Below are 167706 nucleotides of genomic sequence, written 5' to 3'. Positions count from 1 at the left end.
CCCCGACGTGGGGCATCTACTCCGGCTACGAGCTGTGTGAGAACACCCCGCTGAAGGAGGGCGGCGAGGAGTACCTGGACTCGGAGAAGTACCAGCTCAGGCACCGCGACTGGGCAGCGGCCGAACGTGAGGGCCGCACCATCACCCCGCTGCTCACCAGGCTCAACACCGTCCGGCGCGAGCACCCCGCGCTGCACCAGCTCAGGAACCTCCGCTTCCACCGGACCGACAACGACGCGCTCATCGCGTACAGCAAGCGCAGCGGATCCGATGTCGTCCTGGTGATCGCCAACCTCGACCCGCATCACGCCCAGGAGGCCACGGTCTCGCTGGACATGCCGCAACTCGGCCTGGACTGGCACGAGTCGGTGCCGGTGCGCGACGAGCTCACCGGCGAGACCTACCACTGGAGCAGGACCAACTACGTGCGTCTGGAGCCGGGGCGGGCTCCCGCGCACGTCCTTCACGTCCAGTCCCCGCCCGCCGCGCGTGCGAACGGAGGGGCAAGAGCGTCATGACCGTGAACGAGCCCGTGCTGGACACCTTCGAGGACACTCCCGCCAGGGACCGTGACCCGGATTGGTTCAAGCGCGCCGTCTTCTACGAGGTACTCGTCCGCTCGTTCCAGGACAGCAACGGCGACGGCGTGGGCGACCTCAAGGGCCTCACCTCCAAGCTCGACTACCTCCAGTGGCTCGGCGTCGACTGCCTGTGGCTGCCGCCGTTCTTCAAGTCCCCCCTGCGCGACGGCGGCTACGACGTCTCCGACTACACCGCCGTACTGCCGGAGTTCGGCGACCTGGCCGACTTCGTGGAGTTCGCCGACGCCGCCCACCAGCGCGGCATGCGCGTGATCATCGACTTCGTCATGAACCACACCAGCGACCAGCACCCGTGGTTCCAGGAGTCGCGCAAGGACCCCGACGGACCCTACGGCGATTACTACGTGTGGGCCGACGACGACAAGGGCTATCCGGACGCGCGAATCATCTTCGTCGACACCGAGGCGTCGAACTGGACGTTCGACCCGGTGCGCGGCCAGTACTACTTCCACCGCTTCTTCTCCCACCAGCCGGACCTCAACTACGAGAACCCGCGGGTCCAGGAGGAGATCCTGGCCGCGCTGAAGTTCTGGCTGGACCTGGGCATCGACGGATTCCGGCTGGACGCGGTGCCCTACCTGTACGCGTCCGAGGACACCAACTGCGAGAACCTGCCCGCCACGCACGCGTTCCTCAAGCGCGTCCGCCGCGAGATCGACGCGCAGTACCCGGACACGGTGCTGCTGGCGGAGGCCAACCAGTGGCCCGAGGACGTCGTCGACTACTTCGGCGACTACGCGAACGGTGGCGACGAGTGCCACATGGCCTTCCACTTCCCGGTCATGCCGCGCATCTTCATGGCCGTACGCCGCGAGTCCCGCTACCCGGTCTCCGAAATCCTGGCCAAGACCCCGGCCATCCCCTCGGGCTGCCAGTGGGGGATGTTCCTGCGCAACCATGACGAGCTGACGCTCGAGATGGTCACCGACGAAGAGCGCGACTACATGTGGGCCGAGTACGCCAAGGACCCCCGCATGCGCGCCAACATCGGCATCCGCAGGCGCCTTGCTCCCCTGCTGGACAACGACCGGCACACCATCGAACTGTTCACCGCGCTGCTGCTGGCCCTCCCGGGCTCGCCGATCCTCTACTACGGCGACGAGATCGGCATGGGCGACAACATCTGGCTCGGCGACCGGGACGCGGTCCGCACGCCGATGCAGTGGACCCCGGACCGCAACGCCGGCTTCTCCACCTGCGACCCGGGCCGCCTCTGCCTTCCGGCGATCATGGACCCGGTCTACGGCCACCAGGTGACCAACGTCGAGGCGTCGATGTCATCGCCGTCGTCGCTGCTGCACTGGACCCGCCGCATGATCGAGATCCGCAAGCAGAACCCCGCCTTCGGACTCGGCTCGTACACCGAACTGCCCTCCTCCAACCCCGCGGTGCTGGCCTTCCTGCGGGAGTACGAGGACGACCTGGTCCTGTGCGTCAACAACTTCGCGCGGTTCGCGCAGCCCACCGAGCTCGACCTGCGCGAGTTCGCGGGGCGGCACCCGGTGGAGCTGTTCGGCGGGGTCCGCTTCCCGGCCATCGGCGAGCTGCCGTATCTGCTGACCCTCGGGGGCCACGGCTTCTACTGGTTCAGGCTCACCCGAGTCGCATCCCGCATCGGCCGGCGACTGTGAGCCTGCGCCGACGAAAGGAGGCGTGACCATGCCGAAGACCGCATCCCTCGGCCCGGACCTCCCGCGCCTGGGCGAGCCCATGGAGTCGCTCGGCGGGCTGCTGCGCGAATGGCTGCCCCGGCAGCGCTGGTTCGCGGGCAAGGACCGGCCCGTCACGGAACTCGGTCTGCTGTCGATGACCGAGCTCTTCCCGGGCTGTCTGCATCTGCTGGTCCACGCCGGTCACGCCGGCCACACGGGCGTGCCCTCGCCCGGCGGGGCTCCCCCGGCCGGCGACTGTTACCAGCTGCTGCTCGGCGTGCGGGAGCAGCCGTCGCCGCGGCTCGGGCGGGCGCTCATCGGGCGGGTGCAGGACGGGCCGCTGGCCGGACTGACGGTCTACGACGCGCTGCACGACCCCCGTTCGGCCCAGCTGCTGCTGGACCGGCTGCGGCACCCGGGCACCGCGGGCCCCCTGCGCTTCGACTGCGACCCGGACCAGCAGGTGCCCGCCGGGCTGGTGCCGCGGCTGCTGGACGCCGAGCAGTCCAACTCCTCGCTGGTGTACGGCGACGAGTACATCCTGAAGGTCTTCCGGCGCATCCAGCCGGGCGTCAACCCGGATCTGGAGGTGCCGGGCGCACTGGCTCGCCAGGGCTGTCACCGCGTGCCCGCTCCCGTCGCCTGGTTCCAGACGAACCACCCTTTCAAGGCCACCCTCGGCGTGCTCCAGCCGTATCTGCGGGACGCCTCCGACGGCTGGACGCTGGGGCTGCACGCGCTGGCCGCCGGGGACGACTTCACGGTCCAGGCCCGGGCGCTGGGCGCGGCCACGGCGGAGGTGCACCTCGCGCTGGCGTCGGCGTTCCCCGTCGGCGGGCCCGGGGAGAACGGGCAGACGGCCGCCGCGATGATCGAGCGGCTGGACGCCGCCGCGCACTGCGTGCCCGCGCTTCAGCCGTTCGTGCCGGGACTGCGGACCGCGTTCGCCGCCCTCACCAGCTGCGACCCCGGGCCGCCCGCCCAGCGCATCCACGGCGATCTGCACCTGGGCCAGGTACTGCGGGCCGGGCGCGAGTGGTTCGTCATCGACTTCGAGGGCGAGCCCTCCCGGCCGCTCTCCGAACGGCGCAGCGCCCACTCCCCCGTGCGGGACATCGCCGGGATGCTGCGTTCCTTCGACTACGCCGCCCGGCAGCGCCGCCCCTGGCGCCCGGAGTGGGCCCGCCGCTGCCGCGAGGCCTACTGCGCGGGCTACGCCGCCCGCGCCGGCTGGGACCCGCGCAAGAAACACGGACTGCTCCGCGCCTATGAGACGGACCGGGCCGTGTACGAGGTGCTGTACGAGGCACGGCACCGCCCCGACTGGCTGCCTGTACCGATGGCGGCGATCGAGCGCCTCGCTGTGAGAGGAGACTGAGCCGTGGCCCTGCGAGACACCTCAATCCCGGAGCCGTCAGGTCCGGTCCCGAGCACGACCGCGCCCGCACTGAGTCCGGAGGACCGCGGACGTCTGCTGGCGGGTGCCCATTACGATCCGCACGGGCTGCTGGGCGCCCACCCGGTGCCCGGCGGGGTCGTGTTCCGGGCCCTGCGCCCCTTCGCCCGCGCCGTGAGCGTGGTGATCGGCGGCAGGCGCACGGCCCTCGTCTCGGAGGGGGACGGCCTCTTCTCGGGCGTGCTGCCGCTGGACGCGATCCCCGAGTACACCCTGCACGTGGCGTACGAGGACGGCCAGCAGGAGACGCACGACCCGTACCGCTTCCTGCCCGCGCTCGGCGAGCTCGACCTGCACCTCATCCGCGAGGGCCGGCACGAGGAGCTGTGGACGGCGCTCGGTGCGCAGCCCATGACCCACGAGGGCGTCACCGGCACCCGGTTCACCGTGTGGGCGCCGAACGCGCAGGGCGTGCGGGTCGCCACGGACTTCACCCACTGGGACGGGACGCAGTTCCCGATGCGGTCCCTGGGCGCCTCCGGCGTGTGGGAGCTGTTCCTGCCGGGCGTCGGCGAGGGCACCGCGTACAAGTTCGAGATCCACTCGCGATACGGCCAGCGCTTCCTCAAGGCCGACCCGATGGCCCGTCGCTGCGAGGAGCCGCCCAACACGGCGTCGATCGTGACGGCCTCGCACTACCAGTGGGGCGACACCGAGTGGATGGCGCACCGCGCGGACACGCCGGTGCACGAGGCGCCCATGTCGGTGTACGAGGTGCACCTTGCCTCCTGGCGGCCGGGGCTGACCTACCGGCAGCTCGCCGAGGAACTCCCGGCGTACGTGAAGGACATGGGCTTCACGCACGTCGAGCTGATGCCGGTCGCCGAGCATCCCTTCCACGGGTCCTGGGGTTACCAGGTCACGGGGTTCTACGCTCCGACGGCCCGGCTCGGGACTCCGGACGACTTCCGGTTCTTCGTCGACGCCTGCCACCGGGCCGGCCTCGGCGTGATCATGGACTGGGTGCCGGCGCACTTCCCGAAGGACGACTGGGCGCTGGCCCGGTTCGACGGGGAACCGCTGTACGAGCCCGGGGACGACCGGCGTGCGGAGCACCCGGACTGGGGCACGTACGAGTTCGACTTCGGCCGCACCGAGGTGCGCAACTTCCTCGTCGCGAACGCCGTGTACTGGTGCGAGGAGTTCCACATCGACGGGCTGCGGGTCGACGCGGTCGCCTCGATGCTCTACCTGGACTACTCGCGCGAGGACGGCCAGTGGGAGCCCAACGCCTACGGCGGCCGGGAGGACCTGGCGGCCATGGGGTTCCTGCAGGAGATGAACGCGACCGTGTACCGGCGGGCTCCGGGCGTGGTCACGATCGCGGAGGAGTCCACGGCCTGGGGCGGGGTGACCCGGCCGACCGACACCGGCGGGCTCGGCTTCGGGCTGAAGTGGAACATGGGCTGGATGCACGACTCGCTGGAGTACATCGCCCACGAGCCGGTGCACCGCAAGTACCACCACCACGAGTTGACGTTCTCGATGGTGTACGCCTACAGCGAGAACTACGTCCTGCCGATCTCCCACGACGAGGTCGTGCACGGCAAGCAGGCGCTGGTGTCGAAGATGCCCGGCGACTGGTGGCAGCGGCGCGCCACGCACCGGGCCTACCTCGGCTTCATGTGGGGCCACCCGGGCAAGCAGCTGCTGTTCATGGGGCAGGAGTTCGCGCAGGGCGCCGAATGGTCGGTGGAGCAGGGGCCGGAGTGGTGGCTGCTCGACGACGGCTACCACTCGGCGGGCGACCACCGGGGCGTGCGCGACCTGGTCCGCGACCTGAACACCGCGTACCGGGCGACGCCGTCGCTGTGGCAGTGCGACACCCGCCCGGAGGGCTTCAGGTGGGTCGCGGTGGACTCGGCCGACGACAACGTCTTCGCGTTCCTCCGCTACGACGCCGAGGGCAATCCGCTGCTGGCGGTGTCGAACTTCTCCCCCGTCGTGCGGCAGGACTACGGCCTGTGGGTGCCGGGTGACGTCGTCGCCTGGGAGGAACGGCTCAACACCGACGACACGCGCTACGGCGGCAGCGGCGTCACCAACCCGGACCCGGTCAAACCGGAGGAAGGCCGTGTCCACATCACGCTGCCCCCGCTCGCCACGGTGTGGCTGACGCCGTTCGCCGTGTGAAGTCCTGCCGCCCCAACAGGTGTCCCACCCGCCTGTGAGGGGCACTGGGGGTCGTACCACCGGGTGCCCCCGGTGGTACGACGCGGCAGGGCACAGAAGGGCGGGCATCAGGTGCGCACCGTGGGAGTGGAGGAGGAACTCCTCCTGGTCGATCCGGAGACCGGTGAACCGCGGGCGCTGTCCGCAGCGGTGCTCGCCCGGGCGGAGAAGGACGACGCGGATCAGGACGTCTTCGAGAAGGAACTCCATGAGCAGATGCTGGAGTTCGCCACCCATCCGCAGTCGTCCATGGAGAGCCTGCGCGCGGAGATCGCCCGCTGCCGCAAGGAGGCCGCCCGGCACGCGGGGGAGATCGGCTGCACCGTGGCGGCGCTCGCCACCTCGCCGCTGCCGGTCAGTCCGGCCATCGGAGTCAACCAGCGTTACCAGTGGATGGCGGAGCAGTACGGCATCGCCACCCGGGAGCAGCTCGTCATGGGCTGCCATGTGCACGTGTCGGTCGAGTCCGACGAGGAGGGCGTCGCGGTCGTCGACCGGCTGCGGCCGTGGCTGCCGGTGCTGCGGGCGCTGAGCGCGAACTCGCCGTTCTGGCAGGGCAAGGACACGGGGTACAGCAGCTACCGCAGCAGGGTGTGGGGGCGCTGGCCGTCGGCCGGTCCTGTCGAGATCTTCGGCTCGGCCGAGCGGTACCACCGTGTGATCTCGGACATGGTGGCGACCGGCGTCATCCTCGACGACGGGATGATCTACTTCGACGCGCGGCTGTCCCAGCAGTACCCGACGGTGGAGATCCGGGTCTCGGACGTCTGCTTGCACTCCGGCACGGCCGCGCTGATCGCCACCCTCGTCCGCGGGCTGGTCGAGACGGCCGCGCGGGAGTGGCAGGCCGGCCGGGAGCCGCTCGGCCACGGCGTCAGTCTGCTGCGGCTGGCCGACTGGCAGGCCGCCCGATCCGGCCTTTCGGACGAGTTGCTGCACCCCGAGACCATGCGGCGCATGCCCGCCGAGGCCGTGGTCCGTGCCCTGCTGGACCATGTCCAGGAGGCCCTCGCGGGCACCGGTGACCTGGAGCGGGCCCGGGCCGCCTGCGACGAACTGCTGAGGAGGGGCAACGGCGCTCGGGTGCAGCGCGCGCTGATGGAGCGCACGGGGAGTCTGCGGGACGTCGTCACCGAGTGCGTCCGCCACACGCAGGCGTGAGGCGTCCCGTCTGTTCCGGGCAGGGGCTCAGAGGATCAGGACCAGGGCGTAGGCCAGGAAGAACGCCGCGATCAGCACCACCACGAGGATGATCACGGTCAGCGGGGCCCTGGCCCAGCCCTTGGTCGGGTTGTGTGTCTCCCGGGGCAGCGTTTCGGGCATGCTGCTCTCCGCGGGTGGGGTCTCGCCCGGTGGTACACCACCGCCGGGTTCCAGACCGGGGGTGCGTTCGGGTTCGGGATCGGGGCTGATGTGAGTCATGCCGTCCGTGTCCCCCGGTCACCCCGAGATCATCAGGGGATTCCACTTCCGTATTTTCCGACCCCGAAGGGTCTCCACTCGACTACATTCGAGCACCGCCGATGACGGTACCCGTCGGCAACGTCACACCCCGTACATGTCAGGAGCAGTGCATGCGCGACCTCGCCCTCGCTCCCCCGACCGTGGCGCCCCTGACCGGCGGGCTCGCCGACAGCGTCTTCGAGACGGCGGACCGCGAACCGACCCGCCCGATGCTCGCCCGCCGCGCCGACCCGGCCTCCGCGACCTGGGAGGAGGTGACGGCGATCGAGCTGCGCGACGAGGTGGTGGACGTGGCCAAGGGGCTGATCGCCTCGGGGATCGCGCCGGGCCACCGCGTGGCGATCATGGCGCGCACCCGGTTCGAGTGGACGGTCCTGTGCCACGCGCTGTGGGCCGTGGGCGCCGAGGTCGTCCCGGTCTATCCGACGTCGTCACGCGACCAGGTGGAGTGGATCCTGCGGGACGCCGGCTGCGTGGCCGTGGTGGTCGAGGACGAGCAGGGGGTCATGACCGTCGGCTCGGTGTGCGCGTCGCTGCCGCTGCTGCGCCACGTCTGGCAGCTGGACGCGGGCGCCCTGGAGGACCTGACGGTGCGCGGGGAGTTCATCCCGATCGCCACGGTCGACTCGATGCGCCGCATCGTGCTGCCGGACTCCACGGCCGTCATCGCCTACACCTCCGGCACCTCCGGCCATGCCATGGGCTGCGCGCTCAGCCACCGCAACCTGGCCGGCCCCTGCGACACGCTGCTGGCGGGCTGGGGGCACACGGCCGCGCGGCGCGGGGAGCAGGGCTCCGTGCTCGCCTTCCTGCCCTTCTCCCATGTGTACGGGCTGATGATCCAGGGGCTGTGCGTGCGCGGCGGGCTGCTGATGGGGCACCAGGGGGATCTGAGCGGGGAGGCGCTGTCGGCGGCGCTGCGCTCGTTCCGGCCGACCTACCTCTACGCGGTCCCGTCGATCCTCGAGAAGATCTACAAGAACTTCCTGCGCACGGCTCAGCAGAGGGGTCACGGCGGACTGTTCGAGCGGGCCGCCGAGACGGCCCGGGACTTCGCCGCGGCCCTGGAGCGCCAGCGGCTGGGCCGCGGCCGGGGCCCCGGCTTCGACCTGCGGCTCCAGCACGCCCTGTACGAGCGCACGGTGTACCGCAGGCTGCGGGCGGCGCTGGGCGGACGGGTGCAGCGGGCGACGTCCGGCGGCTCCCCCCTCAGCCGCGATCTGTCCCTCTTCTACGAGGGCATCGGCATCTACGTGCACGACGGGTACGGCCTGACGGAGACCGCCGGCGGGGTGACGATGCAGCCGCTGGGCCGGGAGAAGTCCGGGACGGTCGGGCGAGCCCTGCCGGGCATGGAGATCCAGGTGGCCGAGGACGGGGAGATCCTGGTGCGCGGCCCGTCGGTGTTCCAGGGGTATGTGGGCGACCAGGCCGCCACCCGGGCCGCGCTGCGCGGCGGGTGGCTCGCCACCGGGGACCTCGGGCGGCTGGACTCGGAGGGCTATCTCACGATCACCGGCCGCAAGAAGGACATCATCATCACCAGCAGCGGCAAGAGCGTCGCCCCGCTCGCCCTGGAGCAGCGGCTGCGGATGCACCCGCTCATCCACCAGGCGGTGGTCGTGGGGGACAACCGGCCCTGCGTCGGCGCCCTGATCACGCTGGATCCGGAGTTCCTGGCGCACTGGCGGGCGGCGCTGGCGCTGCAGGGCGAGATGCGGGAGGCACGGGAGGAGAACGCGCTGCGGGAGGAGGTCGCGCGGGCCGTGGCCGCGGCCAACAGCGCCGTGTCGCCGTCGGAGTCGATCCGGGTGTTCCGGGTCCTGCCGGAGCCGTTCGACGTGGCCAACGGGCTGCTGACGCCGTCGATGAAGCTGCGCCGGGACGAGATCGTGCGGCACTACGCTTCCGAGATCGACGCGATGTACCAGTCACGCAGGCGTCCCGGGCGGCCGAGCACCCCGGACGAACCGCCAAACTGGGATGATTCGGACAATGTGTTCCGCTGAGCGTGCAACCGGACGACTAGGCCTCGCCCCCTCGGGAACACGCAACAGTGGCGACGCAAGAGAAAGGACGACAGCCCTGACGACAGCCCTTGCTGACGCCCGGGCCGGAAAGGCGATATGTCAACCGAGCCGCGTGGGGACGACGCCCTGACCTCCGAGGAGATCCCGAGCCGCACGAACAGCTTCGTGGGCGAGCCGCATGACGTGACAGGTGCGCGGCTGGCCGCGGAGGAGTTCTTGCGTGATCTGGCACGCTCCGCCCCGCCCTCTGCCCCCGAGTACTGGGACGACATCCTGCTGGTGGTGACGGAACTGGCCGCCAACGCGGTCCAGTACGCCCCCGGTCCGTTCGCGCTGCGGATGCGCCGGACGTTCGACGGTGTGCATGTGGTTCTGCGCGACACCAGCACCACGGAGCCCGCCCCTCGCCCCTTCGACCCGCGCAGCGGCGGCGGGGGCATCGGCTGGCACCTGATCCACACGCTGTGCGACCAGGTCAGCGTGGTGGCCGACGGCCGGGGCAAGGACGTGCACGTGTTCATGCCCTGGTGAGCCGGGAAGCGTCACGGGCGCGAGGCGCCCGTGACCGGCTCAGACCGAGGCCGTCTCGCGCGGCGGCAGCCGGTCGTAGTAGTCACCCACGGCCCGCAGGTACTCCTGGTCCCTCGTCTCGCTGTCGGTCTGGAACCGGGGCGCCGCCTTGGCGTCCGCCCTGCTGCAGGCCAGTGTGACCTTCCTCCCCTCCGTGTCGATGCCGGTGACGACTCCGGCCGGCACCAGGACGCTGCGGCCGAACACCCAGACACCGGTGTCGACGACCAGATGCCGCATCCCGTGCGGCGCGGCCTCCCGGTCCACGTGCCCGATCGTGCCGTCGGTCGCGGCGACGGCGAAACCGGTCAGGTCCTGCCCCTCGATGTGACCGCTGTCCGGCGCGTACGACCAGATCCTGTCGATGGCCACGCTGCTCCATCCTCCCTGGCGATGTGCGGATCGCAATGCCTCCGGCGGACACCTCGCGCCCACCGCGTTCCACAGCAGCAACTACCCTCCTGCCGCAAGCGCATTCGGCGCACACACCTGCTACCGCGGGCGACTTCCGGCGGCCGGTCCCGGCGATGTCGGACCGCGGGTGCATGGAGGACGGTTTCCGGGGTAATCGCGGGGGCGCGGTGACATCCGAAGCCCGTCCACGAAGGGAGGCGCATGAGAAACGGCATTCGAGTCCGGAGAACGACCGGGATCCCCTCGCACCGCGGTCATCCCCAGAGGTGACCAGCCCAGGCCGTAGCACTTGTTGGAGGTATCCGTGCCCCTCGCCCAGAACCCGCTGTCCGTGGAAGTCGAACTGCCCCGGGAGGACGTGGCCCTGATCACGGTCGACGGCTACCTGGACGTCGACACCGCGACCGAGTTCCAGGCCCATCTGGCCAACCAACTCCACCACGGCCGACGACACTTCCTGCTCGACCTCTCGTCCGTCCCCTTCATGGACTCGTCCGGGATGAACATCATTCTGCGGGTGTACCAGGAGACCCGTAAGACCGAGGGCAGCGTGCACGTCATCAGCCCGACGCCGGCTGTGCGGCGCATCCTCGATCTGACCGGCGTCAGCATCACGGTGCCGATATCGGAGAGTGTCGACGAGGCTCTGACCCGTGTCGACGAAGGGCCGCATCTCCCCGAGGAGCCGAGCGTCTGACGGTCAGGGTGCCCCCTCGGGCCCGGCGCCGGCGAAGTCGGCGGGCCGGTGCCCTCGCTCCGCCCTGCCCGGACGACGGCTCGCCCGCCCTTCGCACGCCGATCGCGGCGGCGCCAACCGCCGTTCTCCTGGACCGGATCGCTTGCACCGGAGCAGGTGTCGTACGAGGTCGGCGCATGGTTAGAGTTGTCGCCCGGCAAGTGTCACATCGCCGTCTCGTTCCCAGAAGCGGGCTCGGTCGACGCAACGCGGATGAGGAGAGAACCAGGTGCCGGAGCACGAAGCGGACGGACAGCTCGCCACGCCCTCCCACGAGGTCAGGGACTTCCTGCACCGCCGGCGTGAGCAGATCGCCCAGCGGTGGGCGGACGAGCCCTTGTTCCGCACCGTGTTCACCGTCTCGCGCGACGAGGCGGTGGAGGCGGGCAAGGCCGTCGTGGACGCCCTGGCCCAAGTGGCCGACTCGGACCAGGTGGAGGACCCGGACGCCGCGGGATTCAGCGGGGTGCGCGAGCAGCTGGCCCGGATGGGCGTGGCCCGCTCCCGAGCCGGGCTGTCCAACACCCAGGTCTCCAGCGAGCTGGCCGCCCTGCGGCCGCCCGTGGAGAACCTGCTGGCCGCCGATCTCGAGCAGGCGCCCCCCGAACACCTGCGGGCCTGTTCGACCGCGATGACGGTGCTGATGGGCACCCTGCGGCTGGTGGCCATGCAGACGGCACTGAGCGAGTGGCAGGCACTCAGCGACCGGCAGCGGCTGCAGCTGATGGAGGTGGCCACGCCCGTCATCCGGCTGTGGGACGGCGTCGTGGCCGTGCCGCTCATCGGGACGCTCGACAGCGCCCGCAGCCAGATCGTGATGGAGACCCTGCTGAACGCCGTCGTCGAACAGCACGCACGGTTCGCGATCCTCGACATCACCGGGGTGCCGACGGTCGACTCGCTGGTGGCCCAGCACCTGATGAAGACGGTCGCCGCGGCGCGTCTCATGGGCGCCCAGTGCATCGTCTCGGGCATCCGCCCCGCCATCGCGCAGACGATCGTGCATCTCGGTCTGGACCTGGACGTGATCACCCGTGCGAGCCTCGCCGACGCGCTGGGGTACGCGCTGCACCAGCTCGGCACGGACATCGTGAACCCGGGTGCGGGTCAGCGGTGAACGACGCGTACCCAGGTCCCGTGACCGGCCATGTGCCGGTGCTCCGGCTCGGCGACGTCCTGCTTGTCACGCTCCAGGGGGACCTGCACGACAGCACGGCGCAGCAGCTCCAGCAGGACCTCGCCGAGACCATCTCCCGTACCGGGGTTCGCGGGGTCCTCATCGACATCTCCGGTGTGGAGATCGTCGACTCCTTCCTCGGCCGGGTGCTGGCCGAGATCGCCGCGCAGGCCAAGCTGCTGGCCGCGCGCACCGTGGTGGCCGGGATGCGCCCGGCGGTCGCCATCACCCTGGTCGAACTGGGTCTGACGCTGCCGGGGCTGAGCACCGCGCTCAGTACCGAGGCGGGTATGGAGCTCCTCGCGCAGCAGGCCCCGGTGACCCGCCCCGGCAGCCCGCGTCAGGAGAGTCCGTGATGCACACTGCCGCGGGCGTGGAGGCCTGCTTGCCCATCCGGTCGGACATGGACCTGGTGTGGGTGCGACAGCACGTACGGCAGGCCGCCGCCCGGCTCGGCTTCGGCCTGGTGGACCAGACCAAGCTCGTCACCGCGGCCAGCGAGCTGGCCCGCAACACCCTGGTGCACGGCCGTGGCGGACAGATGGAGGCCACGCAGGTCAGCAGGGCGGGTGCGCAGGGGCTGCGGCTGGCCTTCACCGACGAGGGGCCGGGCATCGCCGACCTGGAGCAGGCGCTGAGCGACGGCTACACCTCCGGCGGCGGTCTGGGGATGGGGCTGAGCGGTGCGCGGCGCCTGGTGCACGACTTCGGCATCGACACCACGCCGGGCTCGGGCACCACGGTGCGGGTGACGTGCTGGGTGGGCCGGCCGCCGCGTCCGCGCGAGGAGGTCTGATGCCGCGCGTGTGGGATGTGCCGGTGCGCGACTCGACCCGGGTGCGCGATGCGCGGGTCGCGGCGGAGGACGCCGCCGCGCGTGCCGGGCTGGACGAGCGGCGTACCGCGGCGGCCGCGCTGGTCGCGACGGAGCTCGCCACGAATCTGCTGAAGCATGCCGGGGGTGGTCAGGTGCTCATCGACGTCGTCGCCCCTCCGGTGCTGCGGGAGGGCCGGGCGGAGTCCCGGGTGGTGCAGATCGCCGCGATCGACCACGGACCGGGCATGGACGACGTGCCCGCGGCCCTGCGCGACGGTTTCTCCACGACCCGCTCGCTCGGCGCCGGCCTCGGCACGTGCCGGCGCCTCTCCGACGACTTCGCCCTGCACAGCGTCCCCGGCCGCGGCACGGTCGCGGTGGCCCGCGTGAGCGCGACGCCCCGGGCCGGCGAGGCGCCGGTGCGCTCCGAGGCCGGGGTCTCCGTCGGCGGACAGTGGCCGGGCGGCGAGCCGCCGTTCGGCGGGGTGGCATGCGGCGGTCTGACGGGCCACGCGGCGGCGTCCGGCGGTGCGCCGGGCGCCGCGGAACAGGCCCGGGGGGCTGCGGGCGGTCCCGCGTCCGCGGGGCTGTACGGAACGCCGAGCCACCCCAACCGCAACAATGCCCAGGCAGCGCCGGGCCACGACCACGCAGGCGCCGACACCCCGGGGGCCGACTCGGCCTCCCGGACGGCACCGGGCCACGACCCGGCAGACGCCGGGGTCACGGGCTCGGGACCGCGGACGGGCGAGTCGGACTGGCCCGTGGCGCCGGTCCACGGTCTCGCGGGCACCGCGGCCGCGGGCAGCGGGCCGAGGACGAGGACGCCGGAGCACCGCGCGGCACCGGCCCGCAGCCTCCCGGATCCCGGGGCCGCCGCGCACAACCGTTCCTTGCCGGTGGCCGGTGTGCGGGCCGGTGGGGTGAACCTCCCCTACGGGGGAGCCGAGTACTCGGGGGACGCCTGGGCGTGGGTCCGGGCCGGGGACCGGGTGACGTTGATGCTGGCGGACGGGCTGGGGCACGGGCCGGAGGCCGCGCGGGCCTCGTCCGCCGCGGTCGCGGCGCTGCACCGCTGGGCCCACGTCTCCCCCGCCGAGGCGCTGCGGCGGCTGCACGACGCGCTGAAGGGCACGCGGGGCGCGGCCGTCGCCCTGGCCCAGCTCGACCTGTCGACCGGGCGGCTGCGGTTCACCGGCATCGGGAACGTGGGGGCGCGGCTGCGCACCGACGGCACCTGGCGCCATCTGCTGTCACGGCCCGGCATCGTCGGAGTCCACCGGCCCACCACCCTCCGCGAGGAGGAGGCCGGCTGGGCGGACGACCCGCTGCTGATCCTGCACACCGACGGCCTGCCCAGCCGCTGGACGCCGCCCTCGGACCCCGCTCTGCCCGCGGCCGACCCGGCCGTGACGGCCGCCGTGACGATACGTGACGCCAGCAGTCCCGCCCGGCCGGTGCGGGACGACACCGCCGTGGCCGTGCTGACCTCGACCCCGCCGGAACGCCCATGATGCGCACTTGGCAGATCGCCACCGTCACCGACGCGGCCCGCGCCCGCATCTCGCTCGCGCGCCTGGCCGCCGCGTACGGTGTGCCCACCGTCGAACGGACCCGGCTGGCCGCCGACCTCAGCGCCCACCTGCGGCAGTGCCTCACCAAGGGCGGCACCTGGCGGCTCACCATGGACCTGGCGGGCTCCCCCGCCGAGGAGGGGCTGCTGCACGTCGTGGTGACCCCGTCGCCGGAGGCGTGCGCCGCCGGGGAGCCGCTCTGGGAGGTCACGGTCACCTGTCCCGAGACGGCCGAGGCCGCCGAGGACGGCACCGTCGCCGACGACCCCGCCGCCCTGTCGGAGGCGCTGCTCGGCGCCGACGAGGACACGGCCGTGGTGCTGGACAAGCTCACCGAGCAGGAGGACCTGGTCTCCTTCCACCGCGAGGAGCTGCACCAGACCAACCAGGGCGTGCTGGCACTGCACGCCGAGCTGGACGCGGCCGGGCGGGCCCAGCGCGAGGCCTTCGCCGCCGAGCGCAGCGCCCGCAACGAGGCGGAGAGCGCCCGGCGCAGACTGACGTTCCTCGCGGACGCGAGCGCGGTGCTGACGGCGTCGCTGAACCACGAGGAGATCGTGCGCCGGCTGCCGGACCTGCTGGTGCCCGAATACGCGCGCAGCGTCGACATCTGGCTGTTCGACCACGAGGAGGACAAGCACCGCTCGACGCCGCATCCGGCCGCCGCCGTGGTCGCGGCCCGAACCGGGCGGCCCCAGTACGCCGCCGACCACCCCGGCAACCTGCCCGGCGTCGACGACCACCCGCCGTCGGCGCTGGAGCCCGGGCGGCCGCTGCTGTGTGTGCCGCTGCCGACGCGGCGAGCCCCGCTGGGGATCCTGACGCTGTCGCCGCCCGGTGCGCGCTGGGACCCGGACGACGCGGTGATGCTGATCGAGCTCACCCGCCGGGCCAGCATCGCCATCGACAACGCCCGGCGCTTCGAGCACAACCGCGACATCGCCGAGACGCTGCAGCGCGCCCTGCTGACGGATCTGCCGGCCACGCCCGGCCTCAGCCTGGCCGCGCGGTACCTTCCGGCCACGCACGGGCTGAACATCGGCGGCGACTGGTACGACGCGTTCCCCCAGCGGGACGGCGGCCTCATCACCGTCATCGGCGACGTGACCGGACACGGTCTGCACGCGGCGGTCATGATGAGCCAGCTGCGCACCGCACTGCGGGCGTACGCCGTCGACGGCGACAGCCCCGGCCGGCTGCTGACCCGGCTGCACCGGTTCCTGCACCATCTCCAGCCGGACCTGTACGCCACCGCCGTCATCGCCCGGTTCCACCCGGACGAGCCCACGCTGACCTGGGCCGCCGCGGGGCATCCGCCGCCGGTGCTGCGGCTGCCCGACGGCACCGTACGCACGCTCGACGCCAAGCCCGGCGCGATGCTCGGCATCCCGCTCACCCAGGAGATCGCCGACCACACGGAGCAGCTGGCGCCCGGTTCGACCCTCGCGCTGTACACGGACGGGCTGGTGGAGCGCCGTGCGCAGGGCATAGACCCGGGCATCGAGCGGCTGGCCTCGGCGCTCGGCGGGTTCCGTTCAGCGGAGCTGGACGCGGACCTGGAGGGCTCGGCGGACCGGATTCTGCATCCGCTGCTGAGCGATTCCGAGCGGGACGACGACGTGTGTCTGTTGCTGTGTCATTTCCAGGGCGGCGCCCGCTCCTGACGGCGGGTCCGGCGGGCCGGGTGTGCACGCGTTCTTCACTCCCGCCTGGTGCTTTTCGGCCACGGTGCGGGCATGGTGGTGATCGACGCATTCGTCTGCCTGCCGCGTCCCGCTGGCGTACCGGCCGGACACACGGTGGGATCGAAAGGGTGCGAACCGGCGATCCAGGGGCAGTCGGAAGGCGTTCGAGGCAGACCGCCTGGAGCCGCAGAAAGGGATGAACACCGTGACACGACCCAGGATCCTGGTGGTTGGCGCAGGCTTCGCCGGCGTGGAGTGCGTCCGCCGTCTGGAACGGAAACTCTCCCCGGACGAGGCCGACGTCACGCTGGTGACGCCGTTCGCCTACCAGCTCTACCTGCCGCTGCTCCCCCAGGTCGCCTCCGGCGTGCTGACGCCGCAGTCGATCGCCGTCTCCCTGCGCCGCAGCAAGAAGTACCGCACGCGGATCATTCCGGGCGGCGCCATCGGCGTGGACCTGAAGTCGAAGATCTGCGTCATCCGCACCATCACCGACGAGATCGTCAACGAGCCGTACGACTACATCGTGCTGGCGCCCGGCAGCATCACCCGCACCTTCGACATCCCGGGGCTGACGGACCACGCGTTCGGGATGAAGACGCTCGCCGAGGCTGCGTACATCCGTGACCACGTCATCTCGCAGCTTGACCTGGCCGACGCGAGCCAGGACCCCGTGGAGCGGGCCTCGCGGCTGCAGTTCGTGGTGGTCGGCGGCGGCTACGCGGGCACCGAGACCGCGGCCTGCCTGCAGCGGCTGACGCACGCGGCGGTCAAGCGCTACCCGCGGCTGGACCCGGGTCTGATCAAGTGGCATCTGATCGACATCGCGCCGAAGCTGATGCCGGAACTGGGCGACAAGCTCGGCAGCAGCGCGCAGGAGATCCTGCGCCGGCGCGGTATCGACATCTCCCTGGGCACCTCCATCGCCAAGGCGGGCCCCGAGGAGGTCACCTTCACCGACGGGCGGGTGGTCCCGACCCGCACGCTCATCTGGACCGCCGGGGTCGTCGCCAGCCCACTCATCGCCACGCTCGGCGCGGAGACCGTCAAGGGGCGGCTCGCGGTCGCCTCCGAGATGAACCTGCCGGGCAACGACGGGGTGTTCGCGCTCGGCGACTCGGCCGCCGTGCCCGACCTGGCCAAGGGGGACGGGGCCATGTGCCCGCCCACCGCGCAGCACGCCCTGCGGCAGGGCAGGCACGTCGCCGACAACGTCATCGCGTCACTGCGGGGCCAGGCGATGAAGCCGTACGTCCACAAGGACCTCGGGCTCGTCGTCGACCTCGGCGGCACCGACGCGGTCTCCAAGCCGCTGGGCATCGAACTGCGCGGGCTGCCCGCCCAGGCCGTGGCCCGCGGCTACCACTGGTCGGCGCTGCGCACCAACGTGGCCAAGACGCGGGTGATGACGAACTGGCTGCTCAACGCGGTCGCCGGTGACGATTTCGTACGGACCGGGTTCCAGGCCCGCAGGGCGGCGCGGCTGAAGGACTTCGAGTACACCGACGCCTATCTGACGCCGGAACAGGTGCGGGCGCAGATCGAGGGGTCGCCCGGGCCGGAGTAGGCCGGGCCGGTCGGGGGCTCCCGCCGGTGGCATGTCATGCTGAGATACGGATCTTGGTGTGAGTCGGGAGAGAGTGCGGCGGCGTGAGGGCAGCGGGACGCGCGGTGCGGGCACGACTGCGGGACCGGATCGCGGCGTCCGACCCCGGACTGCTGCGTCTGACGGCCGGGTTGCGGACGGTCGGCGCGATCGCCCTGACCGTGGCCGTGCTCTCCCTGCTGGGCGCCGATGTGCACCTGCTGGTGGCGGGGGCCATGGCGGCGATGGTCGCCACCTTCGCCATCCGGGAGAAGCAGCCGGCCGCGCAGGCCGTGACGCTGGCGCTGGGGCTGCCGGTGGCTCTGGCATCGGTGTCCCTCGGCGCGGTGCTCAATGCGCGTCTCGTCGTCGGTGACGTCTTCTTCGTCGTCCTGATCTTCTGCGCGGTCTACGGCCGCCGGTTCGGTGACCGGGGCACCGCGCTCGGGCTGATCGGCTTCCAGGTCTACTTCCTGTCCCTGTTCGTCGGCGCCACCGTCTCCAGGCTGCCCGCGCTGTGCGGTGCGATCGCCCTGGCGTTCGCCTCCAGCGCCCTACTGCGCTTCGCGATCGTGCCCGCGACGCCCACGGGTGTGCTGCTGCGGATGCGGCTGGCCTTCCGCGCGCGGCTGGCGCAGCTGGTGTCCGCGCAGCTCGAACTCCTCGACGCCCCCGCGGACGAGATGGACAAGGCGCTGGAGGCCGTGCGCGAGGGCACCGCGCGGCTCCACGAGACGGCGATGATGATCCAGGACCGGCTGGAGGAGGGCACCCCGGACGAGTCGGCGGCGCGGCTGGTGCAGCGCAGGATCGCGGACGCCGAGATCGCCGCCGAGCGGCTCGGCCTGCTGCTGCTGTCCGCCCGTAGCGCCGAGCGGGCCGACACCCTCACCCTGCACCTGCCGGGCGCGCCCGCCCCGTCGGTGGCCGGGCCGGCCGTGCCGGACGAGACGGGTGCCACGCTCCGCCGCGATCTGCAGGCGCTGCACGCCTTGGTGCTGCGGACGGGCACCGGCGACACGGGCACCGGGCTGGCCCATGTGCGCAACCGTCTCCTCGGCTACCGGGACGAGGAGAACCTGCCGCCGGCGTCGGCCGCCGCCCAGGACGTCTTCCGCGGCATCGGCGAGTCGGCCCGTGCGGTGCTCGGGCTGCGGATCGCGCTGGACGGCCCGCAGGACGAGTCGGACGACACCCCCGCGACGGCCCGCTCCCGTGAGGAGCTGGACGCCGAGGACGCCGCGATCGACGGCGGCGAGGAACCGGAGCAGGAGGAGCAGACGGGACTGCGGCGGCCCACCACGCGTGCCGCCGTACAGGTCGCCGTCGGGTCATCGCTGGCCATCGTGGGCGGCGAGCTGCTGTCCACGCAGCGCTGGTACTGGGCGGTGCTGACGTGCTGGATCGTTTTCCTCAACACCGCGTCGACGGGCGAGATCCTGGTCAAGGGGTACCGGCGGCTGCTGGGCACGGTGTTCGGCGTGGTGGCCGGCATCGTCCTGGCGGGGCTGGTCGGCAACCACACCTGGACGGCGTTCGCCCTGGTCCTGGTGCTGATCTTCGCGATGTTCTACACGGCGCCGCTGTCGTACACCCTGATGTCGTTCTTCGTCACCGCGATGCTGGGGCTGCTGTACACGCTGCTGCACACCTACAGCCTCGAGGTGCTCGTGCTGCGGATCGAGGAGACGGCGATCGGCGTGGTCTGCGGGGTGGTCGCGGCGGCGCTGGTCCTGCCGGTGCAGACGGATCGCCGTACCAACGAGCTGCTCGTCACCGTGCTGGAGCGGCTGGCCGAGGTCACGGAGGCCGCGGTCGGCCAGCTCAGCGGCGGACCGGCGGACGAGCTGCTGGACAAGGCGCGCGACCTGGACCAGGCGCTGGCCGATCTGCGGGGCGCGACCCAGCCGCTGATCCACCCGGTCACACCGCTGCGGACCCGGCGTCACACGGCCCGGTACGTGGTGGCGCTGCTGGAGACGTGCGCGTACCACGCGCGGACGCTGGCGGCGACCGCCGAGCTGCTGCCGACGCATCCCTCGATCGCGGCGGACCCGCGACTTCGCGGAGCCGCCGGGCGCACGGTGCGCAACATCGAGACCATCGCGGCCCGGGTCGCCGACGAGCACGCGGACGTGCAGGCCGAAACCGGGCCGAGCATCGCCTCCCTGCTGGGATCGGACGCCGGCACACCGCGCTACGGCCGCATCACCGACCGCGTGCTGCGGCATCTGGAGCGGCTGGACGAGGCCGTGGTGGGTCTCGCGCGGCCGCTGGGCGTGCCGGTGGCGGCGCCCAAGGGGTGAGAGCCGCCCCGGGAGTGAGAGGCGCTGCCCGTCAGAAGTCCGTGGGCAGGCCGCTCACCTCGGCGATGCCCCGCAGTTCCTCGGTCTGCTTGTGCCGGTCCCGGATGTAGTCGGCTATCTCGCCGAGGCGGATCGGGTCGGACGCGGTGGTGGCGTCCGTGACGATCCTGACCGGGCCGGTGTCGTCGACGTCGAGTTCGACCACTTCGTTGTCCAGGCGGCCGGTGACGGCGGTGGCGATGACGAGGGCCACCTCGTCACGGACCTCTTGGGGCAGTTCGTCGTTGGCGCCGGAGTCGAGCGCGAAGTCGAGGCTGGACAGGCGTTCCTCGTCGATCGCCTCGAGGACCGGTTCCACCGCGCGCATCAGAAGGCGGTAGTCCTCCGTGTCCATCCGGATGCGCAGGAGGTCCAGGTACACGTCCACGGGCCGGCCGTCGCCATGCGGAATCTCGGAATCGCTCATTGGCTTCGTGTTCCCCGCAGAACGCGGCTCAGACGCGTCGCCACCGGGCCATGGCGAAGGAGAACATTCCGAAGAGCACCAGCCCGGCCGCCACGCAGACCAGCAGCCAGGGGCCGAGCGGGGTGTCGGCGAAGGAGCGCAGGGTGTCGTCCAGGCCCTTGGCCCGGTCGGGCTCGTAGTCGACTGCGGCGCGGACGGCGAAGACACCGGCCACCGCGAACACCAGCCCGCGGGCCGCGCCGCCGACCACGCCGGTGACGTCCACCAGCTGCCGCGTCCGGCGGCTCATCTGCCCCAGCCGGAGCTTGTCGTGGTACTTGCGCAGCACCGCGCGTACGGCGATCCAGCCGCCCGCCGCGACGATCGCGATCCCGGCGGCACCGACCAGCCACTGGCCGGCGGGTATCTCCAGGGCCCTGGCCGTGGCGTCCCGGGACTGCTGGTCGCTGGATCCGCTCTGGTGGCGGCTGGCCGCGAACGACAGCACCGAGTAGGCGACGAAGACGTAGAAGGCGAAGCGGACCGTCGCCATCAGCCGCTTGCGTGCGCTGCGGCCGTCCTTGCCGATCGAGCCGAAGAGCGCTTCGGACAGCCGCCACAGGGCCATGCCGACGAGCCCGATGCCCAGCGCCCACAGCAGCACCGCGCCGAACGGCTTCTGTGCCAGTTCCTGCAGGGCTCCCCCGCGGTCGGCCTGCCGGCCCGTGTCACCGAAGGCGATCTGCAGAGCCAGCGCTCCGACGAGCAGATAGATCACGCCCCGGGCGGTGAAGCCCGCCCGTGCCGCCCCCTCGGTCACCGAACCCCGCGCCATTCGGCGGGCCCGGAACCGACCGCCCTGTGCCATCGCAGTCGTGTTCATGTCGACCTCCCGGCAGTCCGGATGCCCCGGGTCGGCGCCCACACACCCGGCGCAGCCTCCGGACCAGGGGATTCCGGTTCCAGGCCGGGTCCCGTCCTCCACAGCGACACGGCGGCGCCACTTCCGTAACGGGCTCAGGACCGCCGGAGCCTCGATCCGTGGCCGGCGCGGCCGAGGGCGTGCAGGTGCTCCAGGGCGTCCAGGACCACCGTGCGGTCGTGCCAGGCGAGCCAGCGTCCGGCCTGGCCGCCCACGGTGTCGAGGGCCTTGGTCTGGGCCGCCGTCAGTCCGCTCAGGGGCCGGTCCAGGTGGGCCGAGACCATGCCGACGCACATCCCGGACGCGGTCGTCAGCGGGACGCTGTGGCAGGCCCTGCTGCCCGCCGCGAGGATGGCCCGCCGGGCCGGTTCGGTGAACACCGGGTCGCTCTCCACGTCGTGCACGGTGACCTGGGCGATGTCCCGGGCGGCCCGGGCGCAGGAGGTGCCGTCCTCGCCGACGTGGGCGAAGAAGTCGACGAAGTCGGCCGTGAGGCCGGTGTGCTGCTCGATGCGCAGACCTCCCCGCGCAGGGTCGGTGAGCTGCACGTTGCCCATGTCGGTGCCGACCACCGCCAGGGTGGAACTCAGCACGGCCTTCAGGACGGCACTGCGGCTGCCGGACCCGGACCGGTGCGCCTGGGTGAACGTCAGGTCGGGTTCCGGCCCGCGGACGCGCCGCGGGAACCACAGCGTGTCCCGCCCGCCGGGGCGCGGTGCGGTCACCAGGACGCCGGCCAGCGTGCGCAGCTTGACGTTGTACCGCTGGGAGGCCCGCTGCAGCAGAGCGAAGGCGCTCTCCCCGTCGGGCAGCGCGTAGCGCTCCTGCAGAATGCCCTGGGCCTGCGAGATCAGCGGGTGGACGCGGGCCCGGGCCCGCAGGTCGCGCACCTCGGCACGCAGGCGCTCCACCTCGCCGTCGTCTTCGGCCGCTGCCCGCCCGGCTGTGTACATGGGACTCCTGAGATGTCGATGGCATGACGCGAACGGGCCCGGCCGCGGCTTCCGCCGTCGGCCGGGCCCTCGTCCCGTCTCGCCTTCCCCGTCGTGTCAGTGGCACACGCGCATCAGGCGGGCTCCGGGGCCGGCATGCGCTGTCCGGTCGTCGGCGCAGCGGGTTCGCGGACCGGTGCGGGTGCGGCCGCGAGCCACTGGTGGGCGGCTTCCAGGGCGCGCTTGACGTCCCTGGTGCCGGTGGACACGCACAACGTGTACGCCAGGTCGCGTGCCCTGGGATTCAGCTCCGCCGGTCCGCGGGCGGCCCCGGCGGCAGCCAGGGCCTCGTACTCGTCGACGAGTCGGCGCAGCACGGCGGGGTGGGGCCTCAGCATGGTCGTTCGCTCCTCGTGGGGTCGGATGGTCATGCCGTGGTGGAGGTGCCGTCGCTCCCCCGGGTGCCCGTCCGCTGTCCCAGGACCTCGTCGCGCACGCGGGCGCAGCTGCGGCTGATGAGGCGGGAGACGTGCATCTGGGAGATGCCGAGGTGGTCGGCGATACGGCTCTGGGTCATGTCCTCGAAGAAGCGCATGTAGAGGATGGCCCGTTCGCGTTCCGGCAGGCGGCGCAGGCCTTCCTTGGCGGACTCGCGGTCCACGACGACGTCGTAGGACGAGTCGGCCGCGCCGAGGGTGTCCGCGAGGCTGTAGCCGTCGTCGTCGGCCGAGAGCTCGGCGTCCAGCGACAGGGTGCTGAAGCTGTCCAGGGCCTCGAGCCCGGCGTTGACCTCTTCCTCGGTCAGGCCGGTGTGGCTGGCGAGGTCCGCCACGGAAGGCTCGGGGCTGCCCGGGTTCTGGGTGAGTTCGCGGCGTGCCACCCGCACCTTGTTGCGCAGCTCCTGCACACGGCGGGGGACCCGCAGGGCCCACATGCGGTCCCTGAAGTGGCGCTTGACCTCGCCGGTGATGGTGGGGACGGCGTAACTCTCGAAGGCACCCCGGCTCGGGTCGAACCGGTCGACGGCCTTGACCAGGCCCAGTGCGGCGACCTGCCGGAGATCCTCGATCGACTCTCCGCGGTCGCGGAAGCGGCCGGCGATGCGGTGGGCCATGGGCAGCCACAGGGCGACCAGTTCGTCGCGGACGGCCTCCCGCTCGGGCCCCTCTTCCAGCTCCGCCATCCGGGCGAAGAGGGCGGCGGTGTCGGGGGCGTCGTCGTGCCGCCGCCGGGGAGCGGTGGTCACCGTTTCGGGCGTGCCGGGACGATGGGTGGGCGTTTCGATGAGCATGCGGATTCGCTCCTGAACGGTGGTATCAGGGACTGACCGCGGGAAGGCTGATGCCCGGATCGCCTGGAGGGCCTCCGGGGCAGTCATACCGCTCCCGCTGGCGCGCCTCCGGTCCGAAGCACGAAATTGCGTCTGCCCTGCCCCCGGTGGAACAAACTCCGCTTTGCTGTGCAATCTGTGGAGTACCGGCTCACGGGGTTCAGGACAGAGGTACGACGGCGGTGATGCACTTGCCCCCAGCGGGCAGGTCCGACACGCGGACGTCGCGGGCGAGCCGGCAGACTATGGGCCAGCCGTGGCCGCCGTGCCGAAGCCGTCCGTGCAGATCGGTGCGTGGCATGACCACGGGCAGCGCGTCACTGCCGTCGCTCACCGACACTCGCACGCCGGGGCCGTCGACGTCCACCTGGAAGTCGGTGACACCGCCGCCGTGCAGGATCGCGTTGGTGGTCAGCTCCGAGACGACGAGCAGCGCGTCGGACAGGGCGTCCGTGTCGCACGGGGTGTGGGTGGCCCGGCAGCGTTCGGCCACGGCTCGCTCCACCGCCCGGCGCGCCTCGGCAGGTTTGCACGGCCGGGCCCGGTGAACGCCGGGCGGCTCGAATACGGATTCGATCATGTGCTCGTCGCACATTCTGCAGCTCCCTGTCGGCACGGACGAACCGGGTCCTGACCGCTTTTCCGTGGCCGCCCGCACGGGCCTGCCCGGGGCCCGCGGACCCGCTGCTTGCTTCGACCTGGCGCGGCGTTCGGGGCGCGCACCGTGAGCGCCGCGGTCTTACTCTTCGGCTCACCTTTCGCCGCACCTGCAAACCTCCGGTCCGGCCGGAAGACCCGAAAACACCTCGAACGGCCGTGCCCCGGTGCCATCTCCGGGCCTTGGGCGGGTAGGCGGTGTGCATGACCGATGTGGTGGATTCGGACGAGCTGCTGCGGCGCATCCGGCGCGCGAGGGACTGCGCGGTGCAGGAGGAGCGGACGTGGCGGACCAGGAGCGAGGAGCTGGACGCGACCGACCCGCAGGGGGCCCGTGACGCGACCGTGCGGCGGATGTCCTACGAGGCGGTGCTGCGGGTGCTGGACGAGATCGTGACTCCGGGCAGACACGTCCCGGAGGGCTGACCGGGCGGAGGCCGGTGGCCTGTTCGGACGGGGCCCGCGAGGGCACCGCCTGGAACCCGGCGCGCATGACGGTCGACCACCCATAGGCACCGGTTCGGGAAGCCCTGGGCGAGTACCGGCGCAAGGGGCATCTGTCTCCGAGCACACGTTCTTCGGCACCTGCGGGAGTTCCCTTCGGTGAAGGCCGCGATGCTGTCGGTCGCGGGGCTCGGGATCACGGGCTACCGGGCGGCGGACTGGCTGCGCGAGCACCGGCACATCGACGCGCATCCGGTGGATCACCGGCGCATGGGCTCCCCAGATCACCCATGGCGACGACCGGGAGACCACCAGGCCGTCGCTGGAGGCGCTGCGGGACCTCGCGCGGGCCACGCCCGGCCTGCCCAGGGCGCCGCGGCGGAGGTTCCGTCGCCCACGGAGCTGCGGAGCAGGCGGTGCCGCCCCCGGGACGCGTTCTTCGGCACGGCCTCGGCCGGGCCGGTGCCGGCGTACCTGCGGACAGGGCTGGACGCGGGCATGCACCTGCCCGGCCCCGAGGCCCCGGAGCTGGAGACGGTCCGGGTGCTCGTGCGGTGACCCGGACGTGAAACAGGTCACGCAACCCGGCCTCGGGGACGCACACAGGGCCCAGATGGTTTATTGTTCATCCATACGTGGTGCCGGAGTCGACCCCTCGTCCTCCGCGCATCACCGCTTACGGCCCTGGCTGGTCTCCCCCGTCCAGCCAGGGCTTTTTCATGCCCGGACGGCCTGCAGGAAGAAGTCTCGTACGCCGAGGTGCCCAGGGCCCCGCCAGCGGCTGAAATGGGCTAAGGGACAGCACCGCAGTCGACCTCCCGGCGAGGAGCTCCGCGTCATGACCAAAGCGATCAAACTCCTGACCGCCCTGCCTCCGCCCCAGCGGCAGCGTCTGATGACGCTCGCCCGGGAGGTGTCCTTTCCCGAGGACGCCCGGATCTTCGAGGCGGACGGCACGGCCGACCGCTTCTGGATCATCCGCTCCGGCGCCGTCTCCCTGGACCAGCAGGTGAACTCGCTGCAGCGGGTGACCGTGGCCAGCCTCGGCGCGGGCGACCTGCTCGGCTGGTCGTGGCTGTTCCCTCCGTACACCTGGGACTTCGGCGCGGTGGCGTTCAGCCCGGTGCGGGCCTACGAGTTCGACGCCGGGTCCGTACTGGCGCTGTGCGAGGAGGACCCGGAGCTCGGGCTGATGCTGGTACGGAACGTCGCCGAGGTGCTCGCGCACCGGCTGGAGATGACCCGGGGCAAGCTGATGGAGCAGTACACGCTGCACCGGCGCGGAGCCCTGTGAGGCGTCAGACGCGGTAGCGCCGCAGCGCCGGTACGGCGGCGGCCAGCACCAGCATCACCGCGACGACCAGCAGTCCGCCGCCGCAACGGCGGTGCGGGGGCCGAAGGCGGAGCCCGCGGTGCCGTGCAGCACGCCGGCGAGGCGCGGGCCGCCCGCCACGACGACGGTGAAGACGCCCCGCATGCGCCCGCGCGTCTCGTCGGTGGCGCGGACAGCAGGATCGCACCGCGGCCGAGGTGTCAGCTTCCGATGACGAGCACGGCACCGAGCACGATCATGGTGGCGGCGACCAGGCCGTCCAGAACACGCCAGGCCGCGGGCTTGGCGAGGAAGCGGCCGAGCATCCGGGCGCCGAAGCCCAGAGCCGTGAACCAGCACAGGCTGGCCAGCACGGCGCCGAGGCCGAAGGTCCAGCGCAGCGCACCCTGGTCGGCGGCGACAGAGCCCAGCAGGAACACGGTGTCGAGGTAGACGTGCGGGTTGAGCCAGGTCATCGCCAGGCAGGTGAGCACGGCCCGGCGTACCGATCCGGCCGCCTCCCCCTCCGTCCGCAGTGCACCGCCGTCCGGCCGGAACACCCGGCGGGCGGCCAGGGCGCCGTAGCCCAGCAGGAACGCGCCGCCGATCCAGCCGACCACCGTCAGCGCGCCCGGCCACTTCACCACCACCGCGCCGACCCCGCCGACCCCGAGCGCGATGAGCGCGGCGTCGGACAGGGCGCAGATCCCGACGACGGCGAGGACGGCCTGGCGGCGGATCCCCTGGCGCAGGACGAAGGCGTTCTGGGCGCCGATGGCGACGATGAGGGACAGTCCGGTGCCGAAACCGGCGGCGCCGGCGGTGAAGGTGCTGGTCATGACGTCGACGCTACGGACGCGCCCGACCAAGGTCCAGCTAAGGATTCTTACGTATCATTAGCATGCGTGATGATGACGGATCTCCCGCTGGACCAGGTGCGGACCCTGCTCGCCGTAGTGGACGAGGGAACGTTCGACGCGGCGGCGGCCGCGCTGCATGTGACGCCGTCGGCGATCAGCCAGCGCGTGAAGGCGCTGGAGCAGCGCACGGGGCGGGTCCTGCTGCTGCGGACCAAGCCGGTGCGGCCGACCGAGTCGGGCGAGGTGCTGGTGCGGCTGGCCCGCCAGGTGGCGCGGCTGGAGCACGACGCGCACGCGGAGCTCGGGCTGAGCGGCACCGGGGAGCCGACGCGGGTGTCGGTGGCGGTGAACGCGGACTCGCTGGCCACCTGGTTCCTGCCCGTCCTCACCCGTGTGCCGCAGGAGCCGCGGCTCTGCTTCGAGCTGCGCCGCGAGGACGAGGACCACACGGCGGCCCTGCTGCGGGAGGGCGTGGTGATGGCCGCGGTGACCTCGTCGCCGGACCCCGTGCCGGGCTGCTCCGTGCGGTCGCTCGGACGGATGCGCTACCTCCCCGTGGCCGCCCCGGACTTCGCCGCGCGCCACCTCGGCGGGCCCCTGGCCCAGGCGCTGACGGAGGTGCCCGTGATGGTCTTCGACCAGCGTGACGACTTCCAGGACGGCTTCGTCCGCGGGCTCACCCGGGGGCGGAGCGGCGCGAGCGCGCTGCGGCACTATGTGCCGACCTCGGAGGGCTTCGTCGAGGCCGTCGCCGCCGGGCTGGGCTGGGGCCTGGTGCCGGAGCCCCAGGCGGATCCCCTGCTGCGCGACGGCCGGCTCGTCCGCATCGCCCCGGGCCGCACGGTCGACGTGCCGCTGTACTGGCAGCAGTGGAAGCTCGACTCACCGGCGCTGGCGCAGGTGGCGGAGGCGGTGACGGCCACCGCCGCGGAGGCGCTGCGCGCCTGACGCCTCAGTCCCGGATGCTTTCCAGCCGGGCCGCCGCGCTGTCCAGCAGCATCTCCAGGGCCGTCGGGTAGGCGCTGGTGAGCATGCGGGTGGCGAGCAGGGGCGCCGCCTCGGCGATGCGGGGATGGGTCGTGGCGGGCAGGCGGCCGTACGTCGAGCGCCACATGTCCTCGTCGGCGTGCAGCGAGTCGCTGGGCAGGGCGAGCGAGGCGGCGTCCAGCGCGGCGAAGGCCAGTGTCTGGTCGATGAAGGCGTGGTAGATGCGCACGGTGTCGGGCAGCGGGAATCCGGCCGTGCGCAGGAGGCCCAGGACGGCCTCGTCGGCGGCCAGCTCATGGGCCCGGCCCGTGACGCGGTTCGTGGTCAGCAGGGCGGCCTGGGGGTGGGCGAGGTACGCGGCGTGAACACGCAGCCCGAAGGACCGCAGGTCCGCCCGCCACTCCCCCGTGGGCCGCCAGCCCTCCAGCGCCTGGCCGATGAGCGCGTCGCCGATGGCGAGGGTCAGGTCGTCCATGCCCCGGAAGTACCGGTAGAGCGTGCTCGGGTCGGCGTCCAGGGCGAGGCCCAGCCGGCGGGCGGTCAGTCCCGCGCTGCCGTGTTCGCGCAGCATGCGCAGCGCGGTCTCGACGATCAGCTCCTCGGACAGCACGGTGCCGCTCTTGGTGGGCCTGCGCCGACGGCGTTTCTCCTCCGGCACCACGGGCTTGGGCACGACGCCTCCCTCCTTATGCCAACGCCATTGACCTTATGACACGGCACGGCGTTTCATCTCTGCAAGGGCGCGTCACGTTCTTCGCAAAAAGGGAGTTTCTGTCATGCGTGTACTGCTCGTGGGTGCCGGTGGTGTGGGCGGGGCGATCACCCGGATCGCGGCCCGTCGGCCGTTCTTCGAGGCGATGGTGGTGGCGGACTACGACCCGGACCGGGCCGAGGCGGCGGTCGCGGCCCTGGGCGGTGACCCGCGGTTCACCGCCGAGCAGGTGGACGCGGGCGACGAGGCGGCCGTGACACGCCTGCTCGGCTGGCACCGCTGCGACGTCCTGCTCAACGCCACCGACCCCCGCTTCGTGATGCCCCTGTTCCGCGCGGCCCGCGCCGCGGGCGCCACCTATCTCGACATGGCGATGTCGCTGTCCCGCCCGCACGCCGAGCGGCCCTACGAGGAGTGCGGGGTCAAGCTCGGCGACGAGCAGTTCGCGCAGGCCGCCGACTGGGAGAAGGAGGGACTGCTGGCCCTCGTCGGCATGGGTGTGGAGCCGGGCATGTCGGACGTCTTCGCGCGCTTCGCCGCCGACGAACTCTTCGACGAGATCGAGGAGATCGGCATCCGCGACGGCGCGAACCTGACCGTCGACGGCTACGACTTCGCACCCTCCTTCAGCATCTGGACCACCATCGAGGAGTGCCTCAACCCGCCGGTCGTCTACGAGACCGGCAAGGGCTGGTTCACCACCGAACCCTTCAGCGAGCCCGAGGTCTTCGACTTCCCCGAGGGCATCGGCCCGGTCGAGTGCGTGAACGTGGAGCACGAGGAGGTGCTGCTCGTCCCGCGCTGGGTCGACGCCCGCCGGGTGACCTTCAAGTACGGCCTGGGCCGGGAGTTCGTCGAGACGTTGAAGACGTTGCATCTGCTGGGCCTGGACCGCACCGACCCGGTGACCGTGCCCGGGCCGGACGGCCCGGTGCAGGTCTCGCCCCGGGACGTGGTCGCCGCGTGCCTGCCCGACCCGGCGACGCTGGGCGAGCGCATGCACGGCAAAACGTGTGCGGGCACCTGGGTGCGGGGTGTGAAGGACGGCGAGCCGCGCGAGGTGTACCTGTACCACGTGGTCGACAACCAGTGGTCCATGACGGAGTACGGCTCCCAGGCGGTGGTGTGGCAGACCGCGATCAACCCCGTCGTCGCGCTCGAACTCCTCGCGACGGGCGCCTGGTCCGGGGCGGGCGTGCTCGGCCCGGAGGCCTTCCCGGCCCGGCCGTTCCTGGACCTGCTGACGGACTACGGCTCCCCCTGGGGCATGCGGGAGCAGTGAACGGCTGCCGGGGAACGCCCTGTTTCAGCGCGCATCGACAGGTCACCCGAAGAGGAGTAAGCATCCGAGAGAGCACGTTTCTACTGCGATGCAGGTGACTTCGATGGACAACTGGCGAGACCACGCTGCCTGTCGGCACGAGGACCCCGAGCTCTTCTTCCCGATCGGCACCTCCGGCCCGGCTCTGTTGCAGACGGAGCAGGCCAAGGCGGTGTGCCGACGGCGCTGCCCGGTGCAGGAGCAGTGTCTGCAATGGGCCCTGGACACCGGCCAGTCCATCGGCGTGTGGGGCGGGACGAGCGAGAACGAACGGCGTGCGCTGAAGCGCCGCACGGCCGCCCGCCGCCGCTCCGGCTGATACCGGCCCGCACCCCTGGGAACCCTGGATGTACCGCAGCGGTCCCCGGGGGTGCGGGCGTCCGGCCGGGGTTAGGCTCGCGGCAGGTATCCGTGTCGCCGCGGAGAGGAGCCGCTCATGAGCGTGCGCGTGCGCCGCGTCTACGATCCGGCCGAGCCGGACGACGGGGTGCGGGTCCTGGTCGACCGGCTGTGGCCGCGCGGAGTGGCGAAGGACGCGGCACGGGTGGACGAGTGGCCGAAGGCGATCACCCCGTCGACGGAGCTGCGCCGCTGGTACCACGCGGGCGAGGGCTCGTACGAGGAGTTCGCCGAGCGGTACGAGGCGGAGCTCGCCGCCGACGAGGCCGCAGAGGCCCTCGACCGGGTGCGTGACCTGGTGAGCAAGGGCGATGTGACGCTGCTGACCGCGTCCAGGACGCCGGAGCAGAGTCACGCCACGGTGCTGGCCCGCCTCCTCCGGTCGTGAGGCGACGGGCCGTTCCGTACGGTCAGGCGGTCTGCTTGGCCGCGGCCCGTCCCGCCGCCCGGCCCGAGAAGAGGCAGCCGCCGAGGAAGGTGCCCTCCAGGGCGTTGTAGCCGTGGACGCCGCCGCCGCCGAATCCGGCGACCTCGCCGGCCGCGTACAGTCCCTCGACCGGCTTGCCGTCGGTCCCTAGGGCGCGGGAGTCCAGGTCGGTCTGGATGCCGCCGAGGGTCTTGCGGGTGAGGATGTGCAGCTTGACGCCGATCAGCGGGCCGGCCGCCGGGTCGAGGATCCGGTGCGGGGTGGCGACCCGGCCGAGGCGGTCACCGATGTAGCGGCGGGCGTTGCGGATGCCCTGCACCTGGGCGTCCTTGGCGTAGGGGTTGGCGATCTGCAGGTCGCGGGCCTCGATCTGGCGCTTGACGGCGGCCGCGTCGAGGAGCGGCTTGTCGGTGAGTTCGTTCATCTTCGCGACGAGTTGTTCGACGCCGGCCGCGGTCACGAAGTCGGCGCCCTTGCGCAGGAACGCGTCGACCGGTCCGGGCGCGCCCTTGCCGAGGATGCGTTCCTTGAGGAATCCGACCCGGTCCTTGGCGGTGATGTCGGGGTTCTGCTCGGAGCCCGAGAGTGCGAACTCCTTCTCGATGATCTTCTGGGTGAGGATGAACCAGGAGTGGTCGTACCCGGCGATGTCCTCGGTGGTGCGCAGGTGCTTCAGGGTGCCGAGGGTGTCGTAGCCGGGCAGGTACGGCCCGGGCAGGCGGCGGCCGAGGGCGTCGAACCACATCGAGGACGGTCCGGGCAGGATGCGGATGCCGTGGCCGGGCCAGATCGGGTCCCAGTTCTGCAGGCCCTCGGTGTAGTGCCACATGCGGTCGCGGTTGACCAGCCGTACACCCGCCTCGGCGCTGATGTCGAGCATCCGCCCGTCGACGTAGGCGGGGACGCCGGTGACCATCTCCTGCGGCGGGGTGCCGAGGCGCTCGGGCCAGTAGCGGCGGACGATGTCGTGGTTCGCGCCGATGCCGCCGCTGGTGACGATGACGGCCTGGGCGGTGAGTTCGAACTCGCCGATCGCGTCGCGGCTGGAGGCGACGCCGCGGGGTGAGGCGTCCTCGGCCAGGACCGTGCCGCGTACGCCCCGGGCGGTGCCGTCCTCGACGACGAGGGCGTCGACGCGGTGGCGGTGGTGGAAGGTGAGCAGGCCGTCGCGGGCGGCCTGCTTGGCATACCGCACGAACGGTTCGACGACGCCGGTGCCGGTGCCCCAGGCGACGTGGAAGCGGGGCACGGAGTTGCCGTGCCCGTGCGCGGTGAGGTCGCCCCGCTCGGCCCAGCCGACGGTGGGCAGGAACGTGATGCCGTGTCCGTCCAGCCAGGACCGCTTCTCCCCCGCGGCGAACTCGACGTAGGCGCGGGCCCAGCGCACCGCCCAGGAGTCCTCGTCCTCCAGCCGGTCGAAGCCCGCGCTGCCCCGCCAGTCGCTCCAGGCGAGGTCGAAGGAGTCCTTGATGCCCAGGCGCCGCTGCTCGGGCGAGTCGACGAGGAACAGCCCGCCGAAGGACCAGAAGGCCTGGCCGCCGAGGTTGCCCGCGTTCTCCTGGTCGACGAGGGCGACCCGTCGGCCCTTGCTGGTCAGTTCGTGCGCCGCGACCAGGCCGGCGAGGCCCGCTCCGACGACGATGACATCGGCATCCATGGCGACCGTTCCCTTCCTCAGTTCTTCGTGTGGGCGAGGGTGCCGCTGCCGTCGGTCAGCAGGGCCGTGAGCAGTTGCTTCAGCCAGGCCCGTGCGTGGTCGAGGTCCCGGTCCAGCAGCAGTTGCGTGGTGACGCCGTCGTACGCGGCGACCACGGCGTGGGCGGCGCCGTCGGTGTCGCCCAGGACGGCGGGCAGTGCGGTGTGCCCGCGGGCCCGGCCGAGCCGGTCGGCGATGGCCTGCCGCAGCCGCGCGCGGTGTTCGAGCAGGCTCCGCGCCACCTCCGGGTCGCGGGCGGCGTGCACGAGGAAGTCCGTCTTCACCAGGAGCCAGTCGCGGTCGAGGAGCAGCACGCCGGTGACGCGGTCCACGGCGGCGGGTACGTCGAGGTCGGGTTCGTCGAGGGCCAGGGCGCCGGACACCTGCTCGGCGATCAGGTCGGCCCGCTCCCGGTAGAGGGCGAAGAACAGCTCGTCGAGGCTGGAGAAGTTGGAGTAGAAGGCGCCCCTGCTGTAGCCGGCGGCCTCGCAGACCTCCTCGATCGAGACGTGCCCGAAGCCTTTGGCCGCGAACACGGAGAAGGCCGCCTCGAGGAGGTTGGCGCGGGTGTGGACACGGCGCCTGGTCACGCGCCCGGTGGTTCCTTCGACAGCCATGCCCGGCCCTCCTTTCGATACAGGACTGTATTGGATACACCGGCGTATCGAAAGACCGGGTTCTCCCTGGAACACATATTCGATTCAGGGGTACGCTGGCCGCATGCACCTCCAGGGCTCCCTCTTCGACCAGGCCGACGAGCTGCGCCTCGGCTCTCTGGACGGGATCAGCCGTACCCACCTCGGCTTCGGCGCCTGGCTCGACGTCCTGCCCGGGTGGCTGAGCGGCTCGGACGAACTGTTCGAGCAGCTGGTCGCCGGGGTTCCGTGGCGTGCGGAGCGGCGCAAGATGTACGACAACGTGGTCGACGTCCCCCGCCTGCTCGCGTTCTACGGGGCGGACGATCAGCTGCCGCACCCGGTGCTGGCCGAGGCGCGGAGCGCGCTGAGCGCCCACTACGGCGAGGACCTGGGCGAGCCGTTCACCACGGCCGGGCTGTGCTACTACCGCGACGGCCGGGACAGCGTGGCCTGGCACGGCGACCGGATCGGGCGCGGGGCGCGCGAGGACACGATGGTCGCGATCCTGTCGGTCGGAGCGCCCCGGGACCTGCTGCTGCGCCCGCTGCGGGGCGACCGGGACACCGTGCGCCGCCCGCTGGGCCATGGCGACCTCCTCGTGATGGGCGGCTCCTGCCAGCGCACCTGGGAACACGCGATCCCCAAGAGCACGCGCGCGGCGGGGCCGCGCATCAGCATCCAGTTCCGCCCGCACGGCGTGCTCTGAGACGCATCGAACGCCCCTCCCCCACCACTCCGTTGAGCCGGACCCGGTGATTCCGCCTGCCGCGGGAGCTGCTTCTCTTCTCCCGACGGGCCGGAACCGGGACCACACGAGGCGGGCGATCATGCGGGCGGACGTACACCACGTCGCGGACGGCACCTACCTGGTGCACGGTTCCCACACCAACTGGGTGATCCTCACGGAGGGGGACGCCGTCACGCTGGTCGACACCGGCTACCCCGGTGACCGGGAGCGGCTCCTCGCCTCGCTCGCCCAGGTCGGCAGCTCCCCGGAGGCGGTCGCGGCCGTGCTGATCACGCACGCGCACAACGACCACCTGGGCAACGCGGAGCACCTGCGCGCCGCGTACGGCACCCCTGTCCACCTGCACGAGGCCGAAGTGCCACACGCGCGACGGGAGTTCCTGCACCAGGTGTCCGTCGGGACGGTGCTGAGGAACGGCTGGCGGCCGGGGGTCCTGCCGTGGGCGGTGCACGCGCTGCGCTCGGGCGGCACGGCCCACGTCCCCGTGGCCGCTCCGCTGGCGTTCCCGGCCACGGGCGCCCTTGATCTGCCCGGGCGGCCGGTACCGGTACACACCCCGGGCCACACCGACGGGCACTGCGCCTACCACCTGCCCGGCGCAGGGGTACTGATCTCCGGGGACGCCCTGGTCAGCGGGCATCCCACCTCGCGGGTGGAGGGACCCCAGCTGCTGCCGGACATGTTCCACCACCAGCGGCCGCGTGCCCTGGCCTCCCTGGACGTCCTGGCGGAGCTGGAGGGCGAGCTGCTGCTCCCCGGGCACGGCCCGGCGCACCGCGGGCGGGTGCGGGACGCCGCTCTGCGGGCCCGGGAACGCGCACTCTAGAGTGAGGCGACGATCGGCGGCGAGACAAGGACACCCGGCGCATGGCTCTGCAGATCAGCGCGACGAACCCCGAGCACCCCGCGCTCTTGCTGGAACTGCCGTGGCACCTGCCCCTGGAGAACTGGCCGGAGGAGTACCTCGTCCCGCTGCCGCGCGGCATCTCCCGGCACGTGGTGCGCTACTCCCGCGCCGGCGACGAGGTGATCGCCGTCAAGGAGCTGGCCGAGCGGCCCGCGCTGCGCGAGTACGAGCTGCTGCGCGACCTCGACCGGATCGGCATCCCGGCGGTGGACCCGCTGGCCGTGGTCACCGGACGCACCGACGCGAGCGGCGGCCCGCTGGAGAGCGTCCTGGTCACCCGGCATCTGGGCGGCTCGATGCCGTACCGCTCGATGTTCGAGACGACCATGCGCCCGGCCACCATGCACCGGCTGATGGACGCGCTCGCCGTGCTCCTGGTGCGCCTGCACCTGGCCGGGTTCGCCTGGGGCGACTGCTCGCTGTCCAACACCCTCTTCCGGCGCGACGCCGGCGCCTACGCCGCCTACCTGGTCGACGCCGAGACCGGTGACCTGCATCCGCAGCTCAGCGCGGGGCAGCGGGACTACGACCTCGATCTCGCCCGGGTGAACATCAGCGGGGAGCTGCTGGACCTGGAGGCGTCGGGGGCACTGCACCCCTCCGTGGATCCGATCGAGTTCGGCACGGAGATCTGCGCCCGCTACCGCGGCCTGTGGGAAGAGCTGACCCGGGCCTCCGTCTACCCGGCCGGCAAGTACCACTACATCGAACGCCGGATCCGCCGCCTGAACGACCTCGGCTTCGACGTCGCCGAGATGCAGATCGAGCACGCCTCGAACGGCGACACCGTCAGCTTCGTGCCCAAGGTCGTCGACGCGGGCCACCACCAGCGGCAGTTGCTGCGCCTGACCGGGCTGGACACGGAGGAGAACCAGGCCCGGCGGCTGCTGAACGACCTGGAGAGCTGGATGGCGACCCAGGACGACTACGCGCCGGGCGACCCCCTCGGAGCCCGCCCCGAGGTGCTGGCCCACCGCTGGGTGCGCGAGGTCTTCCGCCCGACCGTGCGGGCCGTGCCGCTCGAACTGCGCGGTGCGATGGACCCGGCGGAGATCTACCACCAGCTCCTCGAACACCGCTGGTACATGTCCGAGCGGGCCCAGCACGACATCGGCATCGAGACCGCGGTCGAGGACTACATCGAGAACATCCTGCCCAAGGCGAGCAAGACGCTGCAGCCGCCGACGTCGGAGTGAGCGACCGGCGCCGTCACCCGTGCGGCACCACCGCCACCGGGCAGTCCGCGTGGTGCAGCATCCCGTGGGCCACCGAGCCGATGCGGGCCCCGACGGCCGTGCGGTGGGCCCGGCGGCCGACGACCATCAGCTGCGCCGTCCCGGCCACCGACAGCAGCACCTGACTCGCGCTGCCCATCTCCACGTGCTCCTCGACCGGCACATCGGGGAAACGCTCCCGGAAGGGCCGGACGGCGGCGGCCAGGCCCTTCTTCTCGTACGGCTCCAGTCCCCCGGCCTCGTCCAGGAGCTTCAGCGAGCCCGGGCTGTAGGCGAAGACGGGCGGCAGGTTCCAGGCCCGCACGACCCGCACGGTCGCCCCGCGCGCGGCGGCCGTCTCGAAGGCGAAGCGCAGCGCGGCGGCGCTGTCCTCCGGGTCGCCCTGCTGGCCCACGACGATCTCGCGCCCGGCGGCCTCGGACGAGGGCTGGTCGCCGGCCCGGACGAGCACCACGGGCCGGGTGGCCGAGGCGATCACCTGCTGGCCGACCGAGCCGAGCAGGAATCCGACGAGGCGACCGTGCCCGCGCGAGCCGAGCACCAGCAACTCGGCGTCGGCCGCGGCGGCGGCCAGGGTGTCGGCCACCGCGCCCTCGATGACATCGGTGGTCACCGCGAGCTCCGGATGCTGTTCGGTGACGGTCCCGACGGCCTCGGTCACCGCGCTGTGCACCCACTCGGCCTGGCTGTCCGCGTCCCCCTCGATCCCCGCTCCGAGCGCCTGCTGCGGCTGGAACCGCCAGGCGTGCACCACCCGCAGCGGCCGGTCGCGCCGCACCGCCTCCCGCGCCGCCCAGGCGAGGGCCGCGAGGCTCTCCTGCGATCCGTCGACCCCTGCGGTGATCGGACGTGTCATCCGGCTGCCTCCCATGTCGAAATCACTATGTGCCGGTGATCAGTCTTCACTACGTCGCCCGCATGTCCCCCTCGGGCAACGAGTTCTGCGTGCCGGGGGCCTCGCGGAGCCGATCCTCGTGTCCGGGCACTCCGCTGCGATCGAACATATGATGGGCGGAGGTCGGCGCGGTGCCCCGGGACGCCGTGCCGTGGGTCGACCGCCCAGTGGGGGGGGACGTATGGCACAGGCCGCCGATACGGCGCGGACCGTCATCATGACCGTGGACGACGACCCGGGTGTCTCGCGGGCCGTGGCCCGGGACCTGAGGCGGCGGTACGGCGCGTCGTACCGGATCGTGCGGGCGGAGTCCGGCGCGTCCGCGCTGGACGCGTTGCGGGAACTGAAGCTGCGCGGCGATCTCGTGGCCGTGATCCTGGCCGATTTCCGGATGCCGCAGATGAACGGCATCGAGTTCCTCGAACAGGCCCTGGACGTCTACCCGGGCGCGCGGCGCGTGCTGCTGACCGCGTACGCGGACACGAACGCCGCGATCGACGCGATCAACGTCGTCGACCTCGACCACTATCTCCTCAAGCCCTGGGACCCGCCCGAGGAGAAGCTGTACCCGGTCCTCGACGATCTGCTCCAGGCCTGGCGGAACAGTGACTTCCGGCCCGTGCCCAGCACCAAGGTCGTGGGCCACCGGTGGTCGTCACGCTCCTCGGAGGTACGGGAGTTCCTGGCCCGCAACCAGGTGCCGTACCGCTGGTACTCCTCCGACGAGCCGGAGGGGCGGCGGCGGTCTCGACGTGGACTGGCTGGACCAGGTCGCGGCGGCGGTGGACGAGGACATCCTGCCCAGCGCGATCGGGTGGCTCAACTACACGGTCGAGACCGAACTGCTGATGGACGAGATCAACGACTCGACCACCCGCATCTCGCACCTCGTGGACGCGGCGAAGCAGTACTCGCAGCTCGACCGGGCGCCCTTCCGAGCCGTCGACGTGCACGAACTCCTCGACTCCACCCTGCTGATGCTGTCGGGCAAGATCGGCAAGCGGATCAAGGTCGTCAAGGACTACGACCGTACGCTGCCGAAGATCCCCGCTTACCCCGCCGAGCTCAACCAGGTGTGGACGAACCTCATCGACAACGCGGCCGCGGCGATGAACAGTGCGGGCGGGGAGGGGACGTTGACCGTGCGGACGGCTGCGGACCACGACCGGCTGGTGGTGGAGTTCCGGGACACCGGCGTCGGCATCCCGGCGGAGGACCGGGAGCGGATCTTCGATCCCTTCTTCACCACCAAGCCGGTGGGTGAGGGGACCGGGCTCGGGCTCGACATCTCCTGGCGGATCGTGGTCAACAAGCACCACGGGAGCATCCAGGTCGAGTCGGAGCCGGGCGACACGCGGTTCCAGGTACTGCTTCCGCTGACAGCGGTCGAGGAGGAGTCGGCATGAGTGGCGAGAACGGGATCGACCCGAGTGTGCCGCCGAGCGGCAGCGGGTGTGCGGAGTGCGACGCGGCCGGGGGGTGGTGGTTCCACCTCCGGCGGTGTGCGCGGTGCGGGCATGTGGGGTGCTGTGACAGTTCGCCGGCGAAGCACGCGACGGGGCACTTTCGCGACACCGGGCATCGCCTGGTGCAGAGCTTCGAGCCGGGCGAGGACTGGTACTGGGACTACGGGACGAACGAGCTGTACGAGTCGGGGCCCGAGTTGGCCCCGCCGGTGAGTCATCCCGCGGAGCAGCCGACACCGGGCCCCGCGGGGCGGGTGCCGGCTGACTGGGCGAAGGTTCTGCGGGCCTAGGCGCCCGGGACTCGTAAGAAGAAAGTTGGATCTGTGCAGCAGGCTTCATCGGTCACGCCCGTCGTCGGACGGGATGCCGAACTCTCGCGACTCTCCGGTGTGCTGGAGCGTGCGCGTGCTGGTGAGGCCCGGGCCGTGTTGATCGCCGGGGACGCCGGCGTCGGCAAGACCCGGGTGCTCGACGAGGTCGGGGGGCAGGCTGCCGCAGCGGGCATGACCGTGGTCACCGGGCACTGCGTGGATCTCGGGGACGTCGGGCTGCCCTATCTGCCGTTCACCGAGATCCTGGGGGTGCTGGCCGCCGATGAGCGGTTCGCCGGCGCTCTCGCCGCTCATCCCGTGGTCGAGCGGCTGCTGGGGGCCGGGACCGATTCCGTGCGGGACGTGGACGGGCGGCTGCGGCTGTTCGAGGGGATGGCGGGGCTGCTGGCCGAAGTCGCCCAGGTCGCGCCGCTGTTGCTCGTGCTGGAGGATCTGCACTGGGCGGATCAGTCGTCGCGGGATCTGCTGCGGTTCCTGCTCGGCCGGGGCGTGCTCCGGCACCGGCTGACGGTGCTCGCCTCGTACCGGGCCGACGACCTGCACCGCCGGCATCCGCTGCGGCCGCTGCTTGCGGAGCTGATACGGCTGCCCGTGGTCGAGCGTCTGGACCTGCGGCCGCTGGCCGATTCCGATGTGGACCGGCTGGTGCGGGCCCTGGAACCCAGGCCGCTGCCGGACGCCACGGTGCGGCGGATCGTGGAGCGTGCCGAGGGGAACGCCTTCTACGCGGAGGAGTTGCTCGCCGCCACCGACACGGAGTCCGGTGGCGTGCCCAGCGGGCTCGCCGATGTGCTGCTGATCCGTTTCGAGCAGCTTTCCGAGACCGCGCAGCAGGTGCTGCGGACCGCCGCCGTGGCCGGGCGCCGGGTGGAGCACGATCTGCTGCGGGAGGCGGTCGGGCTGCCGGAGGCGGAGCTGGAGTCGGCGCTGCGTGAGGCGGTGGGGCGGCAACTGCTGGTCGCCGGGGGCGACGACACGTACTCCTTCCGGCACGCCCTCGCCCGCGAGGCCGTCTACGCCGATCTGCTGCCCGGTGAGCGGGCGAGACTGCACGGCGCGTTCGCGCGGCTGCTCGCCGGGCGCGGGCACAAGGCCGAGAGTGCCGCCGAGCGCGCCCACCACTACCGGGAGAGCCACGACCTCGCCGAGGCGCTGACCGCGTCCCTGGAGGCCGCCGATCACGCCCAGCGGGTCGGGGCGCCGGCCGAGGAGCAGCGGCATCTCGAAGCGGCCCTGGACCTGTGGCCGGCGGTCGGTCCCGAGGCCCGGCCTTCGGGCGTGGGTGCCGACCGGGTCACGCTGACGCTGCGGGCTTCGGCGGCGGCCGCGCACGCCGGGGAGCTGCACCGCGCGGTCTCGCTCAGCCGGTCCGCGCTCGGGGAGCTCGGCCAGGACTCCGACTCCGAACTCGCCGCACGGGTCCGCTACACCCTCGCCGGGAACCTCATGAGCGTGGACAGCCTGACGGCCGCGTTCGCCTACAGCAGCGAGGCTCTGGCGATGATCCCGGAGAATCCTCCGTCGCGTACGTGGGTGTGGGCGGCTGCCACGCATGTCATGGCCGCCCGCTACATCGGGGAGAACGACACCGCGCTGAAGGTCGCCCGCCGGGCCCTGGACGTGTCCGAGCAGCTCCGGGCGACCGACGCCCAGGCGGACCTGCTGATATCCCTGGCCGGGTTCGACGGCGGCGGGCGGCGCAGCCCCGAGGGGCGTGAGCGGCTGCTGAAGGCCCGGGAACTGGCGGCGCGTTCGGGCAACGCGGCCGTGGAGCTGCGGGCCCTGTTCAACCTCGCCATGGGCTGCTACGAGAGCGGGGAGCTGGAGGAGTGCCTGCCCTGGCTGACGGAGGGCCTGGACCGGGCCCGGCGCGCCGGGCTGCTGTCGTCGCCGTATCCGCTGGAGATGCGCTACCTGCGGCTGCTGGTGTTGCAGGTGCTGGGCCGCTGGGACGAGTGTGTGCGCGCGGCGGCGGCCGATGCCGAGGTGCTGCCGGCCGCCGGCGGGTTCACCGTCGGTCCCGCGCTGTACGTGGCGCTCGCGAGGGGTGACTTCGCCGCCGCCGACCGGGCGCGTGCCCTGCTGGAGGGCCCGTTCGACTGGATGGCCACCCTGGTCTCGGGCATCGTGCTCACCGACGCCGCGGCGCTGCGCGGGGATCCCGAGGACGCGGTGCGGTGGATGCGGTCTACGGTCACGGCCCTCACCGACGAGGCGGGCACCCGCCCGTACGCCACGGTCCGGCTCGCCGCGCTGGCGTTGTCGGCGGTGGCCGACGCGGCCGCCGGGCTACGGCCGACCGGCGACGAGGCCGGGGCCCGCTCCTGGACGGACACCGCAACCGAACTGGTGGAACTGGCGCGGACCATGGCCACCCACGGCGCGCACGGCACGCCACAGGGGCCCGAGGGGCAGGCATGGCTGGCCCGGGCCGAGGCGGAGTGGGTCAGGGCCGCGTCGGGGCCCGAGGCGGTGGCCGCCTGGGCGAAGGCGGTGACGGCGTTCGGCTACGGCGACGTCTACGAGCGGGCGCGGTGCCGTCTGCGGTACGCCGAGGCCCTGGTGGCGGCCGGACATCGTGAGGAGGCCGCGGCCGAGGCCCGGGCGGTCCGGGAGACCGCGGACCTCCTGGGCGCCTCGCCGCTGCGGGAGCAGGTCGACACCCTGATCCGTCGCGGCCGGCTGTCGGACCGGCCGGGCAGCGACGCCGGGGCCGCCGTGCTCACCGCGCGCGAGCAGGACGTGCTGCGGCTGCTCGCCCTCGGCCACAGCAACCGCCGGATCGGCGAGGAACTGTTCATCAGCGGCAAGACCGCGAGCGTCCACGTCTCCAACATCCTCGCCAAGCTGGGCGCGTCGAGCCGCGGCGAGGCCGTGGCGATCGCCTACCGCGAGGGCCTGATCGCCCCGGAGCCCACGACGTCCGGCTGACCGGCCGGCGTGCCGGGGGTCCGGCACGCCCACTTGGGCCACCGAGGCGCCGAACCGCCCGAACGTCCGCTTCCGGAGCATGGTGACCGTCGCCCTGGGCGGCACGGGGACCATCCGGCATGTCGTCGACGACCGTGGCGGCCTGTCCGACCCGGCGACGAACGTGGTCGGCCTGGTCGCATATCCCTGACCGGGCATCAGCCGGTCCCGCAGTCGAGGCTCTCCAGATCGACGGCGTCGGCCATCGCCCGCATCCCCTTGTCGTTGGGGTGCAGATGGTCGCCGCCGTCGAAGACGGGGAGCATCCGCTCGGGGTCGCGGGGGCTGCGCAGGACGCGGTCGAAGTCGGCGACCCCGTCGAACTCGCCGCTGTTGCGGATGAAGGCGTTCACCTGCTGCCGCACCGCTTCCCCGGCGGGGTCCCACTCCTGCCAGCCCTTGAAGGGGGCGATCGTGGCGCCGACGACGCACTTCCCGGCCGCGTGGGCCCGGTCGATCAGCCTGCGGTACCCGGCGATCAGTCCGGCGCCCGTGGCCGCGGGCTCGGCCTTGATGTCGTTGACGCCCTGGAAGAGGAACACCGTGCGCACGCCCGGCAGCGAGAGGGCGTCCCGCTGCAGGCGGTTCAGGGCGCTCTGCCCGGGGCCGTCGAGAAGGACCTTGTTCCCGGCGATGCCCGCGTTGGCCACGCCCTTGACCGTGGTGCCGGCGGACTCGCCCAGCCGGCGGGCCAGGTAGTCGGGCCAGCGGCGGTCGAGGTCGGTCGTGGACTGCCAGCCGTCGGTGATGGAGTCGCCGACGGCGGCCACGGCGCCCGTCCCCTTGCGGGGCCGTACGGTGACGGCGTCCAGGTAGAACCAGGAGCCGGTCCGCTGCTTCCAGTGGGCCGCGCCCTCCTCCGCGGTGTGGTCGCCGTCGGTGGTGTACGACGTCTGCATCGCCAGCCAGTGCCCGGTGAGCGCGCCGCCCGCGCGGGGGACGTACAGGCTGACGGCGAGGGTGCGCCCGGCGGGGACGTGGCCGGGCAGCGGGTCGCTGTAGACGATGCCGCCGGCGGGGACGGTGGCGGAGCGGGCGCCGCCGAAGGTCAGGCGCCTGTTGCTGCCGGGGACGAGTGCGGCGCCGTCCCGTTGCAGGCCGGCGTGGACATTGCCGAACGTCACCGGCCGGTCGCCGAAGGCGTTGGACAGCCGCACCCTGAGGCCGCTGCCGCCGACGCTGGTGTGCACCATCAGCCGGTAGCCGCGGTCGTCGGCCGCCTCGCCGACGCGGCCGGCGGAGGAGGCCCAGGTGACCACCCCGCGCCCGGCCGCCGTCGGGGCGCTGGACGGCGGGCTCGGCTGGTCCCCCTGAGGCACCGTGCCCGTCCCGCAGCCCAGCGCGACGCAGGAGGAGAGAGCGGCCAGGGCGGCACGGCGGCGGGGGCGTGCGGTGCGGGACATCGTCGGCGCTCCTTCGGCCGGTCGGTGGCGTACAGACGGTTTCATGGGCGAGGTTCCGCAGGGTCACGGAGCCTCCGGGCCTGAGGCGGATCCTTGGGGCGTCCCGGCGTACGACACCGTAGTGGTGCGGCCGCCGACGCTGTGCAGGGTGGTCTCGACGGGTGTGCCGTGCCGCCGGCGCAGGTCGAGGACGAAGCCGCCGCGGGCAGGGCCGGCAGCAGCTCCACGTGTCCCGGCCGGGACTGGACGAGCGTCTCGATCATCGGCGCGGGGTACCCAGGTCGGCGTCGATCTGAACGATGCCGCGGCTCTCCACCTCGTAGAAGCCGAAGAGGTCGAAGGCGGCGCCGTTGCCGCCGCCGGCGTACGGGCTCGGTCTGCGGCGGCGTGAACCGCCTTGCGGCGTGTCGGTGTACGGCCGCACCGGTGCCGTCCAGGGCCACTACACCTACGCGTTCGCGTCCCGCGTGGGCCCGGGCCGAGGAGGGAACCCCTGTGCCCCGGCGGCCGTTGTCCGGGCAACCGAATCCCTCGCGGGGAGGGGCAGGGCGGCGTGATGAGCGAGTTGGTTCCCGGAGGCAATCTGGCGCTCCCGGGCGGTGCGGTGACCGTCCGGGTGCCCGGGCCGTTCGACGTGTCCGCGCTCGTGACCGACGACGGCGGAAAAGTCCGGGACGACGGCGACTTCGTCTTCTACAACCAGCCGGCCGCGCCGGGAGCCGTCCTGCGGGGCGACACGCTCACGGTGGACCCGCCCGGGCTGCGCACCGGCGCGGCCCGGGTCACCGTCGTCGTCAGCCCCGCCGAGCCCGGAACCGTCCTCGGCAGCCTGCCCTCCCCCACCCTCCACGTCACCGACTCAGGCGGCCGCCCCCTCGCCCGCTTCACCCCGCCGCGCCCCCGCCAGGAGACGGTGCTGCTGCTCGCCGAGATCTACCGGCGCGGCGACAACTGGAAGCTGCGGGCCCTGGGCCAGGGGTACGCCGACGGGCTGGCGGGACTCGCACGGGACTTCGGTGTCGACGTCGTGGACGACACACCCTCCGGCCCTCCCACGAGCGCCTCCGCCGCCCCTGATCCCGACGGCTTCCTGCCCCTGGTCAACTCCGCCCGGGCCACGGCCGGTTCACCGCCGCTCTCGCTGGACGCCCGTCTCATGTCGGCGGCCCGGGAGCACGCCGCCGCCATGGCCGCCGCCGGGCGTCTCGGCGTCGAGACGCGCGACGGCGTCTCCGTCTACCAGCGCGTCATCGGCTCCGGGTTCGCGTACCTCACCGTCGGTGAGCACCTGGTGTCCGGACCGCGCACGGCCGCCGAGTTCGTCGCGTACTGCCTGCGCACGAACGGGCCCCGGCGCACCCTGCACGACCCGGCGTTCACCCACGCCGGACTCGCCCACGTGCACGACGGCCCCTCCGATGACACCTACTGGACAGCGCTGTGGGCCAGGCCGTTCACGCCGGACGGGCTGGCCGGCACGGCGGCGGCCATGATCGACCTCACCAACCGGGAGCGCGCCCGGGCCGGGCTCCCGCCCCTGTCCGCCGACCCGTTGCTCACCACGGCCGCGCAGGCGCACAGCGCGGACATGGTGGCCCGCGCCTTCTACGCGCACACCGCACCCGACGGCGGTCAGCCCTGGGACCGGGCCGCCGCGGCGGGTTCCACCCGGCGGTCCATCGGCGAGAACATAGCCTGCGGCCAGCGCTCCCCCGCCGACGTCGTGGAGGGCTGGATGAACAGCCCCGGCCACCGGGCCAACATCCTCACACCCGGCTTCACCCACATCGGCATCGGCTTCGCCGGCGGCGGCCGGGCGGGGATGTACTGGACGCAGCTCTTCGGTGGTTGACCCCGGCGACCGCGCTTCACGAACGGGCCTGCTGCGTGATCTTGGCGGAGGGAGAGGCTCCGGGCGAGGATGCCGGTATGAAGGGTGACCTCTTTTCCAGTGAGCACATGGTGCAGCCCGCCGTAGCGCCGGGCATGACCGTCGAGAACGCCAAGTGCATCCGATACACGGTGAACGGAGAGATGCTCGCCCGGCAGGGCGCGATGATCTCCTACCGCGGCAACCTCCAGTTCGAGCGCAAGGGCCAGGGCGTGGGCGGCATGCTCAAGCGCGCGGTCACCGGGGAGGGACTGCCGCTGATGGCGGTGCGCGGGCAGGGCGAGGCCTGGTTCGCGCACGAGGCACAGAACTGTTTCGTCGTCGACGTCGAGCCCGGCGACGAGTTCACGGTCAACGGCCGCAACGTCCTGTGTTTCGACGCCACGTTGTCGTACCGCATCGCCACCGTGAAGGGCGCCGGCATCACCGGGGGCGGCCTGTTCAACAGCGTCTTCACCGGGCACGGCAAGCTGGGCCTGGTGTGCGACGGCAGTCCGCTCGTCATCCCGGTCTCGCCGCAGTACCCGGTGTACGTCGACACGGACGCGATCGTCGGCTGGACCGCGGGCCTGCAGACCTCGCTGCACCGCTCCCAGTCCATCGGGTCGATGCTGCGCGGCGGCTCCGGCGAGGCCGTGCAACTGCTGCTCCAGGGTGAGGGGTACGTCGTCGTCAGGCCGAGTGAGGCGACACCGCACAAGGCCGGTCAGCACTGAATGCCCGTCGGGTGATCTGCGCCTCAGAGGCAACCCGGTCCGTTCCGCCGTCGTCTTGATCGGCAACAGGTGATGCCCTGGCCCTTGTGGCCAGGGCAGGCTTCCACCCTTCTATACACCCCATGTATACGCTCTATGTATACGCATTGAATATACCTGGGGTGTATACGGACCGAAAGGCATCGATGTACGGCAAGGCATTCGCCCCGGAGTACCAGGGCGCGCTCACCACCCTGTCCGTCAACTCCTCACTGACCGACGTCCTGGCCGCCGGTACCGAGCAGTTGAGGGCGGCGGAGCGCGCCGGACAGCCCGGGGAGGCGGCGCGTTCCGGACTCGCGGTGGCCGAGGCGCACCGTCGGCTGGGCCGGGTCGAGGACGCGGACCGGGCCTGGAAGGCGAGCTACCGCGCGGCCCGGCAGGCCGGGGACGTCGGCGCCATGGCCTGGGCGCTGTGGAGCGGCGGCACGCTGGCCCGGCAGCGCGGCGCGCTCCCGCTGGCCCGCAGGCTGCTCCGGCTGGCGGCCGACCTCGGCGAACGGGGCGGGGACATCGTCGTGCGCGGCTACTCGCTGGCCGGCCTGGCCGAGACCGGCCGCATCCAGGGCGACTACGAGGCCGTGGGCCGGCTGCACGAGCAGTTGCTCGCCGAGGCCCGGCGGCGCGGGGAGGCGCGGCACACGGTGTGGGCGCTGGAGGGCATCGCGCAGATGCACCGCAACACCGGGCGCTACGACAGCGCGTACGCCCTGTTCGAGGAAGCCGCCGAAATCGCCGCTCGTGCCGACGACCGGCGCGGCCACGCCTGGGCGCTGCGCGGGCTGGCCGATGTGGTGTCGGTGCGCGACGGGGACACCGAGCGGGCCCTGGAGCTGCTGAGCGAGGCGGAGACGACGTGCCGTGCGATGCGGCTGTCCAGCGCGCTGGCCTACAACCACAAGATGCGCGGCAACGTCCTGTACCGGGCGGGGCGTTACGGGCGGGCGCGGGAGCTGTACGAGCAGGCGCTCGAGGAGTTCCGCGAGATGAGCGAGCCGCGCGGGGAGGCTTTGTCGCGCCTGGGGCTCGCCAAGGCCCTGGCCCGACTGGGTCGCGACCGTGACGAGACGGCGGCCGAACTGGCCGATCTCGAGGGCATGCTGGAGCGCATCGGTCTGCAGCACGCCCGCCGGATGGTGGCCCGGGCCCACGAGGAACTCGGCATACCGACGGCCGAGCGGGCGACGGAGGCGGCACTGTGACGGCGCTGCCGACGACGGTGAAGGCAGCGCGGCGGAGCAATGGGGCGGCATCGCCCCCGGCCACGCAGGCGCCGCCGTCCCGCGGAGCCGGACCGGCGGCAGCGGCACGCCAGGGCCCGGCGGCTCCGGTCCCGGCAACCGCCAGGCCGCCGCGGCAGGACGCGGTGTCCGAGGCGCCCGCCACGGCACGGACAGCACGGCAGGGCGAGCCGCACGATCTCCGGGCCGGCACCTGCGACGCCCCACGGGTCCTCGACCGCTGCCGCGCCCTGGTCCGGCCCGCCCTGGAAGAAGCGGTCGGCCGGCTGCACCCCTGGGTCGGCGAGATGGCCGCCTACTCCTTCGGCTGGTGCGAGGTCGGCGGTGCGCCGGCCGTCGCCTCCGGCGGCAAGGGCGTACGGCAGGCGCTCGCGGTGCTCGGGGCCGAGGCGGCCGGTGCGCCGGAGCGGGCCGGGGTGGCGGCGGCCGTCGCGGTGGAACTGGTGCACACGTTCTCCCTGCTGCACGACGACATCATGGACGGCGACGCGGACCGGCGCCGCCGCCCGACCGTGTGGAAGGCCTACGGCACGGGGCCCGCGGTACTCGCGGGCGACGCGCTGTTCGCCCTGGCCGTCGAGACGCTGGCCGCGCAGCCGGGCGGCGCCGGGGCCGTGCGGACACTGTCCGTGGCGCTGGGCGACCTGGTGCGCGGGCAGGCGGACGACCTGCTGTTCGCCGACCGTCCGTGGACGGGGACGGAGCGGGTACGGCCGGACGAGTACCGGGCGATGGCGGAGCACAAGACGGGAGCGCTGCTGGGCTGCGCGGCGGCGCTGGGTGCCGTGCTCGGGGGCGCCGGCCCCGAGACGGTCGGCGCGCTCGACCGGGCGGGCCGGCATCTGGGGGTCGCGTTCCAGATCGTCGACGACGTGCTGGGGGTATGGGGCGATCCCCGTGTCACCGGCAAGCCGGTCCACGGTGATCTGCGCGAGCGGAAGAAGACGTTCCCGGTGCTGGTGGCGCTCGATTCCCCGAGGGGCGACCGGATCGCGGCACTCCTGGAGTCCGGCGACGCGCCCGAGACGGCGGCGGCGCTGATCGAGGAGGCGGGCGGCCGTTCGGCGGCGATGGCGGAGGCCCGACGCCACATCACCGCTGTCGAGAGGGCACTCGCCGACGTGCCGTTGGCCGCAGCACCCGCCGCCGAACTGCGCTCGCTCCTCGCCCACCTGGCGCGACGAGACGCCTGAACGCGGGCGGGCAGGGGCACTCCGCGCGGGCGCCCCTTGATGCCGTCGACCGCAGGGCCCGCCCGCGAACGTCGCTCGCTCCTCGCCCACCTGGCGCGACACGACGCCTAAACGCCGGCAGGCAGGGGGCACGCCGCGCGGCCATGGCAACCGGCGGGGGACGAGCACCACGGCACACCCCTGGGTGCCATCGGCCGCGGGCCTCGCCGTCGAACTGCGCTCGCTCCTCGCCCACCTGGCGCGGCGCGGCGCCTGAAGGCGGGCGGGCAGGGGATCTCCGCACGGCCGCCATGGCAACCTGCGGACCGTCGGCCGCAGGGCCCGCCGGCGGACTGTGATCGCTGCCCTCCCACCTGATCCGGCGCGAGGCATGACCGACACCAACAGCCGGCGCGCGGGCGGGGGCACACCGCCACAACAACCCGCGCGGGACGGCACCACGGCGCCCTCCGGGTGCCGTCGGCCGCAGGACCGCCGGAGAACTGCGCGCGCTCCTCACCTGCCTCACGTGGCCCGACGCCGGAACGTCGGGAGGCAAGGTCGCTCCATGGCCCTAGCCACCGGCGAGGGAAGGGCGATCGGCACGGCTGGAGCGACCCCCGCGGCCGCGCAGCCGCGCCGAGCGCCTGCCCTCGCACCGCCCCGGTACCGCGTTGACCTCGGCCCCCTGCGCGCGTCAGGGTTCGACACGGCGCGTTTCGCGACCCCGCGCCGGAAGGATGGCTGCCATGATCGGCATCTCGGAGATCGAAGCCGCGGCCGGGCGGATCGCCGGGCACGTCGTGCGGACCCCGACCGTGGACAGCCCTGGGCTGTCCGCACTGCTCGGTGCCCCGGTCACCGCGAAGCTCGAACTGCTGCAGCGCACCGGCTCGTTCAAGGCGCGCGGGGCCACGGCGAAGCTGCTGTCGCTTGGCGAGGCCGAACGGGCCGCCGGGGTGGTGGCGGTCAGCGGCGGCAACCACGGGATCGCCCTCGCGGTCATGGCCGCGGCCCTCGATGTGAAGGCCACGGTGGTGATGCCGCGCACGGCACCCGCCCGTGCCGTGGAGGTCGCGGAGGCGGCCGGCGCGTCGGTGCGGCTGACCGACGACATGGACGGGGCGTTCGCGCTCATGACGCGGCTCCAGCAGGAGGGGATGACCCTGGTCCACCCCTTCGACGACCCGGTGGTGATCGCCGGACAGGGCACGGTCGGGCTGGAGTTCGCCGCCGACGCCGGCGAGCTCACCGACGTACTGGTCAGCATCGGGGGCGGCGGCCTGATCGCCGGTGTCGCCGCCGCGCTGCGGGCGTGCCGGCCCGGGGTGCGGGTGTGGGGCGTGGAGACCGAGGGCGCGCAGGCCATGTCCGAGGCGCTGACGGCGGGCGGCCCGCGGCCGGTCGCCCTGTCGTCGATCGTCTCCACCCTCAGCGCCCCGTCCGTGTCACAGCTGACGTACGACCACGTCTCCGCCCTGGTCACCGAGGTTCTGGTGGTTCCCGACCGGGAGGCCGTGCAGGGCTCGCTGGACCTGGCCGACCACGCCAAGGTGTGGGCCGAACCGGCGGCCGGCTGTCTGCTGCCCGCGGCCCGGCAGGTCCTGGAGCGGGTCGGCGACGGGACCCGGCTCGGCCTGGTGGTGTGCGGGGGCAACGCGACGACGGGCGACCTGTTCGCCTGGGCGCGTCGCTTCGGTCTGCGCTGACGTTCCGGCCCTCTCCGGGAATCCGTCGCGGAATTCATCGGAGGGCTCCGAGTTCAGACGTTGTACACCTCCGCATTTACCGGCGGTTACCACCAGGCCGGGCAAGAATTTGCGAATCCGCGGGCGGCGGCGGGCGAATTCCCCCCGCGCCCGCGGAGCCTCGGGGCGGCCGAGGTGAACCGCGCCGGAGCCCGCGAAAGACCGTGTTTCCTCGCACACTTGCTCCCATCTCTTGAACAAAAGGCAAGAATGAAGACGGAGTTGCGATCCGATTGAACGCAGGCCGCCTCACTCTCCGTACCTCTGGAAAAGGTGAGAGCCAGGTTTCCAGCGAGGGATGGCCATGGGCAGGGCGCACGTCTCCACACACCAGTTGGTCGCCGGCCGGTACCGGCTGCTCGAGATCATCCAGCGCGAGACCAACCGCATCTGCTGGTATGCCGAGGACACCGGGGCCGGCGAGATCTCCCGACCGTGCCTCGTGACCCAGATCGGGCTTCCGGACGACCCGCGCGGAGCCGAGCGCCGGGCCGCCGCCCGCCTGCTGCGCACGACCGAGAGCATGGCGCTGCTCTGCCCCGGCCGGATCGCCGCGGTCGTCGACGCCGTCGACGAGGCCGGCGCCCTGTGGACCGTCAACGAGTGGATCGACGGCACCCCGCTCGGCGAACTCCTCTCGGAGCAGGGCACGTTCAACTACGTGCGGGCGGCCCGGATCGGCCTGGAGCTGCTCGACGTGCTGGACGCCGCGCACGCCGAGGGCATCACGCACGGCGAACTCAGCCCCGGCCAGGTGTTCGTACGGGAGGACCACTCGGTCGTCGTCACCGGCTTCGGCCTGGCCGGCGCGACCTTCGCGCCCCGTCTCACGGCCCCCGCGTACGCCTCCCCGGAGCAGGCCCGTGACCAGCGCATCGGTCCCGCGGCCGACCTGTGGGCGCTGGGCGCGATCCTGTACACCATGGTCGAGGGGCGCCCGCCCTTCCGGGACCGGGGACGCCCGGAGAACACCCTCAAGGGCGTGGACCGGCTGCCGCTGCGCACCCCGGTGCGCGCCGGGCCGCTCACCCGGGTCGTGCAGGGGCTGCTCCGCAAGGACTCCCGGGAGCGGCTGACCCGCCCGGTGGTGCGTGAGGCGCTGACCCGCGCGCTCAGCGAGGACCCCGAGGCCGCCCTGGCCGCGGCGCCGGGCCCGCGGCTGCGCGGCGCCTACACCGCGGTGCGGACGGGGAGCCCCGCGTGGAGCAGACGGACCATGGTGGTGGGAACGGCCCTGGCCGTCGTCACCGTAGCGGTCGCCGTGCTCGCCTCGACCCAGGGGCTGCCCGGCACTGACAGCGCCAGCGACGCGGCCGAATCACCGGCCCGGCCGCCGGCCTCCGCCGCCACGCCGGGCGAGGGCACCGGCGGCGACACCCCCGAACCCTCCGGGGCGCCCAGCCCTCCCAAGTCCCCCTCGCCCACGCCCACTCCCTCGTCCCCGTCCCCCACTCCCACTCCCACACCGTCCGCCCCGGCCACGGCCCTGCCGGCCGGTTTCCAGCGCTACCGGGCGGCGGAGGGTTTCTCCGTCGCGCTCCCCGAGGGCTGGAAGCGGGTGGACACCGACCGCCAGGGCGATCTGAGGTACCGGGTCGTCTTCGGTGCCGAGGGTGACGACCGCACGCTGGCCGTCACCTACAGCGAGCGGGTGGGCCCGGACCCCGTGGCCGTGTGGCGGGACGAAGTCGAGCCGAACCTCAAGGAGGAGGCCGACGACTACGAGCGGATCGGAGCGATCCGCGCGACGACGTACCAGGGACGCGAGGCCGCCGACATGGAATGGACCGCGGATGCCGACGGCACCCGGGTCCACACCTTCGGCCGGGGGTTCCTGCTGGGTGAGGGCCGGAGCTTCTCGCTGCGCTGGACGACCCCGGACGCCGACTGGGAGGACGCCGCGAACCAGGAGGCGTTGCGCACCATCCTCAAGACCTTCCGGCCGGGCTCAGCCTGAGCCGCGCGGGGCGCGCAGGGAGACGAGCCTACCGCCGTGCAGCGGCTGGGTGCGCCAGCACGCGGTGAGCGTCCGGTCCGCGAGGGAGCAGGTCAGCGCCAGGCGGTGCGGGGTCTCCAGGAACAGCACCTCCACGGCCAGCGTGCCGGCATCGGTCCAGCCGCCGCTCACCGCGGTCGGGACGGGTTCCTCGGCGACCGTCCAGCCCTTCCCGGCGAGGCGCAGGGCGAACCGGTCCGGGTGGTCCGGCCGGTCCCCCTCTCCAGTGAGCGTGAGCATCCAGCCGTCCGTGTCCCGGGCGAGCCCGGCCGACCGGACCGGTCCGGTCCCCGCGGAGGGCGCGAACGCGGCGGCGGCCCAGTCCCGGTCCCGCTCCGGGGGTGCGGGCCGGCCCGGCGCGGGCGGCAGCGCGAGCAGGCCGAGGCGCTCCCGCAGCTCCGTGTCGGCGGCCTCGCGGCCGGTCAGCGGCTCGGGGCCGAAGGCGGGCAGCAGATGCTCCCAGACCAGGTTCAGGTACTCCTGCATCCCCTCGGTCGCCGCGGTCGCCGCGATCACCGCGGCGTGCTCCGGCAGCACCAGGCAGAACTGGCCGTACGCGCCGTCGCCCCGGTAGCCGTGCCGGGACGTCCAGAACTGATAGCCGTAGCCCTGGTCCCAGTCCTGCCGCTGCGCGTCTCCCATGGCTCCGGCGGTGGGAATGCGGGGTTGCGAGGCCCGGGCCGTCCATCCCCTCGGCAGCAGCCGCTGACCCTCCCAGAGCCCGTCGTTCAGATACAGCAGGCCGAGCCGGGCGACCGCGTCGGTGGTGGCGTGCAGGCCGCTGAAGCCGAGCTCTCGGCCGGCGCGGTCCCGCCGCCAGGCCACGTCACCGATGCCCAGCGGATCCAGCAGCCGGGGCCGCAGATACGCGGTGAGCGGCTGCCCGGTCACCCGCTGGACGATCGCGGCGAGCGTGTAGGTGGCGGGCTGGTTGTAGGCGAAGACGGTGCCCGGGTCGCCGTCCGGCGGCAGCAGCAGGAATCCCCGGACGGGCTCGGCGGGGTCCCGCCCGAAGGCCTCGTCGACGGTGTCCCGCCGATGGCCGCTCGCCATGGACGCCACGTGCCGCACGAGCATGGCCCGGCTGCGCGGGTCGGTGATGTCGGCCTCGAACTCCGGGAAGTACGAGATCACGGGCGCGTCGAAGTCGAGCAGCCCGTCGGCCTCGGCCAGGGCGGCGGCGGTCCCGGTGAAGCTCTTGCTGAGCGAGTACAGCAGATGGGGGCGTTCGGCGGTGTACGGCGCCCACCAGCCGGAGGCGACCAGATGCCCGTGCCGCATGATCATCAGGCTGTGCGGCTCGATCCCGGGGGCGGCTTCGAGGGCGTCGAGGAAGGCGTGGACACCGCGGGGGTCGACCCCCTGGGCGGCGGGGCCGGAGGACGGCAGGGCGGAAGCGCTCATGGATGCATCCTGCACCCGTCCGTGACCTTGATCGAGCCGTTTCCGGCCCTTCTGTCAGGGGACTCGCGGGTTATGGTGCAAATCGGATACACGATGATGACCGAGCAGGCCGGCCCCCGAGAGCTCGTCGACCACGTGGTACGGGCCGAGGAGGCGGGCTTCGACTTTTCGGTGACCTCGGACCACTACTTCCCGTGGCTGCGCTCGCAGGGCCATTCGCCGTACGCGTGGGCCGTGCTCGGCGCGGCCGCCCAGGCCACGTCACGTATCCCGCTGATGACGTATGTGACGTGCCCGACGTTCCGCTACCACCCGGCGGTGGTGGCGCAGAAGGCGGCGACGCTGCAGTTGCTGTCCGAGGGCCGGTTCCGGCTGGGGCTGGGCTCGGGCGAGAACCTCAACGAGCACGTGGTGGGCGGCGGCTGGCCGTCCGTCGACGTGCGGCACGAGATGTTCGAGGAGGCCGTGGAGATCATCCGCGCCCTCTTCGAGGGCGGCCACGTCAACCATCGCGGCACGCACTTCGACGTCGAGTCGGCCCGGCTGTGGGACCTGCCCGACGAGGCCCCGCCCATCGGCATCGCCGTCTCCGGGAAACGGTCGTGCGAACTCGCGGGCCGGCTCGGCGACCTGGTGATCGCCACGGAGCCCAAGGCCGGGCTGCTGGAGGCCTTCGACCGGCACGGCGGCCAGGGCAAGCCCCGCGTCGGCCAGCTGCCGGTCTGCTACGACCCCGACCGGGACACGGCCGTCGAGCGGGCACACTCCCAGTTCCGCTGGTTCGGCAGCGGCTGGAAGGTCAACTCGGAGCTGCCGCACCCGGATTCCTTCGAGGCGGCGACCCAGTTCGTCCGGCAGGACGACGTCGCCGCATCCATCCCGTGCGGTGACGACCCGGACGCGTTCGTCGAGGCCGTCCGCCCGTACGCCGAGGCCGGGTTCACCGAGATCGCCCTCGTCCAGATCGGCGGTGAGTCACAGCCGGCGTATCTGGACTGGTCGGAGAAGACCCTGCTGCCCGCGCTGCGGGACGCGTTCGGCTGAAGTCCTCGGCCAGCGCCTCCACGGCCCGTTCGGCCAGTTGAGCCCTCCGTCCCGGGGGGCTCTTCTTCACGAGTGCGCTGAACCGCTGGGCTTCCTCGGTCGTGGGCAGGAACCCGGCCAGCAGGAGGGGCAGCAGCAGGCGACGGACGAGCACTTCGCTCTCCGAGGTGACCTGGGGCCTGCGCACCACCGAGACGTTGACCCGGATCGCGTGCTCGTTGCCGGGCGGGACGCCCGGCCGGTCCGTCTCGGTCGCGGCGTAGCGGAAGCCGTGCGCCCGGTCGCAGCCCGGGCAGCCGGCCGGGCCGCGGGCGGGCCGGTCACCGCAGTCGGGGCACACCAGCCGGTCGAGGGCGGCGTCCACCGGCCGCCAGTCGTGCCGGTCGGGTTCGGCGGCGACCATCCCGGCCAGTTCCCGCTCCTGGTCGCCGCCCGCGGCGGTGTCCCACTGCCGCAGGAAGGCGGCCCACTCCCCCTCGACGATGCCGTCCACGAGGTCGCGGCACACGGAACAGCCGGGGGCACCGCCGTACGCGTAGCCGCCGCACTCCGCGCAGCGGCGCAGCACGGCGTCCGCGTCCCGTCTCGTCATGCGGAGCATCGTCGCGCACCCGTGCCCGGTCGGGACAACGGTTTTCGGACGGGTCGTGCGGGCGGGTGAACAGCGAGGTCAGCAGGTGCCGCTAGGCTTCCGTGCGCACCTCGTGCAGTCCGATCTGCCCCGCCTCAGGAGAGTCGTCCGTGACCGTAGCCATGACCCCGCCCGAGACGTCCCCCGCTGCCCCGGCGCCCGTCTCCGACCTGGTCGCGCGGGACGCGCGGGAGTTCGGGGTGTACGCCCGGACCGGAGGGTGGGCCTTCGGGCTGAAGGTGGCGCGCAGTGTGCGGCCCGGCGGGCAGGGCGCGGACGAGACGCCGAAGGTGTCCGCGAAGGAGTTCGCGGAACTCGCCGGCTGCTCCCCGGAGCGGGTCATGCGCTACTACAAGGCGTGGGACCGGGCGGCCGACGACGGGATGGTCCCGCACTTCGAGGCGCTGACGCCGGGCCAGGAGGTGGACCTGCCGGACGCCGACGTGTGGCTGAGCTACTACGTCTCCCGCAACAGCGCGACCTCCGAGCGCGGCACCGCCATCACCGAGGCCGCCGAAGCGGAGGGCATCCGGCCCACGAAGGCCCTGGAGGTCGCGGAGAACCCCACGGCCCTGCGCGCCGCGATCCTCGCCGACCCCTCCACCGCCCGGGCGGCCCGCCAGGCCCTGCTGGACCGGGTCCGCGAGGACCCTGACCTCCAGTCGGAGCTGGCCCGTGACGTCGTGCGCACCGACGAGCTGAAGAAGGCCGTCGCCGGTGAGAGCAAGGCGGCCGACCGGATCGGATACGTGCGCCAGATCGCCGAGTCGGGGCAGATCAAGACGCCCGCCGGGCAGACCGTCGACGCACCCGCCGACCTGCGGCAGGAGGCCGAGCGGCACCTGTCGCTCATCGACGAGCTGGACGAGGACGAGAACGCCGGCGAGTGGGCCGCCGAGGCGTACGACACGATGAAGTCCCTCGTCGTGGAGGTCGTGGAGGCCGACCCGGGGCTGCGGGTGCGGGAGCGCCGCACGAAGTTCTACAGCAGCCTGCAGAAGGCGACCAAGGTGTTCGAGGAGCTGACCTTCGACGACGCCGGGGAGTTCTACGAGGACGACATGGTGCAGCGTCTGGAGGAGCTCCAGCGGGCCGTCGCCGTGTGCATCGAGTCGCTGCGCGGTGCTCGCGGGAATCACCCGGTCGGCTGAGCATTCCGGCTGGATCGGGGGTACTAGAGGGCTCTACGTCGGTACTTCCCGGAGGCCCCCTCGTGAACTCGTTCGTCCACAAGACCCTGGTGGTGCAGCTCCAGGCGGGTGACACGGACCGTTTCTCCGTGCTCGCCCACCTGAGCTACGACGCCGCGGACCCGTTCGCCGTCACCGTGGTCTTCAGCCACGACGGCCGGGTCCTGGCCCGGTGGCAGCTGGACCGGGAGATGCTCGGTGACGCGCTGCGGCGTCCGGTCGGGGTGGGCGACGTGCGGATGCGCCCGGAGTCGCGGGGGATGTGGCAGGAGCTGCGCATGGAGTTCTTCGGCGACGCCCGCCCCGACGGCGGTCGGCACCACGCGGTGGTGTTCGCGTGGGCGCCGGGGTTCGCGGCGTTCCTGCGCGAGACCCACGAGGTGGTTCCGCCGGGGTGCGAGGAAGTCCATGTCGACGACTTCCTCGCGAACGTCATCGCCGGGAGCTGAATCGCGGCCGGCATGAGTAGGCGTACTCATGCCGGGGTCCCACCCCCGCGAGGACGATGGGCTGCCCCGAGAGGAGCCCGCCGTGTCCGCTGTGTCCGACGTGAGTTCCGGTCGCCGTCCGTCCCTGCCCGCCACCCTCGCCTGGGGCGTTCTCGCGGTGCTGGCCCTGTCCGGATGGAACCCGCACGACCGCACGATTTGGTTCCTGGAGGTCGTGTGGGTCGTGGTGGGCCTGCCGCTCCTGGTGCTGACCCGGCGGCGCTTCCCGCTCACCGGCCTGCTGTGCTGCCTGCTGGCCGCCCACGCCGTGGTGCTCATGGTGGGCGGCCACTACACGTACGCCGAGGTGCCGGTCGGCGACCGGGTCCGGGACGCCTTCGGCTGGGACCGCAATCCCTACGACCGGTTCGGCCATCTGATGCAAGGCTTCGTCCCGGCGGTGCTGGTGCGCGAACTGCTGGTGCGCACCTCGCCGCTGCGCGACAGCCGCTGGCTCGCTCCGCTCACCGTGTGCGTCTGTCTGGCCTTCAGCGCCGTCTTCGAGATGCTCGAGTGGGCGGCCGCCGTGGCCGGCGGACACGCGGCGGACGCCTTCCTGGCCACCCAGGGCGATGTCTGGGACACGCAGTGGGACATGTTCTGCGCGCTGATCGGGGCGACCGCGTCGCTGCTGCTGCTCAGCCGGGTGCACGACCGGCAGCTGGTCGCGGTGGCGTCACCTCGACGTGTAACGGCGCCGGGTCCACAGCGGCAGGACGAACCAGCACAGCAGATACCAGCAGACCACACCGGCGACCAGGTAGGGCACGAAACCGTCGTGCGTCGCCACGCGCAGGATCAGCAGCAGTGAGGAGGTCGTCGTGGCGAGCAGCAGCACGAGCCCGAGCAGGGTGAGCCGCGAGGCCAGCTGCACCGCCTGGGGTTTGACGCGCCGCCCGGAGACGAGGCGGTGCAGGGACACCGGGCCTATGAGCGCCCCGGTCGCGCAGGCGCCGAGGACGACCGTCACGAGATAGATCGTCTGGTCGGCGGAGGAGAGGTCGTCGTACTTCTCGGTGAACACCACCGTGAGCAGAAAGCCGAACAGGATCTGCACGCCCATCTGCGCCACGCGGACTTCCTGGATGAGCTCCTGCCACATCCGGTCCGCTCTCTCCTCCTCCGTCTCGTTGCGCCCCCGGCGCATGACCCCGCCCTCTGCCGCGTCCGCCGCCACTGTTCCTCCCGGTGTGAGTCCGAGCCCTCCTCTTTCCCAGGTTCCCCGGAACGAGTCGTCGTCCCGGGGCTCGCGGCGGTTTGAGAGATCAGCGGACGGTTACACGGACGGCGCGAATGACGCAGAGCACGAGGAGGTCGTGGACGCATGTCCGGTACGCAGCTCACCGTGACGCTCAGCGGCGGGGGTGCCGACGACGCGCGAACCGTCGTCCGGGCCCTGGAAGGCACGTTCGGGTCGCCGGACGAGCTTCCCGCCGACGAGAAGGCGACGGTGCACACGGCGACCTTCGACGGGGAGACGGATGCGGGTTCCGGCGGTGGCGGAGAGGGTCCCGGGCGGCTTTCCGCGCCCGTGACCGTCACCGTGCAGGGCAGCCCGGAGGCCGTGCGGCGGGCGAGCGACACGCTCACCCGGACCTTCACGGCCCGCGACGACGGCGTTGCCTCCGGCGACCAGGAGCAGGAGAGGGAGCTGCTCCTGGAGCCGTGAGAACCGGCCTCACCAGCGGGATTCGACCTGGCCCTTGATGCGCCGGTCGTACAGGTCGCGGATCGCCGCCGGCGTCTCGCCGGGCAGCTCCGGGAGGCGGGCGGCGGCCGCGTTGGCCCGGGCCTGCTCGGGTGAGCGCGCGCCGGGGATCACGGTCGTGACGCCGGGCTGCTCGACGATCCAGCGCAGGGCCAGCTGGGCCGGGGTGTAACCCTCGGGGGCGAGCGCCGCGAACTCGGCGGCTGCCTCCACACCGGTGGCGTAGTCGACGCCGGAGAAGGTCTCGCCCACGTCGAAGGACTCGCCGTGCCGGTTGTAGGTGCGGTGGTCGTTCTCCGGGAAGACGGTGTCCCGGGTGTACTTTCCCGACAGCAGGCCCGAGGCCAGCGGTACGCGGGCGATGATGCCGACGCCCGCCTCACGGGCGGCCGGGAGCACCTCGCGCAGGGGTTTCATGCGGAACGGGTTGAGGATGATCTGCACGCTCGCCACGTTCGGCCGGGCGATCGCGGTCAGCGCCTCCTCGCAGGTCTCGACGCTGACGCCGTAGGCGGCGACCCGCTCCTCCTCGACCAGGGTGTCGAGGGCGTCGAACACCTCGTCCGTGGAGTAGACGGGCGTCGGCGGGCAGTGCAGCTGCACCAGGTCGATCCGGTCGACGCCGAGGTTGCGCCGGGAGCGGTCGTTCCAGGCGCGGAAGTTGTCGAGCACGTAGTTCCCGGGGATCTGGTCGACCCGGCGGCCCATCTTCGTGGCGACCATGACGTGCAGGTCCGGGCGGCCGCTGAGGAACGCGGCGATGGTCTGCTCGCTGCGGCCGTCGCCGTACACGTCGGCGGTGTCGAAGAAGGTCACCCCGGCCTCGGCCGCCGTCTCCAGTACCGTGAGGGCTTCCTTGTCGTCGACGTCTCCCCAGTCGGCACCCAGCTGCCAGGTGCCCAGACCGATGACGGAGGCGTGCTGACCCGACCTGTCGAATGTGCGCTCGTCCATGGGTGTCAGTCTGTCATCCGTCACCGCACGGCGCGGAACGTATCGGTCCGGTCTGCCGAGCCTGCTCGATTCACTCACACGAGTGAATAGGTGCGACAGGAACGCATCACCTGTCAACCAGCCCCTAGCGTGACTCCACGTGACCACTGGTTCAGCGAACAACTACCCGTCGGACGCGTCGTCCTGGACGCGCCGGGGCTTCCTCCTGACCTCCGCCGCGCTGGCCGCCGTGCCCGGTCTGCCGGCGGATCCGGCGGCCGCAGCGGCGGAGTTGCCGGACTTCCCCGCGGACGTCGCGCTGTACCGCTCGGCGTACCGGAACTGGGTCGGCGAGATCACCGCCGACGGTCTGTGGGCCTGTGCGCCGGACAGCCCGGGCCAGGTCGTCGCCGTCGTCAACTGGGCGTGGCGGCAGGGGTGGCGGGTGCGCGCCCGGGGCGCCTCGCACGGCTGGTCGCCCCTGACGGTCACGGAGGGGACACCGTCCGGTGCGCCGGTCCTCCTCGTCGATACCGCGCCCCACCTCACCGGCCTCGCGCTGGACTCCCCCACCGCCGTGCGGGCCGGGACCGGCGTGACCATGGAGGCCCTGCTGACCTTCCTGGAGGAGCACGGCCTCGGCGTCACGGCCGCCCCCGCTCCCGGCGTGCTGACCCTGGGCGGCGCCCTCGCCGTCGACGCGCACGGCACCGCCGTACCCGCGCGGGGCGAGCCACGGCGGGCCGGGCACACGTACGGCTCGCTCAGCAATCTGATCCTGTCGCTGACGGCGGTCGTGTGGGACTCCCGGGCCGGCGCCTACGTGCTGCGCACGTTCCACCGCGACGAGGCGGACTGCGCCGCGCTGCTGACCCACCTGGGGCGGTCCCTGGTGACCGAGGTGGTGCTGCGGGTCGGCGCGAACACCGACCTCAGGTGCGTGAGCCGCACGGACATCCCGGCCGGGGAACTGTTCGCCGCGCCCGGCTCGGGCGACGGGCGGACCCTCGCGCGTTTCCTGGACGAGGCGGGGCGGGTCGAGGCGATCTGGTTCGCCTTCACCGACTACCCCTGGCTGAAGGTGTGGAGCGTCTCGCCCACCCGGCCGCTGACCTCGCGGAAGGTGAACCGGCCGTACAACTACCCGTTCTCGGACAACATCCCGGCGCCGGTGGCGGAACTGGTCGGGCGGATGACGTCGGAGGCGGCCTGGTACCTGGCGCCGGTGCTCGGCACCGCACAGTACGAGGCCGCCGCGCTCGGGCTGGTGACGACGCTGTCCGCGGACCTCTGGGGGCCGTCCAAGAACACGCTGCTGTATCTGAAACCGACCACGCTACAGGTGCACGCCAACGGCTACGCGGTCCTCACCTCGCGGGACCGGGTGCAGCGGGTCGTCTCCGAGTTCGCCGCCTTCTACCGCGAGCGGCTGACGGCGTACGCCGCCCGGGGCAGCTTCCCGGTCAACGGCTCGGTGGAGATCCGGGTGACCGGCCTGGACGACCCGGGCGACGCCGACGTGGCGGGGGCCCGTCCGCCGCTGCTGTCGGCGCTGCGGCCGCCCGAGGACCACCCCGAGTGGGACACGGCCGTGTGGCTGGACGTCCTGACGCTGCCGGGCACACCGGACGCGGAGGCGTTCCTGCGCGAGATCGAGCGGTTCCTGCTGCGCACGTTCGACGGCGGGTTCGCGCTCACCCGGGTGGAGTGGTCCAAGGGGTGGGCGTACACGGACGACGGGGTGTGGAGCGACGAGGAGATGCTGGGCAGCGTCGTTCCGGCGGCGGTCGGCCCGGCCGAGTGGGCGGCGGCGGACGCGGTGCTGGACCGGCTGGATCCGCACCGGGTGTACGGCAACACCTTCCTGGAGCGGCTGTTCGGCTAGGGGGTTCGACCAGGGGGTGAGGTACGCAAGCCGTCCAGGCCGATCGTGCGCATCAGGACGTTGACGCCGTTGACGGAGGCGGTCTGCCCGGGTGGCACGGCCCGCAGAATGAGGGTGGGCGGCGCCGAGCGAGGCGCGGGTGGATTGCTGTTCACCCCAATCAGTGAACAGCAATCCACCCAGGATTCCGGAGGCTATTCGCGGGACGCCAGCGCCCGTGCGTGTACGGTCCGCGCGACCTTCGGACCCAGCCAGCGCTTGAACCGGCGCAGCGGCTCCAGCTGCCCTGCCGCCCGGTCGAGCCGGTAGTACAGCTGGGGCGGAACGTAGGGCAGCAGGGGCGAGTGGCGCTGGCCGAGCAGGGCGAACATGCGCTCCGGGGGCAGCTGCATGTAGCGCGGCAGGTTCTCGTACCACTGGGCGCTGTAGCGGGCCGCGCTCTGTACGGGCAGCAGGGCCGCCTTGCGTTCCCGCTCGTAGCGGGCGAGGGCCTGCGGCAGCTCCGGGTGCTCGCGCAGCGCGGCGGCCAGGGCGATCGCGTCCTCCAGGGCGAGGGTGGTGCCGGCGCCGACGGAGTAGTGCGTGGTGTGGGCGGCGTCGCCGAGCAGGACGAGGTTGCCGTGGTGCCAGGTGTCGTTCGTGAGGGTGCGGAAGGTCTGCCACGGGGTGCCGCCGGGGCGGCCCAGCAGGGGGTTCCCGTCGAGGACGCCGGCGAAGAGCTTCTCCAGCAGGGCCCGCCCGTCGGCCTCGCTCGCCCGGTCCAGTCCGAGCCCGGTCCAGGTCTCGGGTGCGCACTCGACGACACAGGTGCTGCGGTCGGGGCCGTAGCCGTAGCCGTAGCACCAGATCCAGCCGTGGGCGGTCTCCACGAAGGCGAAGGTGAAGGCGTCGAAGACCTTGGGGGTGCCGAGCCAGACGTAGTGATTGCGCCCGGGCGTGAGCTGTGTGCCGAAGTGGGCGGAGTGGCGGGTGCGCAGGGCGCTGCGGACCCCGTCGGCCGCCACGATCAGGTCGGCGCCGGACGGCAGGCCGCCGGCGGTGATCTCGCGCTCGTACTCCAGACGCACGCCGAGGTCGCGGGCCCGGGCGGTGAGGATCTCCAGAAGCCGGTGGCGGCCGATGCCGTGCCCCTGGTCGCCGCTGTGCCGGGTCGTCAGGTCCCGGACGTGGGCGACGCCGTCGCTCCACCGGACGGAACCGGCGTCGAGGGCGCCCGCCGACTCGGGGTCCTGCTCGTGGAGTTGGTCGAGCAGTCCGCGCCAGTACGTCACGCCCCAGCCGTAGGTCGAACCCTCCGGATCACGTTCGTAGACGGTGATGTCGTGGGACGGGTCCTGCCGTTTGAGCAGGATCGAGAGATACAGACCGGCGGGCCCGCCGCCGACACAGGCGACCTTCACGCACACCCCTGAGAATTACCGAGAGCTGTCGATTGCCGACGCAGAGTAGCAGCACGCGGGCACCGTCGGCCGGACCGCCGGATCGCGCCAGTTTCGCGGCGTGACGCGTACCACGGACAGCGGACCGCACAGGCAGAAACATCCGCCACAGCACCCCCCACCGGTGGAATTTCCCCTTCCGCACGCGTACGCAGACACCTCGCGACAAGATCATCTTGGTTCAACCTTGCACCACATAAGGGGAATTGCCCGGATCACAGCCAACCGGCTCGCGTGGATTTCTCCCGGTAGCGGGCGTGCCGATAGGCATGCGGGGTCATCAGCCGAACCCACCCAGGAGGTCCGTATGCCGGAACTCAGCCGCCGCAGCGCGCTCACCGCCGCTGCCGTTCTCGCCACGAGCGCGGGGACGTTGTCAGCCATCCCCCCGGCCTCGGCCGCCGGGCACCACGACTCCCCCGGAACCTTCGACGAGGTCTACAAGGGCCGCCGGATACAGGGCCGGCCGGCCGGCGGGTCCGGTCACCACCACCACGGCGCGGGAATCGCGGTGTTCGTCGACGGGGTGGAGCTGCACGTGATGCGCAACGCCGACGGCAGCTGGATCAGCGTCGTCAGCCACTACGACCCGGTGGCCACCCCGCGCGCCGCCGCCCGCGCCGCGGTGGACGAGCTGCAGGGCGCGGCCCTGCTGCCCTTCCCCGCCAACTGAACCGCATCGCAAGGCATCTGGAGCACCCGCACATGGCTGTCCGCAAGAACCAGTCCACCCTGACCGCCGACGAGAAGCGGCGTTTCGTCGCCGCGCTGCTGGAGCTGAAGCGCAGCGGCCGCTACGACGAGTTCGTCACGACGCACAACTCGTTCATCGTCTCCGACACCGACAACGGCGAGCGGACCGGGCACCGTTCACCGTCCTTCCTGCCCTGGCACCGAAGATTCCTCCTGGAGTTCGAGCGGGCGCTGCAGTCGGTGGACGCGTCGGTGTCACTGCCGTACTGGGACTGGACCGTCGACCGTACGCCGCGCGCCTCGCTGTGGGCGCCCGACTTCCTCGGGGGCACCGGGCGGGAGCGGGACGGCAGGGTGCCGGACGGGCCGTTCTCCTCGTCCGGCGGCAACTGGCCGATCAACGTGCGCGTCGACGGCCGCACGTTCCTGCGGCGCTCCCTCGGTTCCGGGGTACGCGAGCTGCCGACGCGGTCCGAGGTCGAGTCGGTGCTGTCGATGTCCACGTACGACATGGCGCCCTGGAACAGCGGCTCGGACGGCTTCCGCAACCACCTCGAGGGGTGGCGGGGGGTCAATCTGCACAACCGCGTCCACGTCTGGGTCGGCGGGCACATGGCCACCGGGGCCTCCCCCAACGACCCGGTGTTCTGGCTGCACCACGCCTACATAGACAAGCTGTGGGCCGACTGGCAGCGCCGGCACCCCGGCTCCGGCTATCTGCCCACCGCGGGCACGCCGAACGTGATCGACCTCAACGAGACGATGCGGCCGTGGCACGACATGAGCCCGGCGGATCTGCTGGACCACACACCGCACTACACGTTCGACGTCTGATCAGACGGTCGCGCCCGTGCGGCAGTCCGGGTGGCCCCAGCCGCTGTCGTTCTTGGCGATGGGCTCGCCGGCGGCGTAGGAGCGGCCGCACTGGCAGCGGCCGGGGAACTTCGCCTTGATCGTGCGCGCGGCGCCCTTTCCTCCCGCGGTCTTGGCGGTGCGGGCCGCGCCGCCGCGCGGGCGGGACCGCGGGGCCTTGGCCGGGGTGTCGGGGGCGGGCGGCGGCTCGGGAGAGCCGAAGCCGCTGCCCGCGGGCTCCTGGACGGTGGCGGCCTGGCTGGCGGCGCGGTCGGCGAAGTCGTTGAGCCGGTCGCCGTCGACCTGGTGGGCGGGGACGTAGCGGAACTCGACCGAGCGGCCGTCCAGGAGCTCGTCGATGCGCACGACGAGGTCCTGGTTGGCGACCGGCTTGCCGGCGGAGGTCTTCCAGCCGTTGCGCTTCCAGCCGGGCAGCCAGGTGGTGACGGCCTTCATCGCGTACTGCGAGTCCATCCGGATCTCCAGCGGCACATCCGGGTCGGTCGCCGTCAGCAGGCGCTCCAGCGCGGTGAGTTCGGCGACGTTGTTGGTGGCCTTGCCGAGCGGCCCCGCCTCCCACCGCTCCGGCGTCTCGGAAGCGTCGGCGACGACCCAGGCCCAGCCCGCGGGTCCGGGATTTCCCTTCGAAGCCCCGTCACACGCGGCCACAACACGTTCACGCATGCGCTCGATCATGCCATGGCCGCGGAAGCGGTCCGGCCGGGAGGTCCGGGTGCCTACGCCACGTCGGTCAGCTTCGGCATCTCGCCTTCGGTCTTCGTGATGTCGATCACCGAGAAGCTCGCGCCCTGCGGGTCGCTGATCGCCGCGAACCGGCCGAAGGGAGTGTCCATCGGGCCGAACCGCAGCACGCCGCCGAGCTTGGTGGCCTTCGCCACGGCCTCGTCGCAGTCCTCGACGGTGAAGTAGACGTTGATGTACGGCTGCACCTCGGGCGGGAACTCCTCCGTCATCTGCATCCGGCCCAGCACGGTGTGCTCGCCGAGGTCGTAGACCCGGAAGTCCACCTGCTCGTCCTCCATGTCCCGCTGCCGGTACGAGAAGACGGCGGGGAAGAAGGCGTCGGACTTCCCGGGCTCGCGGGTGAAGATCTCCGCCCAGGTGTAGGCGCCGGGCTCGCCCATCACCTGGAAGCCCTCGTGGGTGCCCGCCTGCCACACGCCGAAGACGACGCCGCCGGGGTCGCGGGCCAGGCACATGGTGCCGAAGTCGGCGACCCGCATCGGCTCCATCAGGATCTCGCCGCCGTGGTCACGGATCCGGGCGGCGGTGGCGGCGGCGTCCTGGGACGCGAAGTAGAGGCACCACTGCGACGGGCCCTCCTGGCCGGGCATGGGCGGGACGACGGCGGCGACCGCCTTGCCGTTCGCATAGGCCTCCGTGTAGTTGCCGAACTCCGCCGACGCCTCGGCGAACGTCCAGCCGAGGACGTCCCCGTAGAAGCTCTTGGCCCCTTCGAGGTCGCTGAACATCGCGTCGGCCCAGCAAGGGGTTCCTTCAGGTTGTACCGCCATGGCTACGGCCCTCTCCGAATGAGTGGAATCGTCCGCTTCCTCACGCTAGTCACCCGGGGGCCGGCCCGCGCGTCGAGCGGGCGTGCACCGAGCGCGCCGGGCTGCTCAGCCTCCGATCGCGGACCGGGCCGAGCCATCGCGTCCGGCGTATGTCTTCCCCCCGGCGCCCGGCTGTGCTTGCCTGGGTGCCGTTTCGGTGGCCGGGGCGGGAGTTGCCGTATGCGCAAGCCGTGGGTCGTGGGGTTACTGCTGGCCGGGGTGCTGCTCGGCGGGTGCGGGGATCCCGCGTCCGCGCCCGAGGCCCCGGCACCGGCCGCACCGCGCGCGTCGGCCACCACCCACCAGCGCGCACCCGCCTCCCCCGGCCGGGAACCGGAGAAGGCACCCAGGGTGCTGTACCTCGGCGACTCGCTGGCGATGGAGGGCCAGAAGGTCCTGGGCCAGGAGTTGCGCAGGGACCTGAAGGCGGAGTACACCGGCGCCCCGTACTCCGGCACCACCCTGTGCGACTACCTGGAGGGCACGGCGGACCGGTCCCTGGTGCCGGCCGCCGACAAGGCCGCCGCGCTGGTGCGCAGGCTGCGGCCCGACTTCGTGGTCCTGCAGTTCTGGGGGAACTCCTGGGGCTACACGCCGTGCATGGACGGCATCACCTACGACAAGTCCCCGGCCCGGTACTTCAGCCGCTACGACGCCGACGCCCGCCGGCTCACCGAGCAGATCGCCACGGCCGGGGGCGGCAGCCGCCCGAGGATCGTCTGGGTGTCACAGGGCCCGGATCCGATCACTCCCGACCGGGTCCGGCGCGTCAACGCGCTCTACGAGAAGCGGGCCGCCGCCTCGGGCGACTTCGTGGCGGACGCAGGGAAGGCGGTGAGCCCGGCCACCGGCCGCTACACCTGGACGCAGTACCTGCCGTGCACGGCCCACGAGCGTGCCCACCCCGGCCTCTGCACCCAGCCCGGCCGCGACCGCACGGCCCTGCACCGCGACGACGACTATCTGCACTTCTGCCTGGCCCCCACGACGTCCAAGCCGAAGCCCTGCCCGGTCCGCTCCCCCGGGATCCTTCGCATCGCCCGGGAGGTCACCAAAACCGTTCGACAGGCGGCCCGTTGACCGCTCCAATGAGCGCCATGTGCGCTGCGCGAATGCATGAGGACGAGCTGGACATCGACGACTCGCTCGTCGGCCGGCTGATCGCGGGGCAGTTCCCGCAGTGGGCGGGACTGCCCCTGCGGCGCCTGGAGTCCTCCGGCACGGAGAACGCCATGTTCCGCCTCGGCGCGGACAAGGTCGTACGGCTCCCCCGGCATCCGCGGGCCGTGGAGGCCATCGCGCACGAACTGCGCTGGCTGCCCCGGCTGGGCCCGGCGCTGCCCGCCGCCTCCCCCGAGCCCCTGGGCCGGGGTGAGCCCGGCGACGGGTTCCCGTGGCCCTGGTCGGTCTACACCTGGCTGGACGGCCGCAACCCCGTGCCCGGCAGGCTCGAGGAGCCCCGACTGCTCGCCGAGGACCTGGCGGCGTACCTCACGGCCCTGCGCGGCATCGACGCGTCGGAGGGCCCTCCGGGTTGCCGGGGAGTGCCGCCGGCGGCCCGGGATCCCTTCCTGCGCGAGGCGCTCGCGCAACTCGCGGGGCGGGTCGACACCGCCGCGGTGACGAAGGTGTGGGAAGAGGCCCTGCGGGCTCCGGAGCACACCGGGCCGCCGGTCTGGGCGCACGGCGACCTCATGGCCGGGAACCTCCTGGTCACGGGCGGACGGCTGAGCGCCGTGATCGACTTCGGCACGGTGGGGGTCGGTGATCCCGCCGTCGACCTCATCGGCGCCTGGTGCCTGCTGCCGGCCGAGGCCCGCGGCTTCTTCCGCGAGGCCGTGGGCGCCGGCGACGCCGAGTGGGCACGGGCCCGGGGCTGGGCCCTGTCGATCGCGGTCGTGGCGCTGCCGTACTACTGGGAGACCAACCCGCCGGTCGCGGAGAACTCCCGGTACGTCATCGGGGAGATCCTGACCGAGGGCGTGTAGGGGCAGGGCGGCTTCCCCGCAAGCCACGGCCCTGCCCCAAACCGCGGCGCGTCACCCGCCCGCGTACGCCTTCTCCAGGGCGGCGATGTCGAACTTGCCCATCGCCATGAACGCCTGGGTCACCCGGGCGGCCTTCGCGGGATCCGGGTCGGTGATCATCGCGTCGAGCCGGTCCGGGACGACCTGCCAGGACACGCCGAACCTGTCCTTGAGCCAGCCGCAGGGGCCGGGCTCGCCGCCGTTCTCGGTGAGCCTGGTCCAGTAGTAGTCGATCTCCTCCTGGTTCTCGCAGAAGATCATGAAGGAAGTGGCCTCGGTGAACTTGAACTGAGGGCCGCCGTTGAGCCCGAGGAACCGGTGCCCGTTGGCCGTGAACTCGACGGTCATCACGCTGCCGGCGGCCTGGAGCGCCCCCTCCGGGTAGCGCGCGATCTTGCCGATGCTGGAGTTCTTGAAGATCGAGACGTAGTGGTGCGCGGCCTCCTCGGCCTCGCCGTCGAACCAGAGGCATGTGGTGAAACCGTCGGTGGCCATGAGTCCTCCTGGAGGCGTGGAACGCTGTCACCACTGTCGACCGGCGCTCGCTTGGGAACTCATCGGTCGGAGGGCCGGCAAAATCAGGTGGCCACTACACCGTTCACATCTAGCATCGCGGTCATGACGTCCACGCCCGCCGACAGCGGCATCCGTCCCTTCCGTATCGACGTACCGCAGAGCGACCTCGACGATCTCCACGAGCGCCTCGACCGGACCCGGTGGCCCGAGGAGCTGCCCGGCGTGGGCTGGACGTACGGCGTTCCGTCGGGCTACCTGCGCGAGCTGGTGCGGTACTGGCGGCACGAGTACGACTGGCGGGCCGCGGAGGCGCGGCTGAACACGTGGCCGCAGTTCATCACCGAGATCGACGGCGCGCGGGTGCACTTCGCGCACATCCGCTCCCCCGAGCCCGACGCCACCCCGCTTCTCGTCACGCACGGGTGGCCGGGGTCGATCGTCGAATTCGCCGACATCGTGGGACCGCTGACGGACCCGGCCGCCCACGGCGGGGATCCGGCCGACGCCTTCCACGTCGTGCTGCCGAGCATTCCCGGCTTCGGGTTCTCCGGCCCCACCCGGGAGACCGGCTGGGAGGCGCGCCGGATCGCCGACGCGTGGACCGAGCTGATGACACGCCTCGGCTACGAGCGGTTCGGCGCCCAGGGCGGCGACTGGGGTGCGGCCATCTCCCGCGAACTGGGCCGCGCCCACCCGGGCCGGGTCGTCGGCGTCCACCTCAATCTGCTGCCCGGGGCACAGGCGGCCGTCGAGCCGACCGCCGAGGAGCTGGAGGCGCTGAGCCCTGCGGAGCGGGAGCGCACGCTCACCTCGTGGCGGCGGTGGGCGGAGTGGTCCCGCGACGGCACGGGCTACTTCCACGTGCAGTCCACCCGGCCGCAGACCCTGTCCTACGCGCTGACGGACTCCCCGGTGGGGCAACTCGCCTGGATCGTGGAGAAGTTCCAGGAGTGGACGGACTCGGAGGAGCTGCCCGAGGAGGCCGTCGACCGGGACCTGATGCTCACGAACGTGATGCTGTACTGGCTGACGGGCACGGCCGGTTCGTCGGCCCGGGTCTACTACGAGCGCGCCCACGCCCGGGGCGAGAGGATCGCGGCCCCGCAGGAGCCCTCCACCGCGCCGACCGCCGTGGCGTCCTTCTTCGGCGACCCCCAGATCCCGCTGCGCCACAAGGCGGAGCGGACGGAGAACATCGTCCGCTGGACGGAGTTCGGGCGCGGCGGGCACTTCGCGGCGATGGAGGAGCCGGAGCTGCTGGTCGGTGATGTGCGGGCGTTCTTCCGCCAGTTGCGCGAGAGGGGCTGAGCCTTCGGGCTCTGCCGGTAGCGGATCTGCCGAGGGCAGAGAAACCGTTCGCCGGCATCGTCCGAGGTCAAGAGTGGAGTCGACGGCACATCCCCGACCTGTCCGCGGCCCCGTCGCCGCGACGAGGAGGAACCGATGACTCCACTCACGACACTCGCCCCGCGGGCGGAGGAGGGCGACACCCCTCCGACCCGGTTCGACGACCATCTGGCCGCCCAGCTGCTCGCGCAGCGCATCGTGCTGCTGGGCACCCAGGTCGACGAGGTCTCCGCGAACCGGGTCTGCTCCCAGTTGCTCATCCTGTCCGCGGAGGACGCGCACACCGACATCAGCCTGTACATCAACAGCCCGGGCGGGGCGGTGCACGCGGGCCTCGCCATCTACGACACGATGCGCCTCATCCCGAACGACGTCTCCACGCTGGCCATGGGCTTCGCGGCCAGCATGGGCCAGTTCCTGCTGAGCGTCGGCGCGCCGGGCAAGCGCTACGCCCTGCCGAACGCGCGGATCATGATGCACCAGCCGTCGGCGGGGATCGGCGGCACCACCGCCGACATCGAGATCCAGGCCGAGAACCTGGAGTTCACCAAGCGGACCATCGAGCGGATCACCGCCGAGCACACCGGCCAGAGCCAGGAGACCATCTCCCGGGACGGTGACCGCGACCGCTGGTTCACGGCCGAGGAGGCCAGGGAGTACGGCATGGTGGACCGGGTCGTGGAGTCCCTCGCGGACGTCCGCCCGGCGGCCACCCGGCGCAGGATGGGGCTGCAGTGATGGGTACGTACACGATTCCGAACGTCGTCGAGCGCACCCCGCAGGGCGAGCGGTCCTACGACGTGTTCAGCCGGCTGCTGTCCGAGCGGATCATCTTCCTCGGCACCGAGATCGACGACGGCGTCGCCAACGTCGTCATCGCCCAGCTCCTCCACCTGGAGTCGTCGTCCCCGGAGAGCGAGATCGCGATCTATCTCAACTCCCCCGGCGGCTCGTTCACTTCGCTCATGGCCATCTACGACACCATGACGTTCGTGCAGGCGCCGATCTCCACGTTCTGCGTCGGGCAGGCGGCCTCCACGGCGGCCGTGCTGCTGGCCGGCGGGGATCCCGGGCGGCGGTTCGTGCTGGAGCACTCGCGGGTGCTGCTCGGACAGCCGGCCGCGGGCGGGCAGCGCGGCATGGTGTCCGACCTTGCGCTCCAGGCCAAGGAGATGGTGCGGATCCGCTCCCAGGTGGAGGAGGTGCTGGCGCGGCACACCCACCACGACGTGGCGGCCCTGCGGGCCGACATGGACCGCGACAAGGTGTTCACCGCGCAGGAGGCGGTGGGCTACGGGCTGGCCGACGAGGTGCTCGGCCGGCGCCTCGTGAGGGTCTGAGGCGCCGGCCGGCCGATACGGTTCAGGCGGCCAGGCACATTCCGTCGTGCGACGAGGTGGACAGCCCGCGGCGGCTGCCGCCCGCGTGACGTGACGTGACGCGGGTCAGTTCGCCCTGTGCCCTCGCCAGCAGGTCGCCGAGGTTCAGTCCGAGGGCGTGGGCGGCGGCCGCGAGGACCTCCGAGGAGGCCTCCTTGCGGCCGCGCTCCACCTCCGAGAGGTAGGGCATGGAGATCCGTGCCTCGTCGGCGACGTCCTTCAACGTGCGCTCCTGCGCGAGGCGTTCGCGGCGCAGGACGTCACCCACGAGGTCCCGCCACAGCGGCTCCTTCGCGGGGGCCGGCGGCGCCTGGCGCGGCGGTGCGCCGGCGGGACGCGCACGGTGCCGGCGCAGAGGGATGACTCGGGCTTCGTTCGGCAGGTGGTTGCTCACTCGTCCAGCCTAGGAATCCCGGCCGCGGGCGGAAGGGTCCGACGTTCAGCCCTGGGTGGAATAACCGCGCCCACGAGGAAGGAGGGCGGCATACTGCCCGATTTCACCCAGGGGGAAATCGGAGGGCATGGTGCGCGTCGACCCGGGTACCCGCAACTCGGGAGTACCTATGCAGATGTCCGCCGCGACGTTCGGGAGAGGTAATGGAGACCGCCGTGATCCGGTCGAAGGCACAGGTCGTCGAAGAGAACGCCGAGGCCAGCGCGGGTGACGGAGCACTGCCGGGCGTCGTGGACCCTCGGTCCGTCGCCCCGCGGGACGCCAGGGAGCTGTCCCGCCAGTTCTTCCAGCGCCTGACGGAACTCGAAGAGGGCACGCACGAGTACCAGTACGCGCGCAACACCCTGATCGAGATGAACATGTCGCTCGTACGCTTCGCGGCCGGCCGCTTCCGGGGCCGCGGCGACGACATGGAGGACATCGTCCAGACCGGCATGATCGGCCTGATCAAGGCCATCGACCGGTTCGAGCTTTCGCGCGAGGTCGAGTTCACCTCCTTCGCGCTGCCGTACATCGTCGGCGAGATCAAGCGGTTCTTCCGGGACACGACGTGGGCCGTGCACGTGCCGCGTCGGCTGCAGGAGCTGCGCGTGGAGCTGGCCAAGGCCCGTGAGGAGCTCGCCAGCCGACTGGACCGCGAGCCGACGGTCGCCGAGCTGGCCACGCTGATGAACATCTCCGAGCGTCAGGTCGTCGAGGGACAGATCGCGGCGAACGGGTACAACTCGTCGTCGCTGGATGCCGCACTCACCGGCGACGGCCCGGAGGGCGGCGAGGCGGTCCTGGCCGACTTCATCGGTGTGGAGGAGGACGGGCTCCGGCTCGTCGAGGACTTCCACTCGCTCGCCCCGCTCATGGCGGAGCTGAGCGAGCGCGACCGGCAGATCCTCCACATGCGGTTCGTGGAGGAGGCCACCCAGGCGGAGATCGGTGAGCGGCTCGGCTGCTCGCAGATGCACGTCTCCCGCCTGATCAAGCGGATCATCACGCGACTGCGCGAGGGCATGCTGGGCGAGCTGGGCTGCGCCTGACACCGTCGTCCGACCAGCGGGTGCCGTCCCCCATGCGGGAGTGGGGCGGCACCCGCTGGTGTGTTCGGCAACGCCGGCATGTTCGGCTCCACACGACAGGCGCCGAACCGCCACGGCCCGACGTGTGCACGGAATGACGCGCTTCGTCCGGGTGACGCATCTCACCCGGACGACTTACCTCTCGGTTCCCTCGGAGAGCGGCAGAACGGCGCGCACGCGCTTGCCCACCGGCACCCGTTCCACGCTGACCTGCTCCGCGAGCGCGTGGACGATCTCCAGGCCGTGCCAGCCGATGCGCTCGGGGTCGCGGGGGAAGATGCGGGGCAGCGCGGAGCTGCTGTCGTAGACCGACACCGTGACCGCGGCGTCGGTGCCGACGAGCTCCAGGATGTACGGCCCGTTGCTGTGCCGGTCGGCATTGGTGACCAGCTCGCTCACCACCAGCAGCACGGCGCCGTCGACACGCTCGTCGATGCGCGCGCACCACTCGGTCCTGAGCTGGTCGAGAAAGAGCGCGGCGAAGGACCGCGCCTCGGCGATGCATCCCTGCTCGCCGGTGTAGTGTGCCGCCCGCCTCAGCGGTTCCACGGGCACGTCGAAACCAGTCGGTATCACTGCCCCGTCCAGGTGGTCGATCATTCTTTTCTCTCTGGGAAGCCGGACTGGCCGGACGCTCTGCACCAGTCCTCGTACCCCGAGCCGGGCTTCGCAGTCCTGACAGATGCTCGCCCGTCCGGCGCCGCGGGCATTGTCCCCCGTTCGTGGGGCACCCGGAAAGAATCAGGGCCGGCCGAGGGCGGCCGGGCCGGATCGCCGGAGGTGCGCGGTGGCCTGGTGGACATGGCTGATCTTGGTGATCGCGGCGCTCGCCGCCGTCGCGGTGGTGACGCTCGCCGTGCAGGCGGGCCGGCGGTCGGGCACCGTCATCGCGGTCCGGCGACGGCCCGGCGGAAAGGGCCTGCGATGAACGAGCTGCTGGCTGCCCGGAGTCTGACGACGCTGCCCGTGGTCACCCTGGGCGGTGACGCCGTCGCGCAGGTCAAGGACACCGTCTTCGACGCCGCCGCCGGGCGGATCACCGGCTTCACGCTCAGCGGCCGGGGCCTGTTGTCGGGCCCGCTGAAACAGAGCCTGCCCTGGTCGGGGGTGTACGCCCTGGGTCCGCACGCGGTCATGATCCGCGACACCCTCGCCCTGCAGGACACCTCCGTCGTGGTGGCCCGCCGCGAGGCCCAGCAGGGCCGGGTGCTGCACGCGAAGGTGCTGACCGACGAGGGCGCCGAGGTCGGCACGGTGCTCGACGTGATCGTCGAAGGCGGAGCCGTCGGCCGGGTCGTGGGATTCCGGATCGCCGCGGGCAAGGCCCTGGTCCAGGGCTCCAGACGCCGTCGGCACCGGGTGTACGTGCCGCGCGGCGAGACGCTCGCGGTCTCCGGCCGTGCCCTGGTCATCCCGGCGGACGCCACCCGCTACGTCGCCGACGACCTGCCGACCTTCGCCGCCCGGGTCGGCGCCTTCCGGGCCGGGCGCGAGGGGACGGCGTCATGATGCTGTTCTCCGAGGCGCAGGGCCTGCCGGTGCTGACGTTGAACGAGGCGGAAGAGGTCGGCTCCCTGAGGTCGCTGACGGTCGACGCCGTGTCCGGTGTGGTCACCCATGTCCGGGTGCGGGGCCGGCACTCCCGCAAGGAGACCGCGCTGGCCTGGGGTGCCCTGCACGCCATCGGCCCGGACGCGGTGCTGGTCCGCACGACCGGCGAACCGTCCGAGGTGCCGCCGCACCACGAGCTGACGGGCCTCAGGATCCTCACCGAGACGGGCGACACGCTCGGCACGGTCCAGGACGTCGCGTTCGAACCGGAGACGGGCCGGGTCGAGGCGATCGTCACCGCCCACGGCGACCTGCCGGCCGATCGGCTGCTCGGGCTCGGCGACTACGCCCTGGTGGTCCGTGCCGCGTGAACCGGCCGGATCAGGAGGCCGGGGCCTGGTCCGTCGTCGTGACGCCGCCGGTGTCGCTCCCGGTGTTGGCGTCGGGCGGAGGCTCCTGCGTGTCGGCCGAGGGCGGCTCGTCCGTCGTCGGCCCCGACGTGTCCGTGTCCGAGGTCGGCGGTTCGCTCGGGGGCGGTTGCGACGACGTCGAGTCGGACGGAGCCGTCGGTGTGGTGACGCTCGCCGACGGGGAGGGCTTGTCCGGCTTCTTGGTCTTCTCGTCCTTCTTGCCGGTGTCGCCCGTGTGGCGCTCGAACCACTCGCCGTCGGGTTCACACATCACGAAGACGTCGACCGGCTCCGGTGCGGGCGTCACCGTGACGACGTTCGACGACTTGTACCCCGGCCACGCGTCGCCGGTCGTCTTCGGCGCGCTCTGCTGGGCGACCGGCGGGGACAGCGGGTTGCCGCACGCGCAGCGCACCCGGGGGACGCCGCGGTCGTTGACGAGGACGGCCGTGCCTGCCTGGAGGACGGCCTGGTAGCTGGTGGGGGCGCCGTTCTTGTAGCCGTGATTGGTGACGCGGGTGTCCATGCGGAGCTGCACGGGGGTGAGCGAGCGCAGGTAGGAGGGGACCTCGGACGACTGGACCCCGATGACCGAGGCGAACGCGCGCTGCTTGTCCGGGGCGTCCTCGAAGTACCGGATCTGCTTCTCCACGTCACAGCTGGCGACGTTGCGGGTGCCGCCGTACAGGCCGGGCGCGTCGCCCTTCACACCGCGGAGCGCGTTCTGCGGCGCCGACTCGGTGGCCCCCGAGGGCGTGACCGGCGAGGCGGAGCTCTTCTCCTCGGTCGTCGACTCGGTGAACGCGTCCGGGCCCGTGTCGGCCGCGGGCTGGAGGAAGACCTCGCCGCTGGACGTGCTGGTACCGCCGTCGGACGCACCCGAGCCGCCGTTGTCGGGCCGGGAGAGCACCACGGCCAGGATCACGGCGGCCACCACGGCGGTGGCGATGATCGCGACACGGGGCACGGACCCCCACCACGGCCGGCGGGGCTCCGGCTCCTTGCCGCCTCCGCCGCTCGGCGGCTCCGAGGGCGGGCCGCCGCCCGAGGGCGGCTGGGAGGGACCCGACAGCGGGCCCGAGGGAGGTCCTGTGGGGCGGCCGGACGACGGCGGATCGACGCTCACGAGCTCTTCTTCCCGCGTGGGTTCTCTGCGGCCTTCACACCACCGGGGTGATTGGTCCCGGTCTATGCCGCTTTTTCCACTACGACCTTATTGTGTGCCCTTGCCCCGTAGGCCTCGCAAGCCGACGCGGACGGACCTCTCCGGCGGGCGTCCGGCGCGGGGCCTGCTTAGCGTGGCAGCGTGAGTTCGCGCACCCCCTCCGGCCAGGCACGCACCTCCGGCGAGCGGGCCGTCGCCCGCCACGGCTGGGCGCATGCCCTCGTCACGGTGCTCGGTGGGCTGCTCGCCATGGCGGTGGTGGCCGCCCTGGGCCTGTGGGCGGCCGGGGCCTCGGACCTTCCGGACGGTGCCTTCGTCCCCGTCGTCGCCGCCACCGTGGTCACCGCCGTCGGCGGCACGGTGAGGCTCGCCGGGAGCGCCGGCGACCTCGCCGACACCCAGGCGGGCCTGACGGTGATTCCGCTGTCCGTCACGCTGACCGGAGCGCTGGTGATCGCCTGGGGGTTCCTGCGTCCGCTGCGGCACCGGGCGGTCGCCGGTGCCGCGGAGCTGGCCGGCTGGGCCGGCCGGGTGGCGGCCCTGTGGCTGCTCGCGCTGATCGGCGTGACGCTCGCCGCACGCCACACCTTCGACATCTCCCTCGGGGACGACACGCTCGGTGAACTGGGCGACCTGTTCGGCGCATCACCGAAGATCGGATTCACCACCGACGTTCCGCTGTCCGTGTTCGTCGGTGTGGTGTGGCTGGCCGGTGTGCTGGTGCTGGCGCTGCTGGTGTCGCGCGGGGCCCCGCTGCCCGCGGGGCTGCTGCGCTTTCAGACGTCGGTGCGGCCGGCCGCGTACGCGATGGTCGCGCTGCTGCTGGCCTGCGTCGTCATCGGCGTGGTCGTCGCCCTGATCGTCGCGGCGACCAAGGGACACGTGCGGGAGACGTTCGCGGTGATCCTGCTCGGCTTGCCCAACCTGGTGTGGCTGGCACTGACGATCGGGCTCGGCGCCACCTGGAACGGCCGGGTGGAGGGACCGTTCGGGCTGCCGATGCCGCATGTGCTCGACGAGGTGCTGCGCACGCCGGACGTCTCCGAGCTGAACCTGCGGACCCTCTCCGAGCACGACGGCCGGGTGTGGTGGCTGCTGGTCATCGACGTCGTGCTGCTGCTGGCCGCCGCGTTCGTGATGGCGGCCCGGTCACCGGCCCGGCTGCGGGCCTGGCAGCACGCCGTGCACATGGCGGTCGCCCTGATGCTCACGGTGTTCATGATCTGCCTGCTCGGACGCCTCTCCGCGCACTTCGGCCTGTCCGTGCTCGGCATCGGCGATCTGGGCGGAGGTCTCGGGGGCGAGCTGTTCCTGAGACCTAAGTTGTGGGGTGCCGTCGGCCTGGCCGTCCCGTGGGGGCTGGTGACCGGGTTCGCCGGGGCGCTGCTCGCGCGGCACGTGCGGCGGCGCGGCGAGGTGCGCTCCGACAGCGAGGGCTGACGCAGGGCCCTACGTCCGCTGTACGAAGACCGGTTCGGCCCAGCGTGGCGGCGGCTTGGGCCGCTCCTCCCCCGCGCCCGGCAGCTGCCGGTCCGCCCGCGTGGGCGCCCTGGTGGCCCCGGCCCCGCCGCCGGTTGCCGCGGCGCGCAGTGCGGCGACGAAGGCGAGGCAGGACGGGTACCGGTCATCGGGGCTCTTGGCGAGGGCCCGGGCGAAGACGGGGTCGACCCGCGGGTCGAGGTCGGGACGGTCCTCGGTCAGCGGCGGCGGTTCGTCGTACTGGTGGGCCCAGAGCAGGGCCATGTCGTCGTCGCGGAGGAAGGGCGGATGGCCCGCGAGGGTCTCGAAGACGACGCAGGCGAAGCCGTACACGTCGCAGCGGGCGTCGACCGGTTTGCCGGAGATCTGCTCGGGGGCGACGTAGTCGAGGGTGCCGACGAACTGGCCGACCGTGGTGAAGCCGGTCAGCGACAGCGACTTCTTCGTCAGGCCGAAGTCGGTGAGGTAGACGTGCTCGGGGTGGTCGCTGTCGGTGCCGCGGGACACCAGGATGTTGCCGGGCTTGACGTCCCGGTGGACCAGTCCGTTGTCGTGGGCCGCGTCGAGCGCGGAGGCGAGCTGGGCGGCGACGCGCAGGGCGGTGACGGGCGGCATCGGGCCCTCACGGTCGAGGACGTGCCGCAGGTCGCTGCCGGCGACGTACCGCATGGCGATGTACAGCACGCCGTCCGTCTCGCCGGCCTCGAACACCGGCACGATGTGGGGGTGGTCGATCGCTGCGGCGGCCCGGGACTCGTGGGTGAAGCGGCGGCGGAAGGTGTCGTTGCGGGCGAGCTCCGGGGCGAGCAGCTTCAGGGCGACGGTGCGTTCCAGGCGCAGGTCGCGGGCCCGGTAGACGACGGCCATGCCGCCGCGCCCGATCTCCTGCTCGATCCGGTACCCGGCGATCTGCTGCCCGACCAGCTCGGAGGGCCGCCCCGAGAACAGGCTCGTCTCGCGGTTCACCGGCCGTCTCCCTCGGGTGAGGCGACCCGGGTGGGCTCATGCCCCACGACCCGCGTGGGCGGCGGCGCCACGACCGGCCGATCGTCCTCGCCCTCGTCCTCACGGTCCTCGGGGGACACGAGGCGCGTGGGTTCGGGTGTGTCAGCGGATACGGCCCTCGTGGGCTCCGGAGCGTCGGTGGATACGGCCCTCGTCGGCTCGGGGGCGTCGGGGGCCACGACTCGTGTGGGCTCGGGGGCGTCGGAAGCCACCACCCGCGTGGGCTCGGGTGCGTCCGGCGCCACCACGCGGGTCGGCTCTGCAGCCTCGGCAGGCACAGCCCCCTTCCGCTCGGGCGTATCCGAAGACGCCACCCGAGTCGGCTCCGGAGGCGCGGCACGCACACCCCCCGACGGCCCGGGGGCGTCCGGTGCCACCACCCGGGTCGGCTCAGCCGCATCCGGAGCCACCACCCGCGTCGGCTCCGGAGGCTCGGCACGCACAGCCCCCCTCCGCTCAGGCGTATCCGAAGCCACCACCCGCGTCGGCTCCGGAGGCTCGGCACGCACAGCCCGCTTCCGCGCCCCGGCAGGCGAGGCCCCCTTCGGCTCCGGGGCCTCGGGCGGAACCAGCCCGGACGGACCGGGTGCCTCAGGCGGGACCACGCGCGTCGGTCCGGCGGGTGCGCTCTGGGCGGGTGGAGGCGGGTCGGCAGGGCGAGCCGCCTGCTCGGCGCGGGGCGGCTCGATGGGGCCCTCGGGCGGCACGACCCGCGTAGGGGGATGCACGGGCGCTTCGGCCGGGCGGGACTCCGGTTCGGCCGCGGGCGTCTCGTCCGTCGCGTACGTGGTCATCCGGGTGCCGTCGGCGTACACCCAATGCCCGTGGGCGGAGTCGTAGAGCCACACGGACTCGCCGTCGATGACGACGCCGATCCGCATGCCGTGGGTACGGGTGCGGAACGACTCCCGGTCGAGGCCGCCCGCGAGGTCCTCCACCGCGGAGCGGTAGCGCGCCAGGGCTGCCTGCGCCCGGCCCAGCAGGGGCCGCGGATCGGCGGCGCGGGTGAGGGGCCCGTCCGCGGCGGGCGGATCCAGCGGTACGGCGACCAGGCGGCGGCCGTCGACCCAGGCCGACCAGCCGTTGAAGCACAGCACGTGCCCCCAGTCGCCCTGCCGCTCCAGGAGCTGCACCGGCAGCAGCGGGTCGAGGTCCACGGTGGGCCGGGCCGGGTCGGGGGCCTCCCAGGCGGGCATCCCGTGCTGCGGGACGACGTGCGTGGGCCGGAAGCCGGGGGACGTCATCGGCGCTCCCTACTTCCGCATGACGGCCGGTTCGTGCCGGCGCAGCATCCGGGACACGAGGAAGCCGAAGAGCACCGACAGGACGACCAGCATCCCGACGTCGAGCAGCCACGTGCCCGCCGAGTGCTCGAAGAGCGGGTCCTTCGTCAGGTCATCGGGCACGATCCGGCCCAGCCCGACGGTGCCGGCCATCGCGGCCAGTGCCCAGCGCGCCGGCACCAGCCAGCCCAGCTGCTCGAGCCCGGGGGTGTCGGCCAGCTTCAGCAAGGCGCCGCAGAAGACGACCTGGACGATGGCGATGAGCACGAGCAGCGGCATCGTCACCTCTTCCTTGCGCACCAGCGCCGAGACGAGCAGGCCGAGCATCATCGCCGTGAAGGCCAGCAGGGCGACGGCGACCGTGATCTCCACCAGGGGCGGCATCAGCACGCCTTCGCCGCCCGGTGCGTTGAGGTCGACGCCGAGCAGGGCGACCAGGGTCAGCACCACCGCCTGGAGCACGGTGATGACACCCAGGACGATGACCTTGGACATCAGGTACGCCGATCTGGAGAGCCCCACCGCCCGTTCCCGCTGGTAGATCACGCGTTCCTTGACGAGTTCGCGCACGGCGTTGGCCGCCCCGGTCAGCACCGCGCCGACGCACAGGATGAGCAGCGCGTTCATCGCCGTGTCGAGCGTCAGCTTGCCGCCCGCGAGGGCGCGCGCCATCGCGCCCATGACGAACGGCAGCGCGATCATGATGATCAGGAAGGTGCGGTCGGCGCTCAGCGCGGCCGCGTACCGGCGCACCAGCGTGCCGAGTTGGGCGCTCCGGCTCCGCGGCCGGGGCGGGGCGGTGATGACGACGGGCTCGGACCGGGGCTGCTGGGGCTGCGCCGAGGCGTCGGCCACGTACCGGCCGTGGAACGGCGAGACGAGGTACTCCCCCGCCCAGTCCCGGTCCGCGTCCCGGTCGAAGGCCTCGAAGGCCTCCGGCCACTCCTCGAAGCCGAAGAAGGACAGGGCGTCCTCGGGCGGCCCGTAGTAGGCGATCTTTCCGCCGGGCGCGAGCACGAGGAGCCGGTCGCACACGTCCAGGCTGAGCACGCTGTGGGTGACGACGATGACGGTCCGGCCGTCGTCGGCGAGGCCGCGCAGCATGTGCATCACCGACCGGTCCATGCCGGGATCGAGGCCGGAGGTCGGCTCGTCGAGGAACAGCAGCGAGGGCTTGGTCAGCAGCTCCAGGGCCACGCTGACGCGCTTGCGCTGACCGCCGGACAGGCTGTGCACGTGCTGGTCGGCGCGCTGTTCCAGGCCCAGTTCGCGGATGACCTCGTCGACCCGGGCGCGCCGCTCGGCCTTGGCGGTGTCCTGCGGGAAGCGCAGCTCGGCGGCGTAGGAGAGGGCTTTGCGGACGGTCAGCTGGGCGTGCAGGATGTCGTCCTGCGGGACCAGGCCGATGCGCTGGCGCAGCTCGGCGTAGTCGCGGTAGAGGTCGCGGCCGTCGTAGAGGACGGTGCCGTGGTTGGCGGGCCGCTGGCCGGTGAGGGCGTTGAGGAGGGTGGACTTGCCGGCGCCGCTCGGGCCGACGACGGCGAGCAGGCACTTCTCCCCGACCGGGAACGACACGTGGTCGAGGAGTGTCTTGCGGCCCCGGTCGACGGTGACCGCGAGATCCTGCACGTCGAGGGAGACCTCACCGGTGTCGACGTACTCCTGGAGCTGGTCGCCGACGAGGCAGAACGCCGAGTGGCCGATGCCGACGATGTCGCCCTGGCCGACCGGGGCGCTGGTGACGCGGCTGCCGTTGAGGTACGTGCCGTTGTGGCTGCCCACGTCGGTGATCTCGTAGGTTCCGTCGGCCAGGGCGCGCAGTTCGGCGTGCCGGCGGGAGACCAACAGGTCGTCGATGACCAGGTCGTTGTCGGGGGCGCGGCCGATGCGGACGGTGCGGGAGGGCAGCGGGCGTACGGTCGTGGGCTGCCGGTAGGTGCTGGTGTGGGCCGGCATGGAGACGGCGGAGGGGCGTTCCGGGGCGGGTGCGGCGGGAGCGGGGCGGCCCGTGAGGGTCATGCGCGGTCCGTCGGCCGGATTGCCGAAGCGGATGACGCTGCCGGGCCCGACGTCCCACTCGTGGATGCGCCGGCCGTCGGCATAGGTGCCGTTGGTGCTGTCCTCGTCCTCGATCGTCCAGTGACCGTCCTCGGGACGCAGCACCGCATGGTGCCAGGAGACCCGGTCGTCGTCGATGACGACGTCGCACAACGGATCGCGCCCCACGTGGTAGTCGCGGCCCGGGATCATCACGGTGGTGCTCGTCTCTGTCTCCAGGACGAGTTCTGGTGCTACCGAGGGTTGCGCCATGGTCAAGATTCTACCGATTTGCCATGTTATGCGCCTGGGCGAGAGCGGGGTGAGCAGCGGGGTCAGCCGACCGTGATGCCGACGAAGGGAGCCGTGCGCTGCATCCGCAGGGTGTCCACGGACTCGGCGAGCAGTTCGTATTCGGTGGTGTCGTCGCTGGTGGCGATGCGCACCAGCCGTCCGGCCGCCAACTCCTCGGCGATCCGCTCCTGCTGGGCGGGATCGGCGCACCAGGCGCGCAGCAGCCCGGGCACGTCGGGCACGGTGTGGGCGACCGGCACGAGCGCGCCCGGCGGTAAGTGCTCGGCGTCGGGCTGGGGGTCGAGGCGCTGGGCGATCCAGGAAGCGCGGTCGCGCAGCCACCACAGGGCGAGGGCGAGGGTGGGCGCGCGGTAGGTACCGAGGGGCACTCCGATACGGCGGCCGTCGCAGACTCCGTACGCCGTGACGTGGCACAGAAACTCGTCGTGCACGTGACCCTCCCCCGTTGCCCTGCCCGCCTGCCGGCCCGGCCTCGCATCCCTGCGGCTCGCGTGCTGTGCGTGAGGTCGCCGTCGCTCGATGTGAAAAGCGCTCTCGCAGGTCAGTATGTTCACTACTGAATCACTGTCACCACGACTTTCCGGCCACTCTCCTGGCATATTCACCCCCCGAGTTGGCTGGAATCCGGCGAGCTGTCGCGGGGGCCCACGACTCCGGAGGCAGCTGCACCGGCCCTCTGGCCGACGTCGGCGGGCACGAGGGCATCGCCGCGGTGATCGCGGCGGCCCACGAGCAGTTCCCGGGGTTCGGGTTCCGGCTCACCGGCGCCGTCGACGGGCATCACGACACCGCCCGGTTCTCGTGGGAGCTGGTGAGCGCGGCCGACGGCTCGGCGGCGGTCGCCGGGTCGGATGTGATCACGCCGGACGGGCAGGGCCGGATCAGGGCCGTGCTCGGGTTCCTGGACCGGGTACCCGCCGGGGAGTGAGACGACCGGCGATGAGTTCTCCGGTGTCCGGCGGTCTGTACGGGGAAGAGGCCGCCCAGCACCGGAGGACGTCATGGCCGTCACGGGAGAACTGGACGCGGAGTTCACCGCCGTCCTGCGCAGAAGCCCCGCCGAGGGCGGCTGGACCTATCTGGTCTGGCCCCGGTCCGTCGAGTTCTTCGGCACCCGCGGCCTGGTCAAGGTCCGCGGGACGATCGACGGGCACCCGTTCCGCAGCTCGTTCATGGCCCTGGGGGACGGCACGCACAAGCTGCCCGTGAAGGCCGGCATCCGCAAGGCCATCGGCAAGGAGGAGGGCGACACGGTGACGGTGCGCCTCGAGGAGCGGATCAGCGCGTAGCCGGCGCGCCCGCGGGCGGCCGCCCCCGGGCGGGCGGACCTGCTACTGCTTGACGATGGCGTCGATCCGGGCCAGCTCGTCCGCGTCGAAGTCCAGGTTGCGGGTGGCGCCGACGCTGTCCTCGATCTGCTGCGCGCTGCTCGCGCCGACCAGCGCGGAGGTGACCCGGCCACCGCGCAGCACCCAGGCCAGCGCCATCTGGGCCAGGGTCTGGCCGCGCGACTTCGCGATGTCGTTCAGGTCGCGCAGCCGGCCCACCAGGTCCTCGGTGAGCGCGTCCGAGTTCAGGAAGGGGCTGTCGCTCGCGGCCCGGGAACCCTCAGGGATGCCGTCGAGGTAGCGGGCGGAGAGCACGCCCTGCTCCAGCGGCGAGAAGACGATGGAGCCGACCTGGAGCTCGTCGAGGGCGTCGAGCAGGCCCTCGTCCTCGGGGCGGCGGTCCAGCATCGAGTAGCGCGGCTGGTGGATGAGGAGCGGCGTGCCCAGTTCGCCCAGGATGCGGGCCGCCTCGCGGGTCTGCTCCGCGGAGTAGTTGGAGACACCGACGTACAGCGCCTTGCCCTGCTGCACCGCCGAGTGCAGGGCACCCATCGTCTCCTCGAGCGGGGTGTCCGGGTCGGGGCGGTGCGAGTAGAAGATGTCGACGTAGTCCAGGCCCATCCGCTTCAGGCTCTGGTCCAGTGAGGACAGCACGTACTTGCGCGAGCCCCACTCGCCGTACGGGCCCGGCCACATCAGGTAGCCGGCCTTGGTGGAGATGACCAGCTCGTCGCGGTACGGCGCGAAGTCCGCCTTCAGGAACTCGCCCAGCGCGGACTCGGCGGCGCCGGGCGGCGGGCCGTAGTTGTTCGCGAGGTCGAAGTGGGTGACGCCGAGGTCGAAGGCGCGGCGCAGGATGGCGCGCTGCGTCTCGACGGGCCGGTCCGGGCCGAAGTTGTGCCACAGGCCGAGCGAGAGCGCGGGGAGCTGCAGGCCGCTGCGTCCGGTGCGCCGGTAGGGCATGTCCGCGTAGCGGTCGGGGTGTGCGGTGTACAACGCGACTCCAGAGGGGTTGGCACGGTCGGGATGAAACCGGTCTCCACTCTGGCGTGACCTGCGCCCATGCGTCCAACAGAAGAATCCGATGGAATTCAGCGGCTACGCTTCTCAGTCATGGAACTGCGCCACTTGCAGCACTTCGTCGCGGTCGCCGAGGACCAGCACTTCACCCGGGCGGCGGAGCGGCTCCTGGTGTCCCAGTCGGGCCTGTCGGCGTCCATCCGGGCCCTTGAGCGGGAGCTGCAGACGCCGCTGTTCGTGCGCACGACCCGCCGGGTGACGCTGACCCCGGCCGGGCGGGCGCTGCTCGGTGAGGCGGAGCGGATCCTCGCGCAGGTCCGCTCGGCCCACGAGGCGGTGGCGGCGGTGCAGGGCGTGCTGCGCGGCATGCTCACACTGGGCAGCGAGCAGTGCATCGCGGGGGTGCACGTGGCGGGGCTGCTCGCCGCCTTCCGGCACCGTCATCCGGACGTGGAGATCTGTCTGCGGCAGGCCGGGTCGGGCGCGCTCGCGGAGGACGTCGAGGCGGGGCGGCTCGACCTGGCGTTCGCGGTGCGGACGCAGGCGGACAGCGACCAGCTGCGATCGGTGCCGCTGACCAGCGAGCCGATGACGCTGCTGTGCCACTCCAGCCACCGGCTCGCCGCCGCCCGCGCGGCGGTCACACCGCAGGAGCTGGGCGGCGAGGTGTTCGTCGACTTCCAGCCGGACTGGGGTCCGCGCCGCACCACCGACACGGTGTTCGCGGCCGCCGGCGTACGGAGATCGGTGGCCCTGGAGGTGAACGACGTACACACGCTGCTCGACCTGGTCGACGAGAACCTCGGCGTCGCCGTCGTGCCGCGCCACTTCGCACACAAACGCGCCACCCTGACCGCACTGCCCGTGAAGGGCACCGGCGAGGCCGTCTACGAGACGGTGGCCCTGCTGCCGCCCGAGCAGGCGACCAGCCCGGCGGCCCGGGCCCTGATGGCCCTGCTGGAAACCGGGGGTCTGGCACCACCCCGGGAGATTGTCCACCCCTCCTGACCCGATCCGTGCCACGCAACGGACTCGTGACCGTTGAGGCCATGTTCGTGCCGTCCGACCCGTGCGACGGGAGGGCTGCGGAGGACGACGGGTACACGATCGCGCCCGGGCCCGGGTGCCGTTGGGCTTCCACGGGAGCTGGATCCCCGGCCCGTGATTCCCCGCGGTGATCCCCGGCGCGTGATTCCCGGCGATGCGCGATGGTGGACCTATGCATGCGAAGGACATCCTCATCGACGGTTTCAACCGCATCCGCGAAGAAGTCCACGCCACCGTCGAGGGTCTCGGGCCCGACGAGCTGAGCGCCCGCCCCTCCCCCGACACCAACTCGATCGCCTGGCTGGTCTGGCATCTCACCCGCGTCCAGGACGACCACCTGGCCGACGCCTTCGGCCTCGACCAGGTGTGGCTGACCCAGGACTGGGAGAAGCGCTTCGGTCTTGACCTGCCCCGCCGCGACACGGGCTACGGCCACAGCCCCGCCAAGGTCGCCAGGGTCCGGGTCGACTCGGGCGAGCTGCTGACCGGCTACTACGACGCCGTGCACGACCAGAGCCTGGACGCCCTGCGGGGACTCGCCGCCAAGGACCTGGAACGCGTCATCGACGAGCGCTGGGACCCACCCGTCACCCTGGGCGTCCGGCTGGTCAGCGTCCTGTCCGACGATCTCCAGCACATCGGACAGGCCGCCTACCTCCGGGGGCTGCTTCAGAGCGCCGCGGCGTAACCGGGCAGCACCACGTCCCGGATGAGCGCGTTCCGCTCGTCGAACGGCAGGAACGCGCTCTTCAGAGCGTTGACGGTCACCGTGCGCAGATCCTCGACGGTCCAGCCCGCCTGCTCGGTCAGCAGGGACATCTCGCGGGTCATCGTGGTGCCCGAGACCAGCCGGTTGTCGGTGTTGAGGGTGACGCGGAAGCCGAGGTCCTTCAGCGCGGTGATCGGGTGCTCGGCGATCGAAGTGGCGGCGCCCGTCTGGAGGTTGGACGTCGGGCACATCTCCAGCGCGATGCGCCGGTCGCGGACCCAGCTCGCGAGCCGGCCGAGCTTGCCCGCCGCGAGGTCCGGGATGTCGTCGGTGATCCGCACACCGTGCCCGATGCGCTGGGCGCCGCACACCTGGAGGGCCTGGTGGATGCTGGGCAGCCCGTGCGCCTCCCCGGCGTGGATGGTGAACGGCACGTTCTCGCGGCGCAGGTGCTCGAAGGCCGCGAGGTGGTCGGCGGGCGGGAAGCCGTCCTCGGCACCGGCGATGTCGAAGCCGACGACCCCGGCGTCACGGAACGCCACGGCCAGGTCGGCCGCCTCGCCCACCCGGTCGAACATCCGCATCCCGCACAGCAGGGTGCCGACCCGCACCGGCGTGCCCGCGGCAGCAGCCTTGGCCATGCCCGCCGCGAGACCCTCCTGGACGGTCTCCACGACCTCGGCCATGGTCAGCTCGCCCCTGGTGTTCAGCTCGGGGGCGTAGCGCACCTCGCCGTAGACGACGCCGTCGGCGGCCAGGTCCAGGACGTACTCCTCGGCCGTGCGCAGCAGGCCCTCGCGGGTCTGCATCACGGCGAGGGTGTGCTCGAAGGTGGCTATGTAGCGCACCAGGTCGCCGGAGTTGGCGGCCTCGTAGTACCAGGCGGCCAGCTCGTCCGGGTCGGTGGTGGGCAGGGTGTGGCCGACCGCTTCCGCCAGCTCCACCACGGTGGCGGGGCGCAGGCCGCCGTCGAGGTGGTCGTGCAGCACGGCCTTGGGGAGGCGGCGGATCAGGTCGGCGTCTACGCGCGTAGCAGTCATGGCGGGGTCTTTCCTCGGGCGGGTGGTTCGAAGCGGCGGGAAGCGGTCAGCCGGCGGGCTGGAGCAGGTCCCAGCGGTTGCCGTACAGGTCCTGGAAGACGGCGACGGTCCCGTACGGCTCGCGCCGCGGGTCCTCCAGGAAGGTCACGCCCGCCTCGGTCATCCGGGCGTGGTCGCGGGCGAAGTCGTCGGTGTGCAGGAAGAACCCGACCCGTCCGCCGGTCTGGTCCCCGACCCGGCCTGCCTGGGCCTCGCCCTTGGCGCGGGCCAGCAGCAGGCCGGTGCCGGCTCCCGGGGTGCCGGGTTCGACGACGACCCAGCGCGATCCGTCGGGCCGGGGCATGTCCTCGGCGAGCCGGAATCCGAGGGCGTCGGTGTAGAAGCGGATCGCCTCGTCGTAGTCGTCGACGACGAGGGTGACCAGGGCGATACGTCTCATCGGTGCCTCTCGGAGCGGGCGGTTGACCGGAGAGGTTATACGTAAAACCTCGGGGATGCCAACTACCCGGTGGACCCCTTCGACCTCTACTGTAACTACTAGTATGTACACTATTGCCGTCCACAACGCCCTGACCGAGGCGATCGGCATCCCGCCCGACGACCGGTTCCAGGTCCCGGTGGACCACGACGGCACGAGCGGCACCCTGCGCTTCGACGACTACCTCGGCGTGCACCGCGACAAGGGCATCGTCTACGTCGCGATCACACTGCGCTCTCCGGTCGCACGCCCGCGCAGAAGCAGGCGCTGTACCGCAGGATCGCCGACCTCGCCCACGCCGGCACCGAGCCGCGGAACGTGTTCGTCGTCCTGACCGAGAACGCGTCGGCCGACTGGTCACTGGGCGAGGGCGTGGGGCAGTACCTCGGGAGTCCTAGGTCGTGTCCGCAAAGTCCCGTCGTCCGCCCGCGGGGCAGGGGGGACTTTGCGGACACGGCCTCGGGCCCCGGGCCTAGGGCCGGGGCCCGAGGCGCCCCGGCCCCTCCGCCCGCTAGCGTCCCGTCCATGAAGATCACCGAGCCGTCCCGCACCCCCGAGCTGCGCAAGGCGGACCTGCTGGGCCGTCTGGAGCGCGAGATCGACATCTGGGTGGGGACGGCGGATGCCGAAGGGGTTCCCTGTCTGGTGCCGCTGTCGTTCGTGTGGCACGACGAGGCCGTGTGGCTGTGCACCCGGCTGAGCAACCCCACCGGCCGCAATCTGCGGGACGGCGGACGGACCCGGCTGGCCTTCGGTGACACCCGGGACGTCGTGCTCGTCGACGGTGAGGTGCGGACCTACCCGATGCGGGAGGTGCCGTCGGCGGCGGCCGAGGCGTTCCGCGCGAAGACCGGGTGGGATCCGCGCGAGGACGACGGGTCGTACGCGTTCTTCCGGGTGCGGCCGCGCGCGGTACAGGCGTGGTGCGAGCAGCACGAGATGCCGCGCAGGCATCTCATGCGGGAGGGTGTCTGGGCCGTGTAGTCGTCGCTCAACCGGCCTTGCGGCGCGGCAGATCGAGCCGGTCCAGTTCCTCGTCGGTGAGGCGGATCGCGCCCGCCGCCACGTTCTCCGTGAGGTGGCCGGGGTTGCCGGTGCCGGGGATGGCGAGGACGTGGGGGCCCTGGTGCAGGGTCCAGGCGATGCGAATCTGGGCGGGGCTCGCGCCATGGGCCCGGGCCACGGCGCGGACCTCCTGGTCATGGGCGGTGACGGCACCGTGCTCACCGGCTTCGCCGGCGACGGCGTAGAACGGCACGAAGGCGATGCCCTGTTCGCCGCAGATGCGGAGCAGTTCGTCGGTCTCGGGGTCGGGGCGGTCGAGGGCGTACCGGTTCTGGACGCAGACCACGGGTGCGATGGCCTGCGCCTCGGCCAGATGGCGCGGCTCGACGTTGGAGATGCCGAGGTGCCGTATCAGGCCGGCCTCGCGCAGTTCCGCGAGGGCACCGAAGTGCTCGGCGACGGAGTCGTTCTTCGGCATCCGGCGCAGGTTGACCACGTCCAGGTGGTCGCGGCCGAGCTGGCGCAGGTTCTCCTCCACGTGGCCGCGCAGGTCCTCGGGGCGGGCCGCGGTGCCCCAGGCGCCGTCGTGGGTCCGGTAGGGGCCCACCTTGGTGACGATGACCAGGTCGTCTGGGTACGGCGCCAGCGCGCTGTTGATGAGTTCGTTGGCGGAGCGCAGCGACGAGAAGTAGAAGGCCGCTGTGTCGATGTGGTTGATCCCGAGGTCGATCGCCTTGCGCAGGACGGCGATCGACCGGCCGCGGTCACTCGGTGTGCCGTGGTGGAAGGCGGCGCTGCCCGTCAGCCGCATCGCGCCGAAGCCGAGGCGGTGGACGGGCAGGTCGCCGAGTTTCCAGGTGCCTGCGGCGTCCGCGGTGATCAGCTGTGAGCTCATCGGCGGAGTCTCACACACGACGCGCGGACCGGCGAACCCGGTTTACGGATACGTGTACGAGTTGAGGGTGCTGACGGCGGATGCCGGGTTGCCGCGGTCGTAGTGGTCCACGGCGAGGAAGGTGGGCTTCTTGCGCGCGGCCGGCTGGCAGAACCTCCGGGCGCGGTCGGCGAGTTTGGTGTTGTCGGTGCCGGCCGTGCCGGTGATCGGGACGTCACGGAAGTGGTTCATGACGAACAGCGGACGGAATCCGGTCTCGGTGCGGGTCAGTGGGATGTTGGTGTCGGCGCCGTACCAGCGGCTGTAGCAGGACCAGTCGGAGGTGCCGACGCCCGAGCCCATGGACCAGTAGTTCTCGACGGTCCACTCGCGCTGGTACATGACGCCGAAGCTGTCCCGGGTCAGGCCCGCGGCCTGGTCGGCGGAGCGGCTGTGATCGGTGAAGATCAGCAGCCGGTCGCCGGCGGCGGCCAGCTCCGCCATCGTCGGCCAGCCGTTCTGCCGTACGCCGGTGAGGTCGGGCCGGTAGAGCACGTCCGACAGGCCGTTGACCCGGGCGAGTTCGGCGCGCAGGACGGCCGGGTCGACGTAGTCCTCCAGGAAGACGGTGACGAACTGGTCGGGGTGGGTTGTCAGGAAGTCGACCATGCGCTGGAGGTCGACCCACAGGGCGACGGGCCTGCTGACGAGGGTGCAGCTGTTGTGGCAGAGGATCGCACCGTCGGGGGTCTGGTGGATGTCCAGCATGAATCCCCGGACGCCGTCGGCGAGTTGGCGTTCGATGCCGCGGGTCTGGTTCGGCACGAGGTTGACGAAGGGCGGGGCGAAGCCGCCGTCGACGCCGTTGGCGTACGCGTTGTGCGTGGTGAGGAACGTGACCTGGTCCAGGGTGCGTCGCTCCTGCGGCGGCATGGGGCCGGTGGCGGGGTCGACCGGGGTGAGGTACCAGGCGGCGAGGTCGCCGGAGCCGCCGAGGGCGAGCCGGGCGGGGTAGGTGGCGCCGGGCGGCTTGGGCGCCACCGTGAGGTGGCGCGTGGTCCCCGGGGCCTTGAGCGTGTGGCGGTCGGCGCCGAGAGGACTGATCTCCCACCCGGCGTCGGCGCCGGCGCAGGCGACGGTCGCGGCCTGGTCGCCGCTGCGGCCGAGGCAGCTGCCGGGCGCGTCGGTGCTCTCCAGGAGATGCGAGGAGCCGCTCGGCTTCAGCCGCCACTGCTGGCGGTCCTCGTTGCCGCGGGGTCTGTGCTGCTCGACCGCTCCGCCGTTGTCGGCCGCGTTGAGCCCGGTCGTGGCGCTCTGGACGTAGTACGTACCCGGAGCCGGAACGGCGGCGGCAGCGGGCTGGGGGGCCACGACCGCGGCGGCGAGCGCCGCGGTCGTGGCGAGCAGGGCGTGGGGGGTGCGTAGGCGCATGAGGGATGCCCTTCGGTCAACCAGTCAGGTTCATGACATCCCGCATGACACCACGCCACGCGGTCCGGCGTCAGCAGTACAGGTTGCCGCCGGGTGCGGTCCCGAGGATCTGCGTGAACCGCTGGTAGTTGTTCACACGGCTCTGCACCTGCGCCGGGTTCTTGCCGTCGCACTCCAGGGAGCCGTTGATGCTGCGGATCGTCTGTCCGAACCCGGCGCCGTTCACCATGGCGTTGTGCGGGGTCATGCTGCCGGGGCCGGTCTGGGTGTTCCAGTACCACAGGGCTGTCTTCCAGGCGACGGCCGAGTCGTTCTGCACCAGCCAGGGGTTGTTCAGCAGGTCGATGCCGAGCGCGTCGCCCGCGGCCTTGTAGTTGAAGTTCCAGCTCAGCTGGATCGGGCCGCGCCCGTAGTAGGAGGCCTGTCCGGCCGGACAGCCGTAGGGCCGGCTCCAGTCGCAGTAGTGCGGGTAGTTGGCGGTGTTCTGCTCCACCACGTGCACCAGGCCGCCGGTCTCGTGGCTGACGTTGGCGAGGAAGGCGGCGGCCTCCTGCTTCTTCACCGTGTCGCCGCCGGTGTTGGCGAAGCCGGGGTAGGCGCTGAGGGCCGCGGTGAGGCCGCTGTAGCTGTAGAAGGAATTGCGGTTCGGGAACATCTGGTGGAACTGGGCCTCGGTCACCACGAAGCGCGTGTCGGGCGTGCCGGGGCCGTTGTCGCAGGCGTACGGCTCCCAGTACCAGGTGCTGATGATGGGGTCGTAGCCCGGGTTGGCGTGCTCGGCGATGTACGCCTTGCCGTCGGTGTAGCGCACGATGTCGCCGGCGGCGTACGACTTCCCCGCCGTCCAGTTCGGGTAGCTGGAGCACGCGGCGGCCGAGGCGTTCGAGGCGGGCAGGAGCACCGGCGCGGTGCCGGCGAGGGCGAGGGTGGCCAGGACTGCGGAGATGCGGCGTCTCGACACGGGTTCAACTCCTTTGCGGAGCACGGCCGCACCCCGACAAGGGCAGGGCGGGGCAGGCCCTTGACCGCACGCACCGGTGGTCCGGTCACGGCGTGGGGGCGGCCGTGGTGGGGGCTGTGGAGGCACACTCAACCGCGTTGGTCTGTACCAGTCAAGGGTGTAGACCAGTCAGGTATAGACCTGTCGTATGCGCGCTGGGTGACGGCCCGTCATTCCCTTGCCAGGGGCTCACACGTGCGCCGCGTCCTCCAGCGTCGCGGCCAACCGGTCCAGCAGGGCCCGCAGCAGGTCGTCGTCGCCGTCGCCGAGCGAGGGCCGGCCGGCGCGGACCGCGCGGTCGACGCGCTGCCAGTACTCCTGGCCGCGCGGGGTGAGGTGAGCGAGGATGCGGCGGCGGTCGAACGGATCGACCCTGCGGTGCACGAGGTTCTGGTCGACGAGCTGGTCGACCAGCTTGGTCAGCGTCGGAGGCGGCAGGAAGGCGGCCTCCGCGAGCCCCGTCATGTGATGCCCCTCGCCGTCGGACAGCGAGGCCAGCACCCGCCAGGCGTCGAGCGAGCAGCCCTCCGCCCCCAGAACGCCCTGCAACCGCCGCGCCGCGAGCCGTTCGGCCCGCGTCAGCAACTGCACGAGGTCGTCGGGCCGACGCCGGGTGGGGCTGGGCATCCCTGCTCCTAGGTCACGAGGGGTGTCCATCGTAGGAGACGCACTGGAGTTCGTCCGGTGGAGCCGGAATCATGACGCCATGTTCCGGCACGACCTTTCCGGGCCCGAGTGGTTCACGGCCGACGACTCCGTGCTCGGCGTGGCCCTCGTCTTCCCCCTGCAGGGGCCTGCCGGGATCTTCGGGCCCACCTGTGAGCTGTGCGCGCGGCTGGCCGTCGAGGAGGTCAACCGGGACGGCGGCGTGCTCGGCACTCAGCTCCGGCTGGTGCCGGTCGACGGCTCGGGCGCGCCGCACGAGATCGCCGCCGAGGTCGAGGCGCTGGTGGACCTGGGTGCCGTGCAGGGCGTCACCGGCTGGCACATCTCCTCCGTACGGCAGGAGCTGGCGCCACGGATCGCGCACCGCGTCCCGTACGTGTACACCGCGCTGTACGAGGGCGGGGAGGACACGGCGGGGGTGTTCCTGACGAGCGAGACCCCGCGCGACCAGCTCCGGCCGGCGATGGACCTGCTGGCACGCGAACGCGGGGTGCGGCGCTGGTTCGTGGTGGGCAACGACTATGTGTGGCCGCGCCATACGGCCCGCTCGGCCCACGAGTACGCCCGGGACCGTGGCGGCCGCGTCGCCGGTGAGGTCTATCTCCCGCTCGGCACCCACGACTTCGAGCCGGTGCTGCACCGCGTCGAACGCTCGGACGCCGACGCGGTCCTGATGCTGCTCGTCGGCAGTGACGCGGTGCGCTTCAACCGGGCGTTCGCGGCGTACGGCCTGCCCGCGCGCTGTCTGCGGCTGAGCACGCTGATGGACGAGAACATGCTGGTGGCGAGCGGCCCGGCGGCCACCGAGGACCTCTACAGCACGGCCGGGTTCTTCGCCTCGCTGGCCAATCGCGACACCCTCGACTTCCACGGGCGGTACGCCGCCCGCTACGGCGTCCAGGCACCCGCCCTCGGCAGCCTCGGCGAGTCCTGCTACGAGGGGGTGCTGCTGCTGGCCGCACTGCTGAAGAGGGCCGGGACGCTGGACGTCTCGGCGATCGGCGCGGCCGCGGGAGCGGGTGCGGTGTCGTACGAGGGCCCGCGCGGGCTGCTGCACCTGCGGGACGCTCACGTACGCCAGCGGATCTACCTGGCGCGGGCCGACGGACTCGACTTCGACGTCCTCACGGAGCTGGACCTGCCCGCCTCCCGGTCCTGACGACTCTCCCGGCCGGTCATCACGGGCCGTCCGGCCGGGGGCGTGCGAGTGCCCTCCTGCGGCGCTCGAGGAACGCGCGTCGCGCCGGGTTCTCCGCGAGCGCGATGGCCCTCGCGTACGCCCGCACCGCCTCGGTGTCGCGGCCCAGACGGCGCAGCAGGTCGGCACGTACGGCGTGGAGGACGTGGTAGCCGTCGAGGCCCAGGGCGTCCACGAGGGTGAGGGCCGGCCCGGGGCCCTCGGTCTCGGCCACGGCGACGGCCCGGTTCAGCGCCACGACCGGGCTCGGGGCGATGGTCATGAGCTGGTCGTACAGTCGCCGGATCTGCGCCCAGTCGGTGGCGTCCGCGGTCGGCGCGTCGCTGTGGACGGCCTGGACGGCGGCCTGGATCTGGTAGGGCCCGGGCCGGTTCCGGCGCAGGCAGCGGCGAACGAGCTGCTGGCCCTCGCGGATCAGGTCGTGGTCCCAGCGAGCGCGGTCCTGCTCGGGCAGCGGCACCAGTTCGCCCCGGTCGCTCCCGCGGGCGTCCCGGCGGGACTCGGCGAGGAGCATCAGCGCGAGCAGGCCCGTCACCTCGGGCTCGTCGGGCATGAGTTCCGCCAGCAGCCGGCCGAGCCGTACGGCTTCGGCGCACAGCTCGGGCGATCCCTCGTACCCCTGGTTGAAGACCAGATAGACGATGGCCAGGACCCCGCCGAGCCGGTCGGGCAGATCGGCGTCGCGGGGCACCCGGTAGGGGATCCCGGCGTTGCGGATCTTCGCCTTGGCGCGGACGAGCCGCTGGGCCATGGTCGGCTCGGGCACGAGGAAGGCGCGCGCGATCTGCGCGGTGGTGAGGCCGCCCAGCAGCCGCAGGGTCAGGGCGACCCGGGCCTGGAGGGCCAGCGCGGGGTGGCAGCAGGTGAAGATCAGGCGGAGCCGGTCGTCGCCCACGGGGCCCTCCTCGGGCGGTGCGCCGGAGGTGTGCAGCAGGGCGGCCTCGGCGTGCCTGGCCGGCCGGGACGACTCACGGCGCAGGCGGTCGACGGCGCTGTTCCGCGCGGTCGTGATGATCCATCCGGCCGGGCTGGCCGGGACGCCGGCCTCCGGCCAGCGCCGTACCGCCGCGGTGAACGCGTCCTGGACCGCTTCCTCGGCGAGGTCGATGTCGCCGAGGAAGCGGACGAGGACGGCGACCGCGCGGCCGTACTCCGCGCGGAAGACCGCCTCGACGTCCACCTCCATCAGTCGGCGTCTCCCATGAAGGGACGGACCTCGATCGGCAGGGTCGTGGCCAGGGCCGCCTTGCGCCCCCACTCCAGGGCGGCGTCCAGATCGGGTGCCCTGACGAGGCAGATGCCGCCGAGCATCTCCTTGCCCTCGGCGTACGGCCCGTCGGTGATCAGGACGTCGCCGTCGCCGGGCCGCAGCACCGTGGAGGAGTCCGGGCCGTGCAGCCCGCCGGCGAAGACCCAGGCGCCAGCCTCGCGCAGCTCCTGGTGGAAGGCGTCGAGGTTCCTGCCGATCTCCTCGAGGGTGTCGGGGTCGGGCATACCGCCGACCGGCTGCATCACACTCAGCAGGTAGTACTTCATGACGGCCTCCTTGGCCTGACGTCGTCCGGGTGTCCCCGCACCTCCTACACGAACGACACAGCCCCGGATCGACACCCCGCGCCGCCCGACGGCGAGAATTCCTCCCATGACCACCACACCCCATCCCCTCGTCACCGGCGCACAGCGACTGGCGCGCGATCTGCTCGTCCCGCGGGCCGAGCGCGTCGACCGGGAGGGTGTGCCCGCGAGTCATGTCGAGGCGGTGAAGCGGGCGGGGCTGCTGGGGGTGGTCGCGCCGCGGGAGTACGGCGGGGCGAACGCGCCCGTGGCCGTGGCGCGGGAGACCGCGGAGATCCTGGCCGGGGCGTGCTGCTCCACATGGTTCGTGCAGACACAGCACCACACACCGGTGAAGCTGCTCGCCGCACACGACTCGCCCGTCCGGGAGAAGCTGCTGCGCCCCCTGGCGACCGGCGAGCTGATGGCGGGCATCGCGTACGCCCATGTCCGTGCCTTCCCCCGGGTGCCGGTGCGGGCCGTTCCCGAGGAGGGCGGCTGGCGGTTCGAGGGCCGGGTGCCCTGGTACACGGGCTGGGGGCTGAACGACGTGATGCTGCTGGCCGGGGTGACGGACACGGCCGAGGTGGTGTTCGTGTTCGCCGAGGCCCGCGAGCAGCCGGGGCTGACACCGTCGGCGCCGATGCGGCTCGCGGCCCTCACCGCCGCCCGCACGGTGTCCTTGGAGCTGGACGGCCTGTGGGTGCCGGAGGAGGCCGTCGTGCTGCGTACGCCGCGGGAGGAGTTCGCCCTGGTCGACCTGCCCCGGGCCGCCAACGCCAGTCCGGCCGTGTTCGGGGTGGCGTACGCGGCGCTGGACCTGGTGGCGCAGGCCCCGGACGGATCGGAGACGGCCCGGTCGCTGCGGGCCCGGCTCGACGAAGTGCGACAGGAGGCCTACGCCCTGGCCGACCGGCCGGCCGCGCACGACTCCGTCCCGCAGCGACTCGCCGTGAAGACACGCGCGTACGACCTGCTGCGCGCGGCCACGACCGCGGCGATCGTGGCCGGGGGCGGCCGCTCCATGGATCTGGGCAGCCGCGCCCAGCGGCTGGCGCGCGAGGGGATGTTCCTGCTGGTGCAGGGCCAGACGGCCGAGGCCCGCAGGACGCACCTCGGCTCGCTGGCCCCCTAGCCCAGGCGGGGCGCGGCCGGTGTCCGGTCCGTCCGGGACGGGATCCGGCCGCAGAACTCCGCTTCGATGACGTTGATGTACAGGGAGGAGTCCTGGAGCCAGTCGCCGTTGACGTTGAACGTGAGCTGGTGCTTGCCGTCCTGGGTGCCGACCATCGCGGACAGGGAGCCGTTCGTGGAGCCGCTCTTGCCCACCACCTTCACACCGCAGGACAACCGGGCGAACTCGACTCCGAGTCCGTACCCGAGGCCGTGTCCGGCCGGGACCTCCTCGAACATCTCCTTCGTCTGCCGCGGGGGCAGCAACTCGCCCTTCACGAGGGCCCGTTGGAAGCGGTTGAGGTCGCCGCTGGTGGAGATGACGTCGCCGGCCGCGCCGAGCCAGGTCATGTTCTGTTCCGTGGCGTCGTGGATCTCGGCGTCCGGGGTGGCGTCCTGGTCGAGCCGGGAGTAGCCGACGGGGTGGGGCTTCGGCATGTGTGGTGCTGCACCGGGGAACGATGTCCCGCGCAGCTTCAGCGGCCGGATGACGCGGCGGGTGATCTCCTGCGCGTACGAGTGACCCGTCGCCTTCTCGACGACCATTCCCGCGAGGACGAAGTTGGTGTTGGAGTACGACGGCCGGCTCTCCGGGTCGGGCTGCGGAGGGGTCTTCAGGGCGATCGCCACGAGTTCCCCGGGCGTGTACGTGTCGTACCGGTGCTCCGGGAAGCCGAGCCCTGTGGTGGCGTGGCTGAAATCGGGGTCGTCGGTGTAGTTGGCGATGCCGCTGGTGTGGTTGAGCAGCTGCCGCAGCGTCACCCTGCTGCCGTCGTAGCCGTTGCCGCGCAGCAGGCCGGGCAGCCATCGCTCGACCGTGTCGTCCAGGTTCAGTCTGCCTTCCGCCTCCAGCTGGAGCAGGACGGTCGCGACGAACGGCTTGGTGATGCTGGCACCGCGGAAGTGCTCGCCGGCCGACCGCTTGCGGCCCGTGCCGGTGTCCGCGTAGCCGGACTGCCCGAACCAACTCCCCTTGTCGTCGGAGACCTTGGCCGCCGCTCCGGGGAGGCCGCCCTTCTCGACCAGAGCGCGTAACGCGGTCCGGGTCGCCTCGTGGCCGTACTTCGGTTCCGCTGCCTGCGCTGCCGGCGCGAGTGCCGCCGCTCCGGCGGACAGCGCCACGGCCAGGGCCATCGAGACGGTGCGTGCGGCGCGCTGCTTCATGGGTGCATACCTCCCGGTCACCGAGAGGGCGGGCCTGCCCCCTCGGTGACCAGGACGCCCAAGTCCGGCTCCAGGGTTGATCTTGACAGCCGGATGGGGCGGTCGCCCCGCACGGTGATGTCCTTGTCGGGGGTGAACCAGCCTCCATGATCACGGGCTCTTTCCGGGGCAAGGCGCGACTGCGCGGGCAGCGTGGCGGTGGAGGTCGGGGGCCGTCAGGGAAGTGGCGGCTCATCCCGTATCCCGGACCGGCCATTTCACGAACGGCGCCCCGGAAAGGCTTGCGCGCGCCCTCGGTTCGGCACGGCCTGGGCGCGCGCTCCGTCGGTGCGCGGACGGGCGCCGGATCTCAGCCCTCGTCCGCCGGAACGACCACGAGGAAGGCGTCCGACTCCAGGTCCATCACGACCGTGGCGGGCTCGCCCTCGGCGCGACGGCGTGCCGCGTACTCCTCCGCGGGCCACGATCCGCGCGGAGACCCCGCCGGGAACCGTTCCAACACCTTCGCGCTGATGGCCGCAGTCACGTCCGCTGCCCTCCCCTGTCCCGCGCCGCCCGCCGGGCGACGTCGATCGGTCGCTGTCGTACGGATGCGGATGCCCCCGATCCGCCCGGACATGTACCACCGGGTAGCTCCTGTATCCCCCGCAGACCTCTACACATAAAGGAAAAGTAAGAGCAGAATGATGCTTACGCGGCGCTTACCGCATATCCCCTCCAGACGCGGTCGCCCTGCACCATGAAGGAGACGAGTCATGGCCAACGTCTCGCCCACCAGAGGCGACATGACCACCCACCCTGACGCCTCCGAGATGCGGGATCGGTACGCCCGCGTCCTCGGCGGCCGCGATGTGGCGCTCGTGGACGGACCGGTGTTCCTGCTCGGTCTGTACTGCGCCGCATCTCCGTGGATAGTTCACTACACGACCAGCCAGCCGGCTCTCGTGACCCACAACCTGATCATGGGTATCGCGATCGGTCTGCTGGCGCTCGGGTTCACTCGCGCTCCGGAGCGCATGTACGGCCTGAGCTGGGCCATGTGCGCCCTCGGGGTATGGATGATCATCTCGCCGTGGGTCGTCGGCGAAAGCCCGGACGCCGGTGTCGTGTGGAACAACATCATCATCGGCGCTCTGGCCGTGATCCTCGGGCTGGTGTGCGCCGGAACGGCGGCGAAGGCCTCACCCAGGCCGTAGCGCCGGCCGGAAAGGAGCCGAAGGCCGGTCCGCGCCCCGGACCGGCCCGTCCATGTCCGCCGCGCCACCCACCAGCCGCAGGCACCGCGCACGCCCCGGTCCCGCGCCGCGCTGCCGTCTCCGTCCGCGCGGGCCTCACCGCCGACGCGCCGACCGCATCGCGGCGAGCCCCTCGCCGCTCGACGCGTAGAGCGGTGTCCAGCCGAGTTCACGTTCCGCCTTGGCGCAGGACACGCGGATCCGGGACGACATCACCGTGTGCGCGTACGACATGGGTGTCATCAGCCACAGCGGCACGGTCATCGGCTTCGGCAGTCCGAATGCCCGGGCCACGGCCTCGAGGTGGGTGCGGAAGCCCATCGGGGTGCCGTCCGCGATGTTGTAGGCCTGCCCCGGCCGGCCGCGCTCCACGGCGGCGACCACCGCGCGGGCGGCGTCGGTGAGTTCCACCCACGGCAGCACGCGACCCCGGTCGCCTGGCACGGGGAGCTGCCGCCTGCGCAGCAGAGGCAGCAGGGCGTCGGTGCCGCCGGGGCCGTAGAACAGGCCGAAGCGCAGCGCGACGCCCTCCAGCGCCCGCGAGCCGAGGGCGAGCCGCTCCTTGGTCCGCATGGCCGCGATGTGCCGTTCCAGCCGCGCTGTGCTGCCGGGCGGGCCGAAGGGGTCGTCCTCGGTGAGCGGACGGTCGCCGTGGTCGCCGTAGCCGTACCCGAAGACCATGGACTCCACGACGAAGCGGCGGGCACCGGTGGCGCGGGCGGCCTCGACGAGGTGGGCCGTGCCCTGGGTGCGCAGCGCGTCGGTGGCGTCCATGTCGCGGTCCCGCATGGGGGGCTTGCGCAGGGCGGTCGCGGCGTGGATCACGGTGTCGAAGTGGTGCCCGTCGACGGCACGCAGCAGCGCGTCCCGGTCCATGAGGTCGGCCCGGATGCCGTTCTCCGGGCTCCGGCCGAGGCCGGTGACCTTGTGGCCCGCCTCGGTCAGGGCGTGGGTGATGTGCCTGCCGAGGACACCGCTCGCGCCGGCCAGCAGGATGCTCTGCTTCTTGTCGTTCGTCGTCATGACAATGCGACGGATCGGGCGGGCGCGGATGTGACATCGCATCGCGGCCCCGCGGGCCACAGAACGGCTAGGACGTGTACACGTACGGCGTCGTGGTCGTCAGCGGCACGAAGCCGAGGCGTTCCAGGATCGGCCGGCTCTGGCTGGAGGCGTCGACCCGGAGGTAGCGGTAGCCGCGGGCCGCGGCGGCCTGGGCGCGGTGGGCGACCAGGGTGCGGTAGATGCCGCGGCCGCGCCAGCCCTGGACGGTGCCGCCGCCCCACAGACCGGCGAAGGGCGTGCCGGGCACGAGTTCCATACGGGCCGCGCTCACCGGCTCGTCCCCGGCCATCGCCACGACGGCGACGACGGTGTCCGGGTCGGCCGACAGCCGGGCGAGGAGCTGGTGGCGCAGCCCGGAGCCGTCCGCGCCGAACGCCTTCTCGTGGACGTCGACCACGAGATCGACGCCCGCGGGGCCGGTGACCGGTACGACCCGGACGCCCTCGGGTGGCGCGGCGTCGAGGGCGAGATCGCCGACCCGGCCGATCATCAGCGTCTCCTCCGGCTCGGGGACGAACCCGGCCGCGCGCAGCCGCCGCCCGAGGTCCGCCGGCCGGTCGTGGCCGTACAGCTTCCACTCGAAGTCGAGGCCGAGCCCGGTGTAGTGGCCGATCTGCCCGGCGATCGCGGCGTCCGCTCCGGCCTCGTCGAGGGCCGTCCACACGACGCCGTTCCAGCCCGGCGCGGGGGCGACCTGGCGGACGACGCCGCCGGTCCGCTCGACACGGGCGCCGGGACCGTCCGGCCGCGCTCCCGCACGCAGGTCGCGGTCGAACAGGGCGAGCAGCTCGGCGTGATCCATGGGCAGACCTCAGCAGCATCCGGGCCGGACGGCAAAGGGTTTTCCGGCACAGCGGCGGCCCCTCGGCCCGCGGCCCCGTTCCTTTCCCCCGGCGCGCCGGCGCCCTAGGGTCCTGCTTGATCACTCCGTCACGGGAAAGGCCGGCCCCATGGTCGTGAAGGACACGGAACTGCCGCATCTGCGCCGCTGCGTGGAACTCGCGGCCGAGGCTCTGGAGGCCGGAGACGAGCCGTTCGGTTCGGTCCTGGTGGGCGGGGACGGCACCGTCCTCGGCGAGGACCGCAACCGGGTCGCCTCGGGCGACCGCACCCGGCACCCCGAGTTCGAGCTGGCGCGCTGGTCGGCGGCGCACCTCACGCCGGAGGAACGGGCGGCCGCCACGGTCCACACCTCCGGCGAGCACTGCCCGATGTGTGCGGCCGCGCACGCCTGGGTCGGCCTCGGGCGCATCGTCTACGTCGCCTCGTCCGAGCAACTCGGCGCCTGGCTGGGCGAGTTGGGTGTCCCCGCTCCACCGGTGCGGACACTCCCCGTGCGCGAGGTCGCACCCGGTGTAGCCGTCGACGGCCCGGTACCAGAACTGATCGAGCACGTAAGGGAGTTGCACTTCAGGTTCCACCGCGGACGCGACTGAGACACGGCGGTTCCCCGGCGCGGAAACGCCGGGTCCGCCCCCGGCGGGACGCCCGCCCGAGATGCAGGGCCGCTCGCACGAACCTACGATCGATTTCAACTGGTCCGGGTGTAAAACCAGGCGTACGCCCCGTTCTCCCCGACGGGGGGAGGCACATGTCCTCGCTGCCGGCACGGCGGCTCATGGCCGTCTACATCGCCCTGGTCGCGGTCGTCACCATCGTGTACATGACCGTCCCGGTGATGGTCCCCGTGATGTGGGCCGTGATGGGGCTGGCCGGTGTCGCCGCCATCCTGATCGGCACGCGCCTCCACCGGCCCGCCCACCAGTGGCCCTGGTGGGTCCTGGCCGGCGGCCTGTTCGTCTTCATCGTGGGCGACACGTACTACTACGTGATGGATCAGTACCTGGGAGTCTCCAACCCGTTCCCGTCCCCGGCCGACGCCTGCTACCTCGCCATGTACCCGCTCATCGCGATCGGCCTGTCGGGGCTGGTGCGGCACCGGTGGGCCGACCGGGACCTGCCGAGCCTGCTCGACGCGCTGATCGTCACCGCCGGCCTCGCCCTGCCCGTGTGGGTGTACCTGGTACAGCCACTGACCGTGGTGCAGGGCCTGACCTGGCAGCAGCGTGCCATCAGCATCGCCTACCCCCTCGGTGACATCCTCGTGCTGGCACTGCTGGTCCGGCTGCTCACCCCCAGCCCGGTCGACGGTCCCAATCGCGCCGTACGCCTGCTCGTCCTCGGCACGGTGACACTGCTCGCCACCGACATCGCCTACGGGATCCTGCAGTTGAACGACGTGTGGCAGACCGGCAGTCTGCTGGATCTCGGCTGGGTCGCCTTCTACACCGCCTGGGGCGTGGCGGCTCTGCATCCCTCCATGGTCGAGCTGACGGCTTCCGTGCGGCAGCGGGAGTCGCTGCTTCCGCCGCCGCGCCGGCTGGTCATGCTCGCCGTGGCCACGCTCATCGCGCCGGGGATCCTGCTCTGGGAGGGGGTGAGCGGCCAGTCCCGGGACGCCGCCGTGATCGCGGCCTTCTCGGGCCTGCTGTTCCTGCTGGTGATCCTCCGGCTGGCGGGGATGGTCGTGGCTCATCGCCAGGCGGTGTCCCGGGAACTCGCACTGCGAGGAGCCGCCGCCTCGCTGGTCTCGGCGTTCCGGGAAGAGGAGGTCGACCGGTCCTGCCGTGTGGCCGTCGACCGGCTGCTGGGGCCCGAGGTGCCGCACCGGACCCTGCTGCTGCCGGCCGAGCGGGCGGCGGAACTGGGGGCGCGCGGCGCCCACCTGATGAGCCCGGCCGCCCTCGAGCCCGCCACCGCCGCCGGACTGGTCGGTCTGCCCTCCATCCTGGTGTGCCCCATGACCCAGCCGGACAGGCCGGGGGGAACGGTCCCGGGTGTCCTGCTGGTCGCCGCACCCGAGCGGCAGCTGAACGAGACCTGGGGCTCCCTGGAGATCCTGGCGTCGCACGCGGGCCTGGCCCTGGAGCGCGTCAGCCTGCGCAAGGAGGTGTTCCGGCAGGAGAGCGAGGCGTACTTCCGCACCCTCATCCGCAACACCTCCGACGTCATCCTGATCCTGGAGGACGACGACACCATCCGGTACGCCAGCCCGTCCGCGCGGTCCGTGTTCGGCACCGAGAACCTCATCGGCCGGTTGCTGTCGGAGCTGGTGGACCCGGGCGACCGGGAGCGGGCCGCGCAGGAACTCGCCGCGGTCCGGGAGAGGGGGTCGCGGGCGGGACACGACCACTGGTGGGTGCGCCGCCCGGACGGGCGCGTCGAGGCGGAGGTCCGGTTCAGCGATTTCCGGGACGAGCGGACCGTGTCCGGACTGGTGGTGACCCTGCGGGACGTGACCGAGCAGCGTCGGCTGGAGCAGGAGCTGACGCAGCGGGCGTTCCACGACTCGCTGACCGGCCTGCCCAACCGGACGCTGCTGCTGGAGCGGATCGAGCGCGCCCTGCTGCGCGGCCGCCGCGAGTCGACCCTGACCTGTCTGCTCTTCATCGACCTGGACGACTTCAAGCTGGTCAACGACACGATGGGACACCGCGCGGGCGACCATCTGCTGATGGCGGTCGGCGACCGGCTGTCCCGGACGCTGCGGCGCACCGACACCGCGGCCCGGCTGGGCGGGGACGAGTTCGCGGTGCTGATGGAGGACGCCAAGCAGCCGCTCGACGCCGAACTCCTGGCAGCGCAGGTGCTCCAGACGCTGAGCCGGCCCTTCGACCTGGCCGACGAGTCGGTGCCGGTGTCCGCCAGCGTGGGCGTGGCCACGGCACGCGACAGCACCGACGCCGAGGAACTGCTCGGCCACGCCGACCTCGCGCTGTACGCGGCGAAGGCAGCGGGCAAGCGGCAGTGGCGCCGCTTCAAGCCGTTGCTGCGCAGCCGTATGGTCGAGCGGCACGACATGCAGTCCGAGCTGGCCCGGGCGGTCGCCGACAAGTCGTTCGCGCTGCGCTACCAGCCGGTCGTGGACATCACGGCGGGCGAGGTCGTCGGGTTCGAGGCCCTGGTCCGCTGGCCGCACCAGCACCGGCCGCCCATCGCGCCGGACCAGTTCATCAGCCTGGCCGAGGAGACCGGGCACATCTCGCCCCTGGGAGCGTGGGTGCTGGAGAACGCGGTCAACGACATCGCCGGTCTGCAACAGCTGCCGGGGCCCGCGCGTCCGCCGTACGTGAGTGTGAACGTCTCCGCCCGCCAGTTCCGCGATGCCGGGTTCATCGAGCAGGTCGGGCAGGTGCTGAGCACGCCGGGTCTGGAACCGGGGTCGCTGCAGTTGGAGATGACGGAGACGGTGCTGCTGCAACGCGACGACCGACTCCAGACGGTGTTGCACACGCTGAAGCAGCTCGGCGTGCACATCGCGGTCGACGACTTCGGCACCGGTTTCTCCTCGCTGCGCTATCTGCAGGACTTCCCCATCGACGTGCTGAAGATCGACAAGTCGTTCATCGACAACATCGCGCGCGATGCCCAGCAGGTGGCGCTGGTCGAGGGGATCGTGCGGATCGCCGACACCCTGGGCCTGCAGGTCATCGCGGAGGGCATCGAGAACACCGCGCAGCGGGACCTGCTGGCCGGGATGGGGTGCCGGTTCGGGCAGGGCTTCCTGTTCGCCCGGCCGATGACGGTGGAGCAGAGCGCACACGTGCTACAGGAGCCGAGTGCCCAGCCCTTCGCGGCACCCCCGACGCGACGGCCGCGGGTGGACACCGCCCCCCGGGGACGCCGGGAGGCGCGCTGGGCTGACCTGGAGCATCTGCGGCGCACCAGTCCGATGAGCGACGCGGTCCTCGACGAGGTGCGCGGACGGCACATCCGCAGCGGCGACCACTGGCTGATCGACTTCGCGTCCTGCAACTACCTGGGCTTCGACTGGGACCCGGAGGTCATGGCGTCCATCGACCCCGCCGTGCACCGCTGGGGCACGCACCCCAGCTGGTCGCGGCTGCTGGGCAGTCCGCGCCTGTACCCCGACATCGAGGAGCGGCTCGCCGCGCTGCTGGGCGCGCCGGACACACTGCTGCTGCCCACGCTGACGCTGGTCCACTCGTCGGTGATCCCGGTGCTGGTCGAGGACGGCCACGTGTTCGTGGAGGCGACCGCGCACCGCACGGTCTACGACGGCTGCGTGGTGGCCCGTGCGCAGGGCGCGACGCTGCACCGCTTCCACGCCGAGCGGCTCGACGAACTGCGCGCCCTGCTGGCCGGGGTGCCGGCGGGGACACCTCGGCTGGTGTGCATGGACGGCGTCAACAGCATGAGCGGCAACGTCCCCGACCTGCCGGCGCTGGCGGCGGTGTGCCGCTCCGAAGGGGCGACGCTGTACGTCGACGACGCGCACGGCTTCGGGGTGATCGGGGAGCGCGGGCCGGGCGAGACGTGCCCGTACGGCATGCGCGGCAACTGCGTGGTGCGGCACACCGGGGAGTCGTACGACGGGATCGTGCTGGCCGGCGGCTTCTCCAAGGCGTACTCGTCGCTGCTGGCGTTCCTCGCGCTGCCGTCGGAGCTGAAGAACCGGCTGAAGACCGCGGCGGCGCCCTATCTGTACTCGGGGCCGTCACCCACGGCATCACTGGCGACCGCGCTGGCCGGGCTGGACGTCAACGAGCGCCGGGGCGACGCGATCCGGGCCGACCTGTACCGCAAGACGGTCCGCCTGCTCGACCACCTGGAGGGCATGGGGGTGAGCACCCTCAACACGGACCGGCTGCCGATCGTGGAGGTGCCGCTGGCCAACCCCGCGGACCTGGACGCGGTCGCCGCGTTTCTGTGGCAGGAGGGCGTGTACGTGACACTGGCCTCCTACCCGCTGGTCCCGCGTGACCGGGTGGGTTTCCGCGTCCAGCTCACCGCCCTCAACTCCGACGACGACATCGATCACCTGAACGGGACTCTGACCCGGTTGTCCGAACGCTTCCCGTTGCGGCTGAAGGGCTAGACGGCCATGACGACGCACAACGACGACGTGGACTGGGACCGCTGGCCGGTCGCCGACTACCTCGCGGAGAACTACCGCGAGGTGCACGCGTCGGACGCGGCGGTCATCGCGCACCATTCCGCGTTCTACCGGCGTCTTCCCCCCGGCGGGATCGCCCGCTCGGTGGAGTTCGGGGCGGGCCCCAACCTGTACCCGCTGATGCTCGCGTCCGCCGCGTGCCGCAGGATCGACGCCGTGGAGGCCGGGGCGAGCAATGTCGCCTACCTCGAGGACCAGATCTGCCACCGCCTCGACGCGAGCTGGCTGCCCTTCCACGCGCTGTGCCGGCGGCTCAACCCCGAGGTGCCCCCGACACTGGCCGGGGCGCTGGCGCCGGTGAACATCGTCCACGCCGACGTCCGAACCCTGCCACCGGGCACGTACGAACTCGCCTCCATGCACTTCGTAGCCGAGAGCGTCACGGAGGACTTCACCGAGTTCGCCGACTTCTGCCGCACCTTCGTCCGCACCGCCCGGCCGGGCGGCTGTCTGATCGCCGCGTTCATGGAGAACATGCCGACGTACCGCATCGGCCCGGCCTCCCGCTGGCCGGGCTGCCCGGTGAACCCGGCGACGGTCTCGGAGGTCTTCACGCCCCTGACCAGGGACCTGGAGGTGACCCACATCGACGTGGACCCGACCCTGCCGGACTACGGGGATTCGGGGATGGTGCTGCTCACGGGGGTGGCGGAGGCGGTGTAGCCCGTCTGCCGCGCGTCTCAGCCGTTCGATCCCGGGCGGAACCTCCGGCGCAGCACCACTCCCCCGGCGACCAGCGCCGCGCTCGCTGCGACGGTCTGGAGGGTGTGGTCCATGCCCGTGTGGGCCAGGGCGCCGGTGGCGTGCTGGGCGGTGTGCGGGGCGGGTTCGGGAGCCGGGTTCGGCCGGGGCGGCGGGGTCGGCTTCGGAACCGGCTTCGGCGGCTGCTGGGGACGGACCGGGCGAGGGTCGCCGTCGCCGGGGGTGTTCGAGGACTCGTTGCCGGTCGACGCGTTGCCGATGCCGACCACGTTCACCGAGTTGCCCGTGACGTTGACCGGGAGGTCGACCGGAAGCTGCACGCCGTTGCCGGAGATCACGCCCGGTGAATCCGTTCCGCCGCCCTCGGCGACCGCGCCGCCGGACCCGTCCGGCCGGCCGCCCCGTCCGTCGTCCTTGTTCGCGCAGCTGTTGCCCGCGGCGGGGTTCAGGAGCCCCACCACGTTCACGGTGTTCCCGCACACGTGCACCGGAACGTGCACCGGCAACTGGACGGTGTTGCCGGAGACCACCCCGGGCGAACCGGCCGTCGTGCCGTCCGCACCCGAACCGGCGTACGCGGGGACGGTCACGGCCATCGCGCCCGAGGCGGCGGCGACGGCGATCACTCCGTTTCGGGTAACCCGTCTCATGGGACCCCTGCCTTCCAGACATCGTCGCGGGCACTCACCCGCACCGGGTAGAACGCGGGGCGCCCGGTCCCAGTTATGGCTAATCGGCCTTTCACTCCATCGAGCGGCACGGTTGTCGAACTAGCGGTAAAGCCCTTCGTATGCGGTCGCCCGCGGGCTTCGCGTGCGGGGCGATCCGCGCGGGATGCGGCGCGCCGCCCGGCCCCGCCCGCCCGGAGGCGCGGCTTCCGGGGCCCGTTTAAGGTGAGCGAGGGCGCCGATCCCGGTCCGCTGCGGGGCGCCCCGCGTCCCTGGAGGCATCGATGCTGGCCAAGCTGTCCACGCGTCCCTCGGTACGACGCTGCGCGGTCACCGGCACGGCCGGGCTCGCCCTGCTGGGCACGGCACTGCCGGCCGCCGACGACCCTGCGCCCGGCCTCACGCGCTTCTACGACCAGAAGGTCACCTGGTCCGGATGCAAGGGCATGGACATGCCGAAGGACCTCCAGTGCGGGAAGGTCACCGTCCCGCTCGACTACGCCAAGCCCGGGAAGGGCACGCTCGACCTCGCCGTCGCCCGCTACCGGGCCACGGGCGAGTCCCGGGGCTCGGTCCTGCTGAACTTCGGCGGCCCGGGCGGCCAGGGAGTGGCCCAACTCGCCATGGGTGGCAAGGACTTCATGGGCCTGACCAACGGCTACGACGTCGTCTCCTTCGACCCGCGCGGCGTCGGCCGCTCCTCGCCGGTCAGCTGCGGAAACGCCTCGGACGACGCCCTGGACGCGACGGACGGCAATGCGGACGCGGACGATCCCGGGGCCGTGCTCGAAGAGCTGCGCGCGGCGGCGGCCGAGTGCACCGAGCACTCGGGCCCGGTCCTGCCCCACATCGGCACGGTCAACGCCGCCCGCGACCTGGACGTCATGCGCGACGCGCTCGGCGACGACAAACTCAACTACCTGGGCTTCTCCTACGGAAGCCGGCTCGGCGCGGTGTACGCGGCCCAGTACCCCGAGAAGGTCGGCAGGATGGTGCTGGACGGCGTCGACACGCTGACCGAGCCGCTGGCCGACCAGGGTGTGGTGAGCGCCCAGGGGCAGCAGACCGCGCTGGAGAACTTCCTGACCTGGTGCACCGAGGACATCGCCTGCCCGTTCGGCCGGAACCCGCGCGAAGCACGGGAACACGTCGTACAGGTGGTCGAGTCGCTCGACAAGGACCCGCTGCCGACCGACTTCGGCGAGGCGTTCTCCGGCCAGGACTTCGCGGGCGCGCTGGGACAGGGCCTCTACAGCAGGGAGCTGTGGCCCTCGCTGCAGCGGGCCATCGGCCGGCTGCTCGAGGACGGCGACACCCGCGGCCTGGAGACCTTCCTGTCCGGGGGCTTCACCCTCCCGCTGCGGCGCAGCCCGCACGCCGGACTCACCGACCCGGCGGACGTGCCCCTCGACAACCTGCCGGCGGCGCTGATGGCGGTCAACTGCGCGGACGATCCCGACCGCCCCGCCGCCGCGCAGGTCACCAAGGACCTCGGCCGGCTGCGCGCCCGCTACGAGCAGGCGTCACCGGTCTTCGGCCCGTACCGGCTCACCCAGGTGCTGATGTGCTACGGCCGCCCCAAGGGCACCGACTACATCCGCGCCGACGTCAAGGACGTCGACACGCCGAGGATGCTGCTCGTCGGCACCCGGGGCGACCCGGCCACGCCGTACCGGTGGACGGTGGAGACGGCCAAGCGGCTCGGATCGTCGGCCGTGGTGCTCGACAACCGGGGCGAGGGCCACACCGGCTACGGCTCGTCCAAGTGCGTGCACAGCAAGGTCGACGCCTTCCTGCTGTACGGAACGCTCCCCCCGGACGGCAGCTCCTGCGGCTCCGACCGCGACGACGAGTGAGATCGAATGCCCCAAATGCCCTAATGGCGAATTCGCTCTATCGTTCTGTCATGGAGCACGTTCTGAGTCCCGCGACCCTTGCCGAGCTGCGGCGCCCGCGCCTGTACCCCGCGGTCTCCGTGCTGACGCCGACACATCGGCGCGATCCCTACAACGCCCAGGACCAGGTCCGGCTGCGCAACGTGGTGGCCGAGGCCAAGAGGCAGCTGGAGGCCGATCCGGCCGTCACCCGCGAGCGACGCACCGAGGTGTCCGGGCACCTCGACCGGGCCATGGCCGAGGTCGACCTGACACACGCCGAGGACGGCCTGGCGATCTTCGCCGCTCCGGGCGAGCACCAGGTGTGGTCACTGGCCCGGCCCGTACCCGAGCGCGTGGTGCTCTCGGACACCTTCCTCACCCGCAACCTCGTGTCCGCCCAGACGGCCGGGCGGCCCTTCTGGGTCCTGTCCCTCGCCGCGGACCGCGCGGTGCTCTGGAACGGCGGCGTCGACCGGGTCGCCGGAGCCCGGATCGGCGGCTTCCCGCTGACCCGGCGCGTGGAGAACTTCGACCCGGAACGGCAGCAGCGGATCGGTGACACGCCGAGCGCCTTCCGGGAGGAACGCACCCGCCAGTTCCTCCGTGAGGCCGACACCGCGATGAGCGCCGTGCTGCGCGACCACCCGAGACAGCTGTACGTCACCGGCGAACCGGCCGCCCTCTCCCTGCTGGACGAGGTCGGCAGCACCGCCCGGAATGCGGTGCACATCCCGCACGGCGGGCTCGCGCACGGGACCCCCGAGGTCGTGTGGCAGGCCGTGCGCCCGGTGGTCGAGGCGGAGGCCCGCAGGAGCACGGACGCCGTGACCCGCGCCCTCGAAACGGCCCGCGGGCGGCGGGAGTTCGCCGCCGGCGTCGACGAACTGTGGCAGAGCGCCCGGGACGGCCGCGTCCGGCTGCTGGCCGTCGAGGAGAACTACCGTGTGACGGTCCGCGCCGCCGGGGACCATCTGATCCTCGCCGAGAGCGGCGACCTCGACTCCCGCGAGGACATCGTGGACGAGATCGTCGAGCAGTGCCTGGAGACCGGAGCCGAGGTCCGCTTCGTACCGGACGGCGCGCTCGGGGAGGCGGACGGCATGGCCGGGGTGCTGCGGTACTGACCGGAGCCCCCCGGAGGCACTCGACGGCCCTGGAGCCCCCCTGCCGACAGGGCTCGAACACAGGGCCGTCGAACATCCGGAGCAGCCCGCCGTCGCCACCCCGCCGGATCGTCAAGTGCCCTGTGTAATCTACGACTTGGATCTCCGGGTGGCGCACTCCGCACCTACCTCGGAGTAACTCCGTGAGACTGTGGCATATGCCAGAAGCACCACCGTATCGTGTGTTGCCGAATCCCTTACAGGGCGTCGCGGGCTGTGCAACAGTCGTAACGGTCCCTCCGTCCGCCTTGGTCGTACCGTCCCCGCATCGGAGTGCGTCATGCCGTCCCACCTCTCCGCGGACCGCCCCGCCGCCCAGCCGCCCGGACGCGGCTCGGTCGACGCGCTCATATCGCAGACGCGGCGGCTCAAGGGCGACGTGGACGCGGTGCGCCGCGACGCCGCGGGAGAGGGATCGGACCACCCGCGCGAGCGCTGGCAGCGCGCCCTGTACGACCTGGCCCTGCACCAGCTCAACGACCTCGACGAGCACCTGGCTCAGCTGCGGGACGGCCCCCTGCCCACGGCGGCGGCCCCTGAACCTGCCGCACCCTCGCCGGGCTCCCTGCTCAGCAGGGTCGGCAGCGCCGAGTGGAACCTGCTGACGGACCAGGCCAGTTGGTCCGGGGAGCTCTACCAGATCCTGGGCCGCGACCCGGCCGCTCCGCCGCTCACCCTCGACGAACTGCCGTCACTGGTCGTGGACGAGGACCGGCCGAAGCTGACGGCGATGGTCACCAACTGCCTCGTCGACGCCCGGCCCATCGACGGCGAGTTCCGCATCGCCCGCCGGGGCGACGACGTACGGACCGTGCACATGATGGGCGAACCGGTGCTCGACACTGACGGCAGCACCGCCTCGATGTGGGCCGTGCTGCGCGACGTCAGCGAACTGCGCCGCAGCCAGCGGGCGGTGAGCGAGACCCGTGACTCGCTCCACCACCGGCAGGAGGCCGCGCGAAGCGAGCACCGGCTCGCGGTCGAGCTGCAGGAGGCCGTGCTGCCGCCGTGGCGCGGCTCCCTGCGGCTCCCGCACCGGGGCCCCAGGACCCTCGACCTCGCGTCCCGGCACCTGCCCGCGTCCACACAGACACTCATCGGCGGCGACTGGTACGACGCACTCGAACTGACCGACGGCGAAACGCTCCTCAGCGTCGGTGATCTCACCGGCCAAGGAGTCGGCGTCACCTCGAACATGACCATGCTGCTCGGTGCCGTGCGCGGCATGGCGATGGCCGGTGCCCAGCCGGGGCCGTTGATGGCCTGGCTGAACCAGTTACTCGACTCCACCGTGCAACCCGCCCTGGGCAGCGCCGTCTGCTGCCGCTACCGGCCCGCGACCCGCACCCTGGTGTGGGCTCAGGCCGGACACCCCGCCCCACTGCTGTTCCGCGGCGGGACGGGGCGCGTGCTGAACGCACCGGACGGCGTCCTGCTCGGCGCCACCTCGGGCGCCGTCTACGAGCAGGCCGAACAGACGCTCGAGGTCGGCGACCTGCTGCTCCTGCACACCGACGGGCTGGTCCCCGGGCACACCGGCTCGGCGGCCGCGAACCTCCTCTTGGGCCTCGCGCCCCGTCTGGCCGGGAACCGCACGGCAGAGGACTGCGTACGGACCGTGGTCCAGGAGTTCGGCGAGAGCGGGCGCGAGGACAACGCCTGTGTGCTCGTCGCCAAGGTCATGTCTTAGGAATCTCAGGCCTGTGCGCGGTTGCCGCCCCTGCCCTTCGTCTTAGGCAGGGCGAGCTTGATCTCCTCCCTCAGTTCCTGGATCTTCGGGTAGCCGGAGTACTCGGCGGTGAGGCGGTACATCTGGCGCAGCCGGTCCCAGGTGCGGTGGGAGGAGTTGGATCCCATCGACACCAGGGCCAGTCGCGCGTACCGGTCCGCCTGTTCGGGGTCGTCGGCGATGAAGCAGGCCGACGCCATCGACAGGTAGTCGAAGATCTTCGACCGCTGCCGGCCGTCGACCCGCAGGGCCAGGGCCTTCTCCGCATAGTGCTGGGCATGGGCGGCCGCGCCCGGCTCGAACTCGGCGAGCGTGCGGTAGGCCAGGGCCTGCATGCCGTAGAGGTCCTCCTCCTTGAAGGTCTGCATCCAGTCCGGCGGGGGCACGTCGGCCTTGTCGGAGACGAACAGGTCCTCCGCGCGCCCGAGGGTGCGGCGCATGGCCTGGCCCTTGCCCATGGAGGCCTGCGCCCAGGCCTCGATGGTGTAGAGCATCGCCCGGGTGCGGGGCAGCACCTCGTCACCGGAACCGGACGTGGCGAGCTTCATCAGGTTCAGGGCGTCGTCGGGCCGGCCCAGGTGCACCATCTGGCGGGCCGCGCGGGAGAGCGCCTCGCCCGCGCGAGGCCGGTCCCCGCCCTCTCTGGCCGCGTGCGCGGCGATGACGAAGTACTTCTGAGCCGTGGGCTCCAGGCCGACGTCGTGCGACATCCAGCCCGCGAGGACGGCGAGGTTGGCGGCGACGCCCCACAGGCGCCGCTGGAGGTGGGGTGGGTGACGGTAGGCGAGCATGCCGCCCACCTCGTTGAGCTGGCCCACCACGGCCTTGCGCTGGAGCCCGCCGCCGCGGGCCGCGTCCCAGGCACGGAACACCTCGACCGAGCGCTCCAGTTCCTCGATCTCCTGCGACCCGATGGGGGTGGCCTCGTAGCGGTCGAACCCAGCGGGGTCGGCGTGCAGGGGATGGTCGAGGTCGGGGGCGTCGGCAGCCAGGGAAGGGTCGGTGTGCAGCCAGTCGTACATGGCACTGCTGAGTGCGGATCCCGCGGCGAGCGCGGCGCCCGCGCCCACCAAGCCGCGTCGGTTGAGCATGAGGTCCATTCCCGTGAATTCGGTGAGGACCGCAGCAGTCCGCTCGGGCGCCCACGGCACACCGTCGGGAGTCTCAGCGCTCCCGCCGCCCTGCCGTTTCCCCGCACGCCCGTGCCGGACCAGACCGAGGTCCTCGATGGTCACGACACGGCCGAGACGCTCGGTGAACAGAGCCGCCAGCACCCGCGGCACCGGATCGCGCGGGATCTCTCCCGTGTCGATCCACCGCCGCACCCGGGAGGTGTCGGTCGACAGCTGGGGATGGCCCATGGCCGCCGCCTGCCGGTTGACCAGCCTCGCGAGTTCGCCCTTGGACCAGCCGGCCAGGCCGAACAGGTCCGCGAGCCGGGTGTTGGGTTGTCCGCTCACGTCAAGCCCCCAGGTTCTCGGCTGAGTTGACAGTAGCCCGGGGAGACTTGCCGGGCGACTATTCGCCAGGGTTCGCCAGGGTGCGCCAGATGGTGTGCCACCGGCCATCCGGTGTCAGGTAGGAACGCGCCACCCCGACCCGGTCGCCGGGGACACTCCCCAGGGTTCTCCCGGGCGTCCGGGCCGGGTGGTGCGCTGTCCTCGCAGGCACACGAAGGGATCTGTTTCGCCCATGTACGCAGCATCGTCCTCCGTGTCCGCACCGCCCCGGCCGCTGCACCCGCGTCCCACGGACAGCGGCCCCTACCTCGCCCCCGCGCGGCCGGCGGCCCCCGCACTCGGTGCGGGCAGGGCCCGGCGCGGCGCGGTCCTCGGCACCCAACCGCTCAGCGGGAGACTCGACTTGTCCGGCCCCCAGGGCGCGCAGCTGCGCACGGCGATCGCGTCCGTGCACCGCATCTGCCCGGAGTTCGCCCCGGTGCAGGTTCTGCGCCGCAACGGACGGTCCGTGCTCCTGGTCGGTACGACCGGTCGCAGTACGGCTGTCGCCAAGTGCTTACTGGACCACTCCCCCGCGTGGTCGGAGCGGATCCGCCACGAGATAGCGGCATACCGCTCGTTCGTCCGGCACCGCCCACCCGTGCGGGCGCCGAGACTGATCGCGGCGGACCCGGACAACTGCACGCTGGTGATCGAGCGCATGCCGGGCCGGGTGGCGGCGCTCCAGCGGCACCCGGCGGAGGCGCCGCCCCGGGCGGACATCAGAGCGGCACTCGGGGCGATCTGCCGGCTGAACGCCTGGCGGCCGCCGGCGGGCACGTTCGACGCCCCGCTCGACTACGCGGCCCGGATCTCCCGGTACCACGAGCTGGGCCTGCTCACCGACCGGGACCTGGGTGACCTGCAGAAGCTGCTGCACGGCATCGCGCAGGCGTCCGGACGGCAGGGCATGGGCCAGTTCTGCCACGGCGACGCACTGCTGTCGAACATGCTCCTGTCACCGGCCGGTCCAGTGCTGGTGGATTGGGAGCACGCGGGCTGGTACCTGCCGGGCTACGACCTGGCGACGCTGTGGTCGGTGCTCGGGGACGCACCCGTCGCTCGTCGCCAGATCAGCCAGATCGCGCAGTCGGCGGGGCACGCGTCCAGGGATGCCTTCCTGGTGAACCTGATGCTGGTGCTGACCCGTGAGATCCGTACCTACGAGACGGCCGTGCAGCGTTCGATGCACGACGCGACCCCGGCGGCACCGGGCACGGCCCACCCGGGTGCTGCGCCGACCGGCGAGGAGCAGAGGCTGCTGCTGCGGCGGCTGCACGACGACTGCCAGTTGGCCCGGCGCGCCGTGCGCGCGGCGGTCGGCACTCGCTGAGGGGACGAAAGGGCCGCTGTACGCCTGGTCAGGCGTACAGCGGCCCTTTCGTGTGCGGTCGATTCGGCTCAGCCCTGCTGGAAGAGTTCCGCGGGCAGCGGTTTGAGGAGGGCGTAGAGGTCGTCCGTGATGGGACGGTCCCAGGCGGCGATGGTCACGAGGACGTTGTCGCTGCGGTCGAACTGCACGCAGGAGATCCGGCTCTCGGAGAGCTTGACGCGGCGCACGATCAGAAGGTTGTCGCCCTGCATCACCGGTACGTCCTCGGTGCTGACGACGGTGACCTCCTCGTCGTTCTCCAACGCCAGCAGCAGCTGGGCCACCTCGAAGGGGACCTGGCCCTCGGGAACCTCGCGGGCCGGGGAGCCCTCCGGCAGATTGCCGATGATCATCGCGGGGCCGCGGCCGCCGAACAGGTCGTAGCGCAGGAAGACGCCCTGGCAGGTGCCGTCGGGAGCGGGCAGGAGTCCCGCACCGAGGTTGCCGGGCCAGTCGCCCGGGTCCATGGCCAGTACGTCGAAGTCTGGCCCGGCGGGAGTGGCGCTGCGGCGGCGGAGGAACGACATGTCGCCATGGTACGTGCCCCGGCCTGCGAAGTGCGGGGCGGGCGGCGGACCGGGTGGGCCGGGTTGCGGCCTTGTGCCGGGCGTGGTGGCGGGCCGCTCGGGCGGTCCGGTCGGCCTAGGCCGTGGCCTTGTGCCGCTGGTGGTGGCGGGCCACCCGTGCACGGTTGCCGCACGAGGGGTTGCACCACTCCTGGCGTGGGTGCTCCTTGGGGAAGTACCGCACGCAGCGCGGCGCGTGGCAGGCCCGCAGCCGGTCGCGGTCGGGGCTAGCGAGGAAGGCGATCAGGGCGTCCGCGAGGGCCGCTGTCAGGTCGTTGCCGGCGCGGACGGACCTCTTGCGGACGGCCGGGGCGACATCTTCGGGCCAGTCCAGGGCCGGCATGGTGGGAGTGCGGGCAGCCGCCTCGTTCAGATGCCGCACCGCTTCCGGCACAGGCATGAGGCGGGCCGCGTCCGCGGGGCTCGGCCGGCCGGGGCGCACGGCCCGGGCGAAGAGCGCACGGACGGCGGCCCGCAGCTCACGGACGGCGACGAGCTGCGCGGCGTCGGCGGCGAACCCGGCAGCGCCGCCACTGCCGCCCTCGCCGTCGGCGGGCCGGGGTGCCGTGCCGGCGGGGAAGCCCACACGGTCACCTCGCTGGGCGGGGTCGTCGGCGATTCCGTCTCGATCGGCACGCCGCGCGGGATCGGCGGCAGCATCCCCCCGGCCGGCCGGCTGCGCAGCCGTCTGCGGCGAACCCGGGCTGCCGGACCTCGGGGTGTGCCCGGACCCACTCGGTCAGGTCCGCCGGGCCGGTCAGGTCGTCGGTGACGCCGCCCTTGCCGTCGTGGCGGATGGTGAGGGCCAGGTCCAGGGCGAGCCGAGCGTGCCCGTTGATCGGTTCCCGCATGCGGCTAATGACGGGCCCGGCCGTATCCGTTACGCGAGGTCAGCCCTGCGGGGGCGACGGCGGCACCACGGCGACGGGGCTCGCGGCGTGCAGCAGTACGGCCTGGGTGACCGAGCCCATCATGCGCACGGGTGAGAGCAGACGCCTCCGGTGGCGGCCCACGACGACGAGGCCGGCGTCCAGGGAGGCCGCGACGAGGTGGCCCGCCGCGTCGCCCGCCGCCGGGACCAGCTCGATCGGGACATCCGGGTGCCGCTCGCGGTACGGGGCGAGGAAGCCGTCGGCGAGGACCCGGGTCTCGTCCTCGATGACGTCCTGGTCGACGACCGGCGGGGGCATCTCCCCGGGCATCATCCAGGGCTGCGCGGGCCACGGGTAGGCGGCGACCGCCTGGAGCCGGGCACCGCGCCGGGCGGCCTCGGCGAAGGCGAACCCGAGTGTGGCCTCGTCGGGGCCGTCCACCTTCAGGCCGACGACCACCCGCGAGCCGGGACCGCCGGGCGCCCCGTCGGGGACCTCGCGTCCGGGCCGGGGCACCACGACGACGGGGCACTCGGCGTCGCGGGCGGCGGCCATGCTGTTGGAGCCGAGCAGCAGACTGGCGAAGCCGCCGCGCCCCCGGGAGCCGAGCACCAGCAGCTGGGCGGTGGCACCCAGTTCGGGCAGGACCACGCCGGCCGCGCCCTCCAGGCCGACGTACTCCGTGTCCGGCTGGTCCGCACGGCCCTCCAGGTGGGTGCGGACCTGGTCGAGCACGGGGTCGTCCTGCGGGTCCGCGGGCCCGGCGGCGAGCACCTCGGGCTGGGCCCAGTGGGCGTACTGGCGCACGTGCGCCACGCGCAGGGGTGCCGCGCGCCGGCGAGCGGCGTCGACCGCCCACTCCAGGGCGCGCAGGCTGTCGTCCGAACCGTCGACCGCCGCGACGACAGGCAGGGTGCTCATGGGTTCCTCACCTCCGGGATCCGACCGTCCCCTCCCGGGGGCCAGCCTGACTCAGGCGGTGGCTCCGGGAAGATGCCTCCGGTCGCGTGTCCGGAAACGCGGGCGGAACACCCCCGGATCGGCCGTGGGATCCCGGCCGTCCGCAGGGGTTCGCCCCGGCCTCAGGTGAGGTCGAACTCTCCCTCCCGCGCTCCCGACACGAACGCGCCCCATTCGGCGGGCGTGAAGATCAGCGAAGGGCTCTCCGGGCGGGCACTGTTCCGCATGGCGATGAAGCCCTCCACGAAGGCGATCTGGACATCCCCCCGCCCTCGGCTGCTGGACTGCCACTGTGCGTTGGTGAGGTCCAGCTCCGGCTTGTCCCAGCCCGTGAGCGGGCGCTGCTGGGTGGTGGTCTCGGCCACGTCCGTGCTCCTCCCGGTTCGTCGTCCGCGGCCAGCCTAGCGATCGTGTCCCACAGCCAACAGGGCACGTGAAGGGGACCTTTCAGGAGTCGGGGGGCCGGTCGCCCACGAGCCACATGGAGAAGAACTGCGATCCGCCGCCGTAGGCGTGTCCGAGGACCCGGCGAGCCCCGTCCACCTGGTGTTCTCCGGCCTGTCCGCGCACCTGGAGTGCCGCTTCCGCGAAGCGGATCATGCCGGAGGCACCGATGGGGTTGGCGGACAGCACGCCGCCCGACATGTTGACGGGCAGGTCCCCGTCCAGTTCGGTCACGCCCGCCTCGGTGAGCTTCCAGCCCTCGCCCTCGCCGGCGAAGCCGAGGTTCTCCAGCCACATGGGCTCGTACCAGGAGAACGGCACGTAGATCTCGGCGCCGTCGATCTCGCGGCGGGGGTCGGTGATCCCGGCCTGGCGGTAGACGTCGGCGGCGCAGTCCTGCCCGGCCTGCGGGGAGACGAAGTCCTTGCCCGCGAAGAGGGTCGGTTCGCTGCGCATCGCGCCGCCGAGCATCCAGGCGGGCGGTCGCGGTGCCCGGGCGGCTCCGGCACGGTCGGTGAGGATCATGGCGCAGGCACCGTCGGAGGAGGGGCAGGTCTCCGAGTAGCGGATCGGGTCCCACAGCATGGGCGAGGCCATGACCTTGTCGAGGGTGATGTCGTGTTCGTGCAGGTGGGCGTAGGGGTTCTTGAGCGCGTTGCGGCGGTCCTTGTAGGCGACGAAGGCGCCGATCGTCTCGGGCGCGCCGCTGCGGCGCATGTACGCGCGGATGTGCGGGGCGAAGAACCCGCCGGCCCCGGCGAGCAGGGGCTGCTGGAAGGGGATCGGCAGGGACAGGCCCCACATGGCGTTCGACTCGGACTGTTTTTCGAAGGCGAGGGTGAGGACCGTGCCGTGGACGCGGGCCGCGACGAGGTTCGCCGCGACGAGTGCGGTGGATCCGCCGACGGAGCCGGCGGTGTGCACTCGGAGCATGGGTTTGCCGACGGCGCCGAGGGCGTCGGCGAGGTAGAGCTCCGGCATCATGACGCCCTCGAAGAAGTCGGGCGCCTTGCCGATCACGACGGCGTCGATGTCGGTCCACGACAAGTCGGCGTCCCCAAGGGCGCGTTGGGCCGCTTCCCGGACCAGTCCGGCGAGGGACACGTCCCGGCGTGCCGCGACGTGCCTGGTCTGGCCGATACCGACGACGGCCACGGGCTCCTTGCTCATCGGGGTTCCCCTTCGAGTACGGCGACCAGGTTCTGCTGGAGGCAGGGGCCGGACGTGGCGTGGGCGAGGGCGCGGTCGGACTCGCCGCGCTGGATGCGGGCGGCGGCCTCGCCGATGCGGATGAGGCCGGCCGCCATGATCGGGTTGGCGGCGAGGGCTCCGCCGGAGGGGTTCACGTCCACGTCGTCACCCAGCCGGAGCACCTTGCGCAGGACGATCTCCTGCGCGGTGAAGGGCGCGTGCAGTTCGGCGGTGTCGACGGGGCGCTCGAAGGCTCCGGCCCGCTCGGCGGCCAGGCGGGTGGAGGGCGAGTCGGTCAGGTCGCGCACGCCGAGGCCGTGGGCCTCGATGCGGTGGTCGATGCCGCGGATCCAGGCGGGGCGTGCGCACAGTTCACGGGCCCGGTCCCCGGCCGCGAGGATCACGGCGGCGGCGCCGTCGCCGATGGGCGGACAGTCGCCGGTGCGCAGGGGCTGTACGAGGTAGTCGCCCTGCGGCACGGATCCTCGCAGTGGTGCGTGCGGGTTGGCGGCAGCCGCCTCACGGCTGCGGGAGGCGACGGCGGCGAGTGCGGGCTCGTCGGTGTCACCGGCGTCGATGAGGGCCTGCGCCTGGAGGGCGGCGAGTGCGACGGAGTCGGGCCACAAGGGTGCCACGTAGTACGGGTCGAGCTGGCGGGTCAGGACGTCGCGGACCGAGCCGGGCGAGGACTTGCCGTACGCGTAGACCAGGGCGGTGTCGGCGTCGCCGGTGAGGAGTTTCGTCCAGGCCTCGTACAGGGCCCAGGCCCCGTCCATCTCGACGTGCGACTCGGAGATCGGTGGCCAGGCGCCGACGCCGTCGAGGGCGAGGGTGAAGGAGAAGGCGCGGCCGGCGAGGTAGTCGCTGGAGCCGGAGCAGGTGAAGTCGATGTCGGCGGTCTTCAGGCCGGTCCGGTCGAGGACCTCGTGCAGCACCGGCATCAGCATCTCCACCTCGGAGAGCTCCTCGCTGGTGCGCCGGTGGTCGGTCTGGGCGAAGGCGACGACGGCGATCTCGCGGTCCCGCGGTGCGCTCGTCACAGCAACTCCTTGTAGGTGTCGTAGTCCGCGTCCGGTTCGCCCGTGGGCCGGTAGTGGTCGGGGTAGCGGGCGCCCTCGGTCCACACGGGTTCGACCCGCAGGCCCATGCGGACCTCGTCGTACGGGATGCCGCCGATCCGGCCGTGCAGTGCCAGGCCGGCGCCGTCGAGGGCGATGTGGGCGTAGACGTACGGCACCTCGATGTCGAGGTTCTTCGCCTTGATGTTGACGATGCAGAACGTGGTCACCGTGCCGCGCGGCCCCACCTCGACCTGCTCGGCTGTGGCCACCCCACAGGTGGGGCACGCACCCCTCGGGGGGACGTACACCTTGCGGCAGGACGGGCAGCGCTCGCCGACGGTGCGCCGGCCGGAGAGGGCGTTGATGTAGGCGGTCTGGGCGCGGCCGGGCGAGTAGGTGTAGTCGAGGCGGGCGGCGGCGACGATGCCGGTGACGGGGTCCTCGAACTCGCCGGTGTGTCCTGTCGGTTCGGCTCGACGGCCGTCGTACGGCTCGAAGCAGGCGATGTCCGTGATGGCGCCGGTGCGTTCCGCGGCCCAGCGGATGCGGACGGGCATGCCGGTGTGCACGGCGGCGGGGCCGGGGGCGTCGAGGGCGTGCAGGAGGGCCGTGTCGGCGCCGTCGAGGCGGACCAGTACCCACGCGAAGGGGGTGGTGAGGGGCTGGCCGCGGCGTGGGGCGGGGTTCCAGGCCCAGGTGGTGACCGTGCCGGTGGGGGCGACCTCGACCAGGTCGCGGAGTTCCTCGGCGGTGACGGGGTCGTACTCGACGGGCGGGACGAGGACGCGGCCGTCGCCGGTCCGGACGCCGAGGACGACGCGTTCGCGCAGGCCGGTCAGGAACGCGCTCTGGACGGGGCCGAGGGAACGGGTGAAGGGGAACTCGACGACGAGGGGGGCTTTGAGGACTTCGGGCATGCCGGAGGGCTCCTTCGGTCAGGCACACACGGTCAGGCGCGCTTGTAGACGGGCGGTCGCTTCTCCGCGAAGGCGCGGGCGCCCTCCTTGGCGTCGGCGGTGTCGAAGACCGGCCAGCCGCGGGTGAGTTCGGCGGCGAGGCCGTCGGACTCGGTCATCTCGGCGGTCTCGTACACGGACGCCTTGACCGCCTCTACGGCCAGCGGGCCACAGGAGTTGATCTGTTCGGCGATCTCCAGGGCCCTGTCGAGTGCGGTGCCGTCGGGGACGACATGGCCGACCAGGCCGATGGCGGCGGCCTCGCGGGCGCTGTAGGGGCGGCCGGTCAGGAGCATCTCCAGGGCGTGGGTGCGCGGGATCTGGCGTTGCAGGCGGACGGTGGAGCCGCCGATGGGGAACAGGCCGCGCTTCACCTCGAACAGGCCGAAGGTCGCGGACTCGGCGGCGACGCGGATGTCGGTGCCCTGGAGCATCTCGGTGCCGCCCGCGACGCAGTACCCCTCGACGGCGGCGATCACCGGCTTGCGCGGGCGGTGGTGGCGCAGCATCGCCTTCCAGTGCAGGTCGGGATCGGCCTTGAGCCGGTCGCGGTACTCCTCTCCGGCCATGCCGTTCCCGGCGAGGGCCTTGAGATCCATGCCGGAACAGAACGAGCCGCCCGCGCCGGTGAAGACGATCGAGCGGACCGAGTCGTCCGCGTCGGCCTCCAGCCACCCGTCGTGGAGGCCGACGAGCATCGGCAGCGAGAGCGCGTTCCTGGCCTCCGGCCTGTTGAGCGTGAGCACCAGTGTGGCGCCTTCGCGCTGCACGGTGAGGTGTTCCGTCCCACCCATGGCGAACTCCCCTCTCGTGGAACGAGAACAGGTTGCAGTAGGGCGGGAAGCACTTCAAGGGTTTTCTGACAGACAGTCAGATTCTTTCGCGGGGACCCTTCACAGTTGGACCGCCCTTTGCTCTGATGACCGGCGAACCGTCCGATGCCAGGCACGCCCGGGGTCAGGAGGAGCGGTGGAGTACAACCTTGCCGACCTGTTCGAGTCGGTCGTCGACGTCGTCCCCGGCCGTGAGGCGCTGGTGTACGCCGACCATCCCGGCACGGGCGCGGAGCGCCGCCTGACGTACGCGGAGCTGGACGCGGCGGCCAACCGCGTCGGCCACCATCTGCTCGACAGCGGGATCCGCCCGGGTGAACACCTCGGGCTCCACCTCTACAACGGCGTGGAGTACCTGCAGACGGTGCTGGGCTGCCTCAAGGCGCGGATCGTCCCCGTCAACGTCAACTACCGTTACGTGGCAGAGGAGTTGGTGTACCTCTACCGGGACGCGGACCTGGCGGCGCTGGTCTTCGACGCCGAATTCACGGACCGGGTGGCGGCGGCGCGTCCCCGGGCGGAGAAGCTACGGCATCTGGTCCGGGTGGGAGCACCGGCGCCGGGAGCCGCAGCGGTGCCCTGTGTGGAGTTCGCACAGGTGGAGTCCGCGGGATCACCCGAGCGCGGCTTCCCGGCCCGCTCGGCCGATGACCAGTTCATCATCTACACCGGTGGCACGACCGGGATGCCCAAGGGTGTGATGTGGCGGCAGGAGGATCTGTTCTTCGCGGGCCTCGGCGGCGGCGCCCCGACCGGTGAGCCGGTGAAGAAGCCGGAGGAAGTCGCCGAGCGGGTCGCCGGCGGCGGTGCGGGGATCACGTTCTTCCCGACGGCCCCGCTGATGCACGGCACCTCCACCCTCACCGCGTTCATCGGTTTCAACTTCGGGCAGCGGGTCGTGATCCACCGCAAGTTCGTGCCCGCGGAGGTGCTGCGGACCGTGGAGAAGGAAAGGGTCAGCAGCATCTCGCTGGTGGGGGACGCGATGCTGCGGCCACTGATCGACGAACTGAGCGGTCCGCTGCGGCACATCGACCGCTCGTCGCTGTTCAGCGTGTCGTCGTCCGGCGCGATCATGTCGGACACGGTGCGCCGGCAGTTCCAGGAGTTGGTGCCGAACGCCATGCTGCTGAACAACTTCGGCTCGTCGGAGTCGGGCTTCAACGGGACGGCGACCGAGGATTCCGGCCCGGAGCGGGGCTTCCGGGTGCGGGTCAACGCCCGCACGCAGGTGGTGGACCCGGGCACGTACGCGCCGGTGCCGGCCGGTGAGGTGGGCCGGATCGCACAGTGCGGACATGTGCCGCTCGGCTACTACAACGACCCGGCCAAGACCGCAGGGACCTTCTTCGAGAGGGACGGCGAGCGGTGGGTGCTGCTCGGCGACATGGCCACCGTCGACGAGGAGGGCGTGGTCACCGTCCTGGGCCGGGGCTCGCAGTGCATCAACACCGGCGGCGAGAAGGTGTACCCGGAGGAGGTCGAGCAGGCCCTCAAGTCCCACCCGGACGTCTACGACGCGCTGGTGGCCGGGGTGCCGGACCCTCAGTGGGGCCACCATGTGGCGGCGGTGGTGCAACTGCGCTCGGGCGCGGTGCGGCCGTCGCTGGAGGACATACAGACCCACTGCCGTGACCGGCTCGCCGGCTACAAGATCCCGCGCCAGCTGGTGATCACCGAGGCGATCCAGCGGTCGCCGAGCGGCAAGGCGGACTACCGGTGGGCGCGGGAGGTGGCGGTGACGGCGGACGGGTGATTCTCCGGCCTGAACATTGAACCCAAGGTGACGTGCGGACGTACTGGTGGTGGCAGGCTCGGTCTCCGGGCTCTGTTCGCCATGCCAGCAAGACCGCACGGAAGGACCACCGGGTGTCGCTCTTCACTCGCTCCCGTCAGCTTTCGGACACGACCGAGGGCAAGGCGGAACCGGATGACGACACCGGCACGGCGGATCCGGACGACACCGGCACGGCGGATCCGGAGGGCGGCACCGGCACGGACGCCCCCGAGAGCGCCACCGCCACCCCGGCACAGGAGGCAGCTTCCGAGCAGCCGCCGGCGGCGCCCCCCGGCGCGGCGAAGCCCGGCTGGTTCGGCTGGCGGCGCCGCTCCCCCCGGGCGGCACGAGGCATCTCCATCGGCACCAGCGTGCTGGCCGGTGCCCTCGTCCTGTTCGCGCTGCTCGTGCCGAACCGGATCGAGAAGATCGAGTTCGCGTCATTCGTCCGCATCCCCGCCGAGGGCGTGCTGCTCGCCGGCCTGCTGCTCGCACTGCCGCCGAAGCCCCGCCGGATCACGGCCGCTGTCACCGGCGTGTTCCTCGGCCTGGTCACGGTCCTGAAGTTCGTCGACATGGGCTTCTACCAGATCCTGGCCCGGCCCTTCGACCTGGTCCTGGACTGGATCCTGATCGAGAACGGCACGGACTTCCTGAGGGAGACGTTCGGCCGCACCGGCCAGGTGCTGGCCGTGGCCGGCGTGATCGTCCTGTTCGTCGCGGTGCTGGTTCTCACCACCCTCGCCGTGGTGCGGCTGACGCACCTGATGGTCCGGCACCGGCCCGTCGCCGCCCGTACGACTCTGATCCTCGGCACGGCGTGGATCACCTGCATGACGCTGGGCGTACAGATCGGCACCGTTCCGATCGCCACCAAGGGCAACGCGGAGTTCCTGGGCAACCGGGTGGAGCAGGTCCGGGCGGGCCTGAAGGACGCCCGGGTCTTCGAGAAGCAGGCCTCGGTGGACGCCTTCGCGAAGACGCCGCCCGACCAGTTGCTCACGGGGCTGCGCGGCAAGGACGTTCTGTTCACGTTCATCGAGAGCTACGGCCGGGTGGCGATCGACGACCCGGCGATGGCGAAGCAGACCGACACCGTGCTCAAGGAGGGCACCGGCAGGCTGAAGGCGGCCGGTTTCGAGTCGCGCAGCGGCTGGTTGGAGGCGCCGGTGACGGGCGCGGGCAGCTGGCTCGCCCACTCGACCTTCCTGTCCGGGCTGTGGATCAAGAACCAGCAGCGGTACCGCAGCCTGACCACGAGCGACCGCATGACGCTGACGAACTACTTCGGGAAGACGGGCGCCTGGCGCACCGTCGGCATCGTGCCGGGGGTGCGGCGGGCCTGGCCGGAGGGCAAGTACTTCGGCCTTGACCACATCTACGACTCCGAGCACCTCGGCTACCACGGCCCGTACTTCAGCTGGACGCCCGTGCCCGACCAGTTCAGCATGGAGGCCTTCGAGCGGCTGGAGCACGGCAAGAAGGACCGCGAGCCGATCATGGCGGAGATCATCCTCGCGTCCAGTCACAACCCCTGGTCCCCCATCGCGAAGATGATCGACTGGAACGACCTGGGCGACGGCTCGGTGTTCCACCGGATCAAGAAGGAGGGCACCGACCCCACGGAGGTCTGGAAGGACCCGGAGAAGGTGCGCACGGAGTACCGGCGGGCCATCGAGTACTCGATCCGGAGCCTGACCGAGTGGGTCGAGCGCTACGGCGACGAGGACACGGTGCTGGTCTTCCTCGGCGACCACCAGCCGGTGCCGACCGTCACCGCCGGGGACACCGGCAAGGACGTGCCGGTGACGATCGTCGCCCACGACAAGAAGGTCCTGGACCGGGTCGCCGACTGGGGCTGGACGGACGGCCTCAAGCCGGCCGGGAACGCGCCCCGGTGGGGCATGGACAAGTTCCGCGACCGCTTCATGACGGCGTACGGTCCGCAGGGCTGAGGAACCCCTCCACGGCCGCGAGGAACTCCTCAGGGCGGGCCTCGTGCACGAGATGCCCGGCGTCGACGGTGATGTGCCGGGCGTCGGGAAGCAGTTCGGCGAGCTCGGCGATCTGCTCCTGCGGGATCGGGCTGCTCGGCCCGCCACCGATCAGCAGCGTGGGCATGGTGATCCGCCCCATGTGGTCCCACCACATAGGGTCCGGTGCGTTGCGCTGTGCGTCGGTGGCGAGGATCATCGCCCAGTCGTACGGCAGGTCCCCGCGCGGCCGTTCGGCGGGCGGGCGGGGCGGGTCCAGCGGGCAGGGCGCGGGCACGTCCTCCAGGACGAGCCGCCGTACCGGCGCCGGGCTGTGCTGGGCGAGCAGGTAGGCGACGGCGCCGCCGAGCGAGTGGCCCACGACGTCGGCGCGGTGGATGCCAAGCGCCCCGAGGAAGGCGTGGATGTCGTCGCGCATGGTCTCGTACGCGTATCCGCCGGGCCAGTCGCTGCGGCCGTGCCCGCGCAGGTCGGGGGCGTAGACCCGGCGGGGTCCGGCGGCCAGGGCGGGGGCGATGCCGGCCCAGTCCGCGCCGTCGGCGCCGCGGGCGTGCAGCAGCACGAGGGGCTCCGCGTCCTGCGGGGCACGGTAGGCGAGGGGTGCTGCGGATGCGGGGCCGCTCTGCCGACGGCAGAGGGGCGTGCCCCGCTCCGGTCAGGAGAGGAAGGCCGCCACGCGGCGCGTGAACCACTCGGGGTCGTCGAGCCAGGGGTAGTGCCCGGCGCCCGGCTGCACCACGCACTCCGCCTTCGGGAAGGCCTCGGCGGTACGGCGGGCGAGGGCCGGGCTCGGGCCGCCGTCGACTCCCCCGGCCAGGACCAGCACCGGAGCCGTGACCCGGGCGAGCGCCGCCCGTGTCGCGACCGGGTCGTAGGCGCCCTCCGCGCCGTAGCGGCCGGCGGCCTCGTCGTTGGTCTCGGCCTCGTCGCGCTCGGCGTGCGCCTGGGCGGCATGGTCCCAACGGCCGTACCAGAACGCCCAGATGAGGGGGTCGAAGTCGGCGGGGTTCGCGAGCCAGGCCTCGAACGCCGGGAAGGCCTCGGGGAACCACGGCTCGTCCTGACGCTGCCGGGCCGCGGCCAGCCGGTCCCGCGCGGTCGCCGGCCTGCCCAGGGCCCACGGAGTGGCGGTGATCAGCGCCAGCCGTTCCACCCGCTCCGGATACCGTGCCGCGTAGAGCATGGCGAGACTGCCGCCCGCCGAGTGCGCGAGCACATCCACCCGCTCCAGCCCCAGATGAAGCCGCAACGCCTCGACGTCGTCCACGAGCCGGTCACATCGGTACGTCCCCGGATCCGCCGGCTCCTCGGACTCCCCCGTACCGCGCAGGTCGAGGAGCACCAACTGCCGGTGCGCGTCCAGGCCGCCCAGGTTCCCCAGGTAGGCGGATGCCCGCATGGGCCCGCCGGGCAGCACGACGAGCGGCTTGCCCTCGCCGCGCAGGTGACAGGCGAGTCGGGTCCCGTCCGGGGCACTGAAGATCGGCATGCCGTCGATCCTGGCCCCGGGGCCGCTCCGGCACAACCGGGTTCTCCGGCCCCTGCCCGCGCTACCCGTTCCCGAGGTCGTTCCGCAGCTCCCGCTTGAGGATCTTCCCGCTGGCGTTGCGCGGCAGGCTCTCCGCGAACACCACCCGCTTCGGCGCCTTGAAGGGCGTGAGCCGCTCGAGGACGTGGTCGATCAGTTCCGCCTCCGAGACCTCACCGCGCGGGACGACGACGGCCGTCACCGCCTCGATCCAGCGCTCGTCCGGGAGGCCCACGACCGCGGCCTCGGCGACGCCGGGGTGGGTGTACAGCGCGTCCTCGACCTGGCGTGAGGCGATGACGACGCCACCGGAGTTGATGACGTCCTTCACCCGGTCGACGATCGTGTAGTAGCCGTGCGCGTCGCGTACCGCGAGGTCGCCGGAGCGGAACCAGCCGTCGCGGAAGGCCTCGGCGGTCTCCTCGGGCTTGTCCCAGTAGCCCTCGCACAGTTGCGGGGAGCGGTAGACGATCTCGCCCGGGGTGCCGTCGGGTACGTCCTTGCCGTCCTCGTCGACCACGCGGGCGTCGACGAACAGGACGGGCCGGCCGCAGGAGTCCAGGCGGCCCTTGTGCTCGTCGGGCGCGAGAACCGTGGCCAGGGGGCCGATCTCGCTCTGGCCGAAGCAGTTGTAGAAGGCCAGGTCCGGCAGGCGCTCCCGCAGCCGTTCCAGTACCGGGACCGGCATGATCGACGCGCCGTAGTAGGCCTTGCGCAGACCGCTGAGATCGCGGCTGGCGAAGTCGGGGCGGTCGGACAGGGCGATCCATACGGTGGGCGGCGCGAACAGGCTGTCCGCACGGCCCGTTTCGATCAGGTCGAAGAGCCGGTCGCCGTCGGGTGCGTCGAGGATGATGTTCGTCGCGCCGACGGCGAGGTAGGGCAGCAGGAAGACGTGCATCTGCGCCGAGTGGTACAGCGGCAGGGAGTGCGCGGGGCGGTCGCCCGCACTGAGGTCGAGGGCGGTGATCGCGCTCAGGTACTCGTGCACCAGCGCCCGGTGCGTCATCATCGCGCCCTTGGGCAGGGCGGTCGTCCCGGAGGTGTACAGCAGTTGCACGAGGTCCTCGGCGCGCGGCTCGGGGCCGTCGTACGCGGGTGCCTCGGGCAGCCGTGCGAGCAGCGAGTCGTCGGCGTCGCGCAGAGGCAACCTCCTTGCGTCATCGGGTAGTCGCGCTGCGAGATCCGGGTCGGTGAGGACCAGGGTGCTGCCGGACTGGCCGACGATGTAGGCGAGGTCGTCGCCGGTCAGGTTCTGGTTGACGGGTACGTGCACCAGGCCCGCGCGGGCGCAGGCCAGGAAGGCGATCAGGTAGGCGTCGGAGTTGTGGCCGTAGGCGCCGACCCGGTCCCCTGGGGACAGCCCCTCGTCGAGGAGGACGCGCGCCGCGCGGGAGACGGCGGTGTCGAGTTCGTCGTACGTCCAGGTGCGCTCGGCGTACTCCACCGCGACGCGCGCCGGTGTGCGCCGGGCGCTGCGCCGCAGGACTCCGTCGACCGTGCTGCCGTGTCCGGGCGTCGTCATGACACATGATCCTCGGTTCAGCGCCCGAGGAGGTCAAGGACCCCGGACAGGACGAGCCGGGGCGCGACCGGCTCCGGGCGAGCAACCCTGCCGCCGTCGACGGCGTCCGGTGTCATGAAACTGACGGACTTTCGATCAGGTTCGTACGCTCGTCACTCCTTTCCCTCGACGACGTTGGAGGGCACGATGCGCAGCCGTCTGAGACGACTCGTTCTCGGGGCCACGGCCCTGTTCACCGCCGCTTCCGCGTTACCCGCGGCCGCCGCCACGACCCACCAGCGAGCAGAGCAACACCCTTCCCGCGACGGCCTGTCCGCCGTCATCCGCTACACCGAGTACGGCATTCCGCACATCCTCGCGAAGGACTACGCGAACCTGGGCTTCGGTACGGGCTGGGCGCAGGCCGCCGACGAGGTGTGCACGCTCGCCGACGGGTTCGTGACACTGCGGGGCGAGCGGTCCCGGTACTTCGGCGCCGACGCGCCCGCCGGCGGCGATCTCTCGGCGGCCAGGACGAACCTCGCCAGCGATCTGTACTTCCGCGGGGTCCGCGAGAGCCGCACGGTGGAGAAGCTGCTCGCCGAGCGGGCGCCCGTGGGGCCGAGCCGTGAGGTCCGGGACATGATGCGGGGCTGGGCTGCCGGTTACAACGCCTGGCTGAAGCAGAAGAAGATCACGGATCCGTCCTGTGCGGACGTGCCCTGGGTCCGGCCCGTCACCGAGCTGGACGTGGCGGCCCGTGGGCTCGCCATCGCCTCGATATCCGGCGAGGGGCGGTTCGTGGACACGATCACAACCGCGCAGCCGCCGACCGGAGCCGCCTCCGGCACGCCGTCCGCCCGCACGCCGGGCGCGAAGACCGCGGCGAAGGCGGCGGACGAGCTGTGGGGCGACCCCGGCATGGGCTCCAACGCGGTCGCCTTCCGCGGTGACACGACGGCGAACGGCCGTGGCCTGCTGCTGGGCAACCCGCACTACCCGTGGGACGGCGGACGCCGGTTCTGGCAGTCGCAGCAGACCATCCCGGGCGAGCTCAACGTGTCCGGCGGGTCCCTGCTCGGCACCCCGGCGATCTCCATCGGGTTCAACGCACATGTGGCGTGGAGCCACACCGTCTCCACCGGCATTCCGGCCAACTTCCACCAGCTGACGCTCGATCCGGCCGATCCCACGACCTACCTCGTGGACGGCAGGCCGGAGCGCATGAAGAAGCGGACCGTGACGGTCGCGGTGAAGGACGGCACGCCCGTGACCCGCACCCAGTGGTGGACCCGCTACGGCCCCGTCGTCACCTCCCTCAGCCCCCAGGTCCCGCTGCCGTGGACCGGCAAGGCGGCGTACGCCCTCCACGATCCGAACGCCGCGAACCTCCGCTTCGCCGACACCTCGCTGGACTTCAGCAGGGCGCGGAGCACGGCCGACGTCCTCGCCTCCCTCGATCGGCACCAGGGCATCCCCTGGGTGAACACGATCGCCGCCGACCGGGCGGGGCACTCCCTCTACACCCAGTCCCAGGTACTCCCGCGCATCACCGACGAGTTGGCCCGGCGCTGCTCGACGGAACTCGGCAGGACCACGTACCCGGCGTCCGGGATCGCGATCCTCGACGGCTCACGCGGCGACTGCGCTCTCGGCAGCGACCCCGGAGCCGTCGTGCCGGGGATCTTCGGCCCGGCGCGGATGCCGACGCTGAAGGACGCCCCGTACGCGGAGAACTCCAACGGGACCGCGTGGATGACCAACGCCGACCGGCCGCTCACCGGCTATGAGCGGGTTTTCGGCACCGTGGGCACCCAGCTCGGCCTGCGCACCCGTGGCGCGATCGAGGACGTGGACGCGATGGCGGACCGCGGCGGCCTGACCGTACGCGACCTGCAACAGCAGCAGTTCGCCAACCGGGTTCCCGCGGGTGACCTCGCCGCCGGGGACGTGGCACGGGCGTGCGCCGCGCTGCCCGGCGGTACGGCGACGGGCAGCGACGGCACAGCGGTCGATGTGTCGGGGGCCTGCGGCGTGCTGAAGGCGTGGGACCGCACCATGGACACCGGCAGCCGGGGAGCGCTGCTCTTCGACCGGTTCTGGCGCCGGCTCGAACAGGCGGTGCCGGCCGACCGGTTGTGGAAGGTGCCGTTCTCGGCGGCGGACCCGGTCCGCACCCCGAACACCCTGAACACCGGCGCTCCCGGCCTCCCCACCGCCCTGGCCGACGCGGTGGCCGAGCTGCGGGCCGCGGGCATCGCGCTCGACGCGCCGCTGGGCGCGCACCAGTTCGTCGTCCGCGACGGCAAGCGCCTGCCCGTGCCGGGCGGCGCGGGGCGGCTCGGCGTGTGGAACGTGATCGAGCCGACGTGGGACGCGGCCGGGGGCGGCTACACGGAGGTGCCGTTCGGGAGCAGCCACCTGCAGGCGGTCGGCTGGGACGCCAGCCGCTGCCCGGTGGCGCGCACGCTGCTGACGTACTCCCAGTCGTCGAACCCGAAGTCGCCGCACTTCGCCGATCAGACCCGGCTGTTCTCCGGTGAGAAGTGGGTGACGTCGCGCTTCTGCGAGAAGGACATCCGGTCCTCGCCGAAGCTGAAGGTCGTGCGGGTGCACGAGCGCCGCTGACCGTCGCGAGGGGTGCCGCCCCTTGTGGGGCGGCGCCCCGGTCAGGCCCGCGTCCGGCCCTCCCAGTACGGCTCCCGCAGCCGCCGCTTGTACAGCTTGCCGTTGGGGTCGCGGGGCATCTCGGTGATGAAGTCGACGCTCCTGGGCCGCTTGTACCCGGCGAGCCGGTGGGCGCAGTGGTCGAGGAGGTCGGCGGCGAGGGCGGGTCCGGGCCGGTGTCCGGGGGCCGGTTCCACGACGGCCTTGACCTCCTCGCCCCAGTCGTCGTGCGGGATGCCGAAGACGGCGGCGTCCGCGACGGCGGGGTGGGCGAGCAGGGCCGACTCGATCTCGGCCGGGTAGATGTTGACCCCGCCGGAGATGATCAGGTCGATCTTGCGGTCGCGCAGGAAGAGGTAGCCGTCCTCGTCGAGATGGCCGAGGTCGCCGACGGTGAAGAAGTCGCCGATGCGGTTCTTGCGGGTCTTGGCCTCGTCCTTGTGGTACGAGAAGCCGCCGGTGTTCATCTTCATGTAGACGGTGCCCAGTTCACCGGGCGGCAGCCGGTTGCCGTCGTCGTCGAAGATCGCGAGCTCGCTGATGGGCCAGGCCTTGCCGACGGTGCCGGGCTTCTTCAGCCAGTCCTCGGCGGTGGCGAAGGCGCCGCCGCCCTCGCTGGCCGCGTAGTACTCCTCCACACAGGGGCCCCACCAGTCGAGCATGGCCCGTTTCACATGGTCGGGGCAGGGCGCGGCGCCGTGGATGGCGTGCCGCATGGAGGAGACGTCGTAGCGGTCCCTCACCTCGTCGGGCAGCGCCAGCAGCCGGTGGAACTGGGTGGGGACCATGTGGGTGTGGGTGCAGCCGTGGGCGTCGATGAGGCGGAGCATCTCCTGGGGTGTCCACTTGTCCATGAGGACCAGCCGGTGGCCGATGTGCAGGGACGCTCCGGCGAACTGCAGGACGGCCGTGTGGTAGAGCGGCGAGCAGACCAGGTGCACGTTGTCGTCGAACGGCCGGATGCCGAAGATGCCGAGGAAGCCGCCCAGGTACGCCTCCTCCGGCGGTTTGCCGGGCAGCGGGCGGCGGATGCCGCGGGGGCGGCCGGTGGTGCCCGAGGTGTAGTTCATGACCCAGCCGAGGGTGCGGTCGGCGGGCGCCGAATCGGGTTGCCCGTCGAGGAGTTCGGCGTACGGGCGGAAGCCCTCGGCCGTGCCTGCGGCGTACCGGTGGCTGCCCGGCAGGCCGGCCTCGTCGGCGGCGTCGCGGGCGGCGTCGGCGAAGCGCGCGTGGGCGAGGAGCACCTTGGCGCCGGAGTCGGAGACGATCCACGCGATCTCCGGTCCTACCAGGTGGTGGTTGACGGGGACGAGGTAGAACCCGGCCTGGCTGGCGGCGAGATACGCGGTGAGGAACTCGACGCCGTTGGGCAGGACCACGGCGAAGGTGTCGCCGCGTTCCAGCCCGGCCGCGCGCAGGCCGTGCACGAGCCGGTTGGCGGCGGCGTGCAGCCGTCCGGCGGTCCACTCCTCGCCGTCGGGGACGACCAGGACCGCGCGGTCGGGGTCGGCGGTGGCCTGGGCCCAGAAGCCCACGGGAGCACTGGTGTTCACTGGCCGCTCCTTCCGGCGATGCGGTTGACGCGGTCCACGGCCTGTTCGAAGCCGCGGGTGAGGTCGTCGAAGACGGCCTGGACGCTGCGTTCGCTGTTCATCCGGCCGACGATCTGGCCGACCGGGGTGCCGAGCAGCGGATCGACCTCGTACTTCTGGATGCGTGAGACGGCCTCGGCGACCAGCAGCCCCTGCAGCGGCATGGGGAGGGTGCCGGGCCCGTCCGGATCGTCCCAGGCGTCGGTCCACTCGGTGCGCAACTGGCGTGCGGGCTTGCCGGTCAGCGCGCGGGAACGGACGGTGTCGCCGGAGCCGGCCGCGAGGAGCTTGCGGGTCAGGGCGGGTGAGTGGAGGTCCGCTTCCGTGGTGGTCAGCCATAGGGAGCCCAGCCACACGCCTTGAGCGCCGAGGGTGAGCGCGGCAGCCACCTGCGGTCCGCTGCCGATGCCGCCTGCGGCCAGCACGGGCAGCGGGGCGACGGCGTCGACGACCTCGGGGGTGAGCACCATGGAGGCGATCTCCCCGGTGTGCCCGCCCGCCTCGTAGCCCTGCGCCACGACGATGTCGATCCCGGCGTCCCGGTGCTTGCGGGCGTGCCGGGCGCTGCCCGCGAGTGCGGCGACGAGGACGTCCTGGTCATGAGCGCGGGCGATGACGTCGGCGGGCGGAGAGCCGAGGGCGTTGGCGAGGAGCCGGATCGGGTAGTCGAAGGCGACGTCGAGCTGGCTGCGCGCGACCTGCTCCATCCAGCCGGTGATGCGCCAGCCGGACGCCTCGCCCTCGGCGAGTTCGGGCACGCCGTGCTTGGCCAGGGTGTCCCGGACGAACTGCCGGTGCCCTTCGGGGATCATCGCCTCGACGTCCGCCTCGGTGACGCCTTCGACCTTCTTCGCCGGCATCACGACGTCCAGCCCGTACGGCCTGCCGTCGGCGTGTGCCTCGATCCAGTCCAGGTCGCGTTTGAGCTCGTCGGGGGCGGTGTAGCGGACCGCGCCGAGGACGCCGAGGCCACCCGCCCGGCTGATGGCCGCGGCGACGGCGGGGAACGGCGTGAAGCCGAAGACGGCGTGCTCGATTCCCAGTGTCTGGCTCAGCTCCGTCTGCATGGGCGCAGGATGCCGGAGTCCTCCGGAGGACGGAAGAGGTTTTCTGATGCTCCGTCAGATTCCCCGGTGCGCCGGGCGGATTCACCGATGCCCCGTGCCGGCTTCCGTGGAGGATTCTCCGCCGGATTCGCGGCGGCGCGCGGGGGACATACTTCCGGGGGACACGCGAGGCGGTTGAGGCGAAGGGGTACGCGGTGACCGGCAGAGCGGCGAGCAGCGAACTGACCCGGCGTCAATTGGGCAGAGGGGGCCTGGCCCTGGGCGGTGCACTCGCCCTCGCCCCGCTGCCCGCCGGGCCCGCCGGAGCCTCCTCGGCGACGACCGGCCGGCGCCCCACCCTGCGGCACGGCTCCGCCGCACGCGCCGGACTGCTCTCCTCCCACCTGCGCCGGCTCGTCACCGACGCGGAGGCGTTCCTCGGCCCCTCCCCCGCGCACCCCTGGTACGCGGGCGCCGTCCTGCTCGCCGGACGCGGCGGCACGGTCGCGCTGCACCGCCCCATCGGCATGGCGGTGCGCTACCGGGCCTACGACGAGAAGACCGACACCGGTGTCGAGTTCCCGCCCGGCCAGCAGATCCCGATGGCCGAGGACACCGTCTTCGACCTCGCGTCGGTGTCGAAGTTGTTCACCTCGATCCTCGCCGTGCAGCAGATGGAGCGGGGCGCACTGGAGCTGGAGGCGAAGGTCGCCTCGTACCTACCGGACTTCGGGCGCGCGGGCAAGCAGGACATCACGATCCGTCAGCTCCTCACCCACACCTCGGGGTTCCGCGCCTGGATCCCGCTGTACAGCGCGCCGACGTACGAGGAGAAGCTCCAGCGCATCTGGAACGAGGCGCCGGTCAGCGCGCCCGGCACGGCTTACCTGTACTCGGACCTGAACCTCATCTCGCTCCAGCTCGTGCTGGAACGGATCACGGGCCGCACCCTGGACGTCCTGCTCCGTGACGAGATCACCGCACCGCTCGGCCTGCGCCGTACCCGCTACAACCCGCCCGCGTCCTGGCGTCCGAAGATCGCGGCCACGGAGGACGCGCGGGCACCGTGGTCCGGCCTGGACCGGGGCCTGGTATGGGGCGAGGTGCACGACGAGAACGCCTTCAGCCTGGGCGGGGTCGCGGGCCACGCGGGCGTGTTCTCCGACGCGTGGGACCTCGCGGTCCTCGGCCGTACGCTGCTCAACGGCGGCGTCTACGGGCGGGCCCGGATCCTGGAACCGGAGTCGGTGGAGCTGATGTTCACCGACTTCAACACCGCCTTTCCCGGGGACGAGCACGGCCTCGGATTCGAGCTCTACCAGCACTGGTACATGGGGGCGATGGCCACGCCGCGCAGTGCCGGGCACACCGGTTTCACGGGCACCTCACTGGTGCTCGACCCGACGACCGACTCCTTCCTCGTCGTCCTCGGCAACTCGGTGCATCCGGTACGGAGCTGGCGTTCCGGATCCGCGCCCAGGGTCACCGCGGCCAACACCATGGCGCGGGCCGTGCCGGTCCGGCCGGCGCGGGGACGCACGGCCTGGTTCTCCGGGATGGCGGTCTCCACGACGGCGGCCCTCACCCTCCCCGCCCTCGACACGTCCGCCGGCCGGGCACGGCTGCGCTGCGCGCTGTGGTGGGACACCGAGCCCAAGGCCGACCTCCTGGCCCTGGAGGCCACGACCGACGGCGGCACGACCTGGCAGCCGGTGCCCTTCACGACCTCCCGCCGCGGTCAGGCTCCGGAGCAGCACCCGTCGGGCTCGGTCACCGGCTGGTCCGGCCGCGTCTGGCACGGGCTCACCGCGGACGTCCCCACCGCGCGGGAGCTCGCCCTGCGCTGGCGGTACGCGACGGACCGGCTGTACGTCGGGCGCGGCTGTTACGTCGACGGACTGCGGGTGGAAGCGGCCGGGGACGTCCTGTTCGACGAGACGCGCCCGGCGGACGCGGCGCGCCTGCGGGCAGTGGGGTGGACGCGGTCCGCCGACTGAGGGGTCACTCGGGGTCGTTCTCCAGCACCGCCATGGCCGCGTTGTGCCCCGGCACCCCGCTGACCCCGCCCCCGCGTACCGCGCCCGCCCCGCACAGCAGCACGTTCACGTGCCCCGTCTCCACGCCCCAGCGACCGGTGCCGTCCTGGGCGTAGGGCCAGCTCAGCTCGCGGTGGAAGATGTTGCCGCCGGGCAGGCCGAGGTCCCGCTCCAGGTCGAGCGGGGTCCGGGCCTCGATGCAGGGGCGTCCGTCCGCGTCGGTGGCCAGGCAGTCGGCGAGGGGTTCGGCCAGGTGGGCGTCGAGCTGGGCGAGGGTCGACTTCAGCAGGTCCTCGCGTACGGCGTCGTTGTCCCGCTCGAACAGCCGGGCCGGGGTGTGCAGGCCGAAGAGGGTGAGCGTCTGGTAGCCCTGCTCGGCCAGGTCGGGCCCGAGGATGGTCGGGTCGGTGAGCGAGTGGCAGTAGATCTCGGAGGGCGGCGCGGCCGGCGGCTCACCGGCGGCGGCCTGGGCGTGGGCGGCGGCCAGTTGCTCGTAGCCCTCGGCGATGTGGAAGGTGCCGGCGAAGGCCTCGCGCGGGTCGACGGAGCTGTCGCGCAGCTGCGGCAGCCGCTTGAGCAGCATGTTGACCTTCAACTGGGCGCCCTCGGCGGGGGCCGGGCGCGGGGCGCCGGTCAGGTCCGCCAGGGCCTGCGGTGAGGCGTTCACCAGGACGTGCCGGGCGGCGACGGTGCCTTCGCCGTCGGCCGTGCGATACGTGACCTCGGCGGTTCGGCCGTCCGTGGCGACGCGCAGCGCCTCGTGGCCGGTGGCGAGGACCGCCCCCGCCGCGCGTGCCGTGTCGGCGAGGGCGTCGGTGAGGGCTCCCATGCCGCCGACGGGCACGTCCCAGTCGCCGGTGCCGCCGCCGATCACGTGGTAGAGGAAGCAGCGGTTCTGCTTCAGGGAGGGGTCGTGGGCGTCGGCGAAGGTGCCGATGAGTGCGTCGGTGAGGACGACGCCGCGCACCAGGTCGTCTTCGAAGCGCTCCTCCACGGCGACACCGATCGGCTCCTCGAACAGCACCCGCCAGGCCTCCTCGTCGTCGAGGCGGCGGCGCAGTTCGTCGCGGGTGGGCAGCGGCTCCGTGAGGGTCGGGAAGATCCGCTGGGCGGCGCGGCCGGTCATGCCGTAGAACTCCTGCCAGGCCCGGTACTCGCGGTCGGAGCCGGTGAGCCGGGTGAACGCCTCCCGGGTGCGCCGTTCGCCGCCGCCGACGAGGAGTCCGGTGGGCCGGCCGTCGCGCTCGGCGGGCGTGTAGGAGGAGACGGTACGGGTGCGGACCCGGAAGTCCAGGCCGAGGTCCCGGACGATCTTCTTCGGCAGCAGGCTGACCAGGTACGAGTAGCGGGACAGCCGGGCGTCGACCCCGGCGAAGGGCCGGGTGGACACCGCCGCGCCGCCCGTGTGGTCCAGCCGCTCCAGGACCAGCACGGAGCGGCCGGCCCGGGCCAGATACGCGGCGGCGACCAGGCCGTTGTGGCCGCCGCCGACGATGACGGCGTCGTACGTCCGGTGTGCGCGGGGTCCCTCGGGTGCGGTCATGGTTCTTGGTAACACGGGGTGATCCGGGTCGGCCAGACGGCGCCTGCCTGCTCAACAGGGGTCAGCGCCCCGCCGCGGCCCGCTGCTCCCGCAGGGCCGCCACTCTTCGGTACAGGGCCACGGCCTCGGCGCTGCGGCCGAGCTGTTCCAGACAGTGGGCCTCGTCGTTGCGGCTGGCGAGGGTGTCGGGGTGGTCGGCGCCGAGGACGCGTTCGCGGGCGGCGGCCACCCGCCGGTACTCGGTGAGCGCGTCGGCCCAGCGGCCCAGCCAGCCGAGGCCGACGGCGACCTCGCGGCGGCTGACCAGGGTGTCCGGATGGTCGGAGCCGAGAACCTGTTCGCGGAGGGCGGCCACCTCACGGGACTCGGCGAGGGCCTCCTCCCAGCGGCCGAGCCGTCCGAGGTTGACGCAGCGGCCGTGGCGGGCGCGCAGCGTCTCGGGGTGGGTGGGGCCCTGGCTGCGGGTGCGGTCCTCGGCCAGGCCGCGGTAGAGGTCCAGGGCCCTGGCGCTGTGGCCGAGGCGGCCCAGGCTGATGCCGATCTCGTGCCGGGCGGCGAGGGTGTCGGGATGGTCCGGGCCGAGGGCGCGACCGCGGGCCTCGGCGACCTCGCGGTAGGTCTCGAGGGCTTCGGACCAGCGGCCCAACTGTCCGAGCGCGTAGGCGACTTCGTAGCGGGTGACGAGGGTGTCGGGGTGGTCGGGGCCGAGCACGCGGGCGCGGGCGGCGGCCACCTCGCGGGCCATGCGGTACGAGTCCTCCAGGCGGCCGAGGCGGCTGAGGTTGAAGGCGAGGTTGTGGCGGCAGCGCAGGGTGTCGGGGTGATCGGGGCCCATGGTGTGCTCGCGGGCGGTGAGCACCGATGTGTAGACGCGGTGGGCGTCGAAGGGGCGGCCCAGCTGACCGAGCACGTAGGCCATCTCCTGGCGGGCGGCCAGGGCGTCGGGGTGATCGGCGCCGAGCATGCGGATCCTGGCCTCGGTGACGTGCTTGTACTCGCGCAGGGCGTCCGCGGCGCGGCCGGTGCGGCTCAGCGTGAAGGCGACCTCGTAGCGGCTGGCGAGGGTGTCGGGGTGGTCGGGGCCGAGGAGGTGCTCGCGTTCGGCGGCGACCGCCCGGTGCACCTCGCCGGCCTCCGTCCAGCGGCCGAGCCGGCCGAGGCTCAGGCCCGCGTTGTGCCGGCCGGCCAGGGCGGTCAGGACCTCCGTGGGCGGGGCGGGCCGCTCCGCGGGAGCGGGTTCCTCGACGACGGGGCCGGTGGCGGGCCGGGCGATCCACTCGCCGGACAGTCCCGCCGCCGGGTCCGACGGTGCGGTGCGCAGCCCTGTGCCGGTCGCCTTGTGGCCGGTGGTCATGCCGCGGGTCCAGGAGGGCAGCCGGCCCGTGCCCACCGGCACGCCGGGAGCCGGGCGGGCCGCCGCGACGGCCCTCACGTACGCCGGCGCGGCCCGGTGCGCGCTGATCCGGCGGGCCAGCTCGCGGGCGTCGTCGGGGCGTTGCCCGGGTTCCTTGGCGAGCAGGTCGAGGACGACCCGCTCCAAGTACTCGGGCAGTTCGGCGCGGTGCTCGCGCGGCGGGCGGGGCGGGGTGTCGCGGTGGCCGATGAGGATCGCCCACGCGTCGTCGAGGTCGAAGGGCGGCACGCCGGTGGCGATCTCGTACAGGACGCACCCGAACGAGTAGAGATCGCTGCGGTGGTCGACCCCGTCGCCGCCGATCTGCTCCGGGGACATGTAGAGCGGGGTGCCCATCGCGATGCCGGTGCCGGTCAGTCTGGAGGTGAAGCCGATGTCGTGGCCGAGGCGGGCGATGCCGAAGTCGCAGATCTTCACCGTGCCGTCGCCGAGCCGCACGATGTTCGCGGGCTTCAGATCACGGTGGACGATGCCCTGTTCGTGGCAGTAGGCGAGGGCGGCGGCGACCTGCTCGGCGATCTCCACGACGTCCGCGACCGGCAGCGGGTGCTGTTTGTTGTCCTCCAGGAGCTGACTGAGGTTGCGGCCGTCCAGCAACTCCATGACGAGGTAGAGGACGCCGTCGGACTCGCCGAAGTCGTGCACCACGGTGATGCCCCGGTGCTGCAGCGCGGCGGCCACCCGGGCCTCGCGGCGGAACCGCTCCCGCAGTACGCGGGTGAAGGCGTGGTCGTGGTTCGGGCCCAGCGGTTTGAGGCACTTGACGGCGACGTGCCGGCCCAGGGACTCGTCCCGTGCCCGCCACACCTCGCCCATGCCGCCGCGCCCGATCAGTTCGAGCAGCCTGTATCGGCCATGGATGAGCCTGCTGTCCCCCATCTCGCGCGACGCTCCCCCCGGTAGCTGTTCGCCCGCGCCTCCCCTGGCCCACTCAGTATGGCGGCCTATCGTCCGAGTTTGTACGGTGCCGGGCGCGCGTCGGGGCCGAGCCTCGCCATGGCCCGCAGAATGTGTTTGGGCGGGAGTTGCCACCGCACACGTGCGGGAATGCGGCGCAGCAGGAGGCCTGCGAGGCGCAGCTGACGGGTGACGGTGGCGGATGCGGGGGCCGGTCTGCCGTACAACTCGTGGGCGTACGGCGGCAGGGAGGCGTACGCCAGGTGTGCCACGCGCCGCCACAGCACCTCGCGCGCCGGTACGAGGAGCGGGTGCGTCGGCGGGCGGAGCAGGAAGTCGTCCACCTCGCGTGCCTCGGGTCCGGCGGCGAGGTCCGGGTGCACCTTCTCGAAGTACTCGGCCATCTCGACCCGGTTCGCGGGTACGGCGTCGGGGTCGAGGCCCACCAGGCGTGCGCTCTGCCGGTGTTCGGCGACGTAACGGTCGGCCTGGGCATCGGTGAGCCGGAACCCGGACCTGCGCGCGACGTGCAGATAGGAGTCGATCTCGGCGCAGTGCACCCACATCAGCAGCGCGGGTTCGTCGACGCCGTAGCGCTCACCGGTGTCCGGGTCGGTCGCGGTCAGCATGCGGTGGATCTTCCGGACCCGGGCGCCGGCACGCTCGGCGGCCTCGGTGGTGCCGTACGTCGTCGTTCCGACGAAGTCGGCCGTGCGCATCAGCCGGCCCCAGGCGTCACGACGGAAGTCGGAGTTCTGTGTGACCCCGCGTACCACGCGGGGGTGCAGGGCCTGGAGGTAGAGCGCCCGGACGCCCGCTATCCACATCACGGGGTCGCTGTGAAGCTGCCAGGTCACCGATTCCGGACCGAACAGCCCCGGGTCCGCGCCGGTCATGCGCATCACCTCCGCTCGGCGCACACGATGGCACAGCTCGAACAGCGGGTCGAGAGGCCTTCGTTCGACCCGCGACCGTCCAATCGTTGAGATTTCACCTACCTGGCTGAGAGTTTGGTAAGGCTCCCCTTATATGCTGACCGTCGCCGATCAAGCCCCGACCGGGCCGCAGCGGCCTGCCCGACCTCCCGCACGACAGGATCCGACATGCGCACCACCTCCCGCGGCCTCATAGCGGCACTCGCTCTCACCCCTCTGCTGGCCGGCTGCTTCGCACCCGGCGACAGCGACACCGGCGCGGGATCGGGCGGGCGGCTGCGGGTCGCGCTGGCCGTGCCGCCGGTGCAGGCGCTGTCCCCGTACAGCAACGACGCCACCGCGCTGAGCAAGCTGTCCGTCGCCGAGGGCCTCACCGCCCTCGACAAGAACGGCACGGCCAAGCCCGCGCTGGCGAAGTCCTGGAAGCGGGACGGCGACACCACCTGGACCTTCGAGCTGCGCGAGGCCGAGTTCCAGGACGGCACCGAGCTCACCGCCCAGGCCGTCGTCGACGCGCTCGACCACGCGGGCGCCGCCAAGCCCAAGCCCCGCGTCCTGAGTGACGTGTCACTGACCGCCGAGGCCGAGGACGCCGACACCGTCACCCTCACCACCAAGTCGCCCGACCCGGTGCTGCCGCTGCGGCTGGCCAGCCCCGCACTGGCGATCCTGTCGGCGAAGGCGTACGCGAAGGACGGCGCCGTCAGCCCGGTCGGCACCGGCACCGGCCCGTTCGAGATCACCCGGCTGAGCGGCAAGGCCAAGGCGACGCTCGACCGCTTCGACGGCTACTGGGGTGGCAAGGCGAAGGCGCCCGGCATCGACGTCAGCTGGATCGCCGACGGCACGGCCCGTGCCAACGCGCTGCGCGGCGGCGAGGCCGACATCGCCGAGTGGATCCCGACCGCCCAGGCGAAGCTGCTGGACAAGCAGACCCGGCACGAGGTGCCCTCGGTGCGCACCGACAGCCTGATCCTCAACACCGGCAGCGGCCTGTTCACCGACGCCGGGCTGCGCGCCGCCGCCCGCGAGGCCGTCGACGGCTCCGCGCTGGTCGACTCCGTCTTCGGCGGCTACGCCGACCCCGCGCAGGGCCTGTTCGGGCCCGCGGTCCCCTGGGCTGCCGACAAGCGCGCCGAGGTGACGGGCCGCACCGAGGCCGCGACCACCGCCGAGGTCAAGACCGGCACCAGGGGCAGGACGCTGCGGCTGGCCACCTACACCAACCGGGCCGAGCTGCCCGAGGCCGCGACCGTGCTCCAGCAGCAGCTGGAGAAGGCCGGGTTCACCGTGAAGCAGGACGTGCGCGAGTACACGCAGATGGAGGGCGACCTGCTCGCCGGGAAGTACGACGCCCTCGTCTTCTCGCGGGTGACGCTTCTCGACACCGGCGACGCGGTCGACTACCTCGCCAGCGACTTCACCAGCGAGGGCGTCTACAACATCGCCGGCCTGAAGGACGCCGCGGTGGACAAGACCATCCGGGCCGCCGCCGCGGAGCGGGACACCGGGAGCCGCCGGGAGAAGATCATGCGGGCGGAGGCGGAGATCCTGCGCACCGACGCGGTGGTGCCGCTGGTCCACGAGCAGGCGGTGCAGGGCATCGCGGCCGATGTCGAGGGCGTGATCCTCGACCCGCGCGAACGGTCCCTCATCGACGTCGACACGCACCTGAAGTAACCCGCATGAGCCTCGCGCACGCCCCCGCCGCCACCCGCCCGTCCCTCTGGCCGGCGGCCGCCGGCCGAGTGCTCGCCGGTACCGCACTGCTCGGGGCGGTGGCCCTGCTCCCCTGGCTGTCCGGCGCGGACCCGGCCCGCACGGTGCTGCGCGCCCGCTCGGCCGACCAGAACCCCACGCCGGCGGAACTGGCGGTCGTGCGGGAGCAGCTGGGCCTGGACGAGGGCCCTCTGGTCCACCTCGCGCACTGGCTGGGCGGCCTGCCACGCGGGGACGCGGGCGTGTCGTGGGTCTCCGGCGCACCGGTCATGCCGCAGGCCGGGGCGGCGCTGTCGGTCTCCCTGACGCTGATGCTCGGCGCGTTCGCGGTCACCGTGCTCGTCGCCGGACTGGTGTGTGCCCGTACGGTCTTCCTCGGTTCCCGGCGCCGGCTGCGGCAGGACCGGGCGGGCACCACGGCCGCCGTCCTGGCGTCGCTGCCGAAGTTCCTGCTCGCCTCGGTGCTGGCCACCGTCTGCGGGGTGTGGTTCGGGTGGTTCCCGTCCAGCGGGTGGGAGGGGCCGCAGTCGATGGTGCTGCCCTCGCTCGCGCTCGGCATCCCGTCGGGCGCGATGCTCGGCGGCATGCTCGACCAGGCTCTGCCCGCCGCCTTCCACGAACCCTGGGCGCGCACGGCCTGCGCCATCGGGCTCCCGCCCGGTCACATCGCCCGCGACGGACTGCGCCGCACCCTGCCCGGCATACTGCCGCAACTGCTGCCGACCGTCGTGGCCCTGGTCGGCGGTGCGGTCGCCGTGGAGAAGATCTTCAACATCCCCGGGCTCGGCCGGCTCGCGCTGGAAGCCGCCGTCGCGCAGGACCTCCCGGTGCTGCAGACGGCGACCCTGGCCCTGGTCCTGCTGGGCGTCGCCGCGGGCATGCTGATCCGCGCCCTGCGTCACGCCCTGCTCGGCCGCCCCCTGCGCGACGGCGCCCTGCCTGCCCTGCACCGGCCCCCGCTCACGGTGCCGCGTTCCCTGCGCTGGGTCACCGCGGCCTGTGCACTGCTCCTGCTCGCCCTGGTGACCGCGGGCCTCCTGCGCGACCCGCTCCAGGTCGACACGGCGGCCCGGCTGCTGTCCCCGTCCCTCGAACACCCCCTGGGCACGGACGCCCTGGGCCGTGACCTCCTGGCCCGGCTGGGCCACGGGGCGCTGCGCACGGTCGCGGTCGCCCTCGTCGTGACGGCGGTCAGCGCCGTCACCGGACTGCTGCTGGGCATGGCACCGAGGGCGAGCGCGGGCCCGACTGAGGTCGTGTCGACGCTGCCCGCCGTCCTCGCGGGCCTGCTGATCGCGGGCGTGACCGGACCGTCGGTGTGGGGCGCGGCGTGCGCGGTCTGCGTGGTCGGCTGGAGCCCGTACGCCGCCCAGACCTCCGCGCTGCTGGAACAGGAACGCGCGAGCGGACACATCGCCGCGTCCGTCGCGCTCGGCGCGGGGCGGCTGCACCTGCTGCGCCGCCACCTGCTGCCCTCGGTGGTCCCAGCCCTCCTGCGCAACGCCCTGCTCCGGCTGCCCACGACGGTCCTGGTCCTGGCCTCCCTGGGCTTCCTGGGCCTGGGCGAACAGCCGCCCACCCCGGAGTGGGGCCGCCTTCTCTCGGAGAACCAGCCGTACGCCGAACTGGCACCCTGGACCGTCCTCGGCCCGGCCGCGGCGCTGGTGGTGCTGTCCGTGCTGGCGGTGACCGGCAGCGTGCTGGGACGCGGAAGGGGCGAGTAGCACGCGCCCCGGCCGGTGGAGGCTACCGGCCGGGGCGCCTGCTCCTCGCCTTTCAGGCGGGGTACGTCTTGTCGATCACGTATCCGCGCCGCTTGTCCACGACGTTGCGCAGCGGCCGGCCCTCGATGTGCCGGGTGAGGTTGTCGAGGAACACCTCGACGAGCGCCTCCCGCTCGCTGGTGGTCTCGCCCGCCGTGTGCGGGGAGATCATCACGCCGGGCATGTCCCACAGGGGCGATTCGGCAGGCAGCGGCTCCTGGGCGAACACGTCCAGGGCGGCACCGGCGAGCCGTCCGGCGGCGAGGTGGCCGACCAGGGCCTCCTCGTCGACGAGTCCGCCCCGGCCGACGTTGATCAGTCGCGCCCCGGGCTTCATGGCGGCGAGCACGGGGGCGTCGACCATGCCCCGGGTCTCCTGGGTGAGGGGTGCGGCGAGGACGACGTAGTCCGCCTCCGCCAGGGCGGCGGACAGGGTCGTCGCACCGTGGACCGTGCCGAAAGCGGGGTCGTTCGTGCGGGCCTTGCGGCCCGCGCCGCAGACCCGCATCCCGACGGCGCGCAGCATCCGGGCGATGGCCCGGCCGATCGGCCCTGTCCCCCAGACCAGGACGGTGCGTCCGGTGATGCCGTCGCTGGGGCGCGGGCGCCACTCGCGGCGCTGCTGGTGCTCCCAGGTGCCGGGGAAGTCCTTGGCGAGGGCGAGGATCAGGCCGAGGACGTACTCGGCGGTCGGCTGGTCGTAGACGCCGCGGGCGTTGGTCAGGACGACGCCCGGATCGTCCACCAGGGCGGGGAACAGGAAGGAGTCCACGCCCGCGGAGGACGCGTGAACCCAGCGGGGTGCCTTCTCCGGGTTGTCGGGCCAGGCCTCGCGGATGGCCGGGGTGATGGTCACCCAGGCCAGGAGGGCGTCGGCACCGGGGAGGAGGTAGGGCAGTTCCTCCTCGGTGGCGTAGACGGTGTCCGCGAGGCGTTCGATGAGTCCGGTGGCCGGTGGCCGGTTGCCCCGGTACAGGACGACGAGTCGCTCGGGCATGTCAGGCTCCGACGGGGACGGCTATGTACTTGTACTCCAGGAACTCGTCGATGCCGACGCGTCCGCCTTCGCGGCCCAGGCCGGACTGCTTGACGCCGCCGAAGGGGGCGGCGGGGTTGGAGACCAGTCCGGTGTTGAGGCCGATCATGCCGCTTTCGAGGCGTTCGGCGACGCGCAGGGCGCGGTCGAGGTTCTGCGTGAACAGGTAGGCGGCCAGGCCGAATTCGGTGTCGTTGGCGGCGGCGACGGCCTCGTCCTCGGTGTCGAAGGTACGGATCGCGGCGACCGGGCCGAAGATCTCCGTGTCGGTGATCGCCGACTCGGGGGCGATGCCGGTGAGGACGGTGGGCGGGTAGAAGCAGCCCGGCCCCTCGGGGAGTTCACCGCCGGTCAGGACGGTGGCGCCGCGCTTGACGGCGTCCCGCACCAGGTCGTGGGCCTTGCTGCGGCCGGCGACGTCGATGAGCGGGCCCACGTCGGTGCCGGGTTCGGTGCCGGGCCCGACCTTCAGCGCTGCCATGCGGGCGGCGAGGCGGGTGGTGAACTCCTCGGCGACGGAGGTGTGGACGAAGATGCGGTTGGCCGCGCAGCAGGACTCGCCCATGTTGCGCATCTTGGCGACCATGGTGCCTTCGATCGCGACGTCGAGGTCGGCGTCGTCGAAGACGATGAGGGGGGCGTTGCCGCCCAGTTCCATGGAGGTGCGGATGACGGTGTCGGCGCACTGGGCCAGCAGGATGCGGCCCACCTGGGTGGAGCCGGTGAAGGAGAGTTTGCGGATCTGCCCGCCCCGCAGCAGCGGCTCGACGACGCCGGGGGCGTCGGTGGTGGTGACGATGTTCAGCACACCGGCCGGCAGACCCGCTTCGCTGAGGATCTCCGCCAGGGCGAGGCTGGCCAGGGGGGTCTGGGGGGCGGGTTTGAGGACGATGGTGCAGCCGGCGGCGAGGGCAGGGCCGATCTTGCGGGTGCCCATCGCCAGAGGGAAGTTCCAGGGAGTGATCAGCAGGCAGGGGCCGACCGGCTGGCGGGTGACCAGCAGGCGGTTCCTGCCGTCCGGGGCGGTGGTCATGCCGCCCTCGATGCGCACCGCTTCCTCGGAGAACCAGCGGAAGAACTCCGCCGCGTAGGCGACTTCGGCCCGCGCCTCGGCCAGGGGCTTGCCCATCTCCAGGGTCATCAGCAGCGCGAGGTCCTCGGTGCGCGCGATGATGATGTCGTAGGCGCGGCGCAGGATCTCGCTGCGCACCCGGGGCGCGGTGGCGGCCCACGCGGCCTGCGCGGCGACCGCCGCCTCGACGGCACGCCGGCCGTCGGCCGGGGAGGCGTCGGCGACCCGGCACAGCTCCTCGCCGGTGGCCGGATTGTCCACGGACAGGGTCCGGCCGGCCTCCGCGTCCTGCCAGCCACCACCGATGAACAGCTGCTTGGGAACATCACGGACGACAGTCATCGTGGGTTTCTCCTTGTATGCGTAGAGGTGCTGCCGACCGGTCAGCGGATACGGTCCAGCGTCTTGTAGTAGGCGCCCGCGAAGGGCAGGAACCAGGCGGTGCCGTTGTAAAGGGGGATGCGGGGCGGGGCGAGGTCGCGCACCGGGCTCACCTCGGGGTGGCCGTCCATCACCTCGGCCATGACCTGCCCCATGTGCGTGGCCATCTGCACGCCGTGGCCCGCGTATCCCAGGGAGTAGTAGACGCCGTCATCGGTCTGCCCGGCGTGCACGATGCGGTCCATCGCGAAGCCGACGGAACCGCCCCACACGTACTCGACCTTCGTCCGGGCGAGTTGGGGGAAGATCTCGCACATCTCCCGGAACAGGACCGCTCCGCTCTTCTTGTCCGAGGTGGGGTCGGACGGTGCGAAGCGGGCGCGGCCGCCGAACAGCAGCCGGTTGTCCGGGGTGAGCCGGAAGTAGTGGCAGACCTGGTTGGAGTCGACGATGAGGCGGGCCTTCGGGATGATGTCCCGGGCGAGCTCCTCGCCGAGCGGCTCGGTCACGATGATGAAGCTGCCCAGGCAGACCTGCCGGCGGCGCAGCCACGGGAAGTTCTTGTCGGTGTAGGCGTCGGTGGCCATCATGACCTGCCCGGCGCGGATCACACCGCGCTCGGTGCTGACCTCGAACCGGCCGGTGGCGGTACGCCGTACGCCGATGGCCGCGTTGCGCTCGTGGATCTCGACACCGGCGCGCTCGCACGCCTCGGCCATGCCGCGCACGAAGCGGCCGACGTGCAGTGCGGCGCTGAACGGGTCGAGCAGGCCGCCGTGGTAGGCGTCGGATCCGATCTCGGAACGCAGCTCGGACTTGCCGATCAGTGTGGTCTCGTGTCCGAAGTACGTGGCCAGGTCGCGCTGTTGGGCCTTCTTGCTCTCGAAGTGCGCGGGGCGGGACGCGACGCCCAGGCGTCCGACGCGACGGAACTGGCAGTCGATGGACTCCTCGTCCACGAGCCGCTCGACGGTGTCCACGGCCTCGCCGTAGGAGTTGTAGATCTCGCGGGCCCGTTCGAGTCCGTACCGGCGGATGGCCTGGCGTACGCCGATCGTGAAGCCCAGGTTCGCCATACCGCCGTTGCGCGCGGAGGCGCCGGAGCCGATCTGGCTCTTCTCGACCAGGGTGACACGGGCGCCCTTGCGGGCGGAGTGGAGGGCGGTGGACAGACCGGTCAGGCCGGCGCCGATGACCACCAGGTCGGTGTCCTCGGTCAGTGGCTTGCCGGACCGGTCGGGGAAGGCCCCGGCGGTTTCCACCCAGTACGGGATCGTCTTCATTGCGGGTCTCCTGCGGGGAAAGTGTTCGGGGAGGGCGCGGCCGGGCGCCACCAGAGGCCGGCTCAGGTGAGGGGTTCGACGGGGAGGACGTTCTGGCCGCCCCGGTGGCCGCCGAGTTTGCGGACGAGGGCGACCAGGGCGAGGGCCAGGATGGCCAGGGCGATGAGCACGGCGCTGACCGCGGTGACGGTCGGGTCGACGTCGAACTGCAGGGCGTTGAAGACCAGGACCGGCAGGGTGCGGGTGTCGGGGGTGGACAGGAACTGGGCGATGAAGAACTCGTCGAAACTGGTGATGAACGAGAACACCGCTGCCGCGATCAGGCCGGGGGTGGCCAGGGGGAAGGTGATGCGCCGGGCGATGGTCGTCCGGCTGGCGCCCATGCTGGCCGCGGCGTCCTCGAGCCGTTCGTCGATACCGCGCAGGGTGGAGATCAGGATGAGGATCGCGATCGGTGCGGAGAGCACCGTGTGCCCGAGGGCGATGGCGAGGGGGCTGCCGAGCATGCCGGCCGGTTCGAAGAAGAGGAACAGGCCGAGGGCGATGACCACCTGGGGGATGAGCATCGGGGCCAGGACCAGTCCGTAGACCGCCGCGTGCAGGGGGAGACGGCCTCGGGCCAGGGCGGTGGCGGCGGTGACGCCCAGGATCAGGGAGAACACCGTCGTCAGGGCGGCGACCAGGCTGGACAGGGCGATGGAGGTGGCCCAGTTGCCGCCGGGTGCGGCCATCTGCTCGTACCAGCGGGTGCTGTACTGCTCGGGCGGGAAGGTGCCGATGCCGTCCGCGCCGAAGGACGTGACCAGGATGATGACGATCGGCAGCGCCAGGAAGAGCAGGATGGCGGTGGCGCTCAGGCCGCGGCCGATGTGTCCGGCCCGGGTGGGGGGCAGTTCCATCATGAGCTGCTCCTTCGTGCGTGCGCCTTGGTGCGGCGGAGCTTGGCCAGGCCGAGCACGCCGAGGCCGGCGAAGGTGAGCAGGAGCAGGATGACGCCGAAGGCGGCGGCGGAGTTCCACTGGTCCTGCTTCATCACCTGCTGGTCGATGAGCGCCGCGACGACGGTCTGCTTGTCGCCGCCCATCAGGGCGGGGGTGATGTAGTAGCCCAGGCAGAGGATGAAGCTGAGCAGTCCTGCCGTGCCGATTCCGGGCGCCACGAGCGGCAGGTAGATACGGCGGAAGATCGTCAATCGTGTCGCGCCGAAGCCTGCCGCCGCGGCGAGGAGCCGGCCGTCGACGCCCCGCATCACGCCCTGGAGGACCAGGACGGTGTAGGGGAGCATGACGGAGGTGGTGCCGATGACCACGCCGGTCTCGTTGTACAGCAGCGAATACGGTGCGCCGGGGGCGTGTACGGAGGTCAGCAGGGTGTTGATGAGGCCGTGTTCACCGAGCATGATGATCCAGCCGTAGGTGCGGACCAGGGCGCTGATGAAGTGCGGTACGACGACGATCAGCATGGCCAGGGCGGCGAAGACGGGCCGCATCCGGGCGATGGCGTGTGCCAGGACGAAACCCACCAGCAGACTCAGCAGCGCGGTCTCGGCGGAGATCCGCAGGGTGGAGACCAGTACCGAGAGGTTCACGCCGCTGAGGGCGTCGGTGTACCAGTGGAGGGTGAAGCCGCCGCCGTCGCCCTCCAGGCTGAGCGAGAGCACCCCGATGATCGGGTAGACGAACAACACCAGCAGGAACACCGTGACGGGGACGGCGTTGACCAGGGCGATGCGGGAGCGGTGTCCGCGCTTCGCGGACGTCTTCACACGCACCTTGGTGGGTGCGACAACGGTGCCGGCCACGGCTCACCCCCCGTCCGCGGCGTCGAAGACGCTGACGTCGTCCCGGTCGGCGGTGACACAGACCCGCTCGCCCGTGCGCGGCGGGACGCCGGCGGTCTCGATCCGCAGCGGCGGCGTCCCCGGAGCGGCACCGTCCGGACGGACCGTGATCCGGGTCAGCGAGCCGACGTAGACGGCCGTCTCGACCGTGCCGGTACAGCAGCTCTCCTCGGCGCCGACCAGGCGGAGCCTGCCCGGCCGCACCGCGGCGCGCACGCTCTGTCCGGGCACGCAGGGGTGGGCGCGGGCGGTGAGCACGCCGCCGGTGTCGAGGCGCACCCGGGTGCAGTCGTCTCCCCCACCGTCCTCGACCTTGCCGGTGAGGAAGTTGGCGGCGCCGAGGAAGTCGGCCACGAACGGGGTGCGGGGGCGCTCGAACAGGCCGCGGGGGGTGTCGAACTGCTCGATGCGGCCGTCCTTCATGATGGCGATCCGGTCCGACAGGACCAGGGCCTCCTCCTGGTCGTGCGTGACGTAGACGACGGTCAGGCCGAGTTCACGCTGGATGGACTTGATCTCGGTCTGCATCTGGTCGCGCAGCTTCTTGTCCAGCGCGCCCAGCGGTTCGTCCATCAGCACGATCGGCGGGCGGTAGACGAGCACCCGGCACAGGGCCACGCGCTGCTGCTGCCCGCCGGAGAGTTCGCGGGGCTTGCGGCCGGCGAACTTCGACAGGCCCGCCGCCTCCAGGGTCTCGCCCACGCGGCGGCGGATCTCCGCCTTGGGTACTGCGCGCAGTTGGAGGGGGAAGGCGACGTTCTCCGCGACCGTCATGTGCGGGAAGAGCAGGTACTGCTGGAAGACGAAACCGAAGTCGCGCTTTCCGGGGTTGAGTCTGGTGATGTCGCGGCCGTCGACGGCGATGCTTCCGGAGTCGGGTTCGGTGAACCCGGCGAGCATCATCAGTGTGGTGGTCTTCCCGGAACCGGAGGAGCCGAGGAAGGTGACGAACTCGCCCGCCGCGATCTCCATGTCCACGCCGTCGACCACCGTCGTCCCGCTGTAGGACTTCCGCAGGCCCGTGACGGACAACGACTTACCGGTCAGCGAGTGGGACCCGGGGGCCAGGGCCGAGGCGAGAAGTTGGGTCCGCTCAGGCATCGGCCCACTCCCGCCAGCGCTCGCTGACCGCTTCCAGGTTCTTGTCCCACCAGGCCACATCGGTGTCGAACCCGGTCTTCAGATTCTGCGGCGAGGTCGGCAGCGTGGCCAGGACATCGTCCGAGAGCAGTTTGGTCGCCGCCGGGACGACCGGGCCCTGCGGGAAGAGCTTGGCGAACGCCGCCTGCACCTCGGGACGCAGGGAGAAGTCGATCAGCTGGTAGGCCGCGTCCGTGTTGCCCGCGCCCTTCGGGATGCCCCAGCCGTTGGTGAGCCTGCGGGCGCCGTTCCACTGGTAGGCGACCGGCTGGCCCTGCTTGATCAGCTCGTCCGCGCGGCCGCTCCACAGGCTGGTCATGACGACCTCCTTACGGCCCAGCAGCACCGCCGGAAGGGCGCCGGTGTTCCAGAACTTCTTCACCTCGCCGCGGATCCGCGACATCGAGGCGAACGCCCGGTCCAGGTCGAGCGGGTACAGCTTGTCCAGCGGCACCCCGTCGGCCAGCAGCGCGAACTCCAGCTCCGGGTAGTCCGCTTCAGCGCTCTGCAACGAGCGCTGACCGGCGAAGGAGTGGGTGTTCCAGAAGTCGGCCCAGCCCTTCGGCGCACGCTTCAGACTGTCCGTGCGGTAGGCCATCAGGCTCGCCCAGACGTTCTTGCCGACCGCGTGCTCCGGCAGGTTGTGCTCCGCGATTCCGGCACCCTTGACGCTCTTCAGCCGGTCGTGGTCCACCGGCTCCAGACAGTCCAGGCGGGCCATCTTCTGGAAGATCAGCAGGGTGTTGTCCATCAGGTCGACCTGCGGCCGGCCCTGCCTGACCTGCGCGATGACCTGCGCGGACTGGTAGTTGACCGTGGTGACCGTGATGCCGGTCTCCTTGGCGAACGGCTCGTAGACCGCCTTGGTGAGAGCCTCGTTGTAGGCGCCGCCGCTGTTACTGACGACGATCTTCTTCTCGCCGCCGCCACCCGATGAGCTGCGGCTTCCGCCGGAACCCATGAGAGTGCCGCATCCGGTCACTGCGGTGGCAGCGGCCAGCGCACCCGCGGTGCGGAGTACGGTTCTGCGTCCTATCCGGTTGTCTTCCATGACAGAGCCTCCTGGATTTCGCTGGGGGTACGGGACCCGTGACTCGGGGACGTACGGGTCCCGTACGGAGGGATGGGGAGTTCAGATGCCGAGCATGCGGTTGACCTCGTCCAGGGACTTCACCGTCACGTAGTCGTAGCCGGGGGTCACGGGGTCGTAGCCGCGGTTCAGGTAGACCAGGTTGCGGAAGCCCATGTCGTGCATCGGCATCAGGTCGTAGCGGGTGTGCGAGGAGACGTGCACGAAGTCCTCGGGGGACGCGTCGAGCCGGTCGAGCATGTACTCGAAGGCGGCGTACCGGGGCTTGTAGTAGCCGGCCTGCTCCGCGGTGTAGACCGCGTGGAAGTCCGCCCCGAGCCGGGGCACGCTCTCCGCGAGGAAGGAGTCGTCCGCGTTGGACAGGATCACCAGCTCGTAGTTCTCGCCCATCGTCTTCAGCGGCTCCGGCACGTCCGCGTGCGGGCCCCAGCTGCGCACGCCGTCGGCGAACCGCCTGCCCGCGTCCGGGTCCGCCTTCAGACCCCACTTGCGGCAGACCCGCTCGAAGGAGTCCTGCAGCACCTGCTCGTAGGCGTAGTACTCGCCGCGGACCTGGTCGTAGCGGTAGCCGCGGAACTCCCGTACGAACTGGTCCCACTGCTCGGCGGGGATCTGATCGCCCACCAGTTCACGGGTGATGGGAGTGATCGGGTATTCGATCAGCGTGCCGTAGCAATCGAACGAGACGTACTTCGGCCGGAACGAGGGGTCGCTCATGGAGGGCTCCACATGTGTTCTCGAGGAAGGGGTTCGGGGGAACGGAAACCGGTTTCGGTTCGTGTTCAGACGGCGCCGGCGCCAGCCGGTGCGAGGAAGTCGACGGGGTGGTCCGTCGTGCCGTCGAGCGCCAGGTCGGCGGCGATCTCGCCCATGGCGGGCGAGAGTTTGAAGCCGCTGCCGGAGAAGCCGGCCATGACGACGATGTCGTCCTCGCCGGGGAGATGACCGACGAGCGGGTTGCCGGAGGCGGTGTAGCCCTCCATGTAGACCGACAGCCGGATGGGGTCGGGGTTCAGGTCGGGCATCAGCTCCGCGATGAGCTCGCGGAAGGTGGCGAGTTCCTCCGGGCGGACCGTGCGGTCGAGCCGCTCGGGGTCGGGTACGGGCAGGTAGCGGGCGTAGGAGAGGCCCAGCTTGACGGAGATGCCGTCGGGTGACGGGAGTCCGTAGCAGTCGTGGGGGGTGCTGCGGACGAAGGCGGGTGCTCCGCCCGCGAACCAGTCGTGGCGGGTGGGGATGTGCCAGGAGCTGATCAGCCTGCGGATGTCGACCGTCCGCGGAAGGTCCGGGAGCAGGGTGTTGACCCACGGGCCGACGGTCACCACCGCGGTGTCCACGTGGTCCGTGCCGTGGTCGGTGACGATGTGCACCCCGCCGCCTGCCGCCGGGGCGATCTCGCGCACCGGTGTGTAGCGGTGCAGCCGGGCGCCCAGTTGCTCGGCGCGGGTGGCGGCGGCCTGGATCGACGCCTCGGGCCTGATGATGGAGCCCATCCGGTCGAGTACGGCCGTGTGCCCGTCCGGGAGGCGGTGCTGCGGGTAGCGACGGGCGAGTTCCTCCCGGTCCAGTACGTCGTGGTCCAGCCGGTGGGTGGTGCTGGCGGAGCGGAGCAGGCGCATGGACGCGGACTCGGTCTCGCCCATCACCAGGCAGCCGCTGCGACGGCGCAGCGGGAAGCCGGTCTCGCGCTGGAGCCCGTCCCACATCCGGTCGGCGAGCCGCAGCAGCGGAATGTACCCGGGGTCACCGAGGTGCACGGCGCGGAAGATGCGGGTCTCGCCCCCGGCCGCGCCGCGGTCGTGACCCGGCGCGTACCGGTCGTAGCCGATGACCTCGGCTCCGCGGGCAGCCAGCCGCCACATGGCCTGGCTGCCCATGCTGCCGGTGCCGATGACGGCGACGCGCTTCGGGATGCGGCGCATGAGGTCGCTCCTTTCCCCGGGGGGGGCATGGGTGGCAGTAGTGCCCCCAGCACCGAGCGGACGCCGTGCGGACTCTTCCGGTCCGTGTCCCGCTGGGGATGGCGTTCACTTTCGACCCGGGCGAACACGCAGGTCAACCCACACTCTGTTCCACCTCACGGCCTTCTTGAGACGGTCTGTCACGGCGAGCGTCCAGCCTTTGGAAAGTGCGATCCCCCCTCTTGTCACCGCGATGGGCCGGTGCGAGGGTGGCCCCGCGTCCCTCGGAAGAAAGCACCCTCTATGCCACCCAGACGCCCGGTAAGCGGGCACTTCCTCACCATCGCGGAGGTTTTGCGCCTGCCTGTGCTCACCGAGGGGATGCCGCGCGTTCTGGCCGGAGAGTCACAGCTGCACCGTGCGGTGCGCTGGGTACATGTCACCGAGCTGCTCAACCCCGCCGACTTCCTCGAGGGCGGCGAGCTGGTGCTGACGACCGGCATGCCGTATCCGCAGGACGCCTCCGAGCTGCGGGGTTACGTCGACCAGCTCGCCGATGTCGGCGCGGCCGGCCTGGTCGTGGAGCTCGGTCACCGTTACCGGAAGGTGCCCGAGGAGCTGGTGGCCGCCTGCCGTGCCCGTGGGGTGCCGTTGGTCGAGCTGGCCCGCGGTGTCCGGTTCATCGACGTCACGCAGACGGTGCACGCGCTCATCCTCGACACCCAAGGGGCGCTGCTGCGGCGCGGGAGGGACATCCAGGACATCTTCACCGCCCTGACGCTGCGGGGCGCGGGTCCCGAGGAGCTGGTGCACACCACCGCGGAGCTCACCGGAGCACCCGTGGTGCTGGAGGACCTCACCCACCGGGTCCTGATGTGCGACCTGCTCGGCAGGCCGTACGAGCCGGTGGTGTCGGCCTGGTCCCGGCGTTCCCGGGCCGCGCCGACTCTGGAGAAGATCGCGCCGAGCGGTCCGGAGGGGTGGCTGATCGCGCCCGTGCAGGACCACAACGGGCCGTGGGGGCGGCTGGTCCTGCTGGAGGGCCGGCTGCACGCGGAGCCCGACCCGGAACACGTCCTGGTCCTGGAGCGCGCGGCGGTCGCACTGACCATGGCGCGTCTGGCCGGGCCGGCCTGGTGGGAGCGCCGGGCCCACCGCTCCGTGCTGCGGGACCTGTACGAACGCCGGTTCCGCTCCCCCGCGGACGCCCGCGCCCGCGCCGAGGCCCTCGGGCTGCCGGCCTTCGGGCACCGCCTCTTCGCCGTGGTCATCCGCCACACCTACACCGGCGCCGAGGAGCACCTCGACGAACGGGTCGCGAAAGCGCTGACGCAGACCGGCATCCGCGCTCTGGTCGGCGAGACGGCCCCGGGCCGGATCGGCGTGCTCCTCGCACTGGCGCAGGCCAGCGCCTGGCAGCCGGTCGCCGAGCGGATCGGCCGTCTCGCCCGCGAGGAACTCGGAGCGGAAGCCGTCGTCGCCGTCGGCCCGGGGGTGACCGACCTCTCCGGGATCGCCCGGTCGTGGCAGGAGGCCGAGCAGACGGCCGAGGCCATCACGCCGGCGTCTCCGCAGCGGTGGTTCTACGTGCCCGCCGATGTCGGGTTGCCGGAACTCCTGGGCGTCCTGCGGGAGGAAACCCGCCTCCAGCGGTATGCGGAACGGCAGCTGACCCGTCTCATCGAGCACGACGACCGCAACGGCGGCGACCTGCTGCCCGCGCTGCGCGCCTATCTGACGGCCGCCGGGAACAAGTCGGTCGCGGCGAAGCTGGCGGGCATGTCCCGTCAGGCGTACTACCAGCGCCTCCACACCATCGAGCGACTCCTCGGCTGCGACCTGGAATCAGGGCTGCAGCGCACGTCCCTGCACGTCGCGGTGCTGGTCCTGGACGCGCGAGGAGAAGCTGTTCCCGGTGCATGACGGGCACGCCGGGCTGTCACGCGGAGTAGCCTGGCGGCAGCCGGTGCCACAGGGAGACGCCTTGCGTACGTTCGTCGTGTTCGATCTCGAGTTCACGTCCTGGCAGGGGGCGCTCGAACAGGACTGGGGGGCGCCGGGGCAGCTTCGCGAGATCGTGCAGATCGGGGCGCTGCGCCTGCGCGAGGACTTCTCCGTCGCCGAGGAGTTCGAGGCACTGGTGCGGCCCGTGACCAATCCGCGGCTGTCCGCGTACTTCACCGGGCTCACCGGCATCGGCCAGGAACGGGTGGACCGCGAGGGGGTCGAGCCGGCCGCGGCGCTGGGCGACTTCCTCGGTTTCTGCCGGGGGCGGTCCGTGCTGTCGTACGGGAACGACATGGTCGTTCTCGGGGAGAACCTGGGCTGGGCGCGCGCCCGCGGTGAACAGGTCGAGAACGGCTTCCTCCCCGCCCATTTCCTCAACATCCGCCCGTGGCTGAACTCCCTCGCGCCAAAGACGGCGACGGTCAACGTCGGTCGCCTGTGGCAGGTGCTCGGCCTCCCCCGGCCGGCGTCCGGGCAGGAGCACTCGGCTCTCTTCGACTGCCATTCCCTCGCCGCGGCCATCGAGCATCTGTGCCGCACCGGAGCCGCCCTGCCCGAGGGGTGCCTGCGGCGCCCTTGAGGGCTCGCACCGTGGAAGAGCGCCCGGGGCCGGGGCCGTCACGGGATCGTCTCCGCGTTCACGCGCCGCGGCACGACGGCCACGGGGCATGCGGCGTGGTGCAGCAGCGTGTGGGCCACGGTGCCGAGTTGGAGCCCGAAGTGGCCCTGCCGGCGCCGTGCTCCCACGATGACCAGGTCGGCCGCGGCCGAGCGGTGCACCAGCACCTTGCGGGCCGGGCCCTCGACCGTGGCGCGGTGCACCCGGACGCCGGGGTGATCGGCCACGGCGTCGCGGAGCAGGTCGTCGAGCTCGGCGCGGGCCCGCTCCTCGTGGTCCCGTTCGGACGCTTCGGCGGACTCGTGCGCGGGGCGGCGCCAGGACCGGACCACGTCCAGGACACCTCCGCGGGCCTCGGCCTCGTGGAAGGCGAAGCGTGCCGCTTCTTCGCCGGTGGCCGGGTCGCCGGCGCCGAGCAGGATCCGCTGGTGGGTGCCGGCCAGGCCGGCCCGGTCGCCGCGTACCACGATGACCGGGCAGTGGGCGCGCGCCGCGACGGCCAGACCGACGGAGCCGAGCAGCAGTCCCTTCAGCTCACCGCGGCCCCGCGAGCCGGTGATCAGGGCGGTGGCGTTCTCGCCCTCGTGCAGCAGGGCGTCCGTCGCATCGGCGCGGAGGACGCCGGTGGACACCTTCACATCGGGGTTGCGCCGCCCGGCGCGCTCCGCCGCGGAGGCGACGACGTGGTCGGCCGCCACCTGCCCGGCGGGGCGGCCCAGACCGACCGACGGGGTGAGGCCCTCGTACCGCTCCCAGAGGGATCCGTGAATCAGCCGCAGGGGAAGCCCGAGCCGGGCCGCCTCGTCCACCGCCCAGTCGACCGCCGGCAGACTGCCGTTCGATCCGTCGACACCCACGACCAGGGGACGTTCCATCGTCATCGTTCCCATCGCCTCGTACCCGGCATGGTGCAGATCCACTCTCACCGTCGCACCCGCCGCGGCCGGACGCGAGGGGCGGTCGGTCCCCCGCAGGGGCCGTTCGGCCCGTGGTGCGCCACAGGAGCCGGGCACAGGCTGAAGTCAGCAGCCCGGGTTGCGGGCCTGCGCCACGGACTCGCCGCCCGGCCGGGTGGGAGTTGAAGGGAGCCGGACGATGACCTCCACCACCAACCTGTCCACGGGTCTCACAGCCGGGCATCGCGAGCAACTGATGCGCATGGCCCGCGAGGTGTCCTTCGACGCGGGCACCCGCTTGTTCGAGGAAGGGCGGCGCGCCGACCGGTTCTGGATCGTGCGGACCGGGACGGTCGCGCTCGACCTCCGGGTCCCGGGCCGGCGGCCCGCTGTCGTGGAGTCCCTGGGGCACGGCGAGCTGGTCGGCTGGTCGTGGCACATCCCGCCGCACGTGTGGCATCTGGGCGCGGAGGCGGTGAGCCCGGTGCGCGCCTACGAGTTCGACGCGGAGGCGGTACGGGCGATGTGCGTCCGGGACCCCGAGTTCGGCCGTGCGATCGCTGACTGGGTCGGCCGGGTGGTCGCCCACCGGCTGCACGCGTCGCGTGTCCGGTTGCTCGACCTGTACGCCCCCTACGGCAGCGGGAGCCGCGTCTGAGCGACGCCCCGCCGCCGGGGCCCGACCACGGGAGGAGTACGACGATGCAAGGCAGTCCACAGATCGTCAGCGACGTCATGACACACACCGTGGTGGCCGTCGCCCGCGGCGCCGCGTTCAAGGACATCGTCAAGGTCATGGAGCAGTGGAAGGTCAGCGCGGTGCCGGTGCTGGAGAGCGAGGGCCGGGTGATCGGGCTGGTGTCCGAGGCCGACCTGCTGATCAAGGAGGAGTTCCGCGACGGCGAACCGGACCTCGCCCGACCGCTCCGGCTGTCGGACCTGGCCAAGGCGGGTGGGATGACGGCGGAGCAGCTGATGAGCTCCCCGGCCGTCACCGTGCACGCCGACGCCACGCTCGCGCAGGCCGCGCGCCTCATGGCCCGGCGCAAGGTGAAGCGGCTGCCGGTCGTCGACGAGGACGGTGTCCTCAAGGGCATCGTCAGCCGGGCGGATCTGCTCAAGGTGTTCCTGCGACCCGACGAGGAACTCGCCGAGGTGGTCCGCCGCGAGGTCGTCGACCTCCTCTTTCCCGCGCCCGTCGTGCCCATCCGGGTGGAGGTGCGGGACGGAGTCGTCATCCTCACCGGCCGTATCCGTGACACCTCCCTCGTGCCCGTCGCGGCCCGTCTGGTCCGCGCGGTCGAGGGGGTGGTGGGCGTCGAGTGCCACCTGGCCGGGGCATCCGTCCCGGGACAGCACACCTAGGCCGTAACGGCAACCGCGGAGACCGGCCGGCCGGCCCCCGGTCAGCCGGTCATCCGCTTCCTCCACTGCGGGCCGACCCGCGCCCACTCCGCGTCCCATTCGGCCAGCCGCCGCCGGTCCAGTCGCATGCGCACGAGCCGTCCGCACACCCATACCGTCGCTGCGGTGCCGGCACCGGCCAGGACACCCGTACCGGCCGCCTGGAACATCGACTCCGTGGGGCTGAGGGGCGCTTCGACCAGTTCGCCGGAGCGGTTGGTCCAGACCGTCACCCGGGTTCCGGCCGCGGCGGAGGGCTCGACCTCGGTCCGTCCGGTGTGCCGCGAGCCGTCCTCGGCGGTCCAGCGCACCATGGCCCACACCGTGTCGCCGCCGGAGCCCTCCGTCGTCACCTGCGGGGCGCTCGGCGCCCGCTCGGTCAGCACGGCCCGCGCGACCCGCGCCTCCGCTCGCTGCTCGGCGAGCGTACGGTCCGCCGCTCCGGCCGCCAGCAGGCCCGCGATCACCCCGCCCAGCGCGGCGAGGACCCAGGCGACGAGCACGGTCCAGGCCTCCAGGCGGTCGCTGCGGCGGCGGAGCGGATTGCTGCGCCACCGCCACAGCCGCACTCCGGCGTCGTTCCTACGACGTGTCCGAGTCATCGTGCTTCACCCCTCACGGGTGTGCTTCCATTGTGCGCCGCCACGGCTGCGGGGCGCCTCCCCGCAGCGCGGCGCGAGCCTGGGAACCCGGAGACGATGCGTGACTCGGCCCGTCCGTCGAGGACCTCGTCGAAGGACTCGTTGATCTGCTCCAGGCGTCGCGGCTCCGCGATCACCCGGTTCCTGCGCGTTCAGACGACCGTGATCCGACGCCCGGTGACGGCGACGGGCTCGATACGCAGCCACAGTTCACGCCGGCCTCCCGCCCAGGGTGTGCTGTAGGCCTGCTCCTCGAGACGGGCGACCTCGTCCGGATCGGTGACCGTCTTCGCGGGGCCCCGCACCAGCACGCTCCAGCCCTCACTGAACGCCTCGTCGATGCGGTCGGCCTCGAAGGCGACCCGATGGCCGTCCGCCTGTGCCGGGGTCGTGCCGGGCTCGGTGCGGAAGACGATCCCGCCTTCGACGACGCTGTAGTTGACCGGGACGACGACCGGGCCGGAGTCCGTGGGCAGGGCGAGGCGTCCCACCCCGTGCGTCGAGAGCAGGGAGCGGCACTCCGCCTCGGTCAGTTCCGTGAACCGGGGTGTGCGGGCGGCCCGTCCGAGTCCGGGCGGCAGCTCGGTGTCGCCACCGGTCAGGTGCCACACCGTGGTCTTCAGGGCTCCTGCCAGCCGCAGGAGGGTGCCCGCGCCCGGGTCGGCGGTCGGCCGCTCCTCCAGGTACTGGAGGTAGGCCGGCGCCATGCCCGCCCGTGTGGCCGTCTCCTGCCGGCTCAGGCCGAGTTCGGTACGCCGCTGGGTGATTCGCCGCCCGAGGTCGCCCAGCGGGCGTCCTTCCACGGCATGCGACGAGGTCCGTCCGGTCATGACTCGTCACCCCTCTCCTTCGTCAGGCCGCCCGGTAGGGGACGACTTCCTCGTGCGGCTCCTCGCCCAGGACGACCTTGAGCGCACCGGTGTCGGCGGCCCGGGCGAAGACGTCGTACGCCTCCTCCATGTGGGTCAGCGGGAAGGTGTGCGTGACCAGTTGACCGGTGGGCAGGCGGCCTGCGGCCGCCATCCGGAGCAGGGTCGGGGTGGAGTAGGTGTCCACCAGCCCTGTGGTGATGGTGACGTTCTTGATCCACAGGTCTTCCAGGTGGAGGGTCGCGGGCTTGCCGTGCACGCCGACGTTGGCGACGTGCCCGCCGGGCCGCACCATGCGCGTGCAGAGTTCGAAGGTCTCCGGGACGCCGACCGCCTCGATGACCACATCCGCGCCCAGTCCGTCGGTGAGGTCCGCGATCAGCTGTTCGGGGGCCTCCCGGGCGTCCGCCACCGCGTCGGCGCCGAGTCGCCTGGCCGCTTCCAGTCGCGGGGCGGCGAGGTCCACCGCGACGATGCGCTCCGGAGCGAAAAGCCGGGCCGTGGCGACGGCCGCGAGCCCGATGGGCCCCGCGCCGACGACGGCGACGGTGTCTCCGGGGCGTACGTGCCCGTTGAGCACGCCGACCTCGTAGGAGGTCGGGAAGATGTCGGCCAGCAGCACGGCGTCCTTGCTGTCCAGGGCGCTGGGCAGCCGGTGCACCGAGAGGTCCGCGTACGGCACGCGGACGTACTCGGCCTGGGTGCCGTCGATCAGGTGGCCCAGGATCCAGCCTCCGCCGCCCCGGCACTGGCCGTACACGCCGTCACGGCAGTAGCGGCAGCGGCCGCAGGCGGTGATGCAGGAGACCAGCACCCGGTCGCCCGGCCGCACCGTGCGTACGTCACCACCGACGTCGACGATCTCGCCGACCGCCTCGTGCCCCAGCACCGTGCCCGGGCGCACCTCGGGGACGTCGCCCTTGAGGATGTGCAGGTCCGTTCCGCAGATGGTGACGGCGTCGACCCGCACGATGGCGTCCGTCGCCTCCTTGATCCCGGGGTCCGGGACGTCCTCCCAAGCGGACTGTCCAGGGCCGTGGAAGACGTAGGCCTTCATGGTTGACCACCTTCCCGGCACGGGCGATGTGCCCGGTTTGCGCCGCACTTCCAGCTTGGCGCGGATCGGTGCGACGCGCTTGGGCCGGTCGGCCCCGTCCACCGGCCGGTCGGGGTCTTGTGGGACGGTCCGGCCGGGATGTGTACCGCTCAGGTCCTTCCGGCCCCGGTCGGCAAGGGCCGGATGGCCCTACCGCACGCCCTGGCTGCCGGGCTTTGCTCGGACCATGTCCGACATCCCCGGCAGGTCCACGCCGCCGCCACCGAAGCACACGACACGCGTCGTGACCCTGCACGGCGAGCTCGACCTGCTCGCGGCACCGGCCCTGAGGGACCGACTCGACATGCTGACCGCCGGTCCCTGTCCCGACCTGGTGCTGGATCTGCGTCCGGTGTCGTTCATCGACTGCGCGGGGCTGGGGGTTCTGTGCCTGGTGCGGAACCGCGTTCGGGCACGGCACGGCCGGCTGCGTCTGGTCACCGGCAGCGCCTCTCTCCGGCGCGTCCTCCGGCACACCGGCATGGCGGGGGTCTTCGAGGTGCTTCCCGGCATGCCGGTGGGCGTGGCCGGCCCGCCCGCCGGGGACATCCTCGACGGGGCGGCGCTCTGATCGCGTCACACGGGGGTCAGCTCATGGCCGATCTTCGCCGCCCATGCCTCGATCCGCTCGAAGTCGCGGAAGTCCCCGCCCTTTCCGTTGCGGAGGATCATCCGGGCGACCCAGCCCTTCGCGCCCTCTCGGAGGCAGCCGCCGAAGGTGACGTGCTCAAGGGCGTCGAGCCGGGCCATGGCCTTCTTCACCCCGGGCACGGGCGGGATGTCCCGCTCCGAGGCCGAGGGGTCGAGCGGGCCGCTGCTGAAGAACCACAGCGGGCGCTCGGCCAGGGTCTTGGCGTGGCGCCGGACGAAGCGGCGGGCGTCCTTGTGCCAGTGGCCGGCGTACAGGCCGCCACCGACCACGACGGCGTCGTAGGCCGCCACGTTCGGCACGGCGCCGGCCGGGAGGGCCTCGGCCGTCGCCCCCTCCTTGCGCAGGACCTCGGCGATGGCCTCGGCGATCTCCGCGGTCGATCCGTTCGTCGTCCCGTAGGCGACGAGCACGTTCGTCGGCATGGCGGTCCGCCTCCTCTCACAGTGTGCGCAGCCGGTCGTCGGTCACGCCGCGCAGTACCTGCTCGTCCGACCGCAGACGCGTGTCGTCCACGCGCCAGGTGAGCTCGTCGACGACCGCGACGACGCCGTCGGTCTGCCGGGTCATGGCGACGGCGATCTCCGCATCGCTCCTGCGTTCCGGCCGTCCGGTGAGCGTGACCACGCCCTCCGCGGCGGAGACGTCGATGCCGCGCGGCATCAGCCGCAGCGCACGCACCAGCACCTCGTCGATCACCTCGGCACGGATGTCCGCGTCGGGCCGCAGGAAGACCCTGAGCAGGTCGCGCCGGGTGACGATGCCGACCAGCCGGTCCTCCTCGTCGAGCACCGGCAGCCTCTTCACGCCCCGCCGGGCCATGGTGCGCGCGGCCGCGACGATGGTGTCCTCGGCGTGCGCGGTGACGGGCGGCGCGCTCATCAGCTGACCGGCCGTGCGGGCCGCCACCTTCGCGGTGCGCCCGCGGGCGGCGGGTGACAGTGCGGTGAGCCTGAGGCGGCCACGCGTCCGGTGCGGGCCCGGGGTCTCGGCCTGATGGGCCACGAGGTCGGTTTCGGAGACGACGCCGATGACCCGGTCGTCCTCGTCCACCACGGGCAGTCCGCCGATCCCGTGGGCGGCCCGCAGCCGGGCCACCTCGTCGGACGGGGTGTCGTACACGGCTCGCACCACGTCCATGGTCATCACGGAGCCGACCCTGTCGTGTTTCATGATCTCTCCTCCTCGGCCGGCTCGGCCGGCGACCGACTCAGCGGAGCCGGCGCAGGTAGGGGTCGTGGGCCCGGCGCGGCAGCAGCCTCAGCCGGGCGTCGAGCACGGTGACGGCACCGGGCGTCGCCAGGACCGGGTCGAGGTCGGCCTCCGCGAGCTGCGGCAGATCGCTCGCCATCCGCGACAGGCGCAGCAGCAGTTGCTCCAGACCCGGAAGGTCGACGGGCCCATCGCCGCGCGCGCCGAACAGCAGCGGTGCGCAGCGCGTGGACGTGATCAGGTCGTGCACGTCGTGGTCGGTGAGCGGCGCGAGCCGGGCGGCGTGGTCGGCCAGGATCTCCGCGGCTGTGCCGCCCGGCCCGAACAGGACGAGCGGTCCGAACACCTCGTCCTGGACGACACCCGCGAACAGCTCGATGCCGCGCGGGGCGAGCGGCTGGACGACCACGCCGGTCAGCACGTCACCGAAGCGTGCCGCGAAGTCCCGGAAGGCGGACCGCACTCGGGCATCTCCGCGGAGGTCCAGGCGGACGGCACCCTTCTCGGTCCGGTGCGCCAGGCCCGGCCAGTGCGCCTTCATCACCACCCGGCCGTCCGCGCCGCGCAGGCGCCGGGCAGCGCGTACGGCGTCGTCCTCGTTCTCGGCCCAGGCCCACGGAACCTGCGGGATGCCGTAGCAGCCGAGGAGTTCGGCGCAGGTACGAGGGTCGAGCCGGCCGCTCTCCGGCTGTGCCGCGAGGTAGGTCTCGGCGATCTCGTGGGCCCGTCGGGTGTCGACGCCCTCCAGTTCCGGGACGGTGCCGGCCGGCCGGGCGAGCCAGGCCGCACGGCGCGCGGCATGGGCCAACGCCCGTGCCGCAGAACGGGGTTCGGCGTACGAGGGGATCGTGCCGCCGTCGGCCGCGGGCAACAGGGTCACGGAGACGTCCTGCTCCATCCGGACGACGGCGACGGGCCGGGGGCGACGGCCGGGGGCGGCCGTCAGGGGCCGCACCAGGTCCTCTCCGGTCGCGGCGGCGACCGCGGTGGGCACCAGGGCCACGAGCACCGCGTCGACGCCGCCGTACGCCATGAGCCGGTCGACACACGCGCCGAGTTGCTCCTCCGTCACCGCGGCTGTGGCGTCCACCGGGTTGCCCACGGCTGCGCCGTCGGGGAGCAGGTCTCGCAGGTCGTCGGCCGGCCCGGCGTCGAGCGACGGCAGGGTGAGCCCTGCCTCGGCGCAGGCGTCGGCGGCCGGCACGCCGGCGCCGCCCCCGTTCGTGACGATCGCGACCCGCCTCCCGGCCGGGAGCGGCTGGGCGTGCAACAGGGCGGCGGTTTCGAGAAGTTCACCGATCGAGCGGGTCGCGGTGATGCCCGCCTGGGTGAAGAGGGCCTGTCGGGTCATGGTCCGGGTGGCGGCGGCCGCGGTGTGCGAGGCGGCGGCCCGCCGGCCCGCGTCCGTCCGGCCGGCGTCGACGGTCACGACGGGCATGCGGCGGGTGACGCGCCGGGCCGTACGGGAGAAGGCGCGCGGGTTGCCGAACGACTCCAGGTGCAGCAGGGCGAGGTCGGTGCGGCCGTCGCTCTCCCACCACTGGAGCATGTCATTGCCGCTGACGTCGTACTTGTCACCGAGGGAGGCGAAGGACGACACGCCGATGCCGAGGCGGGAGAGGCCGTGCAGCAGCGCGATGCCGGCCCCGCCGGACTGCACGGCGACTCCCGCTGTGCCGGGCCGCGGGTGGCCGGCCGCGAAGGTCGCGTCCATCCGCAGCTCCGGGTCGGTGTGGCAGACGCCGAGGCAGTTGGGGCCGACGAGCCGCATGCCGTACGTCCGGCAGTGCGCCATCAGGTCCCGGGCCTGGCCGGCGTCGAGACCGGCGGTGACGACGAGAAGGGCCCGTACGCCCGCCTTGCCGCACTCTTCGGCGGTGGCCGGCACCGCGCCCGCGGGCACGGCGAGGACCGCGAGGTCGGGTGTCCTGGGCAGGGCGCTGACCGACGGGTGGGAGGGCACCCCGAGGATCGCGGTCGCGGCGGGGTTCACGGCGAACAGGCGCCGTGTGAAGCCGCCTGACTTCAGCTGGTGGAGGATCGCCCGGCCGACCGAACCGGGCCGGCGCCCGGCGCCGACGACGGCGATCGCGTCGGGCCGGAAGAGCGGCTGGAGGCTGGCCACGTCGGCGGTGCGTCCCCGCTGTTCCACGGCGGACAGGTACGCGTCGCCCAGGTCGAGCCGGATGGTGCAGCGCACCTCGGGCCCGTCGAAGTGCCGGGTGATGCGCAGACCGAGGTCGGCGAAGAGCCGGAGCACCTGGTGGTTCTCGCCCAGGGCGTCGGCGGTGAAGGTGGTGATGCCGTTGGCGCGGGCGGCGGAGACCAGGTGCTCGACGAGCAGGGTGCCCACACCGCGGTGGTGCAGGCCGTCCGCGACGGCGACGGAGATCTCGGCCGTGTCCCGCTCGTCGGCGGTGTCGTACTCGGCGAGACCGATCACCCGGCCCTGTGTCTCGGCGAGCAGGGCCCGGTAGCCGGGCCGTGCGGGGGCGCAGGCCCGGTCGGCGGCCGTGGCGGCGGAAAGCCGGCTCACGGCGAAGAACCGCAGCCGCAGGTTCTCCGGGGACATCGCCTCGTAGAAGCCCCGCAACCGCTGGTGGTCCTCCTTCCGCACGGCGCGTAGGCACACGGTCGTGCCGTCCGCGAGGAGGGCGTGGACCGGGGGCCGGTCGAGCACATCGCGCGTCATGGTGGCCTCCTCCGAGCCTTTCGACTCTTCGAGCATCCGACGGACGAGGGCGTCGTCGCATGGGCTGTCCGGGGTCGGCCGGGGGCCGATCGGCCCCACCAACGGAAGCGAGTCATGCCCGCTCGGGGACGACCGCGACGGGGCAGGCCGCGTCGTGCAGCACGGCGCGCGTGGCACGGCCGGTGCGGAGCCCGAAGCGTCCCCGGGGCGCCGGGAGCCGACCACGAGGAGGGCGGCATCGGCCGTGACGTCGCGCAGCACGGCCCGACGGCGGCTCCCGGCCTGCGGGGAAGACGGCGTGTTCGCGGCACTCCCACAGCGACGCGTACACACATGCGGCACGAGCGCGCGCAGCGCGGCCTCGTCGGCCGCCCATCCACGGCCCGCAGGCTCACCCCGGAGCCGAACAGGCCGACGACCACCGGCTGGTCCCTCGTCCGGATCCTCTCCGGAGGAGCCGTCCGGCAGGGGCGGCTTCCGTCCGCCGTGCCGAACGGCTCGCCTCGTCGCGTCAGACGTGCGCGACGACGGCGACGGGCGCGGCGGCATGGTGCAGCACGGCGTGCGTGACCGGGCCGATGTGCACCCCGAACGGGCTGCGGCGGATCCGGCGTCCCACGACGACCAGGGAGGCCTCCCGGGAGGCGGTGATCAGGTGCTCCGCCGGGCTGCCCGAGCGGGACACCGCGACGGCCTCGACGGACGGGTACTTCTCCCGCCACGGCCGCAGCGCTTCGGTGAGCTCGGTGGCCTGCCATTGGACGACCGCGTCGTACTGTTCCAGGTCGGTGACGGCTCCGTAGACGTAGTACGGGGGCAGATTCCACGCGTGTACGACATGCAGGCCGGTCCCGCGCCGGGCGGCCTCGTCGAAGGCGAACTCGATCACCGACGCGTCGGGGTGGCCGGCGTCGATACCGAGCAGGACGGGCCGGTACGGGGTGGCGGCCGACGGAATGCCGGCCGGGTCCATCTCGTGCTCGTCCGCGGCCTGCTCACCGGCGCGGACCAGGACGACCGGACACGCGGCGCGCGCCACGACGGCGAGACCGACCGAACCCACCATGAACCCGCCGAGCCCGCTCAGCCCGCGCGAGCCCAGGACGAGCAGTTCGGTAGTGCTCGCCACTTCGCCCAGTACCTCGCTCGGCCGGCCGGTCCGGTGCCCGGCCGTCACCTCGACGCCGGGGTGCCGCAGCCGCAGGCCCTCGGCGGTCTCGCGGGGGATCTTCTCGCTCCAGTGCCGGTGGGTCTCGGCACCGAGCAGCGGGGCCCGCGCCATGGGTTCCGGCACCGGCTCCCACACGTGCAGGAGCCGCAGAGGCAGACCGCGCAGCTTCGCCTCACGCGCGGCCCACTCCGCTGCGGCCCGGCTCTCGGGCGAACCGTCGAGGCCCACGGTGATCGTGCGGGACATACTCTCCACCTCCGAAGCGGGTCTGATGGTCCGAGCGTCGCGGTGACGGGCCGCCGCGGTGGAGAGGCCACAGGTCCCCTGCCGGGGCCGACCGGCCCTAGTTGTATTGATCACGAGCGTTGTTAACGCGGGGTCGGACTTGATCATGGCGAAGGCCCCCGTGTGTGGTGGAGGTGTCGAATCTTCACCGTACGGAGGCCTTCGTGTCCCACCGTAATGCCCGCCTGAC

At 72.3% G+C, this 167706-nt stretch carries 151 protein-coding genes and 10 pseudogenes; 81 read left to right on the top strand and 80 right to left on the bottom strand.

Features of this window, described 5'->3' with window-relative positions:
• The 5 genes and pseudogenes from G3I77_RS33825 to G3I77_RS33805 all read left to right on the top strand — a co-directional run.
• Window positions 1-518, top strand: a pseudogene (locus G3I77_RS33825) (DUF3459 domain-containing protein); the annotation flags it as partial.
• Window positions 515-2233: a maltose alpha-D-glucosyltransferase gene (gene treS / locus G3I77_RS33820; RefSeq protein ID WP_248509924.1), complete on the top strand. Its 1719-nt coding sequence runs from the start codon at window positions 515-517 to the stop codon at window positions 2231-2233. The pseudogene G3I77_RS33825 and the gene treS, both read left to right, overlap by 4 nt.
• 28 nt (window positions 2234-2261) lie before the next feature.
• Entirely contained in the window at window positions 2262-3632 is a 1371-nt protein-coding gene (locus tag G3I77_RS33815; protein ID WP_248509916.1) for a maltokinase, read from the top strand.
• A gap of 3 nt (window positions 3633-3635) precedes the next feature.
• On the top strand, window positions 3636-5843 hold the full coding sequence (glgB, locus tag G3I77_RS33810) for a 1,4-alpha-glucan branching enzyme (RefSeq protein WP_248509914.1): 2208 nt from the start codon (window positions 3636-3638) through the stop codon (window positions 5841-5843).
• Window positions 5844-5954: 111 nt separating this feature from the next.
• Window positions 5955-7043: a glutamate--cysteine ligase gene (locus G3I77_RS33805; protein ID WP_248509908.1), complete on the top strand. Its 1089-nt coding sequence runs from the start codon at window positions 5955-5957 to the stop codon at window positions 7041-7043.
• Between the two features lie 27 nt (window positions 7044-7070).
• Here G3I77_RS33805 and G3I77_RS33800 read toward each other — a convergent pair whose 3' ends face one another.
• Window positions 7071-7304, bottom strand: coding sequence for a DUF6480 family protein (locus tag G3I77_RS33800; RefSeq protein WP_248509907.1), 234 nt, complete (start codon window positions 7302-7304; stop codon window positions 7071-7073).
• Between the two features lie 152 nt (window positions 7305-7456).
• Between G3I77_RS33800 and G3I77_RS33795 the strand changes: the two genes are divergently transcribed.
• Window positions 7457-9355, top strand: coding sequence for a long-chain fatty acid--CoA ligase (locus G3I77_RS33795; RefSeq protein ID WP_248509906.1), 1899 nt, complete (start codon window positions 7457-7459; stop codon window positions 9353-9355).
• Between the two features lie 117 nt (window positions 9356-9472).
• Window positions 9473-9907, top strand: coding sequence for an ATP-binding protein (locus G3I77_RS33790; RefSeq protein WP_248509904.1), 435 nt, complete (start codon window positions 9473-9475; stop codon window positions 9905-9907).
• 39 nt (window positions 9908-9946) lie between these two features.
• On the opposite strand, the gene G3I77_RS33785 is transcribed toward G3I77_RS33790, so the two are convergent.
• Window positions 9947-10318, bottom strand: coding sequence for a PRC-barrel domain containing protein (locus tag G3I77_RS33785; RefSeq protein ID WP_248509902.1), 372 nt, complete (start codon window positions 10316-10318; stop codon window positions 9947-9949).
• Window positions 10319-10664: 346 nt separating this feature from the next.
• Between G3I77_RS33785 and G3I77_RS33780 the strand changes: the two genes are divergently transcribed.
• The 9 genes and pseudogenes from G3I77_RS33780 (at window position 10665) to G3I77_RS33740 (ending at window position 20240) form a co-directional block, all read left to right on the top strand.
• Window positions 10665-11057 (top strand): STAS domain-containing protein, encoded by a 393-nt coding sequence (locus G3I77_RS33780; RefSeq protein ID WP_248509897.1) that lies wholly within the window; start codon window positions 10665-10667, stop codon window positions 11055-11057.
• A gap of 268 nt (window positions 11058-11325) precedes the next feature.
• Entirely contained in the window at window positions 11326-12213 is an 888-nt protein-coding gene (locus G3I77_RS33775; protein ID WP_248509894.1) for an STAS domain-containing protein, read from the top strand.
• Window positions 12210-12629 (top strand): STAS domain-containing protein, encoded by a 420-nt coding sequence (locus G3I77_RS33770; RefSeq protein WP_248509890.1) that lies wholly within the window; start codon window positions 12210-12212, stop codon window positions 12627-12629. The genes G3I77_RS33775 and G3I77_RS33770 overlap by 4 nt, the downstream gene beginning before the upstream one ends.
• Window positions 12629-13069, top strand: a complete 441-nt coding sequence (locus G3I77_RS33765; RefSeq protein ID WP_248509889.1) for an anti-sigma regulatory factor — start codon at window positions 12629-12631, stop codon at window positions 13067-13069. The genes G3I77_RS33770 and G3I77_RS33765 overlap by 1 nt, the downstream gene beginning before the upstream one ends.
• Window positions 13069-13404, top strand: a pseudogene (locus tag G3I77_RS33760) (ATP-binding protein); the annotation flags it as partial. The gene G3I77_RS33765 and the pseudogene G3I77_RS33760, both read left to right, overlap by 1 nt.
• A 441-nt stretch (window positions 13405-13845) precedes the next feature.
• Window positions 13846-14604: pseudogene (locus G3I77_RS33755) on the top strand (SpoIIE family protein phosphatase); the annotation flags it as partial.
• Window positions 14601-16328 carry a PP2C family protein-serine/threonine phosphatase gene (locus G3I77_RS33750; protein ID WP_248509887.1) on the top strand — a complete coding sequence of 576 codons (1728 nt, stop codon included), beginning with the start codon at window positions 14601-14603 and terminating at the stop codon, window positions 16326-16328. The pseudogene G3I77_RS33755 and the gene G3I77_RS33750, both read left to right, overlap by 4 nt.
• Window positions 16329-16545: 217 nt before the next feature.
• Window positions 16546-17916, top strand: a complete 1371-nt coding sequence (locus tag G3I77_RS33745; RefSeq protein ID WP_248509878.1) for an NAD(P)/FAD-dependent oxidoreductase — start codon at window positions 16546-16548, stop codon at window positions 17914-17916.
• 83 nt (window positions 17917-17999) lie between these two features.
• Window positions 18000-20240, top strand: coding sequence for an FUSC family protein (locus G3I77_RS33740; protein ID WP_248509877.1), 2241 nt, complete (start codon window positions 18000-18002; stop codon window positions 20238-20240).
• A 31-nt stretch (window positions 20241-20271) separates the two neighbouring features.
• Here G3I77_RS33740 and G3I77_RS33735 read toward each other — a convergent pair whose 3' ends face one another.
• The 6 genes from G3I77_RS33735 to G3I77_RS33710 all read right to left on the bottom strand — a co-directional run bounded on the left by G3I77_RS33735 (window position 20272) and on the right by G3I77_RS33710 (window position 24464).
• Window positions 20272-20706 (bottom strand): hypothetical protein, encoded by a 435-nt coding sequence (locus tag G3I77_RS33735; protein WP_248509876.1) that lies wholly within the window; start codon window positions 20704-20706, stop codon window positions 20272-20274.
• Between the two features lie 28 nt (window positions 20707-20734).
• Entirely contained in the window at window positions 20735-21568 is an 834-nt protein-coding gene (locus G3I77_RS33730; protein WP_248509875.1) for a DUF1206 domain-containing protein, read from the bottom strand.
• Between the two features lie 134 nt (window positions 21569-21702).
• Window positions 21703-22560 (bottom strand): ANTAR domain-containing protein, encoded by an 858-nt coding sequence (locus G3I77_RS33725; protein ID WP_248509874.1) that lies wholly within the window; start codon window positions 22558-22560, stop codon window positions 21703-21705.
• Between the two features lie 113 nt (window positions 22561-22673).
• Window positions 22674-22937, bottom strand: coding sequence for a DUF5133 domain-containing protein (locus G3I77_RS33720; RefSeq protein ID WP_248509873.1), 264 nt, complete (start codon window positions 22935-22937; stop codon window positions 22674-22676).
• Between the two features lie 29 nt (window positions 22938-22966).
• On the bottom strand, window positions 22967-23830 hold the full coding sequence (locus tag G3I77_RS33715; RefSeq protein ID WP_248509872.1) for a SigB/SigF/SigG family RNA polymerase sigma factor: 864 nt from the start codon (window positions 23828-23830) through the stop codon (window positions 22967-22969).
• A gap of 199 nt (window positions 23831-24029) precedes the next feature.
• On the bottom strand, window positions 24030-24464 hold the full coding sequence (locus G3I77_RS33710; RefSeq protein ID WP_248509871.1) for an ATP-binding protein: 435 nt from the start codon (window positions 24462-24464) through the stop codon (window positions 24030-24032).
• Window positions 24465-24730: 266 nt separating this feature from the next.
• Between G3I77_RS33710 and G3I77_RS33705 the strand changes: the two genes are divergently transcribed.
• The 3 genes and pseudogenes from G3I77_RS33705 to G3I77_RS33695 all read left to right on the top strand — a co-directional run bounded on the left by G3I77_RS33705 (window position 24731) and on the right by G3I77_RS33695 (window position 26264).
• Complete coding sequence (locus G3I77_RS33705; RefSeq protein WP_248509869.1) at window positions 24731-24952, top strand: hypothetical protein; 222 nt, start codon at window positions 24731-24733, stop codon at window positions 24950-24952.
• A 189-nt stretch (window positions 24953-25141) separates the two neighbouring features.
• A pseudogene (locus tag G3I77_RS33700) lies at window positions 25142-25528 on the top strand (ornithine decarboxylase); the annotation flags it as partial.
• 280 nt (window positions 25529-25808) lie between these two features.
• Window positions 25809-26264: a cyclic nucleotide-binding domain-containing protein gene (locus tag G3I77_RS33695; RefSeq protein WP_248509867.1), complete on the top strand. Its 456-nt coding sequence runs from the start codon at window positions 25809-25811 to the stop codon at window positions 26262-26264.
• A 4-nt stretch (window positions 26265-26268) separates the two neighbouring features.
• On the opposite strand, the pseudogene G3I77_RS33690 reads toward G3I77_RS33695, so the two are convergent.
• A pseudogene (locus G3I77_RS33690) lies at window positions 26269-26494 on the bottom strand (MFS transporter); the annotation flags it as partial.
• Between the two features lie 9 nt (window positions 26495-26503).
• Window positions 26504-27121 (bottom strand): LysE/ArgO family amino acid transporter, encoded by a 618-nt coding sequence (locus G3I77_RS33685; protein ID WP_248509865.1) that lies wholly within the window; start codon window positions 27119-27121, stop codon window positions 26504-26506.
• Between the two features lie 69 nt (window positions 27122-27190).
• On the opposite strand from G3I77_RS33685, the gene G3I77_RS33680 reads away from it, so the two are divergent.
• A complete protein-coding gene (locus tag G3I77_RS33680; protein ID WP_248509864.1) occupies window positions 27191-28090 on the top strand; it encodes a LysR family transcriptional regulator ArgP in 900 nt (299 codons plus the stop codon).
• A 4-nt stretch (window positions 28091-28094) separates the two neighbouring features.
• Here G3I77_RS33680 and G3I77_RS33675 read toward each other — a convergent pair whose 3' ends face one another.
• Window positions 28095-28802, bottom strand: a complete 708-nt coding sequence (locus G3I77_RS33675) for a TetR/AcrR family transcriptional regulator (RefSeq protein WP_248509862.1) — start codon at window positions 28800-28802, stop codon at window positions 28095-28097.
• A gap of 103 nt (window positions 28803-28905) precedes the next feature.
• Here G3I77_RS33675 and G3I77_RS33670 point away from each other — a divergent pair, with 103 nt between their 5' ends.
• From G3I77_RS33670 to G3I77_RS33660, 3 genes are all read left to right on the top strand, one after another.
• A complete protein-coding gene (locus G3I77_RS33670) occupies window positions 28906-30123 on the top strand; it encodes a saccharopine dehydrogenase family protein (protein WP_248509860.1) in 1218 nt (405 codons plus the stop codon).
• Between the two features lie 103 nt (window positions 30124-30226).
• On the top strand, window positions 30227-30481 hold the full coding sequence (locus G3I77_RS33665) for a WhiB family transcriptional regulator (protein ID WP_030844076.1): 255 nt from the start codon (window positions 30227-30229) through the stop codon (window positions 30479-30481).
• A 117-nt stretch (window positions 30482-30598) separates the two neighbouring features.
• Window positions 30599-30949 carry a DUF488 domain-containing protein gene (locus tag G3I77_RS33660; protein ID WP_248509852.1) on the top strand — a complete coding sequence of 117 codons (351 nt, stop codon included), beginning with the start codon at window positions 30599-30601 and terminating at the stop codon, window positions 30947-30949.
• 22 nt (window positions 30950-30971) lie between these two features.
• Here the strand turns inward: G3I77_RS33660 and G3I77_RS33655 are convergent, their stop codons facing one another.
• Together G3I77_RS33655 and G3I77_RS33650 are read right to left on the bottom strand one after the other, a co-directional pair.
• Window positions 30972-32645, bottom strand: coding sequence for an FAD-binding dehydrogenase (locus G3I77_RS33655; protein WP_248509851.1), 1674 nt, complete (start codon window positions 32643-32645; stop codon window positions 30972-30974).
• A 17-nt stretch (window positions 32646-32662) separates the two neighbouring features.
• Window positions 32663-33301, bottom strand: coding sequence for a TetR/AcrR family transcriptional regulator (locus tag G3I77_RS33650; protein WP_248509849.1), 639 nt, complete (start codon window positions 33299-33301; stop codon window positions 32663-32665).
• Between the two features lie 103 nt (window positions 33302-33404).
• Between G3I77_RS33650 and G3I77_RS33645 the strand changes: the two genes are divergently transcribed.
• The 3 genes from G3I77_RS33645 (at window position 33405) to G3I77_RS33635 (ending at window position 36173) form a co-directional block, all read left to right on the top strand.
• Complete coding sequence (locus G3I77_RS33645; protein WP_248509847.1) at window positions 33405-34028, top strand: alpha-ketoglutarate-dependent dioxygenase AlkB; 624 nt, start codon at window positions 33405-33407, stop codon at window positions 34026-34028.
• Between the two features lie 121 nt (window positions 34029-34149).
• Window positions 34150-34896 carry an MBL fold metallo-hydrolase gene (locus tag G3I77_RS33640; protein ID WP_248509845.1) on the top strand — a complete coding sequence of 249 codons (747 nt, stop codon included), beginning with the start codon at window positions 34150-34152 and terminating at the stop codon, window positions 34894-34896.
• A 41-nt stretch (window positions 34897-34937) separates the two neighbouring features.
• A complete protein-coding gene (locus G3I77_RS33635) occupies window positions 34938-36173 on the top strand; it encodes a DUF4032 domain-containing protein (protein WP_248509842.1) in 1236 nt (411 codons plus the stop codon).
• Between the two features lie 13 nt (window positions 36174-36186).
• Here G3I77_RS33635 and G3I77_RS33630 read toward each other — a convergent pair whose 3' ends face one another.
• Complete coding sequence (locus G3I77_RS33630) at window positions 36187-37068, bottom strand: universal stress protein (RefSeq protein ID WP_248509840.1); 882 nt, start codon at window positions 37066-37068, stop codon at window positions 36187-36189.
• Between the two features lie 220 nt (window positions 37069-37288).
• On the opposite strand from G3I77_RS33630, the pseudogene G3I77_RS33625 reads away from it, so the two are divergent.
• The 4 genes and pseudogenes from G3I77_RS33625 to G3I77_RS33610 all read left to right on the top strand — a co-directional run.
• Window positions 37289-37888: pseudogene (locus G3I77_RS33625) on the top strand (response regulator); the annotation flags it as partial.
• Window positions 37851-38513 (top strand): annotated as a pseudogene (locus G3I77_RS33620) (sensor histidine kinase); the annotation flags it as partial. The pseudogenes G3I77_RS33625 and G3I77_RS33620, both read left to right, overlap by 38 nt.
• A complete protein-coding gene (locus G3I77_RS33615) occupies window positions 38510-38863 on the top strand; it encodes a UBP-type zinc finger domain-containing protein (protein ID WP_248509838.1) in 354 nt (117 codons plus the stop codon). The pseudogene G3I77_RS33620 and the gene G3I77_RS33615, both read left to right, overlap by 4 nt.
• A 33-nt stretch (window positions 38864-38896) precedes the next feature.
• Window positions 38897-41836, top strand: a complete 2940-nt coding sequence (locus G3I77_RS33610) for a helix-turn-helix transcriptional regulator (RefSeq protein WP_248509835.1) — start codon at window positions 38897-38899, stop codon at window positions 41834-41836.
• Between the two features lie 197 nt (window positions 41837-42033).
• On the opposite strand, the gene G3I77_RS33605 is transcribed toward G3I77_RS33610, so the two are convergent.
• Window positions 42034-43278: an SGNH/GDSL hydrolase family protein gene (locus tag G3I77_RS33605; RefSeq protein ID WP_248509833.1), complete on the bottom strand. Its 1245-nt coding sequence runs from the start codon at window positions 43276-43278 to the stop codon at window positions 42034-42036.
• A gap of 362 nt (window positions 43279-43640) precedes the next feature.
• Here G3I77_RS33605 and G3I77_RS33595 point away from each other — a divergent pair.
• The 7 genes and pseudogenes from G3I77_RS33595 to G3I77_RS33565 form a co-directional block, all read left to right on the top strand.
• Window positions 43641-43751: pseudogene (locus tag G3I77_RS33595) on the top strand (serine hydrolase); the annotation flags it as partial.
• An 83-nt stretch (window positions 43752-43834) separates the two neighbouring features.
• Entirely contained in the window at window positions 43835-45130 is a 1296-nt protein-coding gene (locus G3I77_RS33590) for a CAP domain-containing protein (protein WP_248509831.1), read from the top strand.
• 77 nt (window positions 45131-45207) lie between these two features.
• On the top strand, window positions 45208-45885 hold the full coding sequence (locus G3I77_RS33585; RefSeq protein ID WP_248509826.1) for an AIM24 family protein: 678 nt from the start codon (window positions 45208-45210) through the stop codon (window positions 45883-45885).
• A gap of 185 nt (window positions 45886-46070) precedes the next feature.
• Window positions 46071-47126 carry a tetratricopeptide repeat protein gene (locus G3I77_RS33580; protein ID WP_248509825.1) on the top strand — a complete coding sequence of 352 codons (1056 nt, stop codon included), beginning with the start codon at window positions 46071-46073 and terminating at the stop codon, window positions 47124-47126.
• Window positions 47127-47290: 164 nt separating this feature from the next.
• Window positions 47291-48358 (top strand): polyprenyl synthetase family protein, encoded by a 1068-nt coding sequence (locus tag G3I77_RS33575; RefSeq protein ID WP_248509823.1) that lies wholly within the window; start codon window positions 47291-47293, stop codon window positions 48356-48358.
• 728 nt (window positions 48359-49086) lie between these two features.
• On the top strand, window positions 49087-50046 hold the full coding sequence (locus tag G3I77_RS33570) for a threonine/serine dehydratase (protein WP_248509821.1): 960 nt from the start codon (window positions 49087-49089) through the stop codon (window positions 50044-50046).
• Window positions 50047-50389: 343 nt separating this feature from the next.
• Window positions 50390-52042: a serine/threonine-protein kinase gene (locus G3I77_RS33565; protein WP_248509819.1), complete on the top strand. Its 1653-nt coding sequence runs from the start codon at window positions 50390-50392 to the stop codon at window positions 52040-52042.
• Here G3I77_RS33565 and G3I77_RS33560 read toward each other — a convergent pair.
• Window positions 52034-53485, bottom strand: a complete 1452-nt coding sequence (locus G3I77_RS33560) for a serine hydrolase (protein WP_248509817.1) — start codon at window positions 53483-53485, stop codon at window positions 52034-52036. The two genes, G3I77_RS33565 and G3I77_RS33560, sit on opposite strands and share 9 nt — an antisense overlap.
• A gap of 72 nt (window positions 53486-53557) precedes the next feature.
• On the opposite strand from G3I77_RS33560, the gene G3I77_RS33555 reads away from it, so the two are divergent.
• Window positions 53558-54529, top strand: coding sequence for an LLM class F420-dependent oxidoreductase (locus tag G3I77_RS33555; protein ID WP_248509815.1), 972 nt, complete (start codon window positions 53558-53560; stop codon window positions 54527-54529).
• Here G3I77_RS33555 and G3I77_RS33550 read toward each other — a convergent pair.
• A complete protein-coding gene (locus G3I77_RS33550) occupies window positions 54426-55121 on the bottom strand; it encodes a hypothetical protein (RefSeq protein ID WP_248509813.1) in 696 nt (231 codons plus the stop codon). The two genes, G3I77_RS33555 and G3I77_RS33550, sit on opposite strands and share 104 nt — an antisense overlap.
• Before the next feature lie 161 nt (window positions 55122-55282).
• On the opposite strand from G3I77_RS33550, the gene G3I77_RS33545 reads away from it, so the two are divergent.
• The 3 genes and pseudogenes from G3I77_RS33545 to G3I77_RS33535 form a co-directional block, all read left to right on the top strand.
• Window positions 55283-56311 carry a hypothetical protein gene (locus tag G3I77_RS33545; RefSeq protein ID WP_282574270.1) on the top strand — a complete coding sequence of 343 codons (1029 nt, stop codon included), beginning with the start codon at window positions 55283-55285 and terminating at the stop codon, window positions 56309-56311.
• Window positions 56312-56373: 62 nt separating this feature from the next.
• Window positions 56374-56799, top strand: coding sequence for an SsgA family sporulation/cell division regulator (locus G3I77_RS33540; protein ID WP_248509808.1), 426 nt, complete (start codon window positions 56374-56376; stop codon window positions 56797-56799).
• Between the two features lie 28 nt (window positions 56800-56827).
• A pseudogene (locus G3I77_RS33535) lies at window positions 56828-57385 on the top strand (DUF2238 domain-containing protein); the annotation flags it as partial.
• A 129-nt stretch (window positions 57386-57514) separates the two neighbouring features.
• Here the strand turns inward: G3I77_RS33535 and G3I77_RS33530 are convergent.
• Window positions 57515-57985 (bottom strand): DUF6328 family protein, encoded by a 471-nt coding sequence (locus G3I77_RS33530; protein ID WP_248509954.1) that lies wholly within the window; start codon window positions 57983-57985, stop codon window positions 57515-57517.
• A gap of 177 nt (window positions 57986-58162) precedes the next feature.
• Here G3I77_RS33530 and G3I77_RS33525 point away from each other — a divergent pair, with 177 nt between their 5' ends.
• Window positions 58163-58507 carry a hypothetical protein gene (locus G3I77_RS33525; protein ID WP_248509805.1) on the top strand — a complete coding sequence of 115 codons (345 nt, stop codon included), beginning with the start codon at window positions 58163-58165 and terminating at the stop codon, window positions 58505-58507.
• A gap of 9 nt (window positions 58508-58516) precedes the next feature.
• On the opposite strand, the gene G3I77_RS33520 is transcribed toward G3I77_RS33525, so the two are convergent.
• Window positions 58517-59500 (bottom strand): aldo/keto reductase, encoded by a 984-nt coding sequence (locus G3I77_RS33520; protein WP_248509804.1) that lies wholly within the window; start codon window positions 59498-59500, stop codon window positions 58517-58519.
• Between the two features lie 139 nt (window positions 59501-59639).
• On the opposite strand from G3I77_RS33520, the gene G3I77_RS33515 reads away from it, so the two are divergent.
• Window positions 59640-61364, top strand: coding sequence for a cholesterol oxidase substrate-binding domain-containing protein (locus tag G3I77_RS33515; protein WP_248509803.1), 1725 nt, complete (start codon window positions 59640-59642; stop codon window positions 61362-61364).
• A 194-nt stretch (window positions 61365-61558) separates the two neighbouring features.
• Here the strand turns inward: G3I77_RS33515 and G3I77_RS33510 are convergent, their stop codons facing one another.
• Window positions 61559-62770 carry an FAD-dependent monooxygenase gene (locus G3I77_RS33510; protein WP_248509800.1) on the bottom strand — a complete coding sequence of 404 codons (1212 nt, stop codon included), beginning with the start codon at window positions 62768-62770 and terminating at the stop codon, window positions 61559-61561.
• A gap of 340 nt (window positions 62771-63110) precedes the next feature.
• On the opposite strand from G3I77_RS33510, the gene G3I77_RS33505 reads away from it, so the two are divergent.
• Entirely contained in the window at window positions 63111-63476 is a 366-nt protein-coding gene (locus tag G3I77_RS33505; RefSeq protein WP_248509796.1) for a tyrosinase cofactor, read from the top strand.
• Between the two features lie 32 nt (window positions 63477-63508).
• Window positions 63509-64330, top strand: coding sequence for a tyrosinase family protein (locus G3I77_RS33500; protein ID WP_248509794.1), 822 nt, complete (start codon window positions 63509-63511; stop codon window positions 64328-64330).
• On the opposite strand, the gene G3I77_RS33495 is transcribed toward G3I77_RS33500, so the two are convergent.
• Window positions 64331-65044, bottom strand: a complete 714-nt coding sequence (locus tag G3I77_RS33495; RefSeq protein WP_248509793.1) for a ribonuclease H — start codon at window positions 65042-65044, stop codon at window positions 64331-64333.
• 41 nt (window positions 65045-65085) lie between these two features.
• Window positions 65086-65883, bottom strand: a complete 798-nt coding sequence (locus G3I77_RS33490) for a VOC family protein (protein WP_248509791.1) — start codon at window positions 65881-65883, stop codon at window positions 65086-65088.
• A gap of 219 nt (window positions 65884-66102) precedes the next feature.
• Here G3I77_RS33490 and G3I77_RS33485 point away from each other — a divergent pair, with 219 nt between their 5' ends.
• Window positions 66103-67002 carry an SGNH/GDSL hydrolase family protein gene (locus G3I77_RS33485; RefSeq protein WP_248509790.1) on the top strand — a complete coding sequence of 300 codons (900 nt, stop codon included), beginning with the start codon at window positions 66103-66105 and terminating at the stop codon, window positions 67000-67002.
• 32 nt (window positions 67003-67034) lie between these two features.
• Window positions 67035-67910, top strand: a complete 876-nt coding sequence (locus G3I77_RS33480; protein WP_248509789.1) for an aminoglycoside phosphotransferase family protein — start codon at window positions 67035-67037, stop codon at window positions 67908-67910.
• A 51-nt stretch (window positions 67911-67961) separates the two neighbouring features.
• On the opposite strand, the gene G3I77_RS33475 is transcribed toward G3I77_RS33480, so the two are convergent.
• Window positions 67962-68444, bottom strand: a complete 483-nt coding sequence (locus G3I77_RS33475; RefSeq protein ID WP_248509788.1) for a VOC family protein — start codon at window positions 68442-68444, stop codon at window positions 67962-67964.
• A 123-nt stretch (window positions 68445-68567) separates the two neighbouring features.
• On the opposite strand from G3I77_RS33475, the gene G3I77_RS33470 reads away from it, so the two are divergent.
• From G3I77_RS33470 to G3I77_RS33460, 3 genes are all read left to right on the top strand, one after another.
• Window positions 68568-69773 carry an epoxide hydrolase family protein gene (locus G3I77_RS33470; protein WP_248509784.1) on the top strand — a complete coding sequence of 402 codons (1206 nt, stop codon included), beginning with the start codon at window positions 68568-68570 and terminating at the stop codon, window positions 69771-69773.
• A 135-nt stretch (window positions 69774-69908) separates the two neighbouring features.
• Complete coding sequence (locus G3I77_RS33465) at window positions 69909-70550, top strand: ATP-dependent Clp protease proteolytic subunit (protein ID WP_248509782.1); 642 nt, start codon at window positions 69909-69911, stop codon at window positions 70548-70550.
• Window positions 70550-71152, top strand: coding sequence for a ClpP family protease (locus G3I77_RS33460; RefSeq protein WP_248509780.1), 603 nt, complete (start codon window positions 70550-70552; stop codon window positions 71150-71152). Before G3I77_RS33465 ends, G3I77_RS33460 begins: the two co-directional genes overlap by 1 nt.
• Before the next feature lie 22 nt (window positions 71153-71174).
• Here G3I77_RS33460 and G3I77_RS33455 read toward each other — a convergent pair whose 3' ends face one another.
• Window positions 71175-71585: a helix-turn-helix transcriptional regulator gene (locus tag G3I77_RS33455; RefSeq protein WP_308311434.1), complete on the bottom strand. Its 411-nt coding sequence runs from the start codon at window positions 71583-71585 to the stop codon at window positions 71175-71177.
• Between the two features lie 203 nt (window positions 71586-71788).
• Between G3I77_RS33455 and G3I77_RS33450 the strand changes: the two genes are divergently transcribed.
• Window positions 71789-72676, top strand: coding sequence for an RNA polymerase sigma factor SigF (locus G3I77_RS33450; RefSeq protein WP_248509778.1), 888 nt, complete (start codon window positions 71789-71791; stop codon window positions 72674-72676).
• A gap of 174 nt (window positions 72677-72850) precedes the next feature.
• Here the strand turns inward: G3I77_RS33450 and G3I77_RS33445 are convergent, their stop codons facing one another.
• Both G3I77_RS33445 and G3I77_RS33440 read right to left on the bottom strand, forming a co-directional pair.
• Entirely contained in the window at window positions 72851-73315 is a 465-nt protein-coding gene (locus G3I77_RS33445) for an ATP-binding protein (RefSeq protein WP_248509776.1), read from the bottom strand.
• A gap of 141 nt (window positions 73316-73456) precedes the next feature.
• Window positions 73457-73603 carry a hypothetical protein gene (locus G3I77_RS33440; protein ID WP_248509774.1) on the bottom strand — a complete coding sequence of 49 codons (147 nt, stop codon included), beginning with the start codon at window positions 73601-73603 and terminating at the stop codon, window positions 73457-73459.
• A 36-nt stretch (window positions 73604-73639) separates the two neighbouring features.
• Here G3I77_RS33440 and G3I77_RS33435 point away from each other — a divergent pair, with 36 nt between their 5' ends.
• Window positions 73640-74224, top strand: a complete 585-nt coding sequence (locus tag G3I77_RS33435) for a PRC-barrel domain-containing protein (protein ID WP_248509772.1) — start codon at window positions 73640-73642, stop codon at window positions 74222-74224.
• Window positions 74221-74637 carry a PRC-barrel domain-containing protein gene (locus G3I77_RS33430; RefSeq protein WP_248509766.1) on the top strand — a complete coding sequence of 139 codons (417 nt, stop codon included), beginning with the start codon at window positions 74221-74223 and terminating at the stop codon, window positions 74635-74637. The genes G3I77_RS33435 and G3I77_RS33430 overlap by 4 nt, the downstream gene beginning before the upstream one ends.
• Before the next feature lie 10 nt (window positions 74638-74647).
• Here the strand turns inward: G3I77_RS33430 and G3I77_RS33425 are convergent, their stop codons facing one another.
• On the bottom strand, window positions 74648-75802 hold the full coding sequence (locus G3I77_RS33425; RefSeq protein WP_248509764.1) for a DUF6777 domain-containing protein: 1155 nt from the start codon (window positions 75800-75802) through the stop codon (window positions 74648-74650).
• 180 nt (window positions 75803-75982) lie between these two features.
• On the opposite strand from G3I77_RS33425, the gene G3I77_RS33420 reads away from it, so the two are divergent.
• A complete protein-coding gene (locus G3I77_RS33420) occupies window positions 75983-77281 on the top strand; it encodes a streptophobe family protein (RefSeq protein WP_248509762.1) in 1299 nt (432 codons plus the stop codon).
• Between the two features lie 9 nt (window positions 77282-77290).
• Here the strand turns inward: G3I77_RS33420 and G3I77_RS33415 are convergent, their stop codons facing one another.
• The 4 genes from G3I77_RS33415 to G3I77_RS33400 form a co-directional block, all read right to left on the bottom strand.
• Window positions 77291-78286 (bottom strand): serine/threonine-protein kinase, encoded by a 996-nt coding sequence (locus tag G3I77_RS33415; RefSeq protein WP_248509758.1) that lies wholly within the window; start codon window positions 78284-78286, stop codon window positions 77291-77293.
• Window positions 78283-79569 carry a hypothetical protein gene (locus tag G3I77_RS41320; RefSeq protein WP_374387785.1) on the bottom strand — a complete coding sequence of 429 codons (1287 nt, stop codon included), beginning with the start codon at window positions 79567-79569 and terminating at the stop codon, window positions 78283-78285. The genes G3I77_RS33415 and G3I77_RS41320 overlap by 4 nt, the downstream gene beginning before the upstream one ends.
• Window positions 79570-79578: 9 nt before the next feature.
• The gene (locus G3I77_RS33405; RefSeq protein WP_248509756.1) at window positions 79579-81918 is read right to left on the bottom strand and encodes an FHA domain-containing protein; all 2340 of its coding nucleotides are present in this window, start codon (window positions 81916-81918) and stop codon (window positions 79579-79581) included.
• A 62-nt stretch (window positions 81919-81980) separates the two neighbouring features.
• Complete coding sequence (locus tag G3I77_RS33400; protein WP_248509749.1) at window positions 81981-82391, bottom strand: hypothetical protein; 411 nt, start codon at window positions 82389-82391, stop codon at window positions 81981-81983.
• Between the two features lie 161 nt (window positions 82392-82552).
• On the opposite strand from G3I77_RS33400, the gene G3I77_RS33395 reads away from it, so the two are divergent.
• A complete protein-coding gene (locus G3I77_RS33395; RefSeq protein WP_374387836.1) occupies window positions 82553-82888 on the top strand; it encodes a nuclear transport factor 2 family protein in 336 nt (111 codons plus the stop codon).
• Between the two features lie 73 nt (window positions 82889-82961).
• A complete protein-coding gene (locus tag G3I77_RS33390; protein ID WP_248509746.1) occupies window positions 82962-83249 on the top strand; it encodes a DUF1905 domain-containing protein in 288 nt (95 codons plus the stop codon).
• Between the two features lie 42 nt (window positions 83250-83291).
• Here G3I77_RS33390 and mgrA read toward each other — a convergent pair whose 3' ends face one another.
• Window positions 83292-84284 carry an L-glyceraldehyde 3-phosphate reductase gene (gene mgrA / locus G3I77_RS33385; RefSeq protein ID WP_282574257.1) on the bottom strand — a complete coding sequence of 331 codons (993 nt, stop codon included), beginning with the start codon at window positions 84282-84284 and terminating at the stop codon, window positions 83292-83294.
• A 117-nt stretch (window positions 84285-84401) separates the two neighbouring features.
• On the opposite strand from mgrA, the gene G3I77_RS33380 reads away from it, so the two are divergent.
• Both G3I77_RS33380 and G3I77_RS33375 read left to right on the top strand, forming a co-directional pair.
• Window positions 84402-85316, top strand: coding sequence for a LysR family transcriptional regulator (locus G3I77_RS33380; protein ID WP_248509745.1), 915 nt, complete (start codon window positions 84402-84404; stop codon window positions 85314-85316).
• Between the two features lie 211 nt (window positions 85317-85527).
• Window positions 85528-86043: a DUF664 domain-containing protein gene (locus G3I77_RS33375; RefSeq protein WP_248509744.1), complete on the top strand. Its 516-nt coding sequence runs from the start codon at window positions 85528-85530 to the stop codon at window positions 86041-86043.
• Here the strand turns inward: G3I77_RS33375 and G3I77_RS33370 are convergent.
• Window positions 86025-87104 (bottom strand): adenosine deaminase, encoded by a 1080-nt coding sequence (locus tag G3I77_RS33370; protein WP_248509743.1) that lies wholly within the window; start codon window positions 87102-87104, stop codon window positions 86025-86027. The two genes, G3I77_RS33375 and G3I77_RS33370, sit on opposite strands and share 19 nt — an antisense overlap.
• A gap of 46 nt (window positions 87105-87150) precedes the next feature.
• The gene (locus G3I77_RS33365; protein WP_248509742.1) at window positions 87151-87543 is read right to left on the bottom strand and encodes a VOC family protein; all 393 of its coding nucleotides are present in this window, start codon (window positions 87541-87543) and stop codon (window positions 87151-87153) included.
• 115 nt (window positions 87544-87658) lie between these two features.
• On the opposite strand from G3I77_RS33365, the pseudogene G3I77_RS33360 reads away from it, so the two are divergent.
• A pseudogene (locus G3I77_RS33360) lies at window positions 87659-87975 on the top strand (tautomerase family protein); the annotation flags it as partial.
• Window positions 87976-88107: 132 nt separating this feature from the next.
• Window positions 88108-88566, top strand: coding sequence for a pyridoxamine 5'-phosphate oxidase family protein (locus G3I77_RS33355; protein WP_248509941.1), 459 nt, complete (start codon window positions 88108-88110; stop codon window positions 88564-88566).
• A 7-nt stretch (window positions 88567-88573) separates the two neighbouring features.
• Here G3I77_RS33355 and G3I77_RS33350 read toward each other — a convergent pair whose 3' ends face one another.
• The 4 genes from G3I77_RS33350 to G3I77_RS33335 form a co-directional block, all read right to left on the bottom strand.
• On the bottom strand, window positions 88574-89482 hold the full coding sequence (locus G3I77_RS33350) for an oxidoreductase (RefSeq protein ID WP_248509741.1): 909 nt from the start codon (window positions 89480-89482) through the stop codon (window positions 88574-88576).
• A gap of 42 nt (window positions 89483-89524) precedes the next feature.
• A complete protein-coding gene (locus G3I77_RS33345) occupies window positions 89525-90892 on the bottom strand; it encodes a PI-PLC domain-containing protein (RefSeq protein ID WP_248509740.1) in 1368 nt (455 codons plus the stop codon).
• Between the two features lie 70 nt (window positions 90893-90962).
• Complete coding sequence (locus tag G3I77_RS33340; protein WP_248509738.1) at window positions 90963-91853, bottom strand: glycoside hydrolase family 19 protein; 891 nt, start codon at window positions 91851-91853, stop codon at window positions 90963-90965.
• 228 nt (window positions 91854-92081) lie between these two features.
• Window positions 92082-92519: a MarR family winged helix-turn-helix transcriptional regulator gene (locus tag G3I77_RS33335; RefSeq protein ID WP_248509736.1), complete on the bottom strand. Its 438-nt coding sequence runs from the start codon at window positions 92517-92519 to the stop codon at window positions 92082-92084.
• 79 nt (window positions 92520-92598) lie between these two features.
• On the opposite strand from G3I77_RS33335, the gene G3I77_RS33330 reads away from it, so the two are divergent.
• Complete coding sequence (locus G3I77_RS33330) at window positions 92599-93717, top strand: substrate-binding domain-containing protein (RefSeq protein ID WP_248509939.1); 1119 nt, start codon at window positions 92599-92601, stop codon at window positions 93715-93717.
• 19 nt (window positions 93718-93736) lie between these two features.
• Here G3I77_RS33330 and G3I77_RS33325 read toward each other — a convergent pair whose 3' ends face one another.
• Window positions 93737-94942 (bottom strand): RNA polymerase sigma factor, encoded by a 1206-nt coding sequence (locus tag G3I77_RS33325; RefSeq protein WP_248509728.1) that lies wholly within the window; start codon window positions 94940-94942, stop codon window positions 93737-93739.
• Window positions 94942-95292 (bottom strand): YciI family protein, encoded by a 351-nt coding sequence (locus G3I77_RS33320; protein WP_248509725.1) that lies wholly within the window; start codon window positions 95290-95292, stop codon window positions 94942-94944. Before G3I77_RS33320 ends, G3I77_RS33325 begins: the two co-directional genes overlap by 1 nt.
• A 106-nt stretch (window positions 95293-95398) precedes the next feature.
• On the opposite strand from G3I77_RS33320, the gene G3I77_RS33315 reads away from it, so the two are divergent.
• Window positions 95399-96445 (top strand): acyl-CoA dehydrogenase family protein, encoded by a 1047-nt coding sequence (locus G3I77_RS33315; protein WP_248509723.1) that lies wholly within the window; start codon window positions 95399-95401, stop codon window positions 96443-96445.
• Here G3I77_RS33315 and G3I77_RS33310 read toward each other — a convergent pair.
• Complete coding sequence (locus tag G3I77_RS33310; protein WP_248509721.1) at window positions 96442-97647, bottom strand: serine hydrolase; 1206 nt, start codon at window positions 97645-97647, stop codon at window positions 96442-96444. The genes G3I77_RS33315 and G3I77_RS33310 overlap by 4 nt on opposite strands.
• A 349-nt stretch (window positions 97648-97996) precedes the next feature.
• Window positions 97997-98173 carry a hypothetical protein gene (locus tag G3I77_RS33305; RefSeq protein WP_248509719.1) on the bottom strand — a complete coding sequence of 59 codons (177 nt, stop codon included), beginning with the start codon at window positions 98171-98173 and terminating at the stop codon, window positions 97997-97999.
• A gap of 229 nt (window positions 98174-98402) precedes the next feature.
• On the opposite strand from G3I77_RS33305, the gene G3I77_RS33300 reads away from it, so the two are divergent.
• The gene (locus tag G3I77_RS33300) at window positions 98403-98843 is read left to right on the top strand and encodes an SPW repeat protein (protein ID WP_248509718.1); all 441 of its coding nucleotides are present in this window, start codon (window positions 98403-98405) and stop codon (window positions 98841-98843) included.
• A gap of 135 nt (window positions 98844-98978) precedes the next feature.
• Here G3I77_RS33300 and G3I77_RS33295 read toward each other — a convergent pair whose 3' ends face one another.
• Window positions 98979-99905 carry an NAD(P)-dependent oxidoreductase gene (locus G3I77_RS33295; RefSeq protein ID WP_248509716.1) on the bottom strand — a complete coding sequence of 309 codons (927 nt, stop codon included), beginning with the start codon at window positions 99903-99905 and terminating at the stop codon, window positions 98979-98981.
• 67 nt (window positions 99906-99972) lie between these two features.
• Complete coding sequence (locus G3I77_RS33290) at window positions 99973-100749, bottom strand: GNAT family N-acetyltransferase (protein WP_248509714.1); 777 nt, start codon at window positions 100747-100749, stop codon at window positions 99973-99975.
• A 148-nt stretch (window positions 100750-100897) separates the two neighbouring features.
• Here G3I77_RS33290 and G3I77_RS33285 point away from each other — a divergent pair, with 148 nt between their 5' ends.
• The 3 genes from G3I77_RS33285 to G3I77_RS33275 all read left to right on the top strand — a co-directional run bounded on the left by G3I77_RS33285 (window position 100898) and on the right by G3I77_RS33275 (window position 106587).
• Entirely contained in the window at window positions 100898-101383 is a 486-nt protein-coding gene (locus G3I77_RS33285) for a nucleoside deaminase (RefSeq protein ID WP_248509712.1), read from the top strand.
• A gap of 182 nt (window positions 101384-101565) precedes the next feature.
• The gene (locus tag G3I77_RS33280; protein WP_248509937.1) at window positions 101566-105846 is read left to right on the top strand and encodes an aminotransferase class I/II-fold pyridoxal phosphate-dependent enzyme; all 4281 of its coding nucleotides are present in this window, start codon (window positions 101566-101568) and stop codon (window positions 105844-105846) included.
• A 6-nt stretch (window positions 105847-105852) separates the two neighbouring features.
• A complete protein-coding gene (locus G3I77_RS33275) occupies window positions 105853-106587 on the top strand; it encodes a class I SAM-dependent methyltransferase (protein ID WP_248509710.1) in 735 nt (244 codons plus the stop codon).
• 17 nt (window positions 106588-106604) lie between these two features.
• Here the strand turns inward: G3I77_RS33275 and G3I77_RS33270 are convergent, their stop codons facing one another.
• Entirely contained in the window at window positions 106605-107276 is a 672-nt protein-coding gene (locus tag G3I77_RS33270) for a chaplin (protein WP_248509708.1), read from the bottom strand.
• Between the two features lie 302 nt (window positions 107277-107578).
• Between G3I77_RS33270 and G3I77_RS33265 the strand changes: the two genes are divergently transcribed.
• From G3I77_RS33265 to G3I77_RS33255, 3 genes are all read left to right on the top strand, one after another.
• Window positions 107579-109150 carry an alpha/beta hydrolase gene (locus G3I77_RS33265; RefSeq protein WP_248509707.1) on the top strand — a complete coding sequence of 524 codons (1572 nt, stop codon included), beginning with the start codon at window positions 107579-107581 and terminating at the stop codon, window positions 109148-109150.
• Between the two features lie 50 nt (window positions 109151-109200).
• Window positions 109201-110295 carry a chemotaxis protein gene (locus tag G3I77_RS33260; RefSeq protein WP_248509705.1) on the top strand — a complete coding sequence of 365 codons (1095 nt, stop codon included), beginning with the start codon at window positions 109201-109203 and terminating at the stop codon, window positions 110293-110295.
• A gap of 319 nt (window positions 110296-110614) precedes the next feature.
• Window positions 110615-112024, top strand: a complete 1410-nt coding sequence (locus G3I77_RS33255; RefSeq protein WP_248509704.1) for a PP2C family protein-serine/threonine phosphatase — start codon at window positions 110615-110617, stop codon at window positions 112022-112024.
• A gap of 5 nt (window positions 112025-112029) precedes the next feature.
• On the opposite strand, the gene G3I77_RS33250 is transcribed toward G3I77_RS33255, so the two are convergent.
• Complete coding sequence (locus G3I77_RS33250; protein ID WP_248509697.1) at window positions 112030-113523, bottom strand: hypothetical protein; 1494 nt, start codon at window positions 113521-113523, stop codon at window positions 112030-112032.
• A gap of 232 nt (window positions 113524-113755) precedes the next feature.
• On the opposite strand from G3I77_RS33250, the gene G3I77_RS33245 reads away from it, so the two are divergent.
• Entirely contained in the window at window positions 113756-114895 is a 1140-nt protein-coding gene (locus G3I77_RS33245) for an aminoglycoside phosphotransferase family protein (protein ID WP_248509695.1), read from the top strand.
• A gap of 68 nt (window positions 114896-114963) precedes the next feature.
• On the opposite strand, the gene G3I77_RS33240 is transcribed toward G3I77_RS33245, so the two are convergent.
• From G3I77_RS33240 to G3I77_RS33200, 9 genes are all read right to left on the bottom strand, one after another.
• Window positions 114964-115461, bottom strand: coding sequence for a hypothetical protein (locus G3I77_RS33240; protein ID WP_031141380.1), 498 nt, complete (start codon window positions 115459-115461; stop codon window positions 114964-114966).
• Window positions 115462-115576: 115 nt separating this feature from the next.
• Window positions 115577-116086 carry a CGNR zinc finger domain-containing protein gene (locus G3I77_RS40740; protein ID WP_308311433.1) on the bottom strand — a complete coding sequence of 170 codons (510 nt, stop codon included), beginning with the start codon at window positions 116084-116086 and terminating at the stop codon, window positions 115577-115579.
• Between the two features lie 4 nt (window positions 116087-116090).
• The gene (locus tag G3I77_RS40965) at window positions 116091-116351 is read right to left on the bottom strand and encodes an ABATE domain-containing protein (RefSeq protein ID WP_308311432.1); all 261 of its coding nucleotides are present in this window, start codon (window positions 116349-116351) and stop codon (window positions 116091-116093) included.
• 39 nt (window positions 116352-116390) lie between these two features.
• Window positions 116391-117293, bottom strand: coding sequence for a universal stress protein (locus G3I77_RS33225; protein WP_248509693.1), 903 nt, complete (start codon window positions 117291-117293; stop codon window positions 116391-116393).
• 161 nt (window positions 117294-117454) lie between these two features.
• Window positions 117455-117697 carry a DUF397 domain-containing protein gene (locus G3I77_RS33220; RefSeq protein WP_010033039.1) on the bottom strand — a complete coding sequence of 81 codons (243 nt, stop codon included), beginning with the start codon at window positions 117695-117697 and terminating at the stop codon, window positions 117455-117457.
• Window positions 117698-117779: 82 nt separating this feature from the next.
• Complete coding sequence (locus tag G3I77_RS33215; protein WP_248509690.1) at window positions 117780-118946, bottom strand: thiolase domain-containing protein; 1167 nt, start codon at window positions 118944-118946, stop codon at window positions 117780-117782.
• Window positions 118943-120007: a thiolase domain-containing protein gene (locus G3I77_RS33210; RefSeq protein WP_248509688.1), complete on the bottom strand. Its 1065-nt coding sequence runs from the start codon at window positions 120005-120007 to the stop codon at window positions 118943-118945. Before G3I77_RS33210 ends, G3I77_RS33215 begins: the two co-directional genes overlap by 4 nt.
• Window positions 120004-120945 (bottom strand): Zn-ribbon domain-containing OB-fold protein, encoded by a 942-nt coding sequence (locus G3I77_RS33205; RefSeq protein WP_248509686.1) that lies wholly within the window; start codon window positions 120943-120945, stop codon window positions 120004-120006. Before G3I77_RS33205 ends, G3I77_RS33210 begins: the two co-directional genes overlap by 4 nt.
• 32 nt (window positions 120946-120977) lie before the next feature.
• Window positions 120978-121778, bottom strand: a complete 801-nt coding sequence (locus tag G3I77_RS33200; RefSeq protein WP_248509677.1) for a crotonase/enoyl-CoA hydratase family protein — start codon at window positions 121776-121778, stop codon at window positions 120978-120980.
• 175 nt (window positions 121779-121953) lie between these two features.
• On the opposite strand from G3I77_RS33200, the gene G3I77_RS33195 reads away from it, so the two are divergent.
• Both G3I77_RS33195 and G3I77_RS33190 read left to right on the top strand, forming a co-directional pair.
• Window positions 121954-123573, top strand: a complete 1620-nt coding sequence (locus tag G3I77_RS33195; protein ID WP_248509675.1) for an acyl-CoA synthetase — start codon at window positions 121954-121956, stop codon at window positions 123571-123573.
• Between the two features lie 113 nt (window positions 123574-123686).
• Entirely contained in the window at window positions 123687-125549 is a 1863-nt protein-coding gene (locus G3I77_RS33190; protein ID WP_248509673.1) for a sulfatase, read from the top strand.
• On the opposite strand, the gene G3I77_RS33185 is transcribed toward G3I77_RS33190, so the two are convergent.
• The 3 genes from G3I77_RS33185 to G3I77_RS33175 form a co-directional block, all read right to left on the bottom strand.
• Complete coding sequence (locus G3I77_RS33185; RefSeq protein ID WP_374387756.1) at window positions 125521-126150, bottom strand: alpha/beta fold hydrolase; 630 nt, start codon at window positions 126148-126150, stop codon at window positions 125521-125523. The genes G3I77_RS33190 and G3I77_RS33185 overlap by 29 nt on opposite strands.
• A 93-nt stretch (window positions 126151-126243) precedes the next feature.
• Complete coding sequence (locus tag G3I77_RS33180; protein ID WP_248509672.1) at window positions 126244-127077, bottom strand: alpha/beta fold hydrolase; 834 nt, start codon at window positions 127075-127077, stop codon at window positions 126244-126246.
• A gap of 61 nt (window positions 127078-127138) precedes the next feature.
• Window positions 127139-128641, bottom strand: coding sequence for an acyl-CoA synthetase (locus tag G3I77_RS33175; protein WP_248509671.1), 1503 nt, complete (start codon window positions 128639-128641; stop codon window positions 127139-127141).
• A 186-nt stretch (window positions 128642-128827) separates the two neighbouring features.
• Between G3I77_RS33175 and G3I77_RS33170 the strand changes: the two genes are divergently transcribed.
• Window positions 128828-131248: a penicillin acylase family protein gene (locus G3I77_RS33170; RefSeq protein WP_248509670.1), complete on the top strand. Its 2421-nt coding sequence runs from the start codon at window positions 128828-128830 to the stop codon at window positions 131246-131248.
• 41 nt (window positions 131249-131289) lie between these two features.
• Here G3I77_RS33170 and G3I77_RS33165 read toward each other — a convergent pair whose 3' ends face one another.
• Window positions 131290-132840, bottom strand: a complete 1551-nt coding sequence (locus G3I77_RS33165; RefSeq protein ID WP_248509662.1) for an acyl-CoA synthetase — start codon at window positions 132838-132840, stop codon at window positions 131290-131292.
• Complete coding sequence (locus G3I77_RS33160) at window positions 132837-133946, bottom strand: nitronate monooxygenase family protein (RefSeq protein WP_248509659.1); 1110 nt, start codon at window positions 133944-133946, stop codon at window positions 132837-132839. Before G3I77_RS33160 ends, G3I77_RS33165 begins: the two co-directional genes overlap by 4 nt.
• A 194-nt stretch (window positions 133947-134140) precedes the next feature.
• On the opposite strand from G3I77_RS33160, the gene G3I77_RS33155 reads away from it, so the two are divergent.
• Complete coding sequence (locus G3I77_RS33155) at window positions 134141-135922, top strand: serine hydrolase (protein WP_248509656.1); 1782 nt, start codon at window positions 134141-134143, stop codon at window positions 135920-135922.
• Window positions 135923-135926: 4 nt separating this feature from the next.
• Here G3I77_RS33155 and G3I77_RS33150 read toward each other — a convergent pair whose 3' ends face one another.
• The 3 genes from G3I77_RS33150 to G3I77_RS33140 form a co-directional block, all read right to left on the bottom strand.
• Window positions 135927-137504 (bottom strand): NAD(P)/FAD-dependent oxidoreductase, encoded by a 1578-nt coding sequence (locus G3I77_RS33150; RefSeq protein ID WP_248509655.1) that lies wholly within the window; start codon window positions 137502-137504, stop codon window positions 135927-135929.
• Between the two features lie 61 nt (window positions 137505-137565).
• The gene (locus G3I77_RS33145; RefSeq protein WP_248509654.1) at window positions 137566-139797 is read right to left on the bottom strand and encodes a serine/threonine-protein kinase; all 2232 of its coding nucleotides are present in this window, start codon (window positions 139795-139797) and stop codon (window positions 137566-137568) included.
• Window positions 139798-139862: 65 nt separating this feature from the next.
• Window positions 139863-140711, bottom strand: coding sequence for an oxygenase MpaB family protein (locus G3I77_RS33140; protein ID WP_248509653.1), 849 nt, complete (start codon window positions 140709-140711; stop codon window positions 139863-139865).
• Between the two features lie 207 nt (window positions 140712-140918).
• Here G3I77_RS33140 and G3I77_RS33135 point away from each other — a divergent pair, with 207 nt between their 5' ends.
• The gene (locus G3I77_RS33135; RefSeq protein ID WP_248509652.1) at window positions 140919-142430 is read left to right on the top strand and encodes an ABC transporter substrate-binding protein; all 1512 of its coding nucleotides are present in this window, start codon (window positions 140919-140921) and stop codon (window positions 142428-142430) included.
• 5 nt (window positions 142431-142435) lie between these two features.
• Window positions 142436-144193 carry an ABC transporter permease subunit gene (locus G3I77_RS33130; protein WP_248509651.1) on the top strand — a complete coding sequence of 586 codons (1758 nt, stop codon included), beginning with the start codon at window positions 142436-142438 and terminating at the stop codon, window positions 144191-144193.
• Between the two features lie 52 nt (window positions 144194-144245).
• Here the strand turns inward: G3I77_RS33130 and G3I77_RS33125 are convergent, their stop codons facing one another.
• The 9 genes from G3I77_RS33125 to solA all read right to left on the bottom strand — a co-directional run bounded on the left by G3I77_RS33125 (window position 144246) and on the right by solA (window position 153996).
• Window positions 144246-145229, bottom strand: coding sequence for a D-2-hydroxyacid dehydrogenase (locus G3I77_RS33125; protein ID WP_248509650.1), 984 nt, complete (start codon window positions 145227-145229; stop codon window positions 144246-144248).
• Window position 145230: 1 nt separating this feature from the next.
• The gene (locus G3I77_RS33120; protein ID WP_248509649.1) at window positions 145231-146682 is read right to left on the bottom strand and encodes an NAD-dependent succinate-semialdehyde dehydrogenase; all 1452 of its coding nucleotides are present in this window, start codon (window positions 146680-146682) and stop codon (window positions 145231-145233) included.
• Window positions 146683-146723: 41 nt separating this feature from the next.
• Window positions 146724-148004, bottom strand: a complete 1281-nt coding sequence (locus G3I77_RS33115) for an FAD-binding oxidoreductase (protein ID WP_248509648.1) — start codon at window positions 148002-148004, stop codon at window positions 146724-146726.
• 62 nt (window positions 148005-148066) lie between these two features.
• The gene (locus tag G3I77_RS33110) at window positions 148067-148906 is read right to left on the bottom strand and encodes an ABC transporter permease (RefSeq protein WP_248509643.1); all 840 of its coding nucleotides are present in this window, start codon (window positions 148904-148906) and stop codon (window positions 148067-148069) included.
• Window positions 148903-149805 carry an ABC transporter permease gene (locus G3I77_RS33105; RefSeq protein ID WP_248509642.1) on the bottom strand — a complete coding sequence of 301 codons (903 nt, stop codon included), beginning with the start codon at window positions 149803-149805 and terminating at the stop codon, window positions 148903-148905. The genes G3I77_RS33110 and G3I77_RS33105 overlap by 4 nt, the downstream gene beginning before the upstream one ends.
• Before the next feature lie 3 nt (window positions 149806-149808).
• Window positions 149809-150945 carry an ABC transporter ATP-binding protein gene (locus G3I77_RS33100; RefSeq protein WP_248509641.1) on the bottom strand — a complete coding sequence of 379 codons (1137 nt, stop codon included), beginning with the start codon at window positions 150943-150945 and terminating at the stop codon, window positions 149809-149811.
• Entirely contained in the window at window positions 150938-152035 is a 1098-nt protein-coding gene (locus tag G3I77_RS33095; protein ID WP_248509640.1) for an ABC transporter substrate-binding protein, read from the bottom strand. The genes G3I77_RS33100 and G3I77_RS33095 overlap by 8 nt, the downstream gene beginning before the upstream one ends.
• Before the next feature lie 81 nt (window positions 152036-152116).
• Window positions 152117-152791 (bottom strand): haloacid dehalogenase type II, encoded by a 675-nt coding sequence (locus tag G3I77_RS33090; protein ID WP_248509638.1) that lies wholly within the window; start codon window positions 152789-152791, stop codon window positions 152117-152119.
• Window positions 152792-152856: 65 nt separating this feature from the next.
• On the bottom strand, window positions 152857-153996 hold the full coding sequence (gene solA / locus G3I77_RS33085; RefSeq protein WP_248509630.1) for an N-methyl-L-tryptophan oxidase: 1140 nt from the start codon (window positions 153994-153996) through the stop codon (window positions 152857-152859).
• Window positions 153997-154278: 282 nt separating this feature from the next.
• On the opposite strand from solA, the gene G3I77_RS33080 reads away from it, so the two are divergent.
• Window positions 154279-155898 carry a PucR family transcriptional regulator ligand-binding domain-containing protein gene (locus G3I77_RS33080; RefSeq protein WP_282574256.1) on the top strand — a complete coding sequence of 540 codons (1620 nt, stop codon included), beginning with the start codon at window positions 154279-154281 and terminating at the stop codon, window positions 155896-155898.
• A gap of 61 nt (window positions 155899-155959) precedes the next feature.
• Window positions 155960-156562: a 3'-5' exonuclease gene (locus G3I77_RS33075; RefSeq protein ID WP_248509625.1), complete on the top strand. Its 603-nt coding sequence runs from the start codon at window positions 155960-155962 to the stop codon at window positions 156560-156562.
• A 38-nt stretch (window positions 156563-156600) separates the two neighbouring features.
• On the opposite strand, the gene G3I77_RS33070 is transcribed toward G3I77_RS33075, so the two are convergent.
• Window positions 156601-157476 (bottom strand): universal stress protein, encoded by an 876-nt coding sequence (locus tag G3I77_RS33070; RefSeq protein WP_248509926.1) that lies wholly within the window; start codon window positions 157474-157476, stop codon window positions 156601-156603.
• A gap of 220 nt (window positions 157477-157696) precedes the next feature.
• Here G3I77_RS33070 and G3I77_RS33065 point away from each other — a divergent pair, with 220 nt between their 5' ends.
• The gene (locus G3I77_RS33065; protein WP_248509624.1) at window positions 157697-158155 is read left to right on the top strand and encodes a cyclic nucleotide-binding domain-containing protein; all 459 of its coding nucleotides are present in this window, start codon (window positions 157697-157699) and stop codon (window positions 158153-158155) included.
• Between the two features lie 44 nt (window positions 158156-158199).
• A complete protein-coding gene (locus G3I77_RS33060; RefSeq protein ID WP_248509623.1) occupies window positions 158200-158862 on the top strand; it encodes a CBS domain-containing protein in 663 nt (220 codons plus the stop codon).
• A 41-nt stretch (window positions 158863-158903) separates the two neighbouring features.
• Here G3I77_RS33060 and G3I77_RS33055 read toward each other — a convergent pair whose 3' ends face one another.
• The 3 genes from G3I77_RS33055 to G3I77_RS33045 all read right to left on the bottom strand — a co-directional run bounded on the left by G3I77_RS33055 (window position 158904) and on the right by G3I77_RS33045 (window position 161468).
• The gene (locus G3I77_RS33055; protein ID WP_248509622.1) at window positions 158904-159503 is read right to left on the bottom strand and encodes a hypothetical protein; all 600 of its coding nucleotides are present in this window, start codon (window positions 159501-159503) and stop codon (window positions 158904-158906) included.
• 191 nt (window positions 159504-159694) lie between these two features.
• A complete protein-coding gene (locus tag G3I77_RS33050) occupies window positions 159695-160372 on the bottom strand; it encodes a pyridoxamine 5'-phosphate oxidase family protein (RefSeq protein WP_248509619.1) in 678 nt (225 codons plus the stop codon).
• Between the two features lie 22 nt (window positions 160373-160394).
• Window positions 160395-161468 (bottom strand): zinc-dependent alcohol dehydrogenase family protein, encoded by a 1074-nt coding sequence (locus tag G3I77_RS33045; RefSeq protein ID WP_248509617.1) that lies wholly within the window; start codon window positions 161466-161468, stop codon window positions 160395-160397.
• A gap of 226 nt (window positions 161469-161694) precedes the next feature.
• Here G3I77_RS33045 and G3I77_RS33040 point away from each other — a divergent pair, with 226 nt between their 5' ends.
• Window positions 161695-162078 (top strand): STAS domain-containing protein, encoded by a 384-nt coding sequence (locus G3I77_RS33040; RefSeq protein WP_248509615.1) that lies wholly within the window; start codon window positions 161695-161697, stop codon window positions 162076-162078.
• Window positions 162079-162083: 5 nt separating this feature from the next.
• Here G3I77_RS33040 and G3I77_RS33035 read toward each other — a convergent pair whose 3' ends face one another.
• The 4 genes from G3I77_RS33035 to G3I77_RS33020 form a co-directional block, all read right to left on the bottom strand.
• The gene (locus G3I77_RS33035) at window positions 162084-162581 is read right to left on the bottom strand and encodes a flavodoxin domain-containing protein (RefSeq protein WP_248509613.1); all 498 of its coding nucleotides are present in this window, start codon (window positions 162579-162581) and stop codon (window positions 162084-162086) included.
• 16 nt (window positions 162582-162597) lie between these two features.
• A complete protein-coding gene (locus G3I77_RS33030; RefSeq protein WP_248509611.1) occupies window positions 162598-163329 on the bottom strand; it encodes a CBS domain-containing protein in 732 nt (243 codons plus the stop codon).
• Between the two features lie 37 nt (window positions 163330-163366).
• Window positions 163367-166060, bottom strand: a complete 2694-nt coding sequence (locus G3I77_RS33025) for a bifunctional GNAT family N-acetyltransferase/acetate--CoA ligase family protein (RefSeq protein ID WP_248509609.1) — start codon at window positions 166058-166060, stop codon at window positions 163367-163369.
• 511 nt (window positions 166061-166571) lie between these two features.
• The gene (locus G3I77_RS33020) at window positions 166572-167477 is read right to left on the bottom strand and encodes a universal stress protein (protein WP_248509607.1); all 906 of its coding nucleotides are present in this window, start codon (window positions 167475-167477) and stop codon (window positions 166572-166574) included.
• Window positions 167478-167706: the final 229 nt, after the last annotated feature.

It is taken from the genome of Streptomyces sp. D2-8 (assembly GCF_023184515.1).
Taxonomy (GTDB): domain Bacteria; phylum Actinomycetota; class Actinomycetes; order Streptomycetales; family Streptomycetaceae; genus Streptomyces.
The sequence above is the reverse complement of the archived record's forward strand: the minus strand, read 5'-3'. Positions and strand labels throughout refer to the sequence as shown.

Excerpts from the sequence above, each read along its gene's own strand:
- G3I77_RS33490 (WP_248509791.1), bottom strand. The coding sequence starts at position 65,883 with ATGGCGGTACAACCTGAAGGAACCCCTTGCTGGGCCGACGCGATGTTC.
- G3I77_RS33200 (WP_248509677.1), bottom strand. The coding sequence starts at position 121,778 with ATGGGTGGGACGGAACACCTCACCGTGCAGCGCGAAGGCGCCACACTG.
- G3I77_RS33100 (WP_248509641.1), bottom strand. The coding sequence starts at position 150,945 with ATGCCTGAGCGGACCCAACTTCTCGCCTCGGCCCTGGCCCCCGGGTCC.
- G3I77_RS33435 (WP_248509772.1), top strand. The coding sequence starts at position 73,640 with ATGAACGAGCTGCTGGCTGCCCGGAGTCTGACGACGCTGCCCGTGGTC.
- G3I77_RS33070 (WP_248509926.1), bottom strand. The coding sequence starts at position 157,476 with ATGGAACGTCCCCTGGTCGTGGGTGTCGACGGATCGAACGGCAGTCTG.
- G3I77_RS33225 (WP_248509693.1), bottom strand. The coding sequence starts at position 117,293 with ATGAGCACCCTGCCTGTCGTCGCGGCGGTCGACGGTTCGGACGACAGC.
- G3I77_RS33150 (WP_248509655.1), bottom strand. The coding sequence starts at position 137,504 with ATGACCGCACCCGAGGGACCCCGCGCACACCGGACGTACGACGCCGTC.
- G3I77_RS33265 (WP_248509707.1), top strand. The coding sequence starts at position 107,579 with ATGCTGGCCAAGCTGTCCACGCGTCCCTCGGTACGACGCTGCGCGGTC.
- G3I77_RS33080 (WP_282574256.1), top strand. The coding sequence starts at position 154,279 with ATGCCACCCAGACGCCCGGTAAGCGGGCACTTCCTCACCATCGCGGAG.
- G3I77_RS33045 (WP_248509617.1), bottom strand. The coding sequence starts at position 161,468 with ATGAAGGCCTACGTCTTCCACGGCCCTGGACAGTCCGCTTGGGAGGAC.
- G3I77_RS33580 (WP_248509825.1), top strand. The coding sequence starts at position 46,071 with ATGTACGGCAAGGCATTCGCCCCGGAGTACCAGGGCGCGCTCACCACC.
- G3I77_RS41320 (WP_374387785.1), bottom strand. The coding sequence starts at position 79,569 with ATGACGTCCCCCGGCTTCCGGCCCACGCACGTCGTCCCGCAGCACGGG.
- G3I77_RS33375 (WP_248509744.1), top strand. The coding sequence starts at position 85,528 with ATGCATGCGAAGGACATCCTCATCGACGGTTTCAACCGCATCCGCGAA.
- G3I77_RS33730 (WP_248509875.1), bottom strand. The coding sequence starts at position 21,568 with ATGAACACGACTGCGATGGCACAGGGCGGTCGGTTCCGGGCCCGCCGA.
- G3I77_RS33570 (WP_248509821.1), top strand. The coding sequence starts at position 49,087 with ATGATCGGCATCTCGGAGATCGAAGCCGCGGCCGGGCGGATCGCCGGG.
- G3I77_RS33480 (WP_248509789.1), top strand. The coding sequence starts at position 67,035 with ATGCATGAGGACGAGCTGGACATCGACGACTCGCTCGTCGGCCGGCTG.
- G3I77_RS33120 (WP_248509649.1), bottom strand. The coding sequence starts at position 146,682 with ATGACTGTCGTCCGTGATGTTCCCAAGCAGCTGTTCATCGGTGGTGGC.
- G3I77_RS33130 (WP_248509651.1), top strand. The coding sequence starts at position 142,436 with ATGAGCCTCGCGCACGCCCCCGCCGCCACCCGCCCGTCCCTCTGGCCG.
- G3I77_RS33800 (WP_248509907.1), bottom strand. The coding sequence starts at position 7,304 with ATGACTCACATCAGCCCCGATCCCGAACCCGAACGCACCCCCGGTCTG.
- G3I77_RS33470 (WP_248509784.1), top strand. The coding sequence starts at position 68,568 with ATGACGTCCACGCCCGCCGACAGCGGCATCCGTCCCTTCCGTATCGAC.
- G3I77_RS33565 (WP_248509819.1), top strand. The coding sequence starts at position 50,390 with ATGGGCAGGGCGCACGTCTCCACACACCAGTTGGTCGCCGGCCGGTAC.
- G3I77_RS33345 (WP_248509740.1), bottom strand. The coding sequence starts at position 90,892 with ATGCGCCTACGCACCCCCCACGCCCTGCTCGCCACGACCGCGGCGCTC.
- G3I77_RS33630 (WP_248509840.1), bottom strand. The coding sequence starts at position 37,068 with ATGACACGTCCGATCACCGCAGGGGTCGACGGATCGCAGGAGAGCCTC.
- G3I77_RS33285 (WP_248509712.1), top strand. The coding sequence starts at position 100,898 with ATGGTCGTGAAGGACACGGAACTGCCGCATCTGCGCCGCTGCGTGGAA.
- G3I77_RS33325 (WP_248509728.1), bottom strand. The coding sequence starts at position 94,942 with ATGGAGGTGGACGTCGAGGCGGTCTTCCGCGCGGAGTACGGCCGCGCG.
- G3I77_RS33635 (WP_248509842.1), top strand. The coding sequence starts at position 34,938 with ATGGCTCTGCAGATCAGCGCGACGAACCCCGAGCACCCCGCGCTCTTG.
- G3I77_RS33715 (WP_248509872.1), bottom strand. The coding sequence starts at position 23,830 with ATGCTCATCGAAACGCCCACCCATCGTCCCGGCACGCCCGAAACGGTG.
- G3I77_RS33660 (WP_248509852.1), top strand. The coding sequence starts at position 30,599 with ATGAGCGTGCGCGTGCGCCGCGTCTACGATCCGGCCGAGCCGGACGAC.
- G3I77_RS33750 (WP_248509887.1), top strand. The coding sequence starts at position 14,601 with ATGATGCGCACTTGGCAGATCGCCACCGTCACCGACGCGGCCCGCGCC.
- G3I77_RS33390 (WP_248509746.1), top strand. The coding sequence starts at position 82,962 with ATGGCCGTCACGGGAGAACTGGACGCGGAGTTCACCGCCGTCCTGCGC.
- G3I77_RS33245 (WP_248509695.1), top strand. The coding sequence starts at position 113,756 with ATGTACGCAGCATCGTCCTCCGTGTCCGCACCGCCCCGGCCGCTGCAC.
- G3I77_RS33460 (WP_248509780.1), top strand. The coding sequence starts at position 70,550 with ATGGGTACGTACACGATTCCGAACGTCGTCGAGCGCACCCCGCAGGGC.
- G3I77_RS33065 (WP_248509624.1), top strand. The coding sequence starts at position 157,697 with ATGACCTCCACCACCAACCTGTCCACGGGTCTCACAGCCGGGCATCGC.
- G3I77_RS33655 (WP_248509851.1), bottom strand. The coding sequence starts at position 32,645 with ATGGATGCCGATGTCATCGTCGTCGGAGCGGGCCTCGCCGGCCTGGTC.
- G3I77_RS33270 (WP_248509708.1), bottom strand. The coding sequence starts at position 107,276 with ATGAGACGGGTTACCCGAAACGGAGTGATCGCCGTCGCCGCCGCCTCG.
- G3I77_RS33370 (WP_248509743.1), bottom strand. The coding sequence starts at position 87,104 with ATGACTGCTACGCGCGTAGACGCCGACCTGATCCGCCGCCTCCCCAAG.
- G3I77_RS33160 (WP_248509659.1), bottom strand. The coding sequence starts at position 133,946 with ATGCAGACGGAGCTGAGCCAGACACTGGGAATCGAGCACGCCGTCTTC.
- G3I77_RS33615 (WP_248509838.1), top strand. The coding sequence starts at position 38,510 with ATGAGTGGCGAGAACGGGATCGACCCGAGTGTGCCGCCGAGCGGCAGC.
- G3I77_RS33255 (WP_248509704.1), top strand. The coding sequence starts at position 110,615 with ATGCCGTCCCACCTCTCCGCGGACCGCCCCGCCGCCCAGCCGCCCGGA.
- G3I77_RS33795 (WP_248509906.1), top strand. The coding sequence starts at position 7,457 with ATGCGCGACCTCGCCCTCGCTCCCCCGACCGTGGCGCCCCTGACCGGC.
- G3I77_RS33280 (WP_248509937.1), top strand. The coding sequence starts at position 101,566 with ATGGCCGTCTACATCGCCCTGGTCGCGGTCGTCACCATCGTGTACATG.
- G3I77_RS33170 (WP_248509670.1), top strand. The coding sequence starts at position 128,828 with ATGCGCAGCCGTCTGAGACGACTCGTTCTCGGGGCCACGGCCCTGTTC.
- G3I77_RS33645 (WP_248509847.1), top strand. The coding sequence starts at position 33,405 with ATGCACCTCCAGGGCTCCCTCTTCGACCAGGCCGACGAGCTGCGCCTC.
- G3I77_RS33550 (WP_248509813.1), bottom strand. The coding sequence starts at position 55,121 with ATGACGAGACGGGACGCGGACGCCGTGCTGCGCCGCTGCGCGGAGTGC.
- G3I77_RS33680 (WP_248509864.1), top strand. The coding sequence starts at position 27,191 with ATGATGACGGATCTCCCGCTGGACCAGGTGCGGACCCTGCTCGCCGTA.
- G3I77_RS33135 (WP_248509652.1), top strand. The coding sequence starts at position 140,919 with ATGCGCACCACCTCCCGCGGCCTCATAGCGGCACTCGCTCTCACCCCT.
- G3I77_RS33025 (WP_248509609.1), bottom strand. The coding sequence starts at position 166,060 with ATGACGCGCGATGTGCTCGACCGGCCCCCGGTCCACGCCCTCCTCGCG.
- G3I77_RS33530 (WP_248509954.1), bottom strand. The coding sequence starts at position 57,985 with ATGCGCCGGGGGCGCAACGAGACGGAGGAGGAGAGAGCGGACCGGATG.
- G3I77_RS33585 (WP_248509826.1), top strand. The coding sequence starts at position 45,208 with ATGAAGGGTGACCTCTTTTCCAGTGAGCACATGGTGCAGCCCGCCGTA.
- G3I77_RS33465 (WP_248509782.1), top strand. The coding sequence starts at position 69,909 with ATGACTCCACTCACGACACTCGCCCCGCGGGCGGAGGAGGGCGACACC.
- G3I77_RS33175 (WP_248509671.1), bottom strand. The coding sequence starts at position 128,641 with ATGACGACGCCCGGACACGGCAGCACGGTCGACGGAGTCCTGCGGCGC.
- G3I77_RS40965 (WP_308311432.1), bottom strand. The coding sequence starts at position 116,351 with ATGCGGGAACCGATCAACGGGCACGCTCGGCTCGCCCTGGACCTGGCC.
- G3I77_RS33560 (WP_248509817.1), bottom strand. The coding sequence starts at position 53,485 with ATGAGCGCTTCCGCCCTGCCGTCCTCCGGCCCCGCCGCCCAGGGGGTC.
- G3I77_RS33725 (WP_248509874.1), bottom strand. The coding sequence starts at position 22,560 with ATGTACACAGCCGGGCGGGCAGCGGCCGAAGACGACGGCGAGGTGGAG.
- solA (WP_248509630.1), bottom strand. The coding sequence starts at position 153,996 with ATGCGCCGCATCCCGAAGCGCGTCGCCGTCATCGGCACCGGCAGCATG.
- G3I77_RS33290 (WP_248509714.1), bottom strand. The coding sequence starts at position 100,749 with ATGGATCACGCCGAGCTGCTCGCCCTGTTCGACCGCGACCTGCGTGCG.
- G3I77_RS33790 (WP_248509904.1), top strand. The coding sequence starts at position 9,473 with ATGTCAACCGAGCCGCGTGGGGACGACGCCCTGACCTCCGAGGAGATC.
- G3I77_RS33115 (WP_248509648.1), bottom strand. The coding sequence starts at position 148,004 with ATGAAGACGATCCCGTACTGGGTGGAAACCGCCGGGGCCTTCCCCGAC.
- G3I77_RS33350 (WP_248509741.1), bottom strand. The coding sequence starts at position 89,482 with ATGAGCTCACAGCTGATCACCGCGGACGCCGCAGGCACCTGGAAACTC.
- G3I77_RS33545 (WP_282574270.1), top strand. The coding sequence starts at position 55,283 with ATGACCCCGCCCGAGACGTCCCCCGCTGCCCCGGCGCCCGTCTCCGAC.
- G3I77_RS33335 (WP_248509736.1), bottom strand. The coding sequence starts at position 92,519 with ATGCCCAGCCCCACCCGGCGTCGGCCCGACGACCTCGTGCAGTTGCTG.
- G3I77_RS33440 (WP_248509774.1), bottom strand. The coding sequence starts at position 73,603 with ATGACGGTGCCCGACCGCCGGCCCGCCTGCACGGCGAGCGTCACCACC.
- G3I77_RS33355 (WP_248509941.1), top strand. The coding sequence starts at position 88,108 with ATGAAGATCACCGAGCCGTCCCGCACCCCCGAGCTGCGCAAGGCGGAC.
- G3I77_RS33640 (WP_248509845.1), top strand. The coding sequence starts at position 34,150 with ATGCGGGCGGACGTACACCACGTCGCGGACGGCACCTACCTGGTGCAC.
- G3I77_RS33705 (WP_248509869.1), top strand. The coding sequence starts at position 24,731 with ATGACCGATGTGGTGGATTCGGACGAGCTGCTGCGGCGCATCCGGCGC.
- G3I77_RS33330 (WP_248509939.1), top strand. The coding sequence starts at position 92,599 with ATGTTCCGGCACGACCTTTCCGGGCCCGAGTGGTTCACGGCCGACGAC.
- G3I77_RS33485 (WP_248509790.1), top strand. The coding sequence starts at position 66,103 with ATGCGCAAGCCGTGGGTCGTGGGGTTACTGCTGGCCGGGGTGCTGCTC.
- G3I77_RS33365 (WP_248509742.1), bottom strand. The coding sequence starts at position 87,543 with ATGAGACGTATCGCCCTGGTCACCCTCGTCGTCGACGACTACGACGAG.
- G3I77_RS33765 (WP_248509889.1), top strand. The coding sequence starts at position 12,629 with ATGCACACTGCCGCGGGCGTGGAGGCCTGCTTGCCCATCCGGTCGGAC.
- G3I77_RS33590 (WP_248509831.1), top strand. The coding sequence starts at position 43,835 with ATGAGCGAGTTGGTTCCCGGAGGCAATCTGGCGCTCCCGGGCGGTGCG.
- G3I77_RS33140 (WP_248509653.1), bottom strand. The coding sequence starts at position 140,711 with ATGACCGGCGCGGACCCGGGGCTGTTCGGTCCGGAATCGGTGACCTGG.
- G3I77_RS33405 (WP_248509756.1), bottom strand. The coding sequence starts at position 81,918 with ATGGCGCAACCCTCGGTAGCACCAGAACTCGTCCTGGAGACAGAGACG.
- G3I77_RS33720 (WP_248509873.1), bottom strand. The coding sequence starts at position 22,937 with ATGCTGAGGCCCCACCCCGCCGTGCTGCGCCGACTCGTCGACGAGTAC.
- G3I77_RS33295 (WP_248509716.1), bottom strand. The coding sequence starts at position 99,905 with ATGACGACGAACGACAAGAAGCAGAGCATCCTGCTGGCCGGCGCGAGC.
- G3I77_RS33445 (WP_248509776.1), bottom strand. The coding sequence starts at position 73,315 with ATGATCGACCACCTGGACGGGGCAGTGATACCGACTGGTTTCGACGTG.
- G3I77_RS33650 (WP_248509849.1), bottom strand. The coding sequence starts at position 33,301 with ATGGCTGTCGAAGGAACCACCGGGCGCGTGACCAGGCGCCGTGTCCAC.
- G3I77_RS33035 (WP_248509613.1), bottom strand. The coding sequence starts at position 162,581 with ATGCCGACGAACGTGCTCGTCGCCTACGGGACGACGAACGGATCGACC.
- treS (WP_248509924.1), top strand. The coding sequence starts at position 515 with ATGACCGTGAACGAGCCCGTGCTGGACACCTTCGAGGACACTCCCGCC.
- G3I77_RS33205 (WP_248509686.1), bottom strand. The coding sequence starts at position 120,945 with ATGCCCGAAGTCCTCAAAGCCCCCCTCGTCGTCGAGTTCCCCTTCACC.
- G3I77_RS33475 (WP_248509788.1), bottom strand. The coding sequence starts at position 68,444 with ATGGCCACCGACGGTTTCACCACATGCCTCTGGTTCGACGGCGAGGCC.
- G3I77_RS33555 (WP_248509815.1), top strand. The coding sequence starts at position 53,558 with ATGGTGCAAATCGGATACACGATGATGACCGAGCAGGCCGGCCCCCGA.
- G3I77_RS33055 (WP_248509622.1), bottom strand. The coding sequence starts at position 159,503 with ATGACTCGGACACGTCGTAGGAACGACGCCGGAGTGCGGCTGTGGCGG.
- G3I77_RS33020 (WP_248509607.1), bottom strand. The coding sequence starts at position 167,477 with ATGTCCCGCACGATCACCGTGGGCCTCGACGGTTCGCCCGAGAGCCGG.
- G3I77_RS33260 (WP_248509705.1), top strand. The coding sequence starts at position 109,201 with ATGGAGCACGTTCTGAGTCCCGCGACCCTTGCCGAGCTGCGGCGCCCG.
- G3I77_RS33520 (WP_248509804.1), bottom strand. The coding sequence starts at position 59,500 with ATGGACGAGCGCACATTCGACAGGTCGGGTCAGCACGCCTCCGTCATC.
- G3I77_RS33315 (WP_248509723.1), top strand. The coding sequence starts at position 95,399 with ATGACCACCACACCCCATCCCCTCGTCACCGGCGCACAGCGACTGGCG.
- G3I77_RS33215 (WP_248509690.1), bottom strand. The coding sequence starts at position 118,946 with ATGAGCAAGGAGCCCGTGGCCGTCGTCGGTATCGGCCAGACCAGGCAC.
- G3I77_RS33665 (WP_030844076.1), top strand. The coding sequence starts at position 30,227 with ATGGACAACTGGCGAGACCACGCTGCCTGTCGGCACGAGGACCCCGAG.
- G3I77_RS33735 (WP_248509876.1), bottom strand. The coding sequence starts at position 20,706 with ATGAGCGATTCCGAGATTCCGCATGGCGACGGCCGGCCCGTGGACGTG.
- G3I77_RS33430 (WP_248509766.1), top strand. The coding sequence starts at position 74,221 with ATGATGCTGTTCTCCGAGGCGCAGGGCCTGCCGGTGCTGACGTTGAAC.
- G3I77_RS33685 (WP_248509865.1), bottom strand. The coding sequence starts at position 27,121 with ATGACCAGCACCTTCACCGCCGGCGCCGCCGGTTTCGGCACCGGACTG.
- G3I77_RS33380 (WP_248509745.1), top strand. The coding sequence starts at position 84,402 with ATGGAACTGCGCCACTTGCAGCACTTCGTCGCGGTCGCCGAGGACCAG.
- G3I77_RS33180 (WP_248509672.1), bottom strand. The coding sequence starts at position 127,077 with ATGCCGATCTTCAGTGCCCCGGACGGGACCCGACTCGCCTGTCACCTG.
- G3I77_RS33040 (WP_248509615.1), top strand. The coding sequence starts at position 161,695 with ATGTCCGACATCCCCGGCAGGTCCACGCCGCCGCCACCGAAGCACACG.
- G3I77_RS33050 (WP_248509619.1), bottom strand. The coding sequence starts at position 160,372 with ATGACCGGACGGACCTCGTCGCATGCCGTGGAAGGACGCCCGCTGGGC.
- G3I77_RS33060 (WP_248509623.1), top strand. The coding sequence starts at position 158,200 with ATGCAAGGCAGTCCACAGATCGTCAGCGACGTCATGACACACACCGTG.
- G3I77_RS33310 (WP_248509721.1), bottom strand. The coding sequence starts at position 97,647 with ATGAAGCAGCGCGCCGCACGCACCGTCTCGATGGCCCTGGCCGTGGCG.
- G3I77_RS33495 (WP_248509793.1), bottom strand. The coding sequence starts at position 65,044 with ATGATCGAGCGCATGCGTGAACGTGTTGTGGCCGCGTGTGACGGGGCT.
- G3I77_RS33110 (WP_248509643.1), bottom strand. The coding sequence starts at position 148,906 with ATGATGGAACTGCCCCCCACCCGGGCCGGACACATCGGCCGCGGCCTG.
- G3I77_RS33300 (WP_248509718.1), top strand. The coding sequence starts at position 98,403 with ATGGCCAACGTCTCGCCCACCAGAGGCGACATGACCACCCACCCTGAC.
- G3I77_RS33525 (WP_248509805.1), top strand. The coding sequence starts at position 58,163 with ATGTCCGGTACGCAGCTCACCGTGACGCTCAGCGGCGGGGGTGCCGAC.
- G3I77_RS33745 (WP_248509878.1), top strand. The coding sequence starts at position 16,546 with ATGAACACCGTGACACGACCCAGGATCCTGGTGGTTGGCGCAGGCTTC.
- G3I77_RS33450 (WP_248509778.1), top strand. The coding sequence starts at position 71,789 with ATGGAGACCGCCGTGATCCGGTCGAAGGCACAGGTCGTCGAAGAGAAC.
- G3I77_RS33275 (WP_248509710.1), top strand. The coding sequence starts at position 105,853 with ATGACGACGCACAACGACGACGTGGACTGGGACCGCTGGCCGGTCGCC.
- G3I77_RS33090 (WP_248509638.1), bottom strand. The coding sequence starts at position 152,791 with ATGAGCGACCCCTCGTTCCGGCCGAAGTACGTCTCGTTCGATTGCTAC.
- G3I77_RS33095 (WP_248509640.1), bottom strand. The coding sequence starts at position 152,035 with ATGGAAGACAACCGGATAGGACGCAGAACCGTACTCCGCACCGCGGGT.
- G3I77_RS33030 (WP_248509611.1), bottom strand. The coding sequence starts at position 163,329 with ATGAAACACGACAGGGTCGGCTCCGTGATGACCATGGACGTGGTGCGA.
- G3I77_RS33605 (WP_248509833.1), bottom strand. The coding sequence starts at position 43,278 with ATGTCCCGCACCGCACGCCCCCGCCGCCGTGCCGCCCTGGCCGCTCTC.
- G3I77_RS33145 (WP_248509654.1), bottom strand. The coding sequence starts at position 139,797 with ATGGGGGACAGCAGGCTCATCCATGGCCGATACAGGCTGCTCGAACTG.
- G3I77_RS33695 (WP_248509867.1), top strand. The coding sequence starts at position 25,809 with ATGACCAAAGCGATCAAACTCCTGACCGCCCTGCCTCCGCCCCAGCGG.
- G3I77_RS33505 (WP_248509796.1), top strand. The coding sequence starts at position 63,111 with ATGCCGGAACTCAGCCGCCGCAGCGCGCTCACCGCCGCTGCCGTTCTC.
- G3I77_RS33240 (WP_031141380.1), bottom strand. The coding sequence starts at position 115,461 with ATGTCGTTCCTCCGCCGCCGCAGCGCCACTCCCGCCGGGCCAGACTTC.
- G3I77_RS33815 (WP_248509916.1), top strand. The coding sequence starts at position 2,262 with ATGCCGAAGACCGCATCCCTCGGCCCGGACCTCCCGCGCCTGGGCGAG.
- G3I77_RS33670 (WP_248509860.1), top strand. The coding sequence starts at position 28,906 with ATGCGTGTACTGCTCGTGGGTGCCGGTGGTGTGGGCGGGGCGATCACC.
- G3I77_RS33500 (WP_248509794.1), top strand. The coding sequence starts at position 63,509 with ATGGCTGTCCGCAAGAACCAGTCCACCCTGACCGCCGACGAGAAGCGG.
- G3I77_RS33710 (WP_248509871.1), bottom strand. The coding sequence starts at position 24,464 with ATGTGCGACGAGCACATGATCGAATCCGTATTCGAGCCGCCCGGCGTT.
- G3I77_RS33125 (WP_248509650.1), bottom strand. The coding sequence starts at position 145,229 with ATGCCCGAGCGACTCGTCGTCCTGTACCGGGGCAACCGGCCACCGGCC.
- G3I77_RS33320 (WP_248509725.1), bottom strand. The coding sequence starts at position 95,292 with ATGAAGTACTACCTGCTGAGTGTGATGCAGCCGGTCGGCGGTATGCCC.